The 221,203-nt window shown below is 70.4% G+C and carries 223 protein-coding genes, 3 tRNA genes, 4 pseudogenes and 1 riboswitch (1 of these 231 cut by a window edge); of the genes and pseudogenes, 80 read left to right on the top strand and 150 right to left on the bottom strand.

The window, feature by feature from the left end; all coding sequences use genetic code 11:
* Window positions 1-216, top strand: a pseudogene (locus AB0K73_RS07645) (IS481 family transposase); the annotation flags it as partial.
* A 53-nt stretch (window positions 217-269) separates the two neighbouring features.
* Here the strand turns inward: AB0K73_RS07645 and AB0K73_RS07650 are convergent.
* From AB0K73_RS07650 to galU, 4 genes are all read right to left on the bottom strand, one after another.
* Window positions 270-342, bottom strand: a tRNA-Ala gene (locus tag AB0K73_RS07650).
* A gap of 55 nt (window positions 343-397) precedes the next feature.
* A complete protein-coding gene (locus AB0K73_RS07655; RefSeq protein WP_360517127.1) occupies window positions 398-1,489 on the bottom strand; it encodes a hypothetical protein in 1,092 nt (363 codons plus the stop codon).
* Window positions 1,490-1,541: 52 nt separating this feature from the next.
* The gene (locus tag AB0K73_RS07660; protein ID WP_360517124.1) at window positions 1,542-2,204 is read right to left on the bottom strand and encodes a GNAT family protein; all 663 of its coding nucleotides are present in this window, start codon (window positions 2,202-2,204) and stop codon (window positions 1,542-1,544) included.
* 1 nt (window position 2,205) lies between these two features.
* Entirely contained in the window at window positions 2,206-3,105 is a 900-nt protein-coding gene (galU, locus tag AB0K73_RS07665; RefSeq protein ID WP_360517121.1) for a UTP--glucose-1-phosphate uridylyltransferase GalU, read from the bottom strand.
* A 75-nt stretch (window positions 3,106-3,180) separates the two neighbouring features.
* Between galU and AB0K73_RS07670 the strand changes: the two genes are divergently transcribed.
* The 3 genes from AB0K73_RS07670 to mscL are packed head-to-tail and all read left to right on the top strand — an operon-like array spanning window position 3,181 to window position 4,643.
* Window positions 3,181-3,759, top strand: coding sequence for a 5-formyltetrahydrofolate cyclo-ligase (locus tag AB0K73_RS07670; RefSeq protein ID WP_360517118.1), 579 nt, complete (start codon window positions 3,181-3,183; stop codon window positions 3,757-3,759).
* Window positions 3,760-3,787: 28 nt separating this feature from the next.
* Entirely contained in the window at window positions 3,788-4,171 is a 384-nt protein-coding gene (locus tag AB0K73_RS07675) for an FmdB family zinc ribbon protein (protein ID WP_360517115.1), read from the top strand.
* A 37-nt stretch (window positions 4,172-4,208) separates the two neighbouring features.
* Window positions 4,209-4,643 (top strand): large conductance mechanosensitive channel protein MscL, encoded by a 435-nt coding sequence (gene mscL, locus AB0K73_RS07680; RefSeq protein WP_360517112.1) that lies wholly within the window; start codon window positions 4,209-4,211, stop codon window positions 4,641-4,643.
* Window positions 4,644-4,671: 28 nt separating this feature from the next.
* Here the strand turns inward: mscL and AB0K73_RS07685 are convergent, their stop codons facing one another.
* Together AB0K73_RS07685 and AB0K73_RS07690 are read right to left on the bottom strand one after the other, a co-directional pair.
* Window positions 4,672-4,878, bottom strand: a complete 207-nt coding sequence (locus tag AB0K73_RS07685) for a hypothetical protein (protein ID WP_360517109.1) — start codon at window positions 4,876-4,878, stop codon at window positions 4,672-4,674.
* Window positions 4,878-8,555, bottom strand: coding sequence for an AAA family ATPase (locus tag AB0K73_RS07690; RefSeq protein WP_360517158.1), 3,678 nt, complete (start codon window positions 8,553-8,555; stop codon window positions 4,878-4,880). The genes AB0K73_RS07685 and AB0K73_RS07690 overlap by 1 nt, the downstream gene beginning before the upstream one ends.
* A gap of 183 nt (window positions 8,556-8,738) precedes the next feature.
* On the opposite strand from AB0K73_RS07690, the gene AB0K73_RS07695 reads away from it, so the two are divergent.
* A complete protein-coding gene (locus AB0K73_RS07695; protein WP_360517106.1) occupies window positions 8,739-9,047 on the top strand; it encodes a rhodanese-like domain-containing protein in 309 nt (102 codons plus the stop codon).
* Window positions 9,044-9,346 (top strand): metal-sensitive transcriptional regulator, encoded by a 303-nt coding sequence (locus AB0K73_RS07700; RefSeq protein ID WP_360517103.1) that lies wholly within the window; start codon window positions 9,044-9,046, stop codon window positions 9,344-9,346. Before AB0K73_RS07695 ends, AB0K73_RS07700 begins: the two co-directional genes overlap by 4 nt.
* A gap of 72 nt (window positions 9,347-9,418) precedes the next feature.
* Here AB0K73_RS07700 and ald read toward each other — a convergent pair whose 3' ends face one another.
* The gene (ald, locus tag AB0K73_RS07705; RefSeq protein ID WP_360517100.1) at window positions 9,419-10,519 is read right to left on the bottom strand and encodes an alanine dehydrogenase; all 1,101 of its coding nucleotides are present in this window, start codon (window positions 10,517-10,519) and stop codon (window positions 9,419-9,421) included.
* A 129-nt stretch (window positions 10,520-10,648) separates the two neighbouring features.
* Between ald and AB0K73_RS07710 the strand changes: the two genes are divergently transcribed.
* From AB0K73_RS07710 to AB0K73_RS07735, 6 genes are all read left to right on the top strand, one after another.
* A complete protein-coding gene (locus AB0K73_RS07710) occupies window positions 10,649-11,218 on the top strand; it encodes an Lrp/AsnC family transcriptional regulator (protein WP_360517097.1) in 570 nt (189 codons plus the stop codon).
* Window positions 11,219-11,279: 61 nt separating this feature from the next.
* A complete protein-coding gene (locus AB0K73_RS07715; protein WP_360517094.1) occupies window positions 11,280-12,326 on the top strand; it encodes an ATP-dependent DNA ligase in 1,047 nt (348 codons plus the stop codon).
* A 138-nt stretch (window positions 12,327-12,464) separates the two neighbouring features.
* The gene (locus AB0K73_RS07720) at window positions 12,465-12,629 is read left to right on the top strand and encodes a hypothetical protein (RefSeq protein WP_360517091.1); all 165 of its coding nucleotides are present in this window, start codon (window positions 12,465-12,467) and stop codon (window positions 12,627-12,629) included.
* Window positions 12,626-12,895: a hypothetical protein gene (locus AB0K73_RS07725; RefSeq protein ID WP_360517088.1), complete on the top strand. Its 270-nt coding sequence runs from the start codon at window positions 12,626-12,628 to the stop codon at window positions 12,893-12,895. The genes AB0K73_RS07720 and AB0K73_RS07725 overlap by 4 nt, the downstream gene beginning before the upstream one ends.
* A 5-nt stretch (window positions 12,896-12,900) precedes the next feature.
* On the top strand, window positions 12,901-13,164 hold the full coding sequence (locus AB0K73_RS07730) for a TMEM175 family protein (RefSeq protein ID WP_360517085.1): 264 nt from the start codon (window positions 12,901-12,903) through the stop codon (window positions 13,162-13,164).
* Window positions 13,165-13,309: 145 nt separating this feature from the next.
* Window positions 13,310-13,630, top strand: a complete 321-nt coding sequence (locus AB0K73_RS07735) for an ATP-dependent DNA ligase (RefSeq protein ID WP_360517082.1) — start codon at window positions 13,310-13,312, stop codon at window positions 13,628-13,630.
* Here the strand turns inward: AB0K73_RS07735 and AB0K73_RS07740 are convergent.
* Complete coding sequence (locus AB0K73_RS07740) at window positions 13,606-14,043, bottom strand: MerR family transcriptional regulator (protein WP_360517079.1); 438 nt, start codon at window positions 14,041-14,043, stop codon at window positions 13,606-13,608. The two genes, AB0K73_RS07735 and AB0K73_RS07740, sit on opposite strands and share 25 nt — an antisense overlap.
* Window positions 14,044-14,199: 156 nt before the next feature.
* On the opposite strand from AB0K73_RS07740, the gene AB0K73_RS07745 reads away from it, so the two are divergent.
* Window positions 14,200-15,285 carry an MFS transporter gene (locus tag AB0K73_RS07745; protein WP_360517076.1) on the top strand — a complete coding sequence of 362 codons (1,086 nt, stop codon included), beginning with the start codon at window positions 14,200-14,202 and terminating at the stop codon, window positions 15,283-15,285.
* Between the two features lie 27 nt (window positions 15,286-15,312).
* Here the strand turns inward: AB0K73_RS07745 and AB0K73_RS07750 are convergent, their stop codons facing one another.
* The 4 genes from AB0K73_RS07750 to AB0K73_RS07765 all read right to left on the bottom strand — a co-directional run bounded on the left by AB0K73_RS07750 (window position 15,313) and on the right by AB0K73_RS07765 (window position 17,419).
* Window positions 15,313-16,473 carry a pyridoxal phosphate-dependent aminotransferase gene (locus AB0K73_RS07750; RefSeq protein ID WP_360517073.1) on the bottom strand — a complete coding sequence of 387 codons (1,161 nt, stop codon included), beginning with the start codon at window positions 16,471-16,473 and terminating at the stop codon, window positions 15,313-15,315.
* Between the two features lie 120 nt (window positions 16,474-16,593).
* Entirely contained in the window at window positions 16,594-16,896 is a 303-nt protein-coding gene (locus AB0K73_RS07755) for a hypothetical protein (RefSeq protein WP_360517070.1), read from the bottom strand.
* A gap of 32 nt (window positions 16,897-16,928) precedes the next feature.
* Window positions 16,929-17,003 (bottom strand) — tRNA-Arg (locus tag AB0K73_RS07760).
* 11 nt (window positions 17,004-17,014) lie between these two features.
* On the bottom strand, window positions 17,015-17,419 hold the full coding sequence (locus tag AB0K73_RS07765) for an HNH endonuclease signature motif containing protein (RefSeq protein ID WP_360517067.1): 405 nt from the start codon (window positions 17,417-17,419) through the stop codon (window positions 17,015-17,017).
* 215 nt (window positions 17,420-17,634) lie between these two features.
* On the opposite strand from AB0K73_RS07765, the gene AB0K73_RS07770 reads away from it, so the two are divergent.
* A complete protein-coding gene (locus AB0K73_RS07770; RefSeq protein ID WP_360517064.1) occupies window positions 17,635-18,675 on the top strand; it encodes a beta-propeller fold lactonase family protein in 1,041 nt (346 codons plus the stop codon).
* Between the two features lie 234 nt (window positions 18,676-18,909).
* Here AB0K73_RS07770 and AB0K73_RS07775 read toward each other — a convergent pair whose 3' ends face one another.
* The 4 genes from AB0K73_RS07775 to AB0K73_RS07790 form a co-directional block, all read right to left on the bottom strand.
* Window positions 18,910-19,623 (bottom strand): CHAP domain-containing protein, encoded by a 714-nt coding sequence (locus tag AB0K73_RS07775; protein ID WP_360517061.1) that lies wholly within the window; start codon window positions 19,621-19,623, stop codon window positions 18,910-18,912.
* 374 nt (window positions 19,624-19,997) lie between these two features.
* Entirely contained in the window at window positions 19,998-20,495 is a 498-nt protein-coding gene (locus tag AB0K73_RS07780) for an HNH endonuclease (protein ID WP_360517058.1), read from the bottom strand.
* Between the two features lie 358 nt (window positions 20,496-20,853).
* The gene (locus tag AB0K73_RS07785; RefSeq protein WP_360517055.1) at window positions 20,854-21,699 is read right to left on the bottom strand and encodes a C40 family peptidase; all 846 of its coding nucleotides are present in this window, start codon (window positions 21,697-21,699) and stop codon (window positions 20,854-20,856) included.
* A gap of 180 nt (window positions 21,700-21,879) precedes the next feature.
* Complete coding sequence (locus tag AB0K73_RS07790) at window positions 21,880-22,608, bottom strand: metal-dependent transcriptional regulator (protein ID WP_360517052.1); 729 nt, start codon at window positions 22,606-22,608, stop codon at window positions 21,880-21,882.
* A 66-nt stretch (window positions 22,609-22,674) separates the two neighbouring features.
* Here AB0K73_RS07790 and serC point away from each other — a divergent pair, with 66 nt between their 5' ends.
* Entirely contained in the window at window positions 22,675-23,790 is a 1,116-nt protein-coding gene (gene serC / locus AB0K73_RS07795) for a phosphoserine transaminase (RefSeq protein WP_360517049.1), read from the top strand.
* A 5-nt stretch (window positions 23,791-23,795) separates the two neighbouring features.
* Window positions 23,796-24,062, top strand: coding sequence for a DUF2530 domain-containing protein (locus AB0K73_RS07800; protein WP_360517046.1), 267 nt, complete (start codon window positions 23,796-23,798; stop codon window positions 24,060-24,062).
* Here the strand turns inward: AB0K73_RS07800 and AB0K73_RS07805 are convergent.
* Window positions 24,038-24,775, bottom strand: a complete 738-nt coding sequence (locus AB0K73_RS07805; RefSeq protein WP_360517043.1) for a DUF3027 domain-containing protein — start codon at window positions 24,773-24,775, stop codon at window positions 24,038-24,040. The two genes, AB0K73_RS07800 and AB0K73_RS07805, sit on opposite strands and share 25 nt — an antisense overlap.
* On the bottom strand, window positions 24,768-25,148 hold the full coding sequence (locus AB0K73_RS07810) for a cold shock domain-containing protein (protein WP_360517040.1): 381 nt from the start codon (window positions 25,146-25,148) through the stop codon (window positions 24,768-24,770). The genes AB0K73_RS07805 and AB0K73_RS07810 overlap by 8 nt, the downstream gene beginning before the upstream one ends.
* 107 nt (window positions 25,149-25,255) lie before the next feature.
* Here AB0K73_RS07810 and AB0K73_RS07815 point away from each other — a divergent pair, with 107 nt between their 5' ends.
* The 6 genes from AB0K73_RS07815 to AB0K73_RS07840 all read left to right on the top strand — a co-directional run bounded on the left by AB0K73_RS07815 (window position 25,256) and on the right by AB0K73_RS07840 (window position 32,990).
* Window positions 25,256-25,531: a hypothetical protein gene (locus AB0K73_RS07815; RefSeq protein ID WP_360517037.1), complete on the top strand. Its 276-nt coding sequence runs from the start codon at window positions 25,256-25,258 to the stop codon at window positions 25,529-25,531.
* A 9-nt stretch (window positions 25,532-25,540) separates the two neighbouring features.
* A complete protein-coding gene (locus AB0K73_RS07820; RefSeq protein ID WP_360517034.1) occupies window positions 25,541-27,412 on the top strand; it encodes a helicase-associated domain-containing protein in 1,872 nt (623 codons plus the stop codon).
* Between the two features lie 69 nt (window positions 27,413-27,481).
* Complete coding sequence (locus tag AB0K73_RS07825; RefSeq protein WP_360517031.1) at window positions 27,482-29,125, top strand: DNA repair helicase XPB; 1,644 nt, start codon at window positions 27,482-27,484, stop codon at window positions 29,123-29,125.
* Window positions 29,126-29,260: 135 nt separating this feature from the next.
* The gene (locus AB0K73_RS07830) at window positions 29,261-30,286 is read left to right on the top strand and encodes an iron ABC transporter substrate-binding protein (RefSeq protein ID WP_360517028.1); all 1,026 of its coding nucleotides are present in this window, start codon (window positions 29,261-29,263) and stop codon (window positions 30,284-30,286) included.
* Between the two features lie 26 nt (window positions 30,287-30,312).
* Entirely contained in the window at window positions 30,313-31,860 is a 1,548-nt protein-coding gene (locus AB0K73_RS07835; RefSeq protein ID WP_360517025.1) for an iron ABC transporter permease, read from the top strand.
* Window positions 31,857-32,990, top strand: a complete 1,134-nt coding sequence (locus AB0K73_RS07840; RefSeq protein WP_360517022.1) for an ABC transporter ATP-binding protein — start codon at window positions 31,857-31,859, stop codon at window positions 32,988-32,990. The genes AB0K73_RS07835 and AB0K73_RS07840 overlap by 4 nt, the downstream gene beginning before the upstream one ends.
* Here AB0K73_RS07840 and AB0K73_RS07845 read toward each other — a convergent pair.
* Genes AB0K73_RS07845 through folE form a run of 4 tightly spaced genes read right to left on the bottom strand, consistent with a single transcriptional unit; the run spans window position 32,972 to window position 36,504 of the window.
* Entirely contained in the window at window positions 32,972-33,688 is a 717-nt protein-coding gene (locus AB0K73_RS07845; RefSeq protein WP_360517019.1) for a pyrimidine reductase family protein, read from the bottom strand. The genes AB0K73_RS07840 and AB0K73_RS07845 overlap by 19 nt on opposite strands.
* Entirely contained in the window at window positions 33,685-34,539 is an 855-nt protein-coding gene (folP, locus tag AB0K73_RS07850; protein WP_360517155.1) for a dihydropteroate synthase, read from the bottom strand. Before folP ends, AB0K73_RS07845 begins: the two co-directional genes overlap by 4 nt.
* Window positions 34,540-34,559: 20 nt before the next feature.
* Complete coding sequence (locus AB0K73_RS07855) at window positions 34,560-35,819, bottom strand: FAD-dependent oxidoreductase (RefSeq protein ID WP_360517016.1); 1,260 nt, start codon at window positions 35,817-35,819, stop codon at window positions 34,560-34,562.
* A 10-nt stretch (window positions 35,820-35,829) separates the two neighbouring features.
* Window positions 35,830-36,504, bottom strand: coding sequence for a GTP cyclohydrolase I FolE (folE, locus tag AB0K73_RS07860; protein WP_360517013.1), 675 nt, complete (start codon window positions 36,502-36,504; stop codon window positions 35,830-35,832).
* Window positions 36,505-36,587: 83 nt separating this feature from the next.
* Here folE and AB0K73_RS07865 point away from each other — a divergent pair, with 83 nt between their 5' ends.
* The 4 genes and pseudogenes from AB0K73_RS07865 (at window position 36,588) to AB0K73_RS07880 (ending at window position 40,275) form a co-directional block, all read left to right on the top strand.
* Window positions 36,588-37,283 (top strand): helix-turn-helix domain-containing protein, encoded by a 696-nt coding sequence (locus AB0K73_RS07865; protein WP_360517010.1) that lies wholly within the window; start codon window positions 36,588-36,590, stop codon window positions 37,281-37,283.
* A gap of 29 nt (window positions 37,284-37,312) precedes the next feature.
* Window positions 37,313-38,005, top strand: a complete 693-nt coding sequence (locus AB0K73_RS07870) for a response regulator transcription factor (RefSeq protein WP_130353365.1) — start codon at window positions 37,313-37,315, stop codon at window positions 38,003-38,005.
* Between the two features lie 31 nt (window positions 38,006-38,036).
* Window positions 38,037-39,848 (top strand): annotated as a pseudogene (locus AB0K73_RS07875) (HAMP domain-containing sensor histidine kinase); the annotation flags it as partial.
* Window positions 39,849-39,984: 136 nt separating this feature from the next.
* Window positions 39,985-40,275: a WXG100 family type VII secretion target gene (locus AB0K73_RS07880; protein ID WP_360517007.1), complete on the top strand. Its 291-nt coding sequence runs from the start codon at window positions 39,985-39,987 to the stop codon at window positions 40,273-40,275.
* A gap of 28 nt (window positions 40,276-40,303) precedes the next feature.
* Here AB0K73_RS07880 and AB0K73_RS07885 read toward each other — a convergent pair whose 3' ends face one another.
* The 6 genes from AB0K73_RS07885 to AB0K73_RS07910 all read right to left on the bottom strand — a co-directional run bounded on the left by AB0K73_RS07885 (window position 40,304) and on the right by AB0K73_RS07910 (window position 45,867).
* Window positions 40,304-41,497, bottom strand: coding sequence for a hypothetical protein (locus AB0K73_RS07885; protein ID WP_360517004.1), 1,194 nt, complete (start codon window positions 41,495-41,497; stop codon window positions 40,304-40,306).
* A 147-nt stretch (window positions 41,498-41,644) separates the two neighbouring features.
* Window positions 41,645-43,267: a chaperonin GroEL gene (gene groL, locus AB0K73_RS07890; RefSeq protein ID WP_360517001.1), complete on the bottom strand. Its 1,623-nt coding sequence runs from the start codon at window positions 43,265-43,267 to the stop codon at window positions 41,645-41,647.
* Window positions 43,268-43,414: 147 nt separating this feature from the next.
* On the bottom strand, window positions 43,415-44,455 hold the full coding sequence (locus tag AB0K73_RS07895; RefSeq protein ID WP_360516998.1) for a DUF3048 domain-containing protein: 1,041 nt from the start codon (window positions 44,453-44,455) through the stop codon (window positions 43,415-43,417).
* Window positions 44,456-44,586: 131 nt separating this feature from the next.
* Complete coding sequence (locus tag AB0K73_RS07900; protein WP_130353371.1) at window positions 44,587-44,787, bottom strand: cold-shock protein; 201 nt, start codon at window positions 44,785-44,787, stop codon at window positions 44,587-44,589.
* 210 nt (window positions 44,788-44,997) lie between these two features.
* Entirely contained in the window at window positions 44,998-45,543 is a 546-nt protein-coding gene (locus AB0K73_RS07905) for a LytR C-terminal domain-containing protein (protein WP_360516994.1), read from the bottom strand.
* Window positions 45,544-45,570: 27 nt separating this feature from the next.
* Window positions 45,571-45,867: a DUF3263 domain-containing protein gene (locus tag AB0K73_RS07910; RefSeq protein ID WP_360516991.1), complete on the bottom strand. Its 297-nt coding sequence runs from the start codon at window positions 45,865-45,867 to the stop codon at window positions 45,571-45,573.
* Between the two features lie 188 nt (window positions 45,868-46,055).
* Between AB0K73_RS07910 and msrB the strand changes: the two genes are divergently transcribed.
* The 3 genes and pseudogenes from msrB to AB0K73_RS07925 all read left to right on the top strand — a co-directional run bounded on the left by msrB (window position 46,056) and on the right by AB0K73_RS07925 (window position 48,124).
* Window positions 46,056-46,457, top strand: coding sequence for a peptide-methionine (R)-S-oxide reductase MsrB (gene msrB / locus AB0K73_RS07915; RefSeq protein WP_360516988.1), 402 nt, complete (start codon window positions 46,056-46,058; stop codon window positions 46,455-46,457).
* Window positions 46,458-46,460: 3 nt separating this feature from the next.
* Entirely contained in the window at window positions 46,461-47,015 is a 555-nt protein-coding gene (locus AB0K73_RS07920; protein WP_360516985.1) for a nitroreductase family protein, read from the top strand.
* A gap of 114 nt (window positions 47,016-47,129) precedes the next feature.
* Window positions 47,130-48,124 (top strand): annotated as a pseudogene (locus tag AB0K73_RS07925) (IS481 family transposase).
* Here the strand turns inward: AB0K73_RS07925 and AB0K73_RS07930 are convergent.
* Window positions 48,121-48,909: an alpha/beta fold hydrolase gene (locus tag AB0K73_RS07930; protein ID WP_360516982.1), complete on the bottom strand. Its 789-nt coding sequence runs from the start codon at window positions 48,907-48,909 to the stop codon at window positions 48,121-48,123. The pseudogene AB0K73_RS07925 and the gene AB0K73_RS07930 sit on opposite strands and share 4 nt — an antisense overlap.
* 75 nt (window positions 48,910-48,984) lie before the next feature.
* Here AB0K73_RS07930 and AB0K73_RS07935 point away from each other — a divergent pair, with 75 nt between their 5' ends.
* Together AB0K73_RS07935 and AB0K73_RS07940 are read left to right on the top strand one after the other, a co-directional pair.
* Entirely contained in the window at window positions 48,985-49,359 is a 375-nt protein-coding gene (locus tag AB0K73_RS07935; RefSeq protein WP_360516979.1) for a MerR family transcriptional regulator, read from the top strand.
* A gap of 272 nt (window positions 49,360-49,631) precedes the next feature.
* Window positions 49,632-50,079: pseudogene (locus AB0K73_RS07940) on the top strand (transposase); the annotation flags it as partial.
* Here the strand turns inward: AB0K73_RS07940 and AB0K73_RS07945 are convergent.
* The 3 genes from AB0K73_RS07945 to AB0K73_RS07955 all read right to left on the bottom strand — a co-directional run bounded on the left by AB0K73_RS07945 (window position 50,068) and on the right by AB0K73_RS07955 (window position 52,251).
* Window positions 50,068-51,156, bottom strand: a complete 1,089-nt coding sequence (locus AB0K73_RS07945; protein WP_360516976.1) for a DMT family transporter — start codon at window positions 51,154-51,156, stop codon at window positions 50,068-50,070. The pseudogene AB0K73_RS07940 and the gene AB0K73_RS07945 overlap by 12 nt on opposite strands.
* A gap of 1 nt (window position 51,157) precedes the next feature.
* Window positions 51,158-51,230 (bottom strand) — tRNA-Thr (locus AB0K73_RS07950).
* Between the two features lie 82 nt (window positions 51,231-51,312).
* A complete protein-coding gene (locus tag AB0K73_RS07955) occupies window positions 51,313-52,251 on the bottom strand; it encodes a thioredoxin domain-containing protein (protein WP_360516973.1) in 939 nt (312 codons plus the stop codon).
* Between the two features lie 249 nt (window positions 52,252-52,500).
* On the opposite strand from AB0K73_RS07955, the gene ugpC reads away from it, so the two are divergent.
* A complete protein-coding gene (ugpC, locus tag AB0K73_RS07960; protein WP_360516970.1) occupies window positions 52,501-53,604 on the top strand; it encodes a sn-glycerol-3-phosphate ABC transporter ATP-binding protein UgpC in 1,104 nt (367 codons plus the stop codon).
* Between the two features lie 116 nt (window positions 53,605-53,720).
* Complete coding sequence (locus AB0K73_RS07965; RefSeq protein ID WP_360516967.1) at window positions 53,721-55,037, top strand: DUF4032 domain-containing protein; 1,317 nt, start codon at window positions 53,721-53,723, stop codon at window positions 55,035-55,037.
* Window positions 55,038-55,080: 43 nt separating this feature from the next.
* On the opposite strand, the gene rlmB is transcribed toward AB0K73_RS07965, so the two are convergent.
* The 4 genes from rlmB to AB0K73_RS07985 are packed head-to-tail and all read right to left on the bottom strand — an operon-like array spanning window position 55,081 to window position 59,349.
* Window positions 55,081-56,127, bottom strand: coding sequence for a 23S rRNA (guanosine(2251)-2'-O)-methyltransferase RlmB (gene rlmB / locus AB0K73_RS07970; protein ID WP_360516964.1), 1,047 nt, complete (start codon window positions 56,125-56,127; stop codon window positions 55,081-55,083).
* Window positions 56,124-57,557 carry a cysteine--tRNA ligase gene (gene cysS / locus AB0K73_RS07975; RefSeq protein WP_360516961.1) on the bottom strand — a complete coding sequence of 478 codons (1,434 nt, stop codon included), beginning with the start codon at window positions 57,555-57,557 and terminating at the stop codon, window positions 56,124-56,126. Before cysS ends, rlmB begins: the two co-directional genes overlap by 4 nt.
* Before the next feature lie 40 nt (window positions 57,558-57,597).
* On the bottom strand, window positions 57,598-58,806 hold the full coding sequence (ispD, locus tag AB0K73_RS07980) for a 2-C-methyl-D-erythritol 4-phosphate cytidylyltransferase (RefSeq protein ID WP_360516958.1): 1,209 nt from the start codon (window positions 58,804-58,806) through the stop codon (window positions 57,598-57,600).
* A gap of 60 nt (window positions 58,807-58,866) precedes the next feature.
* Complete coding sequence (locus tag AB0K73_RS07985; protein WP_056734541.1) at window positions 58,867-59,349, bottom strand: CarD family transcriptional regulator; 483 nt, start codon at window positions 59,347-59,349, stop codon at window positions 58,867-58,869.
* A 160-nt stretch (window positions 59,350-59,509) separates the two neighbouring features.
* On the opposite strand from AB0K73_RS07985, the gene AB0K73_RS07990 reads away from it, so the two are divergent.
* On the top strand, window positions 59,510-59,971 hold the full coding sequence (locus tag AB0K73_RS07990; RefSeq protein WP_360516954.1) for a DNA modification methylase: 462 nt from the start codon (window positions 59,510-59,512) through the stop codon (window positions 59,969-59,971).
* A gap of 78 nt (window positions 59,972-60,049) precedes the next feature.
* Here AB0K73_RS07990 and AB0K73_RS07995 read toward each other — a convergent pair whose 3' ends face one another.
* Window positions 60,050-60,730: a response regulator transcription factor gene (locus AB0K73_RS07995; protein ID WP_360516951.1), complete on the bottom strand. Its 681-nt coding sequence runs from the start codon at window positions 60,728-60,730 to the stop codon at window positions 60,050-60,052.
* Window positions 60,727-61,971, bottom strand: coding sequence for an ATP-binding protein (locus AB0K73_RS08000; protein WP_360516948.1), 1,245 nt, complete (start codon window positions 61,969-61,971; stop codon window positions 60,727-60,729). The genes AB0K73_RS07995 and AB0K73_RS08000 overlap by 4 nt, the downstream gene beginning before the upstream one ends.
* Window positions 61,972-62,159: 188 nt before the next feature.
* On the opposite strand from AB0K73_RS08000, the gene phoU reads away from it, so the two are divergent.
* The gene (gene phoU, locus AB0K73_RS08005) at window positions 62,160-62,819 is read left to right on the top strand and encodes a phosphate signaling complex protein PhoU (protein WP_360516945.1); all 660 of its coding nucleotides are present in this window, start codon (window positions 62,160-62,162) and stop codon (window positions 62,817-62,819) included.
* Window positions 62,820-62,919: 100 nt separating this feature from the next.
* Here phoU and AB0K73_RS08010 read toward each other — a convergent pair whose 3' ends face one another.
* The 4 genes from AB0K73_RS08010 to AB0K73_RS08025 form a co-directional block, all read right to left on the bottom strand.
* Complete coding sequence (locus tag AB0K73_RS08010; RefSeq protein ID WP_360516942.1) at window positions 62,920-63,666, bottom strand: phosphoglyceromutase; 747 nt, start codon at window positions 63,664-63,666, stop codon at window positions 62,920-62,922.
* 107 nt (window positions 63,667-63,773) lie between these two features.
* Entirely contained in the window at window positions 63,774-64,931 is a 1,158-nt protein-coding gene (locus tag AB0K73_RS08015) for a folate-binding protein (protein ID WP_360516938.1), read from the bottom strand.
* Entirely contained in the window at window positions 64,931-65,539 is a 609-nt protein-coding gene (locus tag AB0K73_RS08020; RefSeq protein WP_360516935.1) for an FABP family protein, read from the bottom strand. Before AB0K73_RS08020 ends, AB0K73_RS08015 begins: the two co-directional genes overlap by 1 nt.
* Before the next feature lie 138 nt (window positions 65,540-65,677).
* Window positions 65,678-65,992: a hypothetical protein gene (locus AB0K73_RS08025; RefSeq protein ID WP_360516932.1), complete on the bottom strand. Its 315-nt coding sequence runs from the start codon at window positions 65,990-65,992 to the stop codon at window positions 65,678-65,680.
* A 103-nt stretch (window positions 65,993-66,095) separates the two neighbouring features.
* On the opposite strand from AB0K73_RS08025, the gene AB0K73_RS08030 reads away from it, so the two are divergent.
* The 8 genes from AB0K73_RS08030 (at window position 66,096) to AB0K73_RS08065 (ending at window position 75,541) form a co-directional block, all read left to right on the top strand.
* Window positions 66,096-66,785, top strand: a complete 690-nt coding sequence (locus AB0K73_RS08030; RefSeq protein ID WP_360516929.1) for a response regulator transcription factor — start codon at window positions 66,096-66,098, stop codon at window positions 66,783-66,785.
* A gap of 46 nt (window positions 66,786-66,831) precedes the next feature.
* On the top strand, window positions 66,832-69,006 hold the full coding sequence (locus AB0K73_RS08035) for an RNA degradosome polyphosphate kinase (protein WP_360516926.1): 2,175 nt from the start codon (window positions 66,832-66,834) through the stop codon (window positions 69,004-69,006).
* Window positions 69,003-69,938: an NUDIX hydrolase gene (locus AB0K73_RS08040; RefSeq protein WP_360516923.1), complete on the top strand. Its 936-nt coding sequence runs from the start codon at window positions 69,003-69,005 to the stop codon at window positions 69,936-69,938. Before AB0K73_RS08035 ends, AB0K73_RS08040 begins: the two co-directional genes overlap by 4 nt.
* A gap of 160 nt (window positions 69,939-70,098) precedes the next feature.
* Entirely contained in the window at window positions 70,099-71,187 is a 1,089-nt protein-coding gene (locus tag AB0K73_RS08045) for a phosphate ABC transporter substrate-binding protein PstS (protein WP_360516920.1), read from the top strand.
* A 95-nt stretch (window positions 71,188-71,282) separates the two neighbouring features.
* Complete coding sequence (pstC, locus tag AB0K73_RS08050) at window positions 71,283-72,221, top strand: phosphate ABC transporter permease subunit PstC (protein ID WP_360516917.1); 939 nt, start codon at window positions 71,283-71,285, stop codon at window positions 72,219-72,221.
* A complete protein-coding gene (gene pstA / locus AB0K73_RS08055) occupies window positions 72,221-73,324 on the top strand; it encodes a phosphate ABC transporter permease PstA (RefSeq protein ID WP_360516914.1) in 1,104 nt (367 codons plus the stop codon). Before pstC ends, pstA begins: the two co-directional genes overlap by 1 nt.
* Before the next feature lie 22 nt (window positions 73,325-73,346).
* Window positions 73,347-74,126 (top strand): phosphate ABC transporter ATP-binding protein PstB, encoded by a 780-nt coding sequence (gene pstB, locus AB0K73_RS08060; RefSeq protein WP_360516911.1) that lies wholly within the window; start codon window positions 73,347-73,349, stop codon window positions 74,124-74,126.
* Between the two features lie 227 nt (window positions 74,127-74,353).
* A complete protein-coding gene (locus tag AB0K73_RS08065; RefSeq protein ID WP_360516908.1) occupies window positions 74,354-75,541 on the top strand; it encodes a malic enzyme-like NAD(P)-binding protein in 1,188 nt (395 codons plus the stop codon).
* A gap of 2 nt (window positions 75,542-75,543) precedes the next feature.
* On the opposite strand, the gene AB0K73_RS08070 is transcribed toward AB0K73_RS08065, so the two are convergent.
* The 3 genes from AB0K73_RS08070 to AB0K73_RS08080 form a co-directional block, all read right to left on the bottom strand.
* Entirely contained in the window at window positions 75,544-76,431 is an 888-nt protein-coding gene (locus AB0K73_RS08070) for an aminodeoxychorismate lyase (RefSeq protein ID WP_360516905.1), read from the bottom strand.
* A gap of 218 nt (window positions 76,432-76,649) precedes the next feature.
* Entirely contained in the window at window positions 76,650-77,336 is a 687-nt protein-coding gene (locus tag AB0K73_RS08075; RefSeq protein WP_360516902.1) for a response regulator transcription factor, read from the bottom strand.
* Window positions 77,329-78,648: a sensor histidine kinase gene (locus AB0K73_RS08080; protein ID WP_360516899.1), complete on the bottom strand. Its 1,320-nt coding sequence runs from the start codon at window positions 78,646-78,648 to the stop codon at window positions 77,329-77,331. The genes AB0K73_RS08075 and AB0K73_RS08080 overlap by 8 nt, the downstream gene beginning before the upstream one ends.
* A gap of 139 nt (window positions 78,649-78,787) precedes the next feature.
* Between AB0K73_RS08080 and AB0K73_RS08085 the strand changes: the two genes are divergently transcribed.
* Complete coding sequence (locus AB0K73_RS08085) at window positions 78,788-79,939, top strand: hypothetical protein (RefSeq protein WP_360516896.1); 1,152 nt, start codon at window positions 78,788-78,790, stop codon at window positions 79,937-79,939.
* Between the two features lie 57 nt (window positions 79,940-79,996).
* Here AB0K73_RS08085 and AB0K73_RS08090 read toward each other — a convergent pair whose 3' ends face one another.
* Window positions 79,997-80,635 (bottom strand): DNA-directed RNA polymerase subunit beta, encoded by a 639-nt coding sequence (locus tag AB0K73_RS08090; RefSeq protein WP_360516894.1) that lies wholly within the window; start codon window positions 80,633-80,635, stop codon window positions 79,997-79,999.
* Window positions 80,636-81,917: 1,282 nt separating this feature from the next.
* Window positions 81,918-82,967 (bottom strand): LLM class F420-dependent oxidoreductase, encoded by a 1,050-nt coding sequence (locus AB0K73_RS08095; RefSeq protein ID WP_360516891.1) that lies wholly within the window; start codon window positions 82,965-82,967, stop codon window positions 81,918-81,920.
* A gap of 243 nt (window positions 82,968-83,210) precedes the next feature.
* Here AB0K73_RS08095 and AB0K73_RS08100 point away from each other — a divergent pair, with 243 nt between their 5' ends.
* The gene (locus AB0K73_RS08100) at window positions 83,211-84,386 is read left to right on the top strand and encodes a MarP family serine protease (protein ID WP_360516888.1); all 1,176 of its coding nucleotides are present in this window, start codon (window positions 83,211-83,213) and stop codon (window positions 84,384-84,386) included.
* 30 nt (window positions 84,387-84,416) lie between these two features.
* On the opposite strand, the gene AB0K73_RS08105 is transcribed toward AB0K73_RS08100, so the two are convergent.
* Window positions 84,417-85,001 carry a TetR family transcriptional regulator gene (locus tag AB0K73_RS08105; RefSeq protein WP_360516885.1) on the bottom strand — a complete coding sequence of 195 codons (585 nt, stop codon included), beginning with the start codon at window positions 84,999-85,001 and terminating at the stop codon, window positions 84,417-84,419.
* An 86-nt stretch (window positions 85,002-85,087) separates the two neighbouring features.
* Between AB0K73_RS08105 and AB0K73_RS08110 the strand changes: the two genes are divergently transcribed.
* Window positions 85,088-86,536: an FAD-dependent monooxygenase gene (locus tag AB0K73_RS08110; protein ID WP_360516882.1), complete on the top strand. Its 1,449-nt coding sequence runs from the start codon at window positions 85,088-85,090 to the stop codon at window positions 86,534-86,536.
* Here the strand turns inward: AB0K73_RS08110 and AB0K73_RS08115 are convergent.
* Together AB0K73_RS08115 and AB0K73_RS08120 are read right to left on the bottom strand one after the other, a co-directional pair.
* Entirely contained in the window at window positions 86,523-87,455 is a 933-nt protein-coding gene (locus AB0K73_RS08115) for an aldose 1-epimerase family protein (RefSeq protein ID WP_360516879.1), read from the bottom strand. The genes AB0K73_RS08110 and AB0K73_RS08115 overlap by 14 nt on opposite strands.
* A gap of 17 nt (window positions 87,456-87,472) precedes the next feature.
* Window positions 87,473-88,300 (bottom strand): DeoR/GlpR family DNA-binding transcription regulator, encoded by an 828-nt coding sequence (locus AB0K73_RS08120; protein ID WP_360516876.1) that lies wholly within the window; start codon window positions 88,298-88,300, stop codon window positions 87,473-87,475.
* 82 nt (window positions 88,301-88,382) lie between these two features.
* On the opposite strand from AB0K73_RS08120, the gene galT reads away from it, so the two are divergent.
* Both galT and galK read left to right on the top strand, forming a co-directional pair.
* Window positions 88,383-89,537: a galactose-1-phosphate uridylyltransferase gene (galT, locus tag AB0K73_RS08125; protein ID WP_360516873.1), complete on the top strand. Its 1,155-nt coding sequence runs from the start codon at window positions 88,383-88,385 to the stop codon at window positions 89,535-89,537.
* A 17-nt stretch (window positions 89,538-89,554) separates the two neighbouring features.
* Entirely contained in the window at window positions 89,555-90,691 is a 1,137-nt protein-coding gene (gene galK / locus AB0K73_RS08130; protein WP_360517152.1) for a galactokinase, read from the top strand.
* A 6-nt stretch (window positions 90,692-90,697) separates the two neighbouring features.
* Here the strand turns inward: galK and AB0K73_RS08135 are convergent, their stop codons facing one another.
* Together AB0K73_RS08135 and AB0K73_RS08140 are read right to left on the bottom strand one after the other, a co-directional pair.
* Entirely contained in the window at window positions 90,698-91,261 is a 564-nt protein-coding gene (locus AB0K73_RS08135; protein ID WP_360516870.1) for a GNAT family N-acetyltransferase, read from the bottom strand.
* The gene (locus AB0K73_RS08140; protein ID WP_360516867.1) at window positions 91,258-91,773 is read right to left on the bottom strand and encodes a YbaK/EbsC family protein; all 516 of its coding nucleotides are present in this window, start codon (window positions 91,771-91,773) and stop codon (window positions 91,258-91,260) included. Before AB0K73_RS08140 ends, AB0K73_RS08135 begins: the two co-directional genes overlap by 4 nt.
* 84 nt (window positions 91,774-91,857) lie before the next feature.
* On the opposite strand from AB0K73_RS08140, the gene AB0K73_RS08145 reads away from it, so the two are divergent.
* Both AB0K73_RS08145 and AB0K73_RS08150 read left to right on the top strand, forming a co-directional pair.
* Complete coding sequence (locus AB0K73_RS08145; RefSeq protein WP_360516864.1) at window positions 91,858-93,216, top strand: APC family permease; 1,359 nt, start codon at window positions 91,858-91,860, stop codon at window positions 93,214-93,216.
* Between the two features lie 9 nt (window positions 93,217-93,225).
* The gene (locus AB0K73_RS08150; RefSeq protein ID WP_360516861.1) at window positions 93,226-93,765 is read left to right on the top strand and encodes a gamma carbonic anhydrase family protein; all 540 of its coding nucleotides are present in this window, start codon (window positions 93,226-93,228) and stop codon (window positions 93,763-93,765) included.
* 12 nt (window positions 93,766-93,777) lie between these two features.
* Here the strand turns inward: AB0K73_RS08150 and AB0K73_RS08155 are convergent, their stop codons facing one another.
* The 4 genes from AB0K73_RS08155 to AB0K73_RS08170 form a co-directional block, all read right to left on the bottom strand.
* The gene (locus AB0K73_RS08155) at window positions 93,778-95,157 is read right to left on the bottom strand and encodes a DUF6716 putative glycosyltransferase (protein ID WP_360516858.1); all 1,380 of its coding nucleotides are present in this window, start codon (window positions 95,155-95,157) and stop codon (window positions 93,778-93,780) included.
* Complete coding sequence (locus AB0K73_RS08160; protein ID WP_360516855.1) at window positions 95,154-96,026, bottom strand: N-acetylneuraminate synthase family protein; 873 nt, start codon at window positions 96,024-96,026, stop codon at window positions 95,154-95,156. Before AB0K73_RS08160 ends, AB0K73_RS08155 begins: the two co-directional genes overlap by 4 nt.
* An 11-nt stretch (window positions 96,027-96,037) precedes the next feature.
* Window positions 96,038-97,360: an acylneuraminate cytidylyltransferase gene (locus AB0K73_RS08165; RefSeq protein ID WP_360516853.1), complete on the bottom strand. Its 1,323-nt coding sequence runs from the start codon at window positions 97,358-97,360 to the stop codon at window positions 96,038-96,040.
* 155 nt (window positions 97,361-97,515) lie between these two features.
* A complete protein-coding gene (locus AB0K73_RS08170) occupies window positions 97,516-99,258 on the bottom strand; it encodes a tannase/feruloyl esterase family alpha/beta hydrolase (protein WP_360516850.1) in 1,743 nt (580 codons plus the stop codon).
* A 189-nt stretch (window positions 99,259-99,447) separates the two neighbouring features.
* Between AB0K73_RS08170 and AB0K73_RS08175 the strand changes: the two genes are divergently transcribed.
* Window positions 99,448-99,888 carry a MarR family transcriptional regulator gene (locus tag AB0K73_RS08175; RefSeq protein ID WP_360516847.1) on the top strand — a complete coding sequence of 147 codons (441 nt, stop codon included), beginning with the start codon at window positions 99,448-99,450 and terminating at the stop codon, window positions 99,886-99,888.
* Between the two features lie 38 nt (window positions 99,889-99,926).
* Here AB0K73_RS08175 and AB0K73_RS08180 read toward each other — a convergent pair whose 3' ends face one another.
* The 6 genes from AB0K73_RS08180 to AB0K73_RS08205 all read right to left on the bottom strand — a co-directional run bounded on the left by AB0K73_RS08180 (window position 99,927) and on the right by AB0K73_RS08205 (window position 106,105).
* Window positions 99,927-100,814, bottom strand: coding sequence for a bifunctional methylenetetrahydrofolate dehydrogenase/methenyltetrahydrofolate cyclohydrolase (locus AB0K73_RS08180; protein ID WP_360516844.1), 888 nt, complete (start codon window positions 100,812-100,814; stop codon window positions 99,927-99,929).
* Between the two features lie 146 nt (window positions 100,815-100,960).
* Window positions 100,961-102,220, bottom strand: a complete 1,260-nt coding sequence (gene glyA, locus AB0K73_RS08185; RefSeq protein WP_360517149.1) for a serine hydroxymethyltransferase — start codon at window positions 102,218-102,220, stop codon at window positions 100,961-100,963.
* Between the two features lie 98 nt (window positions 102,221-102,318).
* Window positions 102,319-102,399, bottom strand: a riboswitch (ZMP/ZTP riboswitch).
* A 41-nt stretch (window positions 102,400-102,440) separates the two neighbouring features.
* Window positions 102,441-103,808 (bottom strand): DJ-1/PfpI family protein, encoded by a 1,368-nt coding sequence (locus tag AB0K73_RS08190; protein WP_360516841.1) that lies wholly within the window; start codon window positions 103,806-103,808, stop codon window positions 102,441-102,443.
* Window positions 103,802-104,197: a hypothetical protein gene (locus AB0K73_RS08195; RefSeq protein WP_360516838.1), complete on the bottom strand. Its 396-nt coding sequence runs from the start codon at window positions 104,195-104,197 to the stop codon at window positions 103,802-103,804. Before AB0K73_RS08195 ends, AB0K73_RS08190 begins: the two co-directional genes overlap by 7 nt.
* Before the next feature lie 115 nt (window positions 104,198-104,312).
* Complete coding sequence (locus AB0K73_RS08200; protein ID WP_360516835.1) at window positions 104,313-104,951, bottom strand: response regulator transcription factor; 639 nt, start codon at window positions 104,949-104,951, stop codon at window positions 104,313-104,315.
* Window positions 104,948-106,105 carry a histidine kinase gene (locus AB0K73_RS08205; protein ID WP_360516832.1) on the bottom strand — a complete coding sequence of 386 codons (1,158 nt, stop codon included), beginning with the start codon at window positions 106,103-106,105 and terminating at the stop codon, window positions 104,948-104,950. Before AB0K73_RS08205 ends, AB0K73_RS08200 begins: the two co-directional genes overlap by 4 nt.
* 61 nt (window positions 106,106-106,166) lie before the next feature.
* On the opposite strand from AB0K73_RS08205, the gene AB0K73_RS08210 reads away from it, so the two are divergent.
* Window positions 106,167-107,810: a family 20 glycosylhydrolase gene (locus AB0K73_RS08210; protein WP_360516829.1), complete on the top strand. Its 1,644-nt coding sequence runs from the start codon at window positions 106,167-106,169 to the stop codon at window positions 107,808-107,810.
* An 83-nt stretch (window positions 107,811-107,893) separates the two neighbouring features.
* On the opposite strand, the gene AB0K73_RS08215 is transcribed toward AB0K73_RS08210, so the two are convergent.
* From AB0K73_RS08215 to AB0K73_RS08225, 3 genes are read right to left on the bottom strand one after another with little or no spacing between them, the layout of a single operon-like run.
* The gene (locus AB0K73_RS08215; protein WP_360516826.1) at window positions 107,894-108,805 is read right to left on the bottom strand and encodes a carbohydrate ABC transporter permease; all 912 of its coding nucleotides are present in this window, start codon (window positions 108,803-108,805) and stop codon (window positions 107,894-107,896) included.
* A 3-nt stretch (window positions 108,806-108,808) separates the two neighbouring features.
* Entirely contained in the window at window positions 108,809-109,783 is a 975-nt protein-coding gene (locus AB0K73_RS08220) for a sugar ABC transporter permease (RefSeq protein ID WP_360516823.1), read from the bottom strand.
* Between the two features lie 54 nt (window positions 109,784-109,837).
* Window positions 109,838-111,082 (bottom strand): extracellular solute-binding protein, encoded by a 1,245-nt coding sequence (locus AB0K73_RS08225; RefSeq protein WP_360516820.1) that lies wholly within the window; start codon window positions 111,080-111,082, stop codon window positions 109,838-109,840.
* Between the two features lie 387 nt (window positions 111,083-111,469).
* Here AB0K73_RS08225 and AB0K73_RS08230 point away from each other — a divergent pair, with 387 nt between their 5' ends.
* From AB0K73_RS08230 to AB0K73_RS08260, 7 genes are all read left to right on the top strand, one after another.
* Complete coding sequence (locus AB0K73_RS08230; protein WP_360517146.1) at window positions 111,470-112,339, top strand: sugar isomerase; 870 nt, start codon at window positions 111,470-111,472, stop codon at window positions 112,337-112,339.
* Window positions 112,336-113,316 carry an ROK family protein gene (locus AB0K73_RS08235; RefSeq protein ID WP_360516817.1) on the top strand — a complete coding sequence of 327 codons (981 nt, stop codon included), beginning with the start codon at window positions 112,336-112,338 and terminating at the stop codon, window positions 113,314-113,316. The genes AB0K73_RS08230 and AB0K73_RS08235 overlap by 4 nt, the downstream gene beginning before the upstream one ends.
* Window positions 113,313-114,287, top strand: coding sequence for a PfkB family carbohydrate kinase (locus AB0K73_RS08240; protein ID WP_360516814.1), 975 nt, complete (start codon window positions 113,313-113,315; stop codon window positions 114,285-114,287). The genes AB0K73_RS08235 and AB0K73_RS08240 overlap by 4 nt, the downstream gene beginning before the upstream one ends.
* Window positions 114,284-115,135, top strand: coding sequence for a class II fructose-bisphosphate aldolase (locus AB0K73_RS08245; RefSeq protein ID WP_360516811.1), 852 nt, complete (start codon window positions 114,284-114,286; stop codon window positions 115,133-115,135). The genes AB0K73_RS08240 and AB0K73_RS08245 overlap by 4 nt, the downstream gene beginning before the upstream one ends.
* Window positions 115,132-115,920, top strand: a complete 789-nt coding sequence (locus AB0K73_RS08250; protein WP_360516808.1) for a DeoR/GlpR family DNA-binding transcription regulator — start codon at window positions 115,132-115,134, stop codon at window positions 115,918-115,920. The genes AB0K73_RS08245 and AB0K73_RS08250 overlap by 4 nt, the downstream gene beginning before the upstream one ends.
* On the top strand, window positions 115,917-117,071 hold the full coding sequence (gene nagA / locus AB0K73_RS08255) for an N-acetylglucosamine-6-phosphate deacetylase (RefSeq protein ID WP_360516805.1): 1,155 nt from the start codon (window positions 115,917-115,919) through the stop codon (window positions 117,069-117,071). The genes AB0K73_RS08250 and nagA overlap by 4 nt, the downstream gene beginning before the upstream one ends.
* 99 nt (window positions 117,072-117,170) lie before the next feature.
* Complete coding sequence (locus AB0K73_RS08260; protein ID WP_360516802.1) at window positions 117,171-117,539, top strand: YrdB family protein; 369 nt, start codon at window positions 117,171-117,173, stop codon at window positions 117,537-117,539.
* Between the two features lie 61 nt (window positions 117,540-117,600).
* Here the strand turns inward: AB0K73_RS08260 and AB0K73_RS08265 are convergent, their stop codons facing one another.
* Window positions 117,601-118,692: a hypothetical protein gene (locus AB0K73_RS08265; RefSeq protein WP_360516799.1), complete on the bottom strand. Its 1,092-nt coding sequence runs from the start codon at window positions 118,690-118,692 to the stop codon at window positions 117,601-117,603.
* Between the two features lie 89 nt (window positions 118,693-118,781).
* On the opposite strand from AB0K73_RS08265, the gene AB0K73_RS08270 reads away from it, so the two are divergent.
* Entirely contained in the window at window positions 118,782-119,372 is a 591-nt protein-coding gene (locus AB0K73_RS08270; RefSeq protein ID WP_360516796.1) for a TetR/AcrR family transcriptional regulator, read from the top strand.
* A 28-nt stretch (window positions 119,373-119,400) separates the two neighbouring features.
* Here AB0K73_RS08270 and AB0K73_RS08275 read toward each other — a convergent pair whose 3' ends face one another.
* From AB0K73_RS08275 to AB0K73_RS08310, 8 genes are all read right to left on the bottom strand, one after another.
* Window positions 119,401-120,186, bottom strand: coding sequence for a glucosamine-6-phosphate deaminase (locus tag AB0K73_RS08275; protein ID WP_360516793.1), 786 nt, complete (start codon window positions 120,184-120,186; stop codon window positions 119,401-119,403).
* 121 nt (window positions 120,187-120,307) lie between these two features.
* Complete coding sequence (locus AB0K73_RS08280) at window positions 120,308-121,837, bottom strand: glycoside hydrolase family 3 N-terminal domain-containing protein (RefSeq protein ID WP_360516790.1); 1,530 nt, start codon at window positions 121,835-121,837, stop codon at window positions 120,308-120,310.
* A complete protein-coding gene (locus AB0K73_RS08285; protein WP_360516787.1) occupies window positions 121,834-122,676 on the bottom strand; it encodes a carbohydrate ABC transporter permease in 843 nt (280 codons plus the stop codon). The genes AB0K73_RS08280 and AB0K73_RS08285 overlap by 4 nt, the downstream gene beginning before the upstream one ends.
* The gene (locus tag AB0K73_RS08290) at window positions 122,673-123,674 is read right to left on the bottom strand and encodes a sugar ABC transporter permease (RefSeq protein WP_360516784.1); all 1,002 of its coding nucleotides are present in this window, start codon (window positions 123,672-123,674) and stop codon (window positions 122,673-122,675) included. Before AB0K73_RS08290 ends, AB0K73_RS08285 begins: the two co-directional genes overlap by 4 nt.
* A gap of 74 nt (window positions 123,675-123,748) precedes the next feature.
* Window positions 123,749-125,011, bottom strand: a complete 1,263-nt coding sequence (locus tag AB0K73_RS08295; RefSeq protein ID WP_360516781.1) for an extracellular solute-binding protein — start codon at window positions 125,009-125,011, stop codon at window positions 123,749-123,751.
* A 242-nt stretch (window positions 125,012-125,253) separates the two neighbouring features.
* Window positions 125,254-127,128 carry a heavy metal translocating P-type ATPase gene (locus tag AB0K73_RS08300; protein ID WP_360516778.1) on the bottom strand — a complete coding sequence of 625 codons (1,875 nt, stop codon included), beginning with the start codon at window positions 127,126-127,128 and terminating at the stop codon, window positions 125,254-125,256.
* Between the two features lie 175 nt (window positions 127,129-127,303).
* Window positions 127,304-128,518 carry an NADP-dependent isocitrate dehydrogenase gene (locus AB0K73_RS08305; protein WP_360516775.1) on the bottom strand — a complete coding sequence of 405 codons (1,215 nt, stop codon included), beginning with the start codon at window positions 128,516-128,518 and terminating at the stop codon, window positions 127,304-127,306.
* 119 nt (window positions 128,519-128,637) lie between these two features.
* Window positions 128,638-129,669: a tellurite resistance/C4-dicarboxylate transporter family protein gene (locus tag AB0K73_RS08310; protein WP_360516772.1), complete on the bottom strand. Its 1,032-nt coding sequence runs from the start codon at window positions 129,667-129,669 to the stop codon at window positions 128,638-128,640.
* Between the two features lie 62 nt (window positions 129,670-129,731).
* Between AB0K73_RS08310 and AB0K73_RS08315 the strand changes: the two genes are divergently transcribed.
* On the top strand, window positions 129,732-130,184 hold the full coding sequence (locus AB0K73_RS08315) for a GNAT family N-acetyltransferase (protein WP_360516769.1): 453 nt from the start codon (window positions 129,732-129,734) through the stop codon (window positions 130,182-130,184).
* Between the two features lie 15 nt (window positions 130,185-130,199).
* Window positions 130,200-130,538 carry an MGMT family protein gene (locus AB0K73_RS08320; RefSeq protein WP_360516766.1) on the top strand — a complete coding sequence of 113 codons (339 nt, stop codon included), beginning with the start codon at window positions 130,200-130,202 and terminating at the stop codon, window positions 130,536-130,538.
* A gap of 15 nt (window positions 130,539-130,553) precedes the next feature.
* On the opposite strand, the gene AB0K73_RS08325 is transcribed toward AB0K73_RS08320, so the two are convergent.
* Together AB0K73_RS08325 and AB0K73_RS08330 are read right to left on the bottom strand one after the other, a co-directional pair.
* A complete protein-coding gene (locus AB0K73_RS08325) occupies window positions 130,554-132,353 on the bottom strand; it encodes a histidine kinase (protein ID WP_360516763.1) in 1,800 nt (599 codons plus the stop codon).
* Window positions 132,353-133,015: a response regulator transcription factor gene (locus AB0K73_RS08330; protein WP_360516760.1), complete on the bottom strand. Its 663-nt coding sequence runs from the start codon at window positions 133,013-133,015 to the stop codon at window positions 132,353-132,355. The genes AB0K73_RS08325 and AB0K73_RS08330 overlap by 1 nt, the downstream gene beginning before the upstream one ends.
* A 214-nt stretch (window positions 133,016-133,229) precedes the next feature.
* Here AB0K73_RS08330 and AB0K73_RS08335 point away from each other — a divergent pair, with 214 nt between their 5' ends.
* Window positions 133,230-136,802, top strand: coding sequence for a DUF3376 domain-containing protein (locus AB0K73_RS08335; protein ID WP_360516757.1), 3,573 nt, complete (start codon window positions 133,230-133,232; stop codon window positions 136,800-136,802).
* A 95-nt stretch (window positions 136,803-136,897) separates the two neighbouring features.
* Entirely contained in the window at window positions 136,898-137,656 is a 759-nt protein-coding gene (locus AB0K73_RS08340) for a hypothetical protein (RefSeq protein WP_360516755.1), read from the top strand.
* A gap of 52 nt (window positions 137,657-137,708) precedes the next feature.
* Here the strand turns inward: AB0K73_RS08340 and AB0K73_RS08345 are convergent, their stop codons facing one another.
* The 9 genes from AB0K73_RS08345 to AB0K73_RS08385 all read right to left on the bottom strand — a co-directional run bounded on the left by AB0K73_RS08345 (window position 137,709) and on the right by AB0K73_RS08385 (window position 150,013).
* Window positions 137,709-139,517, bottom strand: a complete 1,809-nt coding sequence (locus tag AB0K73_RS08345; RefSeq protein WP_360516751.1) for an ABC transporter ATP-binding protein — start codon at window positions 139,515-139,517, stop codon at window positions 137,709-137,711.
* Window positions 139,514-141,337, bottom strand: coding sequence for an ABC transporter ATP-binding protein (locus tag AB0K73_RS08350; RefSeq protein WP_360517143.1), 1,824 nt, complete (start codon window positions 141,335-141,337; stop codon window positions 139,514-139,516). Before AB0K73_RS08350 ends, AB0K73_RS08345 begins: the two co-directional genes overlap by 4 nt.
* A gap of 402 nt (window positions 141,338-141,739) precedes the next feature.
* Window positions 141,740-142,996 (bottom strand): dimethylargininase, encoded by a 1,257-nt coding sequence (gene ddaH, locus AB0K73_RS08355; RefSeq protein ID WP_360516748.1) that lies wholly within the window; start codon window positions 142,994-142,996, stop codon window positions 141,740-141,742.
* 30 nt (window positions 142,997-143,026) lie between these two features.
* Window positions 143,027-144,118, bottom strand: coding sequence for a Glu/Leu/Phe/Val dehydrogenase dimerization domain-containing protein (locus AB0K73_RS08360; protein WP_360517140.1), 1,092 nt, complete (start codon window positions 144,116-144,118; stop codon window positions 143,027-143,029).
* Between the two features lie 282 nt (window positions 144,119-144,400).
* On the bottom strand, window positions 144,401-146,011 hold the full coding sequence (gene purH, locus AB0K73_RS08365; RefSeq protein WP_360516745.1) for a bifunctional phosphoribosylaminoimidazolecarboxamide formyltransferase/IMP cyclohydrolase: 1,611 nt from the start codon (window positions 146,009-146,011) through the stop codon (window positions 144,401-144,403).
* Window positions 146,008-146,601, bottom strand: a complete 594-nt coding sequence (gene purN, locus AB0K73_RS08370) for a phosphoribosylglycinamide formyltransferase (RefSeq protein ID WP_360516742.1) — start codon at window positions 146,599-146,601, stop codon at window positions 146,008-146,010. The genes purH and purN overlap by 4 nt, the downstream gene beginning before the upstream one ends.
* An 82-nt stretch (window positions 146,602-146,683) precedes the next feature.
* On the bottom strand, window positions 146,684-148,078 hold the full coding sequence (locus tag AB0K73_RS08375) for a DUF6350 family protein (RefSeq protein ID WP_360516739.1): 1,395 nt from the start codon (window positions 148,076-148,078) through the stop codon (window positions 146,684-146,686).
* Window positions 148,079-148,110: 32 nt separating this feature from the next.
* Window positions 148,111-149,412: a hypothetical protein gene (locus tag AB0K73_RS08380; RefSeq protein ID WP_360516736.1), complete on the bottom strand. Its 1,302-nt coding sequence runs from the start codon at window positions 149,410-149,412 to the stop codon at window positions 148,111-148,113.
* Between the two features lie 46 nt (window positions 149,413-149,458).
* Complete coding sequence (locus tag AB0K73_RS08385; protein WP_360516733.1) at window positions 149,459-150,013, bottom strand: hypothetical protein; 555 nt, start codon at window positions 150,011-150,013, stop codon at window positions 149,459-149,461.
* A 282-nt stretch (window positions 150,014-150,295) separates the two neighbouring features.
* On the opposite strand from AB0K73_RS08385, the gene AB0K73_RS08390 reads away from it, so the two are divergent.
* Window positions 150,296-151,687 carry a prealbumin-like fold domain-containing protein gene (locus AB0K73_RS08390; protein WP_360516730.1) on the top strand — a complete coding sequence of 464 codons (1,392 nt, stop codon included), beginning with the start codon at window positions 150,296-150,298 and terminating at the stop codon, window positions 151,685-151,687.
* Between the two features lie 92 nt (window positions 151,688-151,779).
* Here the strand turns inward: AB0K73_RS08390 and sucD are convergent, their stop codons facing one another.
* Together sucD and sucC are read right to left on the bottom strand one after the other, a co-directional pair.
* Complete coding sequence (sucD, locus tag AB0K73_RS08395; RefSeq protein ID WP_360516727.1) at window positions 151,780-152,688, bottom strand: succinate--CoA ligase subunit alpha; 909 nt, start codon at window positions 152,686-152,688, stop codon at window positions 151,780-151,782.
* A gap of 15 nt (window positions 152,689-152,703) precedes the next feature.
* The gene (sucC, locus tag AB0K73_RS08400; RefSeq protein ID WP_360516724.1) at window positions 152,704-153,870 is read right to left on the bottom strand and encodes an ADP-forming succinate--CoA ligase subunit beta; all 1,167 of its coding nucleotides are present in this window, start codon (window positions 153,868-153,870) and stop codon (window positions 152,704-152,706) included.
* A 213-nt stretch (window positions 153,871-154,083) separates the two neighbouring features.
* Here sucC and AB0K73_RS08405 point away from each other — a divergent pair, with 213 nt between their 5' ends.
* Together AB0K73_RS08405 and AB0K73_RS08410 are read left to right on the top strand one after the other, a co-directional pair.
* The gene (locus tag AB0K73_RS08405) at window positions 154,084-154,818 is read left to right on the top strand and encodes a VIT family protein (RefSeq protein WP_360516721.1); all 735 of its coding nucleotides are present in this window, start codon (window positions 154,084-154,086) and stop codon (window positions 154,816-154,818) included.
* 2 nt (window positions 154,819-154,820) lie between these two features.
* Window positions 154,821-155,642, top strand: coding sequence for a DUF72 domain-containing protein (locus tag AB0K73_RS08410; RefSeq protein ID WP_360516718.1), 822 nt, complete (start codon window positions 154,821-154,823; stop codon window positions 155,640-155,642).
* Between the two features lie 3 nt (window positions 155,643-155,645).
* Here AB0K73_RS08410 and AB0K73_RS08415 read toward each other — a convergent pair whose 3' ends face one another.
* The 4 genes from AB0K73_RS08415 to AB0K73_RS08430 form a co-directional block, all read right to left on the bottom strand.
* Complete coding sequence (locus AB0K73_RS08415; RefSeq protein WP_360516715.1) at window positions 155,646-155,849, bottom strand: helix-turn-helix transcriptional regulator; 204 nt, start codon at window positions 155,847-155,849, stop codon at window positions 155,646-155,648.
* A 56-nt stretch (window positions 155,850-155,905) separates the two neighbouring features.
* Window positions 155,906-156,754 (bottom strand): ABC transporter permease, encoded by an 849-nt coding sequence (locus AB0K73_RS08420; protein WP_360516712.1) that lies wholly within the window; start codon window positions 156,752-156,754, stop codon window positions 155,906-155,908.
* On the bottom strand, window positions 156,751-157,728 hold the full coding sequence (locus AB0K73_RS08425) for an ABC transporter ATP-binding protein (RefSeq protein ID WP_360516709.1): 978 nt from the start codon (window positions 157,726-157,728) through the stop codon (window positions 156,751-156,753). Before AB0K73_RS08425 ends, AB0K73_RS08420 begins: the two co-directional genes overlap by 4 nt.
* Window positions 157,729-157,820: 92 nt before the next feature.
* Window positions 157,821-160,289: a UvrD-helicase domain-containing protein gene (locus AB0K73_RS08430; protein ID WP_360516706.1), complete on the bottom strand. Its 2,469-nt coding sequence runs from the start codon at window positions 160,287-160,289 to the stop codon at window positions 157,821-157,823.
* Window positions 160,290-160,548: 259 nt separating this feature from the next.
* Between AB0K73_RS08430 and AB0K73_RS08435 the strand changes: the two genes are divergently transcribed.
* Both AB0K73_RS08435 and AB0K73_RS08440 read left to right on the top strand, forming a co-directional pair.
* Window positions 160,549-160,776, top strand: coding sequence for a hypothetical protein (locus AB0K73_RS08435; RefSeq protein WP_360516703.1), 228 nt, complete (start codon window positions 160,549-160,551; stop codon window positions 160,774-160,776).
* Between the two features lie 51 nt (window positions 160,777-160,827).
* On the top strand, window positions 160,828-161,466 hold the full coding sequence (locus AB0K73_RS08440; RefSeq protein ID WP_360516700.1) for a DUF559 domain-containing protein: 639 nt from the start codon (window positions 160,828-160,830) through the stop codon (window positions 161,464-161,466).
* Between the two features lie 223 nt (window positions 161,467-161,689).
* Here the strand turns inward: AB0K73_RS08440 and AB0K73_RS08445 are convergent, their stop codons facing one another.
* Window positions 161,690-162,766 (bottom strand): glycerophosphodiester phosphodiesterase family protein, encoded by a 1,077-nt coding sequence (locus tag AB0K73_RS08445; RefSeq protein ID WP_360516697.1) that lies wholly within the window; start codon window positions 162,764-162,766, stop codon window positions 161,690-161,692.
* A 158-nt stretch (window positions 162,767-162,924) separates the two neighbouring features.
* Between AB0K73_RS08445 and AB0K73_RS08450 the strand changes: the two genes are divergently transcribed.
* Complete coding sequence (locus AB0K73_RS08450; protein WP_360516694.1) at window positions 162,925-163,728, top strand: Bax inhibitor-1/YccA family protein; 804 nt, start codon at window positions 162,925-162,927, stop codon at window positions 163,726-163,728.
* A 118-nt stretch (window positions 163,729-163,846) separates the two neighbouring features.
* Here AB0K73_RS08450 and AB0K73_RS08455 read toward each other — a convergent pair whose 3' ends face one another.
* On the bottom strand, window positions 163,847-164,791 hold the full coding sequence (locus AB0K73_RS08455) for an L-lactate dehydrogenase (protein ID WP_360516691.1): 945 nt from the start codon (window positions 164,789-164,791) through the stop codon (window positions 163,847-163,849).
* A 104-nt stretch (window positions 164,792-164,895) separates the two neighbouring features.
* Between AB0K73_RS08455 and AB0K73_RS08460 the strand changes: the two genes are divergently transcribed.
* Entirely contained in the window at window positions 164,896-165,501 is a 606-nt protein-coding gene (locus AB0K73_RS08460) for a TetR-like C-terminal domain-containing protein (RefSeq protein WP_360516688.1), read from the top strand.
* A gap of 32 nt (window positions 165,502-165,533) precedes the next feature.
* On the top strand, window positions 165,534-166,253 hold the full coding sequence (locus AB0K73_RS08465; RefSeq protein WP_360516685.1) for a hypothetical protein: 720 nt from the start codon (window positions 165,534-165,536) through the stop codon (window positions 166,251-166,253).
* Window positions 166,254-166,294: 41 nt separating this feature from the next.
* Here AB0K73_RS08465 and guaA read toward each other — a convergent pair whose 3' ends face one another.
* The 8 genes from guaA to AB0K73_RS08505 form a co-directional block, all read right to left on the bottom strand.
* Window positions 166,295-167,878, bottom strand: coding sequence for a glutamine-hydrolyzing GMP synthase (gene guaA / locus AB0K73_RS08470; protein WP_360516682.1), 1,584 nt, complete (start codon window positions 167,876-167,878; stop codon window positions 166,295-166,297).
* Window positions 167,875-168,342 (bottom strand): DUF3817 domain-containing protein, encoded by a 468-nt coding sequence (locus AB0K73_RS08475; protein WP_360516679.1) that lies wholly within the window; start codon window positions 168,340-168,342, stop codon window positions 167,875-167,877. The genes guaA and AB0K73_RS08475 overlap by 4 nt, the downstream gene beginning before the upstream one ends.
* 9 nt (window positions 168,343-168,351) lie before the next feature.
* A complete protein-coding gene (locus tag AB0K73_RS08480) occupies window positions 168,352-169,278 on the bottom strand; it encodes a trypsin-like peptidase domain-containing protein (protein ID WP_360516676.1) in 927 nt (308 codons plus the stop codon).
* A gap of 59 nt (window positions 169,279-169,337) precedes the next feature.
* Window positions 169,338-170,141, bottom strand: coding sequence for an SURF1 family cytochrome oxidase biogenesis protein (locus tag AB0K73_RS08485; RefSeq protein ID WP_364775101.1), 804 nt, complete (start codon window positions 170,139-170,141; stop codon window positions 169,338-169,340).
* Window positions 170,141-170,647 carry a TrkA C-terminal domain-containing protein gene (locus AB0K73_RS08490; protein WP_360516670.1) on the bottom strand — a complete coding sequence of 169 codons (507 nt, stop codon included), beginning with the start codon at window positions 170,645-170,647 and terminating at the stop codon, window positions 170,141-170,143. Before AB0K73_RS08490 ends, AB0K73_RS08485 begins: the two co-directional genes overlap by 1 nt.
* A 50-nt stretch (window positions 170,648-170,697) precedes the next feature.
* Window positions 170,698-172,428 carry a glycerol-3-phosphate dehydrogenase/oxidase gene (locus tag AB0K73_RS08495; protein ID WP_360516667.1) on the bottom strand — a complete coding sequence of 577 codons (1,731 nt, stop codon included), beginning with the start codon at window positions 172,426-172,428 and terminating at the stop codon, window positions 170,698-170,700.
* A 123-nt stretch (window positions 172,429-172,551) separates the two neighbouring features.
* Window positions 172,552-173,676: a GuaB3 family IMP dehydrogenase-related protein gene (locus AB0K73_RS08500; RefSeq protein ID WP_360516664.1), complete on the bottom strand. Its 1,125-nt coding sequence runs from the start codon at window positions 173,674-173,676 to the stop codon at window positions 172,552-172,554.
* Window positions 173,677-173,729: 53 nt separating this feature from the next.
* Window positions 173,730-175,430, bottom strand: a complete 1,701-nt coding sequence (locus AB0K73_RS08505) for an ATP-binding cassette domain-containing protein (protein ID WP_360516661.1) — start codon at window positions 175,428-175,430, stop codon at window positions 173,730-173,732.
* A 109-nt stretch (window positions 175,431-175,539) separates the two neighbouring features.
* Between AB0K73_RS08505 and AB0K73_RS08510 the strand changes: the two genes are divergently transcribed.
* Window positions 175,540-176,691, top strand: a complete 1,152-nt coding sequence (locus AB0K73_RS08510; protein ID WP_360516658.1) for an aminotransferase class I/II-fold pyridoxal phosphate-dependent enzyme — start codon at window positions 175,540-175,542, stop codon at window positions 176,689-176,691.
* 26 nt (window positions 176,692-176,717) lie between these two features.
* Here AB0K73_RS08510 and guaB read toward each other — a convergent pair whose 3' ends face one another.
* Complete coding sequence (guaB, locus tag AB0K73_RS08515; RefSeq protein WP_360516655.1) at window positions 176,718-178,220, bottom strand: IMP dehydrogenase; 1,503 nt, start codon at window positions 178,218-178,220, stop codon at window positions 176,718-176,720.
* A gap of 343 nt (window positions 178,221-178,563) precedes the next feature.
* Between guaB and AB0K73_RS08520 the strand changes: the two genes are divergently transcribed.
* From AB0K73_RS08520 to AB0K73_RS08535, 4 genes are read left to right on the top strand one after another with little or no spacing between them, the layout of a single operon-like run.
* A complete protein-coding gene (locus tag AB0K73_RS08520) occupies window positions 178,564-179,772 on the top strand; it encodes a branched-chain amino acid ABC transporter permease (RefSeq protein WP_360516652.1) in 1,209 nt (402 codons plus the stop codon).
* 15 nt (window positions 179,773-179,787) lie between these two features.
* Complete coding sequence (locus tag AB0K73_RS08525) at window positions 179,788-180,768, top strand: branched-chain amino acid ABC transporter permease (RefSeq protein WP_360517137.1); 981 nt, start codon at window positions 179,788-179,790, stop codon at window positions 180,766-180,768.
* On the top strand, window positions 180,758-181,672 hold the full coding sequence (locus tag AB0K73_RS08530) for an ABC transporter ATP-binding protein (RefSeq protein WP_360516649.1): 915 nt from the start codon (window positions 180,758-180,760) through the stop codon (window positions 181,670-181,672). Before AB0K73_RS08525 ends, AB0K73_RS08530 begins: the two co-directional genes overlap by 11 nt.
* On the top strand, window positions 181,659-182,426 hold the full coding sequence (locus AB0K73_RS08535) for an ABC transporter ATP-binding protein (protein WP_360516646.1): 768 nt from the start codon (window positions 181,659-181,661) through the stop codon (window positions 182,424-182,426). The genes AB0K73_RS08530 and AB0K73_RS08535 overlap by 14 nt, the downstream gene beginning before the upstream one ends.
* Before the next feature lie 241 nt (window positions 182,427-182,667).
* Here the strand turns inward: AB0K73_RS08535 and AB0K73_RS08540 are convergent, their stop codons facing one another.
* From AB0K73_RS08540 to groES, 3 genes are all read right to left on the bottom strand, one after another.
* Window positions 182,668-183,957, bottom strand: coding sequence for an ABC transporter substrate-binding protein (locus tag AB0K73_RS08540; RefSeq protein WP_360516643.1), 1,290 nt, complete (start codon window positions 183,955-183,957; stop codon window positions 182,668-182,670).
* A gap of 242 nt (window positions 183,958-184,199) precedes the next feature.
* Window positions 184,200-185,135 (bottom strand): EamA family transporter RarD, encoded by a 936-nt coding sequence (rarD, locus tag AB0K73_RS08545; RefSeq protein ID WP_360517134.1) that lies wholly within the window; start codon window positions 185,133-185,135, stop codon window positions 184,200-184,202.
* 109 nt (window positions 185,136-185,244) lie between these two features.
* Window positions 185,245-185,541, bottom strand: a complete 297-nt coding sequence (groES, locus tag AB0K73_RS08550) for a co-chaperone GroES (protein WP_360516640.1) — start codon at window positions 185,539-185,541, stop codon at window positions 185,245-185,247.
* A gap of 147 nt (window positions 185,542-185,688) precedes the next feature.
* On the opposite strand from groES, the gene AB0K73_RS08555 reads away from it, so the two are divergent.
* On the top strand, window positions 185,689-186,912 hold the full coding sequence (locus AB0K73_RS08555) for a class I SAM-dependent methyltransferase (RefSeq protein WP_360516637.1): 1,224 nt from the start codon (window positions 185,689-185,691) through the stop codon (window positions 186,910-186,912).
* On the opposite strand, the gene AB0K73_RS08560 is transcribed toward AB0K73_RS08555, so the two are convergent.
* The 10 genes from AB0K73_RS08560 to glmS form a co-directional block, all read right to left on the bottom strand.
* The gene (locus AB0K73_RS08560; protein WP_360516634.1) at window positions 186,879-187,346 is read right to left on the bottom strand and encodes a DUF4190 domain-containing protein; all 468 of its coding nucleotides are present in this window, start codon (window positions 187,344-187,346) and stop codon (window positions 186,879-186,881) included. The genes AB0K73_RS08555 and AB0K73_RS08560 overlap by 34 nt on opposite strands.
* An 85-nt stretch (window positions 187,347-187,431) precedes the next feature.
* Window positions 187,432-188,190, bottom strand: a complete 759-nt coding sequence (locus AB0K73_RS08565) for a hypothetical protein (protein ID WP_360516631.1) — start codon at window positions 188,188-188,190, stop codon at window positions 187,432-187,434.
* Window positions 188,191-188,230: 40 nt separating this feature from the next.
* Window positions 188,231-188,596: a DUF4190 domain-containing protein gene (locus tag AB0K73_RS08570; RefSeq protein ID WP_360516628.1), complete on the bottom strand. Its 366-nt coding sequence runs from the start codon at window positions 188,594-188,596 to the stop codon at window positions 188,231-188,233.
* A gap of 146 nt (window positions 188,597-188,742) precedes the next feature.
* Window positions 188,743-189,795, bottom strand: coding sequence for a tRNA (adenosine(37)-N6)-threonylcarbamoyltransferase complex transferase subunit TsaD (gene tsaD, locus AB0K73_RS08575; protein WP_360516625.1), 1,053 nt, complete (start codon window positions 189,793-189,795; stop codon window positions 188,743-188,745).
* Window positions 189,792-190,307, bottom strand: coding sequence for a ribosomal protein S18-alanine N-acetyltransferase (rimI, locus tag AB0K73_RS08580; protein ID WP_360516622.1), 516 nt, complete (start codon window positions 190,305-190,307; stop codon window positions 189,792-189,794). Before rimI ends, tsaD begins: the two co-directional genes overlap by 4 nt.
* Window positions 190,304-190,939 (bottom strand): tRNA (adenosine(37)-N6)-threonylcarbamoyltransferase complex dimerization subunit type 1 TsaB, encoded by a 636-nt coding sequence (gene tsaB, locus AB0K73_RS08585; RefSeq protein ID WP_360516619.1) that lies wholly within the window; start codon window positions 190,937-190,939, stop codon window positions 190,304-190,306. The genes rimI and tsaB overlap by 4 nt, the downstream gene beginning before the upstream one ends.
* Before the next feature lie 10 nt (window positions 190,940-190,949).
* Window positions 190,950-191,462: a tRNA (adenosine(37)-N6)-threonylcarbamoyltransferase complex ATPase subunit type 1 TsaE gene (gene tsaE / locus AB0K73_RS08590; RefSeq protein ID WP_360516616.1), complete on the bottom strand. Its 513-nt coding sequence runs from the start codon at window positions 191,460-191,462 to the stop codon at window positions 190,950-190,952.
* Window positions 191,462-192,613: an alanine racemase gene (gene alr, locus AB0K73_RS08595; RefSeq protein WP_360516613.1), complete on the bottom strand. Its 1,152-nt coding sequence runs from the start codon at window positions 192,611-192,613 to the stop codon at window positions 191,462-191,464. Before alr ends, tsaE begins: the two co-directional genes overlap by 1 nt.
* The gene (locus AB0K73_RS08600) at window positions 192,610-192,975 is read right to left on the bottom strand and encodes a holo-ACP synthase (RefSeq protein WP_360516610.1); all 366 of its coding nucleotides are present in this window, start codon (window positions 192,973-192,975) and stop codon (window positions 192,610-192,612) included. Before AB0K73_RS08600 ends, alr begins: the two co-directional genes overlap by 4 nt.
* Before the next feature lie 28 nt (window positions 192,976-193,003).
* Window positions 193,004-194,854, bottom strand: coding sequence for a glutamine--fructose-6-phosphate transaminase (isomerizing) (glmS, locus tag AB0K73_RS08605; RefSeq protein WP_360516607.1), 1,851 nt, complete (start codon window positions 194,852-194,854; stop codon window positions 193,004-193,006).
* Window positions 194,855-194,986: 132 nt separating this feature from the next.
* Between glmS and coaA the strand changes: the two genes are divergently transcribed.
* Complete coding sequence (coaA, locus tag AB0K73_RS08610; protein ID WP_360516604.1) at window positions 194,987-195,943, top strand: type I pantothenate kinase; 957 nt, start codon at window positions 194,987-194,989, stop codon at window positions 195,941-195,943.
* Between the two features lie 7 nt (window positions 195,944-195,950).
* On the opposite strand, the gene glmM is transcribed toward coaA, so the two are convergent.
* From glmM to AB0K73_RS08690, 16 genes are all read right to left on the bottom strand, one after another.
* Window positions 195,951-197,312 carry a phosphoglucosamine mutase gene (glmM, locus tag AB0K73_RS08615; protein ID WP_360516601.1) on the bottom strand — a complete coding sequence of 454 codons (1,362 nt, stop codon included), beginning with the start codon at window positions 197,310-197,312 and terminating at the stop codon, window positions 195,951-195,953.
* A 21-nt stretch (window positions 197,313-197,333) separates the two neighbouring features.
* Window positions 197,334-197,819 carry a 30S ribosomal protein S9 gene (gene rpsI, locus AB0K73_RS08620; protein WP_360516598.1) on the bottom strand — a complete coding sequence of 162 codons (486 nt, stop codon included), beginning with the start codon at window positions 197,817-197,819 and terminating at the stop codon, window positions 197,334-197,336.
* Window positions 197,820-197,861: 42 nt separating this feature from the next.
* Complete coding sequence (rplM, locus tag AB0K73_RS08625; RefSeq protein WP_360516595.1) at window positions 197,862-198,308, bottom strand: 50S ribosomal protein L13; 447 nt, start codon at window positions 198,306-198,308, stop codon at window positions 197,862-197,864.
* Between the two features lie 136 nt (window positions 198,309-198,444).
* Window positions 198,445-199,377 carry a tRNA pseudouridine(38-40) synthase TruA gene (gene truA / locus AB0K73_RS08630; RefSeq protein WP_360517131.1) on the bottom strand — a complete coding sequence of 311 codons (933 nt, stop codon included), beginning with the start codon at window positions 199,375-199,377 and terminating at the stop codon, window positions 198,445-198,447.
* A gap of 97 nt (window positions 199,378-199,474) precedes the next feature.
* Complete coding sequence (gene rplQ / locus AB0K73_RS08635) at window positions 199,475-200,032, bottom strand: 50S ribosomal protein L17 (RefSeq protein WP_360516592.1); 558 nt, start codon at window positions 200,030-200,032, stop codon at window positions 199,475-199,477.
* A gap of 49 nt (window positions 200,033-200,081) precedes the next feature.
* Entirely contained in the window at window positions 200,082-201,068 is a 987-nt protein-coding gene (locus tag AB0K73_RS08640; RefSeq protein ID WP_360516589.1) for a DNA-directed RNA polymerase subunit alpha, read from the bottom strand.
* A 176-nt stretch (window positions 201,069-201,244) separates the two neighbouring features.
* Complete coding sequence (rpsK, locus tag AB0K73_RS08645) at window positions 201,245-201,643, bottom strand: 30S ribosomal protein S11 (RefSeq protein WP_022889749.1); 399 nt, start codon at window positions 201,641-201,643, stop codon at window positions 201,245-201,247.
* Between the two features lie 32 nt (window positions 201,644-201,675).
* Window positions 201,676-202,056: a 30S ribosomal protein S13 gene (gene rpsM / locus AB0K73_RS08650; RefSeq protein ID WP_056010826.1), complete on the bottom strand. Its 381-nt coding sequence runs from the start codon at window positions 202,054-202,056 to the stop codon at window positions 201,676-201,678.
* A gap of 162 nt (window positions 202,057-202,218) precedes the next feature.
* Window positions 202,219-202,335 (bottom strand): 50S ribosomal protein L36, encoded by a 117-nt coding sequence (gene rpmJ, locus AB0K73_RS08655; RefSeq protein WP_005050492.1) that lies wholly within the window; start codon window positions 202,333-202,335, stop codon window positions 202,219-202,221.
* A gap of 68 nt (window positions 202,336-202,403) precedes the next feature.
* Window positions 202,404-202,625, bottom strand: a complete 222-nt coding sequence (gene infA / locus AB0K73_RS08660; protein WP_011186713.1) for a translation initiation factor IF-1 — start codon at window positions 202,623-202,625, stop codon at window positions 202,404-202,406.
* Window positions 202,626-202,783: 158 nt separating this feature from the next.
* Complete coding sequence (locus AB0K73_RS08665; RefSeq protein WP_360516582.1) at window positions 202,784-203,938, bottom strand: mannitol-1-phosphate 5-dehydrogenase; 1,155 nt, start codon at window positions 203,936-203,938, stop codon at window positions 202,784-202,786.
* A complete protein-coding gene (locus AB0K73_RS08670; RefSeq protein WP_360516579.1) occupies window positions 203,935-204,375 on the bottom strand; it encodes a PTS sugar transporter subunit IIA in 441 nt (146 codons plus the stop codon). Before AB0K73_RS08670 ends, AB0K73_RS08665 begins: the two co-directional genes overlap by 4 nt.
* A gap of 163 nt (window positions 204,376-204,538) precedes the next feature.
* Window positions 204,539-206,125, bottom strand: a complete 1,587-nt coding sequence (locus AB0K73_RS08675) for a PTS mannitol transporter subunit IICB (RefSeq protein ID WP_360516576.1) — start codon at window positions 206,123-206,125, stop codon at window positions 204,539-204,541.
* Between the two features lie 19 nt (window positions 206,126-206,144).
* Complete coding sequence (ptsP, locus tag AB0K73_RS08680) at window positions 206,145-207,827, bottom strand: phosphoenolpyruvate--protein phosphotransferase (RefSeq protein WP_360516572.1); 1,683 nt, start codon at window positions 207,825-207,827, stop codon at window positions 206,145-206,147.
* Window positions 207,828-207,869: 42 nt separating this feature from the next.
* A complete protein-coding gene (locus AB0K73_RS08685; protein ID WP_360516569.1) occupies window positions 207,870-208,136 on the bottom strand; it encodes an HPr family phosphocarrier protein in 267 nt (88 codons plus the stop codon).
* Between the two features lie 94 nt (window positions 208,137-208,230).
* Complete coding sequence (locus AB0K73_RS08690) at window positions 208,231-208,542, bottom strand: PTS IIB subunit (RefSeq protein ID WP_360516566.1); 312 nt, start codon at window positions 208,540-208,542, stop codon at window positions 208,231-208,233.
* A gap of 224 nt (window positions 208,543-208,766) precedes the next feature.
* Between AB0K73_RS08690 and AB0K73_RS08695 the strand changes: the two genes are divergently transcribed.
* Window positions 208,767-210,638 (top strand): PTS sugar transporter subunit IIA, encoded by a 1,872-nt coding sequence (locus tag AB0K73_RS08695; RefSeq protein ID WP_360516563.1) that lies wholly within the window; start codon window positions 208,767-208,769, stop codon window positions 210,636-210,638.
* A gap of 45 nt (window positions 210,639-210,683) precedes the next feature.
* Here AB0K73_RS08695 and map read toward each other — a convergent pair whose 3' ends face one another.
* The 19 genes from map to rplB all read right to left on the bottom strand — a co-directional run.
* A complete protein-coding gene (gene map, locus AB0K73_RS08700; RefSeq protein WP_360516560.1) occupies window positions 210,684-211,511 on the bottom strand; it encodes a type I methionyl aminopeptidase in 828 nt (275 codons plus the stop codon).
* A 7-nt stretch (window positions 211,512-211,518) separates the two neighbouring features.
* On the bottom strand, window positions 211,519-212,148 hold the full coding sequence (locus AB0K73_RS08705) for an adenylate kinase (protein WP_360516557.1): 630 nt from the start codon (window positions 212,146-212,148) through the stop codon (window positions 211,519-211,521).
* A complete protein-coding gene (gene secY, locus AB0K73_RS08710; protein ID WP_360516554.1) occupies window positions 212,145-213,464 on the bottom strand; it encodes a preprotein translocase subunit SecY in 1,320 nt (439 codons plus the stop codon). Before secY ends, AB0K73_RS08705 begins: the two co-directional genes overlap by 4 nt.
* Before the next feature lie 135 nt (window positions 213,465-213,599).
* Window positions 213,600-214,268 (bottom strand): 50S ribosomal protein L15, encoded by a 669-nt coding sequence (gene rplO / locus AB0K73_RS08715; protein ID WP_360516551.1) that lies wholly within the window; start codon window positions 214,266-214,268, stop codon window positions 213,600-213,602.
* Window positions 214,268-214,450 (bottom strand): 50S ribosomal protein L30, encoded by a 183-nt coding sequence (rpmD, locus tag AB0K73_RS08720; protein ID WP_174240768.1) that lies wholly within the window; start codon window positions 214,448-214,450, stop codon window positions 214,268-214,270. The genes rplO and rpmD overlap by 1 nt, the downstream gene beginning before the upstream one ends.
* Window positions 214,450-215,151 (bottom strand): 30S ribosomal protein S5, encoded by a 702-nt coding sequence (gene rpsE, locus AB0K73_RS08725; protein WP_360516547.1) that lies wholly within the window; start codon window positions 215,149-215,151, stop codon window positions 214,450-214,452. Before rpsE ends, rpmD begins: the two co-directional genes overlap by 1 nt.
* Entirely contained in the window at window positions 215,148-215,507 is a 360-nt protein-coding gene (gene rplR, locus AB0K73_RS08730; protein WP_360516544.1) for a 50S ribosomal protein L18, read from the bottom strand. The genes rpsE and rplR overlap by 4 nt, the downstream gene beginning before the upstream one ends.
* Window positions 215,508-215,509: 2 nt before the next feature.
* Window positions 215,510-216,046 carry a 50S ribosomal protein L6 gene (gene rplF / locus AB0K73_RS08735; protein WP_360516541.1) on the bottom strand — a complete coding sequence of 179 codons (537 nt, stop codon included), beginning with the start codon at window positions 216,044-216,046 and terminating at the stop codon, window positions 215,510-215,512.
* 4 nt (window positions 216,047-216,050) lie between these two features.
* A complete protein-coding gene (rpsH, locus tag AB0K73_RS08740) occupies window positions 216,051-216,449 on the bottom strand; it encodes a 30S ribosomal protein S8 (RefSeq protein ID WP_360516538.1) in 399 nt (132 codons plus the stop codon).
* Between the two features lie 130 nt (window positions 216,450-216,579).
* Window positions 216,580-217,167, bottom strand: coding sequence for a 50S ribosomal protein L5 (gene rplE / locus AB0K73_RS08745; protein WP_360516535.1), 588 nt, complete (start codon window positions 217,165-217,167; stop codon window positions 216,580-216,582).
* Window positions 217,167-217,526 carry a 50S ribosomal protein L24 gene (gene rplX, locus AB0K73_RS08750; protein WP_360516532.1) on the bottom strand — a complete coding sequence of 120 codons (360 nt, stop codon included), beginning with the start codon at window positions 217,524-217,526 and terminating at the stop codon, window positions 217,167-217,169. Before rplX ends, rplE begins: the two co-directional genes overlap by 1 nt.
* Before the next feature lie 2 nt (window positions 217,527-217,528).
* Complete coding sequence (gene rplN / locus AB0K73_RS08755; protein ID WP_360516529.1) at window positions 217,529-217,897, bottom strand: 50S ribosomal protein L14; 369 nt, start codon at window positions 217,895-217,897, stop codon at window positions 217,529-217,531.
* 32 nt (window positions 217,898-217,929) lie between these two features.
* Window positions 217,930-218,229: a 30S ribosomal protein S17 gene (gene rpsQ, locus AB0K73_RS08760; RefSeq protein WP_360516526.1), complete on the bottom strand. Its 300-nt coding sequence runs from the start codon at window positions 218,227-218,229 to the stop codon at window positions 217,930-217,932.
* A gap of 2 nt (window positions 218,230-218,231) precedes the next feature.
* Complete coding sequence (rpmC, locus tag AB0K73_RS08765; protein ID WP_360516523.1) at window positions 218,232-218,558, bottom strand: 50S ribosomal protein L29; 327 nt, start codon at window positions 218,556-218,558, stop codon at window positions 218,232-218,234.
* Window positions 218,558-218,977: a 50S ribosomal protein L16 gene (rplP, locus tag AB0K73_RS08770; protein WP_360516521.1), complete on the bottom strand. Its 420-nt coding sequence runs from the start codon at window positions 218,975-218,977 to the stop codon at window positions 218,558-218,560. The genes rpmC and rplP overlap by 1 nt, the downstream gene beginning before the upstream one ends.
* Window positions 218,978-218,979: 2 nt before the next feature.
* Complete coding sequence (rpsC, locus tag AB0K73_RS08775) at window positions 218,980-219,732, bottom strand: 30S ribosomal protein S3 (RefSeq protein ID WP_360516518.1); 753 nt, start codon at window positions 219,730-219,732, stop codon at window positions 218,980-218,982.
* Window positions 219,732-220,097 carry a 50S ribosomal protein L22 gene (gene rplV / locus AB0K73_RS08780; protein ID WP_360516515.1) on the bottom strand — a complete coding sequence of 122 codons (366 nt, stop codon included), beginning with the start codon at window positions 220,095-220,097 and terminating at the stop codon, window positions 219,732-219,734. Before rplV ends, rpsC begins: the two co-directional genes overlap by 1 nt.
* A gap of 26 nt (window positions 220,098-220,123) precedes the next feature.
* Window positions 220,124-220,405, bottom strand: coding sequence for a 30S ribosomal protein S19 (gene rpsS / locus AB0K73_RS08785; protein ID WP_188744080.1), 282 nt, complete (start codon window positions 220,403-220,405; stop codon window positions 220,124-220,126).
* A 12-nt stretch (window positions 220,406-220,417) separates the two neighbouring features.
* Window positions 220,418-221,203, bottom strand: the 3' portion of a protein-coding gene (rplB, locus tag AB0K73_RS08790; protein WP_360516512.1) for a 50S ribosomal protein L2. Its footprint extends 54 nt past the window's final position; 786 of the gene's 840 nt are visible here — the last part of the coding sequence; the start codon falls outside the window, past its right edge — the gene reads right to left on this strand; its stop codon occupies window positions 220,418-220,420.

Raw genomic sequence — 221,203 nt, forward strand, 5'->3', positions numbered from 1 at the left:
GGCAAGATGAGCATCCGCCGCGCCGGCCGCATGCACCACCTCGGAATCGGAGCCGAACACGCCGGCAAACGCGTCATCGCTCTCGCCGACGACACTACCATCACCGTCATCCACCTCGACACCGGCGAAGTCATCGCCACCAACGAGATCCGCCCCGACAAGACCTACTGGCGCAACACACAGAAAGCCCCCGGCCGCTGGCCGAGGGCTCTCTGACAATGACACATGTCGCGACTCAGGTGAGACCTATGTCGCGACTCATCACAACGTGGACCCAGGGGGATTCGAACCCCCGACCTTCTCATTGCGAACGAGACGCGCTACCAACTGCGCCATGGGCCCGAGCGACATCGAGCCTATCACTCCTCGGGAGGTGATCCAGACCACCGCCGGGGGCTCAGCCGACCTGCCTCCGCCTGCGCAGGACGGCATCGAGATCGCTGAACGCCGGTTGCGCATCCTCGACGATTCCCATGCGAGCGTATGGGCTCGCCGGTTCGCGAGCGGCGCGCTCCGAAGGCGCACCCGCGGTCGCCGCGACGGACCGACCGGCGGCCCCGGATGCCTCGGCACGCTGCGCCGCCGCGGCCGCGGCCGCGGCCGCGGCCGGGGCGATCGAGGGCACACGCGACTCGAGTTCCTCGGCACGGCGCGCCACCTCGGCGTCGGAGGCCGCGCGCTTGAGTTCCGCCGCTTCCTCGATGGAGGCCATGGCCATCGCCGCGATGGTGCCGCGAGAAAGGTGCAGCGGCCTCGGCAGCGGCTGTGGCATCCAGCTGTGCTCCTGCTCCTCGCCTTCGGGCTCGGCGAGCTCGATGGGCTCGAACGGCACGGTGTCGGGCGTCGCGACCGGTGCCGCGACGATCGACGGCACGCGCACCTTGGCGAGGCGAGCCAGTCCTGCGAACGATACGACCAAGCCGAGCGCGCCGCCGCCCGCGACGAGGAGCGTCGCACCGAAAGCCGCCGCGATGAGACCGCCGACGACCGTGAGGAGCGACGCGAGCAAGAGGAGTGAGAACCGGGCGCGACGGCGGCGCAGCGCGCGACGCGCCTTCACGGCCTCGAGTCGCGCGGCGTCCGTCGATGAGACGGCCGCGTCCGCGGCATCCGCCGACACCGCAACCGCGATGGGCTCGGTGATGGGAGCAGCGGATGTCGCGAGCTCACGTGCGACCCGAGCAGCCTCTTCGGCCGCCCGGCGCTCGGCGATCGCGAGCTGCTCAGCCGCCTCGGCGGCGAGTCGCGCGGCCTGCTCGTGCTCGTGCAGGATGCGCTGCTGGGTGGCGACCTCGCGCGCGGTGGCCTCGACGCGCACCGGCTCCGGGGTTTCGGCGGTCTCGGCGAGGATGCGGAGCGTCTGCTGGAGCCGCACGGCATTGCGCTCGGTCGCGAGGTACTGATGCCTCCGCAACCACGTCGGCAGGAGGTACGCGATCCAGAGCGCCGCGGCAGCCGCCACGAGCACTCCCCCACCGATCACGTCCATGGCACAACGCTAGGTTACGCCGGGCCTTCCGCCCGGCTGCGAGCGCGCGTGTTCAGCGATCGGTGAGGCGAAGGGGGTGCTGGGCGGCCGCGCGGTCCTCGGAAGTCACTCGCGCGGCGTCGCCCGGCACGTGACCCTCGCGCCAACGGCCGAGCACCCCGCGCGGCACCTCCTCGGCGACGAGGGCGAACGCGAAGTGGTCGCGCCAGTCGCCGTTGATGTGGATGAACCGCCGCCGCAGCCCCTCGTAGCGGAAGCCGAGCTTCTCCACGACACGGAGCGACGGGTGGTTCTCGGGCCGGATGCAGATCTCCATGCGGTGCAGGCGGAGCACCGAGAAGCAATAGTCGGTGGCGAGTGCCACGGCGGTCGGCGTGATGCCCCGGCCGGCGACGGACTGGGCGACCCAGTACCCGATGGTCGCCGACGAGAGCGACCCGAACGCGATCGACGAGACGTTCAACTGGCCGACGAGCTCGCCGTCGAGCTCGATGACGAACGGCAGCGCATTCCCGCTGCGGGCGTGGGCGAGGAGATTCCGGATGCTCGCGCGCGTGTCGATGACCGACCCGCCGCCCGGGTACGTGGCCTCCCACTGGCGCAGCCAGCCCCGGTTGTCGAGGAGCACACGCTCCAGGGCCTTCGCGTCCCTCGCACGGATCGGCCGGAGCGTAAGGTCCCCGTCGCGCAGCGTGGGGATCGTGGCGGCCGCCATCTCAGCTCCGGTCGAGTCCGGCGACGTACTGCTTGAGCCAGGGCTTCAGGTCGGGTCCGAGATCGTCGCGGTCGGCGGCGAGTTGGATGACGGCCTTGATGTAGTCGAGCTTGTCGCCCGTGTCGTAGCGGCGGCCGCGGAACACGACCCCGAAGACGCCGCCCGTGCCCTCGACGTCGCCGGCCATCTCCATGAGCGCGTCGGTGAGCTGGATCTCGCCACCCTTCCCGGGCTCGGTACGCTCGAGGATGTCGAAGACCTCGGGCTTGAGCACGTAGCGCCCGATCACCGCGTAGTTCGAGGGGGCGACGTCTTTCGAGGGCTTCTCGACGAGGCCCGTGATGCGCACCACGTCGGGTTCGTCGGTGGCCTCGATCGCCGCGGCCCCGTAGAGGTGGATGCTGTCGGGGTCGACCTCGAGGAGCGCGACGATGGACGCGTCGCGCAGCTCCTGCTCCTCGAGCATGCGGGTCAGGAGCACGTCGCGGGCGTCGATGATGTCGTCGCCGAGCAGCACCGCGAACGGCGCGTCGCCGACGTGCATACGAGCACGCAGCACGGCGTGTCCGAGGCCGCGCGGGTCGCCCTGGCGCACGTAGTGCATGTCGGCCATCTCGGTGGACTCGTTGACCTTCTCGAGTTTGGCGGTGTCGCCCTTCGCCTCGAGCGTGGCCTCCAGCTCGGCCACGCGGTCGAAGTGGTTCTCGAGGGCGTTCTTGTTGCGGCCGGTGATCATGAGGACGTCCGTCAGGCCCGCGTTGACCGCCTCCTCGACGACGTACTGGATCGCGGGCTTGTCGACGACGGGGAGCATCTCCTTGGGCATCGCCTTCGTCGCCGGCAGGAATCTGGTGCCGAGCCCGGCCGCGGGGATGACGGCCTTGGTGATCCGATGAGTCATGCGTCTCAGCGTATCCGGATGTGACGGCCGGTCGCAGTGCGCCGGCAGCGGACGGACCGTCCTAGGATTACTGGCATGCCCGCCGATCCGGATGTCCAGAAGCGCATCCTCCGTGCCGAGATCCGAGAACGTCGGCGCAACATGCCCGCGCACGAGCGCGAGCGGGCCACCGAGGGCTTCACGACCCGGCTCGAGGAGCTCGTGGGCTCCACGGGTGCGGAGTCGGTTTCGTGCTTCCTCTCCATGCCGACCGAGCCGAACACGCGACCATTCGTGGAGTGGGCGGAGGCCCGGGGCATCCGCGTGCTGTTCCCCGTCACACGTGAAGACGGCCTGCTCGACTGGACTGTCGGCGAGGACGACACCGAGGAGCTGGGGCTGTTCGGCACCAGCCACCCGGGCGGCGAGCTGCTCGGCCCGATGGCGATCAACGACGTCGACCTCATCATCATCCCCGCCGCCGCGATCGACGCCACGGGCATGCGGCTCGGCTGGGGACGGGGCTTTTTCGACAAGACCCTCGGTTCGATGGAAAAATGTCCTCCGGTGTACGCCGTCGTCTTCGACAGCGAGTTCGTCGAGCAGGTGCCGCGCGAGGTGCACGACCAGCCGGTGAACGGGGTCGTCACCCCCACGCGCATCATCGCGTTCTGACGGCGCACCGCCGATCCGGAAGAGTCACATGCCCACCTACTCCTACCGCTGCACCGAATGCGACAACGCGTTCGACATCCACCAGGCCTTCACCGACGACGCACTCACGGTCTGCGAGGTCTGCGGTGGCCGGCTCCGCAAGCTGTTCAACACCATCGGCGTGACGTTCAACGGGTCGGGCTTCTATCGCACCGATTCGCGCAGCGGCGGCGAGTCCGCCGGTTCGAGCGGGTCGGATGCCTCGTCGGGCGGTTCCTCGTCGGGCGGGTCGGCCTCCTCAGGCGGGTCGGGCTCGTCAGGCGGTTCCTCGTCGGGCGGTTCCTCGTCGGTCGGATCCACGGGCTCGGGCTCGTCTGGTGGCTCGTCCGCGGCGCCGTCGACGGGTGCGGGCTCCTCGGCTATCGTGGGCTGAGAGCGGCCGCGGGGGCGGCCTGCACGAAGGGGGAACCATGCTCCAGGGGTTCAAGGAATTCATCGCGCGGGGCAACGTCATCGACCTCGCGGTCGCGGTCGTCATCGGTGCGGCGTTCACCGCGGTCGTCAACGCGATCGTGGAGAACCTCGTCAATCCGCTCCTCGGCCTGCTCTTCAACGCCGAGAGCCTCAACGAAGCCATGATCGTGACGGTCGGGAACGCCGAGTTCCGATTCGGCGCGGTCCTCGCCGCGCTGATCACATTCCTCGCGGTCGCGCTCGTGGTCTATCTCGTCTTCGTGCTGCCGATGAACAGGTATCGGGAGCGCCAGGAGGCCAAGTCGGCCTCCGGCCAGCCGACCGAGGAACATCTCTCCGAGGCCGAGCTCCTCACCCAGATCCGCGACCTGCTCGCCGAGCAAGGTGGAACGGCGCCCGGACCCATCGGAGGCCGCCACACCGACCTCTGACCGGCTGAGGCGACGTCGGGCCGAGCGTTCACCAGTGCGGCGGACGCTCCCGCGTGATCCGTTCGTCGTCGGATGACGCGGACTTCCCGTTGCGCTTCGTGTCGGGTTCCTCGGCATCACCGGTCGACGGCGTGGGCCCTTCGGGCGAGACATCCGTACCCTGAACCGGGGTGAGGCGCGCGCGCCGCGACCGGCCGCCGGCACGCTCCACCCGTTGCCTGGGCTCCTCGGCCATCAGCCGGCCGCGCCGTCGGGGGGCTGGGCCTCTTCGGGCTTGCCGAGCAGGGTGGCGACCCGCACCGCGACCGCGTCGGGGTTGCCGAAGAGCTCGAAGCTGTGCACGCGCAGGTAGTGCCAGCCGAGGCGACGGAGCACGTCGGGCCGAAGGCGCAGGGATTCGCGCAGGCTCAGGCCGGTGAACGCCTCGTCGGTCTCGACCACCACGGCCTTGCCGGCGTTCGCCGCGGCGAGCGCGAGCCGGCCGCGGTGGCCGACGCTCACCCGGATGCCCCGTCGGGCCAGTCGGGCGGCGAGGTCGTCGAGCATGGAGCCACCCGACGGACGTGCGCCCTCTTCGGCGGCGCGTTCCTCCGTCTGGGAGAGGATCGCGGCGAGCGCGAGGACGCCGTGCGACTGGCGGTCCTCGTCGATGTCCTCGGGCCGGAAGGCGGACACGATATCCATCGACCGTCTGGCCCGGGTCATGCCGACGGCGAGGAGGCGATCGCCTCCGGGCTCGCCGAGCGCGCCGAAGTTCGACAGCAGGCGCCCGTGCGGCGTGCGACCGTAGCCGACCGAGAAGATGACCCGGTCGCGGCTCTGCGCGACGGCCTGCTCGAGGGTGAGTACGGTGAAGGGTTCGGCGCGGTCCTTGAGGATGAAGTCCGAGAGATCGGTGCGCTTGGCGAACGCCGCGAGCACCGCCTGATGCACACGGGCAGCGTGCCGGGCGCTGGCGGTGATGACCATCAGCGACTCCCGCGGACGCTTGACCGCGTGCTCCATGACGAGCTCCACGACCTTGGCGACCTCGGAGTCGATCGATTCGACGGTGCCGGTGACCGCGTCGGGCAGGCCGTTGCCGCGCACGTAGTGCAGGCCGAGGCTGCCGTGCCCGAGGAAGCTGCCCGCCCACGGCAGTGACTGGATGCGGCCCGCGTAGAAGCGGCGATTGACGAGCTCGGCGAGGTCCTCGCCACCGGCTCGGTAGCTCCGGGTGAGGGTGAGGGTCGGCAGCAGTTCCCCGAGCCGCGCGAGCGCCGAGTCGGCGTGCAGCGCGTCGACGCCGTGCTCGGTCGGGCCGGTGGGTTCCGCGTCGGCGTCGTCGATGCCGGTCTCGAACAGCGTGGGGGTCTGGGTCACGGGATCGCCGAAGGCGACGACCTGCCTGGCCCGACGGATGGCACCGAGGTTCTCGGCGAACGTCGTGGCTCCCGCGTCGACGAGGAACACCGTGTCGAACACGATGCCGTCGTCGATCTCGGGCACCTGGTACGGCGACGCGAGCCACACCGGCGCGAGCGCGCGGAAGAGCTGCGGCGTGTCGTGGTGGAGCGCTGCCGGGAGCACCCGGTCGGCCCGGAGCATCCGCTTCAGCCGTTCCGCCTCGCCGGGGTGATCGACGAGGCCGACCTTCCAGTTCTCGGCGAGGTGCCAGGCGAGCTGAGGGCCGGCGGCCGACGCATGCGCCTCGTCGACGAGCCGGAAGTCGGCCTCGAGGCGGTCGAGCACGGTCGTGTTCGCGCCGAGGAGTGCCGTGTCGTGGGCGAGCATGTGCTCGAGCACCGACTGCCACCACGCGAGCTCGAGCTCGTCGGCCACGAATCGTTCGGGCACGTGCCGCTTGGCGAGGTCGACGAGCAGCGGGTCGAGTCCGAGGTCTCGCAGGCGGGAGAGCACCGCTGTGCGCTCCTGCAGGTTCATGAGCACCTCGGACTCGGCGGCGAGCCCCTCGAGGGCGGCCACGAGGTCGCGCACGGGGCGCGCCGCGAGCTGGCGCGGCGTGCCGACCACGCCGAGGGGTGCGTCGAGTGCGGCGAGGTCGGTCGCGACCGTGCGGTATGCGACGTACACGTCGTCGATGCCCACCGGGACCCCGGGAATGGCGCCCGCCTCGGAGTACCGCTGCCAGAGGGTTCGCTGCTGCTGGATGCCACGGAGCGCCGCATTGAGGTCGGTGACGTGCACGCCCGGACGCACGTACTCGAGCGCGAGCCGCCGCAGCCGCCGACGGCTCGCCCCCGACATGCCCGGGGAGTCGCGCCGCGACGAGGTCGCCGCGATGAGCTCACCGAGCGGGCGATCGAACACCGAGGGCTGGAAGCGGTCGAGCGTCTCGCGCACGTCGAGGAGCAGTCGCAGGAACACGCCGAGCTCGGCGACGGACTCGAACGGCCGCAACCGGGTCTGCGCGATGAGGCCACGGCCGCGGTCGAGGAGCCGCGGCAACTCGGTCTGGCTGAGGCGCTTGGCGAGCTCGTGGGCATGGATCGCCTCGTCGGAGGAGGTGAATGACGCGCCGTACCACGGCGAATCGCCGGGACCGTAGCGGAATTCGCCGAGCTCGGCCGCACGGGCGAGGTCGCGTGCGACGCCGTCGCGGCCCTCGGCGAGCGCGACGAGCGACTCCCGGTCGAGACGGGCGGTGGTCGCCGGCGCGTCGCGGAGCTGGGCGAGCCGCGCGAGCTCGCTGAGCGCGTCGAGCACGGAGACCCGCAGCTCGGGGTCGCGACGAGTCAGCGCCGAGCGGTAGTCGAGCAGCACCTTGCGCAGCCTCACGAGGGCGTCGTCGACATCGGCCACACGGGGTCGCTCGACCTTCTCATTGCGCGAGATGGACTGGATGAGGTCGCGGCGCAGGGTCTCGTTCGTCACCGCCGACCCGCCCAGACCCACCTGGGCGAGGCGGTGGGCGATGCCGTCGAGGCTCGACCGCCGCGCACCGACGACGAGAACGCGCTTGTCCCTGGCAACGAGCGCGCCGATGGCGTTGACGATCGTCTGCGTGCCGCCGGTGCCCGGAAGCGTCTTCACGACGAGCGATGATCCGGTCTCGATCTGGGCGATGACCTGCTCCTGCTCGGGGTCGGCATCGAGCAGGAGGGTATCGGTCGAGGGCGGTCGCTCGTCCTGCGGCACGGCCTTCGCGGGCTCATGTCGCTCGGCCAGCCCGGCGCGCGCCGCGGGGTTGCCGGCGATCGCGTCGATGACGGGATGGTCGAGCTCCGCGACATCCGCCGCCATCGCAGGACCGACCTCGGCGAACGAGGAGACCACCAGCCGCGGAGCCACGTGGAACCACGGCAGGTGCGACGTGAGCCCTCGCAACCGGTCGATGACGGGCTGCGGCTTGAACATGCCGTTCGTGATGGCGAGCGCGACGAACGCCTCGGCGTCGAGCGTGATGCGGAACTGCTCGCGCAGCTCGCGAGCGAGCGCGGGGTTGAGGAACGGTTGCCCCTTGAGCTTCAGCTCGAAGTCCCGGCCGTACCGGCGGATCGCGAGCGGCCGGAGCAGGACCGGCGCCAGGTACTCCTCGCCGGCGTTGCGCCAGGAGGCCAGGCCGATGGCCAGGTGCACCGACTCGATGCCGCGCACCGAGCGCAGCTCGATGCCCTTCTGCGTGATCTCGGCGGCCGCGAGCCGGGCGTTGCGGAGCGCGAGCTCGTCGCGGATGAGGCTCGAGAGCAGCGTCGACTTGCCCGTGATGAACTGCGGGAGTCCGCCGGGATGCGTCGTGGAGAGCTCGATCCGCGTGCGCGGCGTGTCGGCGAATCGCACGAGCGGGGAGCGTCCGCCGACCTCGGCGAGTTCGCCCTGCCAGCGCCTCCAGGCGGGCTCGGCGACGTTGCCGGCGACGAGTTCGGGATCGCCGAGGCTCAGGCTCTCAGGGCTGGTGATATCGGTGCGCATGGGCTTGGGGAGGAATCGTTGGGCTGCGGCATCCGACTCGGACTGGAGGATGTCCCCCTCGTCATGATTCCGATCGAGCCGCCACACACGGACACCATACGTTGATTCGCGCCGAATACTTGGAGGCATCGCCGTATCCGCTGGAGTATTGATACCCCGGGGGTATGTTGATACCCTTGGGGTATGCAGTCCATCTCCCCCACCGAAGCCCACGCCATCGGCGACGCCTACATCATCGACGTCCGCGAACCGGAGGAGCTCGCGCAGGCGAGCGTGCCCGGCGCCCACCATATCCCGCTCGCGGCACTGCCCGCGCGCGTCGGCGACGTGCCGCGCGATCGCACCGTCTACGTGATGTGTCACGCCGGAGGGCGCAGCGCCCGAGCGACGCAGTTCCTCGAGGCCGAGGGCTTCGACGCCGTGAACATCGACGGCGGCATCACACGCTGGCACGGCGACGGACTGCCCATCACCCTCGGGAGCGCAGCATGACCACCATCGAAACCCCCACGACCTCCGCGTCGACGGATGACGCGCAGCGACGCATCCTCAACCGCCTCAAGCGTGCCCGCGGCCAGCTCAACGCCGTCATCGACGCCGTCGAGTCGGGTGGCGACTGCCGCACCGTCGTGACGCAGCTCTCGGCCGTCTCGAGCGCGCTCGACAAGGCCGGCTTCGCGATCATCTCGAACGCGATGCGCGAGTGCCTCACCGAGCCGGGCACGGGCGACGATTCCGACAACCGGATGACGGTCGAGGAGCTCGAGAAACTCTTCCTCACGCTCTCCTGAGACGACGACCGGCACGAACGACGGCCCGGACCTCCGACGAGGTCCGGGCCGTCGACGTGGCCGGGGTGCGCGTCAGCGCGAGGCCTGCAGCTCCATGCCGTGGGCGCGGGCGACGCCCTCGTTGACGAGCCGGCCGGCGGTGACGTTGAGGCCGAGCGCGAGCGCGGGATCGGCGGCGAGCGCCTGCTCCCAGCCGAGGTCGGCGATCTTCAACGCGTACGGCAGCGTCGCGTTCGTGAGCGCAGGGGTGGAGGTCGCGGGGACCGCACCCGGCATGTTCGCGACGCAGTAGTAGATCGCGTCGTGCACCCGGAACGTCGGCTCGGCGTGGGTCGTGGGGCGCGAGCCCTCGAAGCATCCGCCCTGATCGATCGCGATGTCGACGAGCACGGCGCCCGGCTTCATCGTCGAGACCATCTCGTCGGTGACGACCTTGGGCGCGGCAGCGCCCGGCACGAGCACGGCCCCGACGACGAGGTCGGCGTCGCGCAGCTGGCGCGCGATCTCGTACGGCGATGACGCGAGCGTCTTGATGCGGTGGTCGTAGCGCGCGTCGATCTCGCGGAGCTTCGCCAGTGAGATGTCCATGACCGTCACGTCGGCGCCGAGTCCCATCGCCGTGGCGGCCGCCTGCTCGCCGGCAACACCGCCGCCGATGACGACGACCTTCGCGGGGCTCGTGCCGGGCACGCCCGCGAGCAGCACGCCCCGGCCGCCCTTGGATGCGTGCAGTTCGGCGGCGCCGACCTGCGGCGCGAGCCGGCCGGCGACCTCGCTCATGGGCGTGAGCAGCGGCAGCGAGCGGTCGGCCAGCTGCACCGTCTCGTAGGCGATGGCCGTGGCACCCGAGTCGAGCAGCGCCCGGGTGAGCGGCAGGTCGGCCGCGAGGTGCAGGTAGGTGAAGAGCGTGAGGTCTTCGCGGAGGAAACCGTACTCGCGCTCGATCGGCTCCTTGACCTTCAGGACGAGCTCGGCCGACCACGCCTCCGCGGCCGTGTCGACGATCCTCGCTCCCGCTGCCGCGTACTCGGCGTCGAGGTATCCGGCGCCGACGCCGGCGCCCGCCTGGAAGGCGACCTCGTGACCGCGCTGCGCGAGTGCGTGCACGCCCGCGGGCGTCATCGCGACGCGGAATTCGTTGTTCTTGATCTCTGCAGGCACGCCGATGCGCATGGTGACTCCGAATGCTGTGTGAATGTGTGATTCCATGGTCGCCGGTTATTCGCCGGACGCCAAGAGGTGCCGAACATCGTTCGGTACACTGACGGAGTACGCCGCAGTTGTTCGAATCGGAGGGCCGCCATGACCGATCTGCCGCAGATCAGCGAGGCCGGGCGCGTGCCGGGATCCGGTGGGGCATCCGTCGCGGCATCCGGCGGGGCATCCGTCGCACCCTCCGGCCCGATGGCGCTCGACGCCGTCGACCGGCAGATCATCGCGCTCCTGCACGAGAACGCCCGCATTCCCAACGTCGACCTCGCCCGCGCCGTCGGGGTCTCCCCCTCGACCTGCCTCGCGCGCGTGCGCTCCCTCCGCGAGCGCGGCGTCATCACGCGGTACACCGCCGAGATCAACCCGCTCGCACTCGGCTTCACGCTGCAGGCGCTCGTGAGCGTGCGCATCCGGCCCGGTGCCCGCCACCTCATGGAGCAGATCTCCGACGAACTGCGCACCCAGCCCGAGGTCGCCCAGCTCTTCTTCCTCGGCGGCTCCGAGGACTTCCTCATCCACGTGCGCGTGCGTGACAGCGAGCATGTGCGGCAGTTCGTGCTGAAGAACCTCTCGGCGAACCCGGCTGTCGCGCTCACCGAGACGAACCTGGTGTTCGAGCACCACACCGCCCTCTCGGCGGGCCTGCGCACCGTGCTGTAGCCGCGGCACGCGTCGAGCGGATGCCTCGCCGCACGCGGCATCCGGGGCCTATCGTGGTCGCATGGCGCCAGAGTCCACCGTCGCACCCATGCTCGCCAAGGCCGTGCCCGCCGTGCCCGACCCCGACTCCGTGCCCGGAGGGCTCGTGTACGAACCCAAGTGGGACGGCTTCCGCGGCATCGTCGCGTTCGACGGCGACGACGTCGAGATCGGCAGCCGCGGCTCGAAGCCGCTCACCCGGTACTTCCCCGAACTCGTCGACGCGTTCGCCCGGCTCCTGCCGGAGCCGTGCGTGCTCGACGGCGAGATCGTGGTGAGCACCGAGGCATCGGGCGGCGCGAAGCTCGACTGGGAGGCGCTCAGCCAACGCATCCACCCGGCGGCGAGCCGCGTGGACCGGCTCGCGCAGGAGACGCCCGCGATGTTCGTGGCCTTCGACCTGCTCGCGCTCGGAGACCGCTCGCTGCTCGACGAGCCGTTCTCGGTGCGACGCGCGGCGCTCGAACGCCTGGTCGAGGGCCTCGGCCACCCGATCCACATCACCCGCATCACCGATGACGTCGACCTGGCCCGCCGGTGGTTCACCGAGTTCGAGGGAGCAGGCCTCGACGGTGTCGTGGCGAAACCGCTGGCGGCACCGTACTCGCCCGGCAAGCGCGTGATGCTCAAGGCGAAGCATCGGCGAACGGCCGACGTCGTCGCGATCGGGTACCGCGTGCACACCTCGGGCCGCGGAGTCGGATCCATCCTCCTCGGCCTCTACGACGATGCGGGCGAGCTGCGCAGCGTCGGCGGCGTCTCGGCGTTCAGCGATGCCCGGCGGCAGGAGCTGATCGACGAGCTCGGCCCTTACGTGGAGCGCGACGAGAGCGGCGCGGCGCTGAGCGGCGAGACCGACCGCAGCCGCTTCGCATCGAGCAAGGATGTGTCGTTCGTACGGCTGCGCCCCGAGCTCGTGATGGAGGTGCGCTACGACCAGCTCGAGGGCCTGCGGTTCCGTCACACGGTGCAGTTCGAGCGCTGGCGGCCCGACCGGGAGCCGCGCTCGTGCACGTTCACGCAGCTCGATCGGCCGATCGCCTACGACCTCGCCGACGTGCTGGCCTGAGAGCTCCCGGCATACGGGGCCGGGGTAGCACCCCACCCATGAGGGGTCAATCCCCTGCCGCTTGACGCGCGCCCTGCGTACGGTCTGTGATGGGCCGGTCCCGACGTCGTGATCGGCCGCGAACCGAGGAGTGCACCGATGACCGATCCGACCCCCACTGATCCGAACGCGGCGGACGAACTCGACGAAGCGGTCGACGCCGCCGAGCAGCACCAGCAGGCGGAACAGGACGCTGACCCCGACGAGCACGTGGTCGTCCGCGACCCCGAGACCGGCGAGACGAGCGAGGAGCCGGCGCAATGACCTCCCTCATCGAACCGGCCCACGACGACCGGCCCCGCCACCGCCACGGGCTCCCGCCCATCGGGATCTGGTGGCCCATGCTCGAGCGCCCGCTGCAGCGCGAGGTGCTCGAGAACCTCCACGCTCCGTTGCGCGCCATGGTGGTACGGCGCATCTTCGAGTTGTGCGAACTCGACGACGCCCCCGTGCCCCGGGTTGGCGTGCGGCTCGGCCCGAACGAGCGCGCCTACATCGCCGGGTGGATGCACGCGGTGGACTGGGATTGAGCTGCGTGCCGGATGCCTCGTGCTCGAGGCATCCGGCACATCCCTCTCGTGAGCACAGCGCGGGCGAACGGCGACCGGCGGCGTGGCGCAGTATCGGCACGCTCCTGGCGAGCGGACTGGAGTGGCAGCTGCTCGGATTCGCGATCAGCTTCGCCGTGATCGCCGCGTTCTGGCGCGTGAACCATCGCATCATGTCGGGTCTCCGCGCCGTGAGCCCCGGTACGATCGTGGCGAACCTCGCGGTGCTCCGCTACCTCAGCGACGCGTGAGGCGCGGCACCGGCGTACCGCCATCCAGATCGCCGCACTCGAAGTCAAGACCCTCCCGCAAATCCGTTCACCCGGTGAAGATGACTCGACCCGGCCCGCGCCCCAGCGGAATCCCACCGGGCGCGACGGAATGGAACGGCACGGCATGGGAACACTGGTCTACGACCGCGACCGAACGGTGGAATTCGACGATCGCACCCTCGCGCACCTGCAGGTGATCGTGGTGAACAAGCTCCGCCGGCAGGAGAGCTTCCCGTTCACCTGGAGTGACGACGTTCGCACGGTCACGGTCTGGATCAGCCCGCACACGCCGCTCGAGTTCATCTTCCACGGCAATCGGCGGCCCCGGCTCAACCGCACCTGGCTCGAGGAACTCGCGCTTGCGGCCGGCTCGACGACCGGGCTCGTGATCCTTCCCGAGCCGCCCGAGTCGATCTCGACCTACGAGGAGGAACTCGCCGGCTGACGGGCGAGCACAACCTGCGCGTCGCCGAGCACGACCTGCGCGTCGCCCAGCACCTCCGCGTGCCGGGTGCGGGCGAGGAACTCGCGCACCGTGTCGCGACTGCGGGTGAGGCACCCGATCTTGCCCTCGAGCACCTCGAGTTCCTCGGCGAGGGTCTCGGCCACGTTCCGCGAGCAGGTGCGGGCCAGCTCCTCGCCCTCGACGCCCTCCATGCCGAGCAGCAGCCGGATGAGCCGGGTCGGCAGCCCCGAGGAGATGAGTCCGCGGACCTGCTCGACGTCGGCGACCACGGACTCGGGGTACTCGCGGTAGCCGTTGGGCCGGCGCTCGGAGGCCAGGAGCCCCTGCTCCTCGTAGTAGCGCAGCATGCGCGTGGGAACCCCGGTGCGGCGGGACAGCTCGCCGATTCGCATGCGTCCTCCAAGACTTGACCTTCACATTGATGTGAAAGTCTAGCCTCGCGGTATGGCATCGACAACCGACGTCCTCAACGCTCCCGCGGCGATCCGCACGCCGTGGCTCACGCTCGTCGTGCTCGCCTTCGCGGTGTTCGCCACGTCACCGTGGAGATGATCCCCGCGGGTCTCCTTCCCGCGCTGAGTTCCGAGTTCGACATCCCGGCCGCGCAGGTCGGGCTCCTCGTGTCGGTGTGGTCGGCCACGATCATCGTGTCGAGCCTGCCGGTGGTTCGACTCGCCGCGGGAGTCGATCGTCGCACGTTCATCGTGGCCGCGCTGGTCGTGATGGCCGCCGCGAACGTCGTCACCGCGCTCGCCCCCACGTTCGAGGTGGCGCTCGGCGCGCGCGTCGTCGGCGCCATCGCGCACGGCGCCTTCTGGTCGATCGTGATGGTCTACGCGACCTCCCTCGTCGATCAGAGCATCGCCGGGCGGACGGTGGCCTTGGTCAGCGCCGGCGCCTCGGGCGCGACGGTCCTCGGCATCCCGCTCGGCACGCTCGTCGGCCAGGTGGCGGACTGGCGGCTGGTGTTCGGCGGTCTCGCCGCCGTGCTCGCCATCGTCGCCGTGCTGATCCAGCACCGGCTCCCGAAGTGGCCGGGCGCGGGTCCCGCTGCCCGCGGTGAGCGCAGACGCGACCGATCGCTCCCGCCGGTGATGGCGGCCGCGATCGCCTGCCTCCTCACCGCCGCCGCGAGCTTCACGCTCTTCACCTACATCGCGCCCTACGTGACGGATGTCGCGGGCCTCCCAGCCTCGTCGATCAGCCCGATCCTGCTCGCCTTCGGCGCCGCCGGCATCGCCGGCCTCGTGATCGCCGCGCTCACCACGGACCGCTGGCCCGTGGCATCCCTCGTCGTCATGTCGGCGCTGTTCACCGCGGCCCTCGCCGCCCTCGGGATCGCGCCGCACCACCCGACGATCGTGGTGGTGGCGGTGGCCGCGTGGGGGCTCGCGATCGGCGGCCTTCCGGCGATGTTGCAGTCGCGCCTGCTCGGCGTCGCCTCGCCCGCGCTGCGCGCGACGGCGAGCGCGCTGATGGTCGTGTTCTTCAACGCGGGCATCGCGATCGGGGCGACGCTCGGCGGCGTGCTGGAGCTCGGCGCGGGCCTGATCGCGGCCGCGTTCGCGGCCGCCGGGCTCGCGGCGCTGGCGACCGCAGCGGTCGTCATTTCACGGCTGCTCGCCGGGCGTTGAGCCGTCGCGACATCCGCTCGAGGCCGCTCAGCCCCAGGCGGCCTCGATCCGTGAATGCAGATCGTGCAGCCGGTCGGTCGACTCGTTCGCGAAGACCAGTCGCAGGTAGCGTGCGCCCGACGGCCCCCAGCCGTCCATCGGCGTCGCCGCGACCCTCCCCCGCTCGAAGAGACGTTCCGACGCCTCGGCGGGGCTCATCCCGAGCAGCGTGGTGTCGATGAGCAGCGACCACCCACCATCGGGCGGGATGACGGGGAGCCCTGCGAGCTGATCCAGGATGAGGTCGCGCCGGCCTCGCCACGTCTCGACGGCGTGAGTGAGGTCGTCCGCCGCGTCAGGTGCGTCGAGGGCGGCCGCGACGGCCTCCTGTGCGATCCCGACCTGGCAGACGACGTTGGTGAGTCCGACGAGGTTGATATCCGCGAGGATCTCCGCCGGGCCGACGACCCACCCGACGCGCCATCCGATCATGCGGAGCTCCTTCGAGGCCGAACCGACCGTGATGGTTCGCTCGGGCAGTCCTTCGACCTGTACCGGGTGCACCCGCCCGGCCGTGTCGAACCGCAGGCGCTCCATCGCGGCGTCGTAGATCACCCACGCGCGATGACCGTCGAGCGCACGCGCCAGGGCCTCCCAGTGGGAACGTCCGAGCACCGAGCCGGTCGGCATGGCCGGCGACATCATCAGAACCGCGGCCGTCCGATCTGTCACGGCCGACGCCAGGAGCTCCGGTTCGACGGTCCACCCCGTCGGCGACGGCGTGAGCGGGACGAACCGCGGGACTCCGCCCGCAAGTCGCACCCGGTTGACCAGGCCCGCGTAAATGGGATCCACCATCACGACCTCATCGCCGGGCTCCACGACCGCGAGGAGCGTGTTCAAGATGCCGTTGAGCCCCCCGGCCGTGATCACGCACTCCCGGACGGGATCGAAGGTTCGGTCGGCGAGCCGTCCCACATGAGCGGCGACCGCCTCCCGAAGCGAAACGGCCCCTTGGAATGGGAGGTAGCTGTTCGCACGATCGTCGTCGATCGCAGCCCGTGTGCGGTCCAGCGCGATCGCGGGCGGTCGGATGTCGGTGTCGAGATTCTCGAGGCGCAGCATCGACGCATCCCGCTCCCGGTCGGCCCGGTCGCCGATCAGGTCGACTCCGATGCCGGGAATGTGCTGCAGTCGTTGCACGGGCACGTCGCGCCCCCAATCTGATCATGGAACCGTGGGCTGTACGAGAAGTAGACTCCCGGCGCGCGTGATCGTCAACCGGGGAAGGAGCGGCTCTCTTTCCCCTTCCCGGGTACCCCGCTTCGGTCAGCCGAGGGCGGTGATCAGCACGATGAACGCGACGATCGTCAGACCAACGACGACGAGGCCGGCGATCGCCCAGCCGCGACCCGCGCCGCGGAGCCCGGAGATGCCGGTGATGACACCCCCGATGATGCCGATGGGGAGGAACGCGATGCCGAGGATACGCACCCAGTTCGGCGGGTCGAGCGGCGTCGCCGAGAGCGCCCAGAGCCAGCCGAAGGCGGCGAGCGCGACGAGGCCGAACACCACGCTCAGCACCCCAGGCGTCTTCGACTGGCGAACATCCGGTCGAGGTGAGGTGCTCATGCGCTCTCCTGCCTCGACCGTTCGCGCTGCCGTGGTGCCCCCGGCAGGATTCGAACCTGCGCTTCCGACTTAGGAGGTCGGCACTCTATCCCCTGAGTTACGAGGGCGCCGTCAGAGTCTACTTCCTCCGATTGCTCGTCTCGGTCTGCGCGTGGCAGTTGGGGCAGAGCAGGCGAAGGTTCGACAATTCGTTGTTGAACCGGTCGCCGTCGATGTGGTCGAGCTCGAGGGTCGACGGCTTCCCGTTCCACTCCGGGCCGAGCCCGCATATCGTGCAGATGTGCTGGACTCCGAGACGCGTCGTCATCCATCGCTTCAATGATTTGTTGTCGCGAGGCGTCGAAGAACGGGCGAAGCGCGCCTGAACCTGATCATCGGTGAGGATGGGTTTGGAGATTCGAGCGAGCCATTCGTCCGTTCTCGCAACTGGCAGCACCACGCCGAGCTCCTTCGCCATCAGGGCCGCCCGACGGGAGTTTCCGCTGTACTTCGAAACCCCGATGCGGTCGAGAACCTCCGCCACTGAGGTCGACTCGGTGCATGCCAGCGACGAACGCGCTCACATCCCAAGAGCGAGCCGCTGGCCGTCCGTTGGTACCCAGCCCATATCGTTTGAGCCAGTACCGCACGGTGGTGTGCGAGAGAAGGGCCCCCCACGTTCTACCGGTCGCGATAGCGTGTTGAACGGCACGCACCGCGGGCGCACGGGCGCCTGCCACGGCCGGGAAGCGGGGGATCATGGCGACGACGGAGACCACGAGGTTCTGGGTGGGCGCCTCGACGCTCGGAGCGCTCGGGTCGCCAGCGCGGGGCATCCGGTCGCTGGAGGTCGCCCTCGACGGCTCGATCACCCTCGGCGAGCCGGTCGATGTCGGCCCGAATCCCATGTACCTCGCCGTCTCGGAGGCGACGCGTGTGCTCGGCATCGCGCACGAGCTCCCCGAGGGACGCGTGTCGACCTGGACGCTCGACGGCGACGCACTCACCCCGTTCGGCCCCACGGGCGCGACCGGCGCGGGCGACCCGTGCTTCGTCGCGTTCGACGAGGCCGGCTCCTGGCTCTTCGCCGCGAACTACTCGGGCGGGCGGCTCACGGCGCACCCGGTGGCTCCGGATGTCGCGACCGAGGCCGTCTTCTCGATCCCATTCGAAGGCTCGGGGCCGAACCCCGAGCGCCAGACGTCGCCGCACCCGCATCAGGCCGTGGTCGACGCCGCGCGCGACCGGCTGCTCGTGCCCGACCTCGGCTCGGATCGGATCCGAGTCCTGGGCCTCGATGACCTCCCCGCGCGTCTCCCGCACGGAGAGGCCGACGACATCGTGGTGCACGCCGGCGCGGGCCCGCGTCACCTCGTCATCACGGGCGACGTCGCCATCGTCGCCAACGAACTCGATCGCACGGTGAGCGTCATCGACCTCGTCGAGGGGCGCGAGCTCGTGTCGGTACCCGTCGACGCGACCGTTGCGGCTCGTGGAATGGGCGTTTCGGCGATCCGGCTCACGCGTGCGGGCACGGTGCTCATCGGCGACCGCGATGCCGATGCGCTCGTCGCGCTGGGGTACGACCGCGACACGCGCTCGCTCGAGCACCTCGCGTCGGTGAAGACCGGCGGGCGGCATCCGCGCGACCTGCAGGTGACGCACGACGAACGCTTCGCCCTCGTCGCCGAGCAGGCCTCCGACTCGATCGCGGTGGTCGCGCTCGAGGAGGGCGTGCCGGTGCAGGTGGTCGAGACCATCAGCACCCCGGCACCCGCGTGCCTGGCCCGGGTGCCGTAGGCGGGGTCAGTTGTAGCCGAGAATGACGATCGCCGAGGTCGTCGGAGCGGGCTCGTCGACGAACCCGATCTCCTCGAGTCGCGCCTCGTCCAAGGGCTGCGTCATCGCGCTCACCTGTCTATTCGTGGAATGAGATCTCACGTTACCGGCGAGATCGCCACGACCTCACTGGCTGTGTCGTCCAACAAAGCACGTCGGATTCGCCACGGTGTCGACAACGGCCGGCAGCGCCGATCAGCCGGGCGGGTACAGATAGAGCGCGTCACCCGCGGCGATGGTGCGACGGTGGTACGAATGGTCGGAGTTCTGGTTGTACTCCTCGATGTTCACGCTGCCGTCGTCGTTGATCGACTGCACATACGCGACGTGGTTGTACGGGAACCACGCGACGGCACCCACGACGGGCGTGCTCGAGGTCGGCCACCCCTTCGACGCCCACGCATCGGCCCACGCGTAGGCGCTGCCCGACGCGAGATTGCTCCACGTCCACTTCCACGGGGCGCTGGTGACCCCGGCGTCGCGGTTCAACCGCCAGGCGACGAAGTCGACGCACTCGCGGTAGTAGTACCGCAGCGGCGACAACCCGCCGCCGTAGTCGTCGGGCACCTGATCCCACCACGGGTAGTCGTCGCCCTCGGCCTTGACCGTGTAGATGGCGTAGCTGCCGGAGCCTGCCCGCGACGCGAGCTCTGCCGCCCAGGCGGCCTGCTCGGCCGCCTCGGCGTCGCGGGCGGCGCGGTCGATCTCGGCCTTGGTCGTGATCGAGTACGTGTCGCTCGAGACGGTGGCGCCGCTCGCGAGTTCCGAGACGTCGACGGCCTGCGCCTCGGCGACCGAGAGGCTGAACGCTCCGGATGCACCGAACCCGCTGCTGCCCGGCATCAATGCGTACGCCGGCAGCGCCACGGTACCGAAGATCGCCGGGACCACCAGCACCGTGGCGAACACTCGGAGCGGGCCGTTGCGACGCGGCGCACGCGGTCGTGCGGTCGTGCTGCGTGCGGTCGTGCTGCGTGCGGCCGGCGCGATGCGTGGAGTGAAGGTGGTGCGTACGATTGGGGCGGTTCGACGGGCTCGACCTCGATGGGTGGCTCGCCGCCCAGAGCGGGTCTGCTCGTGGGCGTCGTACTCGTCACCGTGCAACAGCTCGAACCTCCGGATCCCGTCGAAGACCGCACTGCGGCGGCACCGGAACGGGTTGGCGTCATGTGATCCGGAGGTCGGGGTGGCTCCGGACTCGTACCACGATAGGGCACGCCCACTCGGCTTGTCACCACTGTCCACACGGCGGGTCGCGATGACTCAGACCCGCCGCACCGGACTCACGCCGCGGTGGAGAGGAACTCGTCCCACTGGGGCAGCGGACGCTCGAAGCCGCGCACGACCCAATTGCGGCCCTGCGGCATCCGCGGGGTGAATCTCAGCTCCCAGCCCATCTCCGCGGGAGTGTGGTCGCCCTTGGTGTTGTTGCACCGCAGGCAGCAGGCGACGAGGTTCTCCCAGGTGTCGCGCCCGCCGCGCGAACGCGGCAGCACGTGGTCGATGGTCGCCGCCGAACGCCCGCAGTAGGCGCAGCGGTGCTCGTCGCGACGGAGCACGCCTCGGCGGCTCACGGGCACCTGTTGTACACGAGGGGTGCGCACGTACCTCGTGAGCAGGATGACGCTCGGCCGCTGCCACGTACCGCTCGCCGCACACACGGGATTGTCCTCCTCGTGGAGGATCACGGTGGCCTTCTGGTTCATGACGAGGAGCAGGGCACGTTTGAAGGAGACGACGGCGAGCGGCTCATATCCCGCGTTGAGCACGAGGGTGCGCATGGAGTGCCTTTCGATCGGGGCTGGATGGCTTCCAGCCGCGTGAACGGATCGACGAGGCGAGCTCATGTGCGCGGGCGGGGGATGGCGTCAGGGCCGTGTGCGAATCGCCCCGAGAACGAAGAACGGGCACCGTCATGAAGACAGTGCCCGTCGGCGCGTTCGCGCGGATGTTGCTCGGCTGACTACTGCGCCGCTGGTCGAAGTGCGCGCGCAAACCCGTGGAATGGGTGCTGCGCGTCTCGGCCATCGGCTTCCCTACCCGGCTCTCGGATCGTCAGAGTACAAGGGTAAAGCACGAATGGCGTACCGGAACCCTCCGGCACGCCATTCGAATGTCGCGTTACGCGATGTTCACGTCTCAGATGCGGACGATCCAGTAGTCGCTCGTCCAGATCGGCTGGGTGCGCACCACGGTTCCCTCATAGGGCGCGTGCAGGATCATGCCGTTGCCGGCGTAGAACCCGATGTGTCCCGACATGACCACGAGGTCACCGGGGACGGCCTCGGACTCGCTGATCTGGGTACCCGCGGCGCCTTGGGCCGACGAGGAGTGCGGCAGGTTGATGCCGAACTGCGCGTAGACGTATTTCACGAGCCCAGAGCAGTCGAAGCCGGCGGGCGTGGCGCCGCCGTACACGTAGGGCACGCCGAGATACTGCTGGGCGACCGCGAACACGCTGGCGGGGTCGGCGGAGCCGTAGACCGGCGCAGCGGCGAACTCGGACGCGGAGGGACCCGAGTAGCTCGCGGCGTACGACGCCATCTGCGCCTCGGCGGCCTGACGGGCGGCCTCAGCCGCGGCGGCGGCCTCCTCGGCAGCGCGGATCTCGTCACCGGTGACGGCCGCGTACGAGTCCTTGGTGAGCGGGGCTGCGATGACGTCGCCGGTGACGTCGACGGACTGCGCCTGCGCCTTCGTGAGCGCGGTCTCGGCGGAGGTGCCGAACTGCAGTCCGCCACTGCCGGGCGCGAACGCGTACGCCGGGATGGCGAGCGTGCCCACGATGCCGGCCGCCACCGTCATCACGACGACGTTCGCGAGGCCGCCGCGCCGAAGACGGCGGGTGGATGCGAGCGGCGCAGTACGCACGGTGGTGGCGAGGTCTTCGGTGCGGAGTGCCGGGGCCTTCGGGGCGGCGTTCGCCCTCGATGCGGCCCCACGAGCGATGGTGCGGATCTGACGCCGCCGGGGGAATCGAGCCAAAGCGTGTACCTCCGCCCCACGACATCGCTGCCGTCCCACCTGCTGCGCACGAGGCGCGTCACGGGTTCTGAATCGAGCGGTGGGCACCGGGGGGCGAACTCGATCCTGTTCCGCCGACCGGCTTCTTGCCGGCGGACTCGACCGACGATACGCGACGTTCGCCCAAATGTCACATTTTCATTACGGAGCGCCCGAATCCGACGCGAGTGGGGGTACCTCCTGGCCGATGAAGACGTGACCGGCCACGTCACGCGGCAGTTCGAGCGCACCGTCGACGCCATCCACCTGAACGAGCACGGAGCGGCCGCTGATGCTGAAGGTCGCCGACGCCCCGGGCACCACGCCCGCGCGCTTGAGTTCCCCGAGCAGTTCGGGATCGAACTGCACGGGTTCACCCAGCCGCCGCACGATGCCGTGGACGGGTGCCGCATCCGTCGAGAGCGCGTCGAGCACGCGCACCACACCGGTCATGAAGGCGTCGGCCGCGGGGACGCCGAGCTCTTCGAGGCCCGGGATCGGGTTGCCGTAAGGGGACTCGCGAGGCTGACCGAGGATCTCGATGAGCCGGCGCTCGACCTGCTCGCTCATCACATGCTCCCAACGGCATGCCTCGTCGTGCACGTACTCCCAGTCGAGCCCGATGACGTCGGCGAGCAGTCGCTCCGCGAGCCGGTGCTTGCGCATGACGTGCACGGCCTTGCTGCGACCGGACGCGGTGAGTTCGAGGTGGCGGTCGCCCGAGACCACGACGAGCCCGTCGCGCTCCATGCGGGCAACGGTCTGCGAGACCGTGGGGCCGGAATGACCGAGACGCTCCGAGATGCGAGCACGCAGCGGCACGATGTTCTCCTCTTCGAGATCGAGGATGGTGCGGAGGTACATCTCCGTCGTGTCGATGAGGTCGGTCACCTGAGCCCTCCCTGTCGCAACCGTCATCAAGCCTAGCGGTCGGTGCTGCCTCGATAGACTCGACGCATGCCGAGCCTCGTGATCCCCAGCGACCTCCTGCCCGCCGACGGCCGATTCGGCTGCGGCCCCTCGAAGGTCCGGCCCGAGCAGTTCGCGCACCTCGCGGCGGAGGGCCCGAAGCTCCTCGGCACCTCGCACCGCCAAGCGCCCGTGAAGAACCTCGTCGGCCGGGTGCGAACGGGCCTCGCCGACCTGTTCGCATTGCCCGACGGGTATGAGGTGGTGCTCGGCAATGGCGGGTCCACCGCGTTCTGGGACGCCGCGGCATCCGGGCTCATCGAACGCCGCGCGCAGCTCTGCTCGTTCGGCGAGTTCGGCCAGAAGTTCGCCGTCGAGGCCGGTGCGCCGTGGCTCGAGGCTCCCGATGTGCGCCGTGCGGAGCCCGGATCCCGCTCAGCCCCCGAGCCCGTCGAGGGCGTCGACGTCTACGCGTGGCCCCAGAACGAGACGTCCACGGGCGTCATGGCGCCCGTGACCCGGGTCGACGGCGACGAGGGCGCGCTCACGGTCATCGATGCGACGAGCGCCGCGGGCGGGGTCGAGATCGACCCCGCGCAGTTCGACGTGTACTACTTCGCCCCGCAGAAGAACTTCGCTTCCGACGGCGGGATCTGGTTCGCGCTCTTCTCCCCCGCCGCGATCGAGCGCGTCGAGCGCCTCGCCGCCGGTGACCGCTACATCCCCGAGTTCCTCTCGCTGAAGAACGCGATCGACAACTCGCGGCTGAACCAGACCCTGAACACCCCGGCGCTCGCGACCCTGCTGCTCATGGAGAACCAGGTCGAGTGGATGAACACGTCGGGCGGTCTCGGCTGGGCCGACGCCCGTACGCGCGAGTCCTCGTCGGCGCTGTACGACTGGGCTGCCCGCACCGAGGTCGCCACCCCGTTCGTGGCCGAGCCCGCCGACCGTTCGCAGGTGGTCGTGACGATCGATTTCGACGAGTCGACGGATGCCTCGCGCATCGCATCGATCCTGCGTGAGAACGGGGTCGTCGACACCGAGCCGTATCGCAAGCTCGGACGCAACCAGCTGCGCATCGCCACGTTCACGGCCATCGAGCCCGATGACGTGCGTGCGCTCACCGCGTCCATCGACTACGTGCTCGAGCGGATGGACTGACGCCCGTGCGGTTCTGGCTGAGCGAGTCCGAGCGGCGCCCCGATCCGGCGCCGGCCCGGGCCGACGCACGCAAGGCGATGTTCGCCGGAACGCTGGTGTGGCTGGCGGCCCTCATCGTCGCGATCATCATGCGTCCGCAGCTCGTCGATGCCGGGCTCGGCTGGTTCGTCTGGGCCGCCGCCATCGGCGTCGGCATCGGAGCCGCCGGGCTGGCCATCGTGCAGGTGATCCGTCGCCGGATCCTGCGTCAGGAGCCCGACACGGCCGACTGATCGGCGTCGGAGTCGTCGCCGTCCTCGTCGACGTCGGAGCCGTCGTCGTCGGTGTCGTCGTCGTCGGTGTCGTCGTCCTCGGTGTCATCGTCCTCGGCCGACTCGTCGAGTGAGTCGATGTCGATGCCATCGAACTCGTCATCGCCGGCGTCACGCCCGAACGCCGCGTCGAGCTCGGCCTCGTCGTCGACCTCGTCCTCGTCGAGGTCGTCGTCATCGAAGTCGTCGGCCTCATCGTCGAGCTCCTCCTCGACGACCGTCTCGCCGGCGGCGTCGGCTGCGGCCGCCGCGATCGCCTCCTGTGCGGCGCGGTAATCGGCGAGCCGCTCCGACCATGGCACCCACTCGGGCGCGAGCAGCGCCCGGTCGCCCGGCATGAGCTCGGTCTCGAGCACCGTCGGTTCGGCGTCCTCGATGCGTGCGATGGTCACGCTCCAGTGCCACCCCGGATACCCCGAGAGGTCGGACGCGAACAACAGCGTGAGCACGTGTTCGCCCTCGACGACATGCCCGACCACGGAACCCACGGTCTCGGGGCGCGTGACCTCGAGGAGTGCTCGGCGAGCGAAGTCGACGGCGCCGAGCAGCACCTCGTCGGCCACGGGCGCGGGCGCGGCGGCATCCGTCGACACCGTCTCGGTGGGCTCGGCGACCGTCTCGGCCGGCTCGGCCGCCGGCTCGAGCTGCTCAGGCTGATCGAACGGCTCAGGCATCGAGGTCGTCAGCCACCTTGCGCAACACGGCTGCCACCGTGCGCGCCTTGGACTTCTCGGGGTACCGGCCGCGGCGCAGGTCGACACCGATGCCGTCGAGCACCTTCACGACGTCCTCGACGATGATCGCCATGTCATCGGCGGGCTTGCGGTTCATCTTGGCGAGGCTCACGGGCGCATCGAGTACCCGCACCGAGAGGGCCTGAGCGCCGCGCTTGCCCTGGGCGACGCCGAACTCCAGTCGCGTGCCCGCACGCACGGTCGCGCCGGCGGGAAGAGCGGATGCGTGGAGGAAGACCTCCTGGCCGTCATCGGAGCTGATGAAGCCGAATCCCTTCTCCTCGTCGTAGAACTTGACCTTGCCGGTGGGCATCGTGGAACCTCGCTTGCGTCGGAAGGCGCGCGGAATCGCGTCGCGTTGCAGGCTCCAGTCTAGGAGGCCGCAACCGCTCCGACCGCCCGCTGCCCTATTCTTGACAGGTGAGCGAATCCGGTCCCATCACCGAGCACCGCGCCGAGCGCATTCTGGCGTACATGTTCGTCGGCCTCGTCGGGATCTCGATCCTCGCGTTCCTGGCGGTCATGTTCGGCACCCTCGCGGGCGCAGCCGCCGACGACGGATTCAGCACGGGCGTCTGGCCGTTCGTCATCATGCTGCCCTGGTTCGGGCTGCCGCTCGCCTTCCTGCTCCTCATCGCACTGCTGGTCGTGAACGGCATTCGCCGACGACGCCAGTCCACGGCCGGATCGAGCTGACGGGGGCCGATGCTCGAGCTCGCCGCACGACTTCGGGGGCTGCCGCGACAGGAACTCGCGTCGGCACTGCAGGCGCGCGAGTTCGAGACCTCGGGCGCACGCGACCTGTTCGACCTCGCTGAGGCGCTGCTCGTGCCCGACTCGATCGACCACGCCCTGAGCCGCCTCGATCGCCGGCACCTCGCCGTGCTCGTCGCGGCCTCGGGCATCGCCGACGAGCACGGGACCACCACCATCGACGCCGTACGCGACGAGCTCGTGCGGCTGGGTGGTTCCGAACGGCTGTCGGATGCCGCGGCCGGCCTCCTCGCCGAACTCGCCGCGACCCTCCTGGTCGTGCCCGGCGCCGACCCCGAGCACGTGCACGTGCCGACGGCCGTCACGGCCCGCCTCGCGGTGCAGACCGGTCGCGACCTCCCCTCGGCCGCCGATCTCGCGGCACCGGCGCCCGCCGTGCTCGCCGCCGTCGACGACGTCGACCGCACGCTGGTCGAACGCCGCGCGGCCGAGACCGCCTACGCGACGGTCGCCGCGACCTCCGAGCTCCTCGCCGAGCTCGGCAACCAGCCGGCACGCGAACTCGCGAAGGGCGGCCTCGCGCTGCCCGACTCGAAGCGGCTCGCCGAGTCGGCCGGCATCGAGCTCGACGCCCTCCCCCGGCTCTTCCACCGCGCCGACGAGGCGGGCCTCGTGGTGCGCGACGGCGCGTTCTGGCTCGAATCCGACCTCGGGGCCGCCTGGACGCAGCAGAGCGCCGCGGCGCGTTGGCGACGGCTCGCCGAGTGCTGGCGCGACCGCATCCCGGAGCCACTGCGCGACCTCGTCGCGAGGCGCAGCGAGACGCTCTCGGCGACCGACCTGCGCGAGGACGTGCGCTGGTTCTACCCCGCGGGCGGACGCTGGATCGACGAGGCGCTCGACCGACTCGTCGACGACGCCGAGGCGCTCGGTCTCGCGGTCGCCGGTGAGCCCGTCGAGTCGGGTCGCCTGGTGCTCGCGGGCGACACCGACCGGGCCGCCCGTATGCTCGCCGCGCACTTCCCGGCACAGGTCGACAAGGTCTACCTCCAGCACGACCTCTCCGTGGTCTCGCCCGGTCCGCTGGAGCCCGAACTCGACGCGCGCCTACGCGGGTTCGCCGACGTCGAGGGGCGCGACCTCGCCTCGACGTATCGCGTGAGCGCGGCATCCGTGAACCGCGGACTCGCCGCCGGCGAGACGGCCGAGACCATCCTGGCGTTCCTGAAGGGGTTGTCGCTGACGGGCATCCCCCAGCCGCTCGCGTACCTCGTGGGCGAGGCGGCCACCCGGTTCGGCAGCGTGCGCGTGGCCGCCGCCGACGAGCGCGACGCGCCGGCGCGCTCGGCGATCCGGTCCGACGACGACCAACTGGTGCGCACGCTCGCCGTCGACCAGTCCCTCGCATCGCTCGGGCTGCGACAGTCAGGGCCGCACCGCCTGCTGTCGCGCTTCCCGGCCGACGTGGTCTTCTGGGCGCTCTCCGATGCGAAGTACCCCGTCGCCGCCGAGAACTCGAACGGCGAGATCGTGCGCCTGCGCCGCCACCGCCTCGCCGCGGCTCCGACACCGCAGCCGAAGTCGGATCCGATCGCGGCGCTCCTCGACCGCGTGCTCGCGACCGGTGAGGACGGCGCCACCGAACAGGCGTGGCTCGCCCGCCAGCTCGAGGCCGCCGCGCGCTCGAAGGAGACCCTCACGGTGACCGTGCGCATGCCGGGCGGCCAGACGGCCGACTACCTCCTGGCGCCGGCGAGCGTCGCGAACGGCCGACTCCGCGCCCGCGATCGCAAGGCCGACATCGAGCGCACCCTGCCCCTGTCGGCCATCGCCGCGGTGTCGCCCGCACCGACGAACGTCTGACGCGGTCCCGCGCCTCGACCTCGAGGCTGTCGGCCGTGCATCCATGAAGCGGGCGTAGACTCGAACGCTATGTCAGACGGCCCCCTCATCGTGCAGAGCGACCGCACCGTGCTCCTCGAGGTGGCGCACCCGCTCGCGGAGGATGCGCGCCACGACCTCGCGGTGTTCGCCGAACTCGAGCGAGCGCCCGAGCACGTGCACACGTATCGGATCACCCGCCTCGGACTCTGGAACGCGCGCGCCGCCGGTCACGACGCCGAGGACATGCTCGGCACGCTCGAGCGCTACGCGAAGTTCCCGGTGCCGCAGACCGTCGCCGTGGACATGCGGGAGACGGTCGGCCGCTACGGCCGGCTCGTGGTGGACCGCACCGAGGACGGCGCCCTCCGCCTGCATTCCACCGACATCCCCGTGCTCAGGGAGGTCTCGGGTTCGCGGCGCATCGCACCCCTGCTCACCGAGCGTCTCGACGACGAGAGCTTCCTCGTGGAGCCGTGGGCGCGGGGGCAGCTGAAGCAGGAGCTCGTGAAGCTGGGCTGGCCCGCCGAGGACCTCGCCGGGTACACGCCGGGCACACCGCACGAGATCGCCCTGAACCAGGACGACTGGCACCTGCGCGACTACCAGCAGAAGGCCGTCGACAACTTCTTCGACGGCGGCTCGGGCGTCGTCGTGCTCCCCTGCGGCGCCGGCAAGACGCTCGTGGGCGCCGGCGCGATGGCGACCGCCAAGACGACGACGCTCATCCTCGTGACGAACACCGTCTCGGCACGGCAGTGGCGCGACGAGCTGCTGAAGCGCACGTCGCTCACGGCCGAGGAGATCGGCGAGTACTCGGGTCAGATCAAGGAGATCAAACCCGTCACCATCGCGACCTACCAGATCCTCACCGCCAAGCGGAAGGGCGAGTACGCGCATCTCGCCCTGCTCGATGCGCTCGACTGGGGGCTCGTGGTCTACGACGAGGTGCACCTCCTGCCGGCACCCGTGTTCAAGCTCACCGCCGAGCTGCAGGCCCGGCGCCGCCTCGGCCTCACCGCGACGCTCGTGCGCGAGGACGGCCGCGAGGGCGACGTGTTCTCGCTCATCGGTCCGAAGCGGTTCGATGCCCCGTGGAAGGAGATCGAGGCGCAGGGCTTCATCTCCCCGGCCGCCTGCTACGAAGTGCGCATCGACCTGCCGCAGTCGGAGCGGCTCGCGTATGCGGCATCCGCCGACGACGAGCGCTACCGGCTCGCGGCCACGGCTCCCGCGAAACTCGGCGTGGTGCGCGAGCTCGTGGCCAAGCACGCGGGCGAGCGGATCCTCGTGATCGGCCAATACCTCGACCAGATCGACGAGCTCGCCGAGGCGCTCGGCGCGCCGCAGCTCACCGGCGCCACGCCCGTCGACGAGCGGGAGCGGCTGTTCCAGGAGTTCCGCGACGGCAGGACACCCGTGCTGGTGGTGTCGAAGGTCGCGAACTTCTCGGTCGACCTGCCCGAGGCGACCGTTGCGATCCAGGTGTCGGGCTCATTCGGGTCCAGGCAGGAGGAGGCGCAGCGCCTCGGACGCCTGCTGCGGCCGAAGGAGTCGGGGCTCTCGGCGAACTTCTACACGCTCGTCGCCCGTGACACGGTCGACCAGGACTTCGCGCAGAACCGCCAACGGTTCCTCGCCGAGCAGGGGTACAGCTACACGATCCTCGACGCGGACACGCTCGAGGCCGCGTGACCCGCGTGCCCGCGTGACCTCGGCGTGACCGCGGCGTAACGAGTCGCCTCCGACTTTGCGGTGCGGGTTCATCAGGTTAGGCTTACCTAAGCCGCAGTTCGCGGCGCCCACCCCGACTTCCGGAGACCGACCTCCATGCGCGCATCCCGTCCTGCCCTCGCTCTCGGCGCGTCCTTCGCCCTCGCGCTCACCCTCGCGGGGTGCACGGCGACGCCCGAATCATCGACCGACGAGGGGGTCCTGACGATCTACGCCGGTCGCAACGAGGCGCTCATCGGTCCGCTCATCGAGCAGTTCACCGAGGACACGGGCATCGAGGTCGACGTGCGCTACGCGACGAGCCCCGAGCTCAACGCACTGCTCCTCGAGGAGGGAGCGCGGACGCCAGCGGACGTGTTCTTCTCGCAGGATGCCGGTGCGCTCGGCTCCATCGCGAGCGCCGGGCTCACCTCGCCCGTGCCCGCAGAGCTCGCCGATCTCATCCCAGCCGGTTTCACGTCCGACGACGACAGCTGGATCGGCGTCACGGGCCGTGCCCGCGTCATCGCCTATGACGGCGAGGACCTGCCGAGTGAGACCGTGCCCGACACGGTCGATGCGCTGACGGCGCCCGAGTGGAGCGGCCGCGTCGCCTTCGCCCCCGGCAACGCGAGCTTCCAGTCGTTCGTGACGGCGCTTCGCGTGCTCGAGGGCGAGGAGGCCGCCGCCGAATGGGTGCAGGCCGTCGCCGAGAACGATCCGGTCCTCACCGACAACAACCTGGCGACGCTCGACCTCGTGAACTCCGGGCAGGCCGACATCGGGCTGATCAACCACTACTACTGGTTCGAGCGGGCGGCCGAGCTCGGCGAGGAGAAGATGCGCGCGCAGCTGGAGTTCCTCCCCGGCGACCCCGGCGGCATCGTCAACGTGAGCGGCGCCGCGATCCTGAAGGGCGCCGAGGGCAACGCCGACGCCCTCGCGTTCATCGAGTACCTCGTCTCGGAGACGGCCCAGCGCTACTTCGTCGAGGAGACCTTCGAGTACCCGCTGCTGCCCGGAATCGACGCCCCCGAGGGCCTGCCCGCCCTCGACACCCTCGTGAACCCCGAGCTCGACCTCTCCGACCTCGAGTCCCTCGAGGAGACGCAGCAGCTGCTCGCCGACGCCGGACTCCTGTAGCGTCTCCGAGCCGTAGGCTGAGACGGATGTCCCTCGCGAGCCCGCTCCGACCGCCGCGCGTGCTGCTCGCCGCGGCGGTCGCCGCCTGCGCGCTCGCGGCCATCCCGCTCGCGTACCTCCTCGTGCGCGTCGGATCCGCGGGTGTCGGAGAGGTCCTCGAGCTCCTCAGCCGACCACGCGTGCCCGAGCTCCTCGGCAACACGGTGCTGCTCGCGGCATCCGTCACCGCCGCCACCGTGGCGATCGGCGTACCGAGCGCGTACGTGCTCGCCCGAGCCCGGCTTCGCGGCCGCGCCGCGTGGACCATGCTCGCCGCGCTGCCGCTCGCGGTGCCGTCCTACCTCGCGGCCTACGGCTGGCTCGCCGCCCTGCCGTGGATGCAGGGCTTCTGGGCCTCGTGGTTCGTGCTCACCCTGGTTGCGGTGCCGTACGTGACGCTGCCGGTCGCGGCCGCCCTCCGAGCCGGCACGACCGGCCTCGACGACGTGGCGCGAACCCTCGGGCGCGGGCCGCTCGCCGCGTTCCGTCTCGGCACCCTCCCGCAGATCCGCCCCGCGGTGCTCGCCGGCGCGCTCCTCGTCTGCCTCTACACGCTGAGCGACTTCGGCGGGGTCGCGCTGTTCCGCTACCGCGTGCTGACCACGGCCATCCAGCAGGCCTACGGCGCGAGCTTCAACCGGGACTACGCGGCCATCCTCGCGACGATGCTGGTGCTGCTGGCCGTCGCCGTCGTGGTGGGCGAACAGGTGGCCCGGGGTCGAGCGGCCCGGCAGTTCGGGGCCGTCACCGGGCCTGCCCGACAGCGCCGGGTGCGCCTCGGCCGCTGGACCGTCCCCGCGCTCGCGCTGCTCGCCATCCCGCCGGGCCTCGCGGTCGCGGTGCCCGTCACGGTGCTCGTGCTGCGCCTGTTCGAGGCACAGACCCTGCGCGCGTTGGATGCCCGCGAGCTCGGGGCGGCGGTGGCGAACACCGTGCTGCTCTCGGCCGGCGGAGCGCTCGTGGCCATCCTGCTGGCGTTGCCGATCGGGATCCTCGCGGCCCGCTACCGCGGCCGGATCGTGCGCGCCGTCGAGACGACCGGCTACCTCGCCCTCGGCCTTCCCGGCATCGTGGTGGGCCTCTCGCTCGTGTTCTTCTCGCTGGGCGTCGTGCCGGTGTTCTACCAGACGGCGTTCGTGCTCGCCTTCGCCTACGGGGTGCTGTTCATGCCCAAGGCGATCGGCGGCATCCGCAGCGCCACCGCCCAGGTGCCCACCTCCCTCGAGGACGTGTCGCGCACCCTCGGCAACGGCCGCGTGCGCACCTGGTGGTTCGTCACGGCGCGACTCGCCCGGCCGGGCATCGCGGCCGCGGCCCTGCTGGTCACGGTGACGGCGATGAAGGAACTGCCCGCGACGCTCCTCCTGCGCCCCACCGGCACCGACACGCTTGCGACCGAGCTGTGGTCGCGAACGGATGTCTCGGCCTACGGGGCCGCGGCGCCCTACGCGCTCGCGCTGCTCGTGGTGGCGGCGGTGCCCGCGTTCCTCCTCTCACGCGCACGCACGGGCGAGTTCGACGAGGCCGTGCCGTGAGCCGGCTCGAGGTGCGCGACCTCGTGGTCGGCTACGACGCCGCCGACGTGCTGCACTCGGTGAGCGTCGACGTGCCGCACGGCGCACTGCTCGCGATCGTCGGCCCGAGCGGATGCGGCAAGACGACGCTGCTGCGTACCATCGCCGGACTCGTGCGCGCCCGCGCGGGCGAGATCCGCATCGGGCAGCGCATGGTCACGACCCACGGGATCCACCTCGCGCCCGAGAAGCGGCGCATCGGCTGGGTGCCGCAGGACGCCGCACTGTTCCCCCATCTCACCGTGGCGGAGAACGTGGCCTTCGGCCTGCCGAGCGCCCGCGGATCGGCTCGCACCGCCCGCCGCGCCGCTCGGAACGCCGACGTGCGGCGGCTGCTCGAGCTCGTGGGCCTCGGTGCGCTCGGCGACCGACTTCCCGCGCAACTGTCGGGCGGGCAGGCGCAACGCGTCGCGCTGGCGCGGGCGCTCGCCTCGGCACCCGACGTCGTGCTGCTCGACGAGCCGTTCGGCGCCCTCGATCCGATCCTCCGAGGGGAACTGCGCAGCTCGGTGCGCGAGCTCCTCCGCGAGGAGGGCGTCACGGGCATCCTCGTGACGCACGACCAGGCGGAAGCGCTCTCGATCGCCGATCTCGTCGCCGTCATGCGCGGCGGCGAGGTCCTGCAGCTCGACACGCCCGAGCAGGTCTACCGCCGGCCCGCGACGCCGTGGGTGGCGGGGTTCGTGGGCGACGCGGTCTTCCTGCCCGGAACGTGGCACGGAGACGAGGTGGCGTGCACGCTCGGTCGGATCCCCGCCGATTGGGTATCGGTTGACGAGTCGCCGGGTTCCGCGACCGAATCCCCCGTCGACGGCGCGCCCGTCGAAGTGCTCGTGCGTCCCGAGGAGCTCGCGCTCACTCCGCTCCGCGCGGGCAGCGACGACGAGCATGCGGCCGCCGTCGACGCCGCCGGCAGGCTCGTCGCCACCGTGGTCGACATCAGCTACACCGGCCACGACGCGATGCTCACCCTCGTCGCCGACGAACTGCGCCTGCGGGCTCGGGTGACCGCGGCCGGCCTCCTGCCGGTCGGCTCCCGGGTCGCGGTTCGGGTCGCGGGGCGTGTGCTCGCCTACTCCGCCCGGGCGTAGCGGAGCAGCAGCAGGTCTCCCGCGGGAATCGCGTGCAGGAGGCGCATCCGCCGCTCCGCCTCGCTCGCGCCGCGCACCATGCGGGCCGGATCGCCGCCCACCAGCGTCGGGCTGAGGCTGAGGCACAGCTCGTCGACGAGGCCCTCGTCCAGGAGCGTGCCGAACAGGTGCGGGCCGCCCTCGCAGAGCACCTGCGGCATGCCGCCGTCGGCGAGCGCGCGCAGCATCTCGCGTACGTCGAGCGCGTCGGTGCCGCACGTGATCACGTCGGCGACCTCGGCGAGCGCATCGCGCCGGTCGGCCGGCGAGGACTGGTGGGTGATCACGATCGGACGCTCCGTGGCGCGCGCGAAGAACGCGTGCTCGGGCCCGAGGTCGAGGCGCGAGGAGACCACGGCGACCCTGGGCAGACTGGGCAGGCCGTGCGCGAGGCGCCACGCGACATCGGCCTCGTCGAGTTCGACGCCGCCGTACCCCTCGACGCGCACCGCGCCCGCGCCGACGAGGATGACGTCGGCCAGCGTGCGCAGCGCCGCCATGGCGAGGCGGTCGTTCGCATCGCCGAGCGCGCCGCTGCGGCCCTCGAGCGTGACGGCACCGTCGAGGCTCATCACGAAGTTCATGCGCACGCGAGGGGTCGCCCGGTCGTCGACGGCGTACGCCTCGAGCAACTGCTCGCGCCCGACTGCCTCGGTCACCGGTTGTGCTCCAGGAAGACGGGCTCGCGCCATCCCTCGATGGCCTCGACCATGCGCACGGCGTCGACCGTTTCGCGCACGTTGTGCACGCGCACGATGCGCGCGCCGCGCATGACGCTGTACACCGCCGCGGCGATGGATCCCTCGACGCGCTGGTCGCGGGGACGGCCGAGGCTCTCACCCACGAAGTCCTTGTTCGAGAGGGCCACGAGGGTCGGGTACCCGAGCGCGGTGACCTCGTCGAGCCGCCGCGTGAGCTCGAGCGAGTCGAGCGTGTGCTTGTTGAGGTCATGCCCCGGGTCGACGATGAGGCGGTCGGATGCCACGCCGCGATCTTCGGCGAAGGCGACGCGTCCGCGCAGGAACGCGACGACCTCGGACACCACGTCGTCGTACCGCGGTGACGGGTAGGGCGTGCGCGGGGCCGCGAGGCTGTGCGTCACGATGAGCGAAGCATCGGTCGCGGCCACGACGTCGGCCATGGCGGGATCGCGCAGGCCCGACGTGTCGTTCACGACGTGAGCTCCCGCCGCGATCGCCTCGCGTGCGACCTCGGGGTGGAAGGTGTCGACCGAGAGCACGGCGCCCGAGCCGGCGAGCGCGGCGACCACCGGCACGACGCGATCGAGCTCTTCGGCCACGGGAACGGGTGGCCCCGGCGCGAACTTGGCGCCGCCCACGTCGATCCAGTCGGCGCCCTCCTCGATGGCGCGATGCGCCGCGGCAACGGCGGCATCGAGGGAGTCGGTGCGTCCGCGGTCGTAGAACGAGTCGGGAGTGCGGTTCACGATGGCCATGACGGCGACGTGCCGCGCGAAGTCGAACACGCGCGGCCCGATGCGCCGGCGCATGGTGGCCGAGGCCACGCCCATCAGGCGACTCCGGCGAGCTGTTCGAGCGGCACGGCCGGGTCGGTCAGGCGTGCGGGATCGACGACGACGCGTGAGCGGATGAGCTGCTGCACGGTCTCGTTGACGTCCCACGCGTTGACGTTCATGCCGGCGACGACCCGATCGTCGCGAAGCCAGAATGCGATGAGCTCGCGAGCGTCGCGGTCGCCCCGGAACACCGGGGCCACATCGGCGGCGAGCACGCCGTAGCCGGAGTATTCCATGCCCAGATCGTACTGGTCGGTGTAGAAGTACGGGATCTCGTCGTACTCGACGGACTCGCCCGCGAGCGAGCGCCCGGCGGCCTTGCCCGCGTTCTCGGCGTTCGCCCAGTGCTCGATGCGGATCGGCCGCTGCAGCACCGGGTGGAAGACGCTCGCGACGTCGCCCACAGCGTAGACATCCTCGGCACTCGTGCGGAATGCGGCATCCGTCACCACACCGCGGTCGACCTCGAGCCCTGCAGCCTCCGCCAGACCGGTCTCGGGGATCGCGCCGATGCCCACCACCACGATGTCGGCGGGCACGACCTCGCCGCCCTCGAGCTCGACGCCCGTGACCCGGCCGCCGTCGGTGCTGCCGTCGCCATCGCCGCGGATGCCCGCGACACTCGTCGACATGCGAAGATCGACCCCGTGCTCGCGATGGAGCGCGGCGAACACCGATCCGGCGTCGTCGCCGATCGCGGCATTGAGTGGCACGGTCTCGAGGCCGAGCACCGTCACCTCGTTCTCGTAGCCGCGGGCCGCAGCCGCGACCTCGAGGCCGATCCAGCCGGCCCCGATGACGACGACCCGCCGGCCACCGGGCCTGAGCGCTTCCCGCAGCGCCACCGAGTCCTCGACGGTGCGCAGCAGGTGCACGCCGGCCAGTTCGCCGCCCGGGCCGCCGAAACGGCGCGGCGACGCTCCCGTGGCGAGGAGCGCGCGCCCGAACCGCAGGCTGGCGCCATCGTCGAGCTCGATCGTGTGCGCCGACGGGTCGAGTCGTGTCGCACGTCGCCCGCGCAGGAGCACGACGCGCTGCTCCTCGTACCAGGCCGCCGGGTGCACGTCGATGCTGTCGCGTTCGGCGCCGCCGACGAGGAACTCCTTCGAGAGCGGCGGCCGCGTGTAGGGCAGCGCCTGCTCGGCCGACACGATCACGAGCGGGCCGCCGTACCCCGCCTCGCGTGCGCCCTCGGCCGCTCGGGCTCCGGCAAGTCCACCACCGATGATGACGATCGATTCCTGTTCGGACATCTCATCCACCTCACTCACTCCTGGTGCGAACGCCGCATCGCGCGAGGAACTCGCGTCGCGTGCGCTCGTCGTCGCGCACGACTCCCGTGAAGGAGCTCGTCATGGTTCGGGCACCGCGTACCTGCACACCGCGGAGCGACATGCAGAGGTGCTCGGCTTCGATCACGACGCCCACGCCGAGCGGATCGAGTTCGGCGTCGATCCATCTGGCCACCTGATGCGTGAGTCGCTCCTGCACCTGCAGGTCGCGGGCGAATCGCTCGACGACCCGCGCGAACTTCGACAGGCCGAGGATCCGGTCGCCGGGCACGTAACCGACATGGGCGGTTCCGCTGAACGGCAGCAGGTGGTGCTCGCACAGCGAGTCGAACGGGATGCCCGCCACGACGACGAGTTCGTCGTAGCCCTCGTCATTGGGGAAGGACGTCGCCTCGAACGGGCGTGGCGTCAACATCTCGATGAACGAGTCCGCGACCCGGCGCGGCGTCTCCGCCAGATGCGGCGAGCGGATGTCGCGGCCGAGCGCCGTGAGCAGCTCGGCGACCGCGGCGGCGGCGCGCGCCCGGTCGACGGGTTCGAGGACTTCCTGGGGTTCGCGCGAGGCCAGAGGCTCGTCGGCCGCGGCGGCCACCGCGTGCAGGTGGGGCCTGGACGCGCCCTGCTCGGCGAGTTCGATCGAGGTCATGTGCGCACCCTTCCGTCGATCTCGACGCTAGGCCCGCGCCGTTCTTTTGTCAATCATCATTGTTTTTAGAGTAGGATCGAGTCATGGCATCCGACGATGAAGCCACCTTCGAGCGCCGCGTGAGCGCCGTCTCGGCCCTCGCCGACCCGCTGCGCCGCCGCGTCTACGACGCCGTCGCGCGCAGCGCGGAGCCGCTCGGACACGACGCGGTGGCCGCCGCGCTCGACGTTCCGCGCTCCACGGCGGCCTTCCATCTCAACCGGCTCGCCGCCGAAGGGCTCCTCGACGTGGAGTTCCGCCGCCTCGGCGAGCGCACCGGTCCGGGGCAGGGACGCCCGGCGAAGGTGTACCGACGCACCGACAACGATCTCGCGGTGGAACTGCCACGTCGCCTCTACGAACTGGCCGGACGCATCATGGCCCGGGCCATCGCCGTCGCCGCCGCCGACGACGTGCCCGTGATGGACTCGTTGCGTGCGGCGGCGATGCACACCGGGGCTCGGATCGCCGAGGCATCCGACGACCTCGACGACGCCCTCGACCACCTCGGCATGGAGCCGACGGCCGACGGCCCCGACGTGGTGCTCGGCACCTGTCCGTTCCACGTCCTCGCCCAGGAGAACCCGGGGATCGTGTGCGCGCTCAACCAGTCGCTGGTCTGCGGCATGGCCGAGGCGGTCGGCGATGACCCTGCCCGGGTGCGGCTCGACCCCGGCGCCGGGCGATGCTGCGTTCGCATCGGGCCGGCGAACGATGCCGTCCAAGGAGTTCCCAGCTAGGTTTCAGCCAACGCGCAGAGAATCGTCCCATGAGCGACGGACCACGCATTCTCATCGTCGACGACGAACCCAACATCCGCGATCTCCTCACCACGAGCCTGCGGTTCGCCGGATTCGCCGTTCGCGCCGTCGGCAACGGCGCCCAGACCATCTCGGCCGTGCTCGAGGAGGAGCCCGACCTCATCATCCTCGACGTGATGCTTCCCGACATGAACGGGTTCGGGGTCACGAAGCGCCTGCGCTCCGCCGGCTACACCGCCCCCATCCTGTTCCTCACCGCGAAGGACGACACGGAGGACAAGATCACGGGCCTCACGGTCGGCGGCGACGACTACGTGACGAAGCCGTTCAGCCTCGACGAGATCGTGGCCCGCATCAAGGCGATCCTCCGGCGTACCATGCACGCCGAGGAGGACGCGGTCATTCGCACCGGCGAGCTCACCATGGACCAGGACACGCATGAGGTGCTCGTCGGCGACGTGCCCGTCGAGCTCTCCCCCACCGAGTTCAAGCTCCTGCGCTACCTCATGCTGAACCCCAACCGAGTCCTCTCGAAGGCGCAGATCCTCGACCACGTGTGGGAGTACGACTTCAACGGCGACGCGGGCATCGTGGAGAGCTACATCTCCTACCTCCGCCGCAAGCTCGACCAGCACTCGACCGAACCGCTCATCCAGACCAAGCGAGGATTCGGGTACATGCTGAAGTCCTCGAAGCCCTGACTCAGGCTTGACCGCCTAGACTCGGCGCGCCATGCATCAGACGATTTCCGAGCGGTGGAACCGCATCTCGCTGCGCACCAAGATCACCGGGGTGACGGTGCTGATGCTCACGCTCGGACTCCTCGTCTCGGGCATCGGCACCGCGGCGATGCTCCGCTCGTACGTCGAGGAGCAGATGGCCTCGAAACTCGAGGCCCTCGCGACCGGCGACCTGGCCAAGTACTTCGAACCGGGCGAAACCCGCTCCGAGGACCTCTACGGCCGAGACTTCAGCGACTCCGAAGACGTCTTCGTGGCGGTCTACCGGCCGTCGGGCGAGTACGTCGGCAACAACTGGTCGCGCACCGATCGGGACACGCCGCGGATCCCCCGCACCCTGACCCAGGCCGAGGTCACGGAGCTGAATCCGGGCGGGTTCACCGTGATCCAGCTCGAGGACTCCGCGGGCGCCCGCACGTACCGGGCGGTGACGGCGCTTATGGAGGCCGACAACCAGGGCAACTACGCGCCCATCATCATCGCGATCTCGTCGAAGGACACCGAGCGCCTGCTCGCGGTCTACCTCACGATCTTCCTCGGCTTCGGCCTCGGGGTCGTGCTCGTCGGCGCCCTGCTTACCCGCATGCTGGTGACCACGACGTTCGCGCCCCTGCGCGAGGTTGAGCGCACGGCTGCCGCGATCGCCGACGGCGACTTCAGCCAGCGACTCGGCGGGGCCACGCCGAACACCGAGGTCGGGCGCCTCAACCGTTCGCTCAACACCATGCTGAACCGCATCGACCGCGCATTCCGCGACCGCGCCCGCACGATCGAGCAGATGCGCCGGTTCGTCGGCGACGCATCCCACGAGCTGCGCACGCCGCTCGTGTCGGTGCGCGGCTACGCCGAGCTGTACCGCATGGGCGCCCTGCAAAGTCCCGACGAGGTCGGCCAGGCGATGGACCGCATCGAGAAGGAGGCCATCCGCATGGGCGGTCTCGTCGAAGACCTCCTCGCCCTCGCCCGGCTCGACGAAGCGAAGCCACTCGAGCTCGTCGAGGTCGACCTCGTGCCCCTCGCGCGCGATGCCGCCCTCGACGCCATGGCCGCGCATCCCGGTCGCATCGTCACCGTCATCGCACCCGAGGAGACGGGCGAAGCGGATGCCGCGGGCGAGCCGCCGACCGAGGTCGTCGTCGAACTCGAACCCGAACGGCCGGCGACCGGTGCGATGTCGTTCGCGGGCGCCACGCTCGCCCGTCTCCGCGGCCGCCGCCGCCGAGGCGAGGGTGCCGTTGGGGGCGGCCGGCGCGGATCGGGCCAGCGGGCAGGGGCAGGGGCAGGGGCATCCGCTGCCGCCTCCAGGCGGACGGGCGGGTCCAAGACGCGCGCGGCGTCGGCGAGCGATGCGGTGGCCACCACCGTCGCGGACACGTCGAGGCCACCCGCGACGTCGGGTGCGATCGTACCCGTGCGGCGAGCCGTGGTGCTCGCCGAAGAGAACAAGGTTCGCCAGGTGCTCACCAACCTCATGGCGAACGCGATCCGCTTCACCACCGACGGCAGCCCCATCGAGATCCGGGTCTCGGTCGACGACCCCGCCGAACGCGCCATGATCGAGGTCATCGACCACGGCGAGGGCATCGCGCCGCAGATCCGCGAGAAGATCTTCCAGCGGTTCTGGCGCGCCGACACCTCGCGCACCCGCGAGACGGGCGGCTCCGGACTCGGCCTCGCGATCGTCTCGTCGATCGTGGCCGCGCACAACGGCACGGTGGATGTCGTCGAGACACCCGGCGGCGGCGCCACGTTCCGGGTCTCACTGCCGCTCGCGGGGTCGACCGCGGCGCCGCAGTCGGTCATGCCGGCCTGAACCCACTCCTCCTCACGAGGCGGTGGAGCTCGGATGCCGCTCCCCAGCGCCCACGTCGGCGTCGTGCCCGGCGCGGTGGCGCCCGTAACGTGTCGCCCACATCCGAGTGGAAGGAAACCCGAATCCCATGACCATCTACCACGTCGACGCCGCACAGGTGTCCGCCGCCACCCAGACCGTGCAGGGCACGATCGGCCGCATCCAGTCCGAGGTGTCGTCGCTCCTCGGCCAGCTCACCGGGCTGCAGTCCTCCTGGTCGGGCCAGGCCGCCACGGCGTTCCAGGGTGCCGTGTCCGACTGGCGCGCGACCCAGCTGCAGGTCGAGCAGAGCCTCGCGCACCTCAATCGCGCCCTCGGCATCGCCGCGACGCAGTACGCCGACGCCGAGCAGGCGAATGCGCGGCTGTTCCTGCGCTGAGCCCGTCCTCGGAGATGGCGTGCGGACGTCAGGATTCCGGCGACATGTGGCGAGCTACGATGGCGGCGATATCCAAGGCGGCCGCGCGAGTCGACTCGACCCAAGCGGCCGGAAGCTCACCGCCGTGGCCCGCTGGGGGCGCGGGATACACGGTCACCCGCCCCCAGTCACCGGCGACGCTGAAATCGATCACGCAGTCACTCGCGGAGTCGTCGCACCGAGCGATTGCCTCGGACCCATCGACTCCGGTGAGGGTGACCGGCGTTCCACCGGAGTCCAGCCAGGAGTCCGCGAATCGGGAGAACCCCCAATCGCCCGCGGGGAGGATGCCGATCTGCCCCAGGGTGGCGTCACTCGTCGCGATTGCGAGCGAACACCGCGCCGCGCCGGTCGTGTTCAACCCGTACCAGTACTGACCGACACGGGGGCCATCCCACTGCGCACCGACCCGGAGTTCGGAGACATCCGTCACCTCGACGATCTCGGCGGTCGGCGTGAGGACGTCGCAGTCGACCGGAACGTTGCCACTCGGCGTCGCGGGCGACCACCGTTCGCGTGCCGTCGCCGCCTCGAGCGTGGAAACCATCGAGTCGAAGACCGACCGGAACGCCTCCACCAGGTCCTCTGCCGTCGTGTCGGGCTCGACCACGATGCGATCGACGACGAGTTCGACCCAGGTCTGGCCGATCAGCCCGAAGAGCTCGCAGTAGCCGGTGTTCACCCCTTCCATCGGACCAAGGCATCTCGGACCCTGGACGTGCTCGCCGTACGTGGGATCGCGCGTGTCGTAGGTGTCGACATAGGTGATCGCCTGCTCGAGCCCTTCCGGAAGGATGCTGAGCCTGACCAGCTGGCCATCGGGTTCTTCGTTGGGAAAGGGGTTGTGCGGCAGCCCGTTCGTCCACGTGCACGTGAGTGCACCGAGTTGCACGACGGCAGCGGAATCGGGATCGAGGAGATCCGCCAACGCCTCGGGCGCCAGGGGATTCACGATCACGCCGACGAACTCCTGCATCGCCGCGGGGTCCACGATGTCATCACAGTCGGCGTCGATGCGCGGCTCCGGGCCGTCTGCGATGACGGGCTCGACACTCGACGTGGGCGTGGCCACCGGAGGCTCCGTCTCGGTCGGCGTCGCGGCGACGCAACCCGCGAATGCCACCGCCGCCACCATCGCAAGGGAGCCGAGGAGGACTGAACGGAGGCGTCGGCGAGGTGACATGCCCACCAACATATCTGGCCCGAAGATGCCGAACCGTCCGGGCCGCATCACAGGTCCGTCACGACGCGGACACGAAGATGGGCGCCTCCCGAAGGAGACGCCCATCTTCGTGATGCGGAGCGGTGAGCCCCCTCCGATCGGATCGGACTAGAAGTCCATGCCGCCCGTCGGGTCGCCGCCGGCCGGAGCCGAGACCTTCTCGGGCTTGTCGGCGACGACGGCCTCGGTCGTGAGGAAGAGGCCGGCGATCGACGCGGCATTCTGCAGCGCCGAGCGCGTCACCTTCGCCGGGTCGATGATGCCCTGGGCGATGAGGTCGCCGTACTCGCCGGTCGCGGCGTTGAGGCCGTGCCCGTCGGGCAGCTCGGAGACCTTGTTCGCGACGACGCCCGGCTCGAGGCCCGCGTTGAGGGCGATCTGCTTGAGCGGCGCCTCGATGGCGACCTTCACGATGTTGGCACCGGTCGCCTCGTCGCCCGTGAGCTCGAGGTTCGCGAACGCCTTCTTGCCGGCCTGGATGAGGGCGACGCCACCACCGGCGACGATGCCCTCCTCGACGGCGGCCTTCGCGTTGCGAACGGCGTCTTCGATGCGGTGCTTGCGCTCCTTGAGCTCGACCTCGGTCGCGGCGCCAGCCTTGATGACGGCGACGCCGCCCGCGAGCTTCGCGAGGCGCTCCTGGAGCTTCTCGCGGTCGTAGTCCGAGTCGGTGTTGTCGATCTCGGCACGGATCTGCGCGACGCGACCGGCGATGGCTTCGGCGTCACCCGCACCCTCGACGATCGTGGTCTCGTCCTTGGTGATGACGACCTTGCGAGCCTGGCCGAGCAGGTCGAGGGTGACGTTCTCGAGCTTGAGACCGACCTCCTCGGAGATGACCTGGCCGCCGGTGAGGATCGCGATGTCCTGCAGCTGCGCCTTGCGACGGTCGCCGAAGCCGGGGGCCTTGACCGCGACCGACTTGAAGATGCCGCGGATCTTGTTGACGATGAGCGTCGCGAGCGCCTCACCGTCGACGTCCTCGGCGATGATGAGGAGCTGCTTGCCCGTCTGGATCACCTTGTCGACGATGGGGAGCAGGTCCTTGATGTTCGAGACCTTGCCGTTCACGATCAGGATGTACGGGTCCTCGAAGACCGCCTCCTGGCGCTCGGGGTCCGTCACGAAGTACGCCGACAGGTAGCCCTTGTCGAAGCGCATGCCCTCGGTGAGCTCGAGCTCGGTGCCGAAGGTGTTCGACTCCTCGACGGTGACGACGCCCTCCTTGCCGACCTTGTCGATCGCCTCGGCGATGATCGCGCCGATCTCGGGGTCGGCAGCGGAGATCGACGCGGTCGCGGCGATCTCGTCCTTGGTCTCGATCTCCTTCGCGGCTTTCAGCAGCTCGCCGGTGACGGCTGCGACGGCCTTCTCGATGCCGCGCTTCAGCAGGATGGGGTCGGCGCCTGCGGCGACGTTGCGGAGGCCCTCGCGCACGAGCGCCTGGGCGAGCACGACCGAGGTGGTGGTGCCGTCACCGGCGACGTCGTCGGTCTTCTTCGCGACCTCCTTGACGAGCTCGGCGCCGATCTTCTCGTACGGGTCGTCGAGCTCGATCTCCTTGGCGATCGACACGCCGTCGTTCGTGATGGTGGGGGCGCCCCACTTCTTCTCGAGCACGACGTTGCGACCGCGCGGGCCGAGGGTCACCTTCACGGCGTCAGCGAGCTGGTTGAGGCCACGCTCGAGACCGCGGCGGGCCTCCTCGTTGAAAGCAATGATCTTTGCCATGTGTGTTTCTCGTCCTTTCCCGGACGTCTTCAAAGATTCGTTGGTTTAGCACTCAAAACGAGTGAGTGCTAAGACGATTCTGGCACTCTACCGGCACGAGTGCAAGCGAGCACGGATGCCCCCGGGACCGCCGCCGCGCGCCCGCGGTCATGGCGCGAACGAGACCGACCCCTCGGCCGGCACGAGCTCGACCCACGTGTTGCCCGGCGCGAGCGGCAGCGCGCGCCCGTCGTCGGCCTTCAGCACGATGGGCGCTGCATCGGCATCCTTCACCCACGTGCCGTGCGCGGTCCTCCCGGCGACCGAGACCCACGCCTCGCCCGTTCCGGACAACACCGTGAGCGGCACCTCGCCGAAGCGCCCGTCGATGGCCACGCTCAGCGTCACGATGTTCGTCGCGCGCACCCGTTCGCCGGATGCCTCGACGTCGGCTTCTCCGTCCTGCGAGCGGAGCCAGGCCGAGCCGGACGCATCCCACTCCCACGACCTCGCCTCCCGCTCCGAGAACGCGAGGTCCAGACGCGAGGTCGGGCTCGCGCCGAACTCCGCCGGCGCGAGCGGATCGTTGTCGCCGTAGGTGAACTGCGCGGGCGGTGGCGACAGGGCGGCGTTCCGCCGGACCGCCTCGGGGGCGTCGAGGATCACATCGTGCGGCGAGGGCCGGTCCACAGCGCGCTCGAAGAGGCCCGTGTCGTCCTCATCGAACACGAGGTTCACGAGCGGGGTCGCCTTCATGAGGTCGACGAAGCCCGGCTGGCCGCCGGAGTACGCGATGATCCCACTGAACGGCGAGGCGATCGCCGGGTCCATCGGCCTGATGGAACGCACCGGACCGACGGCGTCGGGCACGTCCGAGTGCCACACCACCAGATACCGCGTGAGGCCGCCCTCCACGAGCTCCTCGAACACGATGTCGCTGCGGTTGAGGCCGAGCTGCGGGCGCGCCGCCTCGTGGTTGTCGATCTTCGCCGCGAGCGACGGATGCCGCAGCGCCGCCGCATCGGCCGGCGTGCCTCGCAGCGGCGCGAGGGTCACCGGATCGGGCGGTCCGTGACCGCCGGCGGACGCGGTCGGGGGCACCAACAGATCCAGCGGCACGTTCGCACAACCGGTCAGCAGCAACACGGATGCCACGACCGCGCCGACCGGCATCCGCCACCGATGGGCCGCACGGGCCCTGCTCCCCATGGCGTCATGGTACGACGGCGTCCGAGCGCGTGCGATCGACGCGCCGACGAGACATCCGCCCGTTCGGCAGGACCGGCGGCGGGACGGTGAACGCGCCCCCGGCGCACCGGCGACGCGCTCGAGTGCAGAACTCAGGCGGGGCGGACGGCCTCGGCCTGCGGACCCTTCGAACCGGTGCCCACTTCGAAGACGACCTGCTGGCCCTCCTCGAGTACCTTGTACCCCGCCATGTCGATGGCGGAGTAGTGGACGAAGACGTCCTGGCCTCCATCGACGGTGATGAACCCGTAACCCTTTTCAGCGTTGAACCACTTGACGGTTCCGTTCGCCATGCGTTGCTCCCATGTTGCCGTTGTGCAGATCAGCACGTGCCTGTCGCCTGTACCGGGCCCCTTCGGATCGTGCTGACGGAACACCGCGGGCGGCGCCGGGCGTTCCACACGGGATCGAGCGACCAACCCCCAGATAACAACGCCGAGTTACTGCGACACAAGAGCCAGGACGCACGAAATGGTCGCAGAATGGCAACGATTCGGCGACAATCAGCCCCCGATCGCCGTGGCGTAGTCGGAACCGACCACGAGCACGAGCGGGGTCCCGACCTGGGCGAACTGCTCGGAGAGCCGCACGTCGGCCTCGGCGACGGCCTGCGCCACGCCGCGGGCTGCGCCTTCGAGATCGGGTGTGGCGTAGTAGACGACCGTCTCGGTGATGTCGCTGGTGCTCGCGTTCGCCGTCGTCCCTACGGGGATCCCGGCCGCCGTGAGCGTCTCGCCCGCTCGCGCGGCGAGACCGGACGTCGTCGTGCCGTTCAGCACCGTCACCGGGACGTCGGGCGCGATGGTCGGCGGGGCTGCGACCGGCGTGGGCGATGGCGTGGCGGCCGCACCCGGGTCGCCGAAGTTCAGGCGGTCGTTCAGGATGACCACCGAGCCGATGCCCACCGCGACGAGCACGACGGTCGCGAGCGCCGCCCAGCCGAACGCGACCCATCGCGCGCCGCGTCGCACCGGGGCGCGGTGCGCGCCGACCCGTTCGATGCCGTGAGGGATGGAGTCGAATCGGTCGCGGGGGAACTTCTGCGCCATGGGTCCAGTCGGGGGTCGGGGCCGCGCTCAGTCGAGCGGTCGGCCGATCGAGAGGGAGCGACGCGCGCGCGTCGCCGCACGCGCCTCGCGCATCCTCTGCAAGCGCTTGACCAGCATGGGGTCGAAGCGGAGGGCTGCAGGGGAATCGATGAGTTCGCCGAGGATCCGATAGTACCGGGCGGCTGAGATGCCGAACTCCTCGCGGATGGCCTCGGCCTTCTGGCCCGGTTGCTGCCAGGCCCTCGCCTCGAACGTCAGCACGCGCACCGCGCGTTCGTCGAGCGCTCCGTCATCACCGCGGGCGGGGACCGGTCCGGCACTCATGCATCCTCCCGTCCTGCGGAGGGTCTCCGCCTGCAGCACATCCTAGGGACTCGCAGCCATGAGGAAGCCGAGCGTCTCGGCGTGTGCGTCGTCACGGAACAGTGGCAGGGCGTCACACGTTGCATGGAGGGGGTGAAGACCTGCGACCATGGTGAGAGACCACGGCGAACGGATCGGAAGGAGCGCTCATGGCGTATCGCGTGAACAAGACCGATGAGGAGTGGCGCGCCGAGCTCGACGCCGAGCAGTACGCGGTGCTCCGCGAGGCGGCGACCGAGCGCCCGTGGTCGGGCGAGCTCCTCGACGAGGAACGCGCCGGCGTCTACACCTGCGCCGCCTGCGGCGCCGAGCTCTTCAAGAGCGGCACGAAGTTCGATTCGGGCTGCGGCTGGCCGAGCTTCTACGAGTCGGTGCGTCCCGAGGCCGTCGAGCTCATCGAGGACGCCTCGCTCGGCATGGTCCGCACCGAGGTGCGCTGCGCCGCGTGCGGTTCGCACCTCGGCCACGTCTTCCCCGACGGCTTCGGCACCCCCACGGGCGACCGCTACTGCATGAACTCGCTCGCCCTCGGGTTCAACGCGGAGTCCTGACGCGTGGGCTCCGCACTTGAGGCGGCGCTCGCGAGGCGGTCGTCGCCGAAGGTGACGGATGCCGCACCCGACGACCAGGCGCTCCGGACACTCCTCGAGGGCGCCGCGCGCGTCGCCGACCACGCCTCGCTCGGACCGTGGCGCCTCATCGCCCTGCGCGGCGGCGCCCGTGAGCGTCTCGGACAGGCCCTCGCCCGGGCTGCGGGCGCCGAGGGCGACGCCGCGGCGAAGCTTGCCGGAAAGCCGCTCCGCGCGCCGCTCCTGATCGCGGTGGTCGCCGTCGTCACGCCGGAGCATCCGAAGGTCCCCGAATGGGAGCAGGAGGCCTCAGCCGCCGGCGTCGCCCACGTGCTCAGCCTGCTGCTCGACGAGGCCGGCTGGGGCGTGATGTGGCGCTCGGGCCCGCACACGCGGCATCCGCTCGTCGCCGAGATGCACGGGCTGGCGGCGAACGAGCGCCTGCTGGGCTGGCTCTACGTCGGCGGCGCACCTGCCGGTGGCCGCGGTGAGCGCCGCGCCGAGCACGTCGCCGCCTCGCGGCTGACGACCCTCGACTAGTTGCGATGTCCAGGGACGTTGTTTGGGACACGGGCCTGATCTGCTGAAGGGCGAAGGCCTCCGGTTGTGAAGTGGAGCTGTTCAAGGAACCGCTTCGACAACCTGGAGGCCTTCGTGTCCCACGCTAACGCGCTGTTGACCCCGCGCGCTCGTCTTCGGCTGGCACGCCTGATCGTCGACGACCACTGGACGCCGTCGGTAGCGGCGAAGATGTTCATGGTCTCGACCGTCACTGCCCGCAGGTGGGCGGCCCGGTACCGGGCCGAGGGCCCGGCTGGAATGGCCGATCGCTCGAGCCGACCGCATTCGATGCCGACGAAGACGCCGCAGCTGATCGTCAAGAAGATCGTCAAAGCGAGGTGGCGGCGCCGACTCGGTCCGGCGCAGATCGCCGGCGAACTCGGCCTGGCGACCTCGACCGTGCACGCTGTCCTGGTCCGCTGCCGCATCAACCGGCTCAGCCGCATCGACCGAGTCACCGGCGAACCGCTGCGCCGATACGAGCACGACCACCCCGGCTCGCTCATCCACGTCGATGTCACGAAGTTCGGCAACATCCCCGACGGTGGCGGCTGGCGCTTCCTCGGCCTCGTCCAGGGAGAGAAGAACCGCCAAGCCACCGCTCGCCGCACCGGGCAGCCGGAACGAACGCTACGAGCACGAGTGGGCACCGCCTACGTGCACACCGTCCTCGACGATTACTCCCGCGTCGCCTACACCGAGATCTGCGCTGACGAGAAAGCACCGACCGCGATCGGTGTCCTACGCCGAGCCGTCGCGTCGTTCGCCGAACGCGGGGTGATCGTCGAACGGGTCCTATCGGACAACGGCTCGGCCTACAAGTCGCACGCCTGGCGCGATGCGTGCACCGACCTCGGCATCACCCCGAAGAAGACCCGCCCCTACGACCCCAGACCAACGGCAAGATCGAACGCTTCCACCGCACCCTCGCCGACGGATGGGCGTACGCCAGGCTCTACACCTCAGAGACCGAACGACGCCAGACCCTGCCCGGCTGGCTCCACTTCTACAATCAGCACAGGCGACACTCCGCGATCGGCGACACGCCCATCAGCAGACTCAACAACTTGCCTGGACATCACACCTAGCCGGTCGCCAAGAATCGATGTACGGCGTCGACGAAAGCTTCGGGATTCTCGACATTCGAAAGATGCATTGCGGAGAGGTAGAGCGTCTGCGCAGCGGGGATGGTTCGAGCGATCAGCGCGCCGTGGTCCGGCAAGCACACGGTGTCCTGCTCGCCAATGATCACGAGTGTCGGGGCTTGAATCAGAGCAATGGTGCGACGCATGTCAGCGTCACGTACAGCGGCCATGCACCCCACTAGGCCGGTCGCTCGCATATTCACGAGAGTCTCGCGGAACGGTTCGACTGTTGATTGCTCAGCCAGGATCTCGAGGGGAAACCAATTGCTCAAGAACATCTCCGCGACATCTGTTAGATCCCGCGAAAGACGAATCCCGTCGATCTGTGCGTCCCACTGTGGCGAGGGCCCTAGATACGCCGATGTGTTCGCGAGAATCAACCGATTGAGACGTTCAGGCGCATGGACTCCGAGCCATTGGCCGACCAAACCTCCAAGGGAGAGGCCGCAGAAGTGGGCACGATCGACGCTCAACGCGTCGAGCAGCTCGATAACATCCCTACCCAGGCGCTCAACTGAATATGCGCCGGCAGGAGCGTCCGAGAGCCCATGCCCGCGCGTGTCGTATCGCACCAGACGAAAGGCACGCGCAAGATCTGGAACGTTGACATCCCACATCTCTAAGGTCGTCGCAATCGAGTTTGACAAGACGAGCACCGGAGCGTCGTCTGGCCCCTCGATTCGGTAGCGGATTCGTGTACCGTCCCCGAGGGTGAGCGTGGATGACATCGACGAGGTCCTTTCAGGTAGCGTGCGAACGACCTACGATAAGACCTGACATCAATGTGAGCATCAAGGACGCGAATGAGGATCGGTGAGTTGTCACGTCGCACAGGCGTGAGTGTTAGGTCTTTGCGATACTACGAGGAGCAGCAGCTCATGGCGCCGACGCGGACCGCTGGCGGACAGCGCGAGTACTCCGAAGCCGCCGTCGATCGCGTGATCCTCGTGCAGCAGCTATTCGCTGCCGGCTTGCACAGCGTTCGGATCGCGGAGATCCTCCCGTGTATGCGCGCTCCCGAGGGTGGACCGAACGAACGGGCGACAGCGAGGCTGGCCCAGAGTCTCGTCGCCGAACGCGAGCGCATCGACTCGACGATCGCCGATCTCCTTCGGTCCCGCGCCCTTCTCGATGACATCGTCTCTTCCGCCGCCCTTGCCGACAGCAGCATCGACTGAGCGCACCTGGCTCTCCGTCTCGGGGCAGCGTTGTGCGGGTGACGCCCGCAGAATCTCGCGAGGGGTTAAGCTCCGCTGCCCGTGTCGCATGGTCGCGGAGGATCTGGATCCCTCGGCGAATGGCGGGTTGCGTGCGCATCGATCAGTCCCGCAGCGACATAGTCGAACGCTGTGGCGTAGTCGGGCGCGGCGACTTGAAAGCGTGGGCTGAACCCCATCGCGTTGCAGGCTGAGATTGCGATGGCACGACATGGGCCCTTGGCATGCAACGAAGATTCGTCGACGGCAACGGGCTGCCGTTGGTGACGTTGATCACGCCGGGACAGGCGGGTGACTCACCGATGTTCCTGCCGCTGATGACGCAGCTGCGGGTCGGACGCGACACAGGCAGACCCCGCACCCGACCGGACGCTGTCCGTGGCGACAAGGCGTACTCGTACCGCGCGATCCGCGGTCATCTCCGCACCCGCAGTATCAGGGCCGTCATCCCCGAGCCCGATGACCAGAAGGGCCACCGCCAGCGGCGCGGCTCACGTGGCGGCCGTCCCGTCGCGCTCGACGCTGCCGACTACCGCCACCGGAACGTGATCGAACGCAACTACTGCCGCACAAGCAAGGCGAGGACTCGCCACCCGCTACAACAAGCACGCCGTCACCTACCGAGCCGCCGTCGTCCTCAACGCCGTCATCGCCTGGACCCGCCAATTGTCAGACACGCCCTACTCGCCGGGGTGGCCCCGCCACGGTCGCCGTGTGCTTGTGACGCGACCAGCGCACACTCGCGATGACGACCGCCACGAGCGCGAGCGCCGTGCCGCCGATCGTCGCGACGTCGACGGTACGGCCCCCGGTCGGTGCCAGCAGGTCCAGCGAGAGCGCCGCCGCGAGCTGACCGGCGACTCCGCAGAGGGCGAGCACGAGCACGCCGACGATGCGAACGAGCACCGCCTGACCGGCGATGAAGATGCATCCGATCGCCCCGCCCGTGTACAACCACGCGTCACCGGGCAGCGTTTCGGGCCAACCCACCGCGAGCGCGTGCACGAGCATGGCCGCGACGAGGGCGGCGCTGCCGATCGCGAAGTTCACGACGGTCGCGGTGAGTGCGCTCGCCGCCACTCCCCGCACTCGGCCGTTGACCGCCTGCTGCCACGCACCGCCGACGCCGGCGAGGAAGGGCAGGAGCATGACGAGGGGCGGCACGTCGCGCTCGAGCTGCGCCCAGACGGCCCACGAGATCGCCGCGAGCGCGAGCACGGCGCCGGCGATGCGGGTCACCGTCAGTGGCCGCCGCCCGCCCGGGCCGAGCCCGACGAGGTCGAACACGATGCCGCCGAGCGTCTGGCCCGCGACGATCGCCACCGTGAAGAGGGCCACGCCGACGACGCCGACCGAGAAGCCCTGCGTCAAGACGAACCACGCGCCCGCGAGGCCGCCGAGCAGCATCCACCAGGGCAGCGTGCGTTCGCGTAGGCCGGCCGCCAGTGCGGTGAGGCCCCGTCGCCCGGGACGCCACATCGCGAGTGCCGCGAGCAGGATCACCAGGCCGCTGCCGAACGAGATCACCGCGGCGGTGTACGCGTCGTCGATCGCCCGGGCGAGCTCGCCGTTGATCCGCGACTGCACGGCGGTGAGTGCCCCGCAGCCGAGTGCGAAGACGATGGCGAGCCACATGGGCAGCCGAGTCGGCTCGGCGTGCGCATGACGATGCGCCGATGCGGCACCCGGACCGACGCCCACGTCGCCGGCCGCCGAGTTCGCCGCGGCCGCGGCATCCGTCTCGCGGTACTCAGTCAAGAGCCGGCTGCGGGACTCGAACCCGCAACCACCGCTTTACAAGAGCGGTGCGCTACCAATTGCGCCAAGCCGGCCTGAGGTGTCGACCTCGCGAACATCCTACCGACCCGACGAAGGCCCGGCACTCGCCGGGCCCTCGTCGTCGATCGGATGCCGCTACTGCGCGGGCGGGGTCGGCGTGGGCGTCGGCGTGGGCGTCGACTCGGAGTCGTTGAACGTCGCGCTCGTGGCCTGCAGCACGAACGACTGGAACTCCGCCGGGTCGTCGAGTCGGCCGCTGTACTGCTGTCCGTTCACGAGCACCGTCGGGGTGCCCGTGATCGACGGCAGGTCGGAGTTCGGCACCGGCTGGGTGAGGGCACGGTTCGTGGCATCCTGCACCCACGACTTGAACTGCACGTCGTCGATGCACTTCTCCACCTCGGACCGGTCGGACACGCCCGCCTCGCCGGCAAGGTCCTTGAGCTGGTCGTTGGTAAGGCCGGCCGTGCCCTCCTCGGGCTGGTTCTGGAAGAGGAGCGCGTTGAAGTCGAAGAACGAGTCAGGCGATGAGTCGGCGACACAGGCGGCCGCGTTGGCGGCTCGGAGCGAGTACTGCGTGCCCGCCGACTTGTTCGTGAGGATGGAGACGGGATGCACCTCGAGGGTCGCGGCGCCCTCCTCGACCATGGTGCGGATCGAGTCGGAGTTCGTCGCCTCGAACTGGCCGCAGAACGGGCACAGGTAGTCGACGTAGACGACGATGTTCGCCACCGTGCCGCTCTCATCGGGCTCGGTGGGGGTCGGCGTCTCGTTCGCGGCGAGCGCCGCCGTCTCGACCGCAGTGATGCCGCCGTCCTCCGAGGCCGTGAGGAGGATGCCGTCGCTCGCCATGTTCCGGGGACCGGGGCCCTCCGGCCGCGTGCTCTGCACGATGACCGTGACGACGATCGCCGCGATCGCGAGCACCACTACGATGACGCCGCCCTGAATCAGGTGCTTCTTGCGACGCTCCCGCTTCTTCTGCTCCTCACGGAGGATGCGGGCCTTCTCACGAGCCGCCTCCCGGCGTTCATTGCGGGAGGGGCGTGGCTGGTTCGAACCGCCGTAGGTCATCGATGGTCACTCCGGTCGCTGTGTGGGCGCGCGCGTATGCACACGGACGCACCAACGATAGTAGGAAGCGTGTCTGGGAATCACCCAAGCCGACGCCGTACGCGGCCTGCGACGAACATGTGAGCACCCTGCGTCGTTTCGTCGCTCACGCGCGTGGCATACTGAGGGGGCGTCGCCGCCGAAGTCGACGTATTCCCATTCACTACGGATCGTCCGGCACGTACCTGCCGGTGAAGGAGAAGCACGATCATGGCATCAGTCACGTTCGACAAGGCCACCCGCCTCTATCCGGGCAGCACCCGGCCCGCCGTCGACAAGCTCGACCTCGAGGTCGCCGACGGCGAGTTCCTCGTCCTGGTCGGCCCCTCCGGTTGCGGCAAGTCCACGTCGCTCCGCATGCTCGCGGGCCTGGAAGAGGTCAACGAGGGCAACATCTTCATCGGCGACCGCAACGTCACCGACGTGCCCCCGAAGGACCGCGACATCGCCATGGTCTTCCAGAACTACGCGCTGTACCCCCACATGACCGTTGCCGAGAACATGGGCTTCGCGCTCAAGATCGCGGGCATCGGCAAGGAGGAGCGCGCCGCGCGAGTGCTCGAGGCCGCGAAGCTCCTCGACCTCGAGCCCTACCTCGCTCGCAAGCCGAAGGCACTCTCGGGCGGCCAGCGCCAGCGCGTCGCCATGGGTCGTGCCATCGTGCGCCAGCCGCAGGTGTTCCTCATGGACGAGCCGCTGTCGAACCTCGATGCGAAGCTGCGCGTGCAGACCCGCACGCAGATCGCCTCGCTCCAGCGTCGCCTCGGCGTCACCACCGTCTACGTCACGCACGACCAGACCGAGGCCCTCACCATGGGCGACCGCATCGCCGTGCTGAAGGACGGCATTCTGCAGCAGGTCGGCACCCCGCGCGACCTGTACGAGAAGCCGAACAACGTGTTCGTCGCCGGCTTCATCGGTTCGCCCGCCATGAACCTCTTCCACGCCGACCTCGTCGAGGGTGGCGTGAAGTTCGGCACCGCGACCGTGCCGATCGACCGCGAGATCCTCGCCGACGCCGACGGCAACCCGATTGCCACCATCGGCGTGCGCCCCGAGGACATCCTGGTGTCGCCGACGGAGGGCGAGGGCCTCGCGGTCGACGTCGACCTCGTCGAGGAGCTCGGCGCCGACGGCTACCTGTACGGCCACTCGACCGTCGAGGGCAAGCGCACCGACATCGTCGCCCGCGTGGACGGCCGTACGCACCCGAACGCCGGCGAGCGCGTGTACCTCACGGCCGCGCCGAACCGCGTGCACCTGTTCGACGCCGAGTCGGGCGAGCGCCTGAGCGACAAGGCCGTGGCCCTCTGATCGACTCGCATCAGCCGGTTGATGCCGGCCGGGCCTCGGCCCGGCCGGCATCGCCGTTCCCGGGCCGCCGGCGTACACTGCGCCGCCGTTCCACGTCCGGGCTACGCTGAACGACGATGAGCGGCTCACTTTCGATCACCTCGGCCATGGCCGACCCGGCCCTGCTCGACCTCCCCTGGGACCTACCCCTCGAGTCCTGGCCCAACGACACCATCGCTGCGCTGCCGAAGGGCATCTCCCGCCACCTCGTGCGCTTCGCACACCTCGCCGGCCACGTGGTCGCCATCAAGGAGACGACCGCCGAGATGGCCAAGGGCGAGTACGAGATCCTGCGCACCCTGCAGCGTCTCGAGATCCCCTGCGTCGAGCCGGTCGCGGTGATCACCAATCGGACGGATGCCGAGGGCGACGCGCTGAAGCCCGTGCTCGTCACCCGTCATCTCCGGTTCTCACTGCCCTACCGGGCCCTGTTCTCGCAGACGCTGCGACCCGACACGGCGACGCGTCTCGTGGACGCACTCGCCGTGCTTCTCGTGCGCCTGCACATCGTCGGGTTCTTCTGGGGCGACGTGTCGCTCTCGAACACGCTCTTCCGCCGGGACGCGGGCGCGTTCGCGGCGTACCTCGTCGACGCGGAGACGGGCAAGCTCTACGATGGCCTCTCCAACGGCCAGCGCGAGAACGACCTCGAGATCGCGCGCGTCAACATAGCCGGAGAACTGCTCGACCTCGAGGCCGGCGGCCGGGTGGCCGACGAGCTCGACCCCGTCAACATCTCGAACGGCATCGTCGAGGCCTACCGCAGCCTGTGGAAGGAGCTCACCGGCTCCGAGTCGTTCTCATCGGCCGAGCGCTGGCGCATCAACGAGCGGGTCAACCGCCTCAACGACCTGGGCTTCGACATCGAGGAGCTCGCCATCAAGACCGACGAGTCGGGCACCACGGTGCGCATCCAGCCCAAGGTCGTCGATGCGGGCCACCACCAGCGGCGCCTCCTGCGCCTCACGGGACTTGATGCCGGCGAGAACCAGGCCCGGCGCCTGCTCAACGACCTCGACTCGTACCGGGCCTCGTTCGGCAAGTCCGAACTCGATGAGGAGATGGTCGCGCACGAGTGGTTGATGCGCGTCTTCGAGCCCGTGGTCAGGGCGATCCCGCTCGACCTGCGCGGCAAGCTCGAACCCGCCGAGGTGTTCCACCAGCTGCTCGAGCACCGCTGGTTCATGGCGCAGCGGGCCGGGCACGACATCCCCCTGGCCGAGGCCGTCTCGTCGTACGTCAACAACGTGCTGCGACACCGCCGCGACGAGGCGACCATGATCGTTCCGTCGACCGGCTCGATCACGACCGCGATCGACGTCGTGGCGCCCGAGACGTCGGCGATCGCGGTGATCGATCCCGACGACGAGGAAGACTGGCGCCTCAAGGTCTGACCGGGCGGCACCGCACCCCCGGTCTCGGTACGCTCCTTCGTCGCTACTCGACCACAGGGCCGGACGCGGCGCGCAGCTTCGAGATCTCGTAGAGGGTGACGGATGCCGCGATCCCGGCGTTGAGCGATTCGGTCGACGCGCTGATCGGGATCGACACGATCGCATCGCACGTCTCGGCCACGAGTCGGGAGAGCCCCTTGCCCTCGCTTCCGACGACGATCACGAGCGGCCGCTCGGCCCATGACAGCCCCGGAAGCGACACGTCGCCATCGCCGTCGAGCCCGAGCACGAACACGCCGCGTTCCTTGAGCGTCTTGAGGGTCTGCGTCAGGTTCGCCGCCATGGCCACCGGCACGCGGGCCGCGGCACCGGCCGACGTCTTCCACGCGGCGGAGTTCACCCCGACCGAGCGGCGCTGCGGCACGATCACCGCCTGCCCGCCGAACGCGGCCGTCGACCGGAGGATCGCACCGAGATTGCGTGGATCCGTGATGCCGTCGAGCGCGACGAACAGGGGCGTCTGGTCGCGCGCGAGCACTCGGTCGAGCTCCTCGATGGGGTGCGCGTACTCGTAGGGCGGCACCTTGAGCGCGAGGCCCTGATGCACGCCGCCCTCCCCCGCGAGACGGTCGAGCTCGGGTCGCATGACCTCGAGGATGGGGATGCCGCGGTTCGTGGCGACCTTCATCGCCTCCTTCACACGGTCGTCCACCTCGACGCGTGCGGCGACGTAGAGCGTCGAGGCCGGGATGCGGGCGCGCAGCGCCTCGACAACCGAGTTGCGTCCGGTCACGATCTCGGATTCGTCGCCCGACTTCGCCCGACGCGACGCGCCGGACGCCCCGCGAGGCGCTCCGGGGTGCTGACCCTTGCCGGCGACCTTGGCCTTGCCGCCCGCGGCCGCGTAGCGCTCCTCTGCGGCCTTGCGCTTGCCGGCCGGATGCCACGCGCGATCTTCGGCCTTCGGTGTCGGGCCCTTGCCCTCGAGCGATTTGCGTCCGTGGCCGCCGGTGCCGACCTGCTTTCCCGCTGCGCCCTTCCCGCCCTTGCGGACGGCTCCGGCGCGGGACTTGCCGCTGCTTGCCTTCATGATCCCAAGCTCCAATGCGTGCCGGTCTGACTGTCTTCGATGGTGATCCCTGCGGCCGCCAGTTCGGCGCGGATCCGGTCGGCGGCGTCGAAGTCCTTCGCGTCGCGTGCGGCCTGCCTGTCCTCGATGAGGCGGGCGACGAGGCTGTCGAGGGCGGATGCCGCGGGTCCGGTCTCGGCGGAGGCCCAGTGCGGGTCGCGCGGGTCGATGCCGAGCACCTCGACCATGGCCACGACCTGGCCGTGCAGCACGGCCGCCTCGTGCAGGTCCTCGGCGTCGAGCGCCTGGTTGCCGGCGCGCACGGTGTCGTGCAGCACTGCGATCGCCTGGGGCACCCCGAGGTCGTCGTCCATCGCCGCGGCGAACGCGTCGGGGATGAGCGGGCTGCCGACGCCCACGTACCGCGTGCCGGCGAGCCGGCGTTCGACGCGCGTGAGGAACGAGCGGATGCGGTCGACCGCGGCCTCCGCCTCGCCGAGCGAGGTGGGCGAATAGTCGAGCGTCGAACGGTAGTGCGCCGCACCCAGCACGTACCGCACCGCGAGGGGGGACGCGAGCTCGAGGAGCTCGCTCGCGTACACCGAATTGCCGAGCGACTTGGACATCTTCTGCCCGCCCACATTGACGAGCCCGTTGTGCACCCAGTACCGCGCGTAGCCGTCGCCGGCCGCGGTGGACTGCGCGAGTTCGTTCTCGTGATGCGGGAAGCGCAGGTCGAGTCCGCCGCCGTGGATGTCGAACTCCGCTCCGAGGTAGCGGGTGGCCATCGCGGAGCATTCGATGTGCCAGCCCGGGCGGCCGTCGCCCCACGGCGACGACCAGCTCGCCGATGCGGGTTCGGACTCCTTGTGGCCCTTCCAGAGTGCGAAGTCGCGCGGGTCGCGCTTGCCGCGCGGGTCGGCGTCGGCGGCGGCCTCCATGTGGTCGCGGGATTGGCGGGTGAGCTCGCCGTAGGCGGGCCAACTGCCGGTGTCGAAGTACACGTCGCCCGAGTCATCCGGTGCCGCGTAGGCATGGCCGCGCTCGATGAGCCGGTCGATGATCTGCTGCATCTGCTGCACGCTCGCGGTCGCTCGCGGCTCGTAGGTCGGCGAGAGGATGCCGAGCAGGCGGTAGGCCGCCGTGAACTCGAGCTCGACACGGTAGGCGAGTGCCCACCACTCCTCGACCTTGCCGTCGCCGTCGAAGTCCTCGGATGCCGCGAGGATCTTGTCGTCGATGTCGGTGACGTTGCGCACGAAGGTGACCTCGTTGCCGCGGTAGGCGAACCAGCGGCGCATGATGTCGTAGACGAGGGCGCTGCGGAGGTGGCCGATGTGCGGGCTCGACTGCACCGTGGGCCCGCACACGTACATGCCGACGTGCCCCTCACGGAGGGGCACGAAGTCACGCAGGGCTTGGTCCTTCGAATCGTAGAGTCGCACGGTCACCATGCAAGCCTACCGGCGGGGCTCCCGCGTGACGGGGCGCTCAGGCCGGCGCGACGAGTGCCGTCGCGATCGCGGCCACGCCCTCGCCGCGACCTGTGAAGCCGAGTGCGTCGGTCGTGGTCGCCGCCACGCTCACGGGCGCTCCGACGATGCGCGAGAGCAACGCCTCGGCCTCCGCCCGGCGCGGCGCGAGCTTCGGCCGGTTGCCGACGAGCTGCACCGTGACGTTGCCGACGACGTAGCCCGCCTCGCGCACCCGCCGTACGGTCTCGGCGAGGAACACGTCACCGTGCGCCCCCTCGAAGCGCGGGTCACCCGTGCCGAACACGCTGCCGACGTCGCCGAGCCCGGCCGCTGCGAGCAGCGCATCGCAGATGGCGTGGCTCACGGCGTCGCCGTCGCTGTGACCGGCGAGCCCGCGCTCGCCCGGCCACTCGAGGCCCGCCAGCCAGAGCGGCGTGCGCGTGTCGTCGGCGAGGGCGTGCACATCGAGGCCGGTGCCGATGCGCGGGAGCGCCGCCCCCTCGCTGCGCGCCGCCCGAACGCCGTGCGGCGAGGTGCGTTCGGCCACCATCGCCTCGGCCCGTCGCAGGTCGGACGGCAGGGTCACCTTGAAGGCGCGCGCGTCGCCAGGCACCGCGTCGACGGTCATGCCAGCGGATGCCGCGAGCGCCGCGTCATCCGTGAACTCCGTCGTCGCCCTGGCGTACGCGGCATCGAGCGCGCGCCGCGGGAACCCCTGCGGGGTCTGCACCGCGGCGAGCGCCGAGCGGTCGACGGTCTCGAGCACGCGGCCGTGCTCGCCGACCCGCTTGATGGTGTCGACGACGTCGAGGGCCGGCACGACGCCGTGCCCGCGCGATCGCACGGCGGCCACGACCTCGTCGAAGACGATCGCGGGCGTGAGGGGCCGGGCCGCATCGTGCACGAGCACGGTGGCGATCTCCTGCGGCAGCACGGCCAGGCCGTGGGCAACCGACTCCTGACGGCTCGCGCCACCGGAGACGACGTCGAACCCAGCGGATGCCGCGGCCGCGACGCAGGCGTACCGCGCGCGCGTCTCGTCGACGCGGTCGGTCGGAACGACGACGATGACGTGCGGCGTCTCGCGCATGCCGAGCACGGCATCGAGCGCGACGCCGAGGATCGTGTCGCCGCCGAGCGGCACGAACGCCTTGGGCTCCGAATGCCCGAGCCGGGTGCCGCTGCCCGCGGCGACGACGATGACGGCGACCGTTGACGCGCTCATGGGTCGAGCGTATCGCGGCTCTCGTTACGCGGCTTCGCCGCTACTCGACCGCCGGGTCGACTAGGACGCGAGCACCTCGTCGAGCACGGTGGACGCCTGCTCCTCATCGGTCTTCTCGGCGAGCGCGAGCTCGGAGATCAGGATCTGACGTGCCTTGGCGAGCATGCGCTTCTCGCCTGCGGAGAGGCCGCGGTCCTGGTCGCGGCGCCACAGGTCGCGGACGACCTCGGAGACCTTGATGACATCGCCGGAGGCGAGCTTCTCGAGGTTCGCCTTGTAGCGGCGGGACCAGTTGGTGGGCTCCTCGGTGAAGGGGGCGCGCAGCACCTCGAAGACCTTGTCGAGGCCCTCCTTGCCGATGACGTCGCGGACGCCGACGAGGTCGACGTTCTCAGCGGGCACCTCGATGACGAGGTCGCCCTGCGTGACGTTCAGCTTGAGGTAGAGCTTCTCTTCACCCTTGATGATCCGTTTCTTCACTTCGGTGATCGTTGCGGCTCCGTGGTGGGGGTAAACGACGGTTTCGCCAACCTCAAAAAGCATGAATGTATGTCCTTTCGGCAACTTTCAGGATATCACATTCGGGTTCATGCTAAGGTTCGCCAACCCTTCCAAGCCCGGGCGCGCCGGTAGGCTACACTCGGATCGATCCCTCGCGCGAGCATGCTTCTGTTTCGCGCGCATGCTCGCACTTGGAGGTTCTGTGAAGGCGCGTCTCGCGGCATCCGCTGCTCTGGCCCTTGGTCTCGTCGTGGCCGCGAGCGGCTGCTCGATGATCACCAACCAGGCGACCACCGAGAAGTACGAGCCCAGCGACGGCGTCTCGGCGAACCTCGGAGACGTCGACGTGCGCAACATCCTCATCGTCAGCGAAGACGGCGAAGACGGCACGCTGGTCATGAGCGTGGTGAACCGGGGTGACGACCGTGCGACGATCACCGTGCAGTACGGCGACGGCGGCGACGAACTCGAGATCGACGTGCCTGCCGGCGAGACCCTCGTGCTCGGCTCCGAGGACGAGGAGCAGGTCGTCCTCGAGGGCATCGACGCGGAGGTCGGCGGTCTCCTGCCGATGTACTTCCAGGCGGGCGACGCCGAGGGCGTCGAGAAGCAGGTGCCGGTGCTCGACGCACGGCTTCCTGAGTACGCCGAGCTCGCCCCGTAGGTCACGGATCGCGGCTTCGTTGCGCCTCGACCACGTTCGGGATGCCCCTTCGCCGCGCTTCGACGACCGGGAGCGACCCTAGGACTCGAAGCGGTATCCGAGCCCTCGCACCGTGACGAGTTGCACGGGCTCCGACGGGTGCAGCTCGATCTTCGACCGGATGCGCTTGATGTGCACGTCGAGCGTCTTGGTGTCGCCGAAGTAGTCCGATCCCCAGACGCGGTCGATGAGCTGTCCGCGGGTCAGCACGCGCCCGGGATTGCGCATCAGCAGCTCGAGGAGCTCGAATTCCTTGAGTGGCATGGGCACAGCCTCGCCGTCGACCTCCACCGTGTGCCGGTCGACGTCCATGCGCACGCGCCCGCCTTCGATGATCGCCTCGTCGAAGTCCTCGACCTCGTTGCGTCGGCGCAGCACCGCCCGGATGCGGGCGAGCAACTCCCGCGTGGAGTACGGCTTCGTCACGTAGTCGTCGGCGCCGAGCTCGAGTCCCACCACGATGTCGATCTCGGATTCCTTCGCGGTGAGCATGATGATCGGCACATTCGAGCGGTTCCGGATCTCGCGGCACACCTCCGTACCGGGAAGCCCCGGCAGCATGAGGTCCAGGAGCACGAGGTCCGCACCGTGCTGGTCGAAGGCCGCGACGGCCGACAGTCCGTCGGCAGCCACCTCCACCTCGTAGCCCTCCCGCCCGAGCAGGAAGCTCAAGGGGTCGCTGAGGGCGATCTCGTCCTCGACGAGCAGGATGCGGGTCACGTACGTTCTCCTCGGTTCGACACGACGGGCCTCGTCGCGAGTGCTGCGGCGGCGACATCCGCTCGGCCCGGCCGGGCGCCGGCGGTGTGCTCGACCGCTTCGTCCGTCACGGTGGCGGGCGCCTCCGCAACGGGCAGGCGGATCATGAACGTCGAACCGCGCCCCGGCTGCGACCACACGCGCACGTCGCCGCCGAGGTTCTGCACGGTGTGCTTCACGATGCTGAGCCCGAGGCCCGACCCGCCGGTGTTGCGGGATCTCGCCTGGTCGACGCGGTAGAAGCGCTCGAACACGCGATCGAGCTCGTCGGGTTCGATGCCGATGCCCTGGTCGGTGACGCCGATCTCGACCGTGTCGTCGACGACCTTGGCGCCGACGCCGACGCGGCCTCCCTCGTTCGAGTAGGCGATCGCGTTGGCGACGAGGTTGTGCACCGCCACGATCATGAGCGCGCGGTCGCCCCACACCCTGGCCTTCGTCGACGAGCGCATCGCCACGTCGACGTGCTTGGCGGCGGCCACCACGCGGTTCTGGTCGACGGCCGCGGCCACGACCTCGTCGATGTCCACGAGATCGTCGGGACGCAACGCGTCGCGGGCCTGCAGCCGGGAGAGCTCGATGACCTCGCTCGTGATGTGTGCCAGCCGGCTCGCCTCCACCGACAGCCGTCCGGCGAATCGCCGCACCTGCTCGGGCTCATCGGCGGCCTGGTCGAGCGCCTCGGCGAGCAGGCTGACGGAGGCGATGGGCGTCTTCAGCTCGTGACTGATGTTCGCCACGAAGTCGCGGCGCACCTCGTCGAGGCGGTGCGCCTCGGTGCGGTCCTCGGCGATCAGCAGCACGAACCGGGTTCCGAGCCGTGCCACGAGCACGCGCAGCCGCAGCGTCGACTCCCCGAACGGGCCGCGCGTCACGCTCAGCTCCTTGGTGATCGGTTCACCCGTACGGCGAACGGATGCCACGAGCTCGAGCAGTTCGGCGTGCGTGAGCGAACGGTGCCGCACCAGACCCATCGCGAGCGCGCCGGGCGAGGCCTTCAGCACGTTGTTCGACGGATCGAGCACGACGCCGGCCGACTCCAGCACCTCGAGCATCTGGTCGACGCCGTCGGGAATGGTGGGGGCGACGACGCGCGCGGCGCTCGATCCGCGGCGCTCCGCCATGTGCAGCACGATGACGAATGCGGCCCCGAGGAAGATGCCGAAGGCCAGTGCCGTGAGCACCACCCACATGGAGTCCATGGCTTCACCCTAACCACTCGCGCTGGGACCGATCCGCGGCTCAGCCTGCAGGACGGCGGTAGGTTAGGGAGTGTTCAGCGTCCCGGCACCTGCTGTTCACCTCCGACGGGGAGGATGTCCCGGGGCCGGATCGAACCGGTGGACCCGCGCGCGCCTGCGCGGGATCGAACAGACAAGGATTTCGTTTCATGCGTGAGGTGTTCCAGCAGGAGCTGCGCGAGGTGCAGGACCGACTCGTGGAAACCGCCCAACTCGTCGCCGACTCCATCGAGAAAGCCACCCGCGCCTTCAACAGCTCGGACGTGAGCCTCGCCGAGGAGGTGATCGCCGACGACGACCGCATCGACCAGCTGACGGTCTCACTCGATGAGCTGGCGATCACGATCCTCGCGCGCCAGCAACCGGTCGCCCGCGACCTGCGGATCGTCGTGAGCGCGCTGCGCATCAGCGCTTCGCTGGAGCGCATGGGCGACATGTCGACCCACATCTCGCAGTTGGCCCGCTACCGCTTCCCCGACAAGGTGGTGCCGAAATCACTGCGGCCGACGTTCGCCGAGATGGGCTCGCTCGACGTCGAGATCGCACGGAAGCTCGTCGAACTCCTGCGCACCGAGGACGTCGAGCTCGCCGAGGAGATCCGCAACGAGGACGACAAGATCGACGCCCTGCACCTCTCGGTGTTCGACAAGGTGCTCGGCGAGACGTGGAAGGGCCAGGCTGTCGACACGGTCGACGCGACGCTCGCGAGCCGGTACCACGAGCGGTTCGCCGACCACGCCGTGTCGATCGCCAAGAAGGTGCAGTACCTCGCGACCGGCGACTGGGACCCCGAGAAGTCGGCGCTCTGACGCCAGGCGCTGACGCAGGTGCTCTGACACCGGGCGCACCCGACAGACGGGAAGGGCGAGGGATGCGACATCCCCCGCCCTTCCTCGTCGGTGCCTGCGGTTACTTCTTTCCCTGCGCCGCGACGGCGGCCGCACCGGCTGCGGCGGCCTCGGGGTCGAGGTACTCGCCGGGCTTCGTCGGCATGAAGTCGTCGCCGAGCTCGTAGACCAACGGGATGCCCGTGGGGATGTTCAGCTCGGCGATGTCGGCGTCGCTGATGCCGTCGAGGTGCTTCACGAGCGCGCGCAGCGAGTTGCCGTGCGCCGCGACGAGCACGGTCTTGCCGGCGGCGAGGTCGGCGGTGATGTCGTGCTCCCAGTACGGGAGCATGCGCGCGATGACGTCCTTCAGGCACTCGGTGCGCGGCATCTCGTCGTCGGAGAGGTTCGCGTAGCGCGGGTCGCCGACCTGCGACCACTGGCTGTCGTCGTCGATGGGCGGCGGGGGCGTGTCGAAGGAGCGGCGCCAGAGCATGAACTGCTCCTGGCCGTACTTCTCGAGGGTCTCGGCCTTGTCGAGTCCCTGCAGCGCGCCGTAGTGGCGTTCGTTGAGTCGCCAGGAACGGCGCACGTCGATCCAGAGGCGATCGGCGACCTCGAGGGCGATCTCGGCCGTCTGGATGGCGCGGGTGAGCACCGAGGTGTGCAGCACGTCGGGCAGCACGCCGCGTTCGACGAGGAGCTCGCCCGCGCGCCGGGCTTCGGTGCGACCGAGCTCGCTGAGCCGCACGTCCACCCAGCCGGTGAACAGGTTCTTCTGGTTCCAATCGCTCTGGCCATGGCGCAGCAGCACGAGGGTGTGTGGCATGCCGACCAGCCTAGCCCGGGCGGACTTCCAGCTTCGTCCTGGCCCTCATCCGCGCGTTCACGTGCTGCGCCCGTACGACGAGGCCGAGTGGGCGGAGGCGTGCGACGTCACTTGCGGACGCCGAGCCGCGGCAACCGCGGCACGTCCACCGCCGCGCCCGCACTGGCCGGCACGATCTCGACCTGCGCCGCCGCGACGTCGGTGCCGTGGCTCTCCACGATGAGCTCGAGCTCTGGCGGAACCTGCCGCTTGACGATCGCGAGGGCGACCGGCCCGAGCTCATGGTGCATGGCGCTCGACGTGATGTGGCCGACGACCTTGCGTTCGGGCGCCTCCCCCGCCGCCGGTTCGGGCCGCACCTTCTCGCCGACGACCGCATCGCCCGGCGCGGGCAGCACGGTATCGCTGCCGTCGAGGTGGAGCAGCACCAGCCGACGCGGCGGGCGGCCGAGGTTCAGCACCTTCGCGACCGTCTCCTGACCCTTGTAGCAGCCCTTGCCGAGGTCGACGGCGCTGCGCAACCAGTCGAGCTCGTGCGGGATCGACTTCTCGTCGACCTCGGTCGCGAGGCGCGGACGCCACGCGGCGATGCGGAGCGCCTCGGCCGCGAGCGAGCCGGCCACCGCGACACGACCGTCGCGCACGGCTGCTGCGGCATCGGTCAGCGCCGACCGCGGCACGATGCGCTCGATCCAGTGCCACGCGGATGCCGGGTGGCCGGCGTCGGGGGCGTAGCGATGCGCCGTCGGGGCGGGCGACGACCACGGGTCGAGCCAGTCGAGCCCGACGCCGTTCGAGGAGAACGCAGGCGCTGCGGCATCCAGCGCGTCGGTCGACATGGCGCCGAGCACGGCGACATCGGCGGAGCGGTCGGCCACCTCGACGCGCAGCATGAACCGCATGCGGTCGAGCCACGTCGCGAGCGGGGCGGCATCCGACCCCTCGACGATGAGCCACGCCGACTCGCCGTCGTCGACGACGTGCACGACGTGCTCGATGCGACCGGATGCATCGAGGAAGAGCGCCTCGGCCGAATCGCCCGGAGCGAGCCGATCGAGCACCTGGCTCGCCATCGAGTGCAGCCACGTGAGCCGGTCTGGCCCCGTCACGGTGAGGACGCCGCGGCTGGAGCAGTCGACGATCGCCTCGCCCCGCTCGAGCCGACGCTGCTCGACGATCGGGTTGCCGTAGTGGCCGGCGACGCCCTCGTCGACCCCCTCGGCGGCGACGGCGCCGTCGAGGGCGAGGAATGGGGTGGGGGTCATCAGTCGACCTTCGCGAGTCGGGCGGACGCGTGGGTCCGCAGGTCCTGGCCGAGGGCGGCGATGTCCCAAGCCCAGAGCAGGTGCCCGTCGACGAGCCCGTAGAGCCGGGTCGCGGCGGCGTAGTCCTTGGCGCCGGCCGTGCGCATCACCGCATCGGTGCCGAGGTCGATGCGGGGGCCCTTGACCTGTCCGAGGTAGAGCTCGGCGACCCCGCCGGGATGCACGAGCGACACCTCGAGATCGAACCCGCCGTCGGCGTTGCGCAACGTCTCGACCGAATCGGCGTCGCGATAGCGCGACTCCCCCACCGCGGGAAGCAGCGCCGGACCGGCGTCGCCCTCACCGAGGGGGCGCTCGAGGCGCCAGTAGCCCGTCTCGGTCGCGAGCGGGCTGGGGTCGCCGCCGGGTTGCTCGGGGAACAACCACGTGTACGACGTGTAGTTGAGGTGCGGCATCCCGTCGTGGCTGAAGCTCACGCGCTGGCCGAACTCATGGGTGATCGCCTCGCTGCCCACCTTGTAGTCGATCACGCCCGACCCCTCCCAGACCCCGATGAGCCAGGAGAGCGGAACGAGCTCGGCCGGAAGATCGACGGGCAGCTCGATCATGCGATTAGCGCTGCCCCCGGAACAGCTTGTAGACGACGACGCCACTGACCCAGGCGATCGCGAGGCTCGCGAGTCCGAGCAGGCCGATGAAGAGGAGTTCGAGGGCGAGCAGCTGCGACATGCTCCCGATTCTACCCGTCAGGCGGAGGCGACCGGCACCACGGCGAGCGCCGCCAGCACCACCACGAGTGCCGCCCCGGCGATGCTCGTGCTCGCGCGCGTGACGAACCCGCTCGGGCGGCGGGTGGCGAGCTGCACGGCGAGCGAGGCGACCACGGATGTGGCGAACACGATGCCGAGCGCACCGTAGACCCCCAGCCGCGACGAGTCACCGAACCAGTTCGTCGTACCCGAGTACGCGAGCGCGAGGACCGTCACCGCGCCGACGATCGCGATCACCCAGATGAGCAGGATGCCCGGCCATCCGCCTCGCGTCTCCGAACCCGCCTGCATCGTCTGACTCTCTGTTTCGCGTCGCAACCGCCGATGTCCGGCGTCACGTAGTATTGACCGCACCTTACTACTGGAGGCCAGTGACTGCGGAGGGAGTACTGCCGTGGCGCAGCTGCTGATCCTGTCGCCGGCAGCCAACGAAGACGTTCTCCCGGCTCTGTCGCTCCTGTCTCACCGAACGCGGGTCATCCCCGCTTCGCCTGAGCAGCTGGTCAGGGCGCCCGAATCCGATCTCGTCTTCCTCGATGCGCGCACCAACCTCGCCGCGGCGAAGGCGCTGTCGCAGATCCTGCGCACCACCGGCATCTCGGTGCCGCTCATCCTCGTCGTCACCGAGGGCGGCCTCACCGCGGTCACGCCCGACTGGGGCATCGACGATGTGGTGCTCGAGCATGCCGGCCCCGCCGAGCTCGATGCCCGCATCCGCCTCGCCATCGGCCGGGCCCAGACGACGCAGCCCAGCGAGCGGATCCAGACCTCCGGTGTCGTCATCGACGAGGCGAGCTATTCCGCGAAGGTGCACGGCCGCACGCTCGACCTGACGTATAAGGAATTCGAGCTGCTCCGATTCCTCGCTGCACACCCCTCGCGGGTCTTCACCCGCGAGCAGCTGCTGAGCGAGGTCTGGGGCTACGACTACTTCGGCGGCACGCGAACGGTCGACGTGCACGTGCGGCGACTGCGAGCGAAGCTCGGCGACCTCGACAGCCTCATCGGCACCGTGCGGAATGTGGGATACCGCTTCAACGTGCACGAGGAAGACGATGAGGGAGCCCCCATCACCGCACGTTGACCCGGTGCCCACCTGCCCTGACTGACGCCAATGGCATGATGAGGGGATGACCGACAGCGTCCTCGACGAAGACCGCACGTCGAGTGATTTCGACGACGACTTCGAGCCCTTCGACATCGAAGGCGCGCCCGAGCTGCTCGCCGAACGCTACCTCGACCGCGAGCTCGGCTGGCTGGCGTTCAACCAGCGCGTGCTCGAACTCGCCGAGGACCCGCGCATCCCGGTGCTCGAGCGTGCGAACTTCCTCGCGATCTTCGCCTCGAACCTCGACGAGTTCTTCATGGTGCGCGTCGCCGGCCTCAAGCGCCGGATCGCCACCGGCCTCGCCGTTCCGACGAACGTCGGACGGTCGCCGGTCGACGTCCTGACCGACATCGCGAGGAAGGCCGGGGAGCTGCAGCAGCGGCACGCCGCCGCATACCAGGACCTCGTGAAGCCCGCACTCGCCGACGGCGGCATCCGCATCGTCGCGTGGCACGAGCTCGGTGAGACCGAGGTCGGGCACCTGCGCGGGTACTTCTCGAGCCAGATCTTCCCGGTGCTGATGCCGCTCGCCGTCGACCCGGCGCATCCGTTCCCCTACATCTCGGGCCTCTCGCTCAACCTGTCGGTGCGGGTGCGCAACAGCCGCACCGGACGGCAGGAGTTCGCCCGCGTGAAGGTGCCGCAGATGCTGCCGCGCTTCGTGCGCGTCGACCCGACGGAATCGATCGAGGACGCCCGCTACGTCGCACTCGAGGAGCTCATCGCCAACCACCTCGGCGACCTCTTCCCCGGCATGGAGATCCTCGAGCACCACGTGTTCCGGGTCACCCGCAACGAGGACGTCGAGATCGAGGAGGACGAGACCGAGAGCCTCATCCAGGCCCTCGAGAAGGAGCTGCTCCGGCGCCGGTTCGGTCCGCCGATCCGACTCGAGATCACCGCCGACATGGACGACGTGACGCTCGGGCTGCTGTCGCGCGAACTCGACCTCCCCGAGGAGAGCATCGTGCGCCTGCCCGCCCCGCTCGACCTCGGCGGGCTCTTCGACCTGGCCCGACTCGACCGGCCCGAACTGCACTATCCCACGCACGTGCCGACGACGAGCGTCCTGCTCCAGCCCTCCGAGCCGAACATGCGGCCCGACGTCTTCGCGGCCATCTCCCGCAAGGACGTGCTGCTGCACCACCCCTACGAATCCTTCGCCACGAGCGTGCAGGCGTTCCTCGAGCAGGCCGCGGCAGACCCCGACGTCCTCGCCATCAAGCAGACCCTGTACCGCACCTCGGGCGACTCGCCCATCGTGGAGGCGTTGATCGACGCGGCCGAGTCGGGCAAGCAGGTGCTCGCGCTCGTCGAGATCAAGGCCCGGTTCGACGAGGCCGCGAACATCACGTGGGCGCGCAAGCTCGAGAAGGCGGGCGTGCACGTCGTCTACGGCCTCGTCGGGTTGAAGACGCACTGCAAGCTCGCGCTCGTCATCCGTCAGGAGAAGGGCGTGCTGCGGCACTACAGCCACATCGGCACGGGCAACTACAACCCGAAGACGAGCCGCATCTACGAGGACCTCGGCCTCCTCACCGCCGACGACCAGGTCGGCAAGGACCTCACCCGACTCTTCAACGAGCTCTCGGGGTACGCCATCGAGAAGAAGTTCAAGCGACTCCTCGTGGCACCATTGCACCTTCGGAAGGGTCTGCTCAAGCTCATCGCCGCCGAGACGCGCAACGCCGAGGCCGGCAAGCCCAGCGGCATCCGGATCAAGGTGAACTCGATCGTCGACGAGGCGATCATCGACGCGCTCTACCGCGCCTCGAACGCGGGTGTGCCGGTCGACGTGTGGGTTCGCGGCATCTGCAGCCTGCGGCCGGGCATCCCGGGACTGAGCGAGAACATCCGGGTTCGTTCGATCCTCGGGCGGTACCTCGAGCACTCGCGGGTCTTCTCGTTCCTGAACGACGGCGAGCCGCAGGTCTACATCGGGTCGGCGGACATGATGCACCGCAACCTCGACCGGCGCGTCGAGGCCCTCGTCCGACTCACCGACGCCGACCACCTCGCCGAGATCGACGCACTCTTCGATCTCGCCATGGACGAGACCACGAGTTCGTGGTGGCTCGACGGCGACGGCGAGTGGACCCGCTCCTCGACCGATGCCGAGGGCCGGCCGCTCGTCGACATCCAGAACCTCCAGATGCACCAGATCGGCCAGCGGACCCGTTCGGGGAAGCGGCGGTGACCACGGCGGTCTACGCGGCCGGCGCCGTGTGCTGGCGCGTCATCGACGGCAGGGTGCACGTGCTCGTCATCCACCGAACGGTGTACGGCGACGTCACGATCCCCAAGGGCAAGGTCGAGCCGGGCGAGTCGCTGCCGCGCACCGCCGTGCGCGAGATCGCCGAGGAGACCGGGCTCGAGGTCGCGCTCGGCGTGCCCCTCGGCATCTCCCGGTACCCGCTCCCCAGCGGACGGGAGAAGATCGTGCACTACTGGGCGGCCGAGGTGAGCGAACGCGCCGTGCAGCGCTCGACGTTCAAGCCGAACGCCGAGGTGGCGGCCCTCGAGTGGGTCACGATCAAGCGCGCGCGCGGCTACCTCAGCTACCGGCCCGACGTCGAGATCCTCGAGAACTTCGCGAAGCTGGTCGAGCAGGGGGTCACGAGCACCTTCGCGATGATCCTGCTTCGACACGGCAAGGCCGTTGGGCGCGGCGGTTGGAAGGGTCCGGATGCCGCGCGGCCGCTCGTCGACCGCGGCGTCGCCCAGGCTGCCGCACTCGTCGATACGCTCACGGCGTGGGCGCCGAAGCGGATCGTGTCGAGCCCGGCCGTTCGCTGCGTGACCACCGTCACGCCGCTCGCCGCCGCGACGGGGATTCCGATCAAGCGCGCCGACGGCATCAGCCAGGACGCCTGGGAGGCGGGCACCGCCGAGGTGCGGCGAGTGATCGGCAAGCGGGTTCGCGCTGGCAGGAGCGCCGTCATGTGCGCCCACGGGCCGGTGCTGCCCGAGATGGTCCGCGAGATCGCGCTCGCCACGGCCACGCCGCTCGGTTCCTACGTGACGGATGCCGCGGAGCTCGAAGCCGGCGCGTTCAGCGTCGTGCACCTCTCGGCCACGAACTCGGGCTCGGGCATCATCGCGATCGAGACGCACGCCCCTCGCGCCTGACCTGCGCCTGCCGCGGATTCGCGCGCGCATCCGCATTGGTCCGCAGTCGTTCACCTTCCGTTTACCGTCGTGGCGGAAGCTCGTAAGGCGAGCGACTTAGCGTCGCAGGCGGGTCGGCACCGGCCCACCCCTGCAATTCGAACCCCGGAAGGGAATTCACGTGAACCTCAAGCGTTTCGGCGTGCCCGCCGTCGTCGCCGTCACCGCGGCGCTCGCGCTCAGCTCCTGCGCCTCGAACGAAGGCACCGCCGCTCCTGAAGAGACGGCCTCGACGCTCTCGGGCGAGCTCGTCGGCAGCGGCTCGTCGGCTCAGGACGCGTCGCAGCAGGCGCTCATCGCCGCGTTCCAGACCGCGAATCCCGATGTCACGATCAACTACGACCCGACCGGATCCGGCGCAGGTCGCGAGACGTTCCTCGAGGGTGCGAGCGACTACGCGGGTTCCGACCGTGCGTTCAATGACGAGGAGATCGCGGCGGGCGGTTTCGCCAAGTGCGCGCCCGACAGCTCCATCATCCAGCTTCCGCTGTACATCTCGCCGATCGCCATCATCTTCAACCTTGAGGGCGTGGAGTCCCTCGACCTCGACCCCGCCACGATCGCGGGCATCTTCGCCGGCACGATCACGAACTGGAACGACCCGGCGATCGCTGCGACGAACGACGGCGTGGAGCTTCCCGACCTCGCCATCACTCCCGTCCACCGGTCGGATGACTCGGGCACGACCGAGAACTTCACGGACTACCTCTACGCCGCCGCGCCCGACGTGTGGACGTGGGAGGCCGACGGCGTGTGGCCCTTCGAGGGCGGCGAGGCCGCTCAGGGCACCTCGGGGGTCGTCGACGCCGTGACCAACGGCACCGGCACCATCGGGTACGCCGACGCGTCGCGCGCGGAGGGCCTCGGAACCGTGGCCGTCGGCGCGGGCAGCGAGTTCGTGCCCTTCTCGCCCGAGGCTGCAGCCGCGATCGTGGACGCGTCGCCGTTCGTCGAGGGCCGCCCCGACGGTGATCTGTCGCTCGAGCTCGACCGCACGCCCGACGGTGGCGCGTACCCGGTGGTGCTCGTGAGCTACCAGATCGCCTGCGCCGAGTATGCCGACGCCGAGAACGTCGAGCTCATCAAGGCCTACTTCGAGTTCATGGCCAGCGAGGACGGCCAGTCGGTCTCCGCCGAGGCCGCCGGCTCGGCGCCGATCTCCGACTCCCTGCGCGAGCAGGCGATGGCTGCGATCGACTCGATCAAGTAGTAGGTTCGTGCCCGACCCCGGCGCTTCACGCCTCGGGGTCGGGCACAGCCGCGTTTCACGATTCCCGCATCACAGAACCCGAGGATTTGCGCCGGATGAGCACCGCATCGACCGCCATCAAGGCGAAGCAGCGACCCGGCGATCGGGTCTTCTCCGGCTCGGCGGTGTTTGCCGGGTCCATGATCCTCGTCACGCTCGCCGCGGTCGCAGTGTTCCTCATCGTCCAGAGCCTCCCCGCCCTGGTCGCCACCAGCGATGAAGCCTCGATCCTCCCCACGAACTTCTGGGCTTACGTCGGCCCGCTCGTGTTCGGAACGGTGTGGGCGGCCGCCCTCGCCCTCATCATGGCGCTGCCTGTGTCGATCGGCATCGCCCTCTTCATCTCGCACTACGCGCCACGGCGCCTCGCCTCGGTGCTCGGCTATATCGTCGACCTGCTCGCCGCCGTTCCGTCGGTGGTCTTCGGCCTGTGGGGCATCGGCGTGCTCGCGCCCGCAGTGCTGCCGCTCTACTCCTGGCTCGTCGACAACCTCGGCTGGATCCCGCTGTTCGCCGGACCCGTCTCGGGCACCGGTCGCACCATCTTCACGGCGGCCATCGTGCTCGCCGTGATGGTGCTGCCCATCATGACGGCGATCAACCGCGAGGTCTTCCTGCAGACCCCCGTGTTGCACGAGGAGGCGGCGCTGGCCCTCGGCGCGACCCGCTGGGAGATGATCCGCACGGCGGTGCTGCCGTTCGGACGCTCGGGCATCATCTCCGCGTCGGTGCTCGGTCTCGGGCGCGCCCTCGGCGAGACCATGGCGGTGGCGATGGTGCTGTCCGCGACCGGCGCCGTCACCTTCGAACTCCTGACCTCGGTGAACCCGTCGACCATCGCCGCGAACATCGCGCTCAGCTTCCCCGAGGCATACGGCATGAACGTCAACGTGCTCATCGCGACGGGCCTCATCCTCTTCATCGTGACCTTCGCCGTCAACGCGTTCGCCCGGTGGATCGTCAGCCGTCGCAAGGAATTCTCGGGAGCCAACTGATGACCACGACGACGAACCCCGAGCCCGCCACGCGGGCGGCCTCCTCCCCCATCGCGAACACGTTCACCGCGGGGCGCCTCCCCGCGTACGCACCGTGGCTCGTCCTCGGTGCGGCGATCTTCGTCGCCGCGGCCGTGTTCGGCGTGCTCGCCCTCGCCGCCGGTTCGGGCTTCGACTGGGGCGGCGCGATCCTCGTCGGTGCGCTCCTGTACGCGCCGTCCATCTGGCTCTTCTCCATGCTGGTCGAGGGCCGGCGCCGAGCGATGGATCGCCTCGTCACCGCGCTCGTGACGGGCGCGTTCCTGCTCGCGATGATCCCGCTCATCTCGCTCACGATCACGGTCGTGACCTTCGGGCTCGCACGATTCGACGCCGAGTTCTTCACGTTCTCCATGCGGAACGTCACGGGCGAGGGCGGCGGCGCGCTGCACGCGATCGTCGGGACGCTCCTGATGACCGGCGCCGCGGCGATCATCTCGATTCCGATCGGGCTCATGACCTCGATCTATCTCGTCGAGTACGGACGCGGCCGGCTCGCGCGGGGCATCACCTTCCTCGTGGACGTCATGACGGGCATCCCCTCGATCGTCGCCGGACTCTTCGCCTACGCCGTCTTCTCGATCTTCCTCGGTCCGGGCACCCGCACCGGCATGGCCGGCGCCATCTCGCTGGCGGTGCTCATGATCCCAGTGGTCGTGCGATCGAGTGAGGAGATGCTGCGACTCGTGCCGAACGAGTTGCGCGAGGCGGCCTTCGCCCTCGGCGTGCCCAAATGGCTCACCATCGTGAAGGTCGTGCTGCCCACATCCATCGCGGGCATCACCACCGGCATCATGCTGTCGATCGCCCGCGTCATCGGCGAGACGGCACCGCTGCTCATCGCGGCCGGCTTCACCGCCAGCATGAACTACAACATCTTCGACGGCCGCATGCAGTCCCTCCCGGTATTCGTGTATACGCAGTACGCGAACCAGGGCAACCCGCCCGAGGCCTACCTCGACCGCGCGTGGGCCTCCGCCCTCACCCTCATCCTCATCGTCATGGCGTTGAACCTCATCGCCCGTCTCGTCGCCCGCTTCTTCGCCCCGAAGTTCGGCCGCTGATCTTCACGCAGTAAGGAAACCCGTGTCCAAGCGCATCGAAGTCCGTGACCTCAACGTCTATTACGGCAAGTTCAAGGCCGTCGAGGGCGTGACCCTCGAGATCGAACCCCGCAGCGTCACCGCGTTCATCGGCCCGTCGGGCTGCGGCAAGTCCACGTTCCTCCGCACCCTGAACCGCATGCACGAGGTCATCCCCGGCGCACGCGTCGAGGGCGAGGTGCTCATCGACGGCAACAACCTCTACGACGCCGACGTCGACCCGGTGCTCGTGCGCCGACAGGTGGGCATGGTGTTCCAGCGCCCGAACCCGTTCCCCACGATGTCGATCAAGGAGAACGTGCTGGCGGGCGTGAAGCTCAACAACCGGCGCATCTCGAAGTCGGACTCCGACGACCTGGTCGAGAAGTCGCTGCGCGGCGCGAACCTGTGGAACGAGGTGAAGGACCGACTCGACCGCCCCGGTTCGGGCCTGTCGGGCGGCCAGCAGCAGCGCCTCTGCATCGCCCGCGCCATCGCCGTCTCGCCCGAGGTGATCCTCATGGACGAGCCGTGCTCGGCCCTCGACCCGATCTCGACGCTGGCGATCGAGGACCTCATCGAGGAGCTGAAGCAGGAGTACACGATCGTCATCGTGACCCACAACATGCAGCAGGCCTCTCGCGTCTCCGACCGCACGGCCTTCTTCAACATCGCGGGCACCGGCAAGCCCGGGAAGCTCATCGAGTACGACGACACCACGACGATCTTCTCGAACCCCTCGGTGAAGGCGACGGAGGACTACGTCTCGGGGCGCTTCGGCTGATCGCGGGATCCCTGTTACCATCGAAGGCACGGTGACGACCCACCCCCGTCGACACCCTCCGCGATTTCCACCCTCAAGCGGTGAGCAGTCGGCTGCGCGGCGCATACGGCGCCCGGCCCACCACTCGGCGGTCCCCGTACGATGCGCATCTCCGTTCAGCGGCGGCGGCCCGACCCCACTCCGCCGCGGCGCGCCCGCGCGTGCGCCTGCTGATCGAAGGATCCGACATGACCGATCGCGCCAGCGACACCAGTCCCATCTCCCTCACCGATGCCGAGATCTTCGCCGCCCATGACGGCGGCAAGCTCGAGATCGCCCTTTCGTCGCCGCTCGACACCAAGCGCGACCTCTCCATCGCGTACACGCCCGGCGTCGCCCGGGTGAGCCGCATGATCCACTCGGCGCCCGAGACCGCGCAGCAGTACACCTGGGCGAGTCGCCTGGTCGCGGTCGTGAGCGACGGCAGCGCCGTGCTGGGCCTCGGCGACATCGGCGCGGCCGCGTCCCTGCCTGTGATGGAGGGCAAGGCGGCGCTCTTCCGCCGCTTCGGCGGCCTCAACTCGATCCCCCTCGTGATCGAGACGAACGACGTCGACGAGATCGTCGAGACGCTCGTGCGGCTGCGCTCGAGCTTCGGTGCGGTGAACCTCGAGGATGTCTCCGCCCCCCGCTGCTTCGAACTCGAGGCCAAGCTCATCGAGGCCCTCGACATGCCGGTCATGCACGACGACCAGCACGGCACCGCTGTGGTCGTGCTCGCCGCCCTCACGAATGCGGCGCGCCTCGTCGGTCGCGAACTCGACTCGCTCCGCGTCGTCATCGCGGGTGCGGGTGCGGCCGGCATCGCGGTCGCCGAGATCCTGCTGCAGGTCGGCATCTCCGACGTCGTGATCCTGGACTCGCGCGGCATCGTGACCACCGCCCGCGAGGACCTCACCGGGGTGAAGGCCGCATACGCCGAACGGACCAACCCGCGCGGCCTCGCCGGCGGCATCGGCGAGGCGCTCGACGGCGCGGACGTCTTCATCGGCGTCTCCTCGGGGACTGTGCCCGAGGCGGCGCTCGCGACCATGTCGAACGACGCCATCGTCTTCGCGCTCTCGAACCCCGACCCGGAGGTGCACCCCGAGGTGGCCTCGCGGTATGCCCGCATCGTCGCGACGGGCCGCAGCGACTTCCCGAACCAGATCAACAACGTGCTCGCCTTCCCCGGCATCTTCCGTGGGACGCTCGACGCGCACGCCACCCGCATCACCACGGAGATGAAGATCGCCGCGGCCCGCGCCATCGCCGAGATCGTCGGGGACGACCTCGCGACCGACCACATCGTGCCGAGCCCGCTCGACGAGCGTGTTGCGCCCGCCGTCGCCGCGGCGGTCATGGCCACGGTGTCCGAGCTCGCGCCCCGGCCGTAGGGTCAGTCCCGGGGGCTCAGCAGATAGCTGTTGAGCTCCCGGGTCTCGTCGGGGTCGTAGGGCAGGTCGCGGTCGTCGAGATGGGTGACGCCGACCGCGAGGCGGATGCTCGACACCAGCCACACGGCATCCGCCGTCTCGAGGTCGAGGACCGGGATGTCCCGGTACTCGGTCTGCCGACCGGTGCGCTCGAGGTGCTCGAACAGGCTCTGCTGCGTCGTGCCGTGCAGGATCGCACCGGATGGGGCCGGCGTCGACCACACGTCGCCGCGTCGGATGATGACGCTCGACGTCGGGCCCTCCATGACGAAGCCGTCGCTCGTGAGGAAGATGGCGTCTCCGGCGCCGCGCCGCCTGGCCTCCCGCAGAGCCGCCATGTTGACCGCATAGCTCAGCGTCTTCGCGCCGAGCAGCAGCCACGGCGCCCGCTCGGCCGTTCCGCGGGCGTACCCGCGGTCCAGGGTGACCGCACGCACGCCGCGCTCGCGCACGACGGCGAAGTCGGTGGCCGGCGCCACGTGCAGCCACGCCGTGGGAGCCGGTCCGTGCTCCACGCCACGACTCAACACGAGCTTCAGGGCGAACTCACCCGTGCCCGGCAGTGCCGCGACCGCCCGGGCGATCGCCGCCTCCCACTGGGGCAGGTTCGGCTCGGGCAGCTCGCAGATGCGGGCCGAGTTCCGGAGGCGCTCGAGATGCGGCTTCGTCTCCTGCGCGTGCCCGTCGACGACGCCGATGGTCTCGAAGATGCCGTCTCCCCGCTGCGTCGAGAGCTCTCCCACCCGGAGGGCGGGCATCGAGGCATCCACCTCACGGAACGTCGCGTCGAGCCGGCTGACGTCGGCGTCGGCGGGCAGCGGTTCGATCATGAGCGTGACGGAATCGGCCATGGTCCGATGCTACGCGGCGCGCGGTGACCGGGCGGTCGGTCGCCCGGACGGCGAAAGGGCCAGCCGGGCAGCGAAAAGGCCGGGCCGCAGAACGCCTCTCGGCGCGAGGCCGCTCGAAGCGGCGAATATTGGAGCCCGGGGTTACTGCGGCCCGGCCTCGACAAGTGTAAACCAGCCTCGCCGGGCGTTCATTCCCCACCGCGACGACTCCGTCGCGTTCATTCCCGGCCCCGAGCCCAGCTCCCGAGCCCGTGCTCGAACGCCCAGATGACCACATGCACGCGGTCGGGCAGTTCGAGTTTCGCGAGGATCGATGCGATGTGCGTCTTCACGGTATTGGCGGTCAGGAACAGCCGTTCGCCGATCACCTCGTTCGAGGCTCCCGTCAGCACCTCCGCCAGCACCTGGCGCTCGCGCGGGGTGAACGGCGTGAGGAGGGTCTCGGGGTCGGCCGGTTCGGGCACCCGTGCCACGAAGTCGAGGAGGCTCGCCGTCGCCCGAGGCGCCACGACGGCATCGCCGGCGTGCACCGCACGGATCGCTGCGGCCAGCTCGTCGCTCGACGCGTCCTTCGTGAGGAATCCGCTCGCCCCGGCCCGGATCGCGGCGAAGACGTACTCATCGAGGTCGTACGTGGTGAGGATCAGCACGCGGGTGCCCGGCTGGGTGTCGAGCAGGCGCTCGGTGGCGGCGATGCCGTCGAGCCGAGGCATCCGGATATCCATCAGCACGACGTCCACCCGGTGTGCGCGTGCCGCCTCGAGGAGCTCCGCGCCGTCCGCGGCCTCGAAGACGAACTCGAGATCGTCGTGCACCTCGACGATCGCGCCCACGGCCGAACGAATGAGTTCCTGGTCGTCGACGATCGCGACCCGGATGCGTGGAGCGACGTGCTGCTCAGACATCCGCTGCCTCCTCGGAGCCGGTGGGGAACGTCGCCCGGGTTCGCCAGCCGCCGCCGTTGCCCGGACCGCTGTCGAGGCGCCCGCCGAGACGCTCCACCCGGTCCCGCATGCCCCGGATGCCGCTGCCCGCCGCCGGGGCCGAGGACCCGGGCCGCGACGTGCCGTCGTCGACGACCTCGAGCATGAGTTCGTCGGCCCCCCAGTGAAGTCGTACCTCGCTCGAGGTCGGTGGGACGGTGTGCCGCAGCGTGTTCGTGAGCGACTCCTGCACCACGCGGTAGATGACGAGTGCCATCCCCGGGCTGACCGCTCTCGATTCGCCCGTCTCGACGAGGGTGACCGATCGTCCGGGCGCCGTGGCCCGCTCCACGAGGGCGGTCAGCTCACCGAGACCGGGACTCGGCTCGCGAGGTGCGGTCCGCGGCGAGTCCGCAGCCGGCGCGTCGACGAGCACCCCCAGGAGTCCGCGCATGTCGGCCATGGCGGCACGACCCGTCGTGACCACGTGTTCGATCGCCGCGCGGGCCCGCGCCTCGTCGCGGTCGAGCAGCACGCGCGAGGCCTCCGCCTGTGTCACCATGACGGCGAGCGAATGCGAGACGACGTCGTGCAGCTCCCGGCCGATGCGTCGCCGCTCCTCGGCCACGGCCGCGCGCTCGGCCTGCAGGCGGAGCTCGGCGGCCTGCCGCGCGCCGAGGTTCTGGGCGGCCCGTCGACGCGCGGACTCATGCCGGTAGCGCCCGAGTGCCCACGCTGCGCCGATCGCGGCGACGAGGAATCCCGCGAACGCCAGGAGCACGGCCGGCTCGGTGTTCTGCCCGCGCATCACCGCGACGACCGTCATCAGCGCGGCGCCGAGCACGCCGATGGCCAGCCCGGCGGCGACGGCGATCCGGTCGTCGCCCGCCGCCGTGGAGAACACGAACACGAGGTATACCGCCGCGCTGGGGAACAGCGAGGCCATGAACGGTTGTCCGGGCAGGCTCGCCACGGTGAGCATGAGCATGATGGCGGATGCCGCGAGCAACGCGCCGCGCGGCCATCGTCGCCGAACGACGACGAGCAGGTGCAGCACGACGAACAGGCCGACGATGACCGCCGGCCACGCGGTATCCGGTGGGCTCGGAAACGCCGCGAGGAGTTCGATCACCGTCACCGGAAGGAGCGCGGCCCCCAGCGCGGCCGCCCAGACCCAGTCGGCCGCGGACGGCGATCGGCTCTCGTCGCCGGCGACTCCGGCTTCGGGGAGGCCGGATGCCGCCTCGCGCCGCACAGCAGCCGAGGGGAACCAGGAACGACTCGATGCACCCATCCTGCGGTCCACGGTACTCGTCTGCTCGGCACCCGATCTCGCCCGTTCGGGTGAGGCGGCCGGCCGTCGCCCACTGCGACGCTGATCGCGCCCGTACCGACCGGTGCCGGGCGACCAGCGGAAGGAACGAGCACGCACCATGGCTGCGACAACATCTTCGGAGAACGGGCGACCGACGATCGCCGTCACGAGCGAGCGACGAGATCGCGTCGCCCGGACAACCACGTTCGCCGCGCTCATCACGTCATCGGCGATCGCCGGACTCGGGCTCGTCTGGCTCGCCGCACCGGGCCTCAATCCCTTCGCCTCCGACCTGATGCGCAGTGTCGCGGCCGACGTGCTGGGTGCCGGAGGGGTGGCGATCGCAGCACTCGGCCTGGGCCTCGTCGGCGCCGTGCTCGCCGCGATCCTCGTGGCGCGACCGCGAGCCGTCGACCGGGGAGGCGTTGCTCTGGGCGCCGCGGCGCTGGCGGCGGCGCTCTGCCTCGCCCTCGGCAGCGTGCACATCATCGCGCTCGCCGGCTACCTGTTCGGGCTCGCAGCGGTGGTGGCCGGCATCATCACGGTCTCGGTGATCGCCGTGCGGGCACCGAGACTCGGAGTGCCGCTCTTCGTGCTGCTCGTCGCTGTCGTGGCGGCGGCCGCCTCAATGGGACTCACCGGCGCGGCCGTCGTCGAGTTCGGCGCGACGTTCTGGGGCGCAATGGTGAAGGATGCGCCGAATGTCGGCGTCTCCGCCGCGATCGTGGCCGCGATGCTGGCCTGGGCGACGATCATGGTCATCGCCGTGGGGGGATCCGCAGGCGGACGGCGATTCGAGGCATGGCTCGTGCGCCACCGTCGGGTGCTCACCGTCCTCGCAGCCGCGGGGCCTCTGCCCTACGCGGTCGCGCGCGCCTCGTGGCTGACCCCGTGGCCGCTGTTCGGCCCGAGTGGTGAAGAAATCCCCGCGACGACGCTCGCCACGGGCCTCATGCTCGGCAGCGGTGCCGTGGCGGCGAGCCTCCTCACCCTCGGCCTCATCCTGCCGTGGGGCCTCACGTTGCCGCGGTGGATGCCACGCATCGGCGGACGTCCGGTGCCGACGGCAGCAGCCGTGATTCCCGGATCGTTCGCTGCGGCCGCCCTCTGCGTCTCGGCCGGCTCGATGTTCCTGTTGAACACCGAGGGGCCCGTGGACGCATTGCTCCTGAACCTGGTGCTGCCGCTCTGGTTCTGGGGACCGATGCTCGCGCTCGCGGTCTGGGCGTACGCGGCGTGGCGGCGGCGCCTGGCCGCGGATGCCGTGTGATGGGTCACGCCGAGCCGGCAGTCTCAGTCGAGCGGCGGGCTCAGTCGGGCGGCGGGCTCAGTCGAGCGAGTCGCGGCGCCACAGCCTGGCGCACGCGGCGAACTCGTCGGCCAGCTGCGTGAGACGGAGCGCGCGCTGCGTGAGGCGACCGGATCGCTCGGGGTGCGCGGCATCCGAGGCATCCGCGTCATCGGCGAGGCTCGCGAAGCCCGCCGCGACGACCCGGGCGAACGCAGCCGCTCGCTCGAGCGCCACGGCGAAGTCTCCGCCGAAGAGGCCCCGCAGGATCTGGTCGGCGAGCTCCCGCACCTCGGCGGGGCCGGCCGGGATCGGAGCTCCCGCGACCACCTGGTCGATCGTGTGCGACACCTCGGTGCCGCGCTGGAAGGCGAGGCTCAGGCCCACCGGGTCCTGCCGGATGAGCGTGCGCAACAGGTACACGCGCCAGAGCGCGCCGGGCAGGCTCTTCGGCGAGGCATGCGACCACAGCTCGGCGATCGCGTCGATGCCGTGCTCGTCGGTGAACGAGACGAGGCGCGCCACCACGTCGGGGTCGGGATCCGAGCGGACGCGTGAGAGCAGGGCCGCGGCGGTGTCGTGGGCGACGCGGCTGACGTGTGCGGGATCCTCGGCGCCGAGGAAGCCCTCGAACATGCCCGGTGGGAACCGCGTGGGTCGGTGGAAGTCTGAAGCCATCGCCGCACACCTTACCGGGCCTGGCCGAAAGCGGTCGCAGGATCAGCCGGTCGGCGCCCTCCCCGGTTGGCGAGCCACCTCGATCAGTCGGCCTCGGCCGCGCGAAGCATGAGTGCGGACCGCCAGTTCGCCCCCATCCGCTCGTAGGTGATCTTCGCATGGCAGTTGCGGCAACGGACGTCGCACTTCGCGATCTCGGCCATCTCGTCTTCGCCACCTGAGCGGCGACGGCCTTGCGATGCTTCTCGAGGTTCTCGGCGTAGTAGCGTCGCGCCCTCGCCGAATTGCACGCGCGACAGACCGACTGCAGCCCGTCGGGCGACGCGGAGCGCGTGTTGAAGTGAACTCGTTCGAGCGCGTGCCCGCACGTGGAGCAGATCTTCACGTTCCTCCTCGCGACGGCGTTGGAGCCAGCGTAGGACCGGCCACGGACATGGAGGCGGTACGGCCGCGGCCGCCATTTCGCGTGCCCACTCCGCGATACCCATGGCAGGGTGCGGCACGGGGCCCGACGATGAGGGCTGTTAGGCTGATCATGCCCCTATAGCTCAGTTGGTTAGAGCAACGGACTTCAAAACAGAACAAATGGAGCGCCAGCGCCGAAATGCGTTGGATGACCGCCGCTATATGCTGGAACACCCTGAGAGCCCGAGGTACTCGCCCATTTGGGCAGTGACAATCCGAGGGATTGGGCAATCAGCAGGTAACCGTGAGGGAACCTCAGAGACTACACGCGGCGCACCTGACCGGAGTCACCTCCGAAGGTGAAGATATAGTCCAGACTGCAAGCCGCTCGCCGGTGGCTGGGGAAACTCAGTGCAGCAGGTTAATCCGTGGGTCCAGGGTTCGAGCCCCTGTGGGGGCACACATCATCACCACGCCGCGCCCGCTGCCATGCGCATGTCCGCGCCGGGGTGTCAAGGCCCTTGGCGACTGCGCCTGCTGCGACGTACAACTGTGGCATCGGGCGAAGACCCGAGGCAGACGGGCCGGGCCGGCCGGCGCAGCGCAACGACCACGCGCTTCCCAGGACGCGTCGACCGGCCGCGGTCCCCCGCACGCAGTCGGTGAGGCACGCTCCCGGGCACCGCCCGACGGGCGTCCGAGTTGCCGCGTGCACATTCGGACGTTCCCGTCCTGGCGGCTCCTCCCCAGGTTCCCCTTCCTGCACGACGACGTGCAGGTGAGTCTCACCGTAGTCTCCGGGATCGGGTCGCGCCAGCGATCGCACCCGTATTGGGGTGGCCGGCGGTGGTTCCGATCCGCACCCGGGCCGACGAGGTCAGTCCACGAGGGCGCGGAACCCCGTCATGAGGGCCACCCGCTCGGCGGAGGTGCGAGCGATGGGCGTCACCGCCAGTGTCGTCACGCCCGCGGCACGGAATGCCGCCACCCGCTCGGCGACGTGCGAGGCGGGCCCGATGAGGGAGATCGCGCGAACGAGCTCATCGGGCACGGCCGCGACCGCCTCGTCCTTGCGCCCGTCGAGGTACAGGTCCTGGATCCGTGTCGCCTCCGCCTCGAAGCCGTACCCGGCGATGAGGTCGTTGTAGAAGTTCTTGCCCCGAGCTCCCATGCCCCCGATGTAGAGGGCGAGCTGCGGCTTGACCGCGGCAACGGCCGCCGCCGCGGCATCCGCTCGATCGGTGATGGCGAGCGCGGGGCTCGCGAACACGTCCAGCGGCGCGAGCCCCGCGTCGCGCTTGGCGGCGCCGGCGGCGAGCGCCGCGCCCCAGGTCTCGGCAGCACGTTCGGGGTGGAAGAACATGGGCATCCAGCCGTCGGCGATCTCGGCGGTCTGCTCCACCGACTTCGGCCCGAGCGAGGCGATGGTCACCGGGATCCGCTCGCGCACCGGGTGGTTGATGAGCTTCAGCGGCTTGCCGAGCCCGGTGCCCTCGCCCTCGGGCAGCGGGATGCGGTAGTTGCGGCCGTCGTGCACGACCAGCTCGCGGCGCCACACCGAGCGGCAGATCTCGACGATCTCGCGAGTGCGCCCGAGCGGCGCGTCGTAGCGCACGCCGTGGAACCCCTCGATGACCTGCGGGCCGGATGCCCCGATGCCGAGCTCGAAGCGGCCGTCCGAGACGTAGTCCAGGCCGGCGGCGGTCATCGCCGTGAGCGTGGGCGTGCGCGTGTAGAGCTGCAGGATGCCGCTCATGAGCGTCATCCGCGACGTACGCGCCGCGAGGAACCCGAGCTGGCTCACGGCGTCGAACGAGTACGCCTCGGGAACGGCCACGAGGTCGACGCCGGCCTGCTCGAGCTCGGCGACCTCCGCGGCCGCCTCACGGAAGCCGCCCGCGTAGTTCAGGAACATGCCGACGCGCATCCGTCACTCCTCATCGTGTGCTGATGGCCGGCGACGTGGCTCGGCCTCTCAGAGGCTAACCGACCGGACACCGGCGGCGAGGCTGGTTGTGCGTGATCGACGAGTCGTCCACCCCGCGACCGGGTTCCCGTGGTGGGTTGCGTGCACCGTTCGCGACATCGCGCGCCTTCAGCGGTCTCCGAGGCGGATGCCGCAGGCTGGAGTCCCGGCGTTCCCGCGCCGGGCGGCAGGAAGGAGCACCCGGTGAGTTGGAGCCTCCTGCTCGACCTCCTGCTGATCGTCATCTTCATCAGCTCGATCGTGGTGGGCTACCGCCGGGGACTGCTGCACACGGCCGCCGGTCTCGTCGGTCTCATCCTCGGCGGCATCGCCGCATACTTCGCGATGCCGTGGGTGGCAGCCGCCGTCCCGCTGCCCGAGTGGCGGGCTCCCGCCGCGATCGTCGCCGCCCTCGTGCTGCTCTCGCTCGGCGGGTGGCTCGGGGCCCTGGTGGGCGGCGCACTCCAGCACGGCGCCCGCGCCGCGAAGCTCGGCGTGCTCGACCGGGTGCTCGGCGCGATCGGCAACCTCATCGTCACGGCGTTCGTCGTCGCGCTCGTCGGATCGGGCATCTCGGCGATGGGCGTGCCGGTGCTGTCGCCCGCCGTCGCCGGCTCGCGAGTGCTCTCCACGCTCGACCAGGTCACGCCGGCGCCGGCACGGAGCCTGCTCGCCGAACTCCGCACGGCCACCTTCGGCGGTGCGATCCCATGGCTCGTCGACGTGCTCGATGCGCCGACGCGGGCGCCGCAGTTGCCCGCCGGTGGCCTCGACGACGCCGAGATCGCCCGCGCCGCCGAATCGGTGGTCCGCATCACGGGCACGGCGTTCCAGTGCGGCAGCAACATGTCGGGCAGCGGATTCGTCGTGGCCGAGGACCGGATCGTGACCAACGCCCACGTCGTGGCGGGCGTCACCGAGCCCATCGTCGAGGCGCCCGGCGAGGACGCCGTGCATGGGCGCGTCGTGGCATTCGACGCCGAGAACGACTTGGCGCTCATCGCGGTGTCTGGTCTCGAGACGCCGCCGCTCACGATCGCCGATGCACCCGAGGGCGCTGACGTCGCCGTCGCCGGCTATCCGTTCGGCGGGCCCCTCGAGCTGCGACCGGCGCGCGTCATGTCCGTCGGGCCCATCACCATCCAGGAGGCGGGTCGTACCGCCACCCGCGAGATCGTGACGCTCGCGGCGGAGGTCGACCACGGCAACTCCGGCGGACCGGTGCTCACGGGCGACGGCGCCGTCGGCGGGGTGGTGTTCGCGAAGTCCGACTCGGTCGCGAACGTCGGATACGCGATTCCGGTTGCGACGCTCGCGCCGCTCGCCGCCGAGGCGTCGCAGCTCACCGAGCCCGTCGACTCGGGCTCGTGCGTGCGCTGACGCCGACGACGCCGTGAACGCCGCGGACGCTCAGTCCCGGTCGCCCGCGAGATAACGCTGCAGCGTCGGCGCGATCCACGCCACCAGTTCGTCGTGGCCGAGTTCGACGACCGCGGGGAACCGCAGCACATAGCGCGTGAGGGCCATCCCGAGTACCTGCGAGGCCGCGAGTGCGGCGCGCGTCGCCGCCTCACGGTGATCGGTCGCGAGCTCGCGGGCGACGGGCAGGAGCTGCTCGGCGAACACGTCGCGCATGCGCTCAGCCGCCTCGGAATTCGTGGCGGCGGCTCGCAGGATCGCCTGCAGGGTGTCGTCCGACTCCCAGCGATGGAGGAAGTGTCGCGCGAGCACCTCACCGAGGTGCTCCCTCGGCACCTCTGCAAGCCGGGGCATCCGGATGTCGAGCTCAGCAGCGGCGGCGAAGAGCTGGGGCTTGCTGCCGAAGTACCGCATGACGAGTGCCGGGTCGACGCCGGCATCGCCGGCCACCTGCCGGATCGTGGTTCGCTCGAAGCCGTCGCGCGCGAAACGCTCCCGCGCGGCCAGACGGATGCGCTCGCGGGTTGCGGGCCCTGATCTCGCGCGGTCGGGCATCTGCGGATCGACTTCGGCCATGCCCACATCCTAGTCAACACCTGTTGACTTGAATGGCACGCCAGCGTTAGCGTGGAAGTCAACAAGCGTTGACCAAGGAGATATCGATGGACGAGAAACAGGACGTCGTCGTCGTCGGAGCCGGGCCCACCGGACTGCTGCTGGCGGGCGATCTCGCCGAGGCCGGTGTCGGGGTCACCGTCCTCGAACGGCGGAGGGACGAATCGAACCTCACCCGCGCGTTCGCCGTGCACGCACGTTCGCTCGAGGTGCTCGACATGCGCGGCTGCGCCGATGACCTGCTCACGACCGGCGCGCAGGTTCGAGAGCTGGCACTGTTCGGCCGGGTGCGGGTGGACCTCGGCCGATTGCCCAGCCGATTCGCGTTCATCCTCATCACGCCGCAGTACGAGACCGAGCGCGTGCTCCAGCTGCGGCTCGATCGCCTCGGCGTACGAGTCAGGCACGGCGCCGAGGTGACCGGCGTCGAACAGGACGACGCGGGAGTCACCGTGACGCTCGAGGACGGCACGTCGGTGCGGGCGCGCTACGTCGTCGGCGCCGACGGTTCTCGCAGCGTCGTGCGCCGCGCCATCGGTCGGCCGTTCCCGGGGCGGTCGGTGCTGCGGAGCATCATGCTCGCCGACGTGCGGTTGGCCGAGCCCCCCGCCGACGTGCTCACGGTCAACGGGGTGCGCGAGGGGTTCGCGTTCATCGCCCCGTTCGGCGATGACTACCACCGGATCTTCGCGTGGGATCGTCGACGGCAGGTCGACGAACACGAGCCGCTCGAGCTCGACGAGGTGCGCGACATCACCCGGCGCGCGATGGGCACGGACTTCGGCATGCACGACCCGCGCTGGCTCTCCCGCTTCCACAGCGATGAGCGTCAGGTGCCCGAGTACCGAGTCGGCCGTGTCTTCCTGGCCGGCGATGCCGCGCACGTGCACTCGCCCGCGGGCGGGCAGGGCATGAACGTCGGGCTGCAGGACGCCGCCAACCTCGGCTGGAAGCTCGCGGCCGTGATCCGTGATGGTGTGCCCACAACCCTGCTCGACAGCTACCACGCCGAACGGCACCCGGTCGCGGCGGCCGTGATCCGGGGCAGCGGCGGGCTCATCCGGCTGGCGATGATGAAGTCCCGGCCCGGCCGGGCTGTGCGCGACCTGGTCGCGCGCGCCGCGTTGTCGATCGACCCGATTGCGCGACGCATCACCGGCGAGGTGTCGGGAATCGGCGTGCGCTACCCCGCCCCCGCGGGGGCGGCGAACGAGGTCGGAACCCGCATGCCCGATGTCGACCTCGCCGACGGCGGTCGCCTCTTCGAGGCGCTCCGCGGTCGCCATCACGTGCTGCTGAGGGGGCGCGGCGCGTCGGACCCTCAGTTCGGCGCCGCGTCCGGCGTCCTGCCGGCAGGCACCGTGATGGCCGTGCCGGCGGAGCCGCTGCCCACCCCGGTGCTGGTTCGGCCCGACGGGTACGTGGCGGCGACCGGTGGTCTCGAGACGGATGCCATGCGCCCTCCTCGACCCGCCGTTTCGCTCAGTCGGCGCTGAACCCCTCGAAGCGGATGCCCCACGAGAGCTGCCACTCCTCGCCCGGGTCGAGCCATCTGAGGCCCCGTCCGGAGTTGAATGCCTCGGCCGGTGCCGTCATCGGTTCGACGGCGATGGCGACATCGCCGTCCTCACCGGGGAAGTCGCGCGTCGTGAACACCTGCACGTAGTCGAACTCGTCGTCGGCCCAGATCGACACGATGCGGCCGTCGGGGGCGGTGAGCGTGTGGGTGACCGCACCGTCGTGGCTCCCGACCTCCCCGAACGCGTCGTCGAGGGTCACGTCGCCCACGCGGCGGCCCTCCCGGAAGTCCCACTCGGTGCCTTCGACCGGCACCTCGCCCGTCGGCAGCAGCCGGTCGTCGACCTCGATGTGGCTCGCCGCGTCGAGGCGGAGGACCAGGTCGGCCGTCGGCACCCCGCCGATCTTCACGTACGGGTGAGTGCCGATGGCGACCGGCGCCGCCTCGACGCCGAGGTTCTCGATGAAATGGGTGACCTTCAGTCCGTCGGCGACGAGCTCGTAGTGCACTGCCGTGCCGAGGAGATAGGGGTAGCCGAGCTGCGGGTACACGTTCGCCTGAAGCGTGACCGAGTCGCGTTCGCGGGTGATCGGCCGGTACTCGGTGTAGCGCAGCAGGCCGTGGATCGCGTTGTTGCGGGCCGGCTCGGTGATGGCGAGGTGCCGCTCGACGCCGTCGTGGGTCCAGATGCCGTCGCGGATGCGGTTCGGCCACGGCACGAGCACGATGCCCGCACCCATGGGCTGCGGCTGGTCTTCGGGGTACTCGGGGACGAGCTGGATCCCGTTGATGGTGAGCGTGCGGATGCCGGCGCCCACCGCCGTGACCGTCGCCATGAGGTCTCCGCTGGCGGTCGAGGTCTCGAGGACGAAGTGCTCGCCCGTGGGAAGAGTCATGGATCCACTTTAGGGTCTCACGCGAGGTGCACCGCGAGCCCGACGGCCTCGAGCTCGGCCACCAACGGGAGGGGGGCCGCGGCATCCGTCACCAGCTCGTCGAAGGCGTCGATCGGCGCGATCCGGCCCAGGTGCACCTCGCCGAGCTTGGAGCCATCGGCGACCACGATGCTCCGGGCTGCGGCCCGCAGCATCAGCGCCTTGACCGCTGCCTCGGGGAGGTTCGCGTTCGTCACTCCGTGCACGGGATCGACCCCGTTGCAGCCGATGAACGCGAGGTCGACGTGGATCTCGTCGAGCATCGACCCTGCGAGCGGATGCACGAGCGAGTGTTGCCTCGGCCGCAGCGTGCCGCCCGTGATGACCACCGTGAACCGCGGGATCTCCGACTCCAGCTCGAACGCGATGGAGAGCCCGTTCGTGAAGACCGTGAGGTCCTCGAGGTCGTCGCGGGCCTTCAGGGCCCGAGCGATCTGCAGCGTCGTCGTGCCGACGTCGAGGATGATGCTCCGGCCGCTCCGTACGAGGGAGGCCGCGTGCCGGCCGATGCGTCGCTTGGGTTCGACGGATGCCGCGAGCGCCTGCTCGAACGTGGGTTCGCGGTCTGGTCGCTCGACGGCGAGCGCCGATGACACGGGCACCGCGCCACCGTGCACGCGCCGGATCTCGCCGCGGCGCTCGAGCGCGTCGAGATCGGCCCGGGCGGTGACGGTCGTCACGCCGAACGCCGCGCTCAGCTCGGCGACGCGCACGAAGCCCTGCTCACCCACGAGGGCCAGGGCGAGCTCGCGTCGCCGCGGCGCGTCGAGCGCGGGGTGTGTCGCGTCGGCTGCGGCATCCATCATGTGCAAATTCTCCGCTGATGTCAGCTGCTTTGCAATACGAAAGCAGGTTGTTGGCGAAACGAAAGTCGCGTATCGTTGCCGCGTGCAGACGGATCCCCGCATCGCCGTACGCCCGGCGAGGCTCGCCGACGGACGCGAGCTCATCTACTTCGACGACGCCGACACGACGCTCCCACCCGAGCGCGCGCTCGATGCGCGCGCCCTCGACGCGCGCCCCGCGACGGCGCAGATGCGACAGGACGCGCTGACCGGCGAGTGGATCTCGATCGCCGCCGCGCGACAGAACCGGGTCTTCCTGCCGCCCGCCGACCTCGACCCGCTCGCGCCGCAGCGGCCGGGCAATCCCTCGGAGATCCCGAGCACCTATGACGTCGCGGTGTTCGAGAACCGCTCGCCCTCGTTCGGTCCCGAGACGGCGTCGACGGATGCCCCGAGCGCCGACGCGCTGGCGCAGCTCCGCCGGGTGGGGCTCGAGCGCACGCGTCCCGCCGTGGGCCGATGCGAGGTGGTGTGCTTCAGTCCCGAGCACGAGGGTTCATTCGGCACGCAGAGCCGCTCGCGCGCCCGCACCGTCATCGAGGCGTGGGCGCAGCGCACGGCAGCGCTCTCCACGCTGCCCGGGGTCGAGGAGGTGTTCCCGTTCGAGAACCGCGGCCGCGACATCGGCGTGACGCTGCCGCATCCGCACGGTCAGATCTATGCCTACCCCTACGTGACCCCGCGCACCGAGCGACTGCTGGCCTCGATCGACGGGTACGGGCCGGCGCTCATGGCCGACATCCTCGAGCGAGAGCGGAACGGCCCCCGCGTGCTGATCGCCGGCCTGCACTGGACGGCGTACGTGCCGTTCGCGGCGCGGTGGCCCATCGAGGTGCACCTGCTCCCCCACCGGCACGTGCCCGACTTCGCCGAGACGACGCTCGCCGAACGTGACGAGCTCGCCGTGGTGTACCTGCGGCTCCTCCGTGGCGTCGACCGCCTCTACGACACGCCGACCCCCTACATCGCCGCATGGCATCAGGCGCCGGTGCGTGAGCATCGCAACGACGTGCGGCTCATGCTGCAGCTCACGAGCCCGCGGCGCGCGGCCGACAAGCTGAAGTACCTCGCGGGCTCAGAAGCGGCCATGGGAGCCTGGATCGGTGACGTGACCCCCGAGGCGCAGGCCGAGGCGCTGCGCGCGGCGATCGACGGAGTCGAGATCGAAGGAGTCGAGATCGAGGGAGTCGAGGCGTGAACGAGGTCGATCAGGCGATGCACGGTTTCGCCGAGTGGTTCGGACGTCGGCCCCTCGGCGTCTGGTCGGCACCGGGCCGGGTGAACCTCATCGGCGAGCACACCGACTACAACGACGGCTTCGTCTTCCCGTTCGCGATCGACCGCCGCACGGCGGTCGCCCTCGGCGACCGTGACGACCGGTTCGTGAGGGTCACGTCGAGCTTCACGTCCGAGCCGGTCGAGATCCATCTCGACGAGCTCACACCTGACGCCGTGGAGGGGTGGTCGGCCTATCCCCTCGGCGTGGCGTGGGCGCTCGGCGAGTTCGGCGCCGACCTCGGTCACGTACGGGGCGTCGACCTGCACGTCGCGAGCAGCGTGCCGATCGGCGCGGGGCTGTCGTCATCGGCCGCCATCGAGTGCGCCGTCGCGCTGGCCCTCGACGAGCACTGGGGGCTGCAGTTCGACCGCCCGACGCTCGCCAAGATCGGTCGCCTCGCCGAGAACCGCGTCGTCGGCGCGCCGACGGGCATCATGGACCAGTCGGCATCCCTCCTCGGCGAGGCCGACTCGGGTGTGTTCCTCGACTGCCGAAGCCTCGACGCCGACGTCATCCCCCTCGGATTCGCGGCCGAGGGCCTCTCGCTGCTCGTCATCGACACGCACGTCGCGCACGCCCACGCGAGCGGGGGCTACGCGGCGCGACGTGCCTCCTGCGAAGCGGGCGCACGTGCCCTCGGCGTCGGCTCGCTGCGCGACCTCCGCACCGACGACCTCGACCACGCCGCCGACGTGCTCGACGACGAGACGTTCCGGCGGGTGCGGCATGTGGTGACCGAGAACCAGCGCGTGCTCGACACCGTGCGCGCGCTGCGCGAGCACGGGCCCGGCGCGATCGGTCCGTTCCTCGACGCGTCGCACGTGTCGATGCGCGACGACTTCGAGATCTCGGTACCCGAACTCGACCTCGCGGTCGCGACCGCCCAGGCGAACGGCGCCATCGGCGCGCGCATGACCGGCGGGGGATTCGGCGGTGCCGCGATCGCGCTCGTGATCGACGCGCTCGTGCCGATCGTGACGCGTGAGGTGACCGCGGCGTTCACCGAACGCGGCTACCGGGAGCCGACCGTCTTCACGGTGCGGCCGAGCCAGGGCGCCCGGCGCGACGCCTGAGCAGGTTCAGGCCCACTCCTCGGCGAGGATCCCGTAGGTGAAGCCGTCGATCCAGCCGAGCTCGGCGTGCCAGGAGTCGCGGACCCCGTGCTGCTCGCGGCGCATGCCGAGCTTCTCCATGACCCGCCATGAGCCCACGTTGTCGGCGAAGCATCCGGCCGTCACCCGGTGCAGGCCGAGCTCGGTGAATGCGAGGTCCAGCATGGCCCGGGCGATCTCAGTCGCGAAGCCCTTGCCGGCGTGGGCGGGATCGACGAGATAGCCGAGGAGCCCCTCCGCTCCGCGCCAGGCATCGCCGTCGAACTGGCCCATGCCGTCGCGCACGTCGAGCGAACCGGTGCCGACAACCACGCCATCCAGCACGGCCACCGCCGTGTGCTGGAGCGGGTCCTCGACGCTGCCGAGCCACGCGGCGCGGAACGCCTCGGGGTCGACGGTCGTGCGCAGCAGCCAACGGATGACCTCTGGTCGGTTGCGCCAGGCGAGCACCTCGTCGAGACGGTCGCGCGTCGGCGTTTCGAGCACGAGCGGTCCGGCGGTGCGCGGCCAGGCGACTGCAGCCGACGTCATGCGCCCACCGGATCGCCGGCCGACGGCTCGACGGCCCGCGGTGTGCCGCCCGTGATCCGCACGAGCTCGGCGAAGCTGGTGGGGAACACCGTCTTCGCGTGCCCGGCGGCCGCCCACACCCGGTCGTAGCGGGCGAGCTCGGTGTCGACGTACGTGCGCACGGGCGACGGATGCCCCACCGGCGCGACTCCCCCGATGACCTGCCCGGTGGCCGCCTTCACGACGTCCTTCGATGCCCGGCCGATGACGCCGCCGAGCTCGGCGCCGAGCCACTCGGTGTCGACGCGATGCGCACCCGAGGTGAGCACGAGGATGGGCTCGTCATCGAGCGTGAAGACGAGGGAGTTCGCGATCTGGCCGACCTCGACGCCGAGGGCATCGGCGGCGAGCTGCGCCGTCGTCACGGCGTCGTCGAACCAGACGATCTCGGGGGTGAGGCCGTATCGGGCGAGCGCGGCGGCGACACGATCGACCGCGGCGTGCGAGGGTGCGGAGGTCTGCTCTGCGGGCATGGATCGATCCTACGAGCGGATGCGGCATCCGCTCGGCACCCGGATCGTCACGACCCGTTCGCCCGACTGTCGTAAGGTGCGATCGTGAGTGCTCCCGCGTCTCCCGCGTACGATCGCCTGGCCCGCCGGCTCGGGCTGCGCGATGCCGTCGCGATCGGGCTCGCCGCGATGATCGGCGCAGGCGTGTTCGCCGTCTGGGCCCCTGCCGCGCAGGCCGCCGGTGCGTGGCTGCTCGTCGGGCTCGCGATCGCCGCCGTCGTCGCCGTCGCGAACGCCGGGTCGACGGCGCAGCTCGCGGTGCGCTATCCCGAGGCGGGCGGCGCCTACCGATACGGCCGCGAGCGGCTCGGCCCGTGGCCCGGATTCCTCGCGGGATGGGGGTTCGTGATCGGCAAGACCGCGAGCTGCGCCGCGATGGCGATCACCGCCGCGGCGTACCTCGTGCCGTCCGCGTGGCAGAAGCCCGTCGCGGTCGCCGCGGTGGTCGTGCTCGTGGGCGTCAACGTGCTCGGCGTCACGCGCACCGCGCGCGTGGCGTCGGTGATCGTCTCGGCGGTGCTCGCGGTGCTCGTCGTGGTCGTCGCGGCGGGGATCGCCTCGATCGCCGGCGCCGGATGGGCGACCGGCGGCCTCGGCGACACCTCGTCGATCGTGCCGCCCGTCGGCGCTCCCGACGGCGCCGCGGCGGCCATCGCGAGCACTTACGGTGTCCTGCAGTCGGCCGCCCTCATCTTCTTCGCGTTCGCGGGCTACGCCCGCATCGCGACGCTCGGCGAGGAGGTGCGCGATCCCACGCGGACGATCCCGCGAGCGATCGGCGTGGCGTTCGCCATCGTGGTCGTCGTGTACGCGGCAGTCGGCACGGCGGCGCTCGGCGTGCTCGGGCCCGGTGCGCTCGCGTCGTCCGCCGCACCGCTCGTCGACGTGGTCGGCGTCGCCGGCTGGCTCTGGGCCGAGCCGATCGTGCGCGTCGCGGCGGGCGTCGCCGCACTCGGATCGCTGCTCGCACTCATCGCGGGCGTCGGCCGCACGGGCCTCGCGATGGCGCGCGACGGCGAACTGCCGCGGCCGCTCACCACGGTGCATCCGCGATTCGGGGTTCCGCACATCGCGGAGCTCACCGTGGGCCTCGCCGTCGTCGTGCTCGTGCTCGTCGCCGACCTGCGCGGCGCCATCGGCTTCTCGTCGTTCGGCGTGCTGCTCTACTACCTCGTCGCGAACGCGTCGGCCCTCACGCAGCCGTCCCGCGAGCGGCTCGTGCCGCGCTGGCTGTCGTGGCTCGGGGCGATCGGATGCGTCGCGCTCGTCGTCACCCTGCCGCTGCCGTCGATCGTGGCGGGCATCGCGGTCTTCGCCGTCGGCGCGGTGGTGCGGCTCATCGTGCTGGGGGCGCGCCGCCGGCGGGGCGGAGCGCCGCCTGCCACCCCCACCGCGAGCCAATAGGCTGGCGCCATGAGTGCAGATCCCTCGGCCCGCATCATCACGATCGCGGGCATCCCCGCCCCCGTCTGCGACGAGCGCGCGTTCGTCGCCGCGGGCGCCGTCATCGTCGGCAACGTACGCCTCGCCCCCGGTTCGAGCGTCTGGTACAACGCCGTGCTCCGCGCGGAGGCGGAGCCCATCGTGCTCGGCGAGGACTCGAACCTGCAGGACGCGGTCGTCTGCCACGTCGACGGCGGGTTTCCGCTCACGGTCGGTCGCGGCGTCTCGGTCGGGCATGGCGCGGTGCTGCACGGGTGCACGGTCGAAGACGACTGCCTCATCGGCATGGGTGCCACGGTGCTGAACGGCGCGGTCATCGGCGCAGGCTCGCTCGTCGCCGCCGGCGCCGTCGTGCTCGAGGGAACCGTCGTGCCGCCCGGCTCGCTCGTCGCGGGCGTGCCGGCCAAGGTGCGCCGCGAGTTGTCCGAGGAGGAGCGCGAGGGCATCAAGCGCAACGCGGGTCACTACCTCAAGCACGTGCAGGAGCACACGGCTCCGGTCGACGACTGAACCGGGCCGGCGTCAGCGCACGGGGCTCGAGGCCGCGGCACCCGCACCCGCGGGCATCGCCTCGATCGCCCGGGCGAGCTCCGGATCCCGTTCGCCCGCGACCCATCGACGCAGGCGGCGCAGCCGACGCACGACCACGCGAACCGCGAGCCCGGCCGCCCACGACGGCGCCCCGAGCACGCTGCGGTCGTACCGGCCGAGCATGCGACGATGCTCGTACGCCGTGCGGAGCGCACCGCCCACGAGGTCGTGGCGGCGTTCGAGTCTCGGCAGTGGCACGATCTCCCGGGCCGCGACCGATGCGTGCAGTCGACCGACCCAGTCGTCGGCGTCGCGGCCGTGGAAGTAGTTGTCGGCCAGCCACGCGGCATCCGCGTGCCGGAAGCGGCCCTCGACGAGTTCGTCGGTCGACCCGAAGAGGCCCGACCCCTCGAACACCGTGTTGATCATGGCCGGTGAGACTCCGAAGTCGTCGAGGAGGAGCACCGGAAGCCCGAGCGCGACCGCCTCGAGCGCCGCCGTGGAGCTCACGGTGACGAGCGCGGTCGCCTGGGCGAGCTTCTCGGCCATCGGCCCGTCTTCGACCACGAGGTTCGGCGGGACGCCGTCGACCAGCTCGCCCAGCAGGTCGGCGTAGTCGTACTCCTCGTGGTGGGTCTGCGCCTCGCCGCGCCGGGCGCGCACCTTGACGACGACCCGCCGCTCGGGGTGCCGGCGAGCGTGCGTGGCGAGCGCCTCGAGCACGCGCACGCGGTCGTCGCGCTCGCGGGGAACCTTGGCCTGGGCGGCGAAGACGAGGTCGGTGCGATCGGATGCCGCAGCCGGGGGTAGCAGCAGGCCATCTCGAGACCCGTCGGCATCGACGCCCGCGAGGAACGGCAGCGTCGCGAGCCCGAACCGGCGATCGATCGCGAGCTCGGCGGCGTTGGCGCGGAACTCCCGCACCTCGCGCCGGCTGTGCAACACGACGAGATCGGTCTGCTCTCGGTAGATCACCGCCTTCGGCACCGCGGGGATCGTGAGCCCGGGGAACCCGCTCACCAGCACCGGCCGGTCGTCACGACCCGCGAGACGCGGTGCGACGACGCGCACGAACGGCCCCCGCAGCGAGAGCAGCACGGCGTGCGGGTCGAACCCGTCGATCACCACGTCGAGGTGGTCGAGATGGCGCACCTCCGCATCGGCGGACGTGAAACGGGTGCCGGCGAGCGCGTCGACGAGTTGGCGTCCGCTCGGCATCACGGGCGACTGCAGCACCACGAGCCGGCTCGTCCACGACGGGGGCAGCGTCGAAGCGAGGGCCGCGCCCCACTTCACGTACGAATCGGAGTCGGCGACGACGAGCAGGCGCCGGCTCGCGGCATCCGTCACCAACGGCGACGACGGACTCACGCGGCGACCCGGCGGAGCTTCGCGCGCGGCGCCTCCTCACCGGGGAAGACGCGCTTCACGCCGTCGCCCATCGCGTCGCCGATGATCCGGATGTCGCGCACGAGGTGCGCGAAGCCCTGCGGCTCGAGCGAGGCGGCCTGATCGCTGCCCCACATGGCCCGGTCGAGCGTGATGTGCCGTTCGACGGCGACGGCGCCGAGCGCGACCGCGGCGAGTGAGATCTGCAGGCCGTGCTCGTGGCCCGAGTAGCCGACCGGGACGCCGGAGAAGCGACCGCGCAGCGTCTCGATCATGCGGAGGTTCGCCTCCTCGGCGGGCATCGGGTAGCTCGAGGTGGCGTGCATGAGCACGAGGCGGTCGGTGCCGAGGGCCTCGACGGCGCGGTCGATCTCGTCGATCGTCGACATACCGGTGGAGAGGATGACGGGCTTGCCCGTCTCAGCGAGGGCGGCGAGCAGTTCGAGGTCGGTGAGCGACGCCGACGCGACCTTGTGTGCGACCACGCCGAGTCGCTCGAGGAACTCGAGCGAGGGCACGTCCCACGGCGAGGCGAACCAGTCGATGCCGGCGCGCATCGCGTATGACGCGATCTCGAGGTACTCGCGCTCGCCGAACTCGACGCGGCGGCGGTAGTCGAGGTACGTCATGGTGCCCCACGGCGTCTCTCGAGGAACGTCGCGCATGTGGTCGGGCGTCGCGATCTCGGGCGTCCGCTTCTGGAACTTCACGGCCTGCGCACCCGACTCCACTGCCACGTCGATGAGGCGCTTCGCGATCTCGACGTCGCCGTTGTGATTCAGGCCGATCTCGCCGATGACGTAGACGGGCGCGTCGGGGCCGATGATCGATCGGCCGATGCGTACGGACATGCAGTACTCCCTCACTCAGGGTCGCGCGAGTGCGCGGGATCGGGGGCGGCGCGGCGGGCGCCGGGCTCGCGGGCGGGTTCGCGCAGGTGCTCGCGGGCGGCGAGGATCAGGTCGGCCAGCTCCCGTACGGCGCCGTGGCCGCCGGGGCTCTGCAGCACGTGGCGTGCTGCCTCGAGCGCTTCGGGTGCGGCATCCGGCACCGCGACGGGCCAGCCGACGAGGTCGAGCGCCGCCAGGTCGCCGCGGTCGTTGCCGAGGTACGCGATGCGGTCGAGTCGGATGCCGCGAGCCGCCGCCCAGTCGCGGAGCACCTCGCCCTTCGCGGCGACGCCCTGCTCGCACTCGACGCCGAGCTTCTCGGCCCGGCGTCCGACCACGGGGTTCTCCTCGGCGGAGAGGATGAGCACGGGGATCCCGGCCGCGCGCAGCCGCGCGACCCCGTGGCCGTCGCTGCGACTCACCCGCACCGACTCCCGGCCCAGCTGGTCGACCATGACGGTGTCGTCGGTGTGCACGCCGTCGAAGTCGGTGACGAGCGCGTCGACGTCGATGAGCGGATGCTGCGGGCCGAGGTCGCGGTCGACCCGCACGGCGAGCGTGCGCGCCCGCTCCAGGTCGGCGGCGTCGTCGATCTCGATGGCGTGGTCGGGGTGGACCGGCTGCACGCCGACACGCCCGAAGAAGCGGTGACCCGCGTCTCGGAATCCGTCGGCGGTGAAGACGTAGAACGCGCCGGTCTCGGCATACTCGGGCGTGCGGTCCTGCCGGCGCAGCCGGTGGGACATCTCGTGGTTCACGCCGACGGCGGTCGAACCGATCTCGCGCCAGAGGAAGACGTGGGTGGGAGCCGCCGAGAACACCGCGTCGCGCTCACCGCTCGCGACCCGCTCGACGGCGGCGTCGAGATCGGCGGGGTCGATGAAGGGCGAGGTCGCCTGCATGAAGACGGTCATCTCCGCCGCCTCGGCCCCCAGCACCTCCAAGGCATGCAGCACCGCCGACTCGCTCGACGCCTCACTCCCGGCGAGCGCGGCCGGCCGTTCCACCACGTCGGCGCCGGCGGCGCGCGCGGCCTCGGCGATCTCCTCGTCGTCGGTCGTGACGACCACGCGACCGATCCGGCGCGCGGCCGACGCCGCCCGCACGGCACGCGTGATGAGGGGCACCCCGCCGACCCGGGCCAGGTTCTTGCCGGGCAGCCCCTGCGAGCCGCCACGAGCCGGGATGATCGCCGTCGCGACGCCGGCTGCGGCATCCGCTCGCCCCGCTCGCGTGCCCGCGTGCTGCACGGCGGCGACGGCGGACGGCGCCTCGGCGAGGTCGATCTGGGCCATGGCGCGAAGCTACGCGCGCCAGGAAGCCGCCCGGTGCACGACCGGTGAACGCCAGCCGACCGAGAGGTCGACGAGCGGTGCCGATACCGCGGGCAGCGTCCGTCCCGGTCCTCCTCACCCGCGAGGAGGACCGGGAGGATCACACGACGGTGCCCTCAGTCGCGCCCGATGCCGCCGCCGCTGTGCTTGCAGGCGAAGCTGTCGGCGCTGTCGGGGTCACCCGACGTATACCGCGCCACCGAGGGGTACGGGCACAGCGGGCGGCTGAGGTCGTCGGCCCAGTCGGCGGGAACGTCGGGATTGGCCGGGTTGACCCACGCGTCGATCCGGTCGGGGGCGGATCCGTACTCGACCCAGTCCACCAGGGCGGTGAGCCCCGCGTACTGGTCGGTCGCGGGACCGCCGCTCACGTGCCCCATGCCCGGCACCTCGAAGTACCTCGCGAACGCATCGGCCTTCTGCCCGTAGTTCGCGTCGAGTTCGTCGTACCAGGTCGCGGTGTCGTCGACCGAGAAGACCCCGTCGGATGCGCCGTGGACCACGATCATCTTCCCGCCGCGATCGCGCAGCATGTCGAGCCTCGTGGGGTCGGGCGGCGTCATGAACTCCATGCCGCTCTCGGTGTAGATGCCGCTCGTGGCGTAGATGCTCTGCGCGATCGCGTCGATGTCGGCCGTGAGCGGTGAGGCGGGGATGCTGGGATCCGGGGGTGTGCCGAAGATGAATCCGATGGCACCCGGATCCAGGATCCTGGAGGCGAAGAACTTCCAGAACGCCCAGTTCGGCTGGGCGAGGCCCGGATCGAACGGGAACGAGCTGTAGATCTCCTCGCCGCCGCTCGTGCGGGCTCCGGCGAAGACGGCGGCGACGACGGCCTTCTGTTCGGGGGTCAGGCAGGTGCCGTCGCGCTCGGCCGCGCAGGTCGGAACGTCGCGATCGATTTCGAAGGCCTTCTGGCAGCGCTCGCTGTCCTGGACGAGTCCGTCCTCGAGCCGGTCGAGCCCGTCGCATCGGGCGAGGACGGCGCCCGCGATCACCTGCCGTTCGGCGGGCGTGAGGGCAGTGTTGAGGTCGGCGACGTTCGTGGCCACCGTGGCCCACTGCTGTGCGCCCCACACCTGGGCGACGGCAGCCTGCGGCAGGTTGAAGCCCGGGGCCACCGCGAGGAACCCGTCGTACTGGTCGGCGTAGCGCGCCGCGCCGACCATCGTGTGACGCCCGCCGTTGGAGCCGCCGGTCATGTACGACCGGTCGGGGCCCTTGCCGTAGGCCGCCTCGATGAGGGCCTTGGCCATGGGCGTGAGGGTGCCGACGGCCTGGTACCCGTAGTCCAGCCGAGCCTGCGGGTCGATCCCGAACGTCGGCCCCAGCGAGCCCGGGTGCCCGGCATCCGAGCTGATCACGGCGAAGCCGAGCTGCAGGCCGCTTTCACTCCCCGCTCGTCCGAGCGCGGTGGCGACATTGCCGTCAAGGCCGCCGTTGCCTTGGTAGAGATAACGCCCGCTCCAGTCGGTCGGCAGGCGCATCTCGAAGCCGATGCGATACGTCTGACCGTCGACGTCGCTGACGCGTTCGTTCATGTGGCCGCGAACGAGGCAGTGCTCGTCGACCTCGACGCCCGACAGCGGGCCGGCCGCGACGCGTTCGGCGCTCGTGATCACGGTGCTGCCGAACGCGAACCCGAGGAGCGATTCGCACTCCGCGAGGGTGCCCGGCTCGGCCGGCGCGAGCTGCGGGAGCGCCGTGGGCGACGAGGTGGGATCGGCCGCGGCGGCTGAGGCCCCACCGGTGATCATCAGCGCCACGGCTGCGGTCGCCGCGCCGAGGGCGACCGCGCGCATCGGGCGCATCACCGCAGCCTCCTCGGTATCGACGACGGTGACGGTCGGGCGCTGCACGTGCTGATGGATGACATGTCGATCCTCCCCTGGAACGCAACGCTGCGCCCCTCGCGCACAGCGTACGAGGGATCGATTGCACACTGCAATGGTTGAATTTCACATCGAGTCACGTGGACTCCCGGTCGGGGCGGTCGCCGCGTACGGTCCTGCTACCGTGGTGCCGTTGACGGCCGAAGGGATCCGAGCGTGGCGGAAGAAGTCGGCCGGGTGCTGCTCGACGACCTCGGGTTCCTGCTCGCCCGCGCCAGTGCCGTCGCCGTCGCAGCGGGGAACGATGCGCTTCGGCCGCTCGGATTGACCGTCCGGGCGTTCGCGACGCTCTGCCTGGCGGCGGAGAACGACGGCATGACGCAGCGGGAGATCTCCGACTTCCTCCGGCTCGACCCGAGCCGCGTCGTCGCGATCGTCGACGACCTGGAGGATCGAGGCTTCGTCGCACGAGCGGTGACACGTGCCGACCGCCGGATGAAGGCCGTGATCGCCACGCCCGCGGGTCGTGAGTTGCTCCGGAAGGCCGTCGCCGCCACGCGCGAGGCTCAGCGGGCCGCCTTCCCCCTGCCCACCCCCGAGTCTCGCGCCGAGGCGACCCGGATGCTCCGACTGCTCGCCTTTCCCGACGAGCGCTGATCGAGCCGACCCCGCCCAACCGACCGGTCGGCGGTCGACTAGCGGCGCTGCAGGCGCAGCTCGGCCGCCTTCACGACGTTGGCGAGCAGCATCGCGCGGGTCATCGGACCCACGCCGCCCGGGTTCGGCGAGAGGTGGCCGGCCACCGACGCGACGGCCGGGTCGACATCGCCGGTGAGCCGGCCCTTGCCCGTCTCCTCGTCCTGCACGCGCGTGATGCCGACGTCGAGCACGGCGGCGCCGCCTTTCACCCAGTCGGGCTTCACGAGGTGGGGCACGCCCACGGCCGCCACGACGATGTCGGCGCGGCGCACCTCATCGGCGAGGTCGACGGTGCGCGAGTGGGTGAGCGTCACCGTGGCATCCAGCCCCTTGCGCGTGAACAGGAGGCCGAGCGGCCGACCAACGGTGAGGCCCCGGCCGATGACCGTGACGTGCTGCCCCCGGATGGGCACGTCGTACCGGCGCAGCATCTCCACGATGCCGGCCGGGGTACACGGCAGCGGCGAGTGCAGTTCGCCCTCGATGCCGAGCACGAGCCGGCCGAGGTTCGTCGGGTGCAGGCCATCGGCGTCCTTGTCGGGGTCGATGAGCTCGAGCATCGCGTTCTCGTCGTGGCCGGCGGGCAACGGGAGCTGCACGATGTAGCCGGTGACCTCGCGCGCGGAGTTGAGGTCGCGGATCGCCGCGCGCACGTCGGCCGTCGACGCCGAGGCGGGCAGGTCGACGCGGATCGACTCGATGCCCACCTCCGCGCAGTCACGGTGCTTGCCGGCGACGTACGAGTGGGAGCCGGGATCGTCGCCCACGAGCAGGGTGCCGAGTCCGGGCACCACGCCGTGGGAGCGGAGGCCGGCGATACGGGAAGCGAGCTCCTGTTTCACCGCGGCGGCGGTCGCGACGCCGTCGAGCGTGATGGCGGTCATGGTCTCTCCTCGTGTCCGTGTTTCTGGTGTTCGTGCCGTCGATCGGCTCGTCGCACCCGTTCCTGCATAGCGCGCGCGGCGGCGCAACGCGGCCCGACTCCCGGGGAGCGGAAGCGACCCGGGGAGGATCCCCGGGCCGCGCCGCACTACTGCTGGAGGCCCGGGTACAGCGGGAACGCCGCCGTGAGCGCCTGCACCCGCGAGCGGAGCTCGGGGACATCCGCTTCGCCCTTGAGCGCGAGCGCGATGATGTCGGCGACCTCGGTGAACTCGGCGTCGCCGAAGCCGCGGGTGGCGAGCGCCGGTGTGCCGATGCGCAGGCCCGAGGTGACCATCGGGGGGCGCGGGTCGAACGGCACCGCGTTGCGGTTCACCGTGATGAGCGCCTCGTGCAGCAGGTCCTCGGCCTGCTGGCCGTCGATCTTCGAGTTGCGGAGGTCGGCGAGCACGAGGTGCACGTCGGTGCCGCCCGTGAGCACGTCGACGCCCGCGGCGCGCGAGTCGTCGGCGTGGAGGCGCTCGGCGAGGATGCGGGCGCCTCGCAGCGTGCGCTCCTGGCGGTCCTTGAAGTCGTCGGATGCCGCGATCTTGAACGCCGTGGCCTTCGCCGCGATGACGTGCATGAGCGGGCCGCCCTGCTGGCCGGGGAACACGTTCGAGTTGAGCTTCTTCGCGAGGTCGGCGTCGCGCGAGAGGATGAAGCCCGAGCGCGGACCGCCGATCGTCTTGTGCACCGTCGACGAGACCACGTCGGCGTACGGCACGGGCGACGGATGCAGCCCCGCGGCCACGAGGCCCGCGAAGTGCGCCATGTCGACCCAGAGCTGCGCGCCGACCTCGTCGGCGATCTCGCGGAACGCGGCGAAGTCGAGGTGACGCGGGTACGCCGACCAGCCGGCGATGATGACCTGCGGCTTGTGCTCGCGGGCCCGGTCGCGCACGACGTCCATGTCGACGAGGAACGTCTCGGGGTCGACCCCGTAGGAGACGGCGTTGTAGAGCTTGCCCGAGAAGTTCAGCTTCATGCCGTGCGTGAGGTGACCGCCATGCGCGAGCTCGAGGCCGAGGATGGTGTCGCCGGGAGTGGCGATCGTCGAGAGCACGGCGGCATTCGCGGTGGCGCCCGAATGCGGCTGCACGTTCGCGTACGCGGCGCCGAAGAGCGACTTGGCGCGCTCGATGGCGAGGTTCTCGGCGATGTCGACGTACTCGCACCCGCCGTAGTAGCGCCGACCGGGGTAGCCCTCGGCGTACTTGTTGGTGAGCACCGACCCCTGCGACTGCAGCACCGAGACGGGCACGAAGTTCTCGCTCGCGATCATCTCGAGGTAGTCGCGCTGGCGTCCGAGCTCGAGTTCGAGGACCTCGGCGATCTCGGGATCGACTTCGGACAGCGACTGGTTCATCACCGATTGCTGGGAAATGGCGGTTTCGGCCAAGACTGGCTCCTTCATGACATGCGGACCTGTTGGGTGCTGCCTGCTGCGACTCGCGCAGAGACATGCGTACCGGCCCAGGCGTACGGTCGGTCCGTGCCAGTCGCTCCCCGATGGTGACCATCTCAACGCCAGTCGCGACGCTCGCAAGCATAGCAACGGATGCCGGATGCCGCCTGTCAGGGTCGGGTCAGTCGACGATCGGGGCGGGCGACGGGGTCACCTCCCGCGCGCGATCGCGACCGCGCACCCGGCTCTGCCCTCGCGCGCGCTGCACGAGCGCGATCCCACCGAGCGCCAGCAGCGCACCGAGCGCGGCGAGCGCGAGCGGCCGGAACGTCTCGGCCCACGCCCAGGACTCGCCCGAGAGTCTGAGATCGTCGATCGGGTACTCGAGCACCTTCGCGGTCCACTCGGCCGTCGCGACATCCGTCGTCCGTGCGAGGTCCTGCAGCACGCCGTCGTACGGGAAGCCGGGGCCGTGGTGCGGGTACGTCGGCGCGTCCATCCCACTGACGCGGTCGTGCTCGACCGTGCCGGGCACGATGAGGCGGTCGAGGCCGGCGCCGCTGTCGACGCGCGGCACGAAGGTGAGACCGTGCCGACTGCGCACCGGACCGTCGCCGAGGCTCACCGTGCCCGCGGCCAGCGACTGGCCGTACGTGTCGAACACCGAGGCGAGCTCGATCTCGCCGACGCCGTCGGCGAGAAGTACTCCGATGCGCTGCCGGTCCCAGCCGAACGCGGTGTTGAAGGCGACCACGGCGTCGGATGCCTCGAGCCCGGAGTCGCGCATCGGAGCCGGGCTTCCGGGGTGATGGTGCGTCCAGCCGATCGCCTCGGCGGCGTCGGCCGCGGCATCCGCTCCGACGAGTCGTTCGACCACGTGGAGGGTGCCGTCGATGCCCGACAGGACGCCGGCGGTGCTGATGACGTCGCCGTCGTCGACGTACCTCGTGCCGCGCACCCAGTCGACGGCCGGGTACGTGTTCTCCCACTCCCCGAGACGCAGCCAATGCGCGGTCGCGTCGTGTCCATCGAGGAGACCTGCCGAGGCGAGCACTGCGGCCCCGTTGCAGACGCTGAGGAGCAGTGCTCCCCCGTCGGCCTGCGCGGCGAGCCAGTCGGTGACGGGCTTCGTCGACGGACGGCCGACGTCGGGCATGGCGGGCACGACCACGACATCGGCGGGCCCGCCGAGGAGATCGTCGAGGGCATCGAACGTGAGATCGGGCACGAGGTCGAGCCCACCGGTCAGTGGGAGCGGATGCTCGTCGGATGCCACGGCGTACACGTTGAACGCGCCCGTCGTGGCGAGGATCTCGTAGGGCGCGAGCGCGTCGGAGACCACCGCGCCGCGGTCGCCGATCACGACGACCGCCGTCGGCTTGGACGGATCATGGGGCTGCGGCGTGGGCGTGACGGCGACGTCGTCGGTGCGGGGCGCGTTGAGCGCGGCGAACGCGGAGGCAGCGGTCGGCGCACCGAGCGCGGCCGGGAAGGCGAGGGCGGCGAGCACGACCGCCAGGATCTTCAGGATGCGCACGGCGATCACCACCCGTACTCCTGCCGGCGACGGAGCATCGCGGCGAGCATGGCCGGGACCATGAGCACGTGGCCCGCGGTCATCAGCGCCATGTCGGAGAGCACGCCCGCCCAGTTGAACGGCAGCAGCACCAGGAACGGAAGGTACATCGCCGCGCACATCTCGGCGATCGGGGCCGCGCCGTGCCCGCGGATCCGCATCCACACGGCCATGCCGATCGACATGTTCGTGGCCATCACCAGGGCGTTGGCGGTCGTGTTCTCGTCGAATCCGGGCCAGGCGAACGACCACAGGGGACCCAGCACGATCATGCCGGCGAGCATGGCGATCACCATCTCGAGCGCATGGCGCGCGAATCGCAGCGCGGAGGGCCGGCGGACGGCGGTGGTGTCGTGGTTCATCTCGACTCCTCGTGTCGGTGTGCATCGGGACACGAGAATCCTCGGCGCGGCAGCGCGGCCGCGTCAGGTGCCGAACGTCACGGCCGAGGTCACGTGCTTCGGGTGACCCGCACGATCAGAGGATGCCGAGATCCCGGGCGCGCAGCGCGGCCTGCGTGCGGTCGCGCACGTCGAGCTTCGAGAGCACGCTCGTGACCAGGTTCTTCACGGTGCCCTCGGCGAGGAAGAGGGCGCCCGCGATCTCGCGGTTGCTGCGTCCTTCGGCGACGAGTCGCACGACGTCGACCTCGCGGTCGGAGAGCGGATGCTCCGCCGGCGCGGCGTCCTCGGGCAATCGCGCCACCCTGGCCATGAGCTTCGCGGCGACCGACGGATGCAGCACGGATTCGCCGCGCTCGACGGCGACGAGTGCCTCGACGAGCCGCGCGCCGCTCACGTCCTTCAGGAGGTAGCCGACGGCACCGGCGCGGATGGCGGCGAAGACGTCCTCGTCGTCATCGAACGTGGTGAGGGCGAGCACCCGCACGTCGGGCTGCTCCGCCCGCAGGCGCGCCGTGGCGGCGATGCCGTCGAGCACCGGCATCCGCAGGTCCATGAGCACCACGTCGGGGCGGAGCTCGGCGCCGCGACGCACCGCCTCCTCGCCGTTGGCCGCCTCCCCCACGACGTCGATGCCCGGCTGCACCTCGAGCAGGGTCGAGAGCGCCTCGCGGAAGAGGGCCTGGTCGTCGGCGATGAGCACGCGGATGGTCATCCGGGCACCTCGACGGTGAGGGCGAGCCCGGTCTCCCCCGCCGGGGCCAGGGACATCCGGCCACCGAGGCTGGCCATGCGCTCGCGCAGTCCGGTGAGCCCGAAGCCCCCGGTCGGAGCGGCGCCCGCGGCGGCGGTCTCGGCAGCGGCGGCGGCCTCGGGCGCGTCGGCCGCACCCGCGGGCTCGGGGAGGCCGTGTCCGTCATCGCGAACCTCCAACCGGATCCGGTCGGCCTCACGGTAGTCGAGCACGACGGTCGTACGCGTCGCGTCGGCGTGCTTGCGCACGTTCGTGAGTCCCTCCTGCGCCGCCCGGTACAGCGACTCCTCCACCTCGGCCCGCACGGGTCGCGCCCGGCCGAGCACCTCGAGCTCGGTCGCCACTCCCGCCTCCGACGCCTCGGCCGCGAGCGTGCCGAGCGCCTCGGCGAGATCGGGACGCTGCTCGCGCAGGGCGGCCACCGATCGGCGCACCTCGGCGAGCGCCTGACCCGACTGCTCCTGCGCCTTGGCCAGCATGCCGTCGAGGCGATCCGCGTCGGCCGTTCGGATGACCGCTCGCGCGGCCTCGAGCACCATCTGCACGACCGTGAGGTGATGGCCCACGCCGTCGTGGATGTCGCGCGCGAGCCGGTTCCGCTCCTGGATGGTGGCCAGCTGTTCGGCCTGCGCCGCGTAGTCGCGCAGGCGTTCGTTGGCCCGGGCGAGCTCGGCCCTGGCCCGGCGCTCGCGCACGAGCAGCTCGGTCACGACGAGCGTGAACGTGGTCACCGCGAGCGTGCCGAGACCCTCGCGCAGGCCGTCCCGCCACTGCATCCCGAGGTGGATGAGCGGGATGGCGGCGGCCACGACCGCCGCGACGGGGAGTGGCAGGAGCATCACGCTCTGCGAGACGAGCACGACGAGGAGCAGCACCGCGCCGACCGCCGCGCCCGAGAGGGAGAAGATCACGAACCCGAGGGGCAGCTGCACCGCGACGAAGGCCACGGCCCACCACACCGAGCGGCGCTGCACGACGTGGAATCCGAAGATCGCGATCACCGCGTAGACGAGGCCGACGAGCAGGGTCGGCAGCGGCTGCTGCTCGAAGCTCGCCGACCCGAGCGGGAGCGTCACGTACGCGATGACGGTCAGGATGGCCAGTGCCCACTGCACGGTTCCACTGTGGGGGACGCCGTGCCGCGGGTCAACCGCGTGGCAGGATGGACGCCAAGCCATGTTCGTCAGGATTCCTGCCCTACTGCTCGTGGCGGCGGCCGTCGTCACCGCGGCGGCCTCCTGCGGGTCGCCCGACCAGAACGGAGACGCCGTGCCCGGCATCATCCCCGCCCCCGCCTCCTTCGAGCTGCACCACGACGCGGCACCGTTCCGACTGACGGATCACGCGCGAATCGTGGTGCGCGGCGAGGGAGCGGTGGCCGTCGCCGAGGCGTTCGCCGCGCCGGTGCGACGGGCCACGGGGCTCGAGCTGCCCGTCGTCGAGGGCGACGCCGTGACATCCGACCTCTCCTTCGAGGTATCGCCCGGAGCAGCACCCGACGGCGCGGCCGAGGGCTACACGCTCGAGTCGGAAGCCGACGGGGTTCGGCTGCGCGCCGGCACGGCCGAGGGACTGTTCCGCGGCACCCAGTCGCTGCGACAGCTCCTCCCGTCCGAGATCGAGCGAGCGGATGCCACGACCCCGCCACCCGGAGGGTGGACCGTGCCCGCGGCATCCGTCGCCGACGCCCCCCGGTTCGCCTACCGCGGCGTCATGCTCGACGTGGCCCGGCACGTCTTCGCCGTCGAGGACGTGCTCGACCTCATCGATCGCATCGCGCTCCTGAAGTTCAACGTGCTGCACCTCCACCTCACCGACGACCAGGGCTGGCGGCTCGAGATCGAGTCGTGGCGCGCGCTCACCGAGATCGGCGCGTCGACGTCGGTCGACGGCGCCGGCGGCGGCTTCTACGCGAAAGCCGACTTCCGCCGAATCATCGAGTACGCGGCCGCGCGGTTCGTGACCGTGGTGCCCGAGATCGATGTGCCCGGGCACACGAACGCGGCACTCAGCGCCTACCCCGAGCTCAATTGCGACGGCGTGGCGCCCGCGCCGTACGAGGGCACGTCGGTCGGGTTCTCGTCGTTGTGCGCGTCGCCGGCCCGTGCGGAGGCGACCGACCGGTTCCTCGCCGACGTGACGCGCGAGGTCGCCGAACTCACGCCGGGCCCGTGGCTGCACCTCGGCGGCGACGAGTCGCTCGCGACGAGCGTCGCCGACTACCGCGACCTGGTGCGCCGGATCACCGCCGCCGGGGCCGCGACCGGCAAGACGATCATCGGCTGGCACGAGATGGGCGCCTCGCGCGAGCTGCCACCCGGCACCGTCGGCCAGTACTGGAGTTTCATCGATCCCGACGGCGGCGCGGCCGCCCTGGCCCGCTCGTTCGTCGAGCAGGGCGGGCAGGTCATCATGTCGCCCGCGGACGTCGCGTACCTCGACATGCGGTACCCCGACGACCCCGAGGGGCCGCTCGGCCGTCGGCTCGGGCAGGACTGGGCGAAGGGGCCGACCACGCTCGAGGAGTCCTACGCGTGGGAGCCGACCGCGATCGTGTCCGGCGTCGGCGAGGCCGACATCCTCGGCGTCGAAGCTCCGGTCTGGACCGAGTTCATCACGGCGGCGGCCGAGGTCGAGTTCATGCTGTTCCCGAGGGCTGCGGCCATCGCCGAGATCGGCTGGTCGCCCGCGGGCCCGCGCGACGTGCCCGGGTTCCTCGCCCGCGTCGCCGGCCTCGGCGAGCGACTCGACGCGCTCGGCGTGCGGTACCACCGGGTGGCCGGCGTGCCGTGGGAGGAGCGCGCGACATCCGCTCGGTAGCACACCACGACCGTTCGACGGCACACGCCGCGTTGCAGGAGTCCTCAGCCCGCCAAGAGGTCGTCACGCACCCGGCACAGCGCCTACTTCACGCTGCCGGCCGTGAGGCCGCCCACCAGGCGCTTCTCGATCAGCATGAAGAGCACCACCACGGGCAGGATCGCCACGATCGAGACGCCGAACACGAAGTGCCACGAGGTCTCGTACTGGCCGACGAACTTCGTGAGGGCAACGGAGAGCGGCTGGTTGCCGGCCGTGGAGAGGATCACGAGCGAAGCGGCGAACTCGTTCCAGCACGCGACGAACGTGAACACGATGGCGGTGACGATACCCGGCCACACGAGCGGCAGCATGATGCGGAACAGCACCGTGATCCGGCCGGCGCCGTCGATCTGCGCGGCCTCGTCGACCTCCTTGGGCACGCCGGCGAAGAACGAGTGCATGATCCACACCGCGAACGACAGGTTGAACGCCGCGTTGACGAAGATCATCGCCGCCCAGGTGTCGATCATGCCGAGCGCGACGAACTGCCGGAAGAGGCCCGACGTGAGCACGGCGGGCTGCAGCATCTGCGTGACGATCACCAGGAAGAGGAACACCATGCGGCCGGGGAACCGGAACCTGGCCGTGTAGTACGCCGCGGGCATCGCGACGGCCAGCACCAGCACTGTCGCGAACACCGAGATCACGATGGTCGAGATCAGGTTCTGCACGAGCGGCGTCTCGGGCGTCGACCACATGTCGAGGTAGTTCTCCCAGTGCCACTCGGTGGGGAAGTACGTCGGGTCGACCGACCGGATCTGCGACTTCGTCTTCACCGAGCCGAAGAACATGATCGTGTACGGGAGGATGAAGATCACGAGCACCACGAGACCCGCGAGCATGCGCAGCAGCACGCGCCCCATGGGCACCTGGTCCTCGGTGTAGCGACGGCGGCGCCGAGCGGATGCCTCGGGCCGGGCGATCGCGTCGAACACGGGCGCGGAGACGGTCACGGGTCAGACCTCCTGCATGGGCTTGACGATGCGCACGTACGCCGCGACGATCACGATGACGATGAGGAAGGCGACGACCGAGAGGGCGCTCGCGACATCGACCTTGTGCTGGTTCTGGATGTACTTGAAGATCATCGTCATGATCGTGTCGGCGTCGTAGCCGGGGATCGAGCCGGTCATGACCTTGAGGATCGGCAGCGAGTTGAAGACGTTGATGATGTTGATGAGCACGGCCACCGAGATCGCGCCCCTCAGCTGCGGGAGGACGACGCTCCAGTAGGTGCGGGCGGGGCCGGCGCCGTCCATCTTCGCCGCCTCGAGCACGTCGCCCGGCACCGTGGCGAGGCCCGCGAGAATCGTGTACGTCGTGAACGGCAGCGAGACGAACACGGCGACGACGATCGACCAGGCGAACGCCGTGTCGGGGTTGCGGGTCCACCCGTAGCCCTCGGGTGTCGCGATGAGTCCCACGTCGACGAGGAACGTGTTGATGATGCCGAAGTAGGGCTCGAGTCCGTAGTACACGACCATCGTCGTCATGACGACCGACGCGGCCCATGGGATGATCACCGCGAGTCGCACGATGCGACGGCCCGGGAAGGCCTTGTCGAGGATCTGGGCCAGGCCGAGAGAGATCACCACCGTCGCCCCGACGACCACGACGACCCACACGATGGTGCGCACGAAGATCGGCCAGAAGTGGGCGAACGAGAAGACCTCGACGTAGTTGTCGAACCCGACGGAGCCGTTGTCGAGGCCCGAGATGGTGATGTCGCGGGTCGAGTTGTAGAACATGACGACGGCCGGGAACAGCACGACGCCGAAGATCAGCAGGAGCGCCGGCCCGATCCAGGGCAGGGCGGCGAGGAGGGCGCGCCCGCCGGGGCGTCGCCCGCCACCCTCGTCGCCGTCGGAGGGGCGGGGGCGGCCGGCGGCCGCCCCCGCGCGGGTCGATGACGTGTCGGTCGTGGTGCTCATGATGCGATGGTCACCGATCCCTCCGGTGTGCGTGACGAGTCGGATGCCGCGAGACTAGCCCGCGTCGACCTGCGCCTGGATCTCGGTGAGGACATCCTGCGCCGGCTTCGTCTGGAGCTGGCCGAAGAGGGCCTTGAACGCCGCATCCGTCGCCGACCACTTGGGGTTGGTGCTCGGGTAGAACTGCGCGTCGGGCAGCACCTCGAGGAAGGGCTGGAGGGCCTCCTGATCGGAGAGTTCCTCGGCGCCCGACTTGGTGGTGGGCAGGAAGCCCTCCGCCTCCACCCACGGCACGTACGCCTCGGCCGAGTAGAAGTAGTCGAGGAACGCCGTGATGGCCTCCTGCTTGTCGCCGTCGTTCTGGAACGCCATGAGCTGGTCCATGACGCCGAGCGTGAACGGGCTGCCGTCCTGCGTGGGGATGGGCACGATCGAGTAGTCGAGCTCGGGGTTGTTCTCTTCGATCTGGCCGACCGTCGGCGGAAGGCCGACCTGCATGCCGATCTTGCCCTGCACGAAGATGTCCATGAGCGGCGAGCGGTCAGTAGAACCCGCGTCGGCCTGGGTGGCGCCCGCGTCGATCATCGTCTTGATCTGCTCGGCGCCCGGCAGGTTCGACGGGTCATCGATGGTGATCTCGGACTCGTCGCCGAACGTGCCGCCCCCGCCCCAGAGCCAGACGGCCGCCTCGGCCTGCGCCTCCTCGGAGCCGAGGGGCATGCCGTAGCCGGCGATGCCGCCGCCGAGCCCCGAGATCTTGGTGGCGGCGTCGAGCAGTTCATCCCAGTTCGTGGGCGGCGCGGCCACGCCGGCCTGCTCGAGCAGGGCGTTGTTCACGAACAGCGCACGCGCCGACGCGATGAAGGGCAGGGCATAGGCGGTGCCGTCGACTTCCGCGTTGGCAAGGAAGGACTCCTGGAAGTCGGAGTAGGTGTCGCCCGACACGACGTCTTCGGCCGGGTAGAGGAGGCCGTCGGCTGCGAAGCCCGCGAATGGACCGCCGTTGTAGATGTCGGGCGCCTCACCGCCCTGGATCTTCGTGGTGATGACCGACTCGAGGTTGTCCCACGACTGGACCTCGAGGTTCACGGCGATGTCGGGGTGCTCCTCCTCGAAGCCGGCGATGACGTCCTCCCAGAGCCCCTGGGTGTTGTCGGAGTAGCTCGGTACCAGCAGGTCGAGTGTCGTCTTCCCGCTCGCGTCGTCGCCCGAGCCGCCGCCGAACCCGCACGATGCGAGCGTGAGCGATGCGGTGGCTGCCATGGCGAGCGCGGCGCCGAAGCGTAGCGACTTCTTCATTCGTGCTTCCTCACTGTTCGTGGATCACGGGCGCAGCGGAGCACCGCGCCGGTGCGGTGGTGGCGGCAGGAGGCCGCCGTGTGCGTGAAATTGACGTGAAAGGGTAGTTTTCGATCACATACGGTCACGCGGTGGTCACGATGATGGCGCACCCGAGCGTGCCGCGTCAAGACACCTTGACCTGATCGTTACCGGTCCGAGGCACCCGCGTCGATGACCCGCGAGGGTGGGGCATCCGTTCATGCACCTGCTCGCTAGACAGGCGTAACGATCATTTGCAATCATTGGGGCACTGCACGCCGATCGACACGGAGGAACCAGATGACCCACGGCAGCGAGGCCGGCTCGAACCCCCCTGCCGAGGGTGGCCGGCCCGGCGGCGTGCACATGGCCGCGGAGCTCGCCTCGCAGCCCGAGACGTGGGCACGTGCGGCTTCGCTCGCCGCCGAGCAGGCCTCGCTCCCCGAGCGGGGCGCGAGGATCGCGGTGGTCGGCTGCGGCACGTCGTGGTTCATCGCGCAGTCGTACGCCTGGCTCCGAGAGGCGGGAGGTCACGGTGAAACCGACGCCTTCGCGGCATCCGAGGCCTTCGTCGACCGTGGCTACGACGCCGTCGTCGCACTGACACGGTCGGGAACGACGACCGAGGTGCTCCAACTCGTCGAGGGCCTGCGCGGTCGCGTGCGCACGGTGGGCGTCATCGGCGATGCCGCCTCCCCGCTCGTCGGCCTGGTCGACGACGCGATCACCCTGCCGTTCGCCGATGAGCGGTCGGTGGTGCAGACGCGCTTCGCGACGACCGCGCTCGCGCTCCTCCGCGCGTCGCTGGGCGCGCAACTCGACGGCGCCATCCGCGACGCCGAGCGCGCGATCGCCGAGGAGCTCGATCCGGCCTTCACCGACGCCGAGCAGTTCACGTTCCTCGGCCGAGGCTGGTCGATCGGTCTCGCCCACGAGGCGGCCCTCAAGATGCGCGAGGCGTCGCAGTCGTGGACCGAGTCGTACCCGGCCATGGAGTACCGACACGGGCCCATCGCGATCGCGGCCCCGGGCCGCGTCACGTGGCACTTCGGCGACGCGCCCGAGGCTCTCGCCGAAGAGGTCGCCGCGACCGGGGCGCGCTTCGAAGCGGGCCGGCTCGACCCGATGGCCGAGCTCGTGCGCGCCCAGCGTGTTGCGCTCGATCGGGCGCGGTCGCGCGGCCTCGATCCCGACGCGCCCCGCAATCTCACGCGTTCCGTCATCCTCGAGGGATGAGCCCCGTGCGCCCCGATGCCCCGTCGACCGCACCCCTCGGCCCCGGCGAGGCCGTGCTCGCGTTCGACGTCGGCGGCACCGACACGAAGTCCGCCCTCATCGACCGGCACGGGCGCGTGCTGGGCCTTCGCCGCACGTCGACTCCCCGTGACGCCACCGATCCCGCCGGCGCGGTCGTCGCCGCCCTCGCCGAGCTCGCCGGCCGGCACGTCGCCGACGTGCCCGACGTGCGTCCGGTGGCCGCCGGGGTCAGCGTGCCGGGGCTCGTCGACGAGGTGGCGGGCGTCGGCATCTTCTCGTCCAACCTCGGCTGGCGCGATGCGCCGATCCGCGACCTCGCGGAGCAGGCGCTCCGCCTCCCGGTCGCCTTCGGCCACGACGTGCGCGCTGCCGGCGATGCCGAGCACCGACTGGGTGCCGCGCGGGGCTTCGGCGATGTGGTCGTCCTGGCCATCGGCACCGGCATCGCCGGCGCCCTCATCCTCGACGGCCGGCCATACTCGGGCGGCGGATTCGCCGGCGAGCTCGGCCACGCGCTGAGCGATCCCGACGGCGAACCGTGCACGTGCGGTGCACGCGGATGTCTCGAGACCATCGCCTCGGCGGGTGCGGTCGCTCGGCGCTACACCGCGGTTTCCGAGATCGCGGTGGACGGCGCCCGCGAAGTGCTCGACGCGGCCCTGGCCGGCGATGCCGTGGCGCAGCGGGTGTGGGATGACGCCGTGCGCGCGCTCGCGGAGGCGCTCGCGCGCCTCGTCGCGACCGTCGCGCCCGAGGCCGTCGTGCTCGGTGGTGGCCTCGCGCAGGCGGGCCCCGCGCTGTTCGATCCGCTCGGCGAGCGACTGGACGCACTGCTCAGCTTCCATCGCCGGCCCGCACTCGTCCGTGCGCGACTCGGCGACGACGCCGGCCTCCTCGGCACCGCGCTCGCGGCGCGCGATCTCGCCGACCGGCTCGACGAGCGGACCACGCCGTGATCCTCACCGTGACGCCGAATCCGGCGCTCGACCTCACCTGGCACGTCGCGGGACTCACGCCGGGTGCCACCCATCGCGTGCCCACCGGTGCCGGCCGTGCCGGCGGGAAGGGCTTGAACGTCGCCCGGGTGCTGCACGCGCAGGGCCACGGCGTGCTGGCGCTCGCGACCGTGGGCGGCGACACCGGCGCGGCGTTCGCCGCCGAACTCTCGGTGTCGGGTGTGCCGCACCGGCTCATCCCCGTCGGGGAGGCCACCCGACGCAGCGCCGCGATCGTCGACGACCTGCGCGGGCAGACCTCCGTGCTCAACGAGGTCGGCGCCGCGCTCGCACCCGCCGAGTCCGCGGCGCTCATCGAAGCGGCCACGAGCCTCGGGCGCGACGCACGTGCGGTCGTCATCAGCGGCAGCCTGCCGCCAGGTCTGGGGCCGGGCGAACTCGGCGACCTCGTCGCCGCCCTCACCGGCGCCGGCGTGCCGGTCGTGGCCGACACGAGCGGGCCGGGCCTCCTCGCCGCCGCCCGCGCCGGCGCGCACGTGCTGAAACCCAATCGCGAGGAACTCGCGGATGCGACGGGGTGCGACGATCCGCTCGAGGGCGCGCTCGAGCTGATCGATGCCGGCACCCGCCTCGTGGTCGTCTCACTCGGCGAGGCGGGCCTGTTCGTCGTCGGGCGTGACCGCAGACCGGTGCAGGCCCGCCTGTCACGCCCGCTCCGGGGCAATGCCACCGGGGCCGGCGATGCCGCCGTCGCCGCGATCGCGGTCGCCGTCGCCGCGGGCGACGAACTCTGGAGCGACACGGTTGCCGCGGCGGGCGCCCGCGCCCGGCTCGCGCGGCGCGCAGCAGCTTGGTCGGCGAGCGCCGTGCGCATGCCCCTCGCCGGAGAGCTCTCACCTCGGCACGCCGAGCTCGAAGCCGAGATCGAGGTCACCACGCTCGAGATCCCGACCGACGAGGAGCACGAATGACCCTCACCCCGACCCGCACGATCCTCGATACGGCGCGCGCCGCGGGCCGGGGCGTCGGCGCGTTCAACGTCGTGCACGTCGAGACCGCGGAGGCGCTGGCGGGCGCCGCGGAGGACGCCGGGCTGCCCGTCATCCTGCAGCTCTCGGAGAACTGCATCCGCTATCACGGCGCCTTCGAGCCCATCGCGGCCGCGACGCTGGCGGTCGCCGAGGGCTCGAGCGCCCTCGTGGCGGTGCACCTCGATCATGCAGAGGACCCGGGCCTCGCGCTCCGCGCCATCGACCGCGGGTTCGGATCGGTCATGTACGACGGCGCAAGGCTCGCGTTCGACGACAACGTCGCCACGACCCGCCGCGTGGTCGCGTACGCGCGCGCGACGGGCGCTCTCGTCGAGGCCGAGCTCGGCGAGGTCGGCGGCAAGGACGGCGCGCATGCCCCCGGCGTCCGCACCGATCCCGGCGAGGCGGCCCGGTTCGTCGACGACACGGGCGTCGACGCCCTCGCCGTCGCGGTCGGATCCTCGCACGCCATGACCGAGCGCACCGCCGCCCTCGACGTCGACCTCATCGCACGACTCGCGCGCGTCGTGCCGGTGCCGCTCGTGCTGCACGGCTCCTCGGGCGTCGCGGATGAGATGATCATGGAGGGCATCCACGCCGGCCTCACGAAGGTCAACGTGTCGACGCACCTCAACGCACGCTTCACGGGTGCGATCCGCGACTTCCTGACCGCGCACCCCCAGGTCGTCGACTCGCGGAAGTACGTCACCGCCGGCCGGGAGGCCGTGCGCCTCGAGGCGACACGCCTGCTGGCGCTCTTCGCCTCCGCCGAGAAGGAGCCAGGATGAACCGTGCCGAGCGCCTCAGCGCCGTCCTCGACCTGCTCGCCGAGAGCCGGCAGATCGACGTCGACCAGCTCGTCGAGCGGCTCGGGATCTCCCCCGCCACCGCGCGCCGGGACCTCGACGCACTGGCGCAGCAGCAGCTGCTCACGCGCACGCGCGGCGGGGCTGTGGCCCACTCGGTTGCCTACGACCTCCCGATCCGCTACAAGAACCTGCAGAACCCCGAGGCGAAGGCCGCGATCGCCCGCGCCGCGAGCGCGCTCGTGCCTCGCGGTGCGGTGATCGGACTCTGCGGCGGCACCACCGCGACCGCGATCGCCGACGCCCTCATGTCTCGAGCCGACATCATGGAGCCCTCGCACGATCCAAGCCTCACCGTCGTCACGAATGCCATCAACATCGCGATGCAGTTGGCGATGCGTCCGCAGATCAAGACCGTGGTCACGGGCGGCGTCGTGCACGCGCGCTCGTACGAACTCGTGGGCGCCTACGCCGACGCCGTGCTCGACCACATCACGCTCGACCTCGCGTTCATCGGCGTCAACGGCATCGATCCCGTCGTGGGCCCCACCTCGCACGATGAGCGCGAGGCCGCGGTGAACGCGCTCATGGCGTCGCGCGCGACGCATGCCGTGCTCGTCGCCGATGCGTCGAAGATCGACAGGCGCGCATTCGCCGCCATCGGACACCGCCGCCTGTTCTCGACGGTCATCACCGACATGGGCATCACCGACGAGCAGCGGCAGCGCCTCGTCGACGGCGGGTACGACGTTATCGTGGCGGAATGAGCGCACGATCCGCCATCATCCACTCCGCCCTCCTCGTGAGCGGCGGCGCGACCGTGGACGACGCCTGGGTGCGCTTCGAGGGCGACCTCGTGGCCGCCCGGGGCACGGGCGACGGGTGGCGCCAGGGCCTGCGTCCCGATGCGACGGTGACGGATGCCGCGGGCCGCCGCCTCACGCCGGGCTTCATCGACCTGCACTGCCACGGTGCGGGCGGGGCATCCGTGGAGGACGGCGTCGAGGCGATCGAGACGGTGCTCGCGGTGCACGGCGCGCACGGCACCACGCGTTCCGTGCTCTCGCTGGTGACGGCGTCCGTGGAGTCGCTCGCCGAGCGGCTCGCGACGATCGGCCGGGCCGCGGCATCCGACCCGCGCGTGCTCGGCGCGCACCTCGAGGGCCCGTTCCTCGACCACGAGTTCCGCGGCGCGCACGACCCGGCCCAGCTGCGCGACGCAGACGCGGCATCCGTCGACCGCCTGCTCGAGGCGGCGAACGGATGCCTCCGCCAGATCACCATCGCCCCCGAGCATCCCGGGGCGCGAGACGCGATCGCCCGCTTCACCGATGCCGGCGTCGCCGTGGCCGTCGGGCACACGGGCGCCGATTTCGACACCACCCTCGCGGCCTTCGACGCGGGCGCCTCGATCCTGACGCACGCCTTCAACGGGATGCGCGGCATCCACCATCGTGCGCCCGGTCCGGTGGTCGCGGCGATGCACGCCGACCATGTCACCCTCGAGGTGATCAATGACGGCGTGCACGTGCACCCCGACGTCGTGCGACTCGCGTTCTCGGGCGCACCCGGCAGGGTCGCCCTCGTCACCGACGCGATGGCAGCGGCGGGCGCGGCCGACGGGGAGTACCTGCTCGGCTCGCTCCAGGTCATCGTGGCGGACGGCGTCGCGCGCCTCCTCGAGGGCGGGTCGATCGCGGGCTCGACGCTCACGCAGGACGAGGCGCTGCGGAGGGCCGTCGACAGCGGCATCCCCCTCGCCGAGGCCGTGGGTGCGCTCACCGACGTGCCCGCCGCGGCGATCGGTCGCGCGACGGAACTCGGACGCCTCGAGCCGGGGTACGCCGCCGACGCCGTGCTGCTCGGCGACGACCTCGCGGTCGAGTCGGTGTGGGCAGGCGGTGTGCGGCTCGCCTGAGCGGCCGAGCCCGACCCCTTCGCCGAGCCGAGAGTGTGCTCCTCGACGGGGCCCGTACGATCAACTTCCGCTGAGCGACCCGGGCTAGGCTGGGAAGCCGTGAGCAGCACCGAGACGAACCAGCCCATGCCCAAGGTCGGGCCGAACGACATCCTCCGCTTCCTCCTCGAGCTGTTCGCCTTCGTGAGCCTCGGCATCTGGGGGTTTCTGGCGTTCCCGCTGCCGTGGCCCGGCGTGCTCATCGGCCTCGGCGCCCCCGCGCTCGCGATCCTGCTGTGGGCGCTCTTCGTCTCGCCCAAGGCGGTGTTCCGCATCGACGTGTTCGGCAAGGCGCTCGTCGAGATCGCGGTGTTCTCGGCGGCCGCCATCGCCTGGTGGATGCTCGGACAACCCGTCGTGGCGATCGTCTTCGCGCTCGTCGCCGCGGTGAGCGGCATCATCAACGGCCGCAAACAGCTCGCGAGCTGACCCGACGCGACGCGCGCCGGCGCCCGGCCGAATCGGCCGAACGCCGTCGCGCGGCATTCGCTCAGATGGCGACGAGATCGCCGGAACGCTCGTCGTCGCGACTCGCGACCGCCTCGACTTCGTGTGGCTCTGCAGCCCCCTCGGTGCGGAAGTGGCCGACGACCGACATCAGGAGGCCGCCCACCGCCCACGCGCCCAGCACCAGCCACTCGAACGTGGAGTCGGCGCCCGGGAAGTACGACAGCTCGCGCATGAGCGACGCGGCAGCACCCGGCGGGAACCACTGGCCGACCTCGCCCCACGGCACGGGGATGAACTCCTTCGGAACCGCGGCGGCCGAGATGGGGTTGGCGAACAGCATCATGACCACCGGGCCGACGGCGATGCCCGGGCGACCGATGAGTGCGACGAACCCGGTGATCGGGGCGGCGATGGCGACCAGCGCCAGCGCGATGCCCGTCGAGTTCAGCCAGAAGTCGCCCTGCAGTGACCCGAACCAGCCCTGCAGGATCCCGGCGAGTGCGAGCCCGCCGACCGCCGAGTAGACGAGCACGGCGACGACCCGCCGAACGGCACCGATGACGCTGATCGAGATGGCGATACCGCCGATCATGCCGCCGAGCACGAGCGGGAAGACCGCCGCCGCAAGGCCCGTGCCGCGCTCGTCGGACTCGGCCAACGGCACGACGTCGGTGACGGGGACGTCGATGCGGGGCGGGGCGGTCGGAGCGCCCGCGGCGGCCGCGGCCGCGGCGGCCTGGGCGTTGACGCCCTCCTCGAGCTGCGCGGCGACGTTGGCGAGGAGCTGCGCCACGACGAGGCTCGACGACGACGACGTGAGGACCTCGGGCTCCCGCCCGAGTACGACCGCGCCGTACACCTCGCGGCGCTCGATGGCGTCGACGGCCGCGTCGCGGTCGTCGACCCCTCGGAAGGCGATCGCGCCGGGAGCCTGTTCCTCGACGGCGTCCTCGGCGGCCGAGATCGCCTCGGCGGGTCCGGCCGCGGCGATCGGCAGGTCGCGCGGCTCGGCGATCACCGACGGCCACGAGAAGGCCAGCACGATGACGGCGAGCACCGCGGCGAGCGTGAGCGAGATGCCCAACGCTCGGCCGATCGGCGTGTGCGCCGTGGTGTTCATGGATTGCGACATCCGGTCTCCAAACAAAACGAATATTCGTTCTTTATACTGGAACCGCGACCTATGCTTGTCAAGAACGAACATTCTGTTTGGGGGCACGGATGCCGAAAGTGACCGCCGAGTACCGCGAGGCCCGCCGCGACGAGATCATCTCCGCGGCCATGCGCTGCTTCATGGCCAGGGGATTCCAGCGCACGTCGATGGCCGACATCATCGCGGACTCAGGGCTCTCCGCCGGGGCGATCTACGGGCACTTCGCCGGCAAGAAGGACCTGGTGACGGCCGTCGCCGGGCGCGTGCTCGAAGCTCGGCGGAGCGACCTGCAGTCCCGTCGGCACGGCGGTCCGCCGCTGGCTCCCGCGGAGGTCATCGCCACGCTCATCGAGGGGATGCGACGCGAGCCGCTCAGCGCCCTGCTGGTGCAGCTGTGGGCCGAGGCCTCGGTCGACGACGAGATCCGAGACGCCGTCCACGGCGCCTACCTGACGGTGCGCACGACGGTCGAGGCCGCCTTCGCGGAATGGGCTACCGCGGAGCCCGGGCGCGTCGACGGCGACCCGGATGCGTGGGCGGCCCGCATGGCCCCCATCGCCATGGCGTTCCTGCCGGGGTTCATGGTGCTGCGCACGGTCTCGCCCGACTTCGACCAGGCCGCCTACATCGCCGCGCTGCCCGAACTGCTCCCCCGCTGACCCGGCGGGCCCGGGTTGGGAGAGGGCCTCAGATGCCCTGCCAGGCGGGCTTGTTGGCCCACGCGTGACGGTAGTACGCGAGGTTCCCGAGCTCGGATGCCGCGGCCTCATCGACGATGACCGTCGTGTGCGGGTGCAGCTGGATCGCCGAACCCGGCTGGCTCGCGGTCACGGGGCCCTCGACGGCCGCCGCCACCGCGTGCGCCTTCGCCTCGCCGAACGCGAGGAGCACGAGGTGCCGCGCGCGCAGGATCGTGCCGATGCCCTGGGTGATGCAGTGCATCGGCACGTCGGCGGGTGAATCGAAGAAGCGCGCGTTGTCGGCGCGCGTGGGCTCGGTGAGGGTCTTCACGCGCGTGAGCGAGGCGAGCGAGGAGCCGGGCTCGTTGAAGCCGATGTGCCCGGTTCGCCCGATGCCGAGGATCTGCAGGTCGACTCCGCCCGCCGCGACGAGTGCCGTCTCGTAGTCGGCGCCGGCGTGCTCGATCGACGCGGGGTCGCCGTTCGGCACGCGCACCAGCTCGGGCGTGAGGCCGAGCGGCTCCACCACCTCTCGCGCGATCACCGCCCGATAGCTCTCGGGGTGACCCGGTCGCAACCCCACGTACTCGTCGAGCGCGAACCCGCGCACCCCGCGCACGTCGATGCGGTCCTCCGCGATGCGGTCCGCGAGCGCCCGGTAGGTTGCCAGCGGCGTCGACCCGGTCGCGAGGCCGAGCACGGCGTCGGGCTTCGAACGGATGAGGGCGACGATCGCGTCGGCGACGAGGCGGCCCGCGGCATCCTCATCGGCGACGATCACGACTTCGGCCATGGCTGTTCTCCTCCGAGGGCGGCACCGACGAGACCGTCGGAACGTGAAGTGACCCGCACCGACCCGTGGTCGAGCGAGGCGCAGGAACGGCCGCGTCGGCGGCCGTCCCATCAGGATAGGGTCACGGAGCCGACGTCGGGGCGAGCGCCACCGCCTCGGCGACGAAGCCGAGCAGGGCCTCCCCCACGAGCCGCGAGGCCCCGAAGGTGGCGACGTCGGCCAGGGCGCGGTCGTCGGAGGGCCAGCCCATGTCGACCGTGACGACGTCGTCGCGCACCGCACGCAGCGCGGCGACGGCGGCGACGGCGAACGGATGCCGGTGCAGGTCCTTGCCCACCACCAGCACAGCACCATCGAGCGACGCCGGGTCAGGAAGCACCGTGTGGGCGGCAACCGTGAGGATGCGTGCCGTGTCGAGCCACGGGGCATCCGCTCCGGCCGCGGCCGCCGCGAAGGGTCCCCACGGCGCGTGCCCGATCGCGATGTTCGCCGCGGTCTCGACGCGCACGACGGTGCCGACGCGCGACGCCGACGCGAGGCGTGCGCGCGCGGCATCCGTCACGTCGAACGCCGACGCCAGTCGGGCGAGGTCGGCCGCATCGTGCCGCGGCTCGACCACGGCGGGCGACGTCGGCATGGCCGGGGCCGTCGCGGCGAGCGCGCGCACACGGCGGGCCGCCTCGCGGACCCGATCGGCGGCGAGGCGGCCGTCGGCGATCGCGGCCTCGATGGCGGTGACGATGACCTCGAGTTCGCCGGCCGTGGTGTCGCTGCCGAGGCAGAGCAGGTCGCACCCGGCGGCGAGCGCCTGCACGGCCGCCTCGGAGATGCCGAGCACGCCGCTCGCGCCGTGCATGTCGAGCGCGTCGGTGACGACCACGCCGTCGAACCCGAGCTCGCCCCGCAGCACGCCCTGCACGAGGAGCGGCGAGAGGGTGGCAGGGTTCGCCGCGTCGAGCTGCGGCAACAGGATGTGGCTCGTCATGATCGTGCGCGCGCCCGCGGCGATGGCCGCGCGGAACGGCACGAGCTCCCGCGCGCGGAGCGTCGTGAGCGACACGTCGACGACCGGCAGCGCGAGGTGCGAGTCCGTGGCGGTGTCACCGTGGCCCGGGAAGTGCTTGGCGCTGGCGGCGACCCCCGTGCCCTGGAGCCCGCGTACCCATGCAGCCGCATGCCGCCCCGCCAGGTGGGGGTCGACACCGAAGCTGCGCACGCCGATCACGGGGTTGTCGGGGTTCGAGTTCACGTCGACGTCGGGCGCCAACGCGAGGGTGCAACCCGTGGCCGCGAGCGCCTCGCCCACGGCGCGTGCGACGCGCTCGGTCAGCGACTCGTCGTCGAGGCGGCCGAGCAGCGCGTTGCCCGGGAACGGCGCGCCGGCGTGGTGGAAGAGGCGCGTGACATCGCCGCCCTCCTCGTCGATCGCGACGACCGCGAGCGGGTTCGCGGCTCGGAGCGAGGCGTTGAGCGCCCGCAGCTGCTCGGCACCGGCGACGTTGTGGCCGAACACGCAGACCCCGCCGAGGCCCTCGGCCAGCCGGGCGAGCAGCCAGTCGGGCGCCGTGGTGCCGGTGAACCCCGGCAGCAGGGTCGTGAGGATGTCCCGGTGCAGGTCATCGCCCGCACCGGCCCGTTCGCGCTCGCTCATCCCTTGACGGCCCCGCTCACGAGCCCGCTCGTCATCCGCCCCTGCACGACGAGGAAGAACACGATCACCGGGATGGCCATGAGCGTCGAGCCCGCCATGAGCCCGGCCCAGTTCGTCGTGCCGTTGGCCACGAGGAAGGTGCGCAGCCACACGGGCAGCGTCATCATCTCGGGACGCGCGTTGAGCACGAGCGCCATGATGAACTCGTTCCACGCCTGGATGAACCCGAAGACGCCGGTCGCCACGAGGCCGGGGGCGAGGAGGGGGAACGTGACCCGCCAGAAGGCGCCCGCCCTGGAGCATCCGTCGATCATCGCGGCCTCCTCGAGCTCGACGGGGACGCCGTTCACGAAGCCGCGCAGCGTCCAGATCGTGAACGGCAGCACGGTCGCGATGTACACGATCGTGAGCCCCGCGATGGTGTTGAGGAGCTGCCAGCCGTCGATCACCCGGAAGATCGAGACGATCATGGCCTCGCCCGGGATCATCTGCACCACGAGGATCGTGATGATGAACGCGCGGCGGCTCGCGAAGCGGAACCGGGTCACGGCGACCGAGGCGAGGAAGGCGAACACCAGCGCGATGACCACGGTGAGCATCGTGACCATGAGCGAGTTGCCCGCGGCCGGGAGGAACGGGCTGCGGCCCGGGTCGAAGAGCACGGTCTCGTAGTTGCGCAGGGTGAGGTTGTCGGGCCAGAAGTGCAGGTCGGTGCCGCGGATCTCGTTGTTCGGCTGCAGCGACGTGTTCACCATCCAGTAGACGGGGAAGACGAAGAACGCGAAGAGCACGACCGAGACGACGCTGTAGGCGACGGTCGCGATGCGGGCGCGGGTCACAGCTCCTCCTGCTTCGTGAGGTGGCGGATGTAGAAGATCGAGATCGACATGAGCAGCACTGCGGTGATGACGGCGATCGCGCCACCGTGGCCGAAGTCGCCGCCCGCGATCGAGGTCTGGTAGATGTACACCCCGAGCGTCGAGGTGAGGGCCCGGATGCCGCCGATGTCCTGCAGGGCGAAGATCTGCGTGAACACCTTCAGGTCCCAGATCAGCTGCAGGATCGTGACGACGAGGAAGATCGGCTTCAGGTATGGGAAGACGATGAGGCGGAAGCGCGCGAACCCGCCCGCACCGTCGAGTTGCGCGGCCTCGAGCACCTCGTCGGGCACCTGGGTCAGGCCCGCGTACAGCGTGAACGCCACGAACGGAACCGCGCCCCACACGATGATGAGCCCCGCCACGAGGAAGAAGCTCAGCGGGTCGATGAGCCACGAGTGCTGCACGTACTCCTCGAGGCCGAACCAGTTGACGAGCACGTGGTTGACGACGCCGTAGGCGGTGTCGAACATCCAGCCCCAGACGACCGTGGCGGTGAGCGAGGGCATCGCCCACGCGAGCAACATGCCGATCGAGAGCAGGACGCGGAACGACGTCGGGAGCCGCGCCATCAGGAGTGCGATGAGCGTTCCGATGAGCATCGTCGTGACCACGCACGCGGCCGCGAATGCGAGGGTGCGCGCGAGCACCGCGTGGAAGACGGGGTCGGTGAGCACATCCACGTAGTTCTCGAACCAGACCCAGGCGGGAGGGGCGCCGAAGACCTGCGCACGCCCGAACTCCTGGAAGGACGTGATGACGAGCTGCACGAGCGGCCAGCCCACGATGAGGGCGAGCACGATGAGCGCCGGCGTGATCAGCGCGTAGGGCGTGAGGCCGCCCCGTCGGCGCGGTCGTGTCGGACGGGCGCTTCCCGGCGGCGTCGGGGCCGCATCGGTGTCACCCGCGACGGCGGCACGCGGTGCCTGGTCGAGGCCGGCGGTGTCGACCGTGGTCATGGTGCTGCTCCTGGAGGTCGAGGGAGGGCGGGCGCGAGATCGGCCCGCCCTCCGTTCGGGGCGGATGGATCCGGTCAGCTGTTGAGGATCGCCTCGATCTCCTCGTCGGCCGCCTCGGCCAGCGCCTGCACGTCGCCGCCCTGCGCGATGTTCACGAAGAGATCCTGCAGGATGCCTGCGGCCTCGACATCCGCCCACTTCGGCGACGCGGGCGTGAGCTTGGCGTTGCCCGCGGCCGCGGCGATGGCCTGCGCGACCTCGTCGGTGCCGAGCGTGTCGGCGAGCGAGAGCTTCGCCGGCACGAGGCCGTTCTCGCCGTAGATCGTCTGGAACTCGTTGGAGAGGATGATCTTCAGCGCGTCCACCGCGAGCTCGGGGTGCGCCGACTTCGCGGACACGCCGATGTTCGAGCCGCCCGCGAAGACCTGGGCCGCACCGCCGTCGCTGCCGGGCAGGGCGTACACGCCGAGGTTCTGCTCCTGGTCGGGGCATCCGGGAGCCTCAGCATCCGCCGGCGCGAGGATCGACCACTTGACCCAGCTCGGCGCCGACAGCTGCAGCGTGGTGCCGTCGCAGAAGCCCACCTCGGGGCTCGTCTCGTTGGCGTCCTTCGGCGCGCGCGACGCCCCGGTCATGACCTGCTGCACCTGCTCGAGGCCCGCGACGGAGTCGGGGCTGGAGAGCTGTGCGTCCCACTCCTCACCGTCGGGCACGGCGACCTCGCCGCCGCGCTCCCAGATGTACGGCAGGGCGTTGTACCAGTCCTGACCGGGCCACCAGATGCCCGACATGCCGGGGTTCGCGGCCGCGAGCTTCTCACCGTTCGCGACGTACTCGTCGAGCGTGGTGGGCACCGAGAGGCCGGCCGCCGCGAGCGCATCCTTCTTGTAGAACACGAGACGGGCGCCCGAGTACAGGGGCGCCGCGTAGAACGTGCCGTCGTACGAACCGGCCTCGACGAAGCCGGGCAAGAGGTCGTCGCCCCCGAGCTCGTCGTAGTGATCGGTGAGGTCGAGGAACGCACCCGCCGACGTGAACGCCGCCGCCTGCGTGTTGCCGACCTCGACGACGTCGGGGCTGTCGGAGCCCGAGAGGCTCGTGGTCAGGCGATCGACCAGGCCGTCCCAGGACTGCTCCTCGATGACCAGGCTGGTGCCGGGATGCTCCTCCTCGAAGGTCTCCACCAGGTAGTCGCGTGCCTCGTCGGGCGTGTCGGTGCCGACCAGCCAGACGCGGATCTCGGCGCCCTCGTCGGAGGCCGCTTCGCCTCCGGAGGCGCAGCCGGCAAGGGTGAGCGCCGCCGCGGCGCCGAGCGCCACGATGCCGAGTTTCCTCATTCGTCGTTTCCTTTCATCGGTGAAAGCCAGCGGGAGATGTGTTTGTTAGTAAAGCTTACGAACTAACCGGAGGCAAGCTTTTTCCGGATGCCGCGGCGACGCGTTACCGACCTGTGACCAACGCCGCACGCGTGCGTGGGAGCCGACCCGCCGGCGGGGCGGACAGCGCCTGCCCGAATCGAGAAGGCGCGCATGCATGGTCGCACGAGCCACCCGCGACCTTCGATCCCGGACGACCGCGGTCAGCGCGCCGGGACGGCCGCACGCGTCCGTGACACGGCGGCGGCCGCGGCATCCCGTCGCCCGCCGATCGCACGCAGCGCGGCGAGGATCGCGGCGAGATCCACGACCTCCTGCAGCAGCGCCCCCGCCGTGGCGGGAATGAACCCGAACGCCGCGACGACCATGAGCCCCACGCTCACGACGATGCCGAGCCAGATGCTCTGCAGCGCGATGCGCACGGTGTCGCGCCCGATCTCGACGGCCTTGGCCGTGCGCGAGATGTCGTCGACGAGGATGACGGCGGCTGCCGACTCGCTCGCCGCCGTCGCGCCGCGGGCGCCCATCGCGATGCCGACATCGGCGGCCGCGAGCACCGGGGCGTCGTTGACACCGTCGCCCACCATGATGACGGGGCGCTCGGAGATCCCGGCGACCTCGCGCACCTTGTCGCCTGGCAGGCACTCGGCACGCACGCGTTCGATGCCGATCTCGGCGGCGATGTGATCGGCGGTCGCCTGCGCGTCGCCGGTGAGCATCATCGTGTGCGTGACACCGAGTGCGTCGAGGCGCTCGAGGGTCTCGCGGGCATTGTCGCGGAGCCGGTCGCGGGCGAGCAGGGCGCCCGCGTACACGCCGTCCACCGCGACGTAGACGGCGAGCTCGCCGGGGGCGATGTCGGTGCGCCGGGTGGCGGGCGCGTTCTCGAGCACGTACGCGTACTTGCCGATCACGACCTCGCGTCCGCCGATGCTCGCCACGACACCGTTGGTGGCGGCCTCACGGGCCCGCTCGGCCTCGACGAGCCGCAGCCCGCGCGCGCGAGCGGCGTCGATGATCGACGCGGCGAGCACGTGCGAGGAGTACTGCTCGGCGGATGCCACGAGCCCCAGCAGCTCGTCGGCCTCGAATCCCGGCTCGGGGCGGACCGCGACGAGCTCGGGTTCGCCGTGGGTGAGCGTGCCCGTCTTGTCGAACACGGCGGTGCGTGCCCTGGCGAGCTGTTCGAGCACCCCGCCGCCCTTCACGATGATGCCGTTTCGCGCGGCCCGGCTCATTCCGCCGATGAACGCGACGGGCGCCGCGATGAGCAGGGGGCACGGGGTCGCGAGCACGAGCACCTCGGCGAAGCGCACGGGATCGCCCGAGACCCACCACGCGACGCCCCCGAGGAGGAGCGAGAACACCGTGAACGGCACGGCGTACCGGTCGGCGAGCCGCACGACTGGGGCCTTCGACTCGGCCGCCGCCGCGACCAGGGCGACGATCTGCTGGTACTGGCTGTCGGCAGCGGTCGCGGTCGCGACGATCTCGACAGCGGACTGGCCGTTCACCGACCCGCTCAGCACCTCGTCGCCCGTGTGCTTCTCGACGGGGATGCTCTCGCCGGTGATGGATGACTCGTCCACCACCATCTCGATCGAACTCAGCACGCCGTCGACGGGCACGATCTCGGCGGGGCGTACGATCAGCACGTCACCTGGCCGCACCTCGTCGGCGCGGATGTCGACGAGGCGGTCGCCCTCGACGCGGTGGGCCAGCTGCGGCGCGCGGGTGAGGAGCGCATCGAGCTCGCGCTTCGCCCGACGGTTCGCGTAGTCCTCGAGGGCCTCGCCGCCCGTGAGCATGAGCACCACGATGAGGGCGGCGATGTACTCGCCGACGAGCACGGTCGCGACGATCGCGGTGACCGCGAGGACGTCGAGGCCCCAGTGGCCGCGCAGGAGGTCGCGCACCATGCCGACGGCCTGCCAGGCGGCGACGCCGAGCGCGTACACGCCGAAGAGCCACGGCACCGCCTCGCCGGCGCCGGCGAGGGCGAGCACGATCCCGGTCAGGCCCACCGCCAGCGTGAGCGTCACCGCCCAGTACCGCCGGGCGAGCTTCAGGACGATCATGCCTCCATCCTCCCCCGGATCCCGGGCCGACGTGACCCGGCTTCGGCGAGCAGGGACCGGCGTGACGTCGCGCGGCGGGGACGGACCGGCGTGACGTCGCGCGGCGGGGACGACGACGGGGTCGGATGCCGCGGCGGCATCCGACCCCGTCTGGATCGTGCGGTCGGCCCGGCGATCAGGCCAGGCGCGCCTTGAAGTTGTCGGAGAGGGTCTGCAGGAACTCCTCCGTCGTCTGGTAGGGCTGGTCGGGGCCGACGAGGATCGCGAGGTCCTTCGTCATGGCGCCCGACTCGACGGTCGTGATGACCACGTCTTCGAGCGTGTGCGAGAAGTCGATGAGCTCCTGGTTGCCGTCGAGCTTGCCGCGGTGCGCGAGACCGCGCGTCCACGCGTAGATCGAGGCGATCGGGTTCGTCGAGGTGGGCTTTCCCTGCTGGTGCTGGCGGTAGTGGCGCGTGACGGTGCCGTGCGCCGCCTCGGCCTCGACGATCTTGCCATCGGGCGTGGCGAGCACGCTCGTCATGAGCCCGAGCGAGCCGAAGCCCTGCGCGACCGTGTCGGACTGCACGTCGCCGTCGTAGTTCTTGCACGCCCAGACGTAGCCGCCCTCCCACTTGAGGCTGGCCGCCACCATGTCGTCGATGAGGCGGTGCTCGTAGGTGAGCCCGGCCGCGTCGAACCTCTCCTTGAACTCGGTGTCGAAGATCTCCTGGAAGATGTCCTTGAACCGGCCGTCGTAGGCCTTCAGGATGGTGTTCTTCGTCGAGAGGTAGACCGGGTAGTTGCGGTCGAGGCCGTAGTTCAGCGAGGCGCGCGCGAAGTCGCGGATCGAGTCGTCGAGGTTGTACATGCCCATCGCGACGCCCGAGCCGGGCGCCTGGAAGACCTCGAATGTCTGGGGCTCCGAGCCGTCCTTCGGGGTGAAGGTCATGGTGAGGGTGCCTTCGCCCTCGAAGCGGAAGTCGGTGGCGCGGTACTGGTCGCCGAACGCGTGACGGCCGACGATGATCGGCTTGTTCCAGCCGGGCACGAGGCGCGGGATGTTCGAGATGATGATCGGCTCGCGGAAGATCACGCCGCCGAGGATGTTGCGGATGGTCCCGTTCGGGGAGCGCCACATCTTCTTGAGGCCGAACTCCTCGACGCGAGCCTCGTCGGGCGTGATGGTGGCGCACTTGACGCCGACGCCGTGCTTCTGGATGGCGTGCGCCGCGTCCACGGTGATCTGGTCGTCGGTCTCGTCGCGCTTCTGGATCGAGAGGTCGTAGTACTCGAGGTTCACGTCGAGGTACGGGTGGATGAGCTGGTCCTTGATGGCCTGCCAGATGATGCGCGTCATCTCGTCGCCGTCGAGTTCGACGACCGTGCCTTCAACCGTGATCTTGGACAAGAGGATGTCTCCTTGGGTTTCTCGAGGGGAGTTTCAGAAGTCTTCGGGGGGCGGTGCGACACGCCGCCGTCCAGCTTAGCGCCTCATCAGAATATCTCGATATCAAGACAAATGCGGCGTCAGGGACGCTTCGCCAGGCTCACGCCGGTGGCGATGAACACGATCACCCACGCGAGGACCGCGACCCAGAGGAATCCCGCGCCGATCGCACCCACGATGGGAAGCCGATCGGCCGCGCCGAGGTGCATGCTCGCCATGGCGTACATGCCGAGCGGGAACACCAGGCTCCAGTAGGCCGGGTCGTAGGTGAGCGGTACCCGCCGCGCGACATGCCGCCACCAGCCGATCAGCAGCAATGCCGGGATCAGCCAGCTCGCGAACGCCCAGAACAGGACGGATGCCCCACCGATCAGCCCCTGGGTGACCGACGCCATCGGGGTGCCGGTCATGTCGACGATGAGCGCACCGGCGAAGACCGAGATCGCGGCGGCGCCCATCGCGATCCAGTAGGGCGGGCCGAGCTGTTCGGGCTCGATGCCGAACATCAGGAACCGCATCACCACCGCCACGCCGATCACCCCGTAGAGCACCACGCCGATGCCCCAGAAGAGGATGGCGATGATCGAGAGCAGTTGGGCGAGCTCGTCGATTCGCACCTCCAGCGTCGCGGCGAGCACGGCGCAGGACTGGCTCGCGACGGGCCATACGAACCACGTGCCGTTCACGCCCTCGAGGCTGCGACCGGCTCCGCCTTCGACGACGACCCACCAAGGGATCGCGTAGCCGAGCACGATCCAGCCGATGAGGCCGACCGCGAGGAACATGAGCGCCCACCACGGCCCGACGACGTCCACCAGCCGGGTGCCGAGCACGCACGTCGCCGCGACGAAGGTGTAGAAGAGGAAGCCGTTGCGGGCCGACATGAAGTCCTCACGCATGCGGTCGCGCCAGATGACGAGCCGCCAGCCGGTGAGCACCAGGAGCACGATGTAGGCGACCACCGCGATGGCCGTGAGTACCCCGGCGGCGGCCGTGAGCCCGACCGTGTCGAGTCCGGCCGCGACGATGCCGGTGGCCATCACCAGGGCGAAGTACCCGGGCGGCAGCGTGCTCACTGCGGAGTCGAGGGCTGCCGTTCGCGCGGCGTTCACGAGGCCACCCTAAACCCGGTTCGGCTACCGACGGCGGCGCGCCACGGGCTAGCCTTGGCACCATGGCTGAGCTGAAACTCGAAGAACTGTCCGCGTCGAACATCGTCGCCGCCAACTCGCTCTCGTTGAAGCCCGGCCAGGAACAGTTCATCGCCCCCGTGACGTACGCCGCCGAGACCGCCGTGGTGGATCCCGCCGCCGCCTGGCAGCGCGTCGCCCGCATGGGCGACCAGGTCGTCGGCTTCATCCACGGCAACTTCGACCCCGAGAATGAGCACGAGGAGTTCCGGGCCTGCATCTGGCGCATCAACGTGGACGCCGAGGTGCAGGGCAAGGGCGTGGGTCGGTTCCTCGCCACCGCCCTCGCCGAGGAGGCCAAGCGCCGCGGTGTCGACCGCATCACGGTGCTCTGGGAGCCGGGCGAGGAGGGCCCCGAGGCGTTCTTCCACCGCATCGGGTTCGTCGACATCGGCGAGTCGCAATACGGCGACGTGATCGGCGCACTCGAGCTCTGAGCCGAGGCATCCGACGTGCGAGCCGAGTCGGCAGGTCGCCGTCCTGAGCCGGTCGGCGGGTTCGCCGACGCGGTGCTCGCCGTCGTCGCCGACATCCCGGCCGGGCGCGTGGCCACCTATGGCGACGTCGCCGCGCTCCTCGGTTCGCGGGGCGCGCGCGCCGTGGGCCAGGTGATGGCGAGGTCTGGTTCGGATCTCCCGTGGTGGCGCGTCGTCCGCGCCGGCGGCAGGCCGCCCTCGGGCAAGGCGGAGCGGGCGCGGCCCCACTACGAGTCCGAGGGCGTACCGCTCCATCCCGTGGACGACGAGGACGGCTACCGCATCGACCTCACCGTGAGCCGCTGGCGTCCCTGAGCGGGCAAGCGGGCGTCAGTCCTCGGTGGGAGCAGGGCCGAGCGGGATGTGCACCGTCAAGGTCGTGCCGGCACCCGCCGGGCTCTCGAGCCCGATCGATCCACCGACCGCGTCGACCCGGTCGGAGATGCCGAGCATGCCGGTGCCGCCGTCGAGGCTCGCGCCTCCCCGGCCATTGTCGCGCACGACGAGCTCGAGGCGGTCGCCGTCGACGATGTGCGCACGCACCCATGCGCGCGTGGCTCCCGAGTGCTTGGCGATGTTCGCGAGCGCCTCCGCGACGACGAAGTAGGCCGTCGACTCGACGATCTCCGGGAGGCGCCCTTCGGCCTGCACATCGACGGCAACGGGCACCGGACAGCGGCCGGCGAGCTCGGGCACGGCGAGCGCGAGCCCGCCCGATGAGAGCAGGCTGGGGTGGATGCCGTGGGCGAGCTCGCGGAGCTCCTTGAGCGACTGGTTCAGCGTCGTGATCGAGCCCTCGAGCTCGGCCTCGAGCCCCTCCTCCCCCGCGTCACGGGCGGCGTTCGCGGCGAGCCGCAGCCGCATCCCGAGCGAGACGAGGTGCTGCTGCGCGCCGTCGTGCAGGTCGCGTTCGATGCGGCGCCGCGCCTCGTCGCCCGCCTCGACGATGCGCTGGCGGGACTGGCGCACCTGCTCGAGCGTGCGCTCGATCTCGGAGCGCAGCCGCCCGTTGTCGACCGAGAGCCGGAGGGCGCTCGAGACGCCGTCGAGGAGGCGCATGTTGTCGGTGAGCACCCGGTCGTGACGGATGAGTGCGATGGGCGTGCCGAGCGGGGAGGCGACCGGCAGGATGCTGTGGCTGCCACGCGGATCGGCGTGCGCTTCGTCGATCGGCGTGCCCGCGGCATCCGCGTACCGACCACGTTCCTCGTCCCACCAGTAGACCCGCACCGAGGCGTCGCGCAACGTGCGGGCGAGGGACTCGGCCCAGAGGCCGCGGTCGGCGCCCTCGCGGGTGATGCGCATGAGGTCGGCGACCCGGGCGCGCATGTTGCGGGCGTGCGAGACGCCCGCGTCGAAGCTCACGGGGATCGAGGCCATCGCGATGAGCGAGACGGTGTCGAGCACGATGTCGGCGGTCGACGCCGCCGCGTAGGTCACCGCCTGGGCCGCGAGGGTGGTTGCCCAAGCGAAGAGTGCGAGCGGCATGAGGAACGCGACCGTGCGGGCGGGCACGCTCGCGCGCACCCAGCGCACGAGCAGACGACCCGCGATCACGAGGGCGAGCAGGACGCCGACGATGCGGTACCCGACGTCGATGAGCGCGAAGAGGGCCGGGGCATCCGCCACCTGGTAGGGGTTGGGGACGACGCATCCGCAGGTGACGTTCTCCGGGGCGGCGAGCAGGAGCACGGCGAGGAGGTTCACGAGCGACGCCACGAGTGCGATGCCGGCGATCCAGCGGTCGAAGCGGTCGCTGAGGTAACCCTTCGGGTAGACCATCACGAGGATGCCGGCGATGACCGCCCATCCGAGGTCGACGCCGCGCACGATCGGCCACAGCCAGGCGGCCCCGCCGATCACGTAGTAGATCGACTGCGGGATCCACAGCACCACGAACGCCACCATGAGTCGTGGTGGCACCCGGGTCGGGCTGATCCGCCAGGCGACGCCGGCGGAGGCGGCGAAGACCAGCGGCACGATGGCGTGCAGGGTGGTGTAGGACACCTCGGGACGCTCCGAATCGGGCGTGGCGAGGAAGCCCGCGACCTCCATCCAGAGGCTGAGCGCGACGACGACCGTGATGACGGCGGTGCGCCTGGCGATCCGGCCCTTGCGGCCGGGCGCCATCACCGTTCGCCGAGGAGCGTGAGCACGGCGAGCACGCGCCGGTGGTGCTCGGGCGACTCCTCGAGGTCGAGCTTCTGCAGGATGCTCCGAACGTGCGTCTCGACGGTCTTCAGGCCGAGGAACAGCGTCTGGGCGATGCCGCCGTTGGAGTAGCCCTGCGCCATCAGCTCGAGCACCGACCGTTCCCGCTCGGTCAATCGGGAGAGCGGGTCGTCGGCGCGGGTTCGCTTGACGAGCTGTTCGACGACCTCGGGGTCGACGACGGAGCCGCCCGAAGCGACCGTCTCGACGGCGCGCACGAGGGTCTGCGGTTCCGACACGCGCTCCTTCAGGAGGTACCCGGTGCCGCTGCCTGCGCCCATGACGCGCAACGCGTACTCGGGCGTCGCGTACATCGAGAGCAGGAGCACGCCGATGGTCGTTCCGCCGGAACGAAGGGCCTCGAGGGCTATGATGCCCTCGTCGCGATAACTCGGCGGCATCCGGATGTCGAGCACCGCGGCGTCGATGCCGCCCTCGCGCACGACCTCGAGGAGCTCGTCTCCGGTGCCGACCGAGGCGACCACGTCGATGCCGCCGCCCTCGAGCACCTTGGCGATGCCCTCGCGCAGCAGCAGCGCGTCATCGGCGATCGCGACGCGCAGGGGCCGGGCGTCGTTCATCGCACCTCCGTCCGCAGGCAGGAATGACCGTTCGGGGGACACTACCCACCTGTGCCGACTGTATCGCGTGCCCAGTCGAGCGCGTTCGACCCAGTTCTGGGGACAACCGCGCACACGGAACGCCCCGATCGTGCCACGCTTGGGGTACCGCGCCCCTCCCCTCGCCGCGCGGCATCCGAGGCGCGCCCCGCGCCGACCTTGAGCCAGGAGCACCATGGTCCAACGCGACGCGCCCGAGACCGCACCGCCACGCCTGACCACGTCACCGCGTCCCGTACGCGTCGTCGTGGTTCGTCCCGACGAGCGGATCGAGGAGGTCGCGGCGCGCCATCGCGGCGCGGCGCCCTCCTTCAACCGCACCCTCCGCGTCGCCCTCGCGATGCGCGGCGGCGTGAGCCTCGCGGTCTGGATCGGGGGTGCCGTCGCAGAACTCGATCTCCTCCGCCGCATCCGCCTCTACGACCACGGCGGCGAGACGCTCGCCTTCGTGCCCGAGACGGCCACGTCGCCGCTCACCCCCGCGGTGATCACGCGCCTGCAGGCCTACGCCGAGATGCTCGATGCCACCGGGTACGACCGCGTCGAGTTCGACCTCCTCGCGGGCGCGAGCGCCGGCGGACTGAACGCCGTGGTCTACGCGGTGGCCCAGCGCGCCGGAACCGGGCTCGACCGGCTCCTCCGCACGTGGAGCCGGGTCGGCGGATTCTGGGGCCTCCTGCACCCGCCCGGCGCTCGTCGCATCCTCGCGCTCATGCAGGGCGAGGACTACTTCCGCGCCCGCACGTACGAGGCGCTCCAGGAGATCTACGACACCGATGACCGCCACCCCGATCTCGTCGCCGAGTACACGAGCGTCGACCTCTCGGCCACGGTCATCGACGCGAGCGACGAGTTCGAGGAGGAGGCCAACGAGGGTCGCGGCCACTTCCGGTTCGTGGGCAGCGACGATCACCGCTTCGACAACCGCATCCCGACGCGCGCCGACGACCTCGACGACGCAGACCGCCTCGACGACTTGGCGAACCTCTCCCGCCTCGCGCTCGCGGCGCGGTCGACCTCGTCGCTTCCCGGGGGATTCGAGCCGGCCCACGTCGACTCGTTCGGCGGCGAGGCCGGCCGGCCCGAGGTCGCCGAGGAGCGGGGCATGCGGTTCGCGTTCGCGGCCCACCGCGAGGAGCCGGGCACGCCCTACCGCATCGTCGACGGCGCGGTCTTCGACAACGTCCCGATCGACCGGGCGCTGCGGGCGGCGCGCTCGCGTACGTCAGATCGCAAGGCCGACCGGGTCATGCTGTTCCTCGACCCCGAGCCCGATCCACCCGTCGGCGGCGCGGTACCCTGGGACGAGCACGCGTCCCGCTTCTTCCGCGCCATCGGGGCGATGTTCACCCGGCAACTGCGGCGGGAGTCGGTGGCCCGCGAGGTCGCCGACCTCGAGCGGTTCAACGCCGACCGGCTCGTCGCGGCGGCCCGCTTCGAGAGTGCGGCACCCCTCATCGCGTCCGCGCAGTGGACGCATCCAGCCGTCGTCGAGCGGCAGGACGCCTACGTGCGCGCGCTCGGCACGGTGCTCGCCGACCACCTCGCCGAGACCCTCTCCGCACCCAGCCTCTGGCAGCTGCACTCCAACCTGCCGACCCGGCGTCGGTATCGTCCCATCGAGCGCATCGCGCTCTCCGGTCTCGCTTCGGCTGCCACGCGCCGGTTCGGGGAGTTGTCGACGACGGATGCCGCAGCCGTCGCCCGCTCGCCGCTCGCGCTCGCCGACGCGGCCAACTGCGTGCTCGGCTGGACCCGCGCCCTCGAGTCCCTCCCTGAAGACGAGGGGTCGCGGCGCGGGATGGCCTTCCCCGAGGTGCGGCGCACCGCGTACGAGGCGCTCGCGGCCGCGTTACGGTGGCGCGACGAGCTCACGGTCACCGTGCTTGCCGATGCGGACCGGTTGGCCAGCAGCGGCATCGCCCCCACCGCGGAGCACTTCGACGCCTGGATCGACGAGTGGCTCCGGGCATCCGCCCGCATCCGTACGTCGTCGCACTGGCGCGACCTCGACATGGCGGTGGCGCGCCTGCGCATCTCGAGCTCGAGCGCCGAGCGCGATGCACGAACGTCGCGCCGCACGCTCCCGGCCGCGTGGACGACCTCGGGCTGGCGACCGCTCGGGGGCGCCCCCGGATCCCTCTCGGCGACCGACCTGGCCCCGCTGTACCACGCGAGCGGAATCCCCGCCGCGCTGTCGCACGTTCGCTACTGGGCGATCGGGGTCGACGAGGAGCCCGACGACCCGGCGAGCTTCCGCACCCTCGCCGCCGACCGCTGGTACACGCTCCTCGGGCGCGCGATGCGGCGGCCACAGGCCACGCCCGACGACATCGCGGCCACCGTCAATGCGGCATCCGACCGCGTGGTGCTCGACCGGCAGTCGAAGCTCGCGGGCTACGGATTCGGCAACTTCCTCGGGTTCCTCGCTCGAGACTGGCGCGTGAACGACTGGTGGTGGGGGCGCCTGGATGCGACGGCCGGGATCGCGCGGTTCTTCACCTCGCTCGCACCGACGGCCGTCCGCACCGCAACGGCGATCCGCATGCTCCAGGATGCCGTGCTCGAGGAGGCCGATGAGCCCCACGTCGCCGACCGCGGACTCTCGCCGCTGGAGCCGGCCCCGGCCGCGGCCGACCCCTCGGCACGCCGCGCGGCACGGCGGGTGCGCCTGCGCGCCGGCACCGACACGATCGCGAACCTCGCCCCCTCCTACCGGTTCGCCATCGCCTCGCGCACGGTGCGCCTCCTCGACCGGGTGGTCGTGCAACCGGTGAACCGCGGCTTCGCCGCCCTCGCGGGCGCCGTGCTGGCGCTTCTCCGGCCCGTGATGGTGGCCCTGCCGACGGTCGCCGATCCGCCACGCCTCGCACTTGCCGCGGGCATCGTGGCGGCTGTCGCCTGGCTGCTCACGTGGTCGCCGATCAGGCCGCCCAGCGCCGGCTGGGCCACGGCCGTCGCCATCATCACGCTGAGCCTGGCCGCGATGATCGTCGTCGGCGTGCTCACCACCCGCCGACGTTGGGCCAGGGTCGCCGAGGCGCTCGACGAGCCGCTCGACGGGTTCGCCCGCACCGCCGCCGAGCGCGCGTGGCAGCCCACGCTTCGGCTCACGATCCTCACGCTGGCGAGCCTCGTGCCCCTCGTCGTGTCGCTGCTGCAGGGCAACGTGCTGCTCGCGCTGCTCTGCCTCGGGGTCACCGGGGTGCTCACGGCGATCACGCTGCGCGTCGCCTCGTCGGCGCAGCGGACGCGGATCCCGGGCCGCGACCTGCGCAACGCGCTCATGGTCGCCGTGTTCGGCCTCTTCGGCGGCCTGCTGCCGCTCGTGCAGCTCATCTTCGCTGCGCCCGGCGGCTGGCTCGCGCCGCCACCCTCGTGGAACCCGTGGATCCTCGCGGGCGGCGCCGCGGCCGTCACCATCGTGCTCACGGTGGACTGGCTGAGGCTCGGCCGCACCCGGCGGGCCATCGCCCTCACGCGTGGTGTGAACTGGATCACCGTCACGCTGCTCTCGGTGGCTGCCGGACTCGCGGGCCACGCCCTCGCCTGGGTGCTGACCGCGGGCCTCGTGCCGCTGCTCGCAGAGAACCTGCGCGCCGCGGTGTTCATCCTCGCGTGGGCCAACGCGCTGTGGTGGCTGCCCGGACTCGCGAAGGCGACGCCCGACGTCGAGGACCGCGTGGAGCGGGCGCCGCTCGTCCATGCCGACTTCGCGGCCTCGAAGGAGGTTGACACCGACGCCTGACGACGTGACGTCGCCGCGGGCCTCAGTGCCGCCACGCAGCGGGATCCGGTGCCGGCCCCGATCCGACACGGGGCCGCGGCCGCGAGGATGGCGGCATGCGTTCGAGAGGCACTCCGATCACCACGGGCCCGATCCAGGGCCTCGTGCCCGACGTCGACCGCGTGACCACCGGACTCCTCGCCCTTCGCCGCGAACTGCCCGACGCACAGATCCACGTCGCGCTGCCCTCGCTTCCGAACGCGGGCGCCATCCGCGCCGTCGACGCGTTCGGGGCGAGCTTCGCCGTCGCCTCCCGGGGTGAGATCGACACGCTCGAACGACACGGGGTGGCCATCGGCCGTTGCCTGCACACTCGACCGGTGCGCACGGTCGCCGACATCACCGGGTCATACCTCCGCGGCATCCGCACGTTCGTCATCGACAGCGTCGACGAGATCGCGAAGTTCCAGGAGCTGCCGGATGCCGCGGTGCTCGTGCTGCTCGCAGCCCGCGGGCGTGGGTCGACGTCGAGCCGGCCGTCGGGCGTGGCGCTCCGTGACGCCAGGGCCCTCGTGGAGCGATGCGCGCGGGTCGGACTCAGGGTCGCGGGGTTCAGGATCCACACGGGCGGCGGGGCGAGCTCGAACGCGGCGCCGGCGTCGGCGCGTGACATCCGTCGCACGCTTGCACTGATGCGGCGGCTCGAACGCACCCGCGACATCCGCTTCGACACGCTCGACCTCGGCGGTGGGCTGCCGGCCGTATCCGAGCGGCTGGTCACGGAGCAGGCCGTGCAGGCTCGCGGCATCCGCTCGGCACTCGCGCACGCGCCGTCGCGGTACCGCATCATCGTCGAGGCCGGCTACGCCGCCTGAGCCGGCGTGACCGGCTGCGGCATCCGCCGACCGACGGATGCCGCAGCCGACGTCACACGAGCGAGTCCCGCCATGCCGCGTGCAACGCCGCGAACCGGCCGGAGCCGCCGATGAGCTCGGCGGGCGCGCCGTCCTCGACGATGCGGCCGTGCTCCATGACGAGCACCCGATCGGCGATCGCGACCGTCGACAGGCGGTGCGCGATGATGACCGCGGTGCGGTCGGCGAGCAGCGTCTGCAGCCCCTCCTGCACGGCGCGCTCCGAGGGGATGTCGAGCGAGCTCGTGGCCTCGTCGAGGATGAGCACGGCCGGGTTCGCGAGGAAGGCGCGCGCGAACGAGATGAGCTGCCGCTGGCCGGCGCTCACCCGCCCGCCGCGCTTGTTCACGTCGGTGTCGTAGCCGTTCGGCAGGCTCTCGATGAACTCGTGCGCACCCACGGCCCTCGCGGCCCCGACGATCTCCTCGAACGTCGCGTCGGGCTTGCCGAGCGCGATGTTGTCGGCGACGGACCCCGAGAAGAGGTACGCCTCCTGGGTGACCATCACGATCGCTCGCCGCAGGTCCTTCGGGTGCAGGCGGCGCAGGTCGACGCCATCGAGCTCGACCGCGCCATCGCTCGGATCGTAGAACCGCGCGATGAGCTTCGCGAGCGTCGACTTGCCGGCCCCGGTCGATCCCACGAGGGCGACGGTCTGCCCCGACGGGATGTCGAGGTCGAAGCGAGGCAGGATGACCCGCTCGGGCGTGTACGCGAACTCCACCCGCTCGAACCGCACGTGCCCGTCGGCGTTCCAGAGGTCGACCGGCTGGATGGGATCGGGCACGCTCGGCTGCTCCTCGAGCACCCCCGAGATCTTCTCCAGGGCGGATGCCGCGGACTGGTACCCGTTGTAGAACATCGCCATGTCCTCCATCGGGTCGAAGAACCGCTTCGCGTAGAGGAGCGCCGCGAGGAGCACGCCGATGGCGAGCTGGCCGTCGATGACCCGGAAGCCGCCCACCACGAGCACGGCGGCGACGCAGGCGTTGCCGATGAGCAGCAGCCCGGGGTCGTAGATGCCGAACAGCTGGATGACCTTCGCGTTGACGTCGCGGTAGTCCTCGACGAGGCGGCCGAACTCGCGCTGGTTGCGCTGCTGCGTGCGGAACGCCTGCACCGCGCGGATGCCCGTCATGGTCTCCACGAAGTGCACGATGAGCTTCGCGGATGCCACGCGCGAGCGCCGGAACAGCCGCTGCGACCGGGTCTGGAACCAGCGCGTGAGCACCGCGAGCGGTACGAACGCCACCACCAGCACGAGCGCCGACGCCCAGTCGAGCAGCGCGAGCGCGATCGCGGTGAACGTCATGTAGAGCACGCCGCGCACGAGCTGGTTGATGCCCTCGTCGAGCAGCTCCCGGATCGCGTCGAGATCGCTCGTCTGACGCGAGATGATGCGGCCCGACGTGTACGACTCATGGAACTCGAGCGAGAGCTTCTGCGTGTGCAGGAACACCCGGGTGCGCAGGTCGAGGAGAACGGCCTGGCTGATCCTCGCGGAGAGGCGGATGTACCACGCGATGAGGAACGCGCCCGCGGCACCGGTCAGTACGTACGCGAGGCCCGCGAAGCCGACCGGCATCCAGTCGCCGTCGACGAGCGCGGGCAGCCCGCGGTCGATGCCGTACGCGATGAGCGCCGGGCCCGCGACCTGCGCTCCCGTGGACACGACGACGATCGCCATCGTGAGCCACAGCCGTGCCCGCACCGGGCGCAGCAGCGACCCGAGCAGCCGCAGCGAGCGCTGCCGGATGTGCCGGGACTCGGCCTTCGTGAAGTCGTGGCGTTCCTCGCCCTCGACGCCCGTGACGGTGCTCATCGGGTCGCCTCCTCTCGTGCGATCTCTTCGATGTCGGATGCCTCGGCCTGCTCTCGTCGCTCCTCGTCCTCGAGGCTCGAGATGACGAAGCGGTAGTGCTCGGATTCGCGCAGCAGCTCCGAGTGCGTGCCCACGGCCGTGATGCGACCGTCCTCGAGCAACGCCACCCGGTCGGCGAGCATCACCGTCGAGGGCCGGTGCGCCACGATGAGCGCGGTCGTCGACGCGAGCACGGCGCGCAGCTCCGCCTCGACGCGGGCCTCGGTGGCGACATCGAGCGCCGACAGGGGGTCGTCGAGCACGAGCACCGACGGGGATGCCGCGACCGCACGTGCGAGCGCGAGGCGCTGCCGCTGCCCGCCCGAGAGGCTCATGCCCTCCTCGCCGACGGTGGTGTCGACGCCGTCGGGGAGCTCGTGGACGAAGTCCGCCTGCGCGATGCGCAGCGCCTCCTCGAGCACGCGGTCGGCCTCGGCCCGCGCGGCCGGGTCGTCGCCGGCGAGCTCGGGGCGGCCGAGCAGCACGTTGTCGCGCACCGACGCGCTGAACAGGGTCGCGTCCTCGAACGCCATGGCGATGTGCCGGCGAAGCTCCTCGCGGGTGAGCGCTCGGATGTCGACGCCGTCGAGCGTGATCGATCCGCCGGTCACGTCGTAGAGCCGGGTCGTCAACGCCGTCAGCGTGGTCTTGCCGCTGCCGGTGAGGCCGACGAGCGCCATCGTCTCCCCCGGCTCGAGCGCGAGGTCGACGCCGTCGAGGAGGTCGCCGAACCGGTCGGGCGAGTCCTGGTAGCGGAATCGCACGCCGGTGAAGACGAGTTCGCCGCGCGGGCGCTCGAGCGAGACCGACCGCTCGGGATCCGTGATCTGGTTCTCGCTGTCGAGGATGTCGAAGAACCGGTCGGTCGCGGTACGCGCGTCCACCGAGAAGGCGAGGAGGAACCCGATCGATTCGATCGGCCACGCGAGCACGGTCGCCGTGGCGAAGAAGGCGACGAGCTGGCCGACGGTGAGGGCGCCCTGCGCGGCAAGCCAGACACCGAGCACGAGGCACGCGGCGAGGGCGACGGTGGGCACCGCCAGCAGCCACGCCCAGATGCTCGCGTCGAGCCGGGCCTTCTCGATCTCGGTGCTTCGCAGCGATTCGGCCTGCGCGCGGAAGCTCGACAGCGCGTGCTTGCCGCGGCCGAACGCCTTCAGCACCCGGATGCCGTGTACCGATTCCTCGACGGCGGTCGCGAGGTCGCCCGCCTGATCCTGGCTGCGGCGGGACACCTCGGAGTAGCGGCCTTCGAAGCGGTACCCGACGATCCACAGGGGGATGGAGCACACGAGGAACACGAGACCGAGCATCCAGTTCATCGACAGGAGGATGCCGAGGCCCACGACGATGACGATCAGGTTCACGACGAGGAGCACGAGGCCGAACGACAGCCAGCGGCGGATGAGGCCGAGGTCGCTCACGGCGCGTGAGAGCAGCTGCCCGCTCGGCCAGCGGTCGTGGAAGCTCACGGGCAGGTCTTGCAGCTTCGCGTACAGCGCGTTGCGCATGCGTGCCTCGACGCGCGTGCCGGGGGTGAGCACGAACCAGCGTCGGAGCGCGATCATGCCGGCCTCGAGCGCACCGAGGGCGAACACGAGCGCGGCGAGCGGCCAGATGGCGTCGGCGTCGCGGTCGGCGAGCGGACCGTCGACGATGGACTGCAGCACCTGCGGGATCGCGAGGGCGATGAGCTGGGCGATGAGCGCCGCGGCCATGCCCGCGATGATGAACGGCAGCGCCGGGCCTGCATATGCGCGCAGCCGGAAGAGCGCGCGCATGGTGTTCGGGCGCACGTGGACGGGGTCGCTCTGGGGCGGGGTGGCGGACAAGCCGGTTCCCTTTCGAGGAGGGGGCGCCGAGCCGTCGTCGAACGACGTGGAATCGGCGAGATGAGGTGGGGGGCGCGAATGGGACGGCGCCTGGACGCGGATCGACCGCGGAATGGGCAGGCAGTGCCTGCCAGGGCGGGGCGGGAGCTACCCGGCGTGCGCCGCGACGGGGGACGCCGGACGAGCAGCGCCGCGGGCCGGGACCTGGCTGGCGTAGCTGTCTGTCTGCATGGTGTCCTCCTGGGGATCGTCTGCGTACCTCATGGCCCCGGATCGCGGCGGCCAGCCCCCCAGACTAGGGGTATCCGGCAGTGGTGTGCAAGAGGATTCGCACCGAGGGGCCGAATTCGGTCAGCGCACCCGCACCGACAGACAGGTGACGCCGCCCTCGAGCTTCTCGAACTCGTCGATGTCGACCGTGACCACGCGGTAGCCGAGTCCCGAGAGCATGGACGCCGTCTCGGGGGCGGCGGCCGACATGAGCAGGGACTCGGACGAGAGCTCGAGCACCGCGACGCCCTCACGCTCGGGCACCGGTAGGAACGTGGGGAACAGGCTCGGCACGTCGACGAGCTCGGGGTCGCCGATGATGGTGCCGTCGGGCAGCGCCGTGACGGCGCTCTTCAGGTGCAGCGCCTTCGTCACGGGCACGGCGACCACGGTGTAGCCGTGCGGGGTGAGCAGCATCCGGAGCTGGCGGATCCCCTCGGCATTGGTGCGGCTCGAGGCGCCGACGTAGACGGTCGAGCCGACCTTGAGCACGTCGCCGCCGTCGAGCGTGCCGGGCAGCTCGATGCGGCGCAGCGTGATGCCGGGCACCGAACGAACCGTGCGCTCGATCGATTCGATCTCGGGCCGGCGCGACTCGGCGCCGGGGCTCGTGATGACGGCGAGGTCGCCGAAGAACACGACCGCATCCTCGACGAACACCGAGTCGGCCAGCTCAGGTGCGGCGTCGACCTCGATGGTCTCCCAGCCCTCGGCGACGAGTGCCGCGCAGTAGTTGTCCCACTGCTCGTCGGCGCGCGCCTTGTCGACGGGCGTTCGCTCGAGGTGCGTGAGCTCACCCTCCTCGAGGTTGGAGGCGGGGATACGCACGAACGCGATGCGCCGCGGCGCTCGTCGCGGAGCGTAGCCCCGGATGCCGCGCAGCACCCGGGGGGCGAGGAAGACCTCCGCGGCGATCACCGTGAGGATGAACACGAGATTCAGGCTCACCAGGGAGCCGACCACGAAGAGGAAGATCGCACCCGAGAACGGGTTGCCCGCGGCGTTCGCGGTCACGGTCGTGGCGAGGAGGGAAGCAAGGGCGCCGGCCGCGAAGCCGCTGATGAGCGCGAGGAACCAGACCCGCGTGGCACCGACCGCGTTGGCGACCGACAGCAGCACCCACACGATGAGCGCGGCGAGTGCGAAATGCCCGAACAGCTGGCCGAAGACCTGCGGCGACTGGCCGTTGCCGATGAAGAACGCGAACAGCGCCACGAGCATCGCGGTGACGGCGACGGATGCCGCGGACGCCACCACCGCCAGCGCCCGCCGCCCGGTCGTCGGGGCCGGCGTGAACCGGGCCGGAGCGGGCGGGGGCGCGGCGGCGGGCGACGTCATGGCACGAGCCTAGCGGCCGGTGCGGACCCCTCAGCGCGCAGCGTCGAGGCGCTCGCGGGCGAGTCGTTCGGCGGCCGCGAGGGTCGTGGTGCCGTGCTCATCGGCGGAACGCAGGACGGATGCCACGGTGTCGCCGATGCCCGCGATGCGTGCGTCGAGGGCGGTCTGGTCGGCGCCGGGCGCGCTCGCCGCGTCGAGGTAGATGACCCCGCCGGCGTTCACCACGAAGTCGGGTGCCCAGATGATGCCGCGCTCGGTGAGGTGGCCGGCCACGTCGCGTGACGCGAGCTGGTTGTTGGCGGCGCCGACGACCGCGCGGACGCGGAGCGCGTCGACGACGTCGTGCGTGAGCACGCCTCCGAGCCCGCACGGCACGAACACGTCGGCCTCGACGAGGTGCGCCTCGTCGGGCTCGACCCACGTCGCGCCGAGTTCGTCGGCCAGCGTGCGCTTGGCGCCGGCGACGTCCGTGACGGTGAGCCTGGCGCCCGCGCGGGCGAGCGCCCTGGCGAGGCGTCCGCCGACCTGTCCGAGGCCGACGATCACGAAGTGACGCCCTGCGGGGTCGGCGGAGCCGAACACGTGAGCGAGGGTGGCACGGATGGAGGAGTCGACGCCGGCGGCCGTGGCATCCGCCGGCTCACCGACGCCGCCTTCTGCGGCGGGGAGGCCACTCACGTGCTCGGTGCGTTCGTGCACGATGGCCATGAGCTCGGCGCTCGTGCCGACGTCCTCGGCCGTCATGTAGGCGCCGCCGAGGGACTCGACGGCGTCGCCGAGGTCGAGCATCGCGTCGCGGGTCGAACGCTCGTCGAGGCTCACGCCCCGCGGGATCGCGATCACGGACTTGCCGCCGCCGCGCGCGAGGCCGGCTGCGGCGTTCTTCATGGTCATCGCCTGCGAGAGGCGGAGGGCGTCGGCGAGGGCGTCGGTCCAGTGGCCGTATCGCCACAGGCGTGCGCCGCCGAGGGCCTGCCCGAGCCTCGTGGAGTGCACGGCGACGATGATGGTGAGGCCGGACCTCGGGCCATGGGTGATGAGTACGCGTTCGTGCTCGGGGTCTTCGAGGGGGAGTGCTGCGCTGACCTCGGCTGCAGGGGTCGCCGGGGTTGTGGTGATCATCATCGATCGGTCTCCTTGTTCATCCGCTTCGTGGGCGGAGCCGTGTGGGCGCCTTCTGAGCGCCGCTCATCACAAGGGTACCGCCGTACGCGGGGCGTCACGCCCCCCTTCCGGTGCGCACCATCGCGCATCGTCCACTCGTGCACCTTCCGGCGGATATACGATCCGGCGCGCCGGGGAGCTGCGGTCGTGCGCGGCGCGGCTGATCGTATATCCGCGGAATCGGACGCGAGCGATGCGCCGAACCCCGGCGCCCCGGGAGGATCGCCGGTCAGGCCCTGGTCAGTGGAAGAAGTGCCGTTCGCCGGTGAAGTACATCGTGATGCCGGCGGCGCGGGCCGCCTCGACGACCTCCTCGTCGCGCACCGATCCACCGGGCTGCACGACCGCGCGCACGCCGCCGTCGATGAGGATCTGCAGCCCGTCGGCGAAGGGGAAGAAGGCGTCGGATGCCGCAACCGATCCCGAGGCCCGCTCCCCCGCCCGGTCGACCGCGAGCCTGCACGAGTCGACGCGGTTGACCTGCCCCATGCCGACGCCCACCGACGCGCCACCCGAGGCGAGGAGGATCGCGTTCGACTTCACCGCTCGCACCGCACGCCAGGCGAACTCGAGGTCGGCGAGGGTCGCCGCGTCGGCGGGCTCGCCAGTCGCGAGCGTCCACTCGGCGGCGGCTGCGAACCGCCGGTCGGCCTGCTGCATGAGCAGCCCGCCCGAGACCTGCCGCAGCTCCACCTGGGTGGGCGCGAAGCCCTCGGGGAGCGTGAGCAGGCGGATGTTCTTCTTCGCCGTCAGGAGCTCGACCGCCTCGGGGTCGAACGCCGGCGCCACGAGCACCTCGGTGAAGATCTCGGCGACCGTCTCGGCCATGGCACGGGTCACCGGGCGGTTCGCGGCGATGACCCCGCCGAACGCCGACACCGGATCGCACTCGTGCGCGCGTCGGTGCGCGTCGGCGATGGCGTCGGATGCCCCGGCCGACGCGACCGCGATGCCGCACGGGTTCGCGTGCTTGATGATCGCCACGGCGGGCTCGTCGAAGTCGAAGGCCGCCCGCACCGCGGCATCCGCGTCGACGTAGTTGTTGTACGACATCTCCTTGCCGTGCAGCTGCACGGCCTGCGCGATGCCGGGACGGCCGCCGTGCGATGCGAAGAGCGCCGCCTGCTGGTGCGAGTTCTCGCCGTAGCGGAGGTCGGCCTGCTTCGTCCACGTGCCGCCGACCCACGCCGGGAACGGCGACTGCTCGGCCGCCTGGTCGGGCGCGACGACGCTGCCGAGCCACGAGGCCACCGCGACGTCGTAGGCGGCCGTGTGCCGGAACGCCTCGCGGGCGAGCGCCTTGCGCTGGGCGAGCGTCGTGCCGCCCGCGGCGATGGCGCCGATGATGTCGTCGTAACGGTCGGGCGACACCACGATGGCGACGTTCGCGTGGTTCTTCGCGGAGGCCCGCACCATGGCGGGACCGCCGATGTCGATCTGCTCGACGGCGTCGAACTCGGATGCCCCGGCCGCCACGGTCGCCGCGAAGGGGTAGAGGTTGACGACCACGAGCTCGAAGGGCTCGATGTCGAGGTCGTCGAGCTCGCGTTCGTGGTGCTCGAGCCGCAGGTCGGCGAGGAGCCCGGCGTGCACCGACGGGTGCAGCGTCTTCACGCGGCCGTCGAGCATCTCGCGGGCACCCGTGACGCTCGCGACATCCGTCACCGGGAAGCCTGCGTCGCGGATGGTCTGCGCGGTCGATCCGGTGGAGACGATCTCGGCGCCCGCCTCGGCGAGTGCCGCCGCGAGCTCGGTGATGCGCCGCTTGTCGCTCACCGAGAGGAGCGCACGGCGCACCGGCACGAGATCGCGTTCGCGGTAGAGGCTCGGGTCGTGCGTCGGGCCGCTCATGATCGGCTCAGCTCCTTGAGATCGAGGTGGGAGTTCGCGATGTCGAGCACGGCCTGGATGAGCAGGCGACGCTCGACGGGCTTGATGCGATCGTGCAGGGCCTGCTCGGTGTCGCCCGGCAGCACCGGCACGCGCTCCTGCGCGATGATGGGCCCGCCGTCGACCGAGTTGTCGACGACGATGAGGCTCGCGCCGCTCTGGTCGACGCCCGCGGTGAGCGCGTCGCGCACCCCGTGCGGGCCCGGGAATTCGGGCAGGTACGCGGGATGCGTGTTGATGAGGGCCGGCGAGAACGCGTCGACGACCGACGCCGGCACGAGCCGCATGAGCCCCGAGAGGATGACGAGGTCGGGCTGCCACTGCCGGACCTGTTCGATGAGGGCCTCACCCCATGCGTCGCGGTCGGGGTAGGCGGTGAACGGCACGATGAACGTGGGGATGCCGAACTCCTCGCCGAGGGCGAGGCCGTCGGCTTCACGGTCGGCGCCGATGGCGACCACCCGGGCCGGGAACTCGGCGTCCTCCGAGGCCTCGAGCAGGGCGCGGAGATTGGAGCCCGTGCCCGAGATCAGCACGACGAGTTGCAGCACCTTACGAGCCTACCCGGTGCACTGCGGCGTGTTTGGCGGGGCGTCGCGGTGCGGAAGCCCAGCGGATGCCTCGGGGCGGCCACTACTCCGAATCGCGTCGGCGGTCGGCGCCCCAGATGAATTCGCGATGCGTCGGCTCGAGTTCGGGCTCGGGATCGGGCTCACGCGCGGGCTCGCGCCCGGGCTCCGACGCGCGCGCGGGGACGGTCTCGGCAGGCGACTCCTGGCGGCGAGGGTCGTCGGGATACCACTCGTCGTCGTCGTCGGTGCGGCGGAACCTCGCGTATCCGCCCACGATCGCCCCGAGCCCGACCGTCACTGCGGCGACGCCGGCGACCGGCCACGGCTGCGGTCCCACCTCGGCGAGGCGACCCGGGCCCGCGGCGCCGCCCGACCACCATGCCAGGAGGCCCAGCACGAGCGCCGCGGTGGCCGCCGCGCCGAGGCCGAGGGCCAGTGGTTGCCACCATGCCCGGCGGGTGCCGGCCTGCACGTCGGGGTCAGCCGACACCAGCCACGCGCCCACGAAGCCGAGCAGCACGGGCGCGATGAGCCAGAGGGCACCGAGCACCGAGACCTCGGTGGGCAACGCACCGAGGAGCGGGAGCCCGGGCACGGGGCCGAGCAGTGTGCCTCCCGTCGAGACGAGCGAGCCCGAACCGATCGCGAAGCCGGGGCCGAGCATCCACGACGCCGCCCAGACGATGACGTTCGGCAGGAGCGCGAGCTCGGCGACGGTGAGCGCGAGCCCGCCGTCGATCCCTGCACCCAGCGTCTGGTAGAGCCCGGCGATGGTCGCGTAGTCGAGGGCGACGAGCACCGCGATTAGCATGGCGCCGATCGCGAGCACACCGAAGGCTACGCCTGCACCGACGCGGACGCTCGCCCGCATTCCCGTGACGAGGCCGGGGGCGACGGATCTGAGCGCTCGGCGCACGAGGCCGGTCGCGGCATCCGTCATCGATGCCTCTCGGAGCGACTGGCCGACCCCGCCGATGACGACGCCGAGCGCCATCACGAAGGCCGGCAGCAGCGCGCCCTGCAACGGATCGGCGCGGGCGGCGTCGACGGCCGATGCGGACGCCAGCGCTCCGCCGACGACCCCGAAGACGACCACCGCTGCGATGCCACCCGAGAACGAATGGCCGCCCGCGGCGGACCGCCGGCCGATCCGCACCCCGGAGGCCACCGAGGGGAGGGCGAATCCCAGCAGCGCGATCGTGATCGGGAACGGGTCTCCGGCGCCCGGCAGGCCGATGCGTGCCGCGGTGGCGGCATCGAGCTGCACGGTCAGGTCGACGCCGTGGCCGACCAGCCAGAGGTCGGCCGCCGCGCGCAGGAACACCGCGAGGTCGACCGTGAGACCGAAGTGCACGGCCCAGAGCAGCACGAGCGGCACGAAGGCGACGCCGAGGCCCACGAGCGCCGCGACGGCGGCCTCGAGGGCGGCCAGCAGGGCGATCGTCGTGCGTCTCATTCCGACGTCGAGACTATCCCGGCGGGCTCCGGTCAACTGCTGCGAAAGGCGGGTTCGGCCGGACTCGGATCAGGGACATCGGCGATCATGGCCGAGCCGAGCGAAGGACTCGCCTCGACGTCCGACGTCGACGGGACCACCTCGACCTCGTCAATGGGCCGACGGAGGAGCTCGACGAGCGCCACGGCGAGCAGTGCGATGACCACGGTCCAGACGACGAACGACACGGTGACGGGCCGGTTGAAGAGGATGACGACCGACGCCACGATGGCGATCACGACGTAGGCCGCGATTCGCCAGCGGTCGAGTGCGATGCCGAATCCGCCGGTGGTGATGCCCTGCTTCGCCACGGCGCGCCGGACGCTCGAGAAGCCGCTGTGGGCGAAGCCGCGCACGGCGCGGGCAGGTCGCCAGGGACCGGAGAGCCACGCGATGACCGTCACGAACAGTGCGAGCACGATGAGCGCGAGGATCGTCGAGAGCATCAGCTGCACGAGGCCGTCGTAGAGGACACCGGCCGCGTCGGACGGCACGATCGACGGACTCACCGTGCCGATGAAGAAGGCGCGACCGATGCCGATCCCGCTTGCGAGGATCAGCATCGATAGGGCGAAGCCGCCGGCGGTCCACACGAGCGCGGTCGTCCGTCGCTTCGCGATCAGCACGCCGGCCACGAGCAACGCGAGCGTGAGCCACGGTAGCCACGTGCCGACGGCGACCGCGAGCGTAGAGACCGTCCGCACGAGGACGAACGCGTCATTCTGGGCGACGACGATGCTGCGCTCGATGATGGGGATCGCCGAGGCGAATCCGACACCCCGTTCTTCGAGCCGGTCCTTCACGGCCTCGATGATGGGACCGAGCTGCACCGCGAGCGTTCCTTCGGCCCCGATCTCGAGTGCCGCGTCGGGGTCGCCCTGCATGGCTGCAACGAGCTGGCGGAGGCCGTCGAACAGGTCAGCGGTGAGTCCTGGAATGTCGACCTGCTCCTCGATCGCCGCGGTCACCTGGTCGCCGACGTAGGCCTGGACGGCCGGGTCGTCGGCGAGCGGCGCGAACGTGGCCACGAACCGATCGGTGTCGACGAGCTCGAGCCTGGCCCATGCGCTGATCACCGCCACGGGCGCGAGCAGCAGGCCGACGACCACGAGCACGACGGCGGCGACCGTGCGGCCACGCCCACGACGCGGCGGTCTCCGGCGATCGGACGCCGCGACGTCCGCCAGTTCCTCCGTGGCCTCCGTGGCGCGCTCCGCCCGTTCGCGCAGCGCCGCGTTCTCGGCCTCGAGCTCGGCGATGCGTGCTCGAAGCTCCGTGCTCGACATCCCAGCCATGTCGGCTCCCCTCCGGCTCGACCAGAGCGCCGTCGAGTGGCGGCTGTCAGTGCACGACGGCCTTGAGCACGATCATCGCGATTCCGAAGCCGGCCGTGCCGAGCGACCCCGCGAGCCGCACGGGCCACGAGGCGCCGCGGCGCGCGAAGGCGATCCAGCCGAGCACGGCGAGCACCGCGACGCCCGCCCACAGCGCCGCCCAGATCGCGTACGCGTCGGGAATGGCGCGGGTGGCGCCGAGGAGCAGGATGACGAGCGGGATGGCGGATGACGCGAGCAACCCGAGCGAGCGGCGCAGCGACATCCGGAACGCCTCGCCGAGGCCGACGACGCGGTCGTGGTCGAGCCCGTGCCGGGCGACGGTGCCCGCGTAGACGTGAGCTGCCCAGAACACGAGGACGGTGATGAGCACGGTCCAGAACACGCGCCAGGCGGTGTCGCCGTGTCCTCCCGACACGACGATCATGCCGGCCACGAGGATGACGCCGTACACCGACTCCTCGGTGATGAACGTCGTACGCACGAGTTCGCTCGCGAACGAGGGCTGCGCTCCGCGGGGCCGGCCGGCAGCCCTCGCGGCATCCGGTGACGATTCGACCATTGCCACAGCCTCTCACGCGTGGCGAGCTGTCCCCATTACTGGGGACATGAGTATTCCTCGCGTAATCTCGACGGCGACAGACCCCGGGTGTACCCTTCGGGCAGAACGTGAGACTCCCCGTCAGGGGACGATGCAACCCGGAGCCCGATCCCCCCGTCCACCGGCAGGACGCCGTCGCCCGCGCGTACCCGCGCGCCCGCGAGAACGCCAGTGCACCGCCCCCAGGAGGGGTGCGCCCGACCCACTCGAGTCGGGTGAACTTCGGTAGCACTGGAGGCGACGATGCCCCACACGAAGAACCCCCTGCCCGAGACGTCCAAGCCGGTGCGGAGGCGCCTACGTCTTGGCGCAGCCGCTGGCGTCGGCGCGCTGGCGATCACTGCCCTGATCGGTGGTCCGGCATTCGCCGGCCACGGCCTCGTGAGCCTTGCCGGCAGCAACTTCGAGATCGACACGAACGCCAACCTCAAGGTCGATCACGCCGCACCGTCCATCGACTGGGCGAGCGTCAACGAGATCCGCCAGCCCGACTTGGAGAGCGGTTCCGGCGACGACTCCTTCGGCCAGGGCGCCAAGGAGGACACCCCGGTTCCGACGGTCGTCGACGGCAGCATCCCGCCGAACAAGAGCGACCTGCTGAACTTCGGCCTCTACCTCGAAGAGGCGGCGGCCGGCGACTTCCTGCACCTGTTCTGGCACCGGGTCCAGGAGCCGAGCGGCACCACGAACATGGACTTCGAGTTCAACCAGTCCGAGACGACGTCGGCCAACGGCGTGACGCCGGTGCGCACCGAGGGCGACCTGCTCATCCAGTACGACCTCGCACAGGGTGGCACCAATCCGAAGCTGTTCATCGCGTACTGGCTGACCGACTCGGACTTCGACGGCACTTCGGTCAGCAAGGCGGACTGCGTGGCGGCCAACGCACTGCCATGTTGGGGCCTGCGTCAGGACCTGAGCGCCGCCGGCGACGCCACCGGATCGATCAACACCAGCGCGATCCCGGCAGCGGACTCCGACGGGCTCGGCAACGTGTCGGCGCGCACCTTCGGTGAGGCGACCATCGACTTCGGTGCCATCGCCGGTTCCGGCTGTGTGTCCTTCGGCAGCGCGTACCTGAAGAGCCGGTCTTCCGACTCCTTCACGGCCGCGCTGAAGGACTTCATCGCACCCACCGAGACCGGGCTGAACAACTGCGGTGTGCTGAAGATCGTGAAGACGAAGAAGCACGCCGAAGCGACGCCAACCACGCAGCCGCACGCCGGTGTCGTGTTCACCGTCACAGGCACGGGCTTCCCTGCAGGAGGCACGCAGTACTCCACCGATGCCAACGGCGAGATCTGCATCACCGGCCTCGAACCCGGCAACTACGGGGTCGCCGAGACCGTTCCCACCGGGTACGCCGTGACCTCCACCAACCCGCAGACCGGGGTGGTGGTGGCCGACAGCACCTGCGCCACTGCGACGGCCGTGACGTTCACCAACATGCCGCTGACGAACATCACGGTGTCGGTGGACTCGCAGATCCCTGGCGGCACCGCGTCCACGATCGATTGCGACGCCGCGGCCGACCCGCCGTTCGAGGCGACGACGGGCACGGGTGGCGATGGCTCGCTCACCAAGAGCAACCTGCTGCCTGGCACCTACACCTGCGTGATCATCATCGACCCGTGAGCTGACCGGAAGGAGACATCCGCTCACACCTGACGAGGAGGGCCCCGCCGGCGATCGCCGACGGGGCCCTCCCCTGCGTGTGAACGCAGCGTCTACTTGCCGAGCGCCTCGTAGACCTCGCGAAGCAGGGTCGCCGTCTCGGACGGCGTCTTGCCGACCTTGACACCTGCGGCCTCGAGGGCCTCCTTCTTGGCCTGCGCCGTGCCGGCCGAGCCGGAGACGATCGCACCGGCGTGACCCATGGTCTTGCCCTCGGGGGCGGTGAAGCCCGCGACGTAGCCGACGACCGGCTTCGTGACGTTCGCCTTGATGAAGTCGGCCGCGCGCTCCTCGGCGTCGCCGCCGATCTCGCCGATCATGACGATCGCCTTCGTCTCGGGGTCGGCCTCGAACGCGGCGAGCGCGTCGATGTGCGTGGTGCCGATGATCGGGTCGCCGCCGATGCCGATGGCGGTCGAGAAGCCGAGGTCGCGCAGCTCGTACATCATCTGGTACGTGAGCGTGCCCGACTTCGAGACGAGGCCGATCGGGCCCTTACCGGTGATGTTCGCCGGGGTGATGCCGACGAGCGACTCACCGGGGCTGATGATGCCGGGGCAGTTCGGCCCGATGATGCGGGTCTTCTCGCCCTTCTCCTTGGCGTAGGCCCAGAACTCGGCGGAGTCCTGCACGGGCACGCCCTCGGTGATGATGACGAGGAGCGGGATCTCGGCGTCGATGGCCTCGACCACGGCGTCCTTCGTGTACGCCGGCGGAACGAACGCGATGGAGACATCCGCCCCCGTCTGCTCGACGGCCTCGGCGACCGAGGCGTACACCGGAAGCTCGACCGGGTTGCCGTCGTGGTCGCGGTGCAGCACCGTCGTACCGGCCTTGCGGGCGTTGACGCCGCCGACCACCTGGGTGCCCGCCGCGAGCATGCGCGCCGTGTGCTTCGAGCCCTCGCCGCCGGTGATGCCCTGGACGATGACCTTGGAGTCCTTGTTGAGGAAGATCGTCATGTCTGAATCCCTTTACTACGCGGCGTTCGCCAGCTCGGCGGCCTTGTCGGCGCCCTGGTCCATGTTGTCGGCGAGGGTGACGAGCGGGTGCGCCGCCTCCTCGAGGATGCGGCGGCCCTCGACGACGTTGTTGCCGTCGAGTCGCACGACGAGCGGCTTGTTCGCCGCGTGCCCGAGTTCGGCGAGCGCGCCGACGATGCCCTTCGCGACCTGGTCGCAGGCCGTGATGCCACCGAAGACGTTCACGAACACGCTCTTGACCTGGGGGTCGCCGAGGATGATGCCGAGTCCGTTCGCCATGACCTCGGCGGAGGCGCCGCCGCCGATGTCGAGGAAGTTCGCGGGCTTGACGCCGCCGTGGTTCTCGCCGGCGTAGGCGACGACGTCGAGCGTCGACATGACGAGGCCCGCGCCGTTGCCGATGATGCCGACCTCGCCGTCGAGCTTGACGTAGTTGAGGTCGAGTTCCTTGGCCTGCTGCTCGAGGGGGTCGACCGCGGACTTGTCCTCGAGGAGGGCGTGCCCGGCGTGGCGGAACTCGGCGTTCTCGTCGAGCGAGACCTTGCCGTCGAGGGCGATGACCTCGCCGTCCTCCGACAGGATCAGCGGGTTCACCTCGACGAGCGTGGCGTCCTCGCCCTTGTAGACCTCGTACAGCTTCACGAAGACGTCGGCGACCTTGTCGACGAGCTCCGCTGGGAAGTTCGCCGCCGTCGCGATCTCACGGGCCTTCTCGACGGTGACGCCGGCGAGCGGGTCGACCTCGATGCGCGCGAGCGCCTCGGGCTTCTCGACCGCGAGCTGCTCGATCTCCATGCCGCCCTCGACGCTCGTGAGCGAGAGGTAGGAGCGGTTGGCACGGTCGAGCAGCACCGAGAAGTAGAACTCCTGTGCGATGCGGGCGCCGCCGGCCACCATGACGCGCTTCACGACGTGGCCCTTGATGTCGAGCCCCAGGATGTCGCGAGCCGCCGCCTCGGCCTCGTCGGGGGTCTTCGCGACCTTGACGCCGCCGGCCTTGCCGCGGCCGCCGGTCTTCACCTGGGCCTTGACCACGACGACGCCGCCGAGCTTCTCGGCCGCCGCGCGGACCTCTTCTGGGGTGTCGGCGACGATGCCCGGGAGCACCGGGACCCCGTATCGTTCGAACACGTCTCTGGCCTGGTACTCGTAAAGATCCACGCTCTACTTCCAATCGATCCGCACGCGCGGTCGCGCACAGGGGCTGGTGGGTGCGGCCCGGCCATGACTCTCTCGATATCGAGATATGCGGGACCAGCACCATGGTACCTTGCCGCCACACCGGTGCCGAACCGGCCAGAGGCGCCGACGCACCGGGTGAGGCGAGGCTCGCCATGCTGGCCGATGCCCCGATCGGGATGCGAGACTGCCGGAATGACGCACGTCCCAGGCCCGACCGATGCCGAACCGGTCCACGAGCTCGACCCGCACGCCGGATCCGTGCATGCCAAGCTGAACTGGCTGCGCGCCGGGGTGCTCGGCGCGAACGACGGCATCGTCTCCGTCGCCGCCCTCGTGGTCGGGGTCGCGGCGGCCACGACCGACATCGGTCCGATCCTCGTGGCCGGCGTGGCATCCGTCACCGCCGGCGCGATCTCGATGGGACTCGGCGAGTACGTGTCGGTCTCGAGCCAGCGCGACACCGAACGCGCCCTCATCGCGAAGGAGCGCTGGGAGCTCGCGAACATGCCCCAGCAGGAGCTCGAGGAACTCGCCGAGATCTACCGCGGCAAGGGCCTCAGCCCCGAGACCGCCGAACGTGTCGCCGAGGAGCTCACCGCGCACGACGCCCTCGCGGCCCACCTCGAGGCGGAACTCCACATCGATGAGCTCGACGTGGTGAGCCCGTGGCACGCGGCCGGGGCATCCGCGCTGGCATTCCTCGTCGGCGCCGTGCTGCCGATGCTCGCCATCCTGCTGCCGCCGCCCGAGTGGCGCGTGCCGACCACGTTCCTCGCCGTCATCGTCGCCCTCGCCATCACGGGTTGGCTGAGCGCGTGGATCGGCGGGAGCCCGAAGCTCCGCGCGATCCTCCGCGTCACCATCGGAGGTGCGCTCGCCCTCGGCGTCACCTGGGCGATCGGCGCGCTCCTCGGAGTGGCCGTGTAGCCATGGCCGAGGCGCGGGTGGGCATCTCGGGCTGGCTCTACCCGCCGTGGCGGGGGGTCTTCTACCCGAAGGGCGTCCGCCAGGCCGACGAACTCGACTACGCCGCCCGGCACGTGACCTCGATCGAGGTCAACGGGTCGTTCTATTCGCTGCAGCGCCCGTCGAACTGGGTGCGGTGGCGCGACGCCGCGCCATCCGACTTCGTGTTCGCGGTCAAGGGGCCGCGCTTCATCACACACATCAAGCGGCTCGGCGACATCGACGCCCCCATGGCGAACTTCTTCGCCTCGGGCCTGCTCGCCCTCGGCAGCAAGCTCGGCCCGGTGCTCTGGCAGCTCCCGCCCAACCTCGGCTTCGACGAGGTGCTCCTCGACGCGTTCCTCGCGCGGCTGCCTCGCACCCACGGCGCCGCAGCGGCGATCGCCCGGCACCGCGATCGACGGATGTCGGGACGAACGTCGTACGCCCTTTCCGCGCCCGCCGAGCGGGAGATCCGCCACGCCGTGGAGGTGCGGCATCCGAGCTTCGAGACGGATGCCTGGCGCTCGCTGCTCGAGCGGCATGGCGTGGCATCCGTCACCGCCGACACCGCCGGCAAGTATCCGCGCGTCGACTGGGTCACCGCCGACTTCGCGTACGCGCGACTGCACGGCGAGGAGGAGCTCTACACGTCGGGGTACGACGCCGAGAGCCTCGATCGGTGGGCGGAGTGGGTGCGAGCGCACCTCGCGGCCGGCCGCGACGCGTTCGTCTACTTCGACAACGACATCAAGGTGCGCGCGCCGTTCGATGCGATGGCGCTCATCGAGCGGCTGCCGCGGTGAGCACTATGTCGAGTTCGTGCCGAGCGGGGGAAACTCGTCCAGCGAGAACACGAAGTCGAGCGGGACGTCGAAGTACCTGGCGATGCGTAGCGCGAGGTGCAGGCTGGGGTTGAACTCGCCACGTTCGAGATAGCCGATGGTCTGGTAGTGCACGCCGAGCGCGTCGGCGAGCTCGCGACGCGAGATGCGTCGATCGGCACGCAGCATCGCGACGCGATTGTGCACGGATTCGGACCGGCCCGGATCACGGCCGGCCGGCGCGCTCATACGCGCTGCAACGCGGCTTCGCGCCGCGCCTCGATCGCGGCGACCGTCTCGCGCCTCGCCACTCGACGGATGAGCACCGGCGCGAGGATGAGGCCGACCACGGCCCACGCCGACACCACGGCGAATGCCAGCGGGAGGCGCCACGACTCCGAGATCTCGAGCATCGCGAGCTCGTCGGGAAGGAACGCGCTGCGCAGCGCGAGCCCGACCCAGTACAGGGGCGTCGCCTGACCGATCGCCTGCGACCACCACGGCAGGGAGGCGAGCGGCTGGATGAGTCCTGAGAACCATGCGAGGGCACCGACCGCGAGAAAGCCCCAGCCGCCGACGGAGCGCGGATTGCGGAAGACCGAGCCGATGACGAATCCGATGGTCGTCAGCGCGACGATGCCGACGATGAGCATGCCCACGACCACCGCGAGGTCGGCCCAGTCGAGGCCGAGCGACGGGCCGAGCAGGACCGCTGCGATCACCAGCGTGAGCCCGATGGTGGTCAGGAGCTCCGCCAGTGTGCGGGTCGTCGCACCCGTCGCGTACGCGAGGATGCCAGTCGGCAATGATCGCGCGCGAAGCAGCGTGCCGTCCTCGCGCTCGGTCACGATGACCGTTCCGAGCCCGTAGCCGCTGACGAAGACGAGCTGGATCGTGAGGACGCTCGCGAGGACGTAGGCGCCCGTGGGAACGCCGGGCGCGAGTTCGGCGCCGCGGTTCAACCACAGCACGACCGCCACGATGACGACCCCGACGCCGATGTACGAGGCCTCGCTCGGCGTGCGGAGCGAGATGCCGAATTCTGTGAACCCTCGCCGGACGCCCGCGCGCACCGCCGACGCGGGCGCCTTCATGACGCCTCCTTCGCCGACGTACGCGCGGAGGTCGCCGACTGCGCAGACGCCGATCCGGCTGCCTCGGCCTCGCGTCTTGCGACCATGGCGAGGTAGGTCTCCTCGAGGGTCTGCGAACGCACCCGGAGGTCGGTGACCTCGACGTCCGGACGTCTGAGGAGGTCACGCACGAACTGCTCGGGCTCTCCAGCGCTGTGCACGTGGAGCGTTCCGTTCTCGCGCCAGGTGATCTCGCTGGCGCCGGCGACGGTCGCGGCGAGTTCCACCGCACTGCCGTTCGCCACGATGCGGCCGCCGTCGAGGATGAGAATGCGATCGGCCACCTTCTCGGCTTCGGCGAGGTCGTGGGTGGTGAGCAGGATCGTCGTGTGGTCGAAGTCGGTGAGCCGGTGGATGAGCTCGTGGAACTCGTGTCTGGCGACGGGATCGAATCCCGTCGTCGGCTCGTCGAGGACGAGCAGCTCGGGTCGGCCGACCAATCCGATCGCGACGTCGAGGCGTCGTCGCTGACCCCCCGACAGGGAGCGGACTCGAGCGTTTCCCTGACCGGCCAGCCCGACCATGTCGAGCAACTCCTCGACGTCGTACGGCCCGGGGGGTCCGGCGACGACGAAGGGAAGGTACAGCGACCGGAACTGACGAAGCAGTTCGCCGATCGGCCACCGCCCGTGATCGCGCCACGATTGCAGCACCACGCCGATGCGGGCGCGCCACGCCTCGTCGGCGTGCATCGGATCCTCCCCGAGCACGGTGACCATGCCACCGGTGCGCGCCCGGAATCCTTCGATGATCTCGATGGTGGTCGTCTTTCCGGCCCCGTTGGGTCCGAGCAGTGCCACCACCTCACCACGGTGCACGTCGAGATCGATGCCGTCGAGCACGACACGTGAGCCGTACCGCATGCGAAGACCGCGCGCCTCGACGACCTTGGCGGCGGGTGCGCTGTGCTCGCTCGCAAGTTCACCATTACTCATGTACGAAATGTAGCAGAAGTACTACATTTCGACGAATACTCATGACGGATCGGGTTGGCGTACCACGGTCTCGTCGACCGATGACCTCGCCGCTACAGCTTCTCGATGGGCGCGATCTTGATGAGGAGCTTCTTCTGCCCGGCGGTGTCGAAGCTCACGTGCGCGATGCGCTTCGTGCCCTCGCCCGTCACCTGCGTGACGGATCCCTCGCCGAAGTCGACGTGGCGGATGCGGTCGCCGCGCTCGAGCGTGAGGTCGCCGTTGTCGCGCACCGTGCCGGTGACCCGGTTCGCCCACTCGGCCTTCGGCGCGGCGTTCTTCATGACGCTGAACCGCTCGAGGTCGCGGTCGCGGGTGCCCCACGCGCCGCCCGGCCGGCGGGCGTTGAGCGCGCGAGGCTGCGTGCCGCCGCGGCTCGTGGCCATGCCGGGCGACTGCTTCCAGTCGATGAGCCCCTCGGGGATCTCCTGCAGGTACCGGCTCGGCATCGCCACCGCGACCTCGCCGAACTGGGCACGGCTCATCGCGAGCGACAGGTAGAGGCGCTTGCGGGCACGGGTGATGCCCACGTAGAACAGCCGGCGCTCTTCGGCCGGGCCGCCCGGCTCGGACGCCGACATCTGGTGCGGCAGCAGCCCCTCCTCGAGGCCCGTGAGGAAGACCGCGTGGTACTCGAGGCCCTTCGCGGTGTGCAGGGTCATGAGCGACACGGTTCCGGATGCGTCGTCGAGTTCGTCGGCCGCCGCGACGAGCGAGACCTGGGTGAGGAAGTCCACGAGCGTCGCGCCCGGGTTCTCACGATCGAAGTCGAGCGTCTGCGCCACGAGTTCCTCGACGTTCTCGGCACGGGTCTCGTCTTGGGGATCGCGGCTGTTGCGCAGCGTGTCGATGAGGCCCGACCGCTCGACGAGGAACACGAGCACGTCGCTCACCTTCGCGGCGCCCTCGTTGGTGCCGGCCGCGATCGCCTCGGCGTTCGGCACGAGCATCGCCGCGGCCTCGTCGAGCACGTCGGCGAGCGCCGTGATGGCGGCGGTGACCTTCGGGCCGAGGCCGAGGCCTGCGGCCTCGCGCATCGCCTGGCGGAACGTGAGCGCATTCTGCTCGGCGAAGCTCGCGATGGCCGTCTCAGTGGCCGGCCCGATGCCGCGCTTCGGCGTGTTCAGGATGCGGCGCAGCGCGAGCTCGTCGAGGGGGTTCGCGACGGCGATGAGGTACGCCATGGCGTCCTTGATCTCGGCACGCTCGTAGAACTTCGTGCCGCCGACCACGCGGTAGGGCAGCGCCGACCGCACGAAGATCTCCTCCAGCGCTCTGGTCTGCGCGTTGGTCCGATAGAACACGGCGATGTCGCGATAGGCGACGCCCGCCCGGTGCAGCGCCTCGATCTCGTCGGCGACGAATTGGGCCTCGTCGTGCGCGGTGTACCCGGTGTAGCCGACGATCTGGTCGCCGTCGCCGACGGCCGTCCAGAGCTTCTTCTCCTTGCGGTCGAAGTTGTTCGCGATGACGGCGTTGGCGGCGCTCAGGATGTTCTGCGTCGACCGGTAATTCTGCTCGAGCAACACGACCTTCGCGCCCGCGAAGTCGCGCTCGAACTCGACGATGTTGCGGATGTCGGCGCCGCGGAATGCGTAGATCGACTGGTCGGAGTCGCCGACCACCGTGAGGCTCGCCCCGGAGATGCCGCCCGAGGCATCCGTCAACGCGCGCACGTTCACCCCGTGCTGCTCCATCTCGGCCACTCGATCGGCCGGAATCGGCTGCGTGAGCTCGCGGATGAGCGCGTACTGGGCGTGGTTGGTGTCCTGGTACTCGTCGACGAGGATGTGCCGGAACCGCCGCTGATAGAGCGACGCGACCTTCGGGAACGCGCGGAACAGGTACACCGTCTCGGCGATGAGGTCGTCGAAGTCGAGTGCGCTCGCGTCGCGCAGGCGCCTCGTGTACTGCCGGAAGATCTCGAGGAACATGACCTCGGCCGGGTCGTTCGTGTTCACGTTGCGCGCGTACGACTCGACATCGGCGAGCTCGTTCTTCAGCCGCGAGATCTTCGCCTGGGCGCTCGCGGGCGTGAAGCCGAGCGTGTCGGCGTCGAGCTCCTTGATGATGCGCTTCAGGATGGTGCGCTGGTCGGCCGAGTCGTAGATCGTGAACGTCGACGACAGGCCGATGGCCTCGGCCTCCCGGCGCAGGATGCGCACGCACGCGGAGTGGAACGTCGAGATCCACATGCCGGATGCGGAGTCGCCGAGCAACGCCTCGACACGCTCGCGCATCTCGGCTGCGGCCTTGTTCGTGAACGTGATGGCGAGGATCTGGCTCGGCCACGCCTCGCGACTCTCGATGAGGCTCGCGATGCGGTGGGTGAGCACGCGTGTCTTGCCCGACCCGGCCCCCGCGACGATGAGGAGGGCCGGTCCGCGGTACTCCACGGCCTCGCGCTGCTCGGGGTTCAGGCCGTCGGTGAGGCGTGAACCGGTGCTCGTGGCAGCGCCGGAGGTCGCGGCAGGCGCCTCACGCCAGCCGGCCGGGTCGTCGGGGTCGAGGATCAGCGTCATGTCCCATCAAGTCTAGGCGCGGCATCCGACAGCCCGTCCCGCTCGGGACTCGCGAGCACGGGGCTCGCGGCTCGCGAGCACGGGCTCGGGGCTCGGGGCTCCCCAACCCCCAACCCCCTTCATCGATTCACGAGTTGTGGCTGCCTCGATCGAAGCGGAGCGACCACAACTCGTGAGTGGCCGAACTGCACGAGGGCGATCGGGCGCGGCCTGTGGAGAACGCACCGGCGCCCGCCCGTTCATCTGGAAGCGTCGACGGATGCCGCGTCCCGAGCCGCTTCCGTTCGAACTCGCCCCGGCGCCGTTCCGGGTAGAGGAGGCCCGCCGTGCCGGCGTCTCTCGTCGTCGGCTGCGGGCGTCAGACCTGCACGCGCCGTTCCGCGGCATCCGTTCGTCCACGGCCGACGGTGACCTCGTATCACGCTGCCGGCTGCTCGAACCGGCGATGAGTCAGGGCCAGTACTTCAGCCATGTCACGGCGGCGTGAATCTGGGGTCTGCCGCTGCCGTCGGCGTTCGAGGCCGACTCGCGACTGCATGTGAGCACCCCCAAGCGCGAGCCGACGCGCCGTGGCGTGGTCGGGCATCGGATCACCACGCGACGTGAGGTGCGCTTCCACCTCGGCCTGCCGGTCTCGTCGCCCGCCGATGCGTGGTGCGAGCTGGCCGCGGTCGCCCTGGCCGATGCGGGTCGCCTCTCGATCGACGACCTCATCGCCGCCGGCGACCGGCTCCTCGGCTGGCGGCAACCGCTGGCCACCCTCGCCGACGTCGACGCGGCGTTGCTCCGGCACCGTCAGGGCCGTGGAATCCGCTCGGTGCAGCAGGCCTGGTCCGAGGTGCGGGCGGGTTCGGCGTCGCCACGCGAGACCCGGCTACGCCTCCTCGTGCTGTCTGCGCACGCAGGGTATCCCGAGCCCGAGTCGAACCGGCCGATCGACCTCTCGGCGGGTCGACGCACGCACGGCGACCTCGTCTTCCGCGCGTATCGGGTGATCCTGGAGTACGACGGCGGCCAGCACCGCACGCTCGACCGCCAGTTCAACCGAGATGTCGACCGGCTGAACGACCTCGCCCGCGACGGCTGGCTCGTCATCCGGATCCACAAGGACACGACGGATGCCGCGACGCTCGAGTGGCTCGATGCTGCGCTGCGTTCCCGGGGCTGGCGCCCCTGACCCGCCACCATCGCGCCCGAGCCCATCCTCCGCCCGCTCGCTTCGCCGATCACCCTCGCCGATCACCCGCGCCGCTCCCTCGCCGCTCGCTCGTCGCCGTTTCCATCGACTCACGAGTTGTTGTCGCCTCGATCGAAGCGGAGCGACCACAACTCGTGAGTCGAGGGGGGTGCGGGCGCGCCACGACGGACCTCGCCGGCGGAAAGGGCGAGCGGATGCCGCGTCAGGCCGCGGCCGCGACGATGCGTGCCTCCACGCCGAGGTCGGGGTGGTCGACGAAGATGCCGTCGACGCCCGTGCCGATCACGCGCGTGAACTCGCCGAGCCAGTCGCCGAACGCGGCCCGCGCCGAACCCCGGCGGAAGTTGCCCGAGAGGAAGCGGTTCTCGGGGCGCAGCGTCCACGTGTACACGCGCAGCCCCGCCGAGTGCGCCGCGTCGACGAGCTCCCCTCCGACGAGGAGGCCGCTCGCGCGTCGTTCGCGGTTCTCCCTGGCCGCATCCTCCGCCGACCTCGCCCGCAGCTCCCCGATGAGCCGACCCTTGCCGACGCTCACCCCGTCGACGCGTCCGGCGAGCCCGAGGAGCCCCGCCTCGGTGACGAAGTCGTCGAAACGGGCCGCCCCGCGCCCGTGAGCGCGCACCAGGTCGTACGGCGCACCGGTCGCCTCGACGAGGAACACCCGCGGCCCCCGGATGCCGCGTGCCCGCAGCCGATCGAGCAGGTCGAGCTCGAACGACTCCATGATGAGCCGCTCGCCGCCGCGGCCCCAGCCGGCCGCCTCGAGTTCGGCGGCGAAGAGCTCGTCGAGGGGCAGCCCGAGCTCGGCGAAATGGGTGGCGTGCTTGAACTCCGCCACCATCCGCAGCAACCGCCGGTGCTCATCGGCGGCCGCATCGACGAGCTCGAACAGGTCGCGCAGGCGCAGCAGCGGATACCGCCGGTCGAAGCTCGCGCTCTGCTGCCGCAGCGAACCGAGCCGCTCGGTGGCGCGCAACGTCGCAAGCTCCGCCCACGTGAAGTCCTCGGTGAACCAGCCCGTGAGGGCGCGGCCGTCGACCCCGCGCGTGGTGCGGCGGCCGGCGAACTCGGGCCGCGTCGCGACATCCGTCGTTCCCGAGATCTCATTCTCGTGACGCAGCACGAGCACGCCGTCGCGGGTCGAGACGATGTCGGGCTCGACCGCGTCGGCGCCGAGCGCGAACGCCAGTTCGTACGCCGCCCTGGTGTGCTCGGGCCGGTACCCCGACGCCCCGCGGTGCGCGATCACGAGCGGATGCCCCGCGGTGTCCTGCAGCATGGGCCCCAGCGTAGCCATATCGTGTCGTCGGGCCGCGGGAATCCGCGCAGAACTCAGGGCGTTAACACACGTACGACGGGTACATTGGACACGTGGCACGGATGCCGCATCCGTCGCCTGTCCCCCGCACCGACGACAGCCGAAAGCAGAGGAACCCAATGGCTCTCGACAATCCCGCGTTCTCGCGGAATTCCGCCTTCTCATCGCAGGGAGCCGTCGCCGCAGCGCAGAACGTGTCGGCACAGCAGCTCCAGGAGATGTACAACCAGCCTGCGACGCTTCCCGACCGCGAGGTCATGACCGTCGAGAACACCGTCGCCAAGACGGCCGGCGCATTCGCCGTGCTGATGGTCGGCGCGGCGGTCGGCTGGCTCCTGACGCCCGCCATGCCGTGGGTGTTCTGGGTCGCCGCGATCGTGGGTTTCGTGCTCGCACTCGTCAACATCTTCAAGAAGGAGCCGTCGCCGCCCCTGATCCTCGCCTATGCGGCCGCGCAGGGCATCTTCCTCGGCGGCATCTCGCTCATGTTCGAGACGGCATACGCGGGCATCGTCGCACAGGCCGTGATCGGCACGCTCGCCGTGGTCGGCGTCACGCTCGCCCTCTTCGCGAGCGGCAAGATCCGCGCCTCGAAGAAGGCCACCAAGATCTTCCTGATCGCCATGGTCGGCTACCTGGTGTTCTCGCTCGTCAACGTGATCCTCATGTGGACGGGCGTCAACAACGACCCGTGGGGTCTCCGCGGGGTCGAGCTCTTCGGTATTCCGCTGGGCCTCATCATCGGGGTGTTCGTGATCCTCATGGCCGCGTACTCGCTGGTGCTCGACTTCGACATGATCCAGCAGGGCGTGCGCAACCGCGCCCCGAAGAAGTACGGCTGGTCGGGTGCCTTCGGCATCATGGTCACGGTCATCTGGCTGTACCTCGAGATCCTCCGCTTCCTCGCCATCGCGCGCGACTAGCGAAACGGATGTCGCGGCGATTCGCCGCGCACGGAACGGCCGCCCTCGGGCGGCCGTTCTGCGTCTGTGTGGTGGCGGCGTTGCGCGGCAGCGGCAGGCGCCGCCGCGCTGCGGTCGCTCAGATCCCGAGCGACTCCACCGACGTGCGGATGGCGTCGGCCGACGCGTGCAGCAGTCGCCGCTCCTCCTCCGAGAACGGCGTCTCCTCGATGGCAACGGCGCCGTCGCCGCCCACGACGCACGGCACCGAGAGCGCGACATCCTCGAGGCCGTGCACGCCGCCGAGCACCGTGCTCACCGGCATGACTGCGCGCTCGTCACGCAGCACCGCCTCCACGATGCGCGCGCCCGCGAGCCCGATGGCGTAGTTCGTGGCGCCCTTGCCGCGGATGACGGTGTACGCGGCATCCCGCACCTCGCGGGCGATGTCGTCGAGCTCGCCGGCTGAGAAGGGCTCGCCGCCGCGCCAGTCGAGGATGGGGACCGAGCCGATGCGCGCGGTCGACCACAGCGGGAATTCGGTGTCGCCGTGCTCGCCGACGATGTCGGCGTGCACGTTCGAGGTCGTGACGCCGGCGCGGCGGGCGAGCAGCCATCGCAGCCGCGAGGTGTCGAGCACCGTGCCCGAGCCGAAGACCCGGCTCGGCGGCAGCCCGGTGATGCGCTGCGCCGCCACGGTCAGCACATCGACAGGGTTGGTCACGAGCACGAACACCGCATGGGGTGCGCGCTCGAGGAGCGCGGGCAGCAGGCGCTCGAGGATGCGTGCGTTGGTGCCCGCGAGCTCGAGTCGTGTCTGCCCGGGCGCCTGCTTGGCGCCGGCGGTGACCACGACCACGTGCGACCCCTCGACGACCGCGAGATCGTCGCCGCCGGTGACCCTGGAGTGCGTGAACTGCGTGCCGTGCGAGAGGTCGAGCACCTCGGCGTCGACCTTGTCCGTGGCGATGTCGTAGAGTGCGACCTCACTGGCCGACCCCCTGATGAGTGCGGCGTAGGCGAGGCTGGTGCCGACGCTTCCGGCGCCGACGACGGACAGTTTCGAGTTCTCGATGACGGGCATGTCGTCATCCTGCCAGTCGCTTCGAGGTCCCCGCAGCGTGTCCACAGGTTCGGCTACTGTGATGAGCTGTTACGCTATCTACATGAGCTACAGATGTCTCGGCCATGACGATGCCTAGGGCCGGCCTGTCACCCGACGAAGTGGTGCGCATCGCGCTACGACTCGTCGACGCCGGCGGTCCGTCCGCATTCGATGACCTCTCGCTTGCGCGGGTCGCCTCGACCGCCGGCGTCGCGGCGCCGAGTCTGTACAAGCACATCGCCTCCCTCGCCCAGTTGCGACAGGCGGTCGCCCTGGAGTGCACCCGCGCGTTCGCCGAGGTGTGCACGGCCGCGACCATCGGCCGATCGGAGGCCGACGCGCTGCGGTCGCTCGCCGTCGCGATGCGCGATTATGCCCGCGCTCATCCCGGCCGCTACGCGGCGGTGCAGGTGGGGCCCGACCCCGACGACCCCGCGCAGGCTGAGCTCAGAGCCGAGGCGGCTCGCCTCGTGGGCGTCACGGCAGCCGTGCTGCAGGGCTTCGGGTTGCCCGAGTCGCGCGCGATCGACGCCGTGCGCGCCGCCCGCTCGGCGTTGCACGGGTTCATCGTCATCGAGCTCGCCGGGGGGTTCCGCCTCCCCGAAGACCTCGACCGGAGCTTCGACACGCTCGTCGAGCTGCTCGTCGAGGGCTTCCGCGGGCTCGCGGATGCCCCGACGCCTCGTTGAACCACGTCATCGAACCAGCCAGGAGCACCGCCATGTCCGCCACCACCAACCCACCCGCTTTCCACGGCCCCATTGCCGGCCAGATCTCGAACGCCTCACCGACCGTCGCACGGTGGACCACCCTCGCGTTCGCCGCCGCCGGCGTGCTCTGGGCGCTCTTCCCCCTGTTGCGCCCCTGGGCCGACAAGGTCCCCGTGTCGTCCGACGAGGTCGCAACGGCGTGGGCATCCGACGCCTGGGTCGTCTCGCACCTCCTCGGCATCGCGGCGCTCGGCCTGCTCGCGCCCGCGCTGCTCGGGCTGCGGCAGCTGCTCGCCGCCGCTCCTGGCGCCCGCGGCGCGACCCTGCTCGGCTGGGCGACCGCGCTGGCGTGGATGGGCGCTGCCGGCGCCTCGCTCTACTACGGTGCCGAGATCTTCGGCATCCGCACGTTCGCCGAGGCAGCTCTCGGGCGCGACGACATGAGCCTGCTCGACGAGGTGCTGGACCTGCGTGAACAGCCGATGGCCGTGCTGCTGTTCGGCGTCGGACTGCTCCTCGTCGCCGCGGCCGGCGTGCTCGCCGCCATCGCGCTGATCCGCGCACAGGTGCCGTGGGCGTGGACGGGCATCGTCTTCGCGGCCGGCCTCGTGCTCGTGCTGCCGCAGTTCTTCACCCCGCCCGCGATGCGGACGGCACACGGCATGCTCTTCGGCCTGGGCTGCATCCTCGTCGCTGTCGTCGCGGCCCGCCTCGGTGCGACCCGCCGCTGACAGCGGCGCTACCCGGCCGTGCTACCCGACCGGCGAGGAGCTCACTCCCACTCGATGGTGCCCGGCGGCTTCGACGTGACGTCGAGCACGACGCGGTTGACCTCGCGCACCTCGTTGGTGATGCGGTTCGAGATGCGGGCGAGCACGTCGTAGGGCAGCCGCGTCCAGTCGGCGGTCATCGCGTCTTCGCTCGAGACGGGGCGCAACACGATCGGGTGACCGTAGGTGCGGCCGTCGCCCTGCACGCCCACCGAGCGTACGTCGGCGAGGAGCACCACCGGGCACTGCCAGATCTCCCCGTCGAGGCCCGCCGCGGTGAGCTCGGCGCGCGCGATCGCATCCGCTTCGCGCAGCACCTCGAGTCGGTCGCGGGTGACCTCGCCGACGATGCGGATGCCGAGACCCGGACCGGGGAATGGCTGGCGGGCGACGATCTCCTCGGGCAGCCCGAGCTCGCGGCCGATGGCACGCACCTCGTCCTTGAAGAGGGTGCGCAGCGGCTCGACGAGCTCGAACTGCAGGTCTTCGGGAAGGCCGCCGACGTTGTGGTGGCTCTTGATGTTCGCGGTGCCCGTGCCGCCGCCCGACTCGACGACGTCGGGGTAGAGCGTGCCCTGCACGAGGAATCGGATCGGCTCCCCATCGGCCTCCGCCTCGGCGACGAGGTCGCGCTCGGCCCGTTCGAACGCGCGGATGAACTCGCGCCCGATGATCTTGCGCTTCTCCTCTGGATCGCTCACGCCGGCGAGCGCGTCGAGGAAGATGTCCTGCGCGTGCACGGTGACGAGCCGGATGCCGGTGGCGGCGACGTAGTCGACCTCCACCTGGCGACGTTCGCCCTTGCGGAGCAGGCCATGGTCGACGAACACGCAGACGAGCTGGTCGCCGACCGCCTCATGCACGAGCGCCGCCGCCACGGCCGAATCGACGCCGCCGGACAGCCCGGCGATGACGCGAGCGGAACCGACCTGCTCGCGGATGCGCGCGACCTGCTCGGCGATGACATTGCCCGAGTTCCAGTCGGCCGGGATGCCGGCGGCCTTGTGCAGGAAGTTCTCGATGACCTGCTGGCCGAACGGCGAGTGCTTCACCTCGGGGTGCCACTGCACGCCGTAGATGCCCTGTTCGTCGTTCGCGAATGCCGCGACGGGCGTGGTCGCCGTCGAGGCGAGCACCTCGAACCCCTCAGGTGCACGTGCCACCGAATCGCCGTGGCTCATCCACACGGTCTGCGCCTCGGGCTGGCCGGCGAGCAGGGTATTGCCGTCGTCGGTGCGTGCCGTGACGGCCGTGGAACCGTACTCGCGATGACCGGTGTGCGCGACCTCGCCGCCGAGCTGCTGCGCCATGACCTGGAAGCCGTAGCAGATGCCGAGGGTCGGCACGCCGAGCCTCAGGATGCCCTCGTCGAGCGACGGCGCCCCCTCCTCGTAGACCGACGACGGGCCACCCGAGAGCACGATGCCCACCGGGTCCTTCGCGGCGACCTCCTCGGCCGTGATGGTGTGCGGCACGATCTCGGAGTAGACGGATGCCTCTCGCACACGACGGGCGATGAGTTGCGCGTACTGCGCGCCGAAGTCGACGACGAGCACCGGCCGCTGCTCGGTGGGTTGGTCGGTCACTGCTGGGCCTCCACGGAATCGGTGGTGCTGGTTGCGGCGGATGCGGACGCGGCATCCGTCTCCCGCCGTTCGAGGTAGGCGCGCACCTCACGGGCGATCCGCACCTCGAGGATGAACGAGAGGAACGGGATGACACCACCGAGCGCGATCACGATGAACCGGGGGAACGACCAGCGCATGAGGCTCCACAGGCGGAAGTCGCTGAACAGGTACACGACGTAAAACCAGCCGTGCACGATGAGGATGCCGGTCGAGAGGTTGACCGCGGTGACGGTTTCACCGGGCACGAAGGCGAGGAAGCCCTGCGACCCGCCGAGCTCGAGTTCGAGCCCGAACGCGTACTTCATGATCATCTCGCCGGTGAGCGCGAGCAGCAGCAGACCGGTGATGACCGAGGCCACCTGGTAGAAGCGGAGCGCCCCGCGAATGCGCGGCAGATCGGCGAGTTTCGGCTCGAGGGGCATGCCTCCAGTCTACGGCGCGTCGACGAGCTCCCGCGGCACGACGAAGACGTCGACGAGGGCGCCGTTGCGCCACACGGTCATCTCCACCTGCCGGTCGATCGCGTCCTCGACCATGAGCTTCTGGATCGTCGTCGACGTCACGACGTCGTTGCCGTCGAGCGAGACCACGATGTCGCCGCGATGGATGTCGGCGAGCTCGGCGGGGCTGCCGGGCGCCACCCCGGCGACCTGGAGTCCCGTCGGCGATCCGACGCGGGCCGCGAGCTCTGGTGCGAGCTGCACGCGGGCGCCCACGATGCCGAGCCACGCCCGGCGCACGCGTCCGCTGGTGGTGAGCTTCTCGATGATCTCGCGGGTGCCGCGGTTGATCGGTACCGCGAGCCCGAGGCCGATGCCGGCGACGGCCGTGTTCACCCCCACCATGCGGCCGGCCCCGTCGGCCAGCACACCGCCCGAGTTGCCCGGGTTGAGCGCGGCATCCGTCTGAATCACCTCATCGATCACGCGCCCGGACGCGGTCGGCAGCGAGCGGCCGAGGTTCGACACGATGCCGGCCGTGACACTGCCGGCGAGCCCCATCGGGTTGCCGAGTGCGACGACGAGCTGGCCGACGCGCAGCGCGGCCGCGTCGCCGAGCGGAACCGCCGCCGGCACCGGCCCACGGGCGCGCAGCACGGCGAGGTCGGAGAGCACGTCGCGACCCACCACGTCGACGGTGACGGAGCGGCCGTCGGAGAACGTGGCCTCCGCGACTCGGGCACCGACGACGACGTGCGCGCTCGTGAGCAGGATGCCGTCGTCGGAGATGACGCTCGCACTCCCGGCACCCTCACCTCGCGGCGAGCGCACGGCGAGGCTCGCGACGCTCGGCAGCACGGTGCTCGCGACGCGGGTCACGACCCTCGAGTAGGCGTCCAGCGGATCTTCGGTCTCCACACGACGATCATGGACCCGCTCGGCCGCCGCGCTCCCCCGGTTCGCCGCAGGCGGAACCGTCAGTCACCGAGCGGGCCGCCGCCCGGTGCGATTCCGGATGCCGCCGCCTCCGCCTCGTCGCGCTCGCGCTCCACGGCGTCGCGCACCAGGCGGTACCACAGGAACACCGCGAACCCGGCGAACACGACCCACTCGACCGCGTAGAACACATTGAGCCAGTTGAGCTCGACCGATTCCTCGGGCGGCGGGGAGCTGATCGCCTCGAGCCCGGCTGCCGGGCCGGTCGCGGTGACGTAGGCGAAGTAGACCGGCCGGTCGTCGTAGTCGGCCCACACGTTGATGAGATGCGCCACGGCGACGGTCTGCATCGACTGGGGGTCGGCGTCGTCGGCGGGCGCCATCGGCGCCTCGCTCGGCAGGAACCGCCCGACGACGGTGGTCTCGTCGCCCGCACCGGCACCGCCGTCGAAGCGCTCGGCCGCCGCGCGCGCCGTGTCGGCATCGGCCGCCCACCCGAGCGCGACCGGGAGTCCGCCGGGAGCGGCATCCGTCACCTCGAGGTGCGCGACCACCCAGTAGCCCGCGACGCCGTCGTTCAGGCGTCCGCCGATGATGACCGTGTCGCCCGGAACGAATGCGCCGGTGACCTCGACCCGCTGGCCCGTGGCGGCCTGCTCGGTCGGCCCGTCGGGCACCGCGATGTCGGCAAGCGGCCGCACCTCCTCGGTCGGCCGTTCGACGACGACCGCCTGCTCGACGGCGCGTTCGATCTGCCACTGCCCGAGCAGCGCGAAGCCTGCCGCCACCGCGAGCGCGGCCAGCAGCGCGAGCACCCATCGTGGGCGCAGCATCATGTGGAGCATCAGGCCTCGACAGGTCCGGAGCGGTCGCCCCGCTGCACGGCGTGGAAGACCGCTCGGATGCCGGGCCTCGGCCCCACCACGACGATGGTGTCGCCCGGGGCGATGACGAAGTCGGGCCCGGGCGAGGGATGCGCGTGATCGTCGCGAACGACCGCAACCATGGCGACGCCGGATGCCTCGGGCAACGCCCCCACCGCCCGGCCGGCGATGGCGTCGTCGGCCTCGACCGTGATCCAGTCGATCGGCACTCCGGCCAACTCGTCCAGTTCGGTGATCGACTCGACGATGCGAGTGCCGCCGAGGAGCTCGGCGAGGGTGCGCGCCTCGTCCTCCTCGAGTCGGATGGTCGTGGCACCCTCGTCGCGGGCATGGCCCCCGGCCGGTCGGCTCACGAGGTCGCTCGTGCCCGTTCGGTGCGCCACCACCGCCACCTCGGACCCGTCGCTCGTGGTGAACGAGTGCAGCAGGCCGATCCCGGGCAGGGTGACCCGGCGTACATCCACCATGGCGCGGCTCCTCGGTCTCGAGCGTCGCGTCCCAGTCTATCCGCGCAGGATCAGTCGACTTTCACGATGTCGGGCGCCGCGAGGCGCACCCGGTCGGCGGACTGGTCGTCGGGCTGCTCCTGCGAGGCCCGCTCGGCCGCGACGCGCTGCAGGTACCGCTCGACCTCGAGCGCCTCGCGGTCAGCGTCCCAGCCGAGCACGTCCGCCATGAGCCTCGCCGCGACGGGTGCGGCCGAGACGCCGCGGTCCCACGCCTCGATGGAGATGCGCGTGCGTCGGGCGAGCACGTCGTCGAGGTGCAGCGCGCCCTCGTGCGAGGCGGCGTACACCACCTCGGCGGCGAGGTAGTCGTCGGCGCCGGGCAACGGCTCACCGAGCTCGGGGTTCGACCGGATGAGGTCGAGCAGGTCGTCGGTCATCGTGCCGTAGCGGTTCAGCAGGTGCTCGATGCGCACCCGGTGCACGCCGAACGCCCGCGCGATCTTGCCGCGCTTGTTCCACGCCGCCTGATAGCCCTCCGCACCGAGCAAGGGGATGTCCTGGGTCGTCGAGGGCGGAACCCGGCCGTCGAGCGCGTCGGCCGCGGCGTCGATCGCGTCCTTCGCCATCACGCGGTACGTGGTCCACTTGCCGCCGGCGACGACCACGAGCCCGGGCACCGTGTGCGCCACGATGTGCTCACGCGAGAGCTTCGACGTCTGGTCGCTCTCGCCGGCGAGCAGCGGCCGGAGTCCGGCGAAGACGCCCTCGACGTCTTCCCGGGTGAGCGGCACCGCGAGCACCGAGTTCACGTGCTCCAGCAGGTAGTCGATGTCGGCCGTCGTCGCGGCGGGATGCGCTTTGTCGAGATTCCAGTCGGTGTCGGTCGTGCCGATGAGCCAGTGACGACCCCACGGGATCACGAACAGCACGCTCTTCTCGGTGCGGAGCAGGAGCCCCATGGTCGACTGGAACCGGTCGCGCGGCACCACCAGGTGGATGCCCTTCGACGCGCGCACCTTGAACGTGCCGCGCTCGCCGACCATGCGCTGCGTGTCGTCGGTCCACACGCCCGTGGCGTTCACGACCTGCTTCGCACGGACCTCGAAGTGCTCGTCGGTCTGCAGGTCGTGCGCCTTCACCCCGACGACACGTTCGCCGACCTTGAGGAATCCCTCGACCTTCACGCGGCTCGCGACGTGCGCGCCGTAGAACGACGCGGTGCGGGCGAGGGACGCCACGTACCGGGCGTCGTCGACCTGGGCGTCGTAGTAGGTGAGGCCGCCCACGAGCGCGTCGTTCGAGAGCGAGGGGATCGATCGCATCACCTGGCGTTTCGAGAGGTGGCGGTGGTGCGGCACGCCGGGCGGCCGGCCACCCGCGTAGCTGAACACGTCGTAGAGCAGCATGCCGGCGCCGACGTAGATGCGCTCGAAGAACCGCTTCTTCAGCGGGTAGAGGAAGCGCACCGGCTTCACGAGGTGCGGGGCGATGCGCTGCAGCAGGAGCCCGCGTTCGGTGAGCGCCTCGCGCACCAGCCGGAAGTCGAGTTGCTCGAGGTACCGGATGCCGCCGTGCACGAGCTTCGACGATCGGCTCGAGGTGCCCGACGCCCAGTCGCGCGCCTCGAGGAGCCCGGTGGAGAGTCCGCGAGTGACCGCGTCGAGTGCCGCGCCGGTGCCGACGATGCCGCCGCCGACCACGAGGATGTCGAGTTCCTTCTCCTTCAGGCGGGCGATGGCCGCCTGGCGCTCCTCGGGTCCGAGCCTGGTCGAACGCGACACCGAATTGACACTCGCCATCGTCCACCCCATCCCCGCGGCCTCACGACGGAGCCGCGCGATCCGGTTCCCACGCTACCCGAACGGCCGCGCCTTGAGGAGGGCGCCGCCCGCGGATTGCGGAGGTCGCCGCCCCCGGTGAACTCAGGCTCCCGTGTAGGGCGCCACGACGACCTCGACGCGCTGGAACTCCTTGAGGTCGGAGTAGCCCGTGGTCGCCATCGACCGGCGCAGGGCGCCGACGAGGTTGGCGGTGCCGTCGGCGGCGGGTGCCGGGCCGTACAGGATCTCCTCGAGCGCGGCCACCTGACCCACCTGCACGCGCTGGCCGCGAGGGAGCTTCGGGTGGTGGACCTCGGCGCCCCAGTGGTAGCCGCCGCCGGGGGCATCCGTCGCCCTGGCGAGCGCAGCACCGAGCATGACCGCGTCGGCACCGCAGGCGATCGCCTTCACGATATCGCCCGATTTTCCCACGCCGCCGTCGGCGATGACGTGCACGTAGCGACCGCCGGACTCGTCGAGGTAGTCGCGGCGAGCGCCCGCGACATCCGCCACCGCCGTCGCCATGGGGGCATGGATGCCGAGCGTCGCGCGCGTGGTCGACGCCGCGCCGCCGCCGAAGCCGACGAGCACGCCTGCAGCGCCCGTGCGCATGAGGTGGAGCGCCGCGGTGTAGGTGGCGGCGCCGCCGACGATCACCGGGACGTCGAGCTCGTAGATGAACTTCTTGAGGTTGAGAGGCTTCTGGTTCTTCGAGACGTGCTCGGCCGAGACGGTGGTGCCGCGGATGACGAACAGGTCGACGCCGGCCGCGACGACGGTCTCGTAGAGCTCCTGGGTTCGCTGCGGCGAGAGCGCGCCGGCCACGGTGACGCCGCCCGCGCGGATCTCGGCGAGGCGAGCCGTCACGAGTTCGGGCTTGATCGGCTCGGCGTACATCTGCTGCATGCGGGCCGTGGCGCGTTCGGGGCTGAGGTTGCGGATCTCGGCGAGCACGGGCTCGGGGTCCTCGTAGCGCGTCCACAGTCCCTCGAGGTCGAGGACGCCGAGCCCGCCGAGCTGGCCCATCATGATGGCCGTGCGCGGTGAGACCACCGAGTCCATGGGCGCTGCGAGGAACGGGATGTCGAACTGGTACGCGTCGATGGACCAGGTCACCGAGACGTCCTCGGGGTCGCGCGTGCGCCGGCTCGGAACGATCGCGATGTCGTCGAACGCCCACACCCGCTGACCGCGCTTGGAACGGCCGATCTCGATCTCCTGGGTCACGAGTCCACCCTAGCGAACGGGCTCGACCCGCGGACGGATGCCCCGGCACCGGGTCAGCGAGCACGCGCCACGCGCCCCTCGTCCCACACCGGGGCATCCGTCTCGACCACCTCGCCATCGGACCGGAACACCACGAACCGATCGAACGATCGCGTGAACCACCGGTCGTGCGTCACCGCGAGCACCGTGCCGTCGAACCGGGCGAGCGCGTCCTCGAGCGCCTGCGCCGAGACGAGGTCGAGGTTGTCGGTCGGCTCGTCGAGCAGCAGCAACGTCGCGCCCGAGAGCTCGAGCCGCAGGATCTGGAGCCGGGCCTGCTGTCCGCCCGACAGCGATTCGAAGCGCTGCTGGGCGGATGCCGCGAGCCCATAGCGGTCGAGGGCCGAGCTCGCGGCCTCCCGCGCCATGCCCTCGCGGTCGGCGTCGCCGCGATGCAGGATGTCGAGCAGGGTTCGCCCGCGGTATTCGGGGTGCTCGTGGTTCTGCGCGAACCAGCCCGGCGAAACCCGTGCGCCGAGCACCGCCCGCCCCTCGTGCGGCACGCGCGCGAGCGACGCACCCACGGTCGTCAGGTGGCCGAGCAGCCGGTCGGGCTCGGTGCCACCGCCCGCGAGCAGCCGCAGGAAGTGCGACTTGCCCGAGCCGTTCGAGCCGAGCACCGCGACCCGGTCGCCGTACCAGACCTCCAGGTCGAACGGTCGCATGAGTCCGGTGAGCTCGAGCCGTTCGCACACCACGGCGCGCTTGCCCGTGCGCGAGCCGCGCAGCCGCATGGACACCGCCTGCGCCGGCGGCCGCTCCTCGGGCGGGCCGGCCTCCTCGAACTTGCGCAGTCGCGTCACCGCGGCCTGGTACCGCGAGGCCATCCCGTCGTTGTACGTCGCCTTCACCTTGAGCGTCGCCACGAGTTGCCTGAGCGCGGCATGCTGCTCGTCCCAGCGACGCCGCAGCTCGTCGAGTCGGGCGAACCGCTCCTCGCGGGCGGTGTGATAGCCCTCGAAGCCGCCCCCGTGCACCCACGCAGTGTTGCCCGCCGCACCGACCTCGAGCGTGACGATGCGGTCGGCCGCGCGCGCGAGCAGCTCGCGGTCGTGCGAGACGAGCAGCACGGTCTTCGGCGAGGCGCGCAGCTGCGCCTCGAGCCAGCGCTTGCCCGGCACGTCGAGCGAGTTGTCGGGCTCATCGAGCAGCAGCACCTGTTCGGGACCGCGCAGCAGGGCCTCGAGCGCCAGGCGCTTCTGCTCGCCGCCCGAAAGGGAGCCGAGTTCACGCCACTTCGCGCGCTCGTACGGGATGCCGAGCGCGGCCACCGTGCAGCGGTCCCACACGACCTCCTGCTCGTAGCCGCCCGACTCGGCGTACTCGGCGAGCGCCGACGCGTAGCGCATCTGGGTGTCGGTGTCGTCGCGTTCGATGAGGGCGTCCTCGGATGCCTCGAGCTCGATCGCCGCCCGCCGGATCCGGGTCGGGGCGACCGACACGAGGAGCCCGCCGACCGTCTCGGGCGCCCCCTCGACCGTGCGTCCCGTGCCCACGAACTGGTCCATGACACCGAGTCCGCCGTCGACCTGCACGCTGCCCTCGTCGGGCCGCAGGTCGCCGCGGATGACGCGCAGGAGCGTCGACTTGCCCGCACCGTTCGCGCCGATGAGGGCCGTGGTCGCGGCATCCGTCACCCGGAAGGAGAGGTCGGCGAGCAGGGGCCTGCCGTCGGGCAGGGAGAGGGAGACGCCGTTGACGTCGATGAAGCCCATGAGATGCATCCGTTTCCGCTTCACGGCCGCGGCCGCGGCGCCCTCAGGGCAGCCGACCAGACTACACAGGGCGGATGCCCCACCGCGACGTCTGCGGCATGCTGGACCCATGCAACGCGTCTCAGCCGACCCGATCGATGTCCTCCGCACCCGCACCAGCGCGAAGTGGCGCTCGTTCCCCGCCGACGTGCTGCCGCTGCCCGTCGCCGAAATGGACTTCCCCCTCGCCGAGCCCATCGCCGAGGCTCTGCACGCGGCGATCCGCCGGTCGGACACGGGGTACCACTCCGGAAGCCGGCACGTGGCCGAGGCGTTCCAGGGGTTCGCGGCGCGCCGACTGGGCTGGGATGTCGACCCCGCGCGCGTGACCTGTACCGGCGATGTGGCCATGGGCATCGTCGAGGTCCTGCGGCGGGTCACCACGCCGGGCGACGGCGTCGTCATCACGCCGCCCATCTACCCGCCCTTCTTCGACATCGTCGCCGAGGCGGGCGGCACGGTCGTCGAGGTTCCGATGCGCGGCGGGATCGACGAGGGCTGGGCACTCGACCTCGACGGCATCGAGGCCGCATTCGCGGGGGGTGCCCGGGCGATGGTGCTCTGCAACCCGCACAACCCGATCGGCTGGGTGCCCGACGAACAGGCGCTCCGTGTGCTCGCCGACCTCGCAGCACGCTTCGGGGCGACCATCGTGAGCGACGAGGTGCACGGTCCCCTCGCGCAGCCCGAGTCGCCCTACACGCCGTTCCTCACGGTGTCGGATGCCGCGCGCGAGCACGGCGTCGCCGTCACGTCGGCCAGCAAGTCGTTCAACATCCCGGGGCTGAAGTCCGCCCTCGTCGTCACGTCGTCGGAGCGCGGCGACCGCGTGCGGGGGGCGTTCCCGTACGAGGTCGAGTGGCGCATGGGACAGTTCGGCGCGCTCGCCTCGATCGCGGCGTTCCAAGAGGGCGGCCCGTGGCTCGACGGCGTGCTCGCGAGCCTCGACGACAGCCGGCGCCTCCTCGCCGACCTGCTGGCCGATGAGCTTCCCGGCGTCCGGTACCGGATGCCGCAGGCCACCTACCTCGCGTGGCTCGACCTCTCGGCCCTCGGGTGGGGCGACGACCCCGCCGCGTACGCGCTGGAGCACGCGAAGGTCGCCCTCGCCAACGGACCGATGTTCGGGGCATCCGTCGGCCGCGGACACGCACGCCTCAACCTCGCGTGCTCGCCCGAGGTGCTGTCGGAAGCAGTGTCACGGCTGGCGGAGGCGCGCTGAGCGGCTGGGCCGCGCCACGCTGACCGTCAGCGGGTGTAATTCGGCGCCTCGACGACGATCTGCACGTCGTGCGGGTGCGACTCCTTGAGGCCCGCAGGCGTGATGCGCACGAAGCGGCCCTTTGCCTTCAGCTCGGGGATGCTGCGGGCGCCGACGTAGAACATCGACTGGCGAAGCCCGCCGACGAGCTGGTACGCGACGGCCGAGACGGGACCGCGGAATGGCACCTGTCCCTCGATCCCCTCGGGGATGAGCTTGTCGTCACTCGGGACGTCCGCCTGGAAGTAGCGGTCCTTCGAGTACGAGGTCTTCTTGCCGCGCGTCTGCAGCGCGCCGAGCGAGCCCATGCCGCGATAGGTCTTGAACTGCTTGCCGTTCTGGAAGACGAGCTCACCGGGGCTCTCGGCCGTGCCGGCGAGGAGCGACCCGAGCATGACCGAGTCGGCGCCGGCGACGAGCGCCTTGGCGATGTCGCCCGAGTACTGCAGCCCGCCGTCGGCGATGAGCGGCACGCCGGCCGGCCTGGTGGCCTTCGATGCCTCGTACACGGCCGTGATCTGGGGCACGCCCACGCCCGCGACGACACGCGTCGTGCAGATGGAGCCCGGACCCACGCCGACCTTGACGGCGTCGGCGCCCGCGTCGACGAGGGCCTGCGCGCCCTCACGCGTGGCGACGTTGCCGCCGATCACGTCGATGCCCGCGAACGACGGGTCGGCCTTGAGCCGTCGGATGATGTCGAGCACGCCGGCGCTCTCGCCGTTGGCCGTGTCGACCACGAGCACGTCGACGCCGGCGTCGCGAAGTGCTTCGGCGCGCTCCCACGCGTCGCCGAAGAAGCCCATCGCCGCGCCCACGCGGAGGCGCCCCTCGGCGTCCTTCGTGGCGTTCGGGTACTGCTCGGACTTGTCGAAGTCCTTCACCGTGATGAGGCCCGTGAGCCGGCCGGCGCCATCGACGAGGGGCAGCTTCTCGACCTTGTGCTGGGCGAAGATCGCGATCGCCTCGTCGGGGTCCATGCCGACCCGCCCCGTGATGAGCGGCATCTTCGTCATGACGTCGCGGACGAGCGTTGCGGGCTTCTCGAAGTCGGAGACGAAGCGCATGTCGCGGTTCGTGATGATACCGACGAGGATCCCCTCGCCGTCGACCACCGGCAGGCCGCTCACGCGGTAGGTCGCGCACAGCTGGTCGACTTCGGCCACCGTGGCATCGGGCGTCGTCGTCACCGGGTTCGAGACCATGCCCGACTCGCTGCGCTTCACCCGGTCGACCATGTCGGCCTGCTCCTGAATGGAGAGATTTCGATGCAGGATGCCGATGCCGCCCTGCCTGGCCATCGCGATCGCCATGCGCGCCTCGGTGACGGTGTCCATCGCGGCGGAGAGCAGGGGAGTCGCGACGTCGATGCGCCGCGTCAGCCGGGAGGTCGTGTCGGCCTCACTGGGGATCACATCGGTGTGACCTGGCAGCAGCAGGACGTCGTCGTACGTCAGTCCTGTGAATCCGAACGGATCTGCCTGATCCATGTCTTCCCTTCGCTCCCGAAACGTGGCTCGCCCCGGAAACTCGCTATACCGGGATCCAACAATGTTAAGCGAGTTTGCACGCGCGGCATTCCCCGGATAACAATCGAGGGCCGTTGTGCGCACATGCGAAACACATGAGACATAATCGGCACGTACTCTCGACGACGTCGTCGAGAGCAAGCCCGGCCCGGAGGCCACGAGCCCCGGGAGCCTTGGAGGTGCAGTGGAACCCACGCAATCAGTCGCCCAACGATCCCGTGGGAGGTGGCTCATCCTCCTCGGAATCCTGTTGGCCGCACTCACTCTGTCCGGCGTCGCAGTGTCCCCTGCGGCGGCGGACGAAGTGAGTCCGACGCCGACAGCGGAAGAAGAGGAGTTCGAGTACTTCTTCTCCGGCAACGTGACCTTCGACGACGAACCAGTGGAAGGCGTTCGCATCTCCGTCGAGGGCAACGGCTTCGACGCAGAGACCGAGACGGATGCCGAAGGCCGTTGGACCATCGGCGTGCCTGAGAAGGCCGAGTACGAGCTGACGCTCGACGAGGACACCCTCCCCGAGGGTGTCATCGTCGCCGAGGGTGAGGCCACCGTCACCGCCGAGTTCGGATTGACCAGCCGCAAGTCGGTGAACTTCTTCCTCGGCGAGGGCCAGCGCGTCACGACCGACATCGGCGCGCAGGTGCTCATCCGGGTCATCAACGGCCTGAACTTCGGGCTGCTGCTCGCCCTCGCCGCGATCGGCCTGTCCCTCATCTTCGGCACGACCGGTCTGTCCAACTTCGCGCACGCGGAGATGATCACCTTCGGCGCACTGATGATGCTCTCGTTCGGCGTCGACCTCGCCGTACCGGTCTGGCTCGCGATCATCATCGCGATCGTGCTCAGCGCGGCGCTCGGCTGGGTGCTCGACGCGGGGATCTGGAAACCGCTCCGACGCCGCGGCGTCGGGTTGATCCAGTTGATGATCGTGAGCATCGGCCTCTCGCTCGCGTTGCGTTACATCTACCAGTTCATCTTCGGCGGGGCCACGCGACAGCTTCCCGGAGCGACGATTCCATCGGACATCCGCCTCGGGCCGGTCACCCTCTCCTGGATCGACGTCGCGAGCATGGTCACGAGCGCCGTGGTGCTCGGGGCAGTCGCGTACTTCCTGCTCCGCACCCGCATCGGCAAGGCCACTCGTGCGGTCTCCGACAACGCGAGCCTCGCGGCCGCGAGCGGCATCGACGTCGACCGGGTCATCCGCATCGTCTGGGTGATGGGCGCGGCCCTCGCTGGCCTCTCCGGAATCCTCTGGGCGTACTTCCGTCCGGGCGTCAGCTGGGACATGGGCTTCCAGATCCTGCTGCTCGTCTTCGCCGCGGTCACGCTCGGCGGCCTCGGCACCGCCTTCGGGGCGCTCGTCGGCTCGATCATCGTGGGCATGTTCATCGAGCTCTCGACGCTCTGGATCCCGTCCGACATGAAGTACGTGGGCGCCCTCGTCGTGCTCATCCTCGTGCTGCTGTTCCGACCGCAGGGCATCCTCGGTCGCCGCGAGAGAATCGGATAAGGAGGACCGACCATGATCGACTGGATTGCGATCTTCTCCAACGCGGCGCAGGAGCTCATCAGCCCCACCACTGCCGCCTACGCCCTGGCCGCCCTCGGGCTGGCCATCCACTTCGGGTACACCGGCCTCCTGAACTTCGGTCAGGCGGGCTTCATGGCCCTCGGCGCCTACGGCTACGCGATCTCCATCCTGAGCTTCGGGTTCCCCGTGTGGGCGGCCGTGCTGGTGGGCATCGGCGCCTCCGTGGTGTTCGCCCTGATCCTCGGTATCCCGACCCTCCGGCTCCGCGCCGACTACCTCGCGATCGTCACGATCGCAGCGGCAGAGATCCTGCGACTCATGTTCACGACGAACACGTTCGACGCCGTCACGGGCTCGGCGAGCGGGCTGCAGGGGTACAAGACGGGCTTCGCGGCCATGAACCCGCTCCCCGACGGCACGTACGGCTTCGGACCCTTCACGTACAACGCCTACGACACGTGGCTGCGCATCGTCGCCTGGGTACTCGTCGCCCTCCTGGCGGTGGTCACCTGGCTCATCATGCGCAGCCCCTGGGGCCGCGTCATCAAGGGCATCCGCGAGGACGAGGACGCCGTGCGCGCCCTCGGCAAGAACGTCTACTCGTACAAGATGCAGAGTCTCATCCTCGGTGGTGTCTTCGGCACGCTGGCCGGCATGATCTTCATCCTGCCCAGGTCGGTGGTGCCGGCGAACTATCAGACGTCGCTCACGTTCTTCATCTACGCGATCCTGCTTCTCGGCGGGGCCGCCACGATCCTCGGACCGGTCATCGGCTCGATGATCTTCTGGGTGCTGCTCTCCTTCTTCTCGGGCTTCGTCGCCCGGGCCGTGGAGGCGGGCTGGCTCCCGTTCATGTCGCAGGTGCAGGCCGGACAGCTCCGGTTCATCCTCGTCGGCGTCGCGATCATGCTGATCGTGATCTTCAGGCCTCAGGGCATCTTCGGAAACAAGAAGGAGCTGGCCTTTGTCAAGTAACGTCACTCCCACGTCCAAGCCGGTGAAGACCACCGGCCTCCACGTCGGCGACGCCGGCCCGGGTTGCCGCAAGGTCGACCCGATCCTCATCGCCGACGGCGTCACGCGCACGTTCGGCGGCCTCACCGCCGTCGACGTCACCCACGTCGAAGTGCCTCGCGGCGCGATCACCGCCCTCATCGGACCGAACGGTGCGGGAAAGACCACGTTCTTCAACCTGCTCACGGGCTTCGACAAGCCCGACGCCGGCACCTGGGAGTTCGACGGTCGATCGCTCGCGCACGTCCCCGCCTATCGGGTGGCACGGATGGGCCTCATCCGCACCTTCCAGCTCACGAAGGCGCTCGGCCTCCTCACCGTGCTCGACAACATGAAGCTCGGGGCGAAGGGGCAGACCGGCGAGAACCTCTTCCGGTCGGTCCTCCCGTTCCTCTGGCGCAAGCAGGACGACGAGATCGAGGCCAAGGCGCTCGAGATCCTCGCGCGGTTCAAGCTCGACGCCAAGAAGGACGACTACGCCGCGAGCCTGTCGGGCGGGCAGCGCAAGCTCCTCGAGATGGCACGAGCGCTCATGAGCGACCCGACGCTCGTGATGCTCGACGAGCCGATGGCGGGCGTGAACCCCGCGCTCACCCAGTCGTTGCTCGATCACATCCTCGACCTCAAGTCGCAGGGGATGACCGTGCTGTTCGTCGAGCACGACATGCACATGGTGCGACACATCGCCGACTGGGTCATCGTCATGGCCGAGGGCAAGATCGTCGCCGAGGGCGATCCGCACACGGTCATGCAGGACCAGGCCGTGATCGACGCCTACCTCGGCGCGCACCACGACACCGATCTTGGCGCGACCGACACCGGTCACGTCGAGGCGCTGAAGGAGCTCATCGATGACGAACAGTGAACCGACCGCGAGCGCGGTCGTCGACCGACCCGCCGACGCGGTCGTCGAGGTCGAATCCGTGACGGCGGGCTACCTGCCCGGCGTCAACATCCTCAATTCGTGCTCCCTGCTCGCGAGGCAGGGCGAGCTCATCGGCATCATCGGGCCGAACGGCGCCGGCAAGTCCACGTTGCTGAAGGCGATCTTCGGTCTCGTGAAGGTGCGCGAGGGCACGATCCGCCTGAACGGCGAGGAGATCACGAATCTCAAGGCGAACAAGCTGGTGGCGAAGGGCGTCGGCTTCGTGCCGCAGACGAACAACGTCTTCCCGTCGCTCACCATCCAGGAGAACCTCGAGATGGGCCTCTACCAGAAGCCCAAGGGCATCAAGGAGCGGCTCGCGTACGTGACCGACATCTTCCCCGAACTCGGCAAGCGGCTCGGCCAGCGAGCCGGATCGCTCTCGGGCGGTGAACGGCAGATGGTCGCGATGTCCCGTGCGCTCATGATGGGTCCGCACGTGATGCTCCTCGATGAGCCCTCCGCCGGCCTCTCGCCGGTCCGACAGGACGAGGCGTTCCTTCGCGTCAAGGAGATCAACCGAGCCGGCGTGACGACGATCATGGTGGAGCAGAACGCCCGCCGCTGCCTGCAGATCTGCGACCGCGGCTACGTGCTGGACCAGGGTCGCGACGCCTACACCGGCGCCGGCCGTGACCTGCTGAACGACCCCAAGGTGATCGGCCTCTACCTGGGCACCCTCGGACAGGACTGACGGGCCGTACGCGAAGGGGCGGATGCCGCGCGGCATCCGCCCCTTCGCCGTACCCGGCGCCATTGCAGTGCCCGGTGCAACCGGTGGTGGCCTGTGCTCGCGGCGGCGCGACCTGAGGCTCTCGGCCGCCGCGCGAGCTCCGGCGGCCGTGCCGACGCGCCACCTGCCGGCCAACAACGCCCCCGCTGTTGCGCACGCGAAAGGGCCCCGGCCGAAGCCGGGGCCCTCCAGACGACGCGTACTAGTTGATGCGCTCGTACGTGTTGTCGTCGCCGTACTGGTAGATACCGATGGTCGCCTCGGTCGGGTCACCGTTCTCGTCGAGCGTGATCGGGCCGGAGGGGCCGTCCCAGTCGATCTGCTCGCCCGCGGCCAGCGCCTCGAGGGCAGCGGTGATGTCGGTGACGCTCTCGCCTTCACCGGAACCGCCCGACACCTGACGGAGGTACTCCGCGATGTCGGCACCTTCGGTGCTGTTGGCCGCGTACGCCGCCAGTGCGATCAGCACGGTCGCGTCGTACGACTCGGGGCCGTAGCTGAAGTCGGCCAGATTCGGGTCGACCGCCAGCATGCGCTCGCGGAAGTCGTCTTCCAGCTTGGGACCGGGCAGCGTGCCCTTCGCTCCGGCGATCAGGCCGGGCGCGAAGTCCGCGCTGTAGTCGGACAGGTTGCCGTCGACGAAGTACAGCTGCTCGCCCGGGTAGCCGGAGCCGACGAGCGCCGGAACGACGACCTTGGCCTCATCGAACGTGATGACCGCGACTGCGTCGGGGTTCGACGCGTTGATGGCGGAGAGCTGAGCGTCGAAGTTCGAGTCACCCGTGTTGAAGAGCTCCTCGGCGACGACTTCGCCGCCTGCCGCCTCGAAGGCCTCCTTGGTCGCGGCCGCGAGGCCGGTGCCGTAGGGGTCGTTCAGGACGAGCATGCCGAGCGTGGATGCGCCGTCTTCGGCGATCAGGTTGCCGAGCACTTCGCCCTGCAGGAGGTCGGACGGAGCCGTACGGAAGTACAGGCCGTTGTCGTCGTAGTCCGTGAAGTCGGGCGACGTGTTGGCCGGCGAGAAGTGCACGACGCCAGCGGCGGTGATCTGGTCGATCACGGTGAACGACACACCAGACGAGGCGGCGCCCACGATGGCCGAGACGTCCTGCGAGAGGAGGTCGGTCACGGAGACGGTCGCGATGTCGGTCGTGGTGTCACCGGAGTCGCGGTAGACGACCTCGACGTTGATGCCGAGATCGGCTTCGTTGATCTCCTGCGCCGCGAGTTCGACACCGGCTTCCTCGGGCGGGCCGAGGAAGGCGAGCGTTCCACTCTGCGGCAGGATCGTGCCGATCTTGAGGGTCAGGTCTCGTTCGCCGGCCTCGATCGGCAGGGCGTCGCCGGTCTCGGCCGGCTCCTCCGATTCGGCCGGGGCCGTGCCACCCGTGCTGCACGCGGTGAGGAGGAGGGCACTGACGCCCGCGAGGGCGACACCCGTCCATGCTGCGCGAGCCGAGCGCGAGGCCTTGGCCTTCGCGAATACGCTCATGTTGCTCCTTGGGACTGAAGGATTGGTACACAAAGCAGCGTCTGCTGACGCCGTGGTTTTGACAGTATTGCGCCCCCATGGCGGAAACAAGTCGCCGCGGTCACAACCGTGTAACGCCCCCGGAATCGTTACCTCTCCGACACCTTGGCGGCCGAAGACGCACGGAATCGGCGTCGAGGCGGCGCCTTTCGGTAGATTCCGGCGTCGCTGATTTCCGCCCTCCGGCCCACTCCGAAGTGGCGTCAGATCGGCTCGAGAGCGGCCCGCCGAGTCGCCCGGACGCCGCGCAGGAGGTCGAAGGTGAGCACGACGAGGGCGAGCCAGACGAGCGCGAAACCGATCCACCGTTCGAGCGGCATCGGTTCCGCCAGCACGACGACGCCGACGAGGAACTGGATGAACGGCGCGAAGTACTGGATGAATCCCATGTAGACGAGCGGGAGCCGCCGCGAGGCCGCCGCGAACAGCAGCAGCGGAACGGCGGTGACGGCGCCCGCGAGAAGCAGGAGGACCGTGTGCCAGACGCTCACCGTGCCGATGGTGAGGCCCGTGGTCATCGCGACGAACACGAGTTGGACCACCGCCAGCGGTGCGAGCCACATGGTCTCGATGGTGAGGCCCGACACGGCGTCGACCTTCGGCCCGATGCGTTTCTTGATGAGCCCGTAGAAGCCGAACGAGAACGCCAGCACGAGGGCGATCCACGGCAGCTGCCCGTAACCCAGCCCGAGCACCACGACCGCGACGATCGAGATGCCCACCGCGACCCACTGCGTCGCAGTGAGGCGCTCCCGCAGCACGAGCACGCCGAGGAATACCGTGACGATCGGGTTGATGAAGTACCCGAGCGCGGCTTCGACGACCTGTCCGGTGAGCGTCGCGAAGACGTAGGTCTGCCAGTTCACGAAGATCAGCAGGCCGGCAAGGCCCATCGTCAGCACGACGCGTCGGTCGCGCATGAGCACGGCGAACGGCCGCCACGCCCTGGTCACCATGATGAGCAGCGCACAGAATACGAGGGACAGCAGGACGCGCCACGCGACGATCTCGAAGGGACCCGACGGCGCGAGGGCGATGAAGTAGACGGGCAGGAATCCCCACAGCCCGTACGCGGCGACCGCGAATGCGAGCCCCGACCTGCTCGCAGGGCCGCGTGGGGCTGCGGGTGCGGGCGTCATGGCCTCAGGGCGATTCGTCACCGGTCCACGATACGCCTGCGTTCGGCTCCGGATGCGACGAGGCCCGGATGCCGCATGGGCATCCGGGCCTCGGACGATCGGGTTTCGACTACCGAACGACGACCGCGAGCACGTCGCGGGCCGACAGGACGAGGTAGTCCTCGCCGCCGTACTTCACCTCGGTGCCGCCGTACTTCGAGTAGATGACCTTGTCGCCGACGGCGACGTCGAGCGGAACGCGGTTGCCGTTGTCGTCGATGCGACCGGGGCCCACCGCCATGACCTCGCCCTCCTGGGGCTTCTCCTTGGCGGTGTCGGGGATCACGAGACCCGAAGCGGTGGTCTGCTCTGCCTCGACCTGCTTGATGACGATGCGATCCTCGAGCGGCTTGATGGAAACCGACACGGTTGACCCCTTCTCTAGTTGGAAAGTCTGTCTTGACGAAGACTGATTAGCAGCCTCACTGCGAGAGTGCTAAAGCGAGTCTAGGGGCGATTTGGCACTCGTGCAACGTGAGTGCCAGCCGTCGGCGGGCAGTGCTAGCGTGGCCGGGTGAACCGCGCCGAGCTCGTCGAACTCCTCTCCCCCGAGGGCCTGCGATTGCTCGACAGCCTGCCCGAATGGGACACGAAGGCGGACATCGTGCGCACGGTCGCCGCGCTCCGTCATGAGGGGCATCCGCCCGGCCTGGTGGCGACCGTGCTCAGCCAATCGAAGCTCCGTGCGAAGGCGCGCGCGAAGTTCGGCGAGTTCGCCTCGCGCATGCTCTTCACGGAAGCGGGCCTCGAGCAGGCCACGCGGCTCAAGGTCGCGGCACTGCACGCCGGTCGCTTCTCACGGGCCGGCGTCGGCCACGTCGCCGATCTCGGCTGCGGCATCGGCGGCGACGCGCTCGCGCTCGCGGCGGTCGACCTCGAGGTCACGGCGGCCGACGCCGACGAGGTGACGGCGGCGATCGCCGCCTACAACCTGACGCCGTTCCCGAGGGTGCGGGTGCTGCACGCCCGCGCCGAGGACGTGGCGCTCGGGGGGATCGGCGGCGCGTGGCTCGACCCCGCACGCCGCACGACCTCGGGCGGCACCACGACGCGGCTGACGGATGCCGCAGCGTATTCGCCGAGCCTCGACTTCGCGTTCGGGCTGGCCGATCGCATGCCCGTCGGGGTGAAGCTCGGGCCGGGCACCGACCGCGGGATCATCCCTCCCGACGCCGAGGCGCAGTGGGTCTCGGTCGACGGCGACGTGGTCGAGCTCGGGGTCTGGATGGGCAGCGTGGCGCGGCCGGGCATCCGGCGGGCGGCCCTGGTGATCCGCGACGAGCGCGCTGCCGAGCTCACGGCCGGCGGCGACAGTGAGGACGCCCCCGTCGGTCCGATCGGCGACTACGTGTACGAGCCCGACGGCTCGGTGATCCGGGCTCGTCTCATCGGCGACCTTGCCCGCGCGAACGGCGCGTGGATGATCAGCGCGGGCATCGCCTACCTGACGGCGGACACGCCGTTCGAGTCGCCCTTCGCGCGCGGCTTCCGGGTGCTCGAGCACCTGCCCGCCGACGAACGCCAGCTGCGTCAGGCGCTTGCGGCTCGTCACATCGGCACGCTCGAGATCAAGAAGCGCGGCGTCGACGTCGATCCCGCCGCCCTGCGCACGCGCCTGAAGCTCCGCGGCGACGAGCAGGCGACGATCGTGCTCACGCGCGAGGCGGGCCGGCACGTGGCGCTCCTCGTGGAGCGGCTCCGACCTCAGCTCGGCAGCGCGCCGAAGACGATCGCGTAGTAGCCGATCCACACGGCTGCGAACACGAGCCCCGCGATACCGGTGCCGATGCCGACGAACGCGAGCATTCGGCCCTCCGCCTCACGTCGCAGGCCGAGCACGCCGAACACGATGGCGGCGATCGAGAGCGGGAGCATCCAGCCCACGAACAGGGAGGCGAGCGCACCGATGGTGCCGAGTACGGCGGCGACCCAGCTGTAGATGCGTCGCTGCTGGGTGTCCTCCTCCACGGCGGCGGATGCCTCGTCGCCGAACGCGGGTCGATGCACCACGAGCAGCTGGCCCGTGGGCAGCGAACGCAACTCGCCGGTGTCGAACGGCACGTCGAACTCGCGCACCGCGGGGTCTGCGCGGAGCGTCGCCTCCGACGGAGGCTGCGGGGTGGGAATGGCCGGCTCCGCCGAAGGTTCGAGACCACCGGCGCCCGATGGCATCGCCTCGGATGGACGGGGTGTACGTGAAGGGACCTCGCCCTCGGGCGAGGCCCCTTCACGTTCGGACATCATTCGACCTCGAGGATCAGTAGGTGTAGTACGACGTGCTCGCGAACGCGACGATCCAGAGGATGATCGAGAGCAGGCCGATGGCGACGCCGATGAATCCGAGGATCATGCCCGTGAGCCACATGCCCTTGGCGGCGGGCTCCTTCTTCTTCCCGAGGAAGCCGAGCACCACGGCCGCACCCGGGATGATCAGCTGCATGATCCCGCCCACGATGGGGATGAACACCACGAAGAACCCGACGAGGCCCACGATGCCCGCGATGAGCGAGATCAGGCTGAGCACGGGCGTCGGCTTCGCCGCCGTCGTGGTGCCGTAGGCCGGGGCCACGTACCCGGGCTGCCCGTACCCGGGCTGCCCGTACCCGGGCTGACCATACCCGGGCTGCCCGTAGCCGGGCTCACCGTATCCCGGCTGCCGCGAGTCGGGCTGCGATGCCGCCGCCGAAGCCCCGTAGGCACCGGCGGGCGGCGGAGGCGGAGGCGTGGATGCACCGTAGGACGGACCTGACGGCGGCGCGGGCGGGGCCGGCGGCTCGGGCGCGGAGGGCACCTCGGGCGCCCCAGGGCCGCCCGGGGTCTCAGGGGTCGACGGCATTCCGGGGTAGGAGGGCTCCGACGGCGTCGGGAAGCCCGGCTCGGGCTCCGACGGGAAGGTCGGCTCCTCGGGCGTCGGAACGGTCGGCTCCTCGGGGGCCGGAACCGTCGGCTCCTCGGGGCTCGGGACCGTGGGCTCGTCGGGCCGCTTCGGCTCGTTCGGGGTGGTCGGGTCACTCATGGTGTTCGCCTTTCGCGAAGTCGAGGAATCGGGCGAGCGATCAGTAGTTGGTGATGACGCCGGACTGCCAGAGGGAGGCGAACACGGCGAAGAACAGGATCGTCAGGATGATGGCGATGACGATGCCCACGTAGCCGATGATGAGGCCGGCCACCGCCATGCCACGTCCCTGCTCACCGGTCTTCTTGATCTGGCCGAGCGCGATGTGCCCGCAGATGATGCCGACCAGGAATCCGATGCCCGAGAAGAGGCCGATGAGCGACGCCACGAGCGAGACGATCGCCAGCGTGTTCGTCTTGGCGCCAGAGGGCGTGGTCTGGCCGTACGCGGGTGAGCTGCCGTAGGCGGGAGCCGGCTGTGCGGGCGGCACGTAGCCGGGCTGGTCGGGAAGGTTCGGATCGGTCACGTTCGTGGTTCCCCTCGATGCTGTGGATTTCGTCGCCGCCCCATGCGGCGACGGCGCGATGCGCGCGTTCACGCGCGGCATCCGCTCACTACGTTGCACACACTATCGCGGTGGCTGCATCTCCGACAGCCTCACGCGCGGGGGCGTCACGCCTGGATATCGGTGACGGGAAGGGTGGAGTCGGCACCGAAATCCATCGACGACGGCGGATGCCCCGCCATGATGAGCTGCGCGCCGAGCTCGGCGATCATGGCACCGTTGTCGGTACAGAGCGACAGCGGGGGGATCCGCAGCGCGATGCCCGCCGCGGCGGCGCGCTCCGTGGCCACCTCGCGAAGCCTGGCGTTCGCGACGACACCTCCGCCGAGCAGGAGCCGGGGCACCCCCAGGTCGACGCAGGCGGCGACCGCCTTCGCCACGAGCACGTCGACGACCGCCTCGCGGAAGCTCGCCGCGACATCCGCGAGCGGGATGGGCTCCCTCGCCGCCACCCGTTGCTCCACCCAACGTGCGACCGCCGTCTTCAGCCCGGAGAAGCTGAAGTCGTAGCGGTGCGCCGCGAGGTCCTTCGGCTGGGTGAGCCCACGCGGGAAGCGGATCGCGTTCGGGTCGCCACCGATCGCGGCCCGATCGATCTCGGGGCCGCCGGGGTAGGGCAGGCCGAGCAGACGTGCGACCTTGTCGAACGCCTCGCCCGCCGCGTCGTCGACGGTCTCGCCGAGCAGCTCCACGTCGGACACCAGGTCGCGCACCAGGAGGAGCGAGGTGTGCCCGCCCGAGACGAGCAGCGCGACGGTCGGCGTCTCCAGCGGTGCCTCGTGGTCGAGCAGGTCGGCTCCGACGTGGCCGACGAGGTGGTTCACGGCGTACAGGGGGCGATCGAGCGCGACCGCGAGCGCCTTCGCGGCACCGACGCCGACCATCAGCGCGCCCGCGAGGCCGGGCCCGTTGGTGACCGCGACCGCGTCGACGTCGGCGAGCTCGATGTCGGCCTCGGCGAGCGCGGCGGCGATGGCGGGCCCGAGCGCCTCGAGGTGGGCGCGCGCGGCGACCTCGGGCACGACCCCGCCGTAGCGTGCGTGCTCCTCCATCGAGGACGCGATCACGTTGGCGAGCAGGTCGGTGCCGCGCACGATGCCGACACCCGTCTCGTCGCAGGACGTCTCGATGCCGAGTACGAGGGGCGCGTCGCGGTTCATGCGGTCGTTCCGGTTCCGGATGCCGCGGGGCGGGTGACCGCCGGCGGCACGGCGAGCCGCATCGAGATCGCGTCGACGCCGTCGGGCTGGTAGTAGCCGCGGCGCACGCCGATCTCCTCGAACCCGAGCGAGTCGTAGAGGGCGCGTGCGATCGGGTTGTCGGCGCGCACCTCCAGGAAGAGCTCGGCGAGGTGCCGGCGGCGGGCCTGGGTGATGAGCGCGTGCATGAGCCCGCGACCGAGGCCGATGCCGCGCGCGAACGGGGCGACGGCGATGGTCTGGACGTCGCCCTGGGCGCTCCCCGACGGTGCGAGCAGGCCGGCGTAGCCGAGAAGGCGCCGCTCGGGATCCTCCTCGTCGTCGTCGAACGCGACGAGGTAGTAGCCGTGGGGGCTCTCGAGCTCGCGTCGCATCGCGTCTTCGGGCCACGCATCGTTCACGAACGTCTCCCGCTCGAGGCGCATGATGGCCTCGAGGTCGGTGGGCTTGGCACGCCGCATGAGGACGCTCACTGCAGCACCCGCTTCCCGGCGGAGGGCGTGACGTCCGGTGCCCGCAGGTAGAGCGGCGCGTCATCGGTGAGCGGCAGGCGTCCGGAGGCGTAGGCGAGTTCGGCGAGCATGCCGATCGCAACGGCGGGCACTGTGGCCGCGTCGAGACGGATGCCTCGTGCGTCGGGCACGGCGTCGCGTGGCACGAGCCGCGGACCGTCGGCACGCACCGGGAGGAGGTCGCCGTCGAGGCCGTCGTACTCGGAGATCGCGAACTCCCGACGGCGCGCATCGGTGACGACCTGCAGCGGGCCGATGCCGCCCTGGCGGTACCAGGACCAGGCGACCGCGTCGTGGCTCACGATCGGCACGAACGGTTTCGAGATGCCGAGCGCGAACGCGTGCGCCGCGGCGATGCCGACGCGCAGGCCGGTGAAGGGGCCCGGCCCCATTCCAGCCGCGACTCCCGAGAGGTCGCTGGCCCGCACACCCGCAGCCGCCAGCGCGTCTCGGATGAATCCGCCCACCACTTCGGCATGCCGCATGGTGTCGGCGGTGCCCGTCTCGGCGAGAAGGCGCAACTCACCAGTGGCTGCGTCGCGATCGACGACGGCGACACTCGTGCCCGTCGAGGTGTCGATCGCGAGGAGCATGGATCCAAGCCTACTGGCCGGCGTCGAACCGGCTCTCCGCCCAGCGCGGGCCGTGGCCGCTCACCTCGAGCACCCGCGGCTCGTCGGCGCCGAGGAGCTCGGCGTCGGCGGCATCCGTCATCGCGTTCCCGCCGGTGCCCGCGCCTTCAGGGCGCACGATGACGACATCGAGCCACGACTCGGCCACGTCGTCGAGGAGCCCGGCCCCCCACTCGACCACCACCACGGCGTGCTCGAAGTCGAGGTCGAGGTCGTCGAGGAGCTCGGGGCTGCCGAGCCGGTACGCGTCGACGTGCACGAGTGGCGGACCGCCGACGAGGCTCGGATGCGTGCGTGCGAGGACGAACGTGGGGCTCTGCACCGGTCCGCGCACTCCGAGGCCGGCACCGAGCCCGCGCGTCAGCGTGGTCTTGCCAGCCCCCAGCGGCCCGGTCAGCACCACGAGGTCGCCGGCGCGCAGGCCCGCGCCGAGTTCGCGTCCGAACGCCTCCATGGCGGCGGTGTCGGGGATGTCGATGCGCATCACGGCCCGCCGACGTACGTGCGCGGCACACGGGGACCGATGCGCGTGACGATCTCGTAGCCGATGGTGTCGGCCGCGTCGCCCCAGTCATCGGCCGACGGGGCGCCGGTCGCGGGGTCGCCGAAGAGCACGACCTCGTCGCCGACCGCCACCGCGTCGTTGCCGACGTCGACCAGGAACTGGTCCATCGCGATGCGTCCGACCACGCGGCGCCGACCGCCGGCGAGCCATACCTCGGCACGGCCCGACGCCTGCCGGGGCACGCCATCGGCGTAGCCCATCGGCACCAGTGCGAGGGTGGTGGGGCGCGGTGCCCGCCACGCGTGGCCGTAGGAGACCCCGGTGCCCGCGTCGATGCGGCGGACGGCCGCCACCCGGCCGCGCAGGGTCATCGCCGGGCGCAGCCCGAGATCGGCTGCCGTCGTGCCGTCGCCGAAGGGCGGGATGCCGTAGAGGCCGATGCCGAGGCGCACCAGGTCGTAGCGGGACTCGGGCCGCCGCATCGCCCCGGCGGTCGACGCGATGTGCCGCAGCTCGGGGGCGAGTCCGGCGGCGGATGCCGCGGCGAGCGCCTGCTCGAAGGCGGCGAGTTGCGCCGCGTCCTCCTCGGCCGAGGTGTTCGCGAGGTGGCTGAAGATGCCGCGCACGCCGATCCGACCGGCCCGTTCCAGGTCGACAGCGGCCGCCACCGCCTCATCCCACGCCTCGGCCGAGATGCCGTTGCGGCTCAGCCCGGTGTCGATCTTCAGGTGGACCATGGCTCGTCTGCCGACGGACGCCGCGGCATCCGCGATGGCCACGAGCTGGCCGAGCGACGAGACGCCGAGGTCGACATCGCGCTCGACCGCCGGCCCGAAGGCGGCGTCGGGATCGTGCAGCCAGGCGAGCACGGGCGCGTCGATCCCGGCCTCGCGCAGCGCCAGCGCCTCGGCGAGGTCGGCGACCCCGATCCACGACGCGCCCCCCGCGAGCGCGGCGCGCGCCACGGGGACGGCACCGTGTCCGTACGCGTCGGCCTTCACCACGGCCATCGCCTGCGCCGGCGCGACGAGACGCGCGAGGTGCGCCACGTTGTCACGGATGGCGCCGAGGTCGACGAGCGCCTCGCGGAACGGCCGCGGCGCGACATCCACCCGCGGGGCCTCGCTCACGCGGAGCCCCGCTCGGACTCGAGCACGACGAACGCGCTCGCGATGCCCGCATCGTGGCTCATGGAGAGGTGCACGCGGTCGATGCCGCGCGCCCGCACGTGCTCGGCCAGGTCCCCCGAGAGCTCGAAGTCGGGATTGCCCTCGGCATCCTGGACGACGCGCATGTCATGCCAGCGGATGACGGCATGACCGCCGAGCGCCTTGATGAGCGACTCCTTCGCTGCGAAGCGGGCGGCGAGCGAGCGCGGCTGCCGGTCGCGTTCGCTCTCGGCGAACAGGCGCTCGACGAGCCCCGGGGTGCGGATGATCGAACGCTCGAAGCGCGCGATGTCGACGACGTCGATGCCGATGCCGACGATCACCGTGCCTCCAGCCCCCGGGCCAGCCGGCTCATTCCACCGTCACGGACTTCGCGAGGTTGCGCGGCTGGTCGACGTCGAGCCCCTTCGCCTCCGCGAGCTCCATCGCGAAGATCTGGAGCGGCACGACCGCGAGGAGCGGTTCGAACAGCGGCGCGGCCAGCGGGATGCGGAGCACCTCGTCGGCGAACGGCAGCACCGCGGCGTCGCCCTCTTCGGCGATCGCGATGACGCGGGCGCCCCGGGCGCGGATCTCCTGGATGTTCGAGACGACCTTGGGGTGCAGGTTCGCCGATCCGCGTGGGCTCGGCACCACGACGAAGACGGGCTGGCCCGGCTCGATGAGGGCGATCGGGCCGTGCTTGAGCTCGCCAGCGGCGAAGCCCTCCGCGTGGATGTACGCAAGTTCCTTGAGCTTCAGCGCACCCTCGAGCGCGATCGGGTAGCCGACATGCCGGCCGAGGAACAGTACCGACCGTGTGTCGGCCATCCAGTGCGCGAGCTGACCGACCTGCTCGGACACCTCGAGCACCGCCTGCAGCTTCTCGGGCACCGCCTGCAGCTCGGCCAGCTGGTGCGCGATCTCGTCGGCGTCGAGCGTGCCGCGCACGCGCGCGAGGTGGAGGCCGAACAGGTACAGGGCCGCGATCTGCGCGACGAACGCCTTCGTGGAGGCCACCGCGACCTCGGGGCCGGCGTGCGTGTAGACGACCGCGTCGGACTCGCGCGGGATCGTGGCGCCCTGCGTGTTGCAGACCGAGATCGTGCGTGCGCCCATCTCCCGGGCGTACTTCACGGCCATCAGGGTGTCCATCGTCTCGCCCGACTGACTGATCGACACGACCAGGGTGTCGGCGTCGAGCACGGGCTCGCGATAGCGGAACTCGTGGCTGAGCTCCACCTCGACGGGCACCCGCGCCCACTGCTCGATGGCGTACTTCGCGACCATGCCCGCGTAGGCGGCCGTGCCGCACGCGATCACGGTGATGCGGCGGATGGCCCGCAGCTCGTCGTCGCCGAAGTCCGCCAGTTCGGGGATCACGGCCTGCCCGTCGACGATGCGACCGAGCAGGGTGTTCCGAACCGCCTCGGGCTGCTCGGAGACCTCCTTGCGCATGAAGGACGACCACCCGCCCTTCTCGGCGGCCGACGCGTCCCACGCGACGTCGAACGGCTCGACCTCCACCGCGTCGCCCGCGAAGTCGGTCACCGTGACGTCGTCGGCGGTGATCGTGACGATCTGGTCCTGGCCGATCGCGACGGCGCGCTTCGTGAACTCGACGAAGGCCGCGACATCCGACCCGAGGAAGTTCTCACCGTCGCCGAGGCCGATGACGAGCGGGGAGTTGCGCCGCGCGCCGACCACGACGCCGGGCTGGTCGCGGTGCACGGCGAGCAGCGTGAAGGCGCCGTCGAGGCGGGACACTGTGGCCCGGAAGGCCTCGGTGAGCTCGCCGATGCGCCGGTACTCGCGCCCGAGGAGCACGGCGGCCACCTCGGTGTCGGTCTCGCTCTCGAACGCGTAGCCCTCGGCGAGGAGCTCGTCCTTCAGCTCGGAGAAGTTCTCGATGATGCCGTTGTGGATGAGGGCGAGCCGGCCCTCGTCGCCGAGGTGCGGGTGGGCGTTGCGGTCGGTGGGGCCACCGTGCGTGGCCCAGCGGGTGTGCCCGATGCCGGTACCGCCGCGATGCAGGGGCGTGGCCTCGAGGTCGTCGGCGAGCACCTGCAGCTTGCCCGCCCGCTTCGCGGTCTCGATGACGCCGTCATCGTCGACGATGGCGACCCCCGCCGAGTCGTATCCGCGATATTCGAGGCGGCGAAGGCCTCCCATGAGCACGTCGAGGCTGTTGCGCTCTCCGACGTATCCGACGATTCCACACATGGAGGCGATTCTAGTGTCGCGCTGCTGTGCACCTGCCGCGTGCGTCCCCAGCCGGGCTCGCCCGCGGCCTCGCACCGGGCGGGGGCGCCGGCGACGGTCGGCGCACCGGCTCGGCGACACTAGACTGTCACGGTGCTGGATCCGCAGAGCCCGTCGCCGCACGCCGCGCAGATCACGCCGTTCGTCGAGCTGGATCGAGCGAGCTGGGCCGCCCTGGCCCCGTCGATGCCGTCGCCGCTCAGCGAGATCGAGATCGTGCAACTCCGCGGCCTCGGGGAGCCGCTCGACCTCCGGGAGGTCGCCGAGGTCTACCTGCCGCTCAGCCGCCTGCTCAATCTGTACGTCGGCGGCACGAAGTCGCTGCACGACGTCACGAGCGAGTTCCTCCGCACGCGCCCCGAGCCGACGCCGTTCGTCATCGGGGTTGCGGGCTCGGTCGCCGTCGGCAAGTCCACCATCGCGCGTCTCCTCCGTGAGCTCCTCGCCCGGTGGGAGCACACCCCGCGCGTCGAGTTGGTGACGACCGACGGATTCCTCTTCCCGAATGCAGAGCTCGAGCGACGCGGGCTCATGGGGCGCAAGGGGTTCCCCGAGTCCTACGACCGGCGCGCGCTGCTCCGGTTCGTGAGCGACGTGAAAGCCGGGGCGGCCGCCGTGCGGGCGCCGTTCTACTCGCACCTGGCCTACGACATCGTGCCCGACGCGTGGATCACGGTGCGTCGCCCCGACGTGCTCATCATCGAGGGCCTCAACGTGCTGCAGCCGCCCGGCCCGGGGCATCGCCTCGCCGTGAGCGACCTGTTCGACTTCACCATCTACGTCGATGCCCGCACGAGCGACATCGCCAGATGGTACGAGGAGCGATTCCTGAAGCTCCAGCGCGGCGCGTTCTCGAATCCGCGTTCCTACTTCCACCGGTACGCGAGCCTCACCGAGGACGAGGCGCGTCAGCGGGCACGCGCGATCTGGCACGAGATCAACGAGCCGAACCTGCTGCAGAACATCCGGCCAACCCGGTCGCGCGCGTCGCTGGTGCTGCGTAAGAGCGCCGACCACACCGTCTCGAACGTGCTGCTGCGCAAGCTCTGAGTCGGGCTCAGCGTGCGAGCCGAGCGCGAACCACGTCGGCGAGCACTTCAGCGTGTCGTTCGGCCGTATCCTGATCGGCTGCTTCGACCATGACGCGCACCATGGGCTCGGTGCCCGACGGGCGCAGGAGCACGCGGCCCGAATCGCCCAGTTCGGCCTCCGCCGCGGCCACGGCGGCGGCGATCTCGGCGTCCTGGTGCATGGCGTTGTGGTCGACCCCGCGAACGTTCACCAGCACCTGCGGGTACACGGTCATCACCGACGCCAGCTCGGCCAGGGACCTGCCGGTGCGGTTGAGCTCGGCGGCGAGGTGCAGTCCGGTGAGAACCCCGTCACCGGTGGTGGCGAACTCGGTCATGATCACGTGGCCCGACTGCTCGCCGCCGAGCGCCAGGCCCTCGGCAGCCAGCGCCTCGAGCACGTAGCGGTCGCCGACCTTGGTCTCGATCACGCGGATGCCGCGATCGGCCATGGCCCGGCGCAGGCCCAGGTTCGACATCACGGTGACCACGAGCGTGTCATCGGTGAGGTGCCCGCGATCGTGCATCGAGAGCGCGAGGATCGCCATGATCTGGTCGCCGTCGACGATACTGCCGTCGGCGTCCACGGCGAGGCAGCGGTCGGCGTCGCCGTCGTGCGCGATGCCGAGATCCGCGCCGTGCTCGAGGACGGCCGAGCGGAGCGGCTCGAGGTGCGTCGAGCCGACGCCGTCGTTGATGTTCATGCCGTCGGGGTCGGCCCCGATGACGATCACCTCTGCGCCGGCGTCGCGGAACGTCTCGGGTGACACCCCGGCGGCCGCGCCGTGCGCGCAGTCGAGGACGACCTTGAGTCCCTCGAGCCGGTTCGGCAGCGTGCTCAGCAGGTGAACGACGTACCGGTCTTCGGCGTCGGCGAATCGGCGGATACGCCCGACGCCGTCTCCGACAGGGGCGAGCTTCTGCTTGCCGAGGAAGGACTCGATGCGGTCCTCGACCTCGTCGGGAAGCTTCGTGCCCCCGAACGAGAAGAACTTGATGCCGTTGTCGGGTGCCGGATTGTGCGATGCCGAGATCATGACGCCGAAGTCGGCGCCGATGGAGTCGATCAGGAACGCGGTCGCGGGCGTCGGGATGACGCCGGCGTCGAGCACGTCGACGCCAGAACTGGCGAGGCCGGCCGAAACGGCCGCGGTGAGGAATTCACCGGAGACGCGGGGGTCGCGCGCGACGACCGCGACGGGGCGGCGACCAGCCGCCCGGAGCTCGTCGGCGTGACGACCACGCGTGAGCACCGCTGCGGCTGCCTGGGCGAGGCCCAGGGCCAGGTCAGCCGTGAGGTCACGGTTGGCCAGGCCCCGGACCCCGTCGGTTCCGAAGAGCCGAGGCATACGGAGAACCGGAGGCCCGGATCAGCGCTTCGAGAACTGGGGCGCCTTGCGGGCCTTCTTGAGGCCTGCCTTCTTGCGCTCGATGACGCGCGCGTCGCGCGTGAGGAAGCCGGACTTCTTCAGCGTCGCACGGTTGTTCTCACGGTCGATCTCGTTGAGCGCACGAGCGATCGCGAGGCGCAGCGCGCCGGCCTGGCCCGAGGGGCCGCCGCCGGTGATGCGGGCGGTCACGTCGTACGAGCCGGCGAGCTCGAGCACCGTGAACGGGTCGGTGATGAGCTGCTGGTGCAGCTTGTTGGGGAAGTAGTCCGCGAACTCACGGCCGTTGACCGTGATGGTGCCGGCGCCGGGGACGACGCGCACGCGGGCGATGGCCTGCTTGCGGCGGCCGACGGCCGCGCCCGAGACGTTGAGCACGGGGCGGGGGGTGGCGGGAGCGTCCGCGGGGGCGCTCTCGGTCGTGTAGCTCTCGGGAGCCGCTTCGATCTGGTCTGCGATCTTCGCCATGGTGATGTGAATCCTTATTTCGAGAACGTCGAGTGCGCCGAGTTACTGGGCGACCTGGGTGAGGGTGTACGGCTTCGGCTGCTGGGCCGCGTGCGGGTGCTCCGGTCCGGCGTAGACCTTCAGCTTCTTCAGCTGCTGGCGGCCGAGCGAGTTCTTGGGGAGCATGCCGCGGATCGCCTTCTCGACGGCGCGCACGGGGTTCTTCTCGAGGAGCTCGGCGTAGCCGACGGCCTTGAGGCCGCCCGGGTAACCCGAGTGACGGTAGGCCTTCTTCTGCTCGAGCTTCTGGCCGGTGAGGGCCACCTTGTCGGCGTTGACGATGATGACGAAGTCACCGGTGTCGACGTGGCTGGCGAAGATCGGCTTGTGCTTGCCACGGAGGAGTGCGGCCGAGTGGCTCGCGAGACGGCCGAGCACGACGTCGGTGGCGTCGATGACGACCCAGTCGCGCTGGATCTCGTTCGGCTTCGGGGTGTAGGTGCGCGTCACGGAAGTGCTGCTTTCTGATCGAGTGAGGAGTTCGTGAATCCCGCTCCGTGGGGTGTTCGGTCGCGATGCTGTCGAACGCCCGGATGGAGGGCTCATGATCGGGCACCGACACAGGTGGCGGCACCAAAGAGACAGCTTAGCCGACGATGCCTTCGGCGTGCAATTCGCGACGCGCCCGAGTCTGGGCGGCACGCGCCTCCAGCTCGGCGTCGTCGGGGTAGCCCACCTCGGTGAGCACGAGTCCCTTGGCGGGCATCACCTTGAACGCGCTGGTCCGCTCGGCGGCACGGAGCAGGACGAGCGGGTCGGATGCCTCGAGCCGACCCTCCCCCACGGCGACGCACGCTCCGACGAGCGCACGCACCATCGAGTGGCAGAACGCGTCCGCCTGGAGCGAGGCGACGAGGACGCCGTCCTCGCTCCGCCGCCAGGCGTACGACTGCAACGTCCTGATGGTCGTCGCCCCCTCGCGCGGTCGGCAGAACGCCGCGAAGTCGTGCAGGCCCATCAGCGAGTTCGCCGCGGCATCCATCGCGTCGAGGTCGAGCGTCCGCAGGACCACGACGGTGCGCCGCCGCTCGAGCGGGTCGCGCATGGCGGATGCGTCGGCAACGCGGTACTCGTAGCGACGCCACAGCGCCGAGAACCGGGCGTCGAACCCCGCGGGCGCGCGCTCCGAATGGGTGATCACGACGTCGGCGTCCGCGCCGATGATGCCGGTGAGGCGTCGGCCGAGCGCGGCCTCGGGTGTCGCGTCGGGATCCTGCCCACGCCGCGGCCGGGCCACGGCGGTCAGCGCCGCCTCCGAGACGTCGAGGTGCGCGATCTGTCCGAGTGCGTGCACGCCGGCGTCGGTGCGTCCGGCGACCGTGAGGCGAGGCACTTCGCCGGTGCGGCGGAAGAGCGTGGCGAGAGCGTCCTCGAGCACGCCCTGCACCGTCCGCAGCCCGGGTTGGCGGCTCCAGCCGGTGAACTCGGTGCCGTCGTAGGCGATACCGAGGCGTACCCGGACGACGGATGCCGCGGCATCCGTCACGTCGTCGGCGCCGTCGCCCACAGGGTCGGCCATCTCACTCACGCTCCAAGCCTAGACGCGGGCGCAGGCCCGCCCGGGGACGGCCAAGGGCCCGGATGCGCGGCATCCGGGCCCTCGACAGGTACTGCGACTACTTGGCCTCGACGGGCTCCTCGGCGGGAGCCTCCGACGACTCGGTCTCGGACGCCTCGGAACCCGCGGCCTCGTCGACGGCGGCTTCGGACCCCGTCACGACCTCGGCGGGGGTCTCCTCGGTCGTCGACTCCTCGGCGGGCGTCTCGTCGGCGGTCGCTGCGGCAGCCGGCTTGGCGGAGCGCTGCTTCTTCACGACCGGCTCGAGCACGAGCTCGATGACCGCCATGGGGGCGTTGTCGCCCTTGCGGTAGCCGACCTTCGTGATGCGGGTGTAGCCGCCCTCGCGGTCGGCCACCTGCGGCGCGATGATCGTGAAGAGCTCGTGCACGACCGACTTGTCGCCGATCACGCCGAGCACGCGGCGACGCGCGTGCAGGTCGCCGCGCTTCGCGAACGTGATGAGCCGCTCAGCGAGCGGACGCAGGCGCTTGGCCTTCGTCTCGGTGGTGGTGATCCGCTTGTGCGTGAAGAGCGCAGCGGCGAGGTTCGCGAGCAGGAGCCGCTCGTGCGCGGGACCGCCTCCGAGGCGGGGACCCTTGGTGGGCTTCGGCATGGTTCGTTATCTCCAGTGGTGGGGGGTCAGTGCGGCGGGGCGAAGACGATCAGCTCTCGTCGTCGAAGCCCGTGTAGAAGTGGGCCCCGTCGAATCCGGGAACGGAGTCCTTCAGCGAAAGACCCATCTCGGTGAGCTTGTCCTTGACCTCATCCACCGACTTCTGGCCGAAGTTGCGGATGTTCATGAGCTGCGACTCCGACAGGGCGACGAGCTCGGACACCGTGTTGATGCCCTCGCGCTTCAGGCAGTTGTAGCTGCGCACCGACAGGTCGAGGTCCTCGATCGGGATCGACAGCTCGCTCGAGAGCACGGCGTCGACCGGCGCGGGGCCGATCTCGATGCCCTCGGCGGCGACGTTGAGCTCGCGTGCGAGACCGAACAACTCGGTGAGCGTGCGGCCCGCCGAGGCGATGGCGTCACGCGGGGTGATCGCCGACTTGGTCTCGACGTCGACCACGAGGCGGTCGAAGTCGGTGCGCTCACCGGCACGCGTCGCTTCGACGCGGTAGGTGACCTTGAGCACCGGCGAGTAGATCGAGTCGACCGGGATCTGGCCGGCCTCGGAGTACTCGTTGCGGTTCTGGCTGGCCGACACGTAGCCGCGGCCGCGCTCGATCGTGAGCTCGAGCTCGAACTTCGCCGAGTCGTTGAGCGTCGCGATGACGAGCTCGGGGTTGTGCACCTCGACACCGGCCGGAGCGGAGATGTCGGCGGCGGTGACCTCACCGGCGCCCTGCTTGCGCAGGTAGGCGGTGATGGGCTCGTCGTGCTCGCTGGAGACGACGAGGTTCTTGATGTTGAGGATGATCTCGGTGACGTCCTCCTTGACACCCGGGACGGTCGAGAACTCGTGGAGCACGCCGTCGATGCGGATGCTCGTCACGGCTGCGCCGGGGATCGAGGAGAGGAGGGTGCGACGGAGCGAGTTGCCCAAGGTGTAGCCGAAGCCCGGCTCGAGGGGCTCGATCACGAAACGCGAACGGAACTCCGAGAGGTTCTCTTCGGTGAGCGTCGGGCGCTGTGCGATCAGCACTGTTGATTCCTTTCGGCAGGGTGTCCGCTATATGACACCTGCGAGGTCGAGGATCTTGAGTTGTGAGAGAACGTGTCGCCGGTCGAGCAGGCCCGTCAGGGCGGTAACGAGCCCAGCGGATGCCGCTGGAGGCCTCGGTACGGGCGCGAGCGCCCTACTCGACCGACGAAGGAGAACTAGACGCGGCGACGCTTCGGCGGGCGGCACCCGTTGTGCGCCTGGGGCGTCACGTCGTTGATGCTGCCGACCTCGAGTCCGGCGGCCTGGAGCGAGCGGATCGCCGTTTCGCGACCCGAACCCGGGCCCTTGACGAAGACGTCGACCTTCTTCATGCCGTGCTCCTGCGCCTGGCGGGCGGCCGACTCGGCGGCCAGCTGCGCGGCGAACGGGGTCGACTTGCGCGAGCCCTTGAAGCCGACGCCGCCCGAGGAGGCCCAGCTGATCACGGCACCGTTGGTGTCGGTGATCGAGACGATCGTGTTGTTGAACGTCGACTTGATGTGGGCCTGGCCCACGGCGATGTTCTTCTTTTCCTTCTTGCGCGGCTTGCGAGTAGCCGCCTTGGGTGCTGCCATGTGTGAAATCTCCTAGGTCTGGCGACGAGCGGTTACTTGCGGCCGGGCTTCTTCTTGCCGGCGACGGTGCGCTTCGGTCCCTTGCGGGTACGAGCGTTGGTCTTGGTGCGCTGGCCGCGGACCGGGAGGCCGCGACGGTGGCGGATGCCCTCGTAGGATCCGATCTCGACCTTGCGGCGGATGTCGGCGGCGACTTCACGGCGGAGGTCACCCTCGACCTTGAAGTTGCCCTCGATGTAGTCGCGGAGGGCGACGAGCTGCTCGTCGCTGAGGTCCTTCACGCGGATGTTCCCATCGATGCCGGTCTCGGCGAGCGTGGTGAGCGCTCGCGTGCGGCCGACGCCGTAGATGTAGGTCAGTGCGATCTCCACGCGCTTCTCGCGCGGGATGTCGACTCCTGCCAGACGTGCCATAAGTGGCTTCTCCTGTTTCGAAGTGGAGGTGTGGAGCAATGCCGGTGCCCGGGCCTCCGACCCGAGGTGTCCCCGCGACATCCGGGATGTCGAGGTTCTGGCATTGCCGTTGCGGTGTTCAGTTGTGGGAGGAGCGCGCGACGCGCGCCCGAAGCTGGGCGACTATCCCTGGCGCTGCTTGTGACGCGGGTTGCTCTTGCAGATCACCATGACGCGGCCGTGGCGGCGGATGACCTTGCAGTGGTCGCAGATGGGCTTGACGCTGGGGTTGACCTTCACTGTTGTTCCTTGGTTCTCGCTGTCCTCGTACCCGCGGGGTACCGCGGGCCGTTACTTTCCAGCTGCCCTTACTTGTAGCGGTAGACGATGCGGCCGCGCGTCAGGTCGTAGGGGCTCAGCTCCACGATCACTCGATCCTCGGGGAGGATCCGGATGTAGTGCTGGCGCATCTTGCCTGAGATGTGCGCGAGGACCTTGTGCCCGTTGGTCAGTTCCACGCGGAACATCGCATTCGGGAGTGCCTCGATGACCGAGCCTTCGATCTCGATGACGCCGTCTTTCTTGGCCATAGCCTCACTATCGCTTGGAGTTTGGGATGCTGGTCGTGCGATGATGTTGCGCGACGACGACGGATCCGTCTGGCCGTGGCCGTCGGGCATGCCGAAATAGGCGTGCAGAACACCAAGGGTCAACTATAGGCGATTCCGGGCCGTCGCGCCAGTCGAGGTCAGGAGCGCGGGGCCTTCGCGGCGGCAACCGTGGCGACGAGTCCCGGTTCGAGCGGATGTCCCGCCGCGATGCCGGTGACCTCGTGCACGAAGGCGGCCGGATCGCGAGCCGCAAGGAGCTTCTGCAGTTCCACGCTCTCGGGGTCGGCGGGCACGTCGAAGCGCAGGGCCGCGCCGACGGCGCCCAGCAGGCCGTCCACGGGCAGCCCCGCGACGGCGAGCTCGGACGCCGGGCCGATGAAGCGCTCGTGGCGACCGAGCTTGCGCAACGGCTGCCGGCCCACGCGCTCGACCGTGTCGGGAAGCTCGGGGTTCCGGAACCGCTCGAGGATGCGCGCCCGGTACCCGGCCTGTTCGCCGTCGGTGAACCCGTGCTTCGCGACGATGAGCGCGCTCGTCTCGGCGAGGGCGCGCTCGACGCCCTCGGCGACCGCCGGGTCGGCGAGCGCATCGCTGATCCGCTCGTGCCCGGCGAGGAAGCCGAGGTACGCCGTCGCGGCATGGCCCGTGTTCACGGTGAAGAGCTTCCGTTCGATGTACGGTGCGAGGTCGTCGACGAAGTGAGCTCCCGGGATGTCGGGCACGGCGTCGCCGAACGGCGGTCGCTCGATCGCCCACTCGAAGAACGTCTCGACGGTGACGTCGAGCCCCGCGTCGGGAGCCTGGCCCGGAACGATGCGATCGACGGCCGTGTTCGCGAAGACGGCCTTCGCTGCGAGCTGACGCCACTCCTCGGGACTCGAGAGCGAGGCGATCTCGTCGTGCAGCTGGTCGGTCGCGTTGATCGCGTTCTCGCACGCCATGATCACGAGCGGCGGGGCATCCGCCGGCCTCGCCCGCAGTGCGGCGACGAGGTGCGGGGCGATGAAGCGAAGAATGCTGGGGCCCACGGCCGTGGTCGCCACGTCGGCGGTCTCGAGCTCGGCGAGCAGGGCCGCGGCATCCGTCTGGCTGTTCACCGCCCGGTACCCGTCGACCCGGCGGTCGCGCCCGCCCGCGCCCACCTCGTGCACGGTGTAGTGGTCGGATGCCGCGAGCGCATCGATGAGCTCGCCGTTCACATCGGCGAACACCACTTCGTAGCCGGCGTCGTGCAGGAGGAGGCCGACGAAGCCGCGACCGATGTTGCCCGCGCCGAAGTGCACGGCCTTCACGATGCGTTGACCTCCGAGAGCTGGGCATGCAGGTCGGCGGCCGTCGGCGCATCGAGCAGGCGCTTCACCTCGTCCTCGTCGGAGAAGATGATCGCGATCTTCGAGAGGATCTCGAGGTGCTCGTTCTCGATGCCGGCGATGCCGACGACGAACCGGGCCTCCTCGCCGTTCCAGTCGACGGGCTCGTCGTACCGGATCACCGAGAGGGCCGACCGGCGGATCTGGTCCTTCGCCTCGTTGGTGCCGTGCGGGATGGCGAGGAGATTGCCCATGTAGGTGGAGACCGAGGCCTCACGTTCGAGCATGGAGTCGATATAGCCCGGGTCGACGGCGCCCGCGTCGACGAGGATGGCCCCCGCCTCGCGGATGGCGTCGTCACGGCTCGTGGCTCGGGCGGCGACCCGCACGTTGGCGGCGGGCAGGATCTGGTCGGTCATGGGAGCTCCTACTTCATCGTCGGTCTCGTGGATTCGTGGTGCAGGTCGTCGGTTCGTGCGGGGCGAGGGGGAGGTTGTCCGGGGGCGATGACGCGGCCGCCCGGGCCGCGACCACCTCAGCGAGGTGACCGCGACCCGGGCATGGATCATCCGGTGGGGATCGTCAGCGGCCCTTCTGCGTCTCGATGAGGTGCACGACCTCGTCGTACTTCGGCGAGTTCATGAAGTTGTCCACCGAGACGTGGATCGCGTCGGGCGTCATGTGGCGGGCGCGATCCGTCAGCTGGCCCTGGGTGATGACCAGGTCGGCCGATTCGTCGAGGTTCGCGATGGCCTTGTTCTCGACCGTCACGTCCTCGATGCCCGCCTTCTTCATCTTGTTGCGCAGCACGCTCGCACCCATGGCCGACGACCCCATGCCCGCGTCGCAGGCGAACACGACGTGGTGCACCTGTCGGGTGGCGACCGTGCCCCCCGCGAGGGCGTCGTCCGTCTCCGCCCGTGTCTCGAGGCGGTCGACCGCGTCCTCGGCCACCTGCTCGTCGCTCGACCGCGCCCGCAGCGTGTCCATCGCCGCCGAGCTCCTGCCCTTGTTCGTCTCGGTCGCGATCACCGCGTCGGCGAACGCGTCGGCCTCGTTGGCGAGGTCCCGCTTGCGCGTGGCCCGCAGGATGATCGCCGCGATGATGAACGTCACCGCCGCCGAGAGGATGACCGACAGGATCACGCCGAGGTAGCTGTCGCTCGCCGTCTGCGCGATCACCGCGAAGATGCTGCCCGGCGCGGCGGGTGCCCGAAGGCCCGCGTCGAAGATCATGTTCGTGGTGACACCCGTCATGCCGCCGCCGATGAGGGCGAGGATGAGGGCCGGCTTCATGAGGGCGAACGGGAAGTACACCTCGTGGATGCCGCCGAAGAACTGGATGACCGCCGCGCCCGGCGCGGACGCCTTCGCCGCGCCGATGCCGAAGAAGGTGAACGCCAGCAGGAGGCCGACGCCGGGGCCGGGGTTGGCCTCGAGCAGGAACAGGATCGACTTGCCCTCCTCGGCGGACTGCGTGAGGCCGAGCGGCGTGAGCACGCCGTGGTTGATCGCGTTGTTGAGGAAGAGCACCTTGGCCGGCTCGATGAGGATGCTCGTGAGCGGCAACAGGTTCGTCTCGACGAGCCAGTTCACCGCGGTCGACAGCACGTTCATCAGACCGTTGACGAACCATGCGATCGGGTAGAAGCCGACGATCGCCATGACGAAGCCCCAGATACCCGCCGAGAACATGTTGACGAGCATCTCGAAGCCGGCACGGATCTTGCCGTCCCAGAGCGCGTCGATCCGCTTCATCGACCAGGCCGCGAGCGGACCGAGGATCATCGCGCCGATGAACATGTGGATCTGCCCGAGCTGGTTGTCCTCGGGGAGGGTCGCGTTCACCTGGGCGATGAGCAGGTCGGAGCCGGCGATCGCACCGAACGTCGCGATCGAGCCGACCACGCCGCCGCGCATGCCGTACACGAGGTGGCCGCCGGTGTACGCGATGAGAACGGGGAGCAGGTAGTGGATGAACGGACCGACGATGGTCGACAGGTCGGCGTTCGGGGTCCACCCGACCGGGATGAAGAACGCGGTGAAGATGCCCCACGCGATGAGCGCGGGGATGTTCGGCATGATCATGCCGCTGAGGAAGGTGCCGACCCTCTGAACGGCGACGCGTGCTCCCCCCGGCCGCTTCGCTCCCGCAGACGTCGTTGTCATGGTGTTGCCCCTCTCGTGTTCACGACGCGGTGGCCCGCGACGCGGTGATCTCGGATGCGGCGGCCTCAGCCGCCCGCTTGGCTTCGGCCGCTCCCTCAGCGGCCAGGGCTGCCCGGGCGAGCGCCTTCGCGTCATCCGGGCTGTACCGCGCGAGGGAGGCGCGGACATCTGCGAGTGCCGACGGCGACATCGACAGGCTCGTGGCGCCGAGGCCCACGAGCACGACGGCGAGCAGCGGGTCTGCGGCGGCCTCGCCGCAGATGCCGACGGGCTTGCCGAGTTCGGCTCCTGCGGCGCCCACCTCGCCGATCAGGCGGAGCACGGCCGGATGCCACGGATCCTGCAGGTTCGCGACGGTGCCGAGCAGTCGGTCGGCGGCCATCGTGTACTGCGTGAGGTCGTTCGTGCCGATCGAGGCGAAGTCGCAGGCCGCGAGCACCCGGTCGGCGACCAGGGCGGCCGACGGCGTCTCGACCATGACCCCCGCGACCCGCACTCCGAGTTCCTTCGCGAGTGCCGCGAAGTACCGGGTCTCCTCGACGGTCGCGATCATGGGCGCCATGACCCACACCTCGGCGTCGGTCGCGGCATCCGCTGCGGCGAGCGCGGTGAGCTGCTCCCGCAGGATGACCTCGGTGTGTCGCAGCGCCCGGATGCCGCGGAGCCCGAGTGCCGGGTTCTCCTCGTGTGCGGCGTTGAGGAACGACAGCGGCTTGTCGGCGCCGGCGTCGAGCACCCGTACGACGACCTTCTTGCCCTCGAACGCCCGGAGGAGCCTCGTGTAGTGCTCCTGCTGGTCGCGCACGCTCGGTGCGGTGTCATGGTCGAGGAAGAGGAACTCGGTGCGGAAGAGCCCCACGCCCTCGGCCCCCAGCCGCAGCGCCTCGGCGGCGCCGTCGGCGGAGCCGAGGTTCACGAGCAGGGGCACCGGCGTGCCGTCGGCGAGCGCACCCGGCGTCACGGGGGCGGCCTGCAGTGCGGCGCGTTCGGCGATCCGCGCGTTCGCCTCGGCGATCTGCTCGGGCGTCGGCGACGACACGACGAGGCTGCTCGCTGCGTCGACGACGACGGTGTCGCCGTCGGCGAGGGCCGTGGCATCCGCTGCTCCGACGACCGCGACGATCGACTTCTCGCGGGCGAGGATCGCGGTGTGCGAGGTCGGGCCGCCGTCGACGGTGACGAGCCCGAGGACCTGGTCGAGGTCGAGGGTCGCGGTGTCGGCGGGCGCGAGGTCCCGGGCGACGAGCACGAAGGGGTGGCCCGGGTTCGGCACGCCGGGCGCCGGGAGCTTCAGGAGGTGCGCGATGACGCGCTGGGAGATGTCGTCGAGGTCGGCGGCCCGCTCCCCCATGTACCCGCCCATGCCGGCGAGCAGGTCGCGATAGGCGGCGAACGCCTCGAACACGGCGCGCTCGGCGGTCTTGCCCGAGGCGAGGAGCTTCGTGACCTCGTCGATGAGGCTCGGATCCTCGGCCATCATGGCCTGCGCCTCGAGCACGTCCTTCGCCGCACCGCCCGCCTTCGCCCCGCGATTCGCGAGCTCGGCGGCGACGACCGACAGCGACGCCCTCGCCCGCTCCCCCTCGCGTTCGGGGTCGAGGTGGCTCGGCCGGTCGACCGGCTCGGGCAGGCGTTCCGCCATGCGCACGACCGGCCCGACGGCGACCCCCTGGCCGATTCCGGTGCCCCTGATCTCCATCATTCGCCCTCCTGCTCCGGTTGCCTGGGCGACGGATGCCGCGAGCTACTCGTCGTGGTCGGTGCTGAGGAGATCGACCAACTGGTCGAGCACCGCCTGCTCGTCACCGCCGTCGACGACGATCGTGACCTCGTCGCCGTGGTCGATCCCCTGCGAGATGACGGCGAGGATGCTGGCCGCGTTGACGACCGGCCCGCCGGTCTTCTGCACGGTGACCTGTGATCCCGATGCGGCCGCGGCCTGGGTGAAGAGCTTCGCCGGCCGTGCGTGCAGGCCGTGCGTGGATCCGATCCGAACTGTGCGTTCCACCATGATTCCGGTCTCCGTCGCTGGCTTCCGTTCCCTCGCTCAACATAGCCCGCACGCGGGTCGGTGACCACTGCGGCACGCGGCGAGCGCAGTGGCATCATGATCCGGCCCCAGCGAACTCGAGAGCCAGATCGAGGGCGTCCTCCCCGTCGGCCGCGGCAGCCGCGGTCTCGGGGAGGATCACGAGCGGCACGGATGCCACCGCCGCACGTTCGCGCAGCAGGCCGACGCGGTCGCCGAGGTGTGCGCCGACGAGGAGCACGTCCGCGTCGGCGAGGGCAGCGTCGAGCTGGGACTCGCTCGTGGCGGTCGCGTGCACGTCGAGTCCGCGAGCTGCTGCGGCTCTCCGGATCCGGTGTGCCACGAAGGTGCTCGAGGCACCTGCGCCGCAGACCACGATGATGCGCACCAGCAAGCCTCCTCGCCCGGCCATCGTCCGGTCCTCGTCGATCGTTCGGCCGCGGCGTGGAACCGCGATCGAGTCGATCATGCACCCGTCGGGGATCCGAGCTCCACCCGATTCCTTTCCGCACCCCGGGAAAATGCGTGAGGGAAGGCCCGCCGGCCGGTCGGCGGTGATTGACTGGGCGCACCGCACGGCGTCGCGTGGCGCCGCGACATCCGGGAGCAGCAGTGGCGCAGAAGTGGGAGCGACTCATCGAGGCGCTCGGCGCTGTCACGACATGGACGACGGCGTCCGAGCTCGCGGATCGGCTCGGGGTGACCACGCGCACCATCCGCAACTATGCGGCGCAGGCGAACGCGGGCGGCACCGTCGTCGAGTCGGGGCCTGCGGGTTACCGCCTCGACCGCGCGGCCTGGGCGGCCCGGCGTTCGGAGCCGCGGCGGGAGGCCACGCCCGCGGTCCGCGTCTCCCGTGTCATCCGGGCGCTCATCGATGCGACGGACGGCCTCGACGCGTTCGAGGCGGCCGCCGCGAACCACGTGAGCGACTCCACCTTCGAGGCCGACCTCTCCCGGGTGCGGGCACGCCTCGACGGCACGGGCCTCACGCTCGCACGTCATGGCGCCCGGATCACGCTCGAGGGACCCGAGACGGCGAGGCGTCGGCTGCTCGGTGCGCTCTTCCGCGAGGAGTCGGCGCGCGGCCTGCTCGAGCTCGATGCGCTGCGAGCGGTGTTCCCCGAGATCCCCGCGTTCCGCGCGGCGCTCGTCGCCGGGCTCGCCGAGGCCGGCTACGCCCCCAACGAGTACGGGCTCAACGACGTGCTCCTGCACACGGCCATCGCGCTCGACCGGGTCGCGCACGACCATCCGCTGGAGGCACCGGATGCCGCCGGGCGCGGGCCCCTCTCCGAACTCCTCGAGCGACTCATCGCCGAGCACTTCGGCACCGCGATCGGTCCGGCCGACCTCGCACATCTCACGCGGCTCCTCGAGACGCGCGCGGCGACTCGCACACGCGAATCCGCCCAGGCACAGGCCGACGAGCGGCCCGTCTCACCACGCGTACCCCTCGTGCGCCGCGTGGTCGCGAGTGCCTCGGCGGCGTACCTCATCGACCTCGACGACGACGACTTCATCGACCGCCTCGCCCTCCATGTCGACAACCTCGTCGCCCGGGCGAGCGAGTCGAGTTTCTCGCGGAACCCGCTCACCTCGTCGATCAAGGCGGCCTACCCGCTCATCTACGAGCTGGCGGTCTACATCGCGAGCGAGCTCGCCCGCTCCGAGGACATCGCGGTCAACGACGACGAGATCGCGTACATCGCGATGCACGTGGGCGCCCACCTCGATCGACGCCGCGCGCACGCCGAGATCGTGCGGGTGGCGGTCTCCGCGCCGGCGTACCACGACGTGCATACGGTCCTCGCGGAGCGGGTGCACGCCGCGCTGGACGACGACGTCGAGGTCGTGACGGCCGGCGCCGACCTCGGATCGGCAGACCTCGTGGTCTCGGTCATGGCCACCACCGCCCCCGCGGGGCGCCTCGTCGTGGTCCAGCCGTTCCCCACGGACGCCGACCTGGAACGCGTGCGGACCGAGGTCTCGCGCGTGCGACGAGCACGCCGGCGGATGCGGCTGGCCGCGTCGCTCGCCCGGTACATCGCACCCGAGCTGTTCGTCCGCGGCATGGGCGGCCTCGATCGGGAGGGCGTCATCCGCCACCTCGGCGACCTCATGATCGGGGTCGGCGTCATCGACCACGCCTACGTGGAGGGCGCTCTGGAGCGTGAGCGGCTCTCCTCGACCGCATTCACCGAGCAGCTCGCCGTGCCGCACGCGATGACCATGTCGGCGCAGCGCACCGCGATCGCCATCGCGATCGACGACACCCCCGTCGACTGGGGCGGCGCGAACGTGCACGTCGTCGCCCTCATCGCCTTCGCCGAGAGCGGGCGTGCCGAGTTCCAGGAGGTCTTCGACCAGTTCGTCGAGGCGTTCTCCGAGCGCGAGAACGTGCAACGGCTGGTGCAGGGCGCCGAGGACTACCCGGGGCTCCTCGCCGAGCTCGCCCGGCTCATGGAGCCCCACGGCGACTGACGGACTGAAGCCGGCGCGCTGCGCGCCGTCGCGGCGTCCGGCCGCCTATGGGATCGGCACCGGCTCCACGCCGAGCGGCGCAAGCGCGGCCGCGCCGCCGTCGGGGGCGGTGAGCACCCAGATGCCGCGATCGTGCACGGCGACCGAGTGCTCCCAGTGCGCGGCATCCGCCCCGTCGGCCGTGGTGACCGTCCACTCATCGTCGCGCACGAACGTGTCGACTGCGCCTGCGACGATCATGGGCTCGATGGCGACGACCAGGCCGGGCCGTACGGCCGTTCCGCGACGGTCGACGCGGTAGTTGAAGACGGGCGGCTCCTCGTGCATGTCGCGGCCGATCCCGTGCCCGACGTAGTCGGTGAGGATCCCGTACTCTCCTGCGCCTTGGACGTAGTCCTCGATCGCCGCGCCCACCTCGTTGAGGTGCCGGGCTCCCGCGAGCGCGGCGATGCCGTGCCAGAGCGCCTGCTCGGTGACCCGCGAGAGGGCCTCCCGAGCAGCCACCACCTCGGGCCGGCTCGCGTCGGGCAGCACGACCGTGAACGCGGCGTCGCCGTTCCATCCGTCGACGTCGGCACCTCCGTCGACGGAGACGATGTCTCCGGCTCGGAGCGGCCGGTCGCCGGGGATGCCGTGCACGACGTCATCGTCGACGGACACGCAGAGCGTGTGCCGGTAGCCCGGCACCAGCTGGAAGTTCGGGCGCCCCCCGATGCCGCGGATCACACGCTCGGCAGCGGCGTCGAGCTCGAGCGGGGTGACGCCCGGCGCGATCAGTCGTCGCGCCTCCTCGAGGGCCGCCGCGGTCGCGGATCCCGCCGGCAGCATGGAGCGGAGCTCGGCCGGCGACTTGTAGAGCGACCTGCGGAACACGTGGACGTCAGGCCGTGGCGCCGTTGTCGCCGTGGTCGCCTCCGGCGTTCAGGCCGCGCTTCGCCAAGGCGGCGAAGATGCGCTCGGTGACCTCGTCGAGCGTGCCGACGCCGTCGATCTCGTCGACGATGCCGTGGTCGCGGTACACCTCGAGGATCGGCGCGGTCTCGCGCTCGTAGATCGCGAGGCGGTTGGCGATCACCTCTTCGGTGTCGTCGGTACGACCCTGCTCGGCGGCACGCTGCGTGATCCGCGTGATGCTCTCCTCGCGCGGGACCACGAGCTCGATGACGGCGTCGAGGGACTCGCCGCGAGTGGCGAGGAATCCCTCGAGGTCATCGACCTGCCGCCGGTTGCGCGGGTACCCGTCGAGCAGGAAGCCGTGCTCGGCATCGGACTGCTCGAGGCGGTCGCGCACCAGCTCGCTCGTGAGCTCGTCGGGAACCAGGTGGCCCGCATCGATGATGGACTGCACCTTCTTGCCGAGCTCCGTGCCGCCCGAGACGTTCTCACGGAAGATGTCGCCCGTCGCCACCTGCGGCACGCCGAACGCCTCAGCGACACGCACGCCCTGCGTTCCCTTGCCGGAGCCCTGGGGCCCGACGATCAGGAGACGAGCCGAGGCGGATGCCGTCATCGGAGGAGCCCTTCGTAGTGCCGTTGCTGGAGTTGCGCGTCGATCTGCTTCACGGTCTCGAGGCCGACGCCGACGATGATGAGGATCGACGCGCCGCCGAACGGGAAGTTCGCATTCGCGCCCACGAGTCCGAGCGCGATCAGCGGGATCAGGGCCACGAGGCCCAGGTAGAGCGAGCCGGGCAGCGTCACGCGGGTGAGCACGTAGTCGAGGTACTCGGCAGTGGGACGACCCGCACGGATGCCGGGAATGAAGCCGCCGTACTTCTTCATGTTCTCGGCGACCTCGTCGGGGTTGAACGTGATCGCCACGTAGAAGTACGTGAAGCCCACGATGAGGAGGAAGTACACGAGCATGTACAGCGGCTGGTCGCCCTGCGTGAGGTAGTTCGTGATCCAGACGACCCACGGCTGCGGCTCATCGCCGGCCTGCGGCTGGTTGAACTGCGCGATGAGCGCGGGAAGGTACAGCAGCGACGAGGCGAAGATCACCGGGATGACGCCGGCCATGTTGACCTTGATGGGGATGTAGGTGTTGTTGCCGCCGTAGGTGCGACGGCCGACCATGCGCTTCGCGTACTGCACCGGGATTCGTCGCTGCGACTGCTCGACGAACACGACCGCCACCACGATGAGGAGGCCGACGGCGATCACGAGGGCGAAGATGTCCCAGCCGCGGGCCACACCGATCGCCCAGAGCGAGCCGGGGAACGTCGCCGCGATCGACGCGAAGATGAGCAGTGACATGCCGTTGCCGATGCCGCGCTCGGTGATCAGCTCGCCGAGCCACATGATGAGGCCGGTGCCCGCGGTCATCGTGACGACCATCAGCAGGATCGCGTACCAGGCGTCGTTCGTGATCAGCTGCGCACACGCGGGGTCGCCCGACGGGAACAGCGCTCCCGACCGGGCCACCGTGATGAGCGTCGTCGACTGCAGGACCCCCAGCGCGATGGTGAGGTAACGGGTGTACTGGGTGAGCTGGCTCTGTCCGGCCTGGCCCTCCTTGTACAGCGCCTCGAAGTGGGGGATCACGACGCGCAGCAGCTGCACGATGATCGACGCCGTGATGTAGGGCATGATGCCGAGCGCGAAGACCGACAGCTGGAGGAGCGCGCCGCCCGAGAACAGGTTGACGAGTTCGTAGAGGCCGGATGTCCCCTGGCTCGCCGCGAGACAGGCCTGTACGTTCCCGAAGTCCACGAATGGGGCCGGGATGAAGGACCCGAGCCGGAACAGGGCAACGATGCCCAGCGTGAACCCGATCTTGCGGCGAAGATCCGGCGTGCGGAAGATCCGCCCGATGGCGTTGAACACTCGTCCTCCTGTTACTCCGTGTGGGAGCGTGTTGCGCTGTTGCCGACTGGGTCCAAATGCGGCTCGAGCCTGTCGAGACCCCCGTGAATCATACGCGAGGTCCCGACAGGCTCGGGCTTTCCTTCGAGGTTCGGACTACTTGACCGAGCCGCCGGCGGCGACGATCTTCTGCTCGGCGGAGCCGGAGACCTTGTCGACCGCAACGTTGAGCTTGACCTGGATGTCGCCGTTGCCGAGCACCTTGACGCGCTCGTTCTTGCGCACGGCACCCTTCTCGACGAGGTCGGCGATGGTGACGTCGCCGCCCTTCGGGTAGAGCTCGGCGAGCTTCTCCAGGTTGACCACCTGGTACTCGACGCGGAACGGGTTCTTGAAGCCGCGCAGCTTCGGCGCACGCATGTGGTACGGAAGCTGTCCACCCTCGAACCCGGGGCGGATGGTGCCTCGGGCCTTCGAACCCTTGGTGCCGCGGCCGGCGGTCTTGCCCTTCGAACCCTCACCGCGTCCGACGCGGGTCTTGTCCTTCTTGGCACCGGGCGCGGGGCGCAGGTGATGCACCTTCAGCACGGGCTCACGCACGACATCGGCGTCCTTCTTCGCGGGCGCCTTCTTCGCAGCTGCCTTCTTCGCAGGGGCCTTCTCGGCCTTCGCGTCGCCGGCCTTCGCAGCGCCGGCCTTCGCAGCGCCGGCCTTCGCAGCGGCGGCCTTGGCCGGCGCCTTCTTCGCGGGAGCCTTGTCGGCGGCCTTCTTCGCCGGAGCCTTCTTGGGCTCGGCGGCCTCGGCGGCCTTCTCGTTCTCTGCCATTAGTCGATCTCCTCAACCTTCACGAGGTGGGCGACGGTCTTGACGTACCCGCGGTTCTGCGGGGTGTCGTCGCGAACGACCGAGTCGCCGATGCGCTTCAGTCCCAGGCTGCGCAGCGTGTCGCGCTGGTTCTGCTTCTCGCTCACCTTGGACTTGATCTGGGTCACCTTGAGCTTGGCCATCAGGCACCTGCCTTCGCTGCTGCGGCAGCCTCGGCCGCCTGGGCCTCGGCACGCAGGAGGCGAGCCGGGGCGACCTCGTCGTAGTCGAGGCCACGACGTGCGGCGACCGCACGGGGCTCCTCGAGCTCCTTCAGGGCCTGCACCGTGGCGTGCACGATGTTGATGGTGTTCGACGAGCCGAGCGACTTGCTCAGGACGTCGTGGATGCCGGCGCACTCGAGCACGGCACGCACCGGACCACCGGCGATGACGCCGGTACCGGCCGACGCCGGGCGGAGCAGGACGACGCCTGCGGCCGCCTCGCCCTGCACGGGGTGCGGGATCGTCATGCCGACGCGGGGGACGCGGAAGAAGTTCTTCTTCGCCTCCTCGACGCCCTTCGAGATCGCGGTCGGAACCTCGCGCGCCTTGCCGTACCCGACGCCGACGAGACCGTTGCCGTCACCCACGACGACGAGCGCCGTGAAGCTGAAGCGACGGCCGCCCTTGACGACCTTGGACACGCGGTTGATGGTCACGACGCGCTCGAGGAACTGGCTCTTCTCGGAGTCACGGCCACCGCGGTCGCGGCTCGGGCCACGGTCGCGGCTGCCACGACGGGCCTCCCGCGGCTCGTTCTGGGGAGCCTCGCTCGCGGCGGCGGTCTCCACGGGTGCCTCTGCCACTGCAGCCACCTCGTTCTCCTTCTTGTTGTCGGTCACAGGCTCAGCCCCGCCTCTCGTGCGCCATCGGCGATGGCGGCGACTCGACCGGCGTACTTGTTGCCGCCGCGATCGAACACGACGGAATCGATGCCGGCCTGCTTGGCACGCTCGGCCACGAGCTCGCCGACCTTCTTGGCCTTCGCGGTCTTGTCACCCTCGAACGCGCGGAGGTCGGCTTCCATGGTCGACGCCGAGGCCACGGTGCGGCCCTTGCTGTCGTCCACGACCTGCACGAACACGTGTCGGGCCGAGCGCGTCACGACGAGACGCGGGCGCAGCTCGGTGCCGACGATCTTCTTGCGAAGGCGGGTGTGGCGACGCGTACGCGCGGCCGACTTGGTCTTCACAGCCATGATTACTTACCTGACTTTCCGGCCTTGCGACGAACGACCTCGCCGGCGTAGCGGATGCCCTTGCCCTTGTACGGCTCGGGCTTCTTGATCTTGCGGATGTTGGCGGCGGTCTCGCCGACGGCCTGCTTGTCGATGCCGGCCACCGTGATCTTGTTGTTGCCCTCGACGGTCAGCGTGATGCCGGCCGGGGGCTCAACGGTCACGGGGTGCGAGAATCCGAGCGCGAACTCGACCGACGAGCCCTTCTGGGCGACGCGGTAACCGGTGCCCACGATCTCGAGGCCCTTGGTGTAGCCCTGCGTGACGCCGATGATCTGGTTCGCGATGAGCGTGCGGGTGAGGCCGTGCAGCGAGCGCGACTCGCGCTCGTCGTCGGGCCGCGTGACGAGGACCTGGTTGTCCTCGATCTTCACCTCGATGGGGGATGCGACGGTGAGCGCGAGCTCGCCCTTCGGGCCCTTGACGGTGACGGCGCCGCCGTCGACCGTGACGTCGACACCGGAGGGGATGTCGATGGGAAGTCGTCCGATTCGTGACATGGAACTACCACACGTAGGCGAGGACTTCCCCGCCCACACCCTTCTTCTCGGCCTGGCGGTCGGTGAGCAGACCGCTGGAGGTGGACAGGATCGCGACGCCGAGGCCGCCGAGCACCTTGGGCAGCTCGGTCGACTTCGCGTAGACGCGCAGGCCGGGCTTGGACACGCGCTTGATGCCCGCGATGGAGCGCTCGCGGTTCGGGCCGAACTTCAGCTGCAGCGTGAGCGTCTTGCCCACGCGCGCCTCGGCGACCTCGAAACCGGCGATGTAGCCCTCACGCTGGAGGATCTCGGCGATGTGCGCCTTCAGCTTCGAGTGCGGCATCGACACGGTGTCGTGATGCGCGGAGTTCGCGTTGCGCAGGCGGGTCAGCATGTCAGCGACCGGGTCGGTCATCGTCATGACGAATGGTTTCCTTACGTTCACCAGGTTTCAGCACCCGTTACACGAGTGATGACCTGTGGTGGCTTGCCCGAGCGGATGCCCGGACCGGGTCGGATGCCGCGAACTCGTCGCCCGCGGCATCCGGAGTTCAGCTGGCGGACGCGTCCGACCGGAACGGGAAGCCGAGCTGCTTGAGCAGCGCGCGGCCCTCGTCGTCGTTCTTGGCGGTGGTCACCACGGTGATGTCCATGCCACGGACGCGGTCGATCTTGTCCTGGTCGATCTCGTGGAACACGGACTGCTCCACGAGGCCGAAGGTGTAGTTGCCGTTGCCGTCGAACTGCTGGTCCGACAGGCCGCGGAAGTCGCGGATGCGAGGCAGCGCGAGCGAGAGCAGGCGGTCGAGGAACTCCCACATGCGGTCGCCGCGCAGCGTGACGTGCGCGCCGATCGGCTGGCCCTCGCGCAGCTTGAACTGCGCGATGGACTTGCGGGCCTTGGTGACCTGCGGCTTCTGCCCGGTGATCTTGGTCAGGTCGGCGATGGCTCCATCGATGACCTTGCCATCGCGGGCCGCCTCGCCGACGCCCATGTTCACGACGATCTTCACGAGGCCCGGGACCTGGTGCACGTTGGTGTAGCCGTGCTCCTCGGCGAGGGTCTTCGAGATCTCGGTCCGGTACTTGGTCTTCAGTCGCGGCTGGATTTTGCCAGCCTGCGTTGCCGTATCGGTCATTACAGGTCCTTACCTGACTTCTTGGCGTAGCGGACGCGGACGGTCTTCTGCACGCCGTCCTTCGTCACGGTCTCGGTGCGGAAGCCGACGCGGGTCGGCTTCTTCGACTCGGGGTCGACGAGCGCGACGTTCGACACGTGGATCGGCGCCTCGTGCGTCTCGATGCCGCCCGTCTTCGATCCGCGCTGGGTCTGGCCGACGCGGATGTGCTTCGTGACGTAGTTCACGCCCTCGACCACGACGCGATTCTCGGCGACGAGGACCTCGATGACCTTGCCCTGCTTGCCGCGGTCTCCGCCGCGCGCCTGGCTGCGGCCCGCGATCACCTGGACGAGGTCGCCCTTCTTGATGTTGGCCATGGTTACAGCACCTCCGGTGCCAGCGAGATGATCTTCATGAACTTGCGGTCGCGGAGCTCGCGGCCGACTGGTCCGAAGATGCGGGTGCCGCGGGGGTCGCCATCGTTCTTGAGGATCACCGCGGCATTCTCATCGAACTTGATGTACGAGCCGTCGGAACGACGCGTCTCCTTGACGGTGCGGACGATGACGGCCTTGACCACATCGCCCTTCTTGACGTTGCCGCCGGGGATCGCGTCCTTGACGGTCGCGACGATGGTGTCACCGAGGCCGGCGTAGCGGCGCTTGGAACCCCCGAGCACGCGGATCGTGAGCAGCTCCTTGGCGCCGGTGTTGTCGGCGACCTTGAGTCGTGATTCCTGCTGAAGCACTTTGAACTCCTTCTTTCAAGCAAGCGCGAGGCTTACTTGGCCTTCTCGACGATCTCGACGAGGCGCCAGCGCTTGGTGGCGCTGAGGGGGCGGGTCTCGCTGATGACGACGAGGTCGCCGATGCCCGCGGTGTTCTGCTCGTCGTGCGCCTTCACCTTCGAGGTGCGGCGCATGACCTTGCCGTACAGCGGGTGCTTCACGCGGTCCTCGACCTCGACCACGATGGTCTTCTGCATCTTGTCGCTCACGACGTAGCCGCGACGCACCTTGCGGTACGGGCGGTGCGAGGCCGTCTCGGCGACCTCGGCCGCGGCCTTTTCGGTCTCAGCCATGATCAGGCCTCCTTCGTCTCTGCCTCGGCTGCGGCATCCGTGGATGATGCGGCCTTGGCCTTCTTGGTCTTCTTCTCGGTCGTGGCCTTCGCCTCGACCGGTGCGGGCGTCGCCCGGATGCCGAGCTCGCGCTCACGGATGACCGTGTAGATGCGCGCGATGTCGCGCTTGACGGCACGCAGGCGGCCGTGGCTCTCGAGCTGCCCGGTGGCGGCCTGGAAGCGCAGGTTGAACAGCTCCTCCTTGGCCTTCTTCAGCTCGTCGACGAGTCGCTCGTCTTCAAAGGTGTCGAGCTCGTTGGGAGCGAGCTCCTTCGTTCCGACGGCCATTATGCGTCGCCCTCCTCGCGCTTGATGATGCGTGCCTTGAGGGGCAGCTTGTGGATGGCACGGGTCATGGCCTCGCGAGCGAGTTCCTCGGAGACACCCGAGACCTCGAAGAGGACGCGACCCGGCTTGACGTTCGCGACCCACCACTCGGGCGAGCCCTTACCGGAACCCATGCGGGTCTCGGCGGGCTTCTTCGTGAGCGGACGGTCGGGGTAGATGTTGATCCACACCTTGCCGCCGCGCTTGATGTGACGGGTCATCGCGATACGAGCGGACTCGATCTGACGGTTCGTCACGTACGCAGGGGTCAGCGCCTGGATGCCGTACTCGCCGAAGGTGACCTTCGTGCCGCCGGTGGCGTGGCCCGAACGGCCGGGGTGATGCTGCTTGCGGTACTTGACTCGACGGGGAATCAACATGGTTATGCCTCAACTCCTGCTGCCACCGGCTCCTGCGCCCGAGGCGCACGACGGGGGCGGTCATTGCGGTCGCCGCGCGAGGGCTTCTGCGAAGCCTGCTCGCGGGCGAGCTCCTTGTTGGTGATGTCACCCTTGTAGATCCAGACCTTCACGCCGATGCGGCCGAAGGTGGTCTTCGCCTCGTAGAAGCCGTAGTCGATGTTCGCGCGAAGGGTGTGCAGGGGCACGCGGCCTTCGCGGTAGAACTCGGAACGACTCATCTCGGCGCCGCCGAGGCGGCCGGAGACCTGGATGCGGACGCCCTTGGCGCCGGCGCGCTGGGCGCCCTGCAGGCCCTTGCGCATCGCGCGGCGGAAGGCCACGCGGGCGGAGAGCTGCTCGGCGATGCCCTGGGCGACGAGCTGGGCGTCGGCCTCGGGGTTCTTCACCTCGAGGATGTTGAGCTGGATCTGCTTGCCGCTGAGCTTCTCGAGGTCGGCACGGATGCGCTCGGCCTCGGCGCCGCGGCGGCCGATCACGATGCCGGGACGCGCCGTGTGGATGTCCACGCGGACGCGGTCGCGGGTGCGCTCGATCTCGATACGCGAGACTCCCGCGCGGTCGAGCGACGTCTGGAGCAGGCGACGGATCTTGACATCCTCAGCGAGGTAGTCGGAGTAGCGCTGTCCGGGCTTCGTCGAGTCGGAGAACCACCGCGACACGTGGTCGGTGGTGATGCCGAGACGGAAGCCGTACGGGTTGACCTTCTGACCCATTACTTCGTACCCTCCTCGGGCGTGGCGAGCACGACGGTGATGTGGCTCGTTCGCTTGTTGATGCGGAAGGCACGACCCTGCGCACGCGGTCGGAATCGCTTGAGGGTGGTGCCCTCGTCGACGAACGCGCGAGCGATGTACAGGTCCTGCTCGTCCAGGTAGGTGTTCGCGGCATCGGCCTTGACGCGAGCGTTCGCGATGGCCGAGGCGACGAGCTTGTACACCGGCTCGCTCGCGCCCTGCGGCGCGAACTTCAGGATGGCGAGCGCCTCCTGTGCCTGCTTGCCGCGGATCAGGTTGACGACGCGACGAGCCTTCATGGGGGTGACGCGGATGTGTCGCACGCGTGCGATCGACTCCACCATTTCTTCTCCTCCTTCACGCCACCGCGTCAGCGGCGACGGCCCTTCTTGTCGTCCTTCACGTGTCCACGGAAGGTGCGGGTGGGGGCGAACTCTCCGAGCTTGTGACCCACCATGGTCTCGGTGACGAACACCGGGATGTGCTTGCGACCGTCGTGCACGGCGATCGTGTGACCCAGCATCGCGGGGACGATCATCGATCGACGCGACCAGGTCTTGATGACGTTCTTGGAACCGGACTCGTTCTGCGTGACGACCTTGCGAAGCAGGTGGTCATCGACGAAGGGGCCCTTCTTGAGACTGCGCGGCATCTTCTACAACTCCTACTTGCGCTTCTTGCCGACGGTGCGTCGGCGAACGATGAGCTTGTCGCTTTCCCGGTTGGGACGGCGGGTACGGCCTTCGGACTGTCCCCACGGGCTGACGGGGTGGCGACCACCGGACGTCTTGCCCTCGCCACCACCGTGCGGGTGGTCGACCGGGTTCATCGCGACACCGCGCACGGTCGGGCGAACGCCCTTCCAGCGCTTGCGGCCGGCCTTGCCCCAGTTGATGTTCGACTGCTCGGCGTTGCCGACCTCGCCGACGGTCGCGCGGCAGCGCGCGTCGACGTTGCGGATCTCGCCCGAGGGGAGGCGGAGCTGTGCGTAGGGGCCGTCCTTCGCCACGAGGCGGACGGACGCACCGGCCGATCGGGCCAGCTTCGCGCCGCCGCCGGGGCGGAGCTCGATGGCGTGCACCACGGTACCGGTGGGGATGTTGCGCAGCGGCAGGTTGTTGCCCGGCTTGATGTCGGCGCCGGGGCCCGACTCGATCGGGTCGCCCTGCTGCAGCTTGTTCGGCGCCAGGATGTAGCGCTTGGTACCGTCCGCGAAGTGGAGCAGCGCGATGCGCGCCGTGCGGTTCGGGTCGTACTCGATGTGCGCGACCTTGGCGGGCACGCCGTCCTTGTCGTTGCGACGGAAGTCGATCACGCGGTACTGGCGCTTGTGGCCACCACCGATGTGACGCGTCGTGATGCGGCCCTGGTTGTTGCGGCCACCGGTCTTCGACAGCGGGCGGAGCAGCGACTTCTCGGGCGTCGAGCGCGTGATCTCAGCGAAGTCGGC

Source organism: Agromyces sp. NPDC052230 (assembly GCF_040679595.1).
Lineage (GTDB): Bacteria > Actinomycetota > Actinomycetes > Actinomycetales > Microbacteriaceae > Agromyces.

Excerpts from the sequence above, each read along its gene's own strand:
- AB0K73_RS07655 (WP_360517127.1), bottom strand. The coding sequence starts at position 1,489 with ATGGACGTGATCGGTGGGGGAGTGCTCGTGGCGGCTGCCGCGGCGCTC.
- AB0K73_RS07660 (WP_360517124.1), bottom strand. The coding sequence starts at position 2,204 with ATGGCGGCCGCCACGATCCCCACGCTGCGCGACGGGGACCTTACGCTC.
- galU (WP_360517121.1), bottom strand. The coding sequence starts at position 3,105 with ATGACTCATCGGATCACCAAGGCCGTCATCCCCGCGGCCGGGCTCGGC.
- AB0K73_RS07670 (WP_360517118.1), top strand. The coding sequence starts at position 3,181 with ATGCCCGCCGATCCGGATGTCCAGAAGCGCATCCTCCGTGCCGAGATC.
- AB0K73_RS07675 (WP_360517115.1), top strand. The coding sequence starts at position 3,788 with ATGCCCACCTACTCCTACCGCTGCACCGAATGCGACAACGCGTTCGAC.
- mscL (WP_360517112.1), top strand. The coding sequence starts at position 4,209 with ATGCTCCAGGGGTTCAAGGAATTCATCGCGCGGGGCAACGTCATCGAC.
- AB0K73_RS07685 (WP_360517109.1), bottom strand. The coding sequence starts at position 4,878 with ATGGCCGAGGAGCCCAGGCAACGGGTGGAGCGTGCCGGCGGCCGGTCG.
- AB0K73_RS07690 (WP_360517158.1), bottom strand. The coding sequence starts at position 8,555 with ATGCGCACCGATATCACCAGCCCTGAGAGCCTGAGCCTCGGCGATCCC.
- AB0K73_RS07695 (WP_360517106.1), top strand. The coding sequence starts at position 8,739 with ATGCAGTCCATCTCCCCCACCGAAGCCCACGCCATCGGCGACGCCTAC.
- AB0K73_RS07700 (WP_360517103.1), top strand. The coding sequence starts at position 9,044 with ATGACCACCATCGAAACCCCCACGACCTCCGCGTCGACGGATGACGCG.
- ald (WP_360517100.1), bottom strand. The coding sequence starts at position 10,519 with ATGCGCATCGGCGTGCCTGCAGAGATCAAGAACAACGAATTCCGCGTC.
- AB0K73_RS07710 (WP_360517097.1), top strand. The coding sequence starts at position 10,649 with ATGACCGATCTGCCGCAGATCAGCGAGGCCGGGCGCGTGCCGGGATCC.
- AB0K73_RS07715 (WP_360517094.1), top strand. The coding sequence starts at position 11,280 with ATGGCGCCAGAGTCCACCGTCGCACCCATGCTCGCCAAGGCCGTGCCC.
- AB0K73_RS07720 (WP_360517091.1), top strand. The coding sequence starts at position 12,465 with ATGACCGATCCGACCCCCACTGATCCGAACGCGGCGGACGAACTCGAC.
- AB0K73_RS07725 (WP_360517088.1), top strand. The coding sequence starts at position 12,626 with ATGACCTCCCTCATCGAACCGGCCCACGACGACCGGCCCCGCCACCGC.
- AB0K73_RS07735 (WP_360517082.1), top strand. The coding sequence starts at position 13,310 with ATGGGAACACTGGTCTACGACCGCGACCGAACGGTGGAATTCGACGAT.
- AB0K73_RS07740 (WP_360517079.1), bottom strand. The coding sequence starts at position 14,043 with ATGCGAATCGGCGAGCTGTCCCGCCGCACCGGGGTTCCCACGCGCATG.
- AB0K73_RS07745 (WP_360517076.1), top strand. The coding sequence starts at position 14,200 with ATGATCCCCGCGGGTCTCCTTCCCGCGCTGAGTTCCGAGTTCGACATC.
- AB0K73_RS07755 (WP_360517070.1), bottom strand. The coding sequence starts at position 16,896 with ATGAGCACCTCACCTCGACCGGATGTTCGCCAGTCGAAGACGCCTGGG.
- AB0K73_RS07770 (WP_360517064.1), top strand. The coding sequence starts at position 17,635 with ATGGCGACGACGGAGACCACGAGGTTCTGGGTGGGCGCCTCGACGCTC.
- AB0K73_RS07780 (WP_360517058.1), bottom strand. The coding sequence starts at position 20,495 with ATGCGCACCCTCGTGCTCAACGCGGGATATGAGCCGCTCGCCGTCGTC.
- serC (WP_360517049.1), top strand. The coding sequence starts at position 22,675 with ATGCCGAGCCTCGTGATCCCCAGCGACCTCCTGCCCGCCGACGGCCGA.
- AB0K73_RS07805 (WP_360517043.1), bottom strand. The coding sequence starts at position 24,775 with ATGCCTGAGCCGTTCGATCAGCCTGAGCAGCTCGAGCCGGCGGCCGAG.
- AB0K73_RS07810 (WP_360517040.1), bottom strand. The coding sequence starts at position 25,148 with ATGCCCACCGGCAAGGTCAAGTTCTACGACGAGGAGAAGGGATTCGGC.
- AB0K73_RS07820 (WP_360517034.1), top strand. The coding sequence starts at position 25,541 with ATGCTCGAGCTCGCCGCACGACTTCGGGGGCTGCCGCGACAGGAACTC.
- AB0K73_RS07825 (WP_360517031.1), top strand. The coding sequence starts at position 27,482 with ATGTCAGACGGCCCCCTCATCGTGCAGAGCGACCGCACCGTGCTCCTC.
- AB0K73_RS07830 (WP_360517028.1), top strand. The coding sequence starts at position 29,261 with ATGCGCGCATCCCGTCCTGCCCTCGCTCTCGGCGCGTCCTTCGCCCTC.
- AB0K73_RS07835 (WP_360517025.1), top strand. The coding sequence starts at position 30,313 with ATGTCCCTCGCGAGCCCGCTCCGACCGCCGCGCGTGCTGCTCGCCGCG.
- folP (WP_360517155.1), bottom strand. The coding sequence starts at position 34,539 with ATGCGCCGGCGCATCGGGCCGCGCGTGTTCGACTTCGCGCGGCACGTC.
- AB0K73_RS07855 (WP_360517016.1), bottom strand. The coding sequence starts at position 35,819 with ATGTCCGAACAGGAATCGATCGTCATCATCGGTGGTGGACTTGCCGGA.
- folE (WP_360517013.1), bottom strand. The coding sequence starts at position 36,504 with ATGACCTCGATCGAACTCGCCGAGCAGGGCGCGTCCAGGCCCCACCTG.
- AB0K73_RS07865 (WP_360517010.1), top strand. The coding sequence starts at position 36,588 with ATGGCATCCGACGATGAAGCCACCTTCGAGCGCCGCGTGAGCGCCGTC.
- AB0K73_RS07870 (WP_130353365.1), top strand. The coding sequence starts at position 37,313 with ATGAGCGACGGACCACGCATTCTCATCGTCGACGACGAACCCAACATC.
- AB0K73_RS07880 (WP_360517007.1), top strand. The coding sequence starts at position 39,985 with ATGACCATCTACCACGTCGACGCCGCACAGGTGTCCGCCGCCACCCAG.
- AB0K73_RS07885 (WP_360517004.1), bottom strand. The coding sequence starts at position 41,497 with ATGTCACCTCGCCGACGCCTCCGTTCAGTCCTCCTCGGCTCCCTTGCG.
- groL (WP_360517001.1), bottom strand. The coding sequence starts at position 43,267 with ATGGCAAAGATCATTGCTTTCAACGAGGAGGCCCGCCGCGGTCTCGAG.
- AB0K73_RS07895 (WP_360516998.1), bottom strand. The coding sequence starts at position 44,455 with ATGGGGAGCAGGGCCCGTGCGGCCCATCGGTGGCGGATGCCGGTCGGC.
- AB0K73_RS07900 (WP_130353371.1), bottom strand. The coding sequence starts at position 44,787 with ATGGCGAACGGAACCGTCAAGTGGTTCAACGCTGAAAAGGGTTACGGG.
- AB0K73_RS07905 (WP_360516994.1), bottom strand. The coding sequence starts at position 45,543 with ATGGCGCAGAAGTTCCCCCGCGACCGATTCGACTCCATCCCTCACGGC.
- AB0K73_RS07910 (WP_360516991.1), bottom strand. The coding sequence starts at position 45,867 with ATGAGTGCCGGACCGGTCCCCGCCCGCGGTGATGACGGAGCGCTCGAC.
- msrB (WP_360516988.1), top strand. The coding sequence starts at position 46,056 with ATGGCGTATCGCGTGAACAAGACCGATGAGGAGTGGCGCGCCGAGCTC.
- AB0K73_RS07930 (WP_360516982.1), bottom strand. The coding sequence starts at position 48,909 with ATGTCATCCACGCTCACCCTCGGGGACGGTACACGAATCCGCTACCGA.
- AB0K73_RS07935 (WP_360516979.1), top strand. The coding sequence starts at position 48,985 with ATGAGGATCGGTGAGTTGTCACGTCGCACAGGCGTGAGTGTTAGGTCT.
- AB0K73_RS07955 (WP_360516973.1), bottom strand. The coding sequence starts at position 52,251 with ATGACCTACGGCGGTTCGAACCAGCCACGCCCCTCCCGCAATGAACGC.
- ugpC (WP_360516970.1), top strand. The coding sequence starts at position 52,501 with ATGGCATCAGTCACGTTCGACAAGGCCACCCGCCTCTATCCGGGCAGC.
- AB0K73_RS07965 (WP_360516967.1), top strand. The coding sequence starts at position 53,721 with ATGAGCGGCTCACTTTCGATCACCTCGGCCATGGCCGACCCGGCCCTG.
- rlmB (WP_360516964.1), bottom strand. The coding sequence starts at position 56,127 with ATGAAGGCAAGCAGCGGCAAGTCCCGCGCCGGAGCCGTCCGCAAGGGC.
- ispD (WP_360516958.1), bottom strand. The coding sequence starts at position 58,806 with ATGAGCGCGTCAACGGTCGCCGTCATCGTCGTCGCCGCGGGCAGCGGC.
- AB0K73_RS07985 (WP_056734541.1), bottom strand. The coding sequence starts at position 59,349 with ATGCTTTTTGAGGTTGGCGAAACCGTCGTTTACCCCCACCACGGAGCC.
- AB0K73_RS08000 (WP_360516948.1), bottom strand. The coding sequence starts at position 61,971 with ATGGACTCCATGTGGGTGGTGCTCACGGCACTGGCCTTCGGCATCTTC.
- phoU (WP_360516945.1), top strand. The coding sequence starts at position 62,160 with ATGCGTGAGGTGTTCCAGCAGGAGCTGCGCGAGGTGCAGGACCGACTC.
- AB0K73_RS08010 (WP_360516942.1), bottom strand. The coding sequence starts at position 63,666 with ATGCCACACACCCTCGTGCTGCTGCGCCATGGCCAGAGCGATTGGAAC.
- AB0K73_RS08015 (WP_360516938.1), bottom strand. The coding sequence starts at position 64,931 with ATGACCCCCACCCCATTCCTCGCCCTCGACGGCGCCGTCGCCGCCGAG.
- AB0K73_RS08020 (WP_360516935.1), bottom strand. The coding sequence starts at position 65,539 with ATGATCGAGCTGCCCGTCGATCTTCCGGCCGAGCTCGTTCCGCTCTCC.
- AB0K73_RS08025 (WP_360516932.1), bottom strand. The coding sequence starts at position 65,992 with ATGCAGGCGGGTTCGGAGACGCGAGGCGGATGGCCGGGCATCCTGCTC.
- AB0K73_RS08035 (WP_360516926.1), top strand. The coding sequence starts at position 66,832 with ATGACCGACAGCGTCCTCGACGAAGACCGCACGTCGAGTGATTTCGAC.
- pstC (WP_360516917.1), top strand. The coding sequence starts at position 71,283 with ATGAGCACCGCATCGACCGCCATCAAGGCGAAGCAGCGACCCGGCGAT.
- pstA (WP_360516914.1), top strand. The coding sequence starts at position 72,221 with ATGACCACGACGACGAACCCCGAGCCCGCCACGCGGGCGGCCTCCTCC.
- AB0K73_RS08065 (WP_360516908.1), top strand. The coding sequence starts at position 74,354 with ATGACCGATCGCGCCAGCGACACCAGTCCCATCTCCCTCACCGATGCC.
- AB0K73_RS08070 (WP_360516905.1), bottom strand. The coding sequence starts at position 76,431 with ATGGCCGATTCCGTCACGCTCATGATCGAACCGCTGCCCGCCGACGCC.
- AB0K73_RS08075 (WP_360516902.1), bottom strand. The coding sequence starts at position 77,336 with ATGTCTGAGCAGCACGTCGCTCCACGCATCCGGGTCGCGATCGTCGAC.
- AB0K73_RS08080 (WP_360516899.1), bottom strand. The coding sequence starts at position 78,648 with ATGGGTGCATCGAGTCGTTCCTGGTTCCCCTCGGCTGCTGTGCGGCGC.
- AB0K73_RS08085 (WP_360516896.1), top strand. The coding sequence starts at position 78,788 with ATGGCTGCGACAACATCTTCGGAGAACGGGCGACCGACGATCGCCGTC.
- AB0K73_RS08090 (WP_360516894.1), bottom strand. The coding sequence starts at position 80,635 with ATGGCTTCAGACTTCCACCGACCCACGCGGTTCCCACCGGGCATGTTC.
- AB0K73_RS08095 (WP_360516891.1), bottom strand. The coding sequence starts at position 82,967 with ATGCGCGTCGGCATGTTCCTGAACTACGCGGGCGGCTTCCGTGAGGCG.
- AB0K73_RS08105 (WP_360516885.1), bottom strand. The coding sequence starts at position 85,001 with ATGGCCGAAGTCGATCCGCAGATGCCCGACCGCGCGAGATCAGGGCCC.
- AB0K73_RS08110 (WP_360516882.1), top strand. The coding sequence starts at position 85,088 with ATGGACGAGAAACAGGACGTCGTCGTCGTCGGAGCCGGGCCCACCGGA.
- AB0K73_RS08115 (WP_360516879.1), bottom strand. The coding sequence starts at position 87,455 with ATGACTCTTCCCACGGGCGAGCACTTCGTCCTCGAGACCTCGACCGCC.
- AB0K73_RS08120 (WP_360516876.1), bottom strand. The coding sequence starts at position 88,300 with ATGATGGATGCCGCAGCCGACGCGACACACCCCGCGCTCGACGCGCCG.
- galK (WP_360517152.1), top strand. The coding sequence starts at position 89,555 with ATGCACGGTTTCGCCGAGTGGTTCGGACGTCGGCCCCTCGGCGTCTGG.
- AB0K73_RS08135 (WP_360516870.1), bottom strand. The coding sequence starts at position 91,261 with ATGACGTCGGCTGCAGTCGCCTGGCCGCGCACCGCCGGACCGCTCGTG.
- AB0K73_RS08140 (WP_360516867.1), bottom strand. The coding sequence starts at position 91,773 with ATGCCCGCAGAGCAGACCTCCGCACCCTCGCACGCCGCGGTCGATCGT.
- AB0K73_RS08150 (WP_360516861.1), top strand. The coding sequence starts at position 93,226 with ATGAGTGCAGATCCCTCGGCCCGCATCATCACGATCGCGGGCATCCCC.
- AB0K73_RS08160 (WP_360516855.1), bottom strand. The coding sequence starts at position 96,026 with ATGTCCGTACGCATCGGCCGATCGATCATCGGCCCCGACGCGCCCGTC.
- AB0K73_RS08165 (WP_360516853.1), bottom strand. The coding sequence starts at position 97,360 with ATGGCCCAGATCGACCTCGCCGAGGCGCCGTCCGCCGTCGCCGCCGTG.
- AB0K73_RS08180 (WP_360516844.1), bottom strand. The coding sequence starts at position 100,814 with ATGACCGCCATCACGCTCGACGGCGTCGCGACCGCCGCCGCGGTGAAA.
- glyA (WP_360517149.1), bottom strand. The coding sequence starts at position 102,220 with ATGAACCAGTCGCTGTCCGAAGTCGATCCCGAGATCGCCGAGGTCCTC.
- AB0K73_RS08195 (WP_360516838.1), bottom strand. The coding sequence starts at position 104,197 with ATGAACCACGACACCACCGCCGTCCGCCGGCCCTCCGCGCTGCGATTC.
- AB0K73_RS08200 (WP_360516835.1), bottom strand. The coding sequence starts at position 104,951 with ATGACCATCCGCGTGCTCATCGCCGACGACCAGGCCCTCTTCCGCGAG.
- AB0K73_RS08210 (WP_360516829.1), top strand. The coding sequence starts at position 106,167 with ATGTTCGTCAGGATTCCTGCCCTACTGCTCGTGGCGGCGGCCGTCGTC.
- AB0K73_RS08220 (WP_360516823.1), bottom strand. The coding sequence starts at position 109,783 with ATGAGCACCACGACCGACACGTCATCGACCCGCGCGGGGGCGGCCGCC.
- AB0K73_RS08225 (WP_360516820.1), bottom strand. The coding sequence starts at position 111,082 with ATGAAGAAGTCGCTACGCTTCGGCGCCGCGCTCGCCATGGCAGCCACC.
- AB0K73_RS08230 (WP_360517146.1), top strand. The coding sequence starts at position 111,470 with ATGGCCGCGGAGCTCGCCTCGCAGCCCGAGACGTGGGCACGTGCGGCT.
- AB0K73_RS08235 (WP_360516817.1), top strand. The coding sequence starts at position 112,336 with ATGAGCCCCGTGCGCCCCGATGCCCCGTCGACCGCACCCCTCGGCCCC.
- AB0K73_RS08245 (WP_360516811.1), top strand. The coding sequence starts at position 114,284 with ATGACCCTCACCCCGACCCGCACGATCCTCGATACGGCGCGCGCCGCG.
- AB0K73_RS08250 (WP_360516808.1), top strand. The coding sequence starts at position 115,132 with ATGAACCGTGCCGAGCGCCTCAGCGCCGTCCTCGACCTGCTCGCCGAG.
- nagA (WP_360516805.1), top strand. The coding sequence starts at position 115,917 with ATGAGCGCACGATCCGCCATCATCCACTCCGCCCTCCTCGTGAGCGGC.
- AB0K73_RS08265 (WP_360516799.1), bottom strand. The coding sequence starts at position 118,692 with ATGTCGCAATCCATGAACACCACGGCGCACACGCCGATCGGCCGAGCG.
- AB0K73_RS08270 (WP_360516796.1), top strand. The coding sequence starts at position 118,782 with ATGCCGAAAGTGACCGCCGAGTACCGCGAGGCCCGCCGCGACGAGATC.
- AB0K73_RS08275 (WP_360516793.1), bottom strand. The coding sequence starts at position 120,186 with ATGGCCGAAGTCGTGATCGTCGCCGATGAGGATGCCGCGGGCCGCCTC.
- AB0K73_RS08280 (WP_360516790.1), bottom strand. The coding sequence starts at position 121,837 with ATGAGCGAGCGCGAACGGGCCGGTGCGGGCGATGACCTGCACCGGGAC.
- AB0K73_RS08290 (WP_360516784.1), bottom strand. The coding sequence starts at position 123,674 with ATGACCACGGTCGACACCGCCGGCCTCGACCAGGCACCGCGTGCCGCC.
- AB0K73_RS08295 (WP_360516781.1), bottom strand. The coding sequence starts at position 125,011 with ATGAGGAAACTCGGCATCGTGGCGCTCGGCGCCGCGGCGGCGCTCACC.
- AB0K73_RS08300 (WP_360516778.1), bottom strand. The coding sequence starts at position 127,128 with ATGATCGTCCTGAAGCTCGCCCGGCGGTACTGGGCGGTGACGCTCACG.
- AB0K73_RS08315 (WP_360516769.1), top strand. The coding sequence starts at position 129,732 with ATGGCTGAGCTGAAACTCGAAGAACTGTCCGCGTCGAACATCGTCGCC.
- AB0K73_RS08325 (WP_360516763.1), bottom strand. The coding sequence starts at position 132,353 with ATGGCGCCCGGCCGCAAGGGCCGGATCGCCAGGCGCACCGCCGTCATC.
- AB0K73_RS08330 (WP_360516760.1), bottom strand. The coding sequence starts at position 133,015 with ATGAACGACGCCCGGCCCCTGCGCGTCGCGATCGCCGATGACGCGCTG.
- AB0K73_RS08335 (WP_360516757.1), top strand. The coding sequence starts at position 133,230 with ATGGTCCAACGCGACGCGCCCGAGACCGCACCGCCACGCCTGACCACG.
- AB0K73_RS08340 (WP_360516755.1), top strand. The coding sequence starts at position 136,898 with ATGCGTTCGAGAGGCACTCCGATCACCACGGGCCCGATCCAGGGCCTC.
- AB0K73_RS08345 (WP_360516751.1), bottom strand. The coding sequence starts at position 139,517 with ATGAGCACCGTCACGGGCGTCGAGGGCGAGGAACGCCACGACTTCACG.
- AB0K73_RS08350 (WP_360517143.1), bottom strand. The coding sequence starts at position 141,337 with ATGCGCGCGCTCTTCCGGCTGCGCGCATATGCAGGCCCGGCGCTGCCG.
- ddaH (WP_360516748.1), bottom strand. The coding sequence starts at position 142,996 with ATGACGTCGCCCGCCGCCGCGCCCCCGCCCGCTCCGGCCCGGTTCACG.
- AB0K73_RS08360 (WP_360517140.1), bottom strand. The coding sequence starts at position 144,118 with ATGATCACCACAACCCCGGCGACCCCTGCAGCCGAGGTCAGCGCAGCA.
- purH (WP_360516745.1), bottom strand. The coding sequence starts at position 146,011 with ATGAGCGGCCCGACGCACGACCCGAGCCTCTACCGCGAACGCGATCTC.
- AB0K73_RS08375 (WP_360516739.1), bottom strand. The coding sequence starts at position 148,078 with ATGAGACGCACGACGATCGCCCTGCTGGCCGCCCTCGAGGCCGCCGTC.
- AB0K73_RS08380 (WP_360516736.1), bottom strand. The coding sequence starts at position 149,412 with ATGGCTGGGATGTCGAGCACGGAGCTTCGAGCACGCATCGCCGAGCTC.
- AB0K73_RS08385 (WP_360516733.1), bottom strand. The coding sequence starts at position 150,013 with ATGGTCGAATCGTCACCGGATGCCGCGAGGGCTGCCGGCCGGCCCCGC.
- AB0K73_RS08390 (WP_360516730.1), top strand. The coding sequence starts at position 150,296 with ATGCCCCACACGAAGAACCCCCTGCCCGAGACGTCCAAGCCGGTGCGG.
- sucD (WP_360516727.1), bottom strand. The coding sequence starts at position 152,688 with ATGACGATCTTCCTCAACAAGGACTCCAAGGTCATCGTCCAGGGCATC.
- AB0K73_RS08405 (WP_360516721.1), top strand. The coding sequence starts at position 154,084 with ATGACGCACGTCCCAGGCCCGACCGATGCCGAACCGGTCCACGAGCTC.
- AB0K73_RS08410 (WP_360516718.1), top strand. The coding sequence starts at position 154,821 with ATGGCCGAGGCGCGGGTGGGCATCTCGGGCTGGCTCTACCCGCCGTGG.
- AB0K73_RS08415 (WP_360516715.1), bottom strand. The coding sequence starts at position 155,849 with ATGCTGCGTGCCGATCGACGCATCTCGCGTCGCGAGCTCGCCGACGCG.
- AB0K73_RS08420 (WP_360516712.1), bottom strand. The coding sequence starts at position 156,754 with ATGAAGGCGCCCGCGTCGGCGGTGCGCGCGGGCGTCCGGCGAGGGTTC.
- AB0K73_RS08425 (WP_360516709.1), bottom strand. The coding sequence starts at position 157,728 with ATGAGTAATGGTGAACTTGCGAGCGAGCACAGCGCACCCGCCGCCAAG.
- AB0K73_RS08430 (WP_360516706.1), bottom strand. The coding sequence starts at position 160,289 with ATGACGCTGATCCTCGACCCCGACGACCCGGCCGGCTGGCGTGAGGCG.
- AB0K73_RS08435 (WP_360516703.1), top strand. The coding sequence starts at position 160,549 with ATGCCGCGTCCCGAGCCGCTTCCGTTCGAACTCGCCCCGGCGCCGTTC.
- AB0K73_RS08445 (WP_360516697.1), bottom strand. The coding sequence starts at position 162,766 with ATGCTGCAGGACACCGCGGGGCATCCGCTCGTGATCGCGCACCGCGGG.
- AB0K73_RS08450 (WP_360516694.1), top strand. The coding sequence starts at position 162,925 with ATGGCTCTCGACAATCCCGCGTTCTCGCGGAATTCCGCCTTCTCATCG.
- AB0K73_RS08455 (WP_360516691.1), bottom strand. The coding sequence starts at position 164,791 with ATGCCCGTCATCGAGAACTCGAAACTGTCCGTCGTCGGCGCCGGAAGC.
- AB0K73_RS08460 (WP_360516688.1), top strand. The coding sequence starts at position 164,896 with ATGACGATGCCTAGGGCCGGCCTGTCACCCGACGAAGTGGTGCGCATC.
- AB0K73_RS08465 (WP_360516685.1), top strand. The coding sequence starts at position 165,534 with ATGTCCGCCACCACCAACCCACCCGCTTTCCACGGCCCCATTGCCGGC.
- AB0K73_RS08475 (WP_360516679.1), bottom strand. The coding sequence starts at position 168,342 with ATGCCCCTCGAGCCGAAACTCGCCGATCTGCCGCGCATTCGCGGGGCG.
- AB0K73_RS08485 (WP_364775101.1), bottom strand. The coding sequence starts at position 170,141 with ATGCTCCACATGATGCTGCGCCCACGATGGGTGCTCGCGCTGCTGGCC.
- AB0K73_RS08490 (WP_360516670.1), bottom strand. The coding sequence starts at position 170,647 with ATGGTGGATGTACGCCGGGTCACCCTGCCCGGGATCGGCCTGCTGCAC.
- AB0K73_RS08495 (WP_360516667.1), bottom strand. The coding sequence starts at position 172,428 with ATGGCGAGTGTCAATTCGGTGTCGCGTTCGACCAGGCTCGGACCCGAG.
- AB0K73_RS08505 (WP_360516661.1), bottom strand. The coding sequence starts at position 175,430 with ATGGGCTTCATCGACGTCAACGGCGTCTCCCTCTCCCTGCCCGACGGC.
- AB0K73_RS08510 (WP_360516658.1), top strand. The coding sequence starts at position 175,540 with ATGCAACGCGTCTCAGCCGACCCGATCGATGTCCTCCGCACCCGCACC.
- guaB (WP_360516655.1), bottom strand. The coding sequence starts at position 178,220 with ATGGATCAGGCAGATCCGTTCGGATTCACAGGACTGACGTACGACGAC.
- AB0K73_RS08535 (WP_360516646.1), top strand. The coding sequence starts at position 181,659 with ATGACGAACAGTGAACCGACCGCGAGCGCGGTCGTCGACCGACCCGCC.
- AB0K73_RS08540 (WP_360516643.1), bottom strand. The coding sequence starts at position 183,957 with ATGAGCGTATTCGCGAAGGCCAAGGCCTCGCGCTCGGCTCGCGCAGCA.
- rarD (WP_360517134.1), bottom strand. The coding sequence starts at position 185,135 with ATGACGCCCGCACCCGCAGCCCCACGCGGCCCTGCGAGCAGGTCGGGG.
- AB0K73_RS08560 (WP_360516634.1), bottom strand. The coding sequence starts at position 187,346 with ATGCCATCGGGCGCCGGTGGTCTCGAACCTTCGGCGGAGCCGGCCATT.
- AB0K73_RS08565 (WP_360516631.1), bottom strand. The coding sequence starts at position 188,190 with ATGAGTGACCCGACCACCCCGAACGAGCCGAAGCGGCCCGACGAGCCC.
- tsaD (WP_360516625.1), bottom strand. The coding sequence starts at position 189,795 with ATGAACCGCGACGCGCCCCTCGTACTCGGCATCGAGACGTCCTGCGAC.
- tsaB (WP_360516619.1), bottom strand. The coding sequence starts at position 190,939 with ATGCTCCTCGCGATCGACACCTCGACGGGCACGAGTGTCGCCGTCGTC.
- tsaE (WP_360516616.1), bottom strand. The coding sequence starts at position 191,462 with ATGCGCATCGACATCCCCGACACCGCCGCCATGGAGGCGTTCGGACGC.
- glmS (WP_360516607.1), bottom strand. The coding sequence starts at position 194,854 with ATGTGTGGAATCGTCGGATACGTCGGAGAGCGCAACAGCCTCGACGTG.
- glmM (WP_360516601.1), bottom strand. The coding sequence starts at position 197,312 with ATGCCTCGGCTCTTCGGAACCGACGGGGTCCGGGGCCTGGCCAACCGT.
- rpsI (WP_360516598.1), bottom strand. The coding sequence starts at position 197,819 with ATGGCGAAGATCGCAGACCAGATCGAAGCGGCTCCCGAGAGCTACACG.
- truA (WP_360517131.1), bottom strand. The coding sequence starts at position 199,377 with ATGGCCGACCCTGTGGGCGACGGCGCCGACGACGTGACGGATGCCGCG.
- rplQ (WP_360516592.1), bottom strand. The coding sequence starts at position 200,032 with ATGCCGAAGCCCACCAAGGGTCCCCGCCTCGGAGGCGGTCCCGCGCAC.
- rpsK (WP_022889749.1), bottom strand. The coding sequence starts at position 201,643 with ATGGCAGCACCCAAGGCGGCTACTCGCAAGCCGCGCAAGAAGGAAAAG.
- rpsM (WP_056010826.1), bottom strand. The coding sequence starts at position 202,056 with ATGGCACGTCTGGCAGGAGTCGACATCCCGCGCGAGAAGCGCGTGGAG.
- infA (WP_011186713.1), bottom strand. The coding sequence starts at position 202,625 with ATGGCCAAGAAAGACGGCGTCATCGAGATCGAAGGCTCGGTCATCGAG.
- AB0K73_RS08670 (WP_360516579.1), bottom strand. The coding sequence starts at position 204,375 with ATGACCGACCAGATCCTGCCCGCCGCCAACGTGCGGGTCGCCGCCCGA.
- AB0K73_RS08675 (WP_360516576.1), bottom strand. The coding sequence starts at position 206,125 with ATGACAACGACGTCTGCGGGAGCGAAGCGGCCGGGGGGAGCACGCGTC.
- ptsP (WP_360516572.1), bottom strand. The coding sequence starts at position 207,827 with ATGATGGAGATCAGGGGCACCGGAATCGGCCAGGGGGTCGCCGTCGGG.
- AB0K73_RS08685 (WP_360516569.1), bottom strand. The coding sequence starts at position 208,136 with ATGGTGGAACGCACAGTTCGGATCGGATCCACGCACGGCCTGCACGCA.
- AB0K73_RS08705 (WP_360516557.1), bottom strand. The coding sequence starts at position 212,148 with ATGACGGCATCCGCCTCGGCTCGTCTCCTGATCGTCGGGCCCCAGGGC.
- rplO (WP_360516551.1), bottom strand. The coding sequence starts at position 214,268 with ATGGCAGAGAACGAGAAGGCCGCCGAGGCCGCCGAGCCCAAGAAGGCT.
- rpmD (WP_174240768.1), bottom strand. The coding sequence starts at position 214,450 with ATGGCCAAGCTCAAGGTGACCCAGATCAAGTCCAAGGTGAGCGAGAAG.
- rplR (WP_360516544.1), bottom strand. The coding sequence starts at position 215,507 with ATGGCTGTGAAGACCAAGTCGGCCGCGCGTACGCGTCGCCACACCCGC.
- rplF (WP_360516541.1), bottom strand. The coding sequence starts at position 216,046 with ATGTCACGAATCGGACGACTTCCCATCGACATCCCCTCCGGTGTCGAC.
- rpsH (WP_360516538.1), bottom strand. The coding sequence starts at position 216,449 with ATGACGATGACCGACCCGGTCGCTGACATGCTGACCCGCCTGCGCAAC.
- rplE (WP_360516535.1), bottom strand. The coding sequence starts at position 217,167 with ATGACCGATACGGCAACGCAGGCTGGCAAAATCCAGCCGCGACTGAAG.
- rplX (WP_360516532.1), bottom strand. The coding sequence starts at position 217,526 with ATGGCCAACATCAAGAAGGGCGACCTCGTCCAGGTGATCGCGGGCCGC.
- rpsQ (WP_360516526.1), bottom strand. The coding sequence starts at position 218,229 with ATGGCTGAGACCGAAAAGGCCGCGGCCGAGGTCGCCGAGACGGCCTCG.
- rpmC (WP_360516523.1), bottom strand. The coding sequence starts at position 218,558 with ATGGCCGTCGGAACGAAGGAGCTCGCTCCCAACGAGCTCGACACCTTT.
- rplP (WP_360516521.1), bottom strand. The coding sequence starts at position 218,977 with ATGTTGATTCCCCGTCGAGTCAAGTACCGCAAGCAGCATCACCCCGGC.
- rpsC (WP_360516518.1), bottom strand. The coding sequence starts at position 219,732 with ATGGGTCAGAAGGTCAACCCGTACGGCTTCCGTCTCGGCATCACCACC.
- rplV (WP_360516515.1), bottom strand. The coding sequence starts at position 220,097 with ATGGTGGAGTCGATCGCACGCGTGCGACACATCCGCGTCACCCCCATG.
- rpsS (WP_188744080.1), bottom strand. The coding sequence starts at position 220,405 with ATGCCGCGCAGTCTCAAGAAGGGCCCCTTCGTCGATGACCACCTGCTT.